The organism is Pseudomonas sp. 09C 129 (genome assembly GCF_002843625.1).
In the GTDB taxonomy this organism is placed as follows: domain Bacteria; phylum Pseudomonadota; class Gammaproteobacteria; order Pseudomonadales; family Pseudomonadaceae; genus Aquipseudomonas; species Aquipseudomonas chlororaphis.
In genome coordinates this window covers 391,856-622,541 of the sequence record NZ_CP025261.1, presented here as the reverse complement: position 1 = coordinate 622,541, position 230,686 = coordinate 391,856, and the positions used below count along the sequence as shown (strand labels likewise).

201 protein-coding genes, 2 tRNA genes, 4 rRNA genes and 1 pseudogene (2 of these 208 cut by a window edge) are annotated in these 230,686 nt (G+C 62.5%); 114 read left to right on the top strand and 94 right to left on the bottom strand.

The genetic code is table 11. From position 1 onward, the window contains the following. Together CXQ81_RS02930 and CXQ81_RS02925 are read right to left on the bottom strand one after the other, a co-directional pair. Window positions 1–626, bottom strand: the start of a protein-coding gene (locus tag CXQ81_RS02930; protein WP_037035296.1) for a type I secretion system permease/ATPase. The gene continues 1,531 nt to the left of window position 1, outside the view; 626 of the gene's 2,157 nt are visible here — the first part of the coding sequence; it begins with the start codon at window positions 624–626; its stop codon lies off the left edge, out of view. Window positions 627–664: 38 nt separating this feature from the next. After that, the gene (locus tag CXQ81_RS02925) at window positions 665–2,014 is read right to left on the bottom strand and encodes a TolC family outer membrane protein (RefSeq protein ID WP_007928660.1); all 1,350 of its coding nucleotides are present in this window, start codon (window positions 2,012–2,014) and stop codon (window positions 665–667) included. 357 nt (window positions 2,015–2,371) lie between these two features. On the opposite strand from CXQ81_RS02925, the gene CXQ81_RS02920 reads away from it, so the two are divergent. Further along, window positions 2,372–18,013, top strand: a complete 15,642-nt coding sequence (locus tag CXQ81_RS02920; protein ID WP_101336417.1) for a LapA family giant adhesin — start codon at window positions 2,372–2,374, stop codon at window positions 18,011–18,013. A gap of 147 nt (window positions 18,014–18,160) precedes the next feature. Continuing rightward, window positions 18,161–18,499: a hypothetical protein gene (locus CXQ81_RS02915; protein WP_007927325.1), complete on the top strand. Its 339-nt coding sequence runs from the start codon at window positions 18,161–18,163 to the stop codon at window positions 18,497–18,499. A 66-nt stretch (window positions 18,500–18,565) separates the two neighbouring features. Here CXQ81_RS02915 and lapD read toward each other — a convergent pair whose 3' ends face one another. Next, the gene (gene lapD, locus CXQ81_RS02910; RefSeq protein WP_101336416.1) at window positions 18,566–20,512 is read right to left on the bottom strand and encodes a cyclic di-GMP receptor LapD; all 1,947 of its coding nucleotides are present in this window, start codon (window positions 20,510–20,512) and stop codon (window positions 18,566–18,568) included. 14 nt (window positions 20,513–20,526) lie between these two features. Further along, window positions 20,527–21,216, bottom strand: a complete 690-nt coding sequence (gene lapG / locus CXQ81_RS02905; protein ID WP_007927321.1) for a cysteine protease LapG — start codon at window positions 21,214–21,216, stop codon at window positions 20,527–20,529. 275 nt (window positions 21,217–21,491) lie between these two features. Between lapG and CXQ81_RS02900 the strand changes: the two genes are divergently transcribed. The 6 genes from CXQ81_RS02900 (at window position 21,492) to CXQ81_RS02875 (ending at window position 29,342) form a co-directional block, all read left to right on the top strand. Next, the gene (locus tag CXQ81_RS02900; RefSeq protein WP_097134081.1) at window positions 21,492–22,184 is read left to right on the top strand and encodes a GntR family transcriptional regulator; all 693 of its coding nucleotides are present in this window, start codon (window positions 21,492–21,494) and stop codon (window positions 22,182–22,184) included. 72 nt (window positions 22,185–22,256) lie between these two features. Continuing rightward, entirely contained in the window at window positions 22,257–23,012 is a 756-nt protein-coding gene (locus tag CXQ81_RS02895; protein WP_101336415.1) for a thioesterase II family protein, read from the top strand. 689 nt (window positions 23,013–23,701) lie between these two features. Beyond that, complete coding sequence (locus CXQ81_RS02890; RefSeq protein ID WP_101336414.1) at window positions 23,702–24,478, top strand: DUF3050 domain-containing protein; 777 nt, start codon at window positions 23,702–23,704, stop codon at window positions 24,476–24,478. Continuing rightward, window positions 24,475–25,404: a diiron oxygenase gene (locus tag CXQ81_RS02885; RefSeq protein WP_009041565.1), complete on the top strand. Its 930-nt coding sequence runs from the start codon at window positions 24,475–24,477 to the stop codon at window positions 25,402–25,404. Before CXQ81_RS02890 ends, CXQ81_RS02885 begins: the two co-directional genes overlap by 4 nt. 15 nt (window positions 25,405–25,419) lie before the next feature. Then, window positions 25,420–28,854, top strand: a complete 3,435-nt coding sequence (locus CXQ81_RS02880) for a non-ribosomal peptide synthetase (RefSeq protein ID WP_101336413.1) — start codon at window positions 25,420–25,422, stop codon at window positions 28,852–28,854. Between the two features lie 23 nt (window positions 28,855–28,877). Next, window positions 28,878–29,342 carry an SRPBCC family protein gene (locus CXQ81_RS02875; RefSeq protein WP_007927311.1) on the top strand — a complete coding sequence of 155 codons (465 nt, stop codon included), beginning with the start codon at window positions 28,878–28,880 and terminating at the stop codon, window positions 29,340–29,342. A gap of 246 nt (window positions 29,343–29,588) precedes the next feature. On the opposite strand, the gene CXQ81_RS31680 is transcribed toward CXQ81_RS02875, so the two are convergent. Further along, window positions 29,589–30,374 carry a methyl-accepting chemotaxis protein gene (locus CXQ81_RS31680; RefSeq protein ID WP_370686837.1) on the bottom strand — a complete coding sequence of 262 codons (786 nt, stop codon included), beginning with the start codon at window positions 30,372–30,374 and terminating at the stop codon, window positions 29,589–29,591. Window positions 30,375–30,443: 69 nt separating this feature from the next. Continuing rightward, a pseudogene (locus tag CXQ81_RS31675) lies at window positions 30,444–31,469 on the bottom strand (cache domain-containing protein); the annotation flags it as partial. Between the two features lie 312 nt (window positions 31,470–31,781). Between CXQ81_RS31675 and CXQ81_RS02865 the strand changes: the two are divergent. The 4 genes from CXQ81_RS02865 (at window position 31,782) to CXQ81_RS02850 (ending at window position 37,135) form a co-directional block, all read left to right on the top strand. Next, entirely contained in the window at window positions 31,782–32,282 is a 501-nt protein-coding gene (locus CXQ81_RS02865; protein WP_101336412.1) for a sigma-70 family RNA polymerase sigma factor, read from the top strand. A 5-nt stretch (window positions 32,283–32,287) separates the two neighbouring features. Beyond that, window positions 32,288–33,298 (top strand): FecR domain-containing protein, encoded by a 1,011-nt coding sequence (locus CXQ81_RS02860; protein ID WP_101336411.1) that lies wholly within the window; start codon window positions 32,288–32,290, stop codon window positions 33,296–33,298. Between the two features lie 102 nt (window positions 33,299–33,400). After that, on the top strand, window positions 33,401–35,896 hold the full coding sequence (locus CXQ81_RS02855; RefSeq protein ID WP_101336410.1) for a TonB-dependent siderophore receptor: 2,496 nt from the start codon (window positions 33,401–33,403) through the stop codon (window positions 35,894–35,896). A 63-nt stretch (window positions 35,897–35,959) separates the two neighbouring features. Further along, complete coding sequence (locus tag CXQ81_RS02850) at window positions 35,960–37,135, top strand: PepSY domain-containing protein (protein WP_101336409.1); 1,176 nt, start codon at window positions 35,960–35,962, stop codon at window positions 37,133–37,135. A 189-nt stretch (window positions 37,136–37,324) separates the two neighbouring features. Here CXQ81_RS02850 and rrf (CXQ81_RS02845) read toward each other — a convergent pair. The 8 genes from rrf (CXQ81_RS02845) to CXQ81_RS02805 form a co-directional block, all read right to left on the bottom strand. After that, window positions 37,325–37,440: ribosomal RNA gene (gene rrf / locus CXQ81_RS02845) — 5S ribosomal RNA — on the bottom strand. A gap of 110 nt (window positions 37,441–37,550) precedes the next feature. Continuing rightward, window positions 37,551–37,666, bottom strand: a 5S ribosomal RNA gene (rrf, locus tag CXQ81_RS02840). Between the two features lie 139 nt (window positions 37,667–37,805). Beyond that, window positions 37,806–40,697, bottom strand: a 23S ribosomal RNA gene (locus tag CXQ81_RS02835). Between the two features lie 239 nt (window positions 40,698–40,936). Further along, a tRNA-Ala gene (locus CXQ81_RS02830) sits at window positions 40,937–41,012 on the bottom strand. A 26-nt stretch (window positions 41,013–41,038) separates the two neighbouring features. After that, window positions 41,039–41,115, bottom strand: a tRNA-Ile gene (locus tag CXQ81_RS02825). A gap of 65 nt (window positions 41,116–41,180) precedes the next feature. Further along, a 16S ribosomal RNA gene (locus CXQ81_RS02820) occupies window positions 41,181–42,717 on the bottom strand. Together the 16S, 23S and 5S rRNA genes with 2 tRNA genes alongside form the textbook arrangement of a ribosomal RNA operon. A gap of 644 nt (window positions 42,718–43,361) precedes the next feature. Continuing rightward, window positions 43,362–44,582: a CaiB/BaiF CoA-transferase family protein gene (locus tag CXQ81_RS02810; protein WP_007924229.1), complete on the bottom strand. Its 1,221-nt coding sequence runs from the start codon at window positions 44,580–44,582 to the stop codon at window positions 43,362–43,364. Between the two features lie 13 nt (window positions 44,583–44,595). Then, window positions 44,596–45,777 carry an acyl-CoA dehydrogenase gene (locus tag CXQ81_RS02805; RefSeq protein WP_101336408.1) on the bottom strand — a complete coding sequence of 394 codons (1,182 nt, stop codon included), beginning with the start codon at window positions 45,775–45,777 and terminating at the stop codon, window positions 44,596–44,598. Window positions 45,778–45,934: 157 nt separating this feature from the next. On the opposite strand from CXQ81_RS02805, the gene CXQ81_RS02800 reads away from it, so the two are divergent. From CXQ81_RS02800 to CXQ81_RS02750, 11 genes are all read left to right on the top strand, one after another. Beyond that, window positions 45,935–46,834, top strand: coding sequence for a LysR family transcriptional regulator (locus tag CXQ81_RS02800; RefSeq protein WP_101336407.1), 900 nt, complete (start codon window positions 45,935–45,937; stop codon window positions 46,832–46,834). A 451-nt stretch (window positions 46,835–47,285) separates the two neighbouring features. Beyond that, complete coding sequence (locus tag CXQ81_RS02795) at window positions 47,286–48,407, top strand: Re/Si-specific NAD(P)(+) transhydrogenase subunit alpha (RefSeq protein ID WP_007924238.1); 1,122 nt, start codon at window positions 47,286–47,288, stop codon at window positions 48,405–48,407. Between the two features lie 15 nt (window positions 48,408–48,422). Then, window positions 48,423–48,746 (top strand): NAD(P) transhydrogenase subunit alpha, encoded by a 324-nt coding sequence (locus CXQ81_RS02790; protein WP_003187010.1) that lies wholly within the window; start codon window positions 48,423–48,425, stop codon window positions 48,744–48,746. Beyond that, entirely contained in the window at window positions 48,746–50,182 is a 1,437-nt protein-coding gene (locus tag CXQ81_RS02785; RefSeq protein WP_101336406.1) for an NAD(P)(+) transhydrogenase (Re/Si-specific) subunit beta, read from the top strand. Before CXQ81_RS02790 ends, CXQ81_RS02785 begins: the two co-directional genes overlap by 1 nt. A 179-nt stretch (window positions 50,183–50,361) precedes the next feature. After that, a complete protein-coding gene (locus tag CXQ81_RS02780; RefSeq protein WP_101336405.1) occupies window positions 50,362–51,855 on the top strand; it encodes an acetyl-CoA hydrolase/transferase family protein in 1,494 nt (497 codons plus the stop codon). A gap of 319 nt (window positions 51,856–52,174) precedes the next feature. After that, window positions 52,175–52,390, top strand: a complete 216-nt coding sequence (locus CXQ81_RS02775; RefSeq protein WP_007924247.1) for a DUF1127 domain-containing protein — start codon at window positions 52,175–52,177, stop codon at window positions 52,388–52,390. 277 nt (window positions 52,391–52,667) lie between these two features. After that, window positions 52,668–52,877 (top strand): DUF1127 domain-containing protein, encoded by a 210-nt coding sequence (locus CXQ81_RS02770; protein WP_007924249.1) that lies wholly within the window; start codon window positions 52,668–52,670, stop codon window positions 52,875–52,877. Between the two features lie 164 nt (window positions 52,878–53,041). Beyond that, entirely contained in the window at window positions 53,042–53,359 is a 318-nt protein-coding gene (locus tag CXQ81_RS02765; RefSeq protein WP_007924251.1) for a DUF2388 domain-containing protein, read from the top strand. 106 nt (window positions 53,360–53,465) lie between these two features. Next, window positions 53,466–53,771 (top strand): DUF2388 domain-containing protein, encoded by a 306-nt coding sequence (locus CXQ81_RS02760; RefSeq protein WP_007924252.1) that lies wholly within the window; start codon window positions 53,466–53,468, stop codon window positions 53,769–53,771. Between the two features lie 27 nt (window positions 53,772–53,798). Continuing rightward, window positions 53,799–54,119 carry a DUF2388 domain-containing protein gene (locus tag CXQ81_RS02755; RefSeq protein WP_007924254.1) on the top strand — a complete coding sequence of 107 codons (321 nt, stop codon included), beginning with the start codon at window positions 53,799–53,801 and terminating at the stop codon, window positions 54,117–54,119. Next, window positions 54,116–56,077, top strand: coding sequence for a DUF4105 domain-containing protein (locus CXQ81_RS02750; RefSeq protein WP_101336404.1), 1,962 nt, complete (start codon window positions 54,116–54,118; stop codon window positions 56,075–56,077). The genes CXQ81_RS02755 and CXQ81_RS02750 overlap by 4 nt, the downstream gene beginning before the upstream one ends. A gap of 80 nt (window positions 56,078–56,157) precedes the next feature. Here CXQ81_RS02750 and CXQ81_RS02745 read toward each other — a convergent pair whose 3' ends face one another. Further along, on the bottom strand, window positions 56,158–56,559 hold the full coding sequence (locus CXQ81_RS02745) for a GFA family protein (protein ID WP_053263266.1): 402 nt from the start codon (window positions 56,557–56,559) through the stop codon (window positions 56,158–56,160). Window positions 56,560–56,902: 343 nt separating this feature from the next. On the opposite strand from CXQ81_RS02745, the gene CXQ81_RS02740 reads away from it, so the two are divergent. The 9 genes from CXQ81_RS02740 (at window position 56,903) to CXQ81_RS02700 (ending at window position 67,062) form a co-directional block, all read left to right on the top strand. Next, window positions 56,903–58,210, top strand: a complete 1,308-nt coding sequence (locus CXQ81_RS02740; protein ID WP_007924260.1) for a CitMHS family transporter — start codon at window positions 56,903–56,905, stop codon at window positions 58,208–58,210. Window positions 58,211–58,298: 88 nt separating this feature from the next. Then, on the top strand, window positions 58,299–59,066 hold the full coding sequence (locus tag CXQ81_RS02735; protein ID WP_007924262.1) for a TerC family protein: 768 nt from the start codon (window positions 58,299–58,301) through the stop codon (window positions 59,064–59,066). A 215-nt stretch (window positions 59,067–59,281) separates the two neighbouring features. Beyond that, the gene (locus tag CXQ81_RS02730) at window positions 59,282–60,940 is read left to right on the top strand and encodes a Na/Pi cotransporter family protein (protein WP_007924264.1); all 1,659 of its coding nucleotides are present in this window, start codon (window positions 59,282–59,284) and stop codon (window positions 60,938–60,940) included. A gap of 56 nt (window positions 60,941–60,996) precedes the next feature. Further along, entirely contained in the window at window positions 60,997–62,382 is a 1,386-nt protein-coding gene (locus CXQ81_RS02725; RefSeq protein ID WP_101336403.1) for a pitrilysin family protein, read from the top strand. Between the two features lie 61 nt (window positions 62,383–62,443). Next, window positions 62,444–63,475: a DUF5924 family protein gene (locus CXQ81_RS02720; RefSeq protein ID WP_007924268.1), complete on the top strand. Its 1,032-nt coding sequence runs from the start codon at window positions 62,444–62,446 to the stop codon at window positions 63,473–63,475. A gap of 69 nt (window positions 63,476–63,544) precedes the next feature. Continuing rightward, window positions 63,545–64,693 carry an ABC transporter permease gene (locus CXQ81_RS02715; protein ID WP_101336402.1) on the top strand — a complete coding sequence of 383 codons (1,149 nt, stop codon included), beginning with the start codon at window positions 63,545–63,547 and terminating at the stop codon, window positions 64,691–64,693. Continuing rightward, entirely contained in the window at window positions 64,690–65,493 is an 804-nt protein-coding gene (locus CXQ81_RS02710; RefSeq protein ID WP_009041542.1) for an ABC transporter ATP-binding protein, read from the top strand. The genes CXQ81_RS02715 and CXQ81_RS02710 overlap by 4 nt, the downstream gene beginning before the upstream one ends. A 1-nt stretch (window position 65,494) precedes the next feature. Beyond that, window positions 65,495–66,433: an MlaD family protein gene (locus CXQ81_RS02705; protein ID WP_101336401.1), complete on the top strand. Its 939-nt coding sequence runs from the start codon at window positions 65,495–65,497 to the stop codon at window positions 66,431–66,433. After that, window positions 66,430–67,062: an ABC-type transport auxiliary lipoprotein family protein gene (locus CXQ81_RS02700; protein ID WP_062824096.1), complete on the top strand. Its 633-nt coding sequence runs from the start codon at window positions 66,430–66,432 to the stop codon at window positions 67,060–67,062. Before CXQ81_RS02705 ends, CXQ81_RS02700 begins: the two co-directional genes overlap by 4 nt. A gap of 79 nt (window positions 67,063–67,141) precedes the next feature. Here the strand turns inward: CXQ81_RS02700 and CXQ81_RS02695 are convergent, their stop codons facing one another. From CXQ81_RS02695 to CXQ81_RS02675, 5 genes are all read right to left on the bottom strand, one after another. Continuing rightward, a complete protein-coding gene (locus CXQ81_RS02695) occupies window positions 67,142–68,371 on the bottom strand; it encodes a nucleoside recognition domain-containing protein (RefSeq protein ID WP_101336400.1) in 1,230 nt (409 codons plus the stop codon). A gap of 99 nt (window positions 68,372–68,470) precedes the next feature. Further along, window positions 68,471–69,802, bottom strand: coding sequence for a glutamate/aspartate:proton symporter GltP (gene gltP, locus CXQ81_RS02690; RefSeq protein WP_007924276.1), 1,332 nt, complete (start codon window positions 69,800–69,802; stop codon window positions 68,471–68,473). A gap of 739 nt (window positions 69,803–70,541) precedes the next feature. Next, on the bottom strand, window positions 70,542–71,006 hold the full coding sequence (locus CXQ81_RS02685; RefSeq protein ID WP_007924277.1) for an inhibitor of vertebrate lysozyme family protein: 465 nt from the start codon (window positions 71,004–71,006) through the stop codon (window positions 70,542–70,544). Between the two features lie 2 nt (window positions 71,007–71,008). Beyond that, the gene (locus CXQ81_RS02680) at window positions 71,009–71,173 is read right to left on the bottom strand and encodes a DUF1328 domain-containing protein (RefSeq protein WP_003177151.1); all 165 of its coding nucleotides are present in this window, start codon (window positions 71,171–71,173) and stop codon (window positions 71,009–71,011) included. A 71-nt stretch (window positions 71,174–71,244) separates the two neighbouring features. Next, a complete protein-coding gene (locus CXQ81_RS02675; RefSeq protein ID WP_009041537.1) occupies window positions 71,245–71,532 on the bottom strand; it encodes a hypothetical protein in 288 nt (95 codons plus the stop codon). A gap of 449 nt (window positions 71,533–71,981) precedes the next feature. Between CXQ81_RS02675 and algB the strand changes: the two genes are divergently transcribed. Beyond that, window positions 71,982–73,328, top strand: a complete 1,347-nt coding sequence (gene algB, locus CXQ81_RS02670; RefSeq protein ID WP_007924280.1) for a sigma-54-dependent response regulator transcription factor AlgB — start codon at window positions 71,982–71,984, stop codon at window positions 73,326–73,328. Between the two features lie 10 nt (window positions 73,329–73,338). Beyond that, entirely contained in the window at window positions 73,339–75,126 is a 1,788-nt protein-coding gene (locus tag CXQ81_RS02665; protein ID WP_007924282.1) for a KinB sensor domain-containing domain, read from the top strand. A 3-nt stretch (window positions 75,127–75,129) separates the two neighbouring features. On the opposite strand, the gene CXQ81_RS02660 is transcribed toward CXQ81_RS02665, so the two are convergent. From CXQ81_RS02660 to CXQ81_RS02630, 7 genes are all read right to left on the bottom strand, one after another. Then, window positions 75,130–76,752, bottom strand: coding sequence for an EAL domain-containing protein (locus tag CXQ81_RS02660; RefSeq protein WP_007924284.1), 1,623 nt, complete (start codon window positions 76,750–76,752; stop codon window positions 75,130–75,132). A 72-nt stretch (window positions 76,753–76,824) separates the two neighbouring features. Further along, window positions 76,825–77,604 (bottom strand): N-acetylmuramoyl-L-alanine amidase, encoded by a 780-nt coding sequence (locus CXQ81_RS02655; RefSeq protein ID WP_007924286.1) that lies wholly within the window; start codon window positions 77,602–77,604, stop codon window positions 76,825–76,827. A 105-nt stretch (window positions 77,605–77,709) separates the two neighbouring features. Continuing rightward, window positions 77,710–79,854, bottom strand: a complete 2,145-nt coding sequence (locus CXQ81_RS02650) for a GGDEF domain-containing protein (RefSeq protein ID WP_101336399.1) — start codon at window positions 79,852–79,854, stop codon at window positions 77,710–77,712. Next, complete coding sequence (locus CXQ81_RS02645) at window positions 79,851–80,729, bottom strand: endonuclease/exonuclease/phosphatase family protein (RefSeq protein ID WP_101336398.1); 879 nt, start codon at window positions 80,727–80,729, stop codon at window positions 79,851–79,853. Before CXQ81_RS02645 ends, CXQ81_RS02650 begins: the two co-directional genes overlap by 4 nt. A 13-nt stretch (window positions 80,730–80,742) precedes the next feature. Further along, complete coding sequence (locus CXQ81_RS02640; protein WP_009041530.1) at window positions 80,743–81,372, bottom strand: thiol:disulfide interchange protein DsbA/DsbL; 630 nt, start codon at window positions 81,370–81,372, stop codon at window positions 80,743–80,745. 195 nt (window positions 81,373–81,567) lie between these two features. Beyond that, window positions 81,568–82,173 carry a cytochrome c gene (locus tag CXQ81_RS02635; RefSeq protein ID WP_009041529.1) on the bottom strand — a complete coding sequence of 202 codons (606 nt, stop codon included), beginning with the start codon at window positions 82,171–82,173 and terminating at the stop codon, window positions 81,568–81,570. A 45-nt stretch (window positions 82,174–82,218) separates the two neighbouring features. Next, the gene (locus CXQ81_RS02630) at window positions 82,219–82,509 is read right to left on the bottom strand and encodes a cytochrome c5 family protein (protein WP_009041528.1); all 291 of its coding nucleotides are present in this window, start codon (window positions 82,507–82,509) and stop codon (window positions 82,219–82,221) included. Window positions 82,510–82,700: 191 nt separating this feature from the next. Between CXQ81_RS02630 and yihA the strand changes: the two genes are divergently transcribed. Then, a complete protein-coding gene (gene yihA / locus CXQ81_RS02625; protein WP_007924293.1) occupies window positions 82,701–83,342 on the top strand; it encodes a ribosome biogenesis GTP-binding protein YihA/YsxC in 642 nt (213 codons plus the stop codon). Between the two features lie 423 nt (window positions 83,343–83,765). On the opposite strand, the gene polA is transcribed toward yihA, so the two are convergent. Further along, window positions 83,766–86,564 (bottom strand): DNA polymerase I, encoded by a 2,799-nt coding sequence (gene polA, locus CXQ81_RS02620; RefSeq protein WP_101336397.1) that lies wholly within the window; start codon window positions 86,562–86,564, stop codon window positions 83,766–83,768. Window positions 86,565–86,638: 74 nt separating this feature from the next. Here polA and CXQ81_RS02615 point away from each other — a divergent pair, with 74 nt between their 5' ends. Then, window positions 86,639–86,926 (top strand): DUF2782 domain-containing protein, encoded by a 288-nt coding sequence (locus tag CXQ81_RS02615; RefSeq protein WP_007924295.1) that lies wholly within the window; start codon window positions 86,639–86,641, stop codon window positions 86,924–86,926. 62 nt (window positions 86,927–86,988) lie between these two features. Continuing rightward, on the top strand, window positions 86,989–87,939 hold the full coding sequence (locus CXQ81_RS02610) for a homoserine kinase (protein WP_101336396.1): 951 nt from the start codon (window positions 86,989–86,991) through the stop codon (window positions 87,937–87,939). 73 nt (window positions 87,940–88,012) lie between these two features. Here CXQ81_RS02610 and CXQ81_RS02605 read toward each other — a convergent pair whose 3' ends face one another. Next, window positions 88,013–88,942: a zinc ABC transporter substrate-binding protein gene (locus CXQ81_RS02605; protein ID WP_101336395.1), complete on the bottom strand. Its 930-nt coding sequence runs from the start codon at window positions 88,940–88,942 to the stop codon at window positions 88,013–88,015. A gap of 57 nt (window positions 88,943–88,999) precedes the next feature. Here CXQ81_RS02605 and zur point away from each other — a divergent pair, with 57 nt between their 5' ends. Genes zur through CXQ81_RS02585 form a run of 4 tightly spaced genes read left to right on the top strand, consistent with a single transcriptional unit; the run spans window position 89,000 to window position 91,799 of the window. Continuing rightward, entirely contained in the window at window positions 89,000–89,482 is a 483-nt protein-coding gene (gene zur, locus CXQ81_RS02600; RefSeq protein ID WP_007924301.1) for a zinc uptake transcriptional repressor Zur, read from the top strand. Beyond that, a complete protein-coding gene (znuC, locus tag CXQ81_RS02595) occupies window positions 89,482–90,267 on the top strand; it encodes a zinc ABC transporter ATP-binding protein ZnuC (RefSeq protein WP_007924302.1) in 786 nt (261 codons plus the stop codon). The genes zur and znuC overlap by 1 nt, the downstream gene beginning before the upstream one ends. Beyond that, window positions 90,260–91,048 carry a zinc ABC transporter permease subunit ZnuB gene (gene znuB, locus CXQ81_RS02590; RefSeq protein ID WP_007924303.1) on the top strand — a complete coding sequence of 263 codons (789 nt, stop codon included), beginning with the start codon at window positions 90,260–90,262 and terminating at the stop codon, window positions 91,046–91,048. The genes znuC and znuB overlap by 8 nt, the downstream gene beginning before the upstream one ends. Window positions 91,049–91,085: 37 nt before the next feature. Then, window positions 91,086–91,799 carry a PA5502 family lipoprotein gene (locus CXQ81_RS02585; protein WP_101336394.1) on the top strand — a complete coding sequence of 238 codons (714 nt, stop codon included), beginning with the start codon at window positions 91,086–91,088 and terminating at the stop codon, window positions 91,797–91,799. A 120-nt stretch (window positions 91,800–91,919) separates the two neighbouring features. Here CXQ81_RS02585 and katE read toward each other — a convergent pair whose 3' ends face one another. Then, entirely contained in the window at window positions 91,920–94,112 is a 2,193-nt protein-coding gene (katE, locus tag CXQ81_RS02580) for a catalase HPII (RefSeq protein ID WP_256593450.1), read from the bottom strand. A 213-nt stretch (window positions 94,113–94,325) separates the two neighbouring features. On the opposite strand from katE, the gene CXQ81_RS02575 reads away from it, so the two are divergent. The 3 genes from CXQ81_RS02575 to CXQ81_RS02565 are packed head-to-tail and all read left to right on the top strand — an operon-like array spanning window position 94,326 to window position 96,836. Further along, the gene (locus CXQ81_RS02575) at window positions 94,326–95,333 is read left to right on the top strand and encodes a methionine ABC transporter ATP-binding protein (RefSeq protein WP_007924306.1); all 1,008 of its coding nucleotides are present in this window, start codon (window positions 94,326–94,328) and stop codon (window positions 95,331–95,333) included. Further along, a complete protein-coding gene (locus CXQ81_RS02570; protein WP_007924307.1) occupies window positions 95,333–96,007 on the top strand; it encodes a methionine ABC transporter permease in 675 nt (224 codons plus the stop codon). Before CXQ81_RS02575 ends, CXQ81_RS02570 begins: the two co-directional genes overlap by 1 nt. 55 nt (window positions 96,008–96,062) lie before the next feature. Further along, complete coding sequence (locus tag CXQ81_RS02565) at window positions 96,063–96,836, top strand: MetQ/NlpA family ABC transporter substrate-binding protein (RefSeq protein WP_101336393.1); 774 nt, start codon at window positions 96,063–96,065, stop codon at window positions 96,834–96,836. Window positions 96,837–97,025: 189 nt separating this feature from the next. Here the strand turns inward: CXQ81_RS02565 and CXQ81_RS02560 are convergent, their stop codons facing one another. From CXQ81_RS02560 to CXQ81_RS02540, 5 genes are read right to left on the bottom strand one after another with little or no spacing between them, the layout of a single operon-like run. Continuing rightward, window positions 97,026–97,661 carry an SCO family protein gene (locus tag CXQ81_RS02560; RefSeq protein ID WP_009041520.1) on the bottom strand — a complete coding sequence of 212 codons (636 nt, stop codon included), beginning with the start codon at window positions 97,659–97,661 and terminating at the stop codon, window positions 97,026–97,028. After that, window positions 97,658–98,557 carry a heme o synthase gene (gene cyoE / locus CXQ81_RS02555; RefSeq protein ID WP_053263249.1) on the bottom strand — a complete coding sequence of 300 codons (900 nt, stop codon included), beginning with the start codon at window positions 98,555–98,557 and terminating at the stop codon, window positions 97,658–97,660. The genes CXQ81_RS02560 and cyoE overlap by 4 nt, the downstream gene beginning before the upstream one ends. Then, on the bottom strand, window positions 98,545–99,624 hold the full coding sequence (locus CXQ81_RS02550; protein WP_053276838.1) for a heme A synthase: 1,080 nt from the start codon (window positions 99,622–99,624) through the stop codon (window positions 98,545–98,547). Before CXQ81_RS02550 ends, cyoE begins: the two co-directional genes overlap by 13 nt. A 10-nt stretch (window positions 99,625–99,634) precedes the next feature. After that, window positions 99,635–100,228 carry a hypothetical protein gene (locus tag CXQ81_RS02545; RefSeq protein ID WP_053263248.1) on the bottom strand — a complete coding sequence of 198 codons (594 nt, stop codon included), beginning with the start codon at window positions 100,226–100,228 and terminating at the stop codon, window positions 99,635–99,637. After that, window positions 100,194–100,934 (bottom strand): SURF1 family protein, encoded by a 741-nt coding sequence (locus CXQ81_RS02540; RefSeq protein ID WP_007924317.1) that lies wholly within the window; start codon window positions 100,932–100,934, stop codon window positions 100,194–100,196. The genes CXQ81_RS02545 and CXQ81_RS02540 overlap by 35 nt, the downstream gene beginning before the upstream one ends. A 69-nt stretch (window positions 100,935–101,003) precedes the next feature. On the opposite strand from CXQ81_RS02540, the gene CXQ81_RS02535 reads away from it, so the two are divergent. Further along, window positions 101,004–101,207, top strand: a complete 204-nt coding sequence (locus tag CXQ81_RS02535; protein WP_007924318.1) for a twin transmembrane helix small protein — start codon at window positions 101,004–101,006, stop codon at window positions 101,205–101,207. An 8-nt stretch (window positions 101,208–101,215) separates the two neighbouring features. On the opposite strand, the gene CXQ81_RS02530 is transcribed toward CXQ81_RS02535, so the two are convergent. The 4 genes from CXQ81_RS02530 to coxB all read right to left on the bottom strand — a co-directional run bounded on the left by CXQ81_RS02530 (window position 101,216) and on the right by coxB (window position 105,546). After that, window positions 101,216–102,103: a cytochrome c oxidase subunit 3 gene (locus tag CXQ81_RS02530; protein WP_007924319.1), complete on the bottom strand. Its 888-nt coding sequence runs from the start codon at window positions 102,101–102,103 to the stop codon at window positions 101,216–101,218. Between the two features lie 27 nt (window positions 102,104–102,130). Continuing rightward, the gene (locus tag CXQ81_RS02525; protein WP_007924321.1) at window positions 102,131–102,685 is read right to left on the bottom strand and encodes a cytochrome c oxidase assembly protein; all 555 of its coding nucleotides are present in this window, start codon (window positions 102,683–102,685) and stop codon (window positions 102,131–102,133) included. A 49-nt stretch (window positions 102,686–102,734) separates the two neighbouring features. Then, window positions 102,735–104,336 (bottom strand): cytochrome c oxidase subunit I, encoded by a 1,602-nt coding sequence (ctaD, locus tag CXQ81_RS02520; RefSeq protein ID WP_007924322.1) that lies wholly within the window; start codon window positions 104,334–104,336, stop codon window positions 102,735–102,737. Window positions 104,337–104,418: 82 nt separating this feature from the next. Next, on the bottom strand, window positions 104,419–105,546 hold the full coding sequence (gene coxB / locus CXQ81_RS02515) for a cytochrome c oxidase subunit II (RefSeq protein ID WP_053263243.1): 1,128 nt from the start codon (window positions 105,544–105,546) through the stop codon (window positions 104,419–104,421). A gap of 372 nt (window positions 105,547–105,918) precedes the next feature. Between coxB and CXQ81_RS02510 the strand changes: the two genes are divergently transcribed. Further along, window positions 105,919–106,569 (top strand): hypothetical protein, encoded by a 651-nt coding sequence (locus CXQ81_RS02510; protein ID WP_101336392.1) that lies wholly within the window; start codon window positions 105,919–105,921, stop codon window positions 106,567–106,569. A 124-nt stretch (window positions 106,570–106,693) separates the two neighbouring features. On the opposite strand, the gene CXQ81_RS02505 is transcribed toward CXQ81_RS02510, so the two are convergent. The 6 genes from CXQ81_RS02505 to CXQ81_RS02480 form a co-directional block, all read right to left on the bottom strand. Next, window positions 106,694–108,271: a SulP family inorganic anion transporter gene (locus CXQ81_RS02505; protein WP_101336391.1), complete on the bottom strand. Its 1,578-nt coding sequence runs from the start codon at window positions 108,269–108,271 to the stop codon at window positions 106,694–106,696. A 90-nt stretch (window positions 108,272–108,361) separates the two neighbouring features. Continuing rightward, entirely contained in the window at window positions 108,362–109,096 is a 735-nt protein-coding gene (locus CXQ81_RS02500; RefSeq protein WP_007924326.1) for a carbonic anhydrase, read from the bottom strand. A gap of 244 nt (window positions 109,097–109,340) precedes the next feature. Next, window positions 109,341–110,399, bottom strand: coding sequence for a PA0069 family radical SAM protein (locus tag CXQ81_RS02495; RefSeq protein ID WP_101336390.1), 1,059 nt, complete (start codon window positions 110,397–110,399; stop codon window positions 109,341–109,343). A gap of 101 nt (window positions 110,400–110,500) precedes the next feature. Next, complete coding sequence (locus CXQ81_RS02490) at window positions 110,501–111,826, bottom strand: cytochrome c (protein WP_101336389.1); 1,326 nt, start codon at window positions 111,824–111,826, stop codon at window positions 110,501–110,503. Between the two features lie 12 nt (window positions 111,827–111,838). Continuing rightward, window positions 111,839–113,623 carry a GMC family oxidoreductase gene (locus CXQ81_RS02485; protein ID WP_101336388.1) on the bottom strand — a complete coding sequence of 595 codons (1,785 nt, stop codon included), beginning with the start codon at window positions 113,621–113,623 and terminating at the stop codon, window positions 111,839–111,841. A 2-nt stretch (window positions 113,624–113,625) separates the two neighbouring features. Further along, window positions 113,626–114,369: a gluconate 2-dehydrogenase subunit 3 family protein gene (locus CXQ81_RS02480; protein ID WP_009041509.1), complete on the bottom strand. Its 744-nt coding sequence runs from the start codon at window positions 114,367–114,369 to the stop codon at window positions 113,626–113,628. Between the two features lie 298 nt (window positions 114,370–114,667). Here CXQ81_RS02480 and CXQ81_RS02475 point away from each other — a divergent pair, with 298 nt between their 5' ends. Then, window positions 114,668–115,324 carry a tyrosine-protein phosphatase gene (locus CXQ81_RS02475; RefSeq protein WP_101339370.1) on the top strand — a complete coding sequence of 219 codons (657 nt, stop codon included), beginning with the start codon at window positions 114,668–114,670 and terminating at the stop codon, window positions 115,322–115,324. Window positions 115,325–115,459: 135 nt separating this feature from the next. On the opposite strand, the gene CXQ81_RS02470 is transcribed toward CXQ81_RS02475, so the two are convergent. Together CXQ81_RS02470 and prlC are read right to left on the bottom strand one after the other, a co-directional pair. Further along, window positions 115,460–115,747: a YheV family putative zinc ribbon protein gene (locus CXQ81_RS02470; RefSeq protein WP_007926162.1), complete on the bottom strand. Its 288-nt coding sequence runs from the start codon at window positions 115,745–115,747 to the stop codon at window positions 115,460–115,462. After that, window positions 115,744–117,822, bottom strand: coding sequence for an oligopeptidase A (gene prlC / locus CXQ81_RS02465; protein ID WP_178081041.1), 2,079 nt, complete (start codon window positions 117,820–117,822; stop codon window positions 115,744–115,746). The genes CXQ81_RS02470 and prlC overlap by 4 nt, the downstream gene beginning before the upstream one ends. A gap of 75 nt (window positions 117,823–117,897) precedes the next feature. Between prlC and CXQ81_RS02460 the strand changes: the two genes are divergently transcribed. Both CXQ81_RS02460 and CXQ81_RS02455 read left to right on the top strand, forming a co-directional pair. Then, window positions 117,898–118,443, top strand: coding sequence for a gamma carbonic anhydrase family protein (locus tag CXQ81_RS02460; RefSeq protein ID WP_101336387.1), 546 nt, complete (start codon window positions 117,898–117,900; stop codon window positions 118,441–118,443). Between the two features lie 27 nt (window positions 118,444–118,470). Further along, entirely contained in the window at window positions 118,471–119,121 is a 651-nt protein-coding gene (locus CXQ81_RS02455) for an HAD family hydrolase (RefSeq protein ID WP_101336386.1), read from the top strand. Window positions 119,122–119,183: 62 nt separating this feature from the next. Here CXQ81_RS02455 and CXQ81_RS02450 read toward each other — a convergent pair whose 3' ends face one another. Then, window positions 119,184–120,263, bottom strand: coding sequence for an aminopeptidase (locus CXQ81_RS02450; protein WP_101336385.1), 1,080 nt, complete (start codon window positions 120,261–120,263; stop codon window positions 119,184–119,186). A 59-nt stretch (window positions 120,264–120,322) separates the two neighbouring features. Here CXQ81_RS02450 and CXQ81_RS02445 point away from each other — a divergent pair, with 59 nt between their 5' ends. Both CXQ81_RS02445 and CXQ81_RS02440 read left to right on the top strand, forming a co-directional pair. Continuing rightward, the gene (locus CXQ81_RS02445; RefSeq protein WP_007926170.1) at window positions 120,323–120,736 is read left to right on the top strand and encodes a hypothetical protein; all 414 of its coding nucleotides are present in this window, start codon (window positions 120,323–120,325) and stop codon (window positions 120,734–120,736) included. Window positions 120,737–120,778: 42 nt separating this feature from the next. Next, a complete protein-coding gene (locus tag CXQ81_RS02440) occupies window positions 120,779–121,198 on the top strand; it encodes a hypothetical protein (protein ID WP_007926173.1) in 420 nt (139 codons plus the stop codon). A 4-nt stretch (window positions 121,199–121,202) separates the two neighbouring features. Here the strand turns inward: CXQ81_RS02440 and CXQ81_RS02435 are convergent, their stop codons facing one another. Continuing rightward, window positions 121,203–121,442: a DUF1161 domain-containing protein gene (locus CXQ81_RS02435; protein ID WP_009041501.1), complete on the bottom strand. Its 240-nt coding sequence runs from the start codon at window positions 121,440–121,442 to the stop codon at window positions 121,203–121,205. Between the two features lie 210 nt (window positions 121,443–121,652). Continuing rightward, complete coding sequence (locus CXQ81_RS02430) at window positions 121,653–122,084, bottom strand: OsmC family protein (protein WP_007926175.1); 432 nt, start codon at window positions 122,082–122,084, stop codon at window positions 121,653–121,655. Between the two features lie 242 nt (window positions 122,085–122,326). On the opposite strand from CXQ81_RS02430, the gene CXQ81_RS02425 reads away from it, so the two are divergent. Beyond that, entirely contained in the window at window positions 122,327–123,328 is a 1,002-nt protein-coding gene (locus CXQ81_RS02425; RefSeq protein ID WP_101336384.1) for an LLM class flavin-dependent oxidoreductase, read from the top strand. Window positions 123,329–123,492: 164 nt separating this feature from the next. On the opposite strand, the gene CXQ81_RS02420 is transcribed toward CXQ81_RS02425, so the two are convergent. After that, the gene (locus CXQ81_RS02420) at window positions 123,493–123,717 is read right to left on the bottom strand and encodes a DUF1161 domain-containing protein (RefSeq protein WP_053263232.1); all 225 of its coding nucleotides are present in this window, start codon (window positions 123,715–123,717) and stop codon (window positions 123,493–123,495) included. 129 nt (window positions 123,718–123,846) lie between these two features. Beyond that, window positions 123,847–124,062, bottom strand: a complete 216-nt coding sequence (locus CXQ81_RS02415) for a dodecin (RefSeq protein WP_007926178.1) — start codon at window positions 124,060–124,062, stop codon at window positions 123,847–123,849. 156 nt (window positions 124,063–124,218) lie between these two features. Between CXQ81_RS02415 and CXQ81_RS02410 the strand changes: the two genes are divergently transcribed. Next, on the top strand, window positions 124,219–124,545 hold the full coding sequence (locus tag CXQ81_RS02410; protein WP_007926179.1) for a YqjD family protein: 327 nt from the start codon (window positions 124,219–124,221) through the stop codon (window positions 124,543–124,545). Here CXQ81_RS02410 and CXQ81_RS02405 read toward each other — a convergent pair. Further along, complete coding sequence (locus CXQ81_RS02405; RefSeq protein ID WP_038583318.1) at window positions 124,542–125,435, bottom strand: LysR family transcriptional regulator; 894 nt, start codon at window positions 125,433–125,435, stop codon at window positions 124,542–124,544. The genes CXQ81_RS02410 and CXQ81_RS02405 overlap by 4 nt on opposite strands. Window positions 125,436–125,562: 127 nt before the next feature. Between CXQ81_RS02405 and trpB the strand changes: the two genes are divergently transcribed. The 3 genes from trpB (at window position 125,563) to CXQ81_RS02390 (ending at window position 128,198) form a co-directional block, all read left to right on the top strand. After that, complete coding sequence (trpB, locus tag CXQ81_RS02400) at window positions 125,563–126,798, top strand: tryptophan synthase subunit beta (protein WP_009041495.1); 1,236 nt, start codon at window positions 125,563–125,565, stop codon at window positions 126,796–126,798. Further along, a complete protein-coding gene (gene trpA / locus CXQ81_RS02395) occupies window positions 126,798–127,616 on the top strand; it encodes a tryptophan synthase subunit alpha (RefSeq protein ID WP_101336383.1) in 819 nt (272 codons plus the stop codon). Before trpB ends, trpA begins: the two co-directional genes overlap by 1 nt. A 114-nt stretch (window positions 127,617–127,730) precedes the next feature. Then, complete coding sequence (locus CXQ81_RS02390) at window positions 127,731–128,198, top strand: anti-virulence regulator CigR family protein (protein WP_053263229.1); 468 nt, start codon at window positions 127,731–127,733, stop codon at window positions 128,196–128,198. A 141-nt stretch (window positions 128,199–128,339) separates the two neighbouring features. Here CXQ81_RS02390 and CXQ81_RS02385 read toward each other — a convergent pair whose 3' ends face one another. Further along, window positions 128,340–128,666: a DOPA 4,5-dioxygenase family protein gene (locus CXQ81_RS02385; RefSeq protein ID WP_009046239.1), complete on the bottom strand. Its 327-nt coding sequence runs from the start codon at window positions 128,664–128,666 to the stop codon at window positions 128,340–128,342. Between the two features lie 80 nt (window positions 128,667–128,746). On the opposite strand from CXQ81_RS02385, the gene CXQ81_RS02380 reads away from it, so the two are divergent. Further along, entirely contained in the window at window positions 128,747–129,397 is a 651-nt protein-coding gene (locus CXQ81_RS02380; protein ID WP_101336382.1) for an NAD(P)-dependent oxidoreductase, read from the top strand. Between the two features lie 95 nt (window positions 129,398–129,492). On the opposite strand, the gene CXQ81_RS02375 is transcribed toward CXQ81_RS02380, so the two are convergent. Next, entirely contained in the window at window positions 129,493–130,443 is a 951-nt protein-coding gene (locus tag CXQ81_RS02375) for a LysR family transcriptional regulator (protein ID WP_085532608.1), read from the bottom strand. Between the two features lie 114 nt (window positions 130,444–130,557). Between CXQ81_RS02375 and betC the strand changes: the two genes are divergently transcribed. From betC to CXQ81_RS02360, 3 genes are all read left to right on the top strand, one after another. Further along, window positions 130,558–132,072 (top strand): choline-sulfatase, encoded by a 1,515-nt coding sequence (gene betC / locus CXQ81_RS02370; protein ID WP_101336381.1) that lies wholly within the window; start codon window positions 130,558–130,560, stop codon window positions 132,070–132,072. Between the two features lie 15 nt (window positions 132,073–132,087). After that, on the top strand, window positions 132,088–133,020 hold the full coding sequence (gene choX, locus CXQ81_RS02365; RefSeq protein WP_101336380.1) for a choline ABC transporter substrate-binding protein: 933 nt from the start codon (window positions 132,088–132,090) through the stop codon (window positions 133,018–133,020). Window positions 133,021–133,207: 187 nt separating this feature from the next. Further along, window positions 133,208–134,776 (top strand): SulP family inorganic anion transporter, encoded by a 1,569-nt coding sequence (locus tag CXQ81_RS02360; protein ID WP_101336379.1) that lies wholly within the window; start codon window positions 133,208–133,210, stop codon window positions 134,774–134,776. A 116-nt stretch (window positions 134,777–134,892) separates the two neighbouring features. Here the strand turns inward: CXQ81_RS02360 and aroE are convergent, their stop codons facing one another. Then, window positions 134,893–135,714: a shikimate dehydrogenase gene (aroE, locus tag CXQ81_RS02355; protein ID WP_101336378.1), complete on the bottom strand. Its 822-nt coding sequence runs from the start codon at window positions 135,712–135,714 to the stop codon at window positions 134,893–134,895. A gap of 115 nt (window positions 135,715–135,829) precedes the next feature. Beyond that, complete coding sequence (gene hemF, locus CXQ81_RS02350; protein WP_009041486.1) at window positions 135,830–136,747, bottom strand: oxygen-dependent coproporphyrinogen oxidase; 918 nt, start codon at window positions 136,745–136,747, stop codon at window positions 135,830–135,832. Window positions 136,748–136,914: 167 nt separating this feature from the next. Between hemF and CXQ81_RS02345 the strand changes: the two genes are divergently transcribed. Beyond that, the gene (locus tag CXQ81_RS02345) at window positions 136,915–137,892 is read left to right on the top strand and encodes an NADPH:quinone reductase (protein ID WP_101336377.1); all 978 of its coding nucleotides are present in this window, start codon (window positions 136,915–136,917) and stop codon (window positions 137,890–137,892) included. Window positions 137,893–137,972: 80 nt separating this feature from the next. Here the strand turns inward: CXQ81_RS02345 and CXQ81_RS02340 are convergent, their stop codons facing one another. The 3 genes from CXQ81_RS02340 to CXQ81_RS02330 all read right to left on the bottom strand — a co-directional run bounded on the left by CXQ81_RS02340 (window position 137,973) and on the right by CXQ81_RS02330 (window position 140,801). Then, a complete protein-coding gene (locus tag CXQ81_RS02340; protein WP_062824130.1) occupies window positions 137,973–138,530 on the bottom strand; it encodes an L-threonylcarbamoyladenylate synthase in 558 nt (185 codons plus the stop codon). Between the two features lie 54 nt (window positions 138,531–138,584). Then, entirely contained in the window at window positions 138,585–139,694 is a 1,110-nt protein-coding gene (gene dprA, locus CXQ81_RS02335) for a DNA-processing protein DprA (protein ID WP_101336376.1), read from the bottom strand. A gap of 81 nt (window positions 139,695–139,775) precedes the next feature. Further along, window positions 139,776–140,801 (bottom strand): LysM peptidoglycan-binding domain-containing protein, encoded by a 1,026-nt coding sequence (locus CXQ81_RS02330; RefSeq protein WP_101336375.1) that lies wholly within the window; start codon window positions 140,799–140,801, stop codon window positions 139,776–139,778. Window positions 140,802–140,953: 152 nt separating this feature from the next. Here CXQ81_RS02330 and def point away from each other — a divergent pair, with 152 nt between their 5' ends. The 5 genes from def (at window position 140,954) to CXQ81_RS02305 (ending at window position 145,669) form a co-directional block, all read left to right on the top strand. Then, entirely contained in the window at window positions 140,954–141,460 is a 507-nt protein-coding gene (gene def, locus CXQ81_RS02325) for a peptide deformylase (RefSeq protein WP_009041482.1), read from the top strand. 69 nt (window positions 141,461–141,529) lie between these two features. Continuing rightward, window positions 141,530–142,489, top strand: a complete 960-nt coding sequence (fmt, locus tag CXQ81_RS02320) for a methionyl-tRNA formyltransferase (RefSeq protein ID WP_101336374.1) — start codon at window positions 141,530–141,532, stop codon at window positions 142,487–142,489. Further along, window positions 142,486–143,811 carry a 16S rRNA (cytosine(967)-C(5))-methyltransferase RsmB gene (gene rsmB / locus CXQ81_RS02315; protein WP_101336373.1) on the top strand — a complete coding sequence of 442 codons (1,326 nt, stop codon included), beginning with the start codon at window positions 142,486–142,488 and terminating at the stop codon, window positions 143,809–143,811. Before fmt ends, rsmB begins: the two co-directional genes overlap by 4 nt. Window positions 143,812–143,835: 24 nt before the next feature. Beyond that, window positions 143,836–145,209, top strand: coding sequence for a Trk system potassium transporter TrkA (trkA, locus tag CXQ81_RS02310; RefSeq protein WP_101336372.1), 1,374 nt, complete (start codon window positions 143,836–143,838; stop codon window positions 145,207–145,209). Between the two features lie 136 nt (window positions 145,210–145,345). Beyond that, a complete protein-coding gene (locus CXQ81_RS02305; protein WP_007921017.1) occupies window positions 145,346–145,669 on the top strand; it encodes a tetratricopeptide repeat protein in 324 nt (107 codons plus the stop codon). Between the two features lie 151 nt (window positions 145,670–145,820). Here CXQ81_RS02305 and CXQ81_RS02300 read toward each other — a convergent pair whose 3' ends face one another. From CXQ81_RS02300 to tag, 3 genes are all read right to left on the bottom strand, one after another. After that, window positions 145,821–146,060, bottom strand: a complete 240-nt coding sequence (locus CXQ81_RS02300) for a pilus protein PilZ (RefSeq protein WP_009041477.1) — start codon at window positions 146,058–146,060, stop codon at window positions 145,821–145,823. Window positions 146,061–146,130: 70 nt separating this feature from the next. Next, the gene (locus tag CXQ81_RS02295) at window positions 146,131–147,018 is read right to left on the bottom strand and encodes a lysophospholipid acyltransferase (protein ID WP_007921020.1); all 888 of its coding nucleotides are present in this window, start codon (window positions 147,016–147,018) and stop codon (window positions 146,131–146,133) included. Window positions 147,019–147,062: 44 nt separating this feature from the next. After that, window positions 147,063–147,626, bottom strand: coding sequence for a DNA-3-methyladenine glycosylase I (gene tag / locus CXQ81_RS02290; RefSeq protein WP_101336371.1), 564 nt, complete (start codon window positions 147,624–147,626; stop codon window positions 147,063–147,065). Between the two features lie 81 nt (window positions 147,627–147,707). Here tag and glyQ point away from each other — a divergent pair, with 81 nt between their 5' ends. The 4 genes from glyQ to CXQ81_RS02270 all read left to right on the top strand — a co-directional run bounded on the left by glyQ (window position 147,708) and on the right by CXQ81_RS02270 (window position 152,108). Continuing rightward, a complete protein-coding gene (gene glyQ / locus CXQ81_RS02285) occupies window positions 147,708–148,661 on the top strand; it encodes a glycine--tRNA ligase subunit alpha (RefSeq protein ID WP_101336370.1) in 954 nt (317 codons plus the stop codon). Then, window positions 148,658–150,712, top strand: a complete 2,055-nt coding sequence (gene glyS, locus CXQ81_RS02280; protein ID WP_007921024.1) for a glycine--tRNA ligase subunit beta — start codon at window positions 148,658–148,660, stop codon at window positions 150,710–150,712. Before glyQ ends, glyS begins: the two co-directional genes overlap by 4 nt. A gap of 8 nt (window positions 150,713–150,720) precedes the next feature. Continuing rightward, the gene (gene gmhB / locus CXQ81_RS02275) at window positions 150,721–151,254 is read left to right on the top strand and encodes a D-glycero-beta-D-manno-heptose 1,7-bisphosphate 7-phosphatase (RefSeq protein ID WP_009041473.1); all 534 of its coding nucleotides are present in this window, start codon (window positions 150,721–150,723) and stop codon (window positions 151,252–151,254) included. A gap of 83 nt (window positions 151,255–151,337) precedes the next feature. Continuing rightward, window positions 151,338–152,108, top strand: a complete 771-nt coding sequence (locus CXQ81_RS02270; protein WP_053263217.1) for a 1-acyl-sn-glycerol-3-phosphate acyltransferase — start codon at window positions 151,338–151,340, stop codon at window positions 152,106–152,108. A gap of 170 nt (window positions 152,109–152,278) precedes the next feature. On the opposite strand, the gene CXQ81_RS02265 is transcribed toward CXQ81_RS02270, so the two are convergent. From CXQ81_RS02265 to CXQ81_RS02250, 4 genes are all read right to left on the bottom strand, one after another. Continuing rightward, window positions 152,279–154,594 carry a CHASE2 domain-containing protein gene (locus CXQ81_RS02265; protein WP_101339368.1) on the bottom strand — a complete coding sequence of 772 codons (2,316 nt, stop codon included), beginning with the start codon at window positions 154,592–154,594 and terminating at the stop codon, window positions 152,279–152,281. Between the two features lie 12 nt (window positions 154,595–154,606). Beyond that, window positions 154,607–155,593: a FecR domain-containing protein gene (locus CXQ81_RS02260; protein ID WP_053263216.1), complete on the bottom strand. Its 987-nt coding sequence runs from the start codon at window positions 155,591–155,593 to the stop codon at window positions 154,607–154,609. Window positions 155,594–155,791: 198 nt separating this feature from the next. Further along, the gene (gene aqpZ, locus CXQ81_RS02255) at window positions 155,792–156,481 is read right to left on the bottom strand and encodes an aquaporin Z (RefSeq protein WP_007921032.1); all 690 of its coding nucleotides are present in this window, start codon (window positions 156,479–156,481) and stop codon (window positions 155,792–155,794) included. A gap of 304 nt (window positions 156,482–156,785) precedes the next feature. Further along, window positions 156,786–157,070, bottom strand: a complete 285-nt coding sequence (locus tag CXQ81_RS02250; protein ID WP_007921033.1) for a hypothetical protein — start codon at window positions 157,068–157,070, stop codon at window positions 156,786–156,788. 231 nt (window positions 157,071–157,301) lie between these two features. Here CXQ81_RS02250 and CXQ81_RS02245 point away from each other — a divergent pair, with 231 nt between their 5' ends. Continuing rightward, window positions 157,302–158,018 (top strand): response regulator transcription factor, encoded by a 717-nt coding sequence (locus CXQ81_RS02245; RefSeq protein ID WP_009041468.1) that lies wholly within the window; start codon window positions 157,302–157,304, stop codon window positions 158,016–158,018. Window positions 158,019–158,095: 77 nt separating this feature from the next. On the opposite strand, the gene gyrB is transcribed toward CXQ81_RS02245, so the two are convergent. The 4 genes from gyrB to dnaA are packed head-to-tail and all read right to left on the bottom strand — an operon-like array spanning window position 158,096 to window position 164,304. Further along, window positions 158,096–160,513, bottom strand: a complete 2,418-nt coding sequence (gyrB, locus tag CXQ81_RS02240) for a DNA topoisomerase (ATP-hydrolyzing) subunit B (protein ID WP_007924471.1) — start codon at window positions 160,511–160,513, stop codon at window positions 158,096–158,098. A gap of 4 nt (window positions 160,514–160,517) precedes the next feature. After that, window positions 160,518–161,621 carry a DNA replication/repair protein RecF gene (recF, locus tag CXQ81_RS02235; RefSeq protein WP_007924472.1) on the bottom strand — a complete coding sequence of 368 codons (1,104 nt, stop codon included), beginning with the start codon at window positions 161,619–161,621 and terminating at the stop codon, window positions 160,518–160,520. Between the two features lie 20 nt (window positions 161,622–161,641). After that, the gene (dnaN, locus tag CXQ81_RS02230) at window positions 161,642–162,745 is read right to left on the bottom strand and encodes a DNA polymerase III subunit beta (protein WP_007924473.1); all 1,104 of its coding nucleotides are present in this window, start codon (window positions 162,743–162,745) and stop codon (window positions 161,642–161,644) included. 38 nt (window positions 162,746–162,783) lie between these two features. Beyond that, the gene (gene dnaA, locus CXQ81_RS02225; RefSeq protein ID WP_007924474.1) at window positions 162,784–164,304 is read right to left on the bottom strand and encodes a chromosomal replication initiator protein DnaA; all 1,521 of its coding nucleotides are present in this window, start codon (window positions 164,302–164,304) and stop codon (window positions 162,784–162,786) included. A gap of 567 nt (window positions 164,305–164,871) precedes the next feature. Here dnaA and rpmH point away from each other — a divergent pair. The 21 genes from rpmH (at window position 164,872) to glmS (ending at window position 185,197) form a co-directional block, all read left to right on the top strand. Then, window positions 164,872–165,006 (top strand): 50S ribosomal protein L34, encoded by a 135-nt coding sequence (gene rpmH / locus CXQ81_RS02220; RefSeq protein ID WP_003213577.1) that lies wholly within the window; start codon window positions 164,872–164,874, stop codon window positions 165,004–165,006. A 16-nt stretch (window positions 165,007–165,022) separates the two neighbouring features. Continuing rightward, on the top strand, window positions 165,023–165,424 hold the full coding sequence (gene rnpA / locus CXQ81_RS02215; protein WP_009041465.1) for a ribonuclease P protein component: 402 nt from the start codon (window positions 165,023–165,025) through the stop codon (window positions 165,422–165,424). Further along, entirely contained in the window at window positions 165,417–165,662 is a 246-nt protein-coding gene (yidD, locus tag CXQ81_RS02210; RefSeq protein ID WP_010465488.1) for a membrane protein insertion efficiency factor YidD, read from the top strand. Before rnpA ends, yidD begins: the two co-directional genes overlap by 8 nt. Window positions 165,663–165,664: 2 nt before the next feature. Further along, the gene (gene yidC, locus CXQ81_RS02205; RefSeq protein ID WP_007924476.1) at window positions 165,665–167,347 is read left to right on the top strand and encodes a membrane protein insertase YidC; all 1,683 of its coding nucleotides are present in this window, start codon (window positions 165,665–165,667) and stop codon (window positions 167,345–167,347) included. 91 nt (window positions 167,348–167,438) lie between these two features. After that, window positions 167,439–168,809 (top strand): tRNA uridine-5-carboxymethylaminomethyl(34) synthesis GTPase MnmE, encoded by a 1,371-nt coding sequence (mnmE, locus tag CXQ81_RS02200; RefSeq protein ID WP_101336369.1) that lies wholly within the window; start codon window positions 167,439–167,441, stop codon window positions 168,807–168,809. A gap of 595 nt (window positions 168,810–169,404) precedes the next feature. Next, a complete protein-coding gene (mnmG, locus tag CXQ81_RS02190) occupies window positions 169,405–171,303 on the top strand; it encodes a tRNA uridine-5-carboxymethylaminomethyl(34) synthesis enzyme MnmG (RefSeq protein WP_007924490.1) in 1,899 nt (632 codons plus the stop codon). Continuing rightward, window positions 171,300–171,944 (top strand): 16S rRNA (guanine(527)-N(7))-methyltransferase RsmG, encoded by a 645-nt coding sequence (rsmG, locus tag CXQ81_RS02185; RefSeq protein ID WP_007924492.1) that lies wholly within the window; start codon window positions 171,300–171,302, stop codon window positions 171,942–171,944. Before mnmG ends, rsmG begins: the two co-directional genes overlap by 4 nt. An 18-nt stretch (window positions 171,945–171,962) precedes the next feature. Further along, window positions 171,963–172,760, top strand: coding sequence for a ParA family protein (locus CXQ81_RS02180; protein ID WP_007924494.1), 798 nt, complete (start codon window positions 171,963–171,965; stop codon window positions 172,758–172,760). A gap of 9 nt (window positions 172,761–172,769) precedes the next feature. Continuing rightward, window positions 172,770–173,642 carry a ParB/RepB/Spo0J family partition protein gene (locus CXQ81_RS02175; protein WP_007924496.1) on the top strand — a complete coding sequence of 291 codons (873 nt, stop codon included), beginning with the start codon at window positions 172,770–172,772 and terminating at the stop codon, window positions 173,640–173,642. A gap of 148 nt (window positions 173,643–173,790) precedes the next feature. Then, on the top strand, window positions 173,791–174,198 hold the full coding sequence (locus CXQ81_RS02170) for a F0F1 ATP synthase subunit I (RefSeq protein WP_037004398.1): 408 nt from the start codon (window positions 173,791–173,793) through the stop codon (window positions 174,196–174,198). A 16-nt stretch (window positions 174,199–174,214) separates the two neighbouring features. Then, complete coding sequence (gene atpB, locus CXQ81_RS02165; RefSeq protein ID WP_007924498.1) at window positions 174,215–175,084, top strand: F0F1 ATP synthase subunit A; 870 nt, start codon at window positions 174,215–174,217, stop codon at window positions 175,082–175,084. A gap of 133 nt (window positions 175,085–175,217) precedes the next feature. Next, on the top strand, window positions 175,218–175,475 hold the full coding sequence (gene atpE, locus CXQ81_RS02160) for a F0F1 ATP synthase subunit C (protein ID WP_002555987.1): 258 nt from the start codon (window positions 175,218–175,220) through the stop codon (window positions 175,473–175,475). A 57-nt stretch (window positions 175,476–175,532) separates the two neighbouring features. After that, window positions 175,533–176,003, top strand: a complete 471-nt coding sequence (locus CXQ81_RS02155; protein WP_007924504.1) for a F0F1 ATP synthase subunit B — start codon at window positions 175,533–175,535, stop codon at window positions 176,001–176,003. 12 nt (window positions 176,004–176,015) lie between these two features. Continuing rightward, complete coding sequence (locus CXQ81_RS02150) at window positions 176,016–176,552, top strand: F0F1 ATP synthase subunit delta (RefSeq protein WP_007924505.1); 537 nt, start codon at window positions 176,016–176,018, stop codon at window positions 176,550–176,552. A gap of 21 nt (window positions 176,553–176,573) precedes the next feature. Further along, complete coding sequence (gene atpA, locus CXQ81_RS02145; protein ID WP_007924506.1) at window positions 176,574–178,118, top strand: F0F1 ATP synthase subunit alpha; 1,545 nt, start codon at window positions 176,574–176,576, stop codon at window positions 178,116–178,118. Between the two features lie 50 nt (window positions 178,119–178,168). Further along, window positions 178,169–179,029, top strand: a complete 861-nt coding sequence (atpG, locus tag CXQ81_RS02140) for a F0F1 ATP synthase subunit gamma (protein ID WP_007924507.1) — start codon at window positions 178,169–178,171, stop codon at window positions 179,027–179,029. Window positions 179,030–179,056: 27 nt separating this feature from the next. Next, the gene (gene atpD, locus CXQ81_RS02135) at window positions 179,057–180,433 is read left to right on the top strand and encodes a F0F1 ATP synthase subunit beta (RefSeq protein ID WP_007924510.1); all 1,377 of its coding nucleotides are present in this window, start codon (window positions 179,057–179,059) and stop codon (window positions 180,431–180,433) included. 45 nt (window positions 180,434–180,478) lie between these two features. Then, window positions 180,479–180,904 carry a F0F1 ATP synthase subunit epsilon gene (locus tag CXQ81_RS02130; protein ID WP_007924512.1) on the top strand — a complete coding sequence of 142 codons (426 nt, stop codon included), beginning with the start codon at window positions 180,479–180,481 and terminating at the stop codon, window positions 180,902–180,904. A 114-nt stretch (window positions 180,905–181,018) separates the two neighbouring features. Next, complete coding sequence (glmU, locus tag CXQ81_RS02125; RefSeq protein WP_101336368.1) at window positions 181,019–182,386, top strand: bifunctional UDP-N-acetylglucosamine diphosphorylase/glucosamine-1-phosphate N-acetyltransferase GlmU; 1,368 nt, start codon at window positions 181,019–181,021, stop codon at window positions 182,384–182,386. Between the two features lie 200 nt (window positions 182,387–182,586). Next, complete coding sequence (locus tag CXQ81_RS02120; protein WP_007924514.1) at window positions 182,587–183,354, top strand: DeoR/GlpR family DNA-binding transcription regulator; 768 nt, start codon at window positions 182,587–182,589, stop codon at window positions 183,352–183,354. 10 nt (window positions 183,355–183,364) lie between these two features. Next, the gene (glmS, locus tag CXQ81_RS02115; RefSeq protein WP_092421490.1) at window positions 183,365–185,197 is read left to right on the top strand and encodes a glutamine--fructose-6-phosphate transaminase (isomerizing); all 1,833 of its coding nucleotides are present in this window, start codon (window positions 183,365–183,367) and stop codon (window positions 185,195–185,197) included. A 143-nt stretch (window positions 185,198–185,340) separates the two neighbouring features. Here glmS and CXQ81_RS02110 read toward each other — a convergent pair whose 3' ends face one another. The 8 genes from CXQ81_RS02110 to CXQ81_RS02075 form a co-directional block, all read right to left on the bottom strand. Further along, on the bottom strand, window positions 185,341–185,841 hold the full coding sequence (locus CXQ81_RS02110) for an outer membrane beta-barrel protein (protein ID WP_101336367.1): 501 nt from the start codon (window positions 185,839–185,841) through the stop codon (window positions 185,341–185,343). A 392-nt stretch (window positions 185,842–186,233) separates the two neighbouring features. Next, entirely contained in the window at window positions 186,234–187,163 is a 930-nt protein-coding gene (locus CXQ81_RS02105) for an AraC family transcriptional regulator (protein WP_007924519.1), read from the bottom strand. 32 nt (window positions 187,164–187,195) lie between these two features. Further along, window positions 187,196–187,546, bottom strand: coding sequence for a hypothetical protein (locus CXQ81_RS02100; RefSeq protein WP_101336365.1), 351 nt, complete (start codon window positions 187,544–187,546; stop codon window positions 187,196–187,198). A 162-nt stretch (window positions 187,547–187,708) separates the two neighbouring features. Beyond that, on the bottom strand, window positions 187,709–187,951 hold the full coding sequence (locus CXQ81_RS02095; protein ID WP_178081040.1) for a hypothetical protein: 243 nt from the start codon (window positions 187,949–187,951) through the stop codon (window positions 187,709–187,711). 274 nt (window positions 187,952–188,225) lie between these two features. Further along, window positions 188,226–188,708, bottom strand: a complete 483-nt coding sequence (locus CXQ81_RS02090; RefSeq protein ID WP_101336364.1) for a hypothetical protein — start codon at window positions 188,706–188,708, stop codon at window positions 188,226–188,228. Continuing rightward, complete coding sequence (locus CXQ81_RS02085; protein WP_007924524.1) at window positions 188,705–189,523, bottom strand: transcriptional regulator; 819 nt, start codon at window positions 189,521–189,523, stop codon at window positions 188,705–188,707. The genes CXQ81_RS02090 and CXQ81_RS02085 overlap by 4 nt, the downstream gene beginning before the upstream one ends. Window positions 189,524–189,953: 430 nt before the next feature. Next, window positions 189,954–190,415 carry a hypothetical protein gene (locus CXQ81_RS02080; protein ID WP_101336363.1) on the bottom strand — a complete coding sequence of 154 codons (462 nt, stop codon included), beginning with the start codon at window positions 190,413–190,415 and terminating at the stop codon, window positions 189,954–189,956. 135 nt (window positions 190,416–190,550) lie between these two features. Next, window positions 190,551–191,231, bottom strand: a complete 681-nt coding sequence (locus CXQ81_RS02075; protein ID WP_101336362.1) for a DUF3313 domain-containing protein — start codon at window positions 191,229–191,231, stop codon at window positions 190,551–190,553. Between the two features lie 924 nt (window positions 191,232–192,155). Between CXQ81_RS02075 and CXQ81_RS02070 the strand changes: the two genes are divergently transcribed. From CXQ81_RS02070 to CXQ81_RS02000, 15 genes are all read left to right on the top strand, one after another. Next, window positions 192,156–193,235, top strand: a complete 1,080-nt coding sequence (locus CXQ81_RS02070) for a Gfo/Idh/MocA family protein (RefSeq protein WP_007924527.1) — start codon at window positions 192,156–192,158, stop codon at window positions 193,233–193,235. Further along, entirely contained in the window at window positions 193,225–194,334 is a 1,110-nt protein-coding gene (locus tag CXQ81_RS02065; protein WP_009041455.1) for a DegT/DnrJ/EryC1/StrS aminotransferase family protein, read from the top strand. The genes CXQ81_RS02070 and CXQ81_RS02065 overlap by 11 nt, the downstream gene beginning before the upstream one ends. Beyond that, window positions 194,334–194,846: an NUDIX hydrolase gene (locus CXQ81_RS02060; RefSeq protein WP_256593449.1), complete on the top strand. Its 513-nt coding sequence runs from the start codon at window positions 194,334–194,336 to the stop codon at window positions 194,844–194,846. The genes CXQ81_RS02065 and CXQ81_RS02060 overlap by 1 nt, the downstream gene beginning before the upstream one ends. Continuing rightward, a complete protein-coding gene (locus tag CXQ81_RS02055) occupies window positions 194,843–195,949 on the top strand; it encodes a DegT/DnrJ/EryC1/StrS aminotransferase family protein (RefSeq protein ID WP_007924530.1) in 1,107 nt (368 codons plus the stop codon). The genes CXQ81_RS02060 and CXQ81_RS02055 overlap by 4 nt, the downstream gene beginning before the upstream one ends. Next, a complete protein-coding gene (locus tag CXQ81_RS02050) occupies window positions 195,930–197,300 on the top strand; it encodes an NAD(P)/FAD-dependent oxidoreductase (protein WP_101336361.1) in 1,371 nt (456 codons plus the stop codon). The genes CXQ81_RS02055 and CXQ81_RS02050 overlap by 20 nt, the downstream gene beginning before the upstream one ends. After that, a complete protein-coding gene (locus CXQ81_RS02045; protein WP_101336360.1) occupies window positions 197,297–197,995 on the top strand; it encodes an HAD family hydrolase in 699 nt (232 codons plus the stop codon). The genes CXQ81_RS02050 and CXQ81_RS02045 overlap by 4 nt, the downstream gene beginning before the upstream one ends. A 2-nt stretch (window positions 197,996–197,997) precedes the next feature. Then, window positions 197,998–199,110, top strand: a complete 1,113-nt coding sequence (locus tag CXQ81_RS02040; RefSeq protein ID WP_101336359.1) for a fatty acid desaturase — start codon at window positions 197,998–198,000, stop codon at window positions 199,108–199,110. Then, window positions 199,107–200,018 (top strand): S-methyl-5'-thioadenosine phosphorylase, encoded by a 912-nt coding sequence (mtnP, locus tag CXQ81_RS02035; RefSeq protein WP_007924543.1) that lies wholly within the window; start codon window positions 199,107–199,109, stop codon window positions 200,016–200,018. Before CXQ81_RS02040 ends, mtnP begins: the two co-directional genes overlap by 4 nt. Before the next feature lie 4 nt (window positions 200,019–200,022). After that, a complete protein-coding gene (gene nudK / locus CXQ81_RS02030) occupies window positions 200,023–200,634 on the top strand; it encodes a GDP-mannose pyrophosphatase NudK (RefSeq protein ID WP_007924545.1) in 612 nt (203 codons plus the stop codon). Beyond that, on the top strand, window positions 200,627–201,532 hold the full coding sequence (locus tag CXQ81_RS02025; protein ID WP_007924547.1) for an ABC transporter substrate-binding protein: 906 nt from the start codon (window positions 200,627–200,629) through the stop codon (window positions 201,530–201,532). The genes nudK and CXQ81_RS02025 overlap by 8 nt, the downstream gene beginning before the upstream one ends. Then, window positions 201,525–202,727: a sugar MFS transporter gene (locus CXQ81_RS02020; protein WP_101336358.1), complete on the top strand. Its 1,203-nt coding sequence runs from the start codon at window positions 201,525–201,527 to the stop codon at window positions 202,725–202,727. The genes CXQ81_RS02025 and CXQ81_RS02020 overlap by 8 nt, the downstream gene beginning before the upstream one ends. Next, window positions 202,724–203,380 carry an HAD family phosphatase gene (locus CXQ81_RS02015; RefSeq protein ID WP_101336357.1) on the top strand — a complete coding sequence of 219 codons (657 nt, stop codon included), beginning with the start codon at window positions 202,724–202,726 and terminating at the stop codon, window positions 203,378–203,380. Before CXQ81_RS02020 ends, CXQ81_RS02015 begins: the two co-directional genes overlap by 4 nt. Before the next feature lie 58 nt (window positions 203,381–203,438). Continuing rightward, the gene (locus tag CXQ81_RS02010; protein ID WP_101336356.1) at window positions 203,439–204,341 is read left to right on the top strand and encodes a LysR family transcriptional regulator; all 903 of its coding nucleotides are present in this window, start codon (window positions 203,439–203,441) and stop codon (window positions 204,339–204,341) included. A 130-nt stretch (window positions 204,342–204,471) separates the two neighbouring features. Further along, window positions 204,472–205,095 (top strand): glutathione S-transferase family protein, encoded by a 624-nt coding sequence (locus tag CXQ81_RS02005; RefSeq protein WP_101336355.1) that lies wholly within the window; start codon window positions 204,472–204,474, stop codon window positions 205,093–205,095. Window positions 205,096–205,160: 65 nt separating this feature from the next. Then, complete coding sequence (locus tag CXQ81_RS02000; RefSeq protein ID WP_101336354.1) at window positions 205,161–206,045, top strand: pyridoxamine 5'-phosphate oxidase family protein; 885 nt, start codon at window positions 205,161–205,163, stop codon at window positions 206,043–206,045. Between the two features lie 88 nt (window positions 206,046–206,133). Here the strand turns inward: CXQ81_RS02000 and CXQ81_RS01995 are convergent, their stop codons facing one another. The 7 genes from CXQ81_RS01995 to gmd are packed head-to-tail and all read right to left on the bottom strand — an operon-like array spanning window position 206,134 to window position 214,240. Further along, a complete protein-coding gene (locus CXQ81_RS01995) occupies window positions 206,134–207,264 on the bottom strand; it encodes a glycosyltransferase family 4 protein (RefSeq protein ID WP_101336353.1) in 1,131 nt (376 codons plus the stop codon). After that, the gene (locus tag CXQ81_RS01990) at window positions 207,265–208,395 is read right to left on the bottom strand and encodes a glycosyltransferase family 1 protein (protein WP_101339366.1); all 1,131 of its coding nucleotides are present in this window, start codon (window positions 208,393–208,395) and stop codon (window positions 207,265–207,267) included. Next, window positions 208,379–209,755 (bottom strand): glycosyltransferase family 1 protein, encoded by a 1,377-nt coding sequence (locus tag CXQ81_RS01985; RefSeq protein WP_101336352.1) that lies wholly within the window; start codon window positions 209,753–209,755, stop codon window positions 208,379–208,381. Before CXQ81_RS01985 ends, CXQ81_RS01990 begins: the two co-directional genes overlap by 17 nt. Next, window positions 209,752–211,026: an ABC transporter ATP-binding protein gene (locus CXQ81_RS01980; RefSeq protein WP_101336351.1), complete on the bottom strand. Its 1,275-nt coding sequence runs from the start codon at window positions 211,024–211,026 to the stop codon at window positions 209,752–209,754. Before CXQ81_RS01980 ends, CXQ81_RS01985 begins: the two co-directional genes overlap by 4 nt. Next, window positions 211,026–211,823, bottom strand: coding sequence for an ABC transporter permease (locus tag CXQ81_RS01975; protein WP_007924587.1), 798 nt, complete (start codon window positions 211,821–211,823; stop codon window positions 211,026–211,028). The genes CXQ81_RS01980 and CXQ81_RS01975 overlap by 1 nt, the downstream gene beginning before the upstream one ends. Continuing rightward, on the bottom strand, window positions 211,823–213,265 hold the full coding sequence (locus CXQ81_RS01970) for a mannose-1-phosphate guanylyltransferase/mannose-6-phosphate isomerase (protein ID WP_101336350.1): 1,443 nt from the start codon (window positions 213,263–213,265) through the stop codon (window positions 211,823–211,825). The genes CXQ81_RS01975 and CXQ81_RS01970 overlap by 1 nt, the downstream gene beginning before the upstream one ends. 3 nt (window positions 213,266–213,268) lie before the next feature. After that, window positions 213,269–214,240: a GDP-mannose 4,6-dehydratase gene (gene gmd / locus CXQ81_RS01965; RefSeq protein ID WP_007924592.1), complete on the bottom strand. Its 972-nt coding sequence runs from the start codon at window positions 214,238–214,240 to the stop codon at window positions 213,269–213,271. Window positions 214,241–215,070: 830 nt separating this feature from the next. Between gmd and CXQ81_RS01955 the strand changes: the two genes are divergently transcribed. From CXQ81_RS01955 to CXQ81_RS01935, 5 genes are read left to right on the top strand one after another with little or no spacing between them, the layout of a single operon-like run. Continuing rightward, window positions 215,071–216,684 (top strand): glycosyltransferase, encoded by a 1,614-nt coding sequence (locus tag CXQ81_RS01955; RefSeq protein WP_101336348.1) that lies wholly within the window; start codon window positions 215,071–215,073, stop codon window positions 216,682–216,684. Further along, entirely contained in the window at window positions 216,684–217,988 is a 1,305-nt protein-coding gene (locus tag CXQ81_RS01950) for a glycosyltransferase (RefSeq protein ID WP_101336347.1), read from the top strand. Before CXQ81_RS01955 ends, CXQ81_RS01950 begins: the two co-directional genes overlap by 1 nt. Further along, the gene (locus tag CXQ81_RS01945; RefSeq protein ID WP_101336346.1) at window positions 217,988–218,875 is read left to right on the top strand and encodes a methyltransferase domain-containing protein; all 888 of its coding nucleotides are present in this window, start codon (window positions 217,988–217,990) and stop codon (window positions 218,873–218,875) included. The genes CXQ81_RS01950 and CXQ81_RS01945 overlap by 1 nt, the downstream gene beginning before the upstream one ends. Further along, window positions 218,872–220,029 (top strand): acyltransferase, encoded by a 1,158-nt coding sequence (locus CXQ81_RS01940; protein WP_101336345.1) that lies wholly within the window; start codon window positions 218,872–218,874, stop codon window positions 220,027–220,029. The genes CXQ81_RS01945 and CXQ81_RS01940 overlap by 4 nt, the downstream gene beginning before the upstream one ends. Then, complete coding sequence (locus CXQ81_RS01935) at window positions 220,023–220,847, top strand: class I SAM-dependent methyltransferase (RefSeq protein ID WP_101336344.1); 825 nt, start codon at window positions 220,023–220,025, stop codon at window positions 220,845–220,847. The genes CXQ81_RS01940 and CXQ81_RS01935 overlap by 7 nt, the downstream gene beginning before the upstream one ends. A gap of 129 nt (window positions 220,848–220,976) precedes the next feature. Here CXQ81_RS01935 and CXQ81_RS01930 read toward each other — a convergent pair whose 3' ends face one another. Next, on the bottom strand, window positions 220,977–221,603 hold the full coding sequence (locus tag CXQ81_RS01930; protein ID WP_101336343.1) for a LysE family translocator: 627 nt from the start codon (window positions 221,601–221,603) through the stop codon (window positions 220,977–220,979). Window positions 221,604–221,749: 146 nt separating this feature from the next. Between CXQ81_RS01930 and CXQ81_RS01925 the strand changes: the two genes are divergently transcribed. Further along, complete coding sequence (locus CXQ81_RS01925; protein ID WP_007927641.1) at window positions 221,750–222,223, top strand: Lrp/AsnC family transcriptional regulator; 474 nt, start codon at window positions 221,750–221,752, stop codon at window positions 222,221–222,223. A gap of 114 nt (window positions 222,224–222,337) precedes the next feature. Here CXQ81_RS01925 and lpdA read toward each other — a convergent pair whose 3' ends face one another. The 7 genes from lpdA to CXQ81_RS01890 form a co-directional block, all read right to left on the bottom strand. Next, the gene (gene lpdA / locus CXQ81_RS01920; protein ID WP_101336342.1) at window positions 222,338–223,738 is read right to left on the bottom strand and encodes a dihydrolipoyl dehydrogenase; all 1,401 of its coding nucleotides are present in this window, start codon (window positions 223,736–223,738) and stop codon (window positions 222,338–222,340) included. A 233-nt stretch (window positions 223,739–223,971) separates the two neighbouring features. After that, window positions 223,972–224,904, bottom strand: a complete 933-nt coding sequence (locus CXQ81_RS01915) for a phosphatidate cytidylyltransferase (RefSeq protein ID WP_007927638.1) — start codon at window positions 224,902–224,904, stop codon at window positions 223,972–223,974. A 1-nt stretch (window position 224,905) separates the two neighbouring features. Beyond that, on the bottom strand, window positions 224,906–225,529 hold the full coding sequence (locus CXQ81_RS01910) for a 1-acyl-sn-glycerol-3-phosphate acyltransferase (protein ID WP_087087392.1): 624 nt from the start codon (window positions 225,527–225,529) through the stop codon (window positions 224,906–224,908). A 9-nt stretch (window positions 225,530–225,538) separates the two neighbouring features. Continuing rightward, window positions 225,539–225,994: a hypothetical protein gene (locus CXQ81_RS01905; protein WP_101336341.1), complete on the bottom strand. Its 456-nt coding sequence runs from the start codon at window positions 225,992–225,994 to the stop codon at window positions 225,539–225,541. Then, entirely contained in the window at window positions 225,984–227,327 is a 1,344-nt protein-coding gene (locus tag CXQ81_RS01900; protein WP_101339365.1) for a phosphatase PAP2/dual specificity phosphatase family protein, read from the bottom strand. Before CXQ81_RS01900 ends, CXQ81_RS01905 begins: the two co-directional genes overlap by 11 nt. Then, on the bottom strand, window positions 227,327–229,084 hold the full coding sequence (locus tag CXQ81_RS01895) for a bifunctional alpha/beta hydrolase/class I SAM-dependent methyltransferase (protein ID WP_101336340.1): 1,758 nt from the start codon (window positions 229,082–229,084) through the stop codon (window positions 227,327–227,329). The genes CXQ81_RS01900 and CXQ81_RS01895 overlap by 1 nt, the downstream gene beginning before the upstream one ends. 10 nt (window positions 229,085–229,094) lie before the next feature. After that, complete coding sequence (locus CXQ81_RS01890) at window positions 229,095–229,748, bottom strand: CDP-alcohol phosphatidyltransferase family protein (RefSeq protein WP_101336339.1); 654 nt, start codon at window positions 229,746–229,748, stop codon at window positions 229,095–229,097. 240 nt (window positions 229,749–229,988) lie between these two features. On the opposite strand from CXQ81_RS01890, the gene hflK reads away from it, so the two are divergent. Beyond that, on the top strand, window positions 229,989–230,686 hold the beginning of the coding sequence (gene hflK / locus CXQ81_RS01885) for a protease modulator HflK (RefSeq protein ID WP_101336338.1). It continues 1,270 nt past the right edge of the window; only the first 698 of its 1,968 coding nucleotides appear in the window; its start codon is at window positions 229,989–229,991; its stop codon lies off the right edge, out of view.

Below are 230,686 nucleotides of genomic sequence, written 5' to 3'. Positions count from 1 at the left end.
AGCACCCACAGGGTGGCGGCGGCCTGGTTGGGGACCACGCGGTCGTAGACGTTCATCACGAACAGCGGCGCGGCCATGGCAATGACGTTGATCAGCAGGCTGGCGGCGATGGCGTCGGCGTACAGCCAGCGCGAACGCTTCAAGGTGTCGCGGAACCAGGAGCGGGCGCGAGGAATCAGCGAGCCGTGGTTGACGTCGAATTTGTGTTGGGGCTGGGCGAAGAACACTTGCCCGCTGTAGTCGTCGGCCAGCATCTGGCGACTGACGCTGACCTCGCCGCCGTCGCTCTCGCTGAGCAGCAGGCGGGCCTTGTCCTCGCCCTGCCAGCCGAGCAGGACGGCGCTGCGGCCGTCCTTGAGCAAGAGCATGGCCGGCATGGCGATGGCAGGAATCTGCTCCAGCTTGCGCCGCAGCAAACGCCCCTGCAGGCCGGCGCGAGCGGCGGCGCGCGGCAGCAACTCGGCGCTCAGGCGCTGGGAGGGTAAAGGCAGGCCGGTGGTCAGCATGGCCGCGCTGGCCGGCTTCTGATGCAAGGAGCACAGGGTTAGCAGGGCATCCAGCAGCGGGTCGTCATGCATGCCGCGTGGATCATGGCTAAGTTGCACTCGACTGACTTCTGATTCCACGCTCGGCACTCTTTAACTGTCTATTGGATGAAAAGTACTCAATTCATCCCAGGCAGTTGGACCTTGGGCTTCACATCGTTCTGCACGACGGAAGCCATGGGTGCGACCACTCCCTGGCTCTTGAGCAATTCGCCCATGGTCGCCTTGATTCGATATTGAGTAAATAACTGAATGTTCTTGATTTCCGCCAAACGACGCGAGGCGGTGAACAGTTCATTCTCGCTATCGAGCAAGTCGAGCAAAGTGCGCTCGCCCAAACTGAATTGCTTCTGATACGCCTCACGCACGCTGGCGCTGCGATCGACATATTGCTGGGCGATCGGCACTTGCGCATTGGCGTTGTTCAAGGCGTTCCACGCCAAGCCTAGCTCTTCATTCAGAACACGCAGGGCGTTGTTACGAATATCCAGCGCCTGGGTGGACTGATAGGCCTTGGATTCCAAGTCGGCCTTGTTGCTGCCGCCGGCGAACAGGTTGAAGCGCATACGCAGCATGGCCTGCCATTCGTTGTTGTGGCCGTCGATGCCGTCCAGGTTGTTGTCGGCAGTACGCCCAAGCTCGGCATCGAAGCGCGGGTAGAAGGTCGACTTGGCGGCTTCGTACTGCTTCTCGGCGGCGACGATGTCGGATTCGGCCGAGCGCAGGATCGGGCTGTTTTCCAGCATCTGGCGCTGGGCTTCGTCGAGGCTGGCCGGCAGCAGGGCCATGAAGCCGACCGGGCGCTCCAGCTGATCCGGCATCTGGCCGACGGCGCTGAGGTAGTTGGTCTGGGCATCGGCCAGGTTGGTCTGTTCGGTGATCAGGTTGTTGCGCGCCTGGGCCATGCGCGCTTCCGCCTGGTCGAGGTCGGCGCGGCTGCCGACGCCGCGCTGGGTGCGCAGCTGGATCTGATCGTAGATGCGCTCGTGATTGCGCATGTTGTCTTCGGCCAGGCGCACGAACTCGCGCCGGGTCAGCACATCCAGGTACACCTGGGCCACGGTCAGCGCGGTGCGCTCGGAAGTGCCCAGCAACGAGTACGCCCGGGAATTGACGGTGGCTTGTTGACGCCCCACCTCGCTGGAGGTGGCAAAACCGTCAAAAACCATTTGCTGGAGACGTAAACTTGACTCGCTACGGTTCAGCGTCTCCCAGTGATTGCTCGATCCTGCACGGGTGGTCGGGCTGTCGGTGCCTTCACGACCATAACCGCCCAGCAAATCGACCCGCGGCAAATAGCCGCCCTTGGCCGCTTTGAGCTGGTAATCGGCTGCCAGGCGGCTATTCACCGCGGCCTGGATTTCCGGATGGACATCCAGCGCTTTCTGCATGGCTTCGGGCAGGGTTTGTGCTTGGGCGAAACTGGCGGCGAGTACGAAGGGTAAGGCTTTGAACAACTGCGGACGCATAGAGGGGTTCCCAGGACTTCTTGTCCCAAATCACAGCAAAACGAGGCGCTGCATCGGATGATGGCAACCGGAATGACCGTATATCGGAAAGTTCAAACCATGAACTGGGTCACACACTTTTAGACAGGTCGCCGCATGAATATCAATGTGACATTACCTTGACGATTGTTTAGGATGACACTCAGAAGGTCAATAGTTTGGCATATGGTTAATAGCAAAAAAATATAGCCAATTTATTGACAAATATTCGCGTCAAAATCACGTGTTTCTACACTCTGAAGAACGTCCAGACTGCGTCGGCGTATGCCCGTCAGGAACATGGAAGTCTACTGAACGGTACCCCCCGGAGAATCCTCAATGAGCAGTGTTGTTGCTACCGTCAAAAGCATTGTTGGCCAAGTTTTCGTCGTATCCCCGGAAGGGGTTCGCCGCGTACTCGTTGAGGGTGATCGCCTGTACGTAGGCGACCAGGTCGATACCGGCCTGGCGGGCGCCGTCAGCCTGGAACTGGCCGATGGCCGGACCCTGGACCTGGGTCGCGAAACGCAATGGAGCGGCAGTGCTCCGGACTCCAGCACCGACCTGGCCGAGGCCGCCGAGCAAGCTGCGCCGTCAGTCGCTGAGCTGCAGCAGGCAATCGTCGCCGGCGCGGACCCGACTACCGAGCTGGAAGCCACCGCGGCCGGCCCGACCGCCGCGGGTACCGGCGGCGCTGCGGGCGGCGGCCACAGCTTCGTGATGCTCGACGCCACGGCAGGCCGAGTCGACCCGACCATCGGCTTCCCGACCGTGGGCCTCGGCGCGGCGGGCACCGCGGCGCAAGACACCACCGGTGCGCTGACCACCAATGACAGCAGCACTACCACCGAGATCCTGCGCGACTCGACCCTGAGCCTGAGCGCAACCCCGACCATTACCGAAGCCGGCGGCGTACTGGTGTACACCGCCACGCTGACCCAGGCACCGCTGACGGGCCTGACCATCACCCTGTCCAACGGTTCGGTGATCGTGATTCCGGCCGGGCAACTGACCGGCACCGTCAACGTGCCGCTGGCACCGAACGACACCGTCTACAACGACCCGAAAGAGATCAGCGTGGGCGTCACCGGCACCACCGGCGGCGGAGGCCTGGTCGTGACCGTAGACCCGACGCCAGCCGTCACCCAGGTCACGGACACCGTGGACACCACCACCGTGACCCTGACCGCGGGCTCCAGCGTGACCGAGGGTGGCCAGATCACCTACACCGCGACCCTGACCAACCCGGCGCAGACCCCGGTCACCGTGACCCTGTCCAATGGCTCGACCATCACCATCGACGCCGGCCAGACTGTCGGCACCGTAGTGGTCGACACCCCGCCGAACGACGTCTACAACAATGGCAGCACCGTCAGCACCAGCATTACCGGGACTACCGGCGGCAACTTCGAGAACCTGGTGCCGAACCCGACGCCGGCGGTGACCACCATCACCGACTCGCCGGACACCACCGGCCTGACCCTGACCGCCAACGGCACCGTCGTCGAAGGCGGCCAGATCACCTACACCGCGACCCTGACCAACCCGGCACAGACGCCGGTCACCGTGACCCTGTCCAACGGCTCGATCATCACCATCGACGCCGGCCGGACCGTCGGCACCGTGGTGGTCGATACCCCGGCCAATGACGTCTACAACAACGGCAGCACGGTCAGCACCAGCATTACCGGCACCACTGGCGGCAACTTCGAGAACCTGGTGCCAAGCACCACGCCGGCGGTGACCACCATCACCGACTCGCCGGATGCCACCGGCCTGACCCTGTCGGCCACCGGCAGCGTGGTGGAGGGTGCCCAGATCACCTACACCGCGACCCTGACCAACCCCGCGCAGACGCCGGTCACCGTGACCCTGTCCAACGGTTCGACCATCACCATCGACGCCGGTAAAACCACCGGCACCGTGGTGGTCGATACCCCGGCCAACGACGTCTACAACAACGGCAGCACGGTCAGCACCAGCATTACCGGGGCCACCGGCGGCAACTTCGAGAACCTGGTGCCGAGCACCACGCCGGCACAGACCACCGTGACCGATTCGGTGGACAACACCGGCCTGAGCCTGACCTCCACCGGCACCGTCGTCGAAGGTGGCCAGATCACCTACACCGCGACCCTGACCAACCCGGCGCAAACCCCGGTTACCGTGACCCTGTCCAATGGCTCGACCATCGTGATCGAGGCCGGCAAAACCGTCGGCACCGTGGTGGTCGATACCCCGGCCAATGACGTCTACAACAACGGCAGCACAGTCAGCACCAGCATTACCGGCGCCACCGGTGGCAACTTCGAACAACTGACGCCCGACACCACGCCGGCGCAAACCACCATCACCGACTCCGTGGACGACACCGGCCTGAACCTGTCGGCCAGTGGTTCGGTCGCCGAAGGCGGCTCGATCGTCTACACCGCCACCCTGACCAACCCGGCCGGCACGCCGGTCACCGTGACCCTGAGCAACGGCGCCGTGATTACTATTGCCGCCGGTGCAACTACGGGTTCGGTGAGCGTTGCCGCGCCCGCCGACGACGTCTACAAGGACGCCGGCAAGGTCGAAGCGACTATCCAGGACGCCACTGGCGGCAACTTCGAAAACCTGGTGCCAAGCACCACGCCGGCGGTGACGGACATCACCGACACCATCGACACCTCTACTGTTTCGCTGACCGCGACGCCGTCCGTGGCCGAAGGCGGCACCGTGGTTTACACCGCCTCCGTGACCGCCCCAGTGACTGGTTCGCCTGTTGTGGTGACCCTGTCCAACGGCCAGACCATCACCATTCCAGTGGGTGAATCCTCCGGTACCGTCAATATCACGGCACCGAACGATGCCCTGGCCGGCGGCAGCTCCCTGAGCGCGACCATCACTGGCGCCACCGGTGGCAACTACGAGAAGTTGGATGTCGACGGCAAGCCTGCCGAGACCTCGGTTACTGATACTCCGGATACCACCAACCTGAGCCTGACAGCGACTGACACCGTCGCTGAAGGCGGTTCGATCGTTTACACCGCTACCCTGACTAACGCTGCCGGTACTCCGGTGACCGTAACCCTGTCGAACGGCGCGGTGATTACTATCGCTGCCGGCGCTACTACTGGTTCCGTCACCGTCGCAGCGCCTGCTGACGATGTGTACAAGGATGCTGGCAAGGTTGAAGTCAGTATCAAAGAAACTACTGGCGGTAATTTCGAGAACCTGGTTCCGAGCACTACCCCGGCCGTGACTGATATCACTGACACCATCGATACCTCGACCGTCAGCCTGACCGCGACGCCTAGCGTTGCTGAAGGTGGAGCTGTCGTTTACACCGCTTCCGTAACGGCTCCAGTGACCGGCTCGCCAGTAGTCGTAACCCTGTCCAACGGACAAACCATCACCATCCCGGTCGGCGAATCGTCCGGCACCGTGAACTTCACGGCACCAAACGATGCCCTGGCCGGCGGTAGCTCCCTGAGCACCACCATCACCGGCGCTACCGGCGGGAACTATGAAAAACTCGATGTCGACAGCAAACCTGCCGACACCTCGGTTACCGATACTCCGGATACCACTACCCTCAGCCTGACTGCGACCGACACTGTTGCTGAAGGCGGTTCGATCGTTTATACGGCCACCTTGACCAACGCCGCGGGCACACCTGTGACTGTGACCTTGAGCAACGGTGCCGTGATTACTATCGCTGCCGGTGCTACTACCGGTTCCGTCACCGTCGCAGCACCTGCTGACGATGTGTATAAGGACGCTGGCAAGGTTGAAGTCAGTATCAAAGAAACTACTGGCGGCAACTTCGAGAACCTGGTTCCGAGCACTACCCCAGCTGTGACTGATGTCACCGATACCATCGACACCAGTACCGTTTCGCTGACTGCTACTCCGTCCGTAGCCGAAGGCGGCACCGTGGTTTACACCGCGTCCGTGACCGCCCCAGTGACCGGTTCGCCGGTAGTGGTAACCCTGTCGAATGGCCAGACCATCACCATTCCGGTCGGCGAGTCGTCGGGCACCGTGAACTTCACCGCACCAAACGACGCCCTGGCGGGCGGTAGCTCCCTGAGCACTACCATCACCGGTGCCACCGGTGGCAACTACGAGAAGCTGGACGTCGACGGTAAGCCTGCCGAGACCTCGGTGACCGATACCCCGGACACTACCAACCTGACCCTCAGCGCCACAGATACCGTGGCCGAGGGTGGTTCGATCGTTTACACCGCGACTCTGACCAATGCGGCCGGCACGCCTGTAACCGTGACCTTGAGCAACGGCGCGGTGATCACCATCGCCGCCGGCGCAACCACGGGCTCCGTGACCGTGGCCGCACCGGCCGATGACGTCTACAAGGACGCCGGCAAAGTCGAAGTCAGCATCAAAGATGCTGCAGGCGGCAACTTCGAGAACCTGGTTCCGAGCACCATCCCAGCGGTCACCGATGTCACTGACACCATCGACACCAGCACTGTTTCACTGACCGCTACGCCGTCTGTGGCTGAAGGCGGCACCGTGGTTTACACCGCGTCCGTGACCGCCCCAGTGACCGGTTCGCCAGTCGTGGTGACCCTGTCCAACGGCCAGACCATCACCATTCCGGTCGGCGAGTCCTCCGGCACCGTCAATATCACGGCACCTAACGATGCCATCGCGGGCGGCAGTTCCCTGAGCGCGACCATTACCGGTGCAACGGGCGGTAACTACGAGAAGCTGGACGTTGACGGCAAGCCTGCCGAGACTTCGGTTACCGATACCCCGGACACTACCAACCTGACCCTCAGCGCCACCGACACCGTCGCTGAAGGCGGTTCGATCGTTTACACCGCGACGCTGACCAATGCGGCCGGCACGCCGGTAACCGTGACCTTGAGCAACGGTGCGGTGATCACTATCGCTGCCGGTGCGACCACCGGCTCTGTGACCGCCGCCGCCCCTGCGGATGACGTTTACAAAGATGCCGGTAAAGTCGAAGTCAGCATCAAAGAGACTGCTGGCGGCAACTTCGAGAGCCTGGTGCCGAGCACCACCCCAGCGGTCACCGATGTCACTGACACCATCGACACCAGCACTGTTTCGCTGACAGCCACTCCATCTGTGGCAGAAGGCGGCACCGTGGTTTATACCGCCTCCGTGACCGCTCCAGTAACCGGCTCTCCGGTCGTGGTCACTCTGTCCAACGGCCAGACCATCACCATCCCTGTAGGCGAATCGTCCGGCACCGTGAACTTCACCGCGCCAAACGATGCCCTGGCAGGCGGTAGTTCCCTGAGCACCACGATCACCGGTGCAACGGGTGGCAACTACGAGAAGCTCGATGTCGACAGCAAACCTGCCGACACCTCGGTTACCGATACTCCGGATACCACTACCCTCAGCCTGACTGCGACCGACACCGTCGCCGAGGGTGGTTCGATCGTTTATACGGCCACCCTGACCAACGCCGCAGGCACACCTGTGACTGTGACCTTGAGCAACGGTGCGGTGATCACTATCGCTGCCGGTGCGACCACCGGCTCTGTGACCGTCGCCGCCCCTGCTGACGATGTGTATAAGGACGCTGGCAAGGTTGAAGTCACCATCAAGGACGCCGCTGGCGGCAACTTCGAGAACCTTGTTCCGAGCACCACGCCTGCGGTCACCGACGTGACTGACACCATCGATACGTCGACCGTCAGCCTGACCGCTACGCCTAGCGTTGCTGAAGGCGGCATCGTGGTTTACACCGCCTCCGTAACGGCTCCGGTCACTGGTTCGCCTGTCGTTGTCACTCTGTCGAATGGCCAGACCATTACCATTCCTGTGGGCGAGTCCTCCGGCACCGTAAACTTCGTCGCCCCGAACGACGCCCTGGCTGGCGGCAGCTCTTTGAGCACCACCATCACCGGCGCAACGGGCGGTAATTATGAAAAACTCGATGTGGATAGCAAACCAGCTGACACCTCGGTGACCGATACCCCAGATACCACCAATCTGACCCTCAGCGCGACAGACACTGTGGCTGAAGGCGGTTCGATCGTTTACACCGCGACCCTGACCAATGCCGCTGGCACTCCGGTGACCGTGACCCTGTCGAACGGCGCAGTAATCACCATTGCTGCCGGCGCCACCACTGGCTCCGTCACCGTCGCGGCTCCAGCTGATGATGTGTACAAGGATGCGGGCAAAGTCGAAGTCAGTATCAAAGAGACCGCTGGCGGTAATTTCGAGAACCTGGTGCCAAGCACCACTCCGGCGGTGACCGATGTCACCGACACTATCGACACCAGCACCGTTTCGCTGACCGCTACTCCGTCTGTTGCTGAAGGTGGCATTGTCGTTTACACCGCCTCCGTGACCGCGCCGGTTACTGGTTCGCCTGTAGTCGTCACTTTGTCCAACGGCCAGACCATCACTATTCCTGTAGGTGAATCGTCCGGCACCGTGAACTTCACCGCTCCAAACGATGCCCTGGCGGGCGGTAGCTCCCTGAGCACCACCATCACCGGCGCTACCGGCGGCAACTACGAGAAGCTGGATGTTGATAGCAAGCCAGCGGACACCTCGGTTACCGATACCCCGGACACCACCACTCTGAGCCTGACAGCGACTGATACCGTCGCCGAAGGTGGTTCGATCGTTTATACGGCCACCTTGACCAATGCCGCCGGCACGCCGGTAACCGTGACTCTGTCGAACGGTGCAATCATCACCATCGCAGCCGGTGCGACCATGGGCTCTGTGACCGTCGCGGCTCCAGCCGATGACGTCTACAAAGATGCCGGTAAAGTCGAAGTCAGCATCAAGGATGCTGCAGGCGGTAACTTCGAAAACCTGGTACCAAGCACTACCCCAGCTGTGACTGATGTCACCGATACCATCGACACCAGTACCGTTTCGCTGACTGCTACTCCGTCCGTGGCAGAAGGCGGCACCGTGGTTTACACCGCGTCCGTGACCGCCCCAGTGACCGGTTCGCCGGTAGTGGTAACCCTGTCGAATGGCCAGACCATCACCATTCCGGTCGGCGAGTCGTCGGGCACCGTGAACTTCACCGCACCAAACGACGCCCTGGCGGGCGGTAGCTCCCTGAGCACTACCATCACCGGTGCCACCGGTGGCAACTACGAGAAGCTGGACGTCGACGGTAAGCCTGCCGAGACCTCGGTGACCGATACCCCGGACACTACCAACCTGACCCTCAGCGCCACAGATACCGTGGCCGAGGGTGGTTCGATCGTTTACACCGCGACTCTGACCAATGCGGCCGGCACGCCTGTGACCGTGACCTTGAGCAACGGTGCGGTGATCACCATCGCCGCCGGCGCAACCACGGGCTCCGTGACCGTGGCCGCACCGGCCGATGACGTCTACAAGGACGCCGGCAAGGTCGAAGTCAGCATCAAAGATGCTGCAGGCGGCAACTTCGAGAACCTGGTGCCGAGCACCACCCCAGCCGTTACTGACGTCACCGACACCATCGATACGTCGACCGTCAGCCTGACTGCCACTCCTAGCGTCGCCGAGGGTGGCACCGTGGTTTACACCGCGTCGGTCACCGCTCCAGTGACTGACTCGCCTGTTGTGGTGACCTTGTCCAATGGACAGACCATCACTATTCCAGTGGGTGAGTCTTCCGGCACCGTGAACTTCACCGCACCAAACGACGCCCTGGCCGGTGGCAGCTCTCTGAGCACCACCATCACCGGTGCCACCGGTGGCAACTACGAAAAACTCGACGTTGATAGCAAACCAGCTGAAACCTCGGTTACCGACACCCCTGACACCACCAATCTGAGCCTGACAGCGACTGACACTGTCGCTGAAGGGGGTTCGATCGTTTACACCGCTACCCTGACCAATGCCGCGGGCACTCCGGTGACCGTGACCCTGAGCAACGGCGCGGTGATCACCATCGCCGCCGGCGCAACCACGGGCTCCGTGACCGTGGCCGCACCGGCCGATGACGTCTATAAAGACGCTGGCAAGGTTGAAGTCACCATCAAGGACGCCGCTGGCGGTAATTTCGAGAACCTGGTGCCAAGCACTACTCCGGCTGTGACTGACGTCACCGACACCATCGATACGTCGACCGTCAGCCTGACCGCGACGCCTAGCGTTGCTGAAGGTGGAGTTGTCGTTTACACCGCCTCCGTAACCGCGCCGGTTACTGGCTCGCCAGTTGTGGTCACTCTGTCCAACGGCCAGACCATCACCATTCCGGTGGGTGAATCGTCCGCTACCGTGAACTTCACGGCACCAAACGATGCCCTGGCTGGCGGCAGCTCTCTGAGCACCACCATCACCGGCGCTACTGGCGGCAACTACGAGAAGCTGGACGTTGACGGCAAGCCTGCTGACACCTCGGTTACCGATACCCCGGACACTACCAACCTGACCCTCAGCGCCACAGATACCGTGGCCGAGGGTGGTTCGATCGTTTACACCGCTACCCTGACTAACGCTGCCGGTACTCCGGTGACCGTAACCCTGTCGAACGGCGCGGTGATTACTATCGCTGCCGGCGCCACTACTGGTTCCGTGACCGTCGCAGCGCCTGCTGACGATGTGTACAAGGATGCGGGCAAGGTTGAAGTCACCATCAAGGACGCCGCTGGCGGCAACTTCGAGAACCTCGTTCCGAGCACTGCCCCGGCCGTGACTGATGTCACTGACACCATCGATACCTCGACCGTCAGCCTGACCGCGACGCCTAGCGTTGCTGAAGGGGGCGTTGTCGTTTACACCGCGTCCGTGACTGCGCCAGTGACTGGCTCGCCAGTCGTGGTAACCCTGTCGAATGGCCAGACCATCACCATCCCGGTCGGCGCCAGCAGCGGTACCGTGAATTTCGTCGCGCCTAACGACGCACTGGCGGGCGGCAGCTCTCTGAGCACCACCATCAAGGAAGCTACCGGTGGTAATTACGAGAAGCTGGACGTTGATAGCAAACCTGCCGAAACCTCGGTGACCGACACCCCGGACACTACTACTCTGAGCCTGACGGCGACTGACACCGTCGCCGAAGGTGGATCGATCGTTTACACCGCAACCCTGACCAATGCAGCCGGCACGCCGGTAACCGTGACCTTGTCGAACGGTGCCGTAATCAACATTGCCGCCGGTGCAACCACAGGCTCCGTCACCGTCGCTGCTCCAGCTGATGATGTGTACAAGGATGCCGGCAAGGTCGAAGTGACCATCCAGACCGCCACTGGCGGCAACTTCGAAAACCTGGTGCCGAGCACTACGCCGGCGGTGACCGACGTCACCGATACCATCGATACCTCAACTGTCAGCCTGACCGCCACGCCGTCCGTGGCTGAAGGTGGCGTGGTGGTGTACACCGCCTCCGTGACCGCTCCAGTAACCGGTTCGCCGGTTGTAGTGACCCTGTCCAACGGCCAGACCATCACCATCCCGGTGGGTGAGTCGTCCGGCACCGTGAACTTCACTGCGCCGAACGATGCCCTGGCCGGCGGTAGCTCCTTGAGCACCACCATCACTGGTGCCACCGGTGGCAACTACGAAAAACTCGACGTTGATAGCAAACCAGCTGAAACCTCGGTTACCGACACCCCTGACACCACCAATCTGAGCCTGACAGCGACCGACACTGTCGCTGAAGGTGGTTCGATCGTTTACACCGCTACCCTGACCAATGCCGCGGGCACTCCGGTGACCGTGACCCTGAGCAATGGCGCGGTGATCACCATCGCCGCCGGCGCAACCACGGGCTCCGTGACCGTCGCAGCGCCTGCTGACGATGTATACAAGGATGCCGGCAAGGTCGAAGCGACCATTCAGGACGCCACCGGTGGCAACTTTGAAAACCTGGTGCCGAGCACCACGCCGGCAGTGACTGACGTCACTGATACTATCGATACCTCGACCGTCAGCCTGACCGCTACTCCTAGCGTCGCCGAAGGCGGCACCGTGGTTTACACCGCCTCCGTGACTGCTCCGGTCACCGGCTCGCCGGTCGTCGTCACCCTTTCCAACGGCCAGACCATCACCATTCCGGTCGGCGCCAGCAGTGGTACTGTGAACTTCGTCGCACCTAACGATGCCTTGGCCGGCGGCAGCTCTCTGAGCACCACCATCAAGGACGCTACGGGTGGCAACTACGAGAAGCTGGCTATCGACAGCAAGCCGGCTGATACCTCGGTCATCGATACTCCGGATACCACCACCCTCAGCCTGGCTGCGACCGATACCGTGGCAGAAGGCGGTTCGATCGTTTATACGGCCACCCTGACCAATGCCGCTGGTACGCCAGTGACCGTCACTCTGAGCAACGGCGCGGTGATTACTATTGCCGCCGGTGCAACTACGGGTTCCGTGACCGTGGCCGCTCCAGCCGATGACGTCTATAAAGACGCCGGCACCGTGCAAGCCACGATCCAGACCGCCACCGGCGGTAACTTCGAAAACCTGGTACCAAGCACTACCCCAGCTGTGACTGATGTCACCGATACCATCGACACCAGTACCGTTTCGCTGACCGCTACTCCGTCCGTGGCAGAAGGCGGCACCGTGGTTTACACCGCGTCCGTGACCGCTCCAGTAACCGGTTCGCCGGTTGTGGTGACCCTGTCCAACGGCCAGACCATCACCATCCCGGTGGGTGAGTCGTCCGGCACCGTGAACTTCACTGCGCCAAATGACGCACTGGTCGGCGGCAGTTCCCTGAGCACCGCCATCACTGGCGCAACGGGCGGCAACTACGAAAAACTCGATGTCGACAGCAAGCCTGCTGACACCTCGGTTACCGATACCCCGGACACCACCAACCTGACCCTCAGCGCCACCAACACCGTGGCCGAGGGCGGATCGATCGTCTACACCGCCACCCTGACCAACGCCGCGGGCACTCCGGTGACCGTGACCCTGAGCAACGGCGCGGTGATCAACATCGCCGCCGGTGCCACCACCGGCACCGTGACCGTGGCCGCTCCAGCGGACGATGTGTACAAAGACGCCGGCACCGTGCAAGCCACCATCCAGACCGCCACCGGCGGCAACTTCGAGAATCTGGTACCTAGCACTGCACCGGCGGTGACCAACGTCACCGACACCATCGACACCTCGACCGTCAGCCTCACCGCGACTTCGAATGTGGCCGAAGGCGGCACCGTGGTTTACACCGCGTCGGTCACCGCTCCAGTAACCGGTTCGCCGGTCGTGATCACTCTGTCCAATGGCCAGACCATCACCATTCCGGTCGGCGCCAGCAGCGGTACCGTGAATTTCGTGGCGCCTAACGATGCCTTGGCGGGTGGCAGCTCCCTGAGCACCACCATCACCAACGCCACCGGCGGCAACTACGAAAAACTGGCGGTCGACAGCAATCCGGCCAACACCACGGTCACCGATACGCCGGACACCACGTCCCTGACCCTCAGCGCCACCAACACCGTGGCCGAGGGCGGATCGATCGTCTACACCGCCACCCTGACCAACGCCGCGGGCACTCCGGTGACCGTGACCCTGAGCAACGGCGCGGTGATCAACATCGCCGCCGGCGCCACCACTGGCACCGTGACCGTGGCCGCTCCAGCGGACGATGTGTACAAAGACGCCGGCACCGTGCAAGCCACCATCCAGACCGCCACCGGCGGCAACTTCGAGAATCTGGTACCTAGCACTGCACCGGCTGTGACCAACGTCACCGACACCATCGACACCTCGACCGTCAGCCTGAAGGCGACGCCGTCGGCGGTCGAAGGCGGCGCCGTGACCTACACCGCCACCGTGACCTCGCCGGTCACCGGCAGCCCGGTCGTGGTGACCCTGGCCAATGGCGAGAAGATCACCATCGCGGTCGGCCAGACCACCGGGTCGGTGAGCATCACCGCGCCTAACGATGTCCTGGTTGGCCACACGCCACTGAGCAACTCGATCAGCACCGTCAGCGGCGGCAACTTCGAGAACCTGGTGGCCGACAAGACGCCGGTCAGCACCACCGTGACCGACACCCCGGACACCACCAACCTGTCGCTCAGCGCCACCAGCACCGTGGCCGAAGGCGGTTCGATCGTCTACACCGCGACCCTGACCAACGCCACCGGCACGGCCATGACCGTGACCCTGAGCAACGGCGCGGTGATCAACATCGCCGCCGGCGCCACCAGCGGCAGCGTGACCGTGGCCGCGCCGAGCGACGATGTGTACATCGACGCCGGCAACGTCAGCGCCAGCATCGCCAGCACCACCGGCGGCAACTTCGAGAACCTGGTGCCAAGCACCACGCCGGCCGTGACCAGCGTCACCGACACCATCAATACCACCACTGTGAGCATCAACGGCAGCACCTCGGTCACCGAAGGCCAGGCCGCGACCTACACCGTCAGCCTGACCAGCCCGGCGCAAACCGAGGTCACCCTGAAGATCAGCTACAGCGGCACCGCCGCCGACGGCTCGGACTTCACCGGCGTGTACACCGTGAAGATCCCGGCGGGTTCCAGCAGCGCCAGCTTCAACGTCGCCACCCTCGACGACAAGATCACCGAGAGTACGGAAAACTTCGTGGTCAAGATCGACTCGGCCACTGGCGGCAACTTCGAGAACCTGGTGGTCAGCGGCACCAATGGCAGCGTCACCACCTCGATCATCGACAACGATGCGCCACCGGTCCTCGACCTGGATGCCAACAACTCCAGCGGCGCCACCGGGGCCGACTACAAGGTGACCTTCACCGAAGGCACCAGCGGCCCAGGCGTGTCCATTGGCGATACCGACCTGTCGATCACCGACCCGGACAGCACGATGCTGACCGGCGCCACCATCGTGCTGACCAACCGTCAGCCGGGCGACTCGCTGAACCTGGGTAACAGCGTCAACGGCATCACCATCAATGCCAACAGCCAGGCGGGCACCATCACCCTGACCCTGTCCGGCAATGCGACGCTGGCCGACTACATGCAGCAGATCAAGAACATCACCTTCACCAACAACAGTGAGGACCCGAGCACCACGCCGCGGACCATCACCGTGACGGTGACCGATGGCAGCAACTACTCCAACGTCGCTACCACCACGGTCAACGTGGTGGCGGTGAACGACGCGCCAGTGGCCACCGGCGGCGCCGTGACCGGCACCGAAGACACCGCCCTGACCCTGACCTGGGCCACCTTCGGCGTCAGCGACGTGGACAGCCCTGCGGCCAGCCTCGGGGTGAAAATCACCCAGCTGCCGGGCGACGGCAAGCTGCAGTACCTCGACGGCTCGACCTGGAAGGACGTGGCCAGCAACCAGACCTTCAGCAAGGCCGATATCGACGCCGGCAAGCTGCGCTTCACCCCGGATGCCAACGAGTCGGGTGTCGACGGCTACAACGGCAGCGGCGTGGGCAACCAGCAGGCCGACTACGCGCAGATCAAGTTCCAGCCAACCGACGGCCAGGCCCTGGGTACCACCGGCACCGTGAAGATCGACATCACTCCGGTGGCCGATGCGCCGACCCTGGGCGTGGCGAGCAACAGCGTGAACTCCATCGGCCTGCTCAAGGAGTCCTGGAGCAGCCTCAGCGGCCTGGGCACCAACGGCAACGGCATCACCGGCGATGCGCTGAAAAACGTCTTCAACAACTCCGGCAACCCGACCAGCAGCACGACGGTGACCAATGCCCAGTCCGACGCCAGCGTGGCCGGCGGCAGCGGCTCGAAAACCTCCGGCCTGATCTACCTCGAAGCCGGCAAGACCTACAGCTTCAGCGGTGTCGGCGACGACAGCCTGCTGATCACCATCGGCGGCAAGAACGTGGCCACCGCGACCTGGGGGGCCGGTGGCAGCATCAGCGGTTCGTTCACCCCGACCACCAGCGGCTACTACACCCTGGACATCTACCACGCCAACCAGAGCGGCCCGGGCAGCTATGACGTCAACCTGTCAGTCAATGGCAGCACACCGGTCGACCTGAGCAACGCCAACATCCCGATGTACCCGAGCGAAACCGCGCTGAACAATGCCGGCGTAACCCTTTCCGAGCTGCACGGCAGCAACGGCGAGGGCTACTACGACGGCTACAAGCTCAACGAGGGTGCCGAAGGTGGCAGCGTCAAGCTGTCGAAGATCACCACCGCCCTGACCGATACCGACGGCTCGGAAAGCCTGAGCGTGAAGATCGGCGGCATTCCGGCCGGTTCGGTGCTCAGCGATGGCGCCGGTCATACCTTCACCGCGGGCGGCAGCGTCAGCGAAGTCAATGTCACCGGCTGGAACCTGGGTACGCTGACCCTTACCCCGCCGTCGCACTACAGCGGCTCGTTCAACCTGACCGTGACCTCGACCTCCACCGAGTCCCTGGGCGGCTCGGCCAGCAGCACCGCGCAGATCCCGGTCACGGTGTACCCGGCAACCTACAGCGCCAGCGTCGCCACGGCGGGCGACGACAACTTCGTCGGCACCGAGGGCAACGACATCATGGTCGCCGACGTCGCCGGCCTGAACGTGGTGCAAGGCAAGAACTACAACATCGCGTTCATGGTCGACAGCTCCGGCAGCATGAGCGATACCTCGCTCAACGCCGCCAAGAACTCGCTGACCACGGTGTTCAACACCCTGAAAAACAGCCTGGGCAGCAGCACCTCGGGCACCGTGAATATCTTCCTGGCGGACTTCGATACCCAGGTCAACAAGCAGGTTTCGGTAAACCTCAACGATCCGAACGCCCTGACCCAGCTCAAGGCGATTCTGGACAGCATGGCGTCCGGCGGCGGCACCAACTACGAGGACGTGTTCAAGACCACGGCCAACTTCTTCCTGAGCAGCGCGGCCACCAGCAATACCAACGCCACCAACCTGACGTACTTCATCACCGACGGCAAACCGACGTACTACCAGTCCGGCGAGCAGACCAACCCGATCCTGTACGGCAGCGTCAGGCTCGATAACGTGATCACTACCAGCAACTATCAGCTGGGCGATACCGTCCGGCTGCAACCGGACAGCACGCACCTGATCGATATCAACAGCAGCGGCAGCGTCACGGTATGGACGCAGGCCTGGGGCAGCTGGTCCAGTTACAACGCTGGCACCCTGCATGCCCAGGGCGATGGCACCTATGAACTGTCCAGCCTGGGCGGCGCGGGCAGCTACACCAACAACGCCACCACCACCAACTCCACCAGCGGCTTCGCCCTGCTGAGCAACCTGTCGCAGGTGGAAGCGATCGGCCTGAACAACGACGTCAGCCTCAACGACCTGCGGCCGTACGACACCGACAGCACCCCACAGACCAATATCGACCCGTCGAACCTGGCCGACGCTATCCTCGGCCATACCGAAGCGACCATGCCGGGAGCCGACACGGTCAACGGCGGCAACGGCAACGACATCATCTTCGGCGACCTGGTGAGCTTCAACGGCATCGCCGGCGAGGGCTACCAGGCCATGCAGGCCTTCGTGGCGCAGAAGACCGGCGTGGCCGCGAGCAGCGTCACCACCAGCAACGTGCACCAGTACATCACCGAGCACTACACCGACTTCGATGTGTCCGGGGCCCATGACGGCAATGACACGCTGCTGGGCGGCGCCGGCAACGACATCATCTTCGGCCAGGGTGGCAACGACCTGCTCGACGGTGGCAAGGGCAACGACATCCTGTTGGGCGGTACCGGCAACGACACGCTGATCGGTGGCGCGGGCAATGACATCCTGATCGGCGGCTCGGGTGCCGACACCTTCGTCTGGAAGGCCGGCGACACCGGCAATGACGTGATCAAGGACTTCAAGGCCAGCGAAGGCGACCGTATCGACCTGCGGGACCTGTTGCAGGGCGAGAGCGCCAGTACCATCGACAACTTCCTGAAGATCACCACAGTGGACGGTACCTCGACCCTGCAGGTCAGTTCCGAAGGCAAGCTCAACGCGGCCGGCGGCATTGCCAACGCGGACGTGACGATCAAGCTGGAGGGCAACAACTGGTCCAACACCAACATCAACTCGCTGATCGCCGGTAGCGACCCGACCATCAAGATCGATCACAACAACAGCTGATCCACGGTCGACCGGCCACCCGTCCTGGGTGGCCGGTTCTTCCCACCGTGACGATTGTGCCGCCACGTCGCATACTCGCGACCAAAGCGCGCCGGTGGCCTATGCTGCTGACAGCATGATGCCGGACCATATCTAGAGGGATTCCCCATGTTCTACGTGCAACGCGATGCACAGGGCCAACTGGTTCGCGTGGAGGCCACACCTTACGCCGAGGCCACGGAAACACTGGCGGCCGACCACAATGAGATCCAGCAGTGGTTCGCCAACGAGGTGGTGGAAGTCAGCCTGAAACAACTCAAGCAGAGCGACCTGGAAATGATCCGGGTACTCGACGACTTGATTCAGGTGCTGACCAGCAAGGGCGTGATCCGCGTCACCGACCTGCCACCGGCGGCCCAGGCCAAGCTGATGGACCGGACCCAGGCGCGTGAGGCGCTGGGTGGCCTGAGCCACCTGATCAACGACGACGAAACCGGCCTGATCTGATAATCGCCGGCCAGCGGTTCCCGCACCTGCGCGGGTGCCGCTGACCGGCGATCTTCGTTCAGCGCCTCAGCGCCAGGGCGCGGGCTCGCCGACCAGGCGGCCCTGGACGCCGTACAGGCCCATCTCGCCAATCACCTGCAACTCCCCTTCGGTTTCCACGCGCTCGGCGATCAGCGGCAGGTCGATGCTGTGGGCGGCGCGCTGGATGGCTTCGATAAACAGGCGCTTGTCGCTTTCCTGGTCGATGTCGCGGATGTAGCTGCCGTCGATCTTCAGGTAGGCCAGGCCCAGGCGCGCCAGGTTGCCGATCATGCTGAAGCGCCCGCCGAAACGCTGCAGGCTCAGGGAGAAACCCAGCTCGCGCAGGCGGCGGGTCAGTTGTTCCAGCAGCGCTTGTTCAGGCAACTGCTCTTCGCCGATCTCCAGGGTCAGGCGCGGCCCCAGGCTGGAGTGCTGGCGCAGGATCTCGAACACCTTGTTCAAGGCCTGCGGGTCGGCCAGGGTCGCGGCCGACAGGTTCAATGCCAGCGAGTCCTGGTGCCCGGCCATCTGCTTGAGCACCTGTTCGAGCATCAGCAGGTCCAGGCGCGAGGTCCAGCCAAAGCGCTCCAGCCACGGCAGGAAGCGCCCGGCGGCGATGGTCTGGCCCTGCTCGTCGAGCAAGCGCGACAGCACCTTGTAGTGCAGCACCAGCGCGGTATCGCGGGTCGCGACCACCGGCTGGAAATACAGCTCGAACCGCTGCTGGCTCAAGGCCCCGTCCAGCAGGGTGTGCCAGGCGTGATGGTCGTCGCCGACGCTGGCCGCAGCGTCGTGGTCCAGGCAGGCCCAGCTCGTGTCGCCCTGGGCCTCGGCCTGGGCCAAGGCCTGGTCGCCCAGGCCGAGCACCGCCTGCGGTGAGTCGCCATGGACGAAAGGCGCCAGGCCGATGGAGGCCACGGACGCCACGTCAGTGGCGCCGGTGGCGTGCAGGCTGGCCAAGGCGTTTTCCAGGTTCTGCGCCAGCTGCAGCGCCTCTTCGCGCACCAGCCCCGGCGCCAGCACGGCAAATTCGCCACCGCGGATGCGGGTCACCAGGTTGTGGGTTTCCGGGTAGCGCGCGCATTCACGCTGCAATTGTTCGCCCACCGCCTGCAGCAGCTGGTCGGTGCGCTGCCCGCCCAGGCGCTGGTTCAGGCCGGCCAGGTCCTTGACCCGCAGCAACAGCAGGTAGCCGGAGCTGGCCTGTTCCGGGTTGCTCACCCGGGCATTGAGCTGCATCTCGAAGTAACGACGGTTGGCCAGGCCGGTCAGGTTGTCCTGGTAGGACTCGACCCGCAACCTTTCGCTGCGCTCGGCCTGTTCCTGGAACAGCGCCTTGAGTTTCTCGACCATCTGGTTCATCGCCTGCACCACGCGGCGCAGTTCCGGCGTGCGCGGCAACTCGGGCAGGCTGAGGAATTCGCGGCGGGCAATGGCGTGGGATTGCTGCACCATGTAGTCCAGCGGCTTGAGCTGGCGGCGCAGCAGCAAGGCCCCCAGCACCGCGCTCACGGCACCGCACAGCAGCAGCCAGCCGAGGCTGCCCAGGGCGCTTTGCCAGAGCTTGGCGACGGCGAACATCGGATGGCTGACCACCTCGACCCGCGCCGCCTGTTGCCAGCCACGGCTGACCAGGGCGTCGCCGCCGGCCGGCTCCAGGCCGATCAGCTTGACGAACCAGTCCGGTACGTCGCTGACCTCGGGGGTGCCGCTGCGCTCGACCATGACCTCTTCGGTGACCTGGTTGATCACGCGGATGCTCGAGTAGTAGCCGCTGTCGAAAATCGAGCTGACCAGTAGCTCGACCATCGCCGGGTCGTCGATGTTCGGGGTCAGGGACAAGGCCAGCGCCGTGGCCGCGTCCTGGGCATGGGAACGCAGCTGGTTGACGTACTGGGTGCGCGAACTTTCCAGGCTGACCATGAAGCTGCCGCTGAAGGCGACCACCAGGAACAGACAGATTGCGATCAACAGTTGTTTGAACAAAGACATCTGAGCTCGTGCTCCTAGTGAGTCGTCTCGACCGGAAAACCTTCGGCCTGCATTTTCTTCAACACGTCCTGCCACCGGGACAGGCGCTTGGTGTCACCGACTTTCTTGCTGCCCTTGCCGGGCAGCCACAGGCCCTCGGCATTGAAGGCGTACACCGGCAGCAGGTCGGTACGCTGGCTGGCCGGCTGGATGGCGTCGATCAGGCTGTCGAGGACCAACGGCATGGCCTCCGGGCTTGAATAGTAGGTCAACACCATGTGCGCGCGGTTCTGGCGCAGGGCCTTGACGTAGGTGATGCGCAGCTTGTCACTGGAAACACCGAGGTGGCGCAGGCTGAAATACTTGGCGATCGCATAGTCCTCGCAATCGCCGGCGCCCTTCCACAGGGCCTCGACCGGGGTTTCCCAATAATCCACCTGATGCCACAGGTCGATGTCTTCCACGTAGCGCATGTTCTTGTTGAAGAACAGGTTGACCACCTTGAGCTGTTCCATCTCGCTGGCCTGGTTCTGGGTCGCCAGCAGCTGCTGCCAGGCGTCGATGCGCTTCTGCCCTTCGCCCAGCGGCCCGTACAGTGCGGTGGCGCGGCGGCTGATCTGCGAAAAGTCCCAATCGGCCTGCAGGCCACCCAGCAGCAAGCCGGCCAGCAGCAGCGCCGAAAACAGCCAGCGCAGGGTCCGAGAAAGAGCTAAACGTGCCGCCAATGCGAAGAGTCCATGGGAGCTGTCGTGGGTCGAAGGATGGTGCAGGTTGGTCCGCCAAAAGACAATGGCACCTTACAATCACAGCCCCTCTGGAGACGCTAAGCTGAAAGCAGGGACCTGTTCGTTTATCGGCCAGTGCTTGAGCCTCAGGAGGGCTGCCCCGAGAATCAGCGCCGGCAAAATCCATGACAGGGCCCAGACGGCTGGTTTGACAAGCTGCAGGGGGCTATCTAGCGTCCATTGGATCCAAACCTCAGAAACAGGATAGCGTTAACGTGACAGAAAAACCGAGGCCCTTGAGCAAGATCGCAGTCAGCGGGCCGATCCCCGCCCACCTCGCGCGCTCGGTGATCGAGGAAACCCTGCGCGCGGCGATTCTCGACGGCCGCCTGCCCAGCGGCACGGCGCTGCGCCAGCAGGATCTGGCCGACCTCTTCGGCGTCAGCCGCATGCCGGTGCGCGAGGCCTTGCGCCAGCTCGAAGCGCAATCGCTGTTGCATGTGGTGCCGCACAAAGGCGCGGTGGTCGCCGAGCTGATCGGCTATGACGCGGTGGAAACCTACGGCCTGCGCCTGCTGTTGGAACTGGAGGCGCTGCGCCTGTCGATCCCGCTGCTCGACGCCGAGGACATCGCCCAGGCCCGTGGCTACATCGCGCAGCTGGAAAACGAAACCGACCACGCCGAAATCGGCCGTCTCAACCGCTTGTTCCACATGGCGCTGTACCACCGGGCGCCGAACCAGAAGCTACTGCGCCTGATCGAGCTCGAGTTGAACGAGGAAGAACGCTTCTTGCGCTTCCATCTGTCCTCCATGGGCCTGGGCAAGTTGACCCAGGACGACCACAACGCCATGACCGACGCCGCCGAGGCTAAGGACGTCGAGCGGGCGGTGGAGGTGCTGCGCGGCCATCTGGAAAAGGCCGCGAAGACCATTCGCGACTACCTCGAACGGACCGCCGAGGGCTGACAGCGGTAACGGCGGCATGACGCGGCCACGATGCAACACTCAATGACCGGCACACCGGCTTAAGGAAAAGCAGTGCACGCGCGCAATGACAAATGGCTGATGGTGCTCAACTCCGGCGAGCCGACGAAAACCCGGCTCATCTGCTTTGCGCAGACCGGCGCGGACCCGGAACAACTGCGTAACTGGTCCACCGGGCTGGGCGGACACATCGAGCTGGTGCTGGTGCGACTGCCCGGCCACGGCAGCCGCCAGGCCGAAACCCCGCTCGATGACTGGCCGCGGCTGCTGGCCGACACCTTCCCTGTACTGCGCCCTCTGCTGGCCAAGCCCCATGCCCTGTTCGGCCATGGCCTGGGCGGGATGCTGGCCTACGAAGCCGCCAAGCACGCCCAGGCGCACTACCCCGGCCAGACCCGCCACCTGTTCATTTCCGCCTGCCGCAGCCCCGACTACCCATCGCCCCGGCCGTTGCTGCACATGTTGCCCGCGGCGCCCTTCCAGGAAGCCATGCTGTCGCTGGGCGCCACGCCGATCGAAATCCCCCGCGACCAGGCCAGCCGGAAGCAGTACGAAACGCTGCTGCGCGCCGACCTGAAGCTGTTCGAATCCTGGCGCGATCTGTCGAGCGGCAACCTCGATATTCCCCTCACCGCCTTCTATGGCAGCGAGGACCCGCTGGCCCCCGCCAGCAACATGGCCAACTGGCGCGAATTCACCCGCCGTGAGTTCGAGCTGATCGAGGTGGCCGGCAATCACTTCTTCATCAAGTCCCAGCGCCAGCGCCTGCTGCAGATCATCAATATCCACCTGGGCCTGCTCGGCGAATAATCCGCCGTCTTCCTCCCCCGCTCCTGCCCTCACAGGCCCGCCGACGATGGCTCAGCCGGCGATTTGGGCTCACTCTTGCTGTCGCCGACTGAAAAAGGGACGTGAGCGGCGCGCAGGCTTGCCCGCACACGTCGATCTGCAGACCCACGCAAGGAGCCCAGCGACTGGAGGGCATGACCGGGATCGGCTCCCGCATGCCTTCTCCCAGATATTCAACGACTTCAACTCAGCGCTTCGAAGTTTGCTTCGAGTGAGGCATTCACTCAGCGTTAAAAATTCTGACTTATATAAGTCGGAAGGGGCAACTTCATCTCAACAAAACTTGAACCAGAAGTTTTGCAGCAACTTGTCGCACGACAAAAATAAAAGTTTGAAAAGCATTATAAAAACAACTTGCCCGACACTTTCTCCTGTATTAGTTTTTTCTCCGCCGACATTAAACAACGTCGAGCAGCCGTTCATGAGCACCTGGCAAGCCTCGGCTTTATTGGCTCTCTAAAGCCCATAACGCCAAGACGACGGTTCTTTAACGGATAGACCGGCCAGCACTATAAAACTTTCCAGATTATCAATCTCAGGTTTGAGGCCCCTGCTCGCCCGCAACAAATAAGCACTGGTTAAAACACCTATACGAGCCGCAACTAATCGGCCAATCAAACACACTTGAACATCTCAGACAGGCAGCCCAGATGAACGCCAACAAAGAACTTCTCGACGCCAAGAAAGCCACACTCAGCACTCATCCCATTTTTGCCGAAATCAACACACTCGCGGTTCTTCAACGCTTCATGCAGGCCCATGTTTTCGCCGTGTGGGACTTCATGTCGCTGACCAAGCGCCTGCAACAGGAACTGACCTGCGTGCGCCTGCCCTGGCTGCCACCGCGGGACCCTCGCGCCGCGCGGCTGATCAACGAGATCGTGCTCGGCGAAGAGTCCGACGATCGCCCCGGGCAAGGCCATTACAGCCATTTCGAGCTGTACCTGGATGCCATGCGCGAAGTCGGCGCCACCACCGGGGTCGTGGAACGCTTCGTCGCGCTGCAACAGGAGGGCGTGAGTTTCGACACCGCCCTGCACAGCGTCGACGCCGACCCGGCTGCCAGCGCCTTTGTCCGCCAGACCGTGCACACCGCCGTGCAGGCGCCGGCCCATTGCGTGGCGGCAGCCTTTCTCCATGGCCGGGAAAGCGTCATCCCGCGGATGTTCCAGCGCATCCTCGACGACTGGGGCATTGGTATCGAGCAGGCGCCGACCTTTCGCTACTACCTGCAACGCCATATCGAGGTCGACTCCGACGACCACGGCCCGGCCGCGGAACAGCTGCTGCAGCGGCTGGTGGCTGGCGACCCGCAACGCCAGCAGGAGGTGTACGCGGCGGCCATCGCCGCGGTGGACAGCCGCATCGCCCTGTGGGACGGGCTGCGCCTGAGCATGGCCGAATCGGCGATCGGGGTGAACGCATGAACGCCCTCGACTACCAATCCTTCGCCGACACCTGGGAAGAGCGCGCGACCATCCGCACCCGGCCGCGGCGCATGCTCGAGGACGACGACAAGCTGATCTATCCCCTGAGTCGCCAGCCTCTGGTGCACAGCCAGGGCTTCCTCGACCACTGCGCCCATCTGCGGGATTTCGTGCTGGTGCAAAGCCTCTACAAGTTCATCAACGACGTGGTGATCTTCGAGACCGAGCTGGTGGACAAGACCGCCCGCAACATCGCCAAGAATCGCTTCGCCATTGCCTTCCCCTTTGCCTGTCGCTACGACGCCATGACCGTGGTGGTGGACGAGGACTACCACGCGCTGGTGGCGATGGACTTCATGCAGCAGACCATCGCCATGAGCGGCATCGAGCCCATCGAGCTGCCCAGGGAAATCGAACTCAGCCGGGCCATCCCCGCCGCCCTGCGGCTGGCCCCCGACCACCTGCGCGACGCGATGGAGCTGGTCTGCGTGGCCATCGCCGAAAACACCGTGACCAACGATGTCGCCGCCTTCGCCAAGGACGACACGGTCAAGCAGTCGATCAAGGGCCTGATGGCCGACCACCTGCAGGACGAAGGCCGGCATTCGGGCTTCTGGTCGCGGCTGGTGCGCATCTATTGGCACGGCGCCAGCGATGCCGACCGCGCAGAGATCGCCCGGGTGCTGCCGGTGTTCATCGCCCAGTACCTGACCAATGACATTCAGAAGGACTTCGACTTGCGGCTGATCGAGCAACTGCCCGTCGCCGCCCCGATCAAGCAGGCGCTGCGCGAGGAGGCAGCCGCCCTGGCCTACCCGATCAACCGCCATCACCCGCTGATCGCCAACATCCTGCGCTTCTTGCGCAGCAGTTCGATGCTGGATTCGGCCTGCGTCCAGGACGCACTGGCCGACTACCTGCCCTAACGGAGGGACCCGAGCATGAGACGCCTCGATATTGTGTTGACGGGCCGCAGCCAGGCCCTGAACGAACTGGCCATGGAGCTGGAGCGCCACGGCCATCTGGTGCGGTGGCTGGACTCGCCGCAGGCGATCGCCAACGCCGAGGGGCTGCGGCCCCATCTGCTGATCGACGACGGCAGCCTGAGTGATTCACCGCCCCTCGCAGCGGACACCGCGCGCCTGGAATTGCGCATCGCCCTGATCGCCCAAGCGGCGCCCGGGTTGCCGCAGGTGCGTCTGTTCCACCACCACGGCACCCGGCTGATCGAGCAGGCGAGCCTGCCGCCGGAGGCCAGCGGCAATGGCCAGGCCCTGCGCGGCAGCGCGGTGGCCAGGCTGGTCGCCAGCACCGCGCGGCTGGTCAGTGGTTTTTCCCGCGGCGCGGCGTTTTTCCAGCAGCTCGCGGCCCTGGACGAACCCAGCGAACCGCTGCTGGGCCTGGAGCGCCTGGACTCGCTGGCCTTCGAGCACCGGCACAACCCACAGCCGGCACCGACCTTGCTGCGCAGGATGCAGGTGCCGATCGCCCAGCGCCTCGACCAGAGCCTGCTGGCCTTCGCCCAGCGTCCGGCCTTGAATATCCAGGGCATCGACTACAGCTACCAGACCCTGCATCGGCTGAGCCGCAACTTGCAGCGGCAGATGCTGCGACACCTGCCTCCAGCCTCTGACCGACCACCGGTGATCGGCCTGTGCCTGCCCAAGTCGGCGGCGCTGTATGCCGCGATTCTCGCGACCTTCGGCTGTGGCGCGGTGTACCTGCCGCTGGACCCGGAGCACCCGGCGCAACGGCGGCGCTACATCCTCGACAACGCCGGCGCCGCCCTGCTGCTGCACGACGGCTGCGAAGACCTGGCCGACCTCGAGATGGCGCAACTCGATGTACGCCCCCTGTTGCATGACGCCGCCGAGGACTGCCTCCCGCTGCTGCGCCAGGCACCGCCGCCAGAGGCGCCCTGCGTGGCGATCTACACCTCGGGCACCACCGGCCAACCCAAAGGCGTGTTGCTCAGCCAGGGCAATCTCAGTCACTTCTGCGCCTGGTACAGGCGCCATGTCGAGCTGGACCCAGACAGCCGGGTGCTGCAGTTCTCCACCATCAACTTCGACGCCTCGCTGCTGGATATCCTGCCCACCTTCCTCTGTGGCGCACTGCTGGTGGTCCCCGACCAGGACCAGCGGCGCGACCCGCGGCAACTGCTGGCCCTGCTCCAGCGGCAGAAGGTCAGCCACGCCTTCCTGCCGCCGGCGCTGCTGAGCATCCTGCCCCTGGAGCAGCCGCTGGGCCTGGAGCATCTGGTGACCGGCGGCGACGTCTGCGAACCCTTCGTCATCCAGCGCCTGGCCGACCAGTGCGCGCTGCACAACATCTACGGCCCGACCGAAACCACGGTGCTGGCCACCACCCGCCGCCTGCGCGTCGACGACAACCCGCGCAACCTCGGCCTGCCGATCGCCAACAGCCAGGTGCTGATCCTCGACGAACAGCTGCAACCGCTGCCCGACCGCACTCCCGGCGAGCTGTACCTGGCCGGGCCCGGAGTCGGCCTCGGCTACCTGAACAACCCGGCGCTGAGCGCCGAACGCTACCTGACCCTGGACCTGCCGGACGGGCGCCGGCTGCGGGTCTATCGCACCGGGGACATCGGCCAGTGGACCGACAACGGCATCGAGATCTGCGGGCGGCGGGACAACCAGGTGAAGATCCGCGGGTTCCGGGTCGAACCCGAGGAGATCGAGCATTGCCTGCGCGACGGCCAGCTGTTCCGCCAGGTGGCGGTGGTGATCGACGATCAGCGGCGGATCCTCGCCTACCTGGCCCAGCCGAACGCCGCCGGCAACGCACTGCAAACCCTGCGCGAAAAGGTGCGCCAGCGCTTGCCGGACTACATGCAGCCCAGCGCCTACATCGAGCTGCCGAGCATGCCCTGCACCGCCAACGGCAAGGTCGACCGCCGCGCCCTGCTGGCCCTGCCGCGTACATCCGGCAGCAGCCGCCAGCGACGCCTGCCACGGAACGCCACTGAACGGCGCCTGCTGGAATTGTGGGCCGAGCTGCTGGAGCTGCCGGCCGAAGACATCGGCACCGACGACAGCTTCTTCAACCTCGGCGGCCACTCGATTTTGCTGTCGCGCCTGCTGCTGACGATTCGCGAACAGTTCGGCCGCGGCCTGTCGATCAACCGCTTTATCGAGGCGCCGACCCTGAGCAACCTGGCGACCCTGATCGACGGCGCCGCCCACGACGGCCCGGACGCGTCCCTCGACCCGGTGTTCGCCGATGCCAACGCCGAACTCGACCTGCAGGTGCTGCCCATCAGCCAACTGGGCGATGTGCACAAGGTGCTGGTCACCGGCGCCAACAGTTTCCTCGGCGTGCACGTCGTCCAGGCGCTGCTGGAATGGGGCGCCAGCGAGGTGGCGTGCCTGGTGCGGGAAACGCCCACGCAATCGGCCGCCGCACGTTTCACCCAGGCCCTGCGCGACAACCACCTGGAGCATCTGGACCTGAGCCGGGTGCGGGTGCATGCCGCCGATATCAGCCAGCCACGGCTGGGGCTGGCGGCGGATGTGTACGAACGCATCGACCGCGAATACGGCGCGCTGGTGCACAACGCCGCCAACGTCAATCACGTGCTCGATTACCCGGCGCTGGCGCGCGACAACGTCGAGCCGCTGTTCGAGTGCCTGCGCCTGTGCGAAGGGCGCAGCAAGAAGGTCTTCAACTTCGTCTCGACCCTGTCCGCCTCCAGCAACATCGACGCCCAGGGCCGGGTGCTCGAACAGCCGCCCGCGGCCACCCCGCCGATCTACATCCGCAACGGCTACAACCTGTCCAAGTGGGTCGGCGAGCGGATCCTGCAACGGGCCCGCGAACAGGGGGTGTGGGTCAATCTCTATCGCCCGGGCAACATCAGTTTCAACAGCCAGACCGGGGTCTGCCAGCCCCACCGCAACCGCCTGATGCTGATGCTCAAGGGCTCGCTGCAACTGGGCCAGGTGCCGCAGCTGGCGATGAACTTCGACTTGATGCCGGTGGACTTCCTCGCCCGCTTCATCGCCTTCCACGCCAGCCGTTATCAGCCGGCCCACGCGGTGTTCAACCTGCACAACCCGCAGCCTTTGAGCTGGGAGGCCTATGTCGCCTCGTTCCGCGAGGCCGGGCGCGAGTTCCGCATGGTCAGCGTCGCCGACTGGCAGCGCCAGCTGGGCCGGGTCGACCGCGACAACGCGCTGTTCGGCGTCCTCGGCTTCTACCTCAACGGCTTCGAGGAAGACATCGGCGACATCTCGCTGATCGGCCACGCCAACGCCGAGGCCGGGGTACGGCGCATGGGCGCCGACTACCCGCCCAAGGACCCGGCGCTGCTGCGCAAGGGCTGCCAATACCTGAAAGACATCCGTTTTATCTGAACCCACCCACGCTGGAGAACACCATGAAAAACCTGCAACCCGACACCCTGATCAAGAACCCGAACGCCTGCCAGGTCCTGTCCACCGTGGATATCGGCGCCGATGCCCGAAGCGTCTGGAATATCGTCGGCAACTTCGCCGGCTTTCCGGCCTTCATTCCCGCGCTGTCGCACATCGAAATGACCGGCGAAGGCGTGCGCTCGGTGCGCAAGAAGTTCTTCCACGACGGCAACATCGTGATCGAGCAACTCAACTCACGGGACGACCAGGCGCGGTACATGACCTGGAGCCTGATCTACGACACCCTGGGCATTGGCAATCTGTGGGCGGCCATGAGCGTCGAGGCCTTGCCCGGCGAACGAGCGCGCGCCACCTGGCGCATCGTCGCCGACCCGGCCGAAGGCGGTGCCGAGGTGGCGGCCTTCCAGGGGTTCCTGCAAGGGTTTGCCGATGAGGCAATGGGCAATGTGCAAAGGATGTTCGAGTAACGCTGAAAATGCCCCTGTAGCCGCTGCCGCAGGCTGCGATCGACGCCGAAGGCGGCGCAAGATTTGGGGATCGCTGGAAGGCCTTCGGCCTTTTCGCAGCCTGCGGCAGCGGCTACAGGGGTTCGGAGACCGGTAGATAGGGAGGCGGTCCGAAGTACGGCAAGGGGTGCCGATGGGCTGGTCGGACAGGTAAAAAAAACGCGATGAGCCATACCGGCCTCATCGCGTTTTTCAGGGCAGTGCGGGTCAGATCTTGAAGCTGTCCACCAGTTGCTTCAGGCGGTTGGCCTGCAGCGACAGGGCGTCGCAATCCTTCAGGGTTTCGTTGAGGTTGGCCACGCCCTGCTGGTTCAGCAGGTTGATCTGGCTGATGTCGACGTTGAGGGTTTCCACCACGGCGGTCTGCTCTTCGGTGGCGGCAGCCACCGACTGGTTCATGCCATCGATCTCGGTGATGCGCTGGGTCACGCTGACCAGCCGCGCACCGGCCTGGTTGGCCACTTCGACGCTCTCTTCGCTGGACGCCTGGCTGGCGTTCATGGTCGATACCGCTTCGCGAGAGCCGATCTGCAGCGAGGTGATCATCTTGTGGATCTCCTCGGCCGATTCCTGGGTGCGATGGGCCAGGTTGCGGACCTCGTCGGCCACCACCGCGAAACCGCGACCGGCTTCACCGGCGCGCGCCGCTTCGATGGCCGCGTTGAGCGCCAGCAGGTTGGTCTGCTGGGAGATGCCTTTGATCACATCGAGGATGTGGCCGATGTTGTCGGTGCTGGCGTTCAGGGTTTCGATCTGGGTGCAGGACAGGCTGATCTTCTGCGACAGCTCGGTCATGGCCAGGATGGTTTGTTCCACCACCTGGCGACCATCGTCGGCCTGCTCGCTGGCGCCGCTGGCATGCTGCGAGGCATCGGCGGCGTTGCGGGCGATTTCCTGGGTGGCGGCGCCCAGCTGGTTGATCGCCGCGGCCACGCTGTTGGTACGCGCGCTTTGCTCGTCGGAACCGATGATCGACGCGTTGGACGAGGCCATCACGCGCTGGGACAGATCGTGCACCTGGCGGGTGGCCGAGGACACTTCGGAAATCGACGCATGGATACGTTCCACGAACTGGTTGAACGAGCCGCCCAGTACGCCGAATTCGTCCTTGCTCTCCACCACCAGGCGGCGGGTCAGGTCGCCCTCGCCCTGGGCGATGTCCTGCATCGCGCGGCCCATGGTGGTCAGCGGACGCATCAGTACCTGGATCAGCAGGCTCAGCAGCACGGCAATCGCGGCCACGGCGATGAACATCGCCAGCAGCGCCGAGGTGCGGAACTTGCTCAGCGGGGCGAACGCCTTGTCACGGTCGATGGACAGGCCGATGTACCACTCGGCATTCGGCAGGCCGGTCACCGGGGTGAACGACAGGATGCGTTCCTGGCCGTTGAGCAGCACTTCCTGGGTGCCTTTCTGGATATGCACGTTGGCGCCCGGATAGACATCCTTGAGGTTCTTCATCACCTGGTCCTTGTCCGGACTGACGATCACCTGCCCGTCCGCGCTGACCAGGAAGGCATGGCCCAGGCCGCCGAAGTCCACCGAGTTGATGATCTTCACCAGGGTTTCCAGGCTCAGGTCGCCCCCCACCACACCCAGCAGCTGACCGTCCTTTTTCACCGGCATGGCGATGGTCACCACCAGCCCGCCAACGGCCGCCATGTAGGGCGGGGTCAGCATGGTCTTGTCGGCCGCCACGGCCTGCTTGTACCAGGGACGCTGACGCGGGTCGTAGCCGTCCGGCATCTTCGCGTCAGGCCGCTGGGTAAACACACCGTTGACCTGGCCCACGTAGGTGAACTGGAAGTTCGTGGTGAACGCCGGCTGGTCCACCAGCCCCGGGAAGTCAGCGTTGGCGCCCTGGTGGGCGACGTTCTGCGAGAGGTTCTCGAGCACCAGGATGCGTCCGCTCATCCAGTTCTGGACGCTGCTGGAAGTGAGGTCACCCGCCTGCTCGATGGACGATTCGAGGTTCTGGCGAATGGTGTTTCGCTGCAGATAGTCGTTGTACAAAGTGAACAACGCGAATGCCAGAACCACTACACCGGAGGCGGCCAAAAGGATTTTATGGCTGAACTTGAGATTCATGTCATGGGACTTCTTATGCCGAAAGTGGGGATGCGTACGGGATGCAACTTTCCATGTAACAGCGCAGGCGGCGTTCTACGACCGCTCTACTTTGGTGCACGCATGGGTCTCACTGTCTGTCGGCACGAGACGGATAAATCTTAGCGATTTGTCAGAAATGTACCTGTTATCTGCAAAAAACCGCTGAACGGCAGGCTAGAGCGGTCGCATCGGACTTTTCCGTAGCCGGTCGCCCTGCGGCTGTTGCAAAATCCCAAACCCTTGATGACAATGCGACTAATTATCATTTGTGACAGCCGGGCAGTCGCATCCATGTCATCACCTGAGTTCGCGGTACAGGCGCTTTACAGCCATCACCATGGCTGGCTCAACACATGGTTACGCAGCCGGCTGGGCAACGCCGCCGATGCCGCCGACCTGGCGCAGGACACCTTCGTGCGCCTGTTGCAGCGCACCGAACGCCTGGAACTCAAGGCCCCGCGCGCCTTCCTGCGGACCGTCGCCCGCGGCCTGGTGATCGACCACTGGCGCCGCGAGGAAATCGAGCGCGCCTACCTGGAAACCATCGCCCATCTGCCGCAAGCCCAAGCCCCCAGCGAGGAAGCCCGCGCCCTGGTGCTGGAGCTGCTGGAAAGCATCGCGCGCATGCTCGAAGGCCTGAAGCCGAAAGTGCGCAAAGCGTTCCTGCTGGCCCAGTGCGAAGGCCTGACCCACAAGCAGATCGCCGAACAGATGGGGCTGTCCCTGCGTTCGGTGGAGCGTTACGTGGCCGACGCGCTGTTCCACTGCTACCTGCTGCGCTATGAGGCGTGAGCGCTGTGGATAACCCCTCGATCAATCTGCGCCGGCCCGTGGACCCCAGGCACCTGGTGGTCAAGCAGGCCATCAACTGGATGCTGCGCCTGCGCAACAATGCCGGTAACCCCCGGCTGCTGCAGCAATGCGATACCTGGCGCGCGGCCCATCACGAGCACGAGCTGGCCTGGCAACGGGTGCAATCGCTGCAGCAGGAATTGCATAGCAACCTGCGGGCCGTGCCCGGTGCCCAGGTGGCCTTCGATACCCTGGAAAACAGCGCCCAGCGCCTCGGCCGACGCCAGGCCCTGAAGCTGCTCGGCGGCGTCATGCTGGTGGGCTCCGCCGCGTGGCTGGGCAAGGAGCAACTGGCCTGGCAGCAATGGAACGCCGACTTCGCCACCGCCACCGGCGAACGCCGCGGCTTCCAGTTGCCGGACGGCTCGCGCCTGGAGCTCAACACCGACAGCGCCGCCGACATGGACTTCAGTGCCCGGCAGCGGCTGATCCGGCTCAGCCGTGGGGAAATCATGCTGACCTGCGGCCCGGACTCGCAGGCGAGCCCTTCCAGGCCGCTGCTGGTACGGACCCGCCATGGTCTGTTCGAAGGGGTCGACGCCAGTTTCGTGGTGCGCATGGAAGGCGACTGCACGCGCCTGAGTGTCACCGCCGGCAGCGTCGCCATTCATTCGCCGCACACCGCCGATGGCACCCCGGCCCGGGTACAGGCCGGGCAAAGCTATCGGGTCAGTGCGTCCCAGGCGGTGCCGGTGCCGCCGCTGGACATGGACGTGGGCGCCTGGGCCGATGGCCTGATTGTCACCCGCAACATGCGGCTGGCGGACTTCATCCACGAGGTCGGGCGTTATCGCCACGGTTACCTGGGCTGTGCCGACGAGATCGGCGACCTGCGCCTGTCCGGCGTGTTCCGCCTGGAGGACACCGACAAACTGCTGGCGATCCTCCCGCAAACCCTGCCCGTGCGCCTGCGTTATCGCACCCGCTGGTGGGTCACCCTGGAACGTCTGGCCTGAGGCGCTTCAACCCGTTGAAATTTTTTGGCGGCTTTTTCCCGTGAGTCCGGCTTAGACAGTAAGCACTTCCATCTGCCTTCAGCGACTCAACGGAACCCTTCCATGATTGTGCACTTCCACCACTCCTCTTCTGCACGGCCCACCCTCGGCCTGCGCCATGCCGTGCGCGTGGCCCTGCTTTCCTCGGCGCTGGGTGTCGCCGCCTTGCCTTGCCTGGCACAGGCGGCCGAGACGGGCGCGGCCAGCCTCAGCCACAGCTACAACATCCCCGGCGGCGCCCTGAGCGAGGTACTCAACCGCTTCGCACGCGAGGCCGGCATCACCCTGTCGATGACCCCGGCGCAGCTCCAGGGGCGCCAGTCCGCCGGCCTGAAGGGCGAGTACTCCACCGACCAGGCCCTGGGCCAGTTGCTCAATGGCTCCGGCCTGGAAGCGCTGAGCCAGGACGGCAGCAGCTATGTGCTGCGGGCCTTGCCCGAGACCGGCGCCCTGGCGTTGCCGACCACCGATATCAAGGGTTTCGCCCTGGGCAATGCCTTGGGCAGCATGGAAGGCTACAACGCCACCCACAGCCAGATCGCCACCAAGACCAGTACCGCGCTGCTGGAAACCTCGCAAAGCGTCTCCGTGGTGACCCGCGAACAAATGGACGACCAGGGTTCGCAAACCGTGTCCCAGGCCATGCGCTACACCCCCGGCGTGCTGACCAACCCCTACGGCGCGACCCACAGGTACGACTACGTGGCCATGCGCGGCTTCAACGACGGCTCGGTGGACAACATCTACCTCGACGGCCTCAAGTCCATGGGCGACAGCGGCACCTACAGCACCATGCAGGTCGACCCGTACTTCCTGGAGCGGGTGGACATCCTCAAGGGGCCTTCGTCGGTGCTTTACGGCCGCAGCTCCCCGGGCGGCCTGGTGGCACTGACCAGCAAGAAGCCACTGTTCGAGCCCTACCATCAGATCCAGGCCACGGTCGGCACCCAGGGCCAGCGCGGCATGGGTTTCGACTTCAGCGGCCCGGTGGACGACGGCAAGCGCATCGCCTATCGCCTGACCGGGCTGGCGGACCGCTCCGATACCCAGTTCGACCACAACAAGGAAAAACGCTACGCCCTGGCACCGACCCTGAGCATCGACTTCACCGATGACACCTCGCTGACCCTGCAGGCGTACCTGCAACACGATCCGGACGGCGGCTACCACAGCGGCATGCCGGCCGATGGCGCGTTGCACCCGCGCAACGGCCGGCGGATTTCCGAGAACTTCTTCGAAGGCGAACCGGGCATCGATCGCTACAAGCGCGATCAGCAGTCGTTCGGTTATCAGTTCGAACATCGCTTCAACGATGTCTTCACCGCGCGGCAGAACTTCCGCTACCTGGACTCCAAGGTGAAGCTGGACCAGGTCTACGGCTACGGCTGGACCACCCCGACCAGCAACGAGCTGAACCGCTACTACACCGGCGGCGACGAGAAGCTGCATGCGTTCATCGTCGACAACATGCTGCAGGCCGAATTTCTCACCGGCGCGACCAAGCACACGGTGCTGATGGGCGCGGATTACCAGCGGCGCAAGACGGTGGTGGACTGGACCAGCGGCTCGGTGGCGCCGATCAATGCGTTCGATCCGGTCTATGGCAACTCGGCCATCAGTTACTACGACCCGGTCAGCTATCTGCGTCGCCTCGAGCAGACCGGCGTCTACCTGCAAGACCTGATCGAGATGGACCAGTGGCGCTTCTCCCTGGGCCTGCGCCAGGACTGGGTAGAAACCTCGGACGAGAACCGCCTGGCCGAAGCCTCGCGCCCGGTGGGCACCGAGATCAATGACAAGCGCACCAAGCTGACGGGCCGCGCCGGGGCGCTGTACCTGTTCGATAACGGGTTGGCGCCTTACATCAGCTATTCCGAATCCTTCAATCCCAACTCTTACGCGGACAGCGCCGGTAACCCGCTGGCCCCCACCGATGGCACCCAATGGGAACTGGGCCTGAAGTACCAGCCACCGGGCACGGATGACCTGTACACCGCGTCGCTGTTCCGCATCGACCAGGAAAACCTGGCCACCAAGCTGCCCCAGGAAAACTTCTATCGCGCGGTCGGCGCCGTACGCTCCCAGGGCCTGGAACTGGAAGCGCACCTGCAGTTGAACGACAACCTCAAGCTGCTCGGCAGCTACACCTTCACCGATATCGAGTACTCGAAGTCGATGATCAGCACCTTGAGCACCGCCACCGACATCATCGAGAACAAGGGCAACTCGCCGACCCAGGCGCCGCGGCACATGGCTTCGCTCTGGGCCGACTACAAGTTCGACAGCGGCTCGCTCGACGGCCTGCGCCTGGGTGGTGGCGTGCGGTACGTCGGCTACAGCTGGGCGGATGCGGAGAACACCATGAAGGTGCCGTCCTACACCCTGTTCGATGCCTCCGTCGGCTATGACCTGGGCAAGGTCGGCCTGAAGGGCGTGGATGTCCGGCTCAATGCCAACAACCTGACCAACGAATCCTACATCGCCTCCTGTGCCAGCCTGAGCTTCTGCTATATGGGCGAGGAGCGAAACGTCGCGGCCACGGTCAGCTACCAGTTCTAATCATTTGTCATTCCCCCGAAGCCAGCGCATGCGCTGGCTTTGTCGTCTCTACGGGAAAATTCCATGCGCGCAATTCTGGTTCTACTGCATCGTTATATCGGCCTGGCCACCGCGGTGTTTCTGCTGCTGGCGGGGCTGACCGGCAGCCTGCTGGCCTTCCATCACGAGCTGGACGAGTGGCTCAACCCGGAGTTCTACGAGACCCCCGCCGAGGGTCAGGCACTGCCGCCTGGAAGCCTGGTCGACCGGGTGCAGACGCAGTATCCGCGCCTGCAGGTCTGGTACATGGAGTACCCCAACGAGCCCGGACATACCGCGCTGCTCGCGGCGGTTCCCCGTAACGATCCGGCCACGGGCAAACCCTTCGACGACCCCAACCAGGTGTTCTATCTGGACCCGGTCAGTGGCGAGCAGACCGGCAAGCGGTTCTGGGGTGCCTGCTGTTTTCAGCGGGAGAATCTCATCCCCTTCATTCTCGAGTTCCACTACAACCTGACGCTGCCGGGTAACTGGGGACTGGTGTTGATGGGGCTGGTGGCGATCTTCTGGGTCGTCGATTGCTTCATCGCTTTGTTCCTCACCCTGCCCCGTGGCCGGCCGTTCTGGAAGAAGTGGTCGACCGCCTGGAAGATCAAGGGCGGGCACGCTTATCGTCTCAACATGGATCTGCATCGGGCGGGCGGGTTATGGCTGTGGTTACTGCTGCTGCCGATAGCGATCAGCAGCGTGGCGATGAACCTGCCGAGCCAGGTGTTCAAGCCGGTGGTTTCCTTACTCTCACCGATCGAACCGAGCGTCTATGAAGCTCGTGGGCGCATGCCCAGCGATCAGTTGGGGATTACCCGGCTCACCTATCAGCAGGCTTATGAACGCGCCCAGGAAGAAGGCAAACGGCTGGGCCTGACGGCGGCGATCGGCGAGCTTTATTACAGCTTCGAATACAACTTCTATGGCGCCGGTTTCGGTCAGCACGATACCGAGGCCCACGGTAAGTCGTGGTTGTTCTTTCATGGCACCGATGGACACCTGCTGGGGCAGGAGATCGCCGGGCAAGGCACCTTGGGCGAACGTTTTTATCGGCTGCAACTGCCGATCCATGGTGGCCGGATCATCGGCTTTACCGGGCAGGTACTTATTGCGGTGTTGGGATTGGTGATTGCGATGTTGTCCGTCACCGGGATCTACATCTGGTGGCGTAAATGGCTGGCCCGCAGAAGCAGCAAGATGCGTCAGCGGTGAGGTGAGGGACAGAGCGGAGGTGCTTCGCTCTGTTCTGATGCTGTGGAGCATAGGTTGGGGGGCTGGAGGGGGATTCAGCTCACCTGCTAGGTGACCTGGAGACCTGGCTCGGATGTAAGCCTCAAGGCTTTCAGACGTACAAAAACAAAACCCCTGTCTGCGTCGGCAGACAGGGGTTTCGGAATTCAATCTTGACGATGACCTACTCTCACATGGGGAAACCCCACACTACCATCGGCGATGCATCGTTTCACTGCTGAGTTCGGGATGGGATCAGGTGGTTCCAATGCTCTATGGTCGTCAAGAAATTCTGTGGCCGGACCGTTGGCTCAAGGGCCGAACGTGCCAGCAAAATCGGGAACTTCTACAAAAACAAAACCCCAATTGCTTTCGCAATTGGGGTTTTGGAATTTAATCTTGACGATGACCTACTCTCACATGGGGAAACCCCACACTACCATCGGCGATGCATCGTTTCACTGCTGAGTTCGGGATGGGATCAGGTGGTTCCAATGCTCTATGGTCGTCAAGAAATTCGGTGTGCCGAGTCGTCTTTCGACGCTTCAGCAAATTGGGTATGCGATAGTTTGTGTGTTTTCTCGAACTTTCGGTTCGTTTCGTCTTCACACACCGCAATCTGGCTGTTAAGCGCAAATTGCTTGGGTGTTATATGGTCAAGCCTCACGGGCAATTAGTATTGGTTAGCTCAACGCCTCACAGCGCTTACACACCCAACCTATCAACGTCGTAGTCTTCGACGGCCCTTCAGGGGACTCAAGGTCCCAGTGAGATCTCATCTTGAGGCAAGTTTCCCGCTTAGATGCTTTCAGCGGTTATCTTTTCCGAACATAGCTACCCGGCAATGCCACTGGCGTGACAACCGGAACACCAGAGGTTCGTCCACTCCGGTCCTCTCGTACTAGGAGCAGCCCCTCTCAAATCTCAAACGTCCACGGCAGATAGGGACCGAACTGTCTCACGACGTTCTAAACCCAGCTCGCGTACCACTTTAAATGGCGAACAGCCATACCCTTGGGACCGGCTTCAGCCCCAGGATGTGATGAGCCGACATCGAGGTGCCAAACACCGCCGTCGATATGAACTCTTGGGCGGTATCAGCCTGTTATCCCCGGAGTACCTTTTATCCGTTGAGCGATGGCCCTTCCATACAGAACCACCGGATCACTAAGACCTACTTTCGTACCTGCTCGACGTGTCTGTCTCGCAGTCAAGCGCGCTTTTGCCTTTATACTCTACGACCGATTTCCGACCGGTCTGAGCGCACCTTCGTACTCCTCCGTTACTCTTTAGGAGGAGACCGCCCCAGTCAAACTACCCACCATACACTGTCCTCGATCCGGATAACGGACCTGAGTTAGAACCTCAAAGTTGCCAGGGTGGTATTTCAAGGATGGCTCCACGCGAACTGGCGTCCACGCTTCAAAGCCTCCCACCTATCCTACACAAGCAAATTCAAAGTCCAGTGCAAAGCTATAGTAAAGGTTCACGGGGTCTTTCCGTCTAGCCGCGGATACACTGCATCTTCACAGCGATTTCAATTTCACTGAGTCTCGGGTGGAGACAGCGCCGCCATCGTTACGCCATTCGTGCAGGTCGGAACTTACCCGACAAGGAATTTCGCTACCTTAGGACCGTTATAGTTACGGCCGCCGTTTACCGGGGCTTCGATCAAGAGCTTCGCGTTAGCTAACCCCATCAATTAACCTTCCGGCACCGGGCAGGCGTCACACCCTATACGTCCACTTTCGTGTTTGCAGAGTGCTGTGTTTTTAATAAACAGTCGCAGCGGCCTGGTATCTTCGACCGGCATGGGCTTACGGAGCAAGTCCTTCACCCTCACCGGCGCACCTTCTCCCGAAGTTACGGTGCCATTTTGCCTAGTTCCTTCACCCGAGTTCTCTCAAGCGCCTTGGTATTCTCTACCCAACCACCTGTGTCGGTTTGGGGTACGGTTCCTAGTTATCTGAAGCTTAGAAGCTTTTCTTGGAAGCATGGCATCAACCACTTCGTCACCTGAAAGGTAACTCGTCATCAGCTCTCGGCCTTAGAACCCCGGATTTACCTAAGATTCCAGCCTACCACCTTAAACTTGGACAACCAACGCCAAGCTGGCCTAGCCTTCTCCGTCCCTCCATCGCAATAACTAGAAGTACAGGAATATTAACCTGTTTTCCATCGACTACGCTTTTCAGCCTCGCCTTAGGGACCGACTAACCCTGCGTCGATTAACGTTGCGCAGGAAACCTTGGTCTTTCGGCGTGGGTGTTTTTCACACCCATTGTCGTTACTCATGTCAGCATTCGCACTTCTGATACCTCCAGCAAGCTTCTCAACTCACCTTCACAGGCTTACAGAACGCTCCTCTACCGCATCACTTACGTGATACCCGTAGCTTCGGTGTATGGTTTGAGCCCCGTTACATCTTCCGCGCAGGCCGACTCGACTAGTGAGCTATTACGCTTTCTTTAAAGGGTGGCTGCTTCTAAGCCAACCTCCTAGCTGTCTAAGCCTTCCCACATCGTTTCCCACTTAACCATAACTTTGGGACCTTAGCTGACGGTCTGGGTTGTTTCCCTTTTCACGACGGACGTTAGCACCCGCCGTGTGTCTCCCATGCTCGGCACTTGTAGGTATTCGGAGTTTGCATCGGTTTGGTAAGTCGGGATGACCCCCTAGCCGAAACAGTGCTCTACCCCCTACAGTGATACATGAGGCGCTACCTAAATAGCTTTCGAGGAGAACCAGCTATCTCCGAGCTTGATTAGCCTTTCACTCCGATCCACAGGTCATCCGCTAACTTTTCAACGGTAGTCGGTTCGGTCCTCCAGTCAGTGTTACCTAACCTTCAACCTGCCCATGGATAGATCGCCCGGTTTCGGGTCTATACCCAGCGACTAAACGCCCTATTAAGACTCGCTTTCGCTACGCCTCCCCTATTCGGTTAAGCTCGCCACTGAATATAAGTCGCTGACCCATTATACAAAAGGTACGCAGTCACAGAACAAAGTCTGCTCCCACTGCTTGTACGCATACGGTTTCAGGATCTATTTCACTCCCCTCTCCGGGGTTCTTTTCGCCTTTCCCTCACGGTACTAGTTCACTATCGGTCAGTCAGTAGTATTTAGCCTTGGAGGATGGTCCCCCCATATTCAGACAAAGTTTCTCGTGCTCCGTCCTACTCGATTTCATGACTAAGAGATTTTCGCGTACAGGGCTATCACCCACTATGGCCGCACTTTCCAGAGCGTTCCGCTAATCTCAAAGCCACTTAAGGGCTAGTCCCCGTTCGCTCGCCACTACTAAGGGAATCTCGGTTGATTTCTTTTCCTCAGGGTACTTAGATGTTTCAGTTCCCCTGGTTCGCCTCTTGCACCTATGTATTCAGTACAAGATAACCATCTTATGATGGCTGGGTTCCCCCATTCAGACATCTCCGGATCAAAGTCTGTTTGCCGACTCCCCGAAGCTTTTCGCAGGCTACCACGTCTTTCATCGCCTCTGACTGCCAAGGCATCCACCGTATGCGCTTCTTCACTTGACCATATAACCCCAAGCAATCTGGTTATACTGTGAAGACGACATTCGCCGAAAATTCGCGATTAAACTCACAAATTTTACCTTAGCCTGAACAACACCAGTGAAAGTGCTATCCAGTCTATCTTTCTATCACATACCCAAATTTTTAAAGAACGATTCTGATAAAGATCAGAAATCAACATTCACCATCAACTTGATGGAATGCTCATTTCTAAGCTTTAAACGATGGACACCAATCTGTAATGGTGGAGCCAAGCGGGATCGAACCGCTGACCTCCTGCGTGCAAGGCAGGCGCTCTCCCAGCTGAGCTATGGCCCCGTATCGCTACAGGGTGCACCAGTAATTGGTGGGTCTGGGCAGATTCGAACTGCCGACCTCACCCTTATCAGGGGTGCGCTCTAACCAACTGAGCTACAGACCCAATCGTCTTCTTCAATGAATCAAGCAATTCGTGTGGGAGCTTATGAAGCAGCTGATGTCGTCGATTAAGGAGGTGATCCAGCCGCAGGTTCCCCTACGGCTACCTTGTTACGACTTCACCCCAGTCATGAATCACACCGTGGTAACCGTCCTCCCGAAGGTTAGACTAGCTACTTCTGGTGCAACCCACTCCCATGGTGTGACGGGCGGTGTGTACAAGGCCCGGGAACGTATTCACCGCGACATTCTGATTCGCGATTACTAGCGATTCCGACTTCACGCAGTCGAGTTGCAGACTGCGATCCGGACTACGATCGGTTTTGTGGGATTAGCTCCACCTCGCGGCTTGGCAACCCTCTGTACCGACCATTGTAGCACGTGTGTAGCCCAGGCCGTAAGGGCCATGATGACTTGACGTCATCCCCACCTTCCTCCGGTTTGTCACCGGCAGTCTCCTTAGAGTGCCCACCATAACGTGCTGGTAACTAAGGACAAGGGTTGCGCTCGTTACGGGACTTAACCCAACATCTCACGACACGAGCTGACGACAGCCATGCAGCACCTGTCTCAATGTTCCCGAAGGCACCAATCCATCTCTGGAAAGTTCATTGGATGTCAAGGCCTGGTAAGGTTCTTCGCGTTGCTTCGAATTAAACCACATGCTCCACCGCTTGTGCGGGCCCCCGTCAATTCATTTGAGTTTTAACCTTGCGGCCGTACTCCCCAGGCGGTCAACTTAATGCGTTAGCTGCGCCACTAAGAGCTCAAGGCTCCCAACGGCTAGTTGACATCGTTTACGGCGTGGACTACCAGGGTATCTAATCCTGTTTGCTCCCCACGCTTTCGCACCTCAGTGTCAGTATCAGTCCAGGTGGTCGCCTTCGCCACTGGTGTTCCTTCCTATATCTACGCATTTCACCGCTACACAGGAAATTCCACCACCCTCTACCATACTCTAGCTCGCCAGTTTTGGATGCAGTTCCCAGGTTGAGCCCGGGGATTTCACATCCAACTTAACGAACCACCTACGCGCGCTTTACGCCCAGTAATTCCGATTAACGCTTGCACCCTCTGTATTACCGCGGCTGCTGGCACAGAGTTAGCCGGTGCTTATTCTGTCGGTAACGTCAAAATACTCACGTATTAGGTAAGTACCCTTCCTCCCAACTTAAAGTGCTTTACAATCCGAAGACCTTCTTCACACACGCGGCATGGCTGGATCAGGCTTTCGCCCATTGTCCAATATTCCCCACTGCTGCCTCCCGTAGGAGTCTGGACCGTGTCTCAGTTCCAGTGTGACTGATCATCCTCTCAGACCAGTTACGGATCGTCGCCTTGGTGAGCCATTACCTCACCAACTAGCTAATCCGACCTAGGCTCATCTGATAGCGCAAGGCCCGAAGGTCCCCTGCTTTCTCCCGTAGGACGTATGCGGTATTAGCGTCCGTTTCCGAACGTTATCCCCCACTACCAGGCAGATTCCTAGGCATTACTCACCCGTCCGCCGCTCTCAAGAGGTGCAAGCACCTCTCTACCGCTCGACTTGCATGTGTTAGGCCTGCCGCCAGCGTTCAATCTGAGCCATGATCAAACTCTTCAGTTCAAACATCTTTGGGTTTTGAGAAAACCCTAAACTTGGCTCAGCAATCGTTGGTTACATCTTTGATTTCTCGCGGAGTAACTTGTGATGCTGATAATCTTTCTGACTATCAGTCTGACTCCACAAGCACCCACACGAATTGCTTGATTCAGTTGTTAAAGAGCGGTTGGTTAAGTCTTTCGTCTCAACCGAGGCGCGCATTCTACAGCAGCCTCTGCATCTGTCAAGCGGTTATTTTAAGAAGTTTTCAAAGTTTCCTTTGCAACTTCAACCACTTGCGCTTCCGATCTCTCGTCAGCGGGAGGCGAATTCTACAGCGTTACACGCTGCTGTCAACACCTCTTTTTCTCCGCTTTCGACCGAGAAGATCGAATCGTTAACTCGGCGAAAACTTACTGCCGAACCAACTCCTTCGGGCTTCGATGAACTGAAGCGCAACCACTGCCGAAAACCGTGTAACTCGTTGAATCTCAAGGAGTTTTCCGTTTCGACTGCGCCGGAAGTGGGGCGAATTATAGACTTCCAGAATCTGCCGTCAACCCCTAATTTGCTTTTACTATGAATAAACCTGAAAACACCCCAAAAGGGGTGTTTTCAGGCCTCTTATATAGAAGGGATCAGATGTTCTCTATTATAGAAGAGCGCATTCACACCACGCCCGAGGCTCGCAAGGCATCCACGGACTCAAGCTCAAGCCCCAGCACTCGCTGCAGAACCTGGGCGGTATGCTCTCCTAATAGAGGAGGCGCATAACGGTACTCGACCGGCGTCTCGGAGAGACGGATCGGACTCGCTACCTGAGGCACCAACCCCGCCAACGCATGAGGCAGCTCGATCGCCAACCCGCGCGCTTTGACCTGCGGGTCCTCGAACATCTGCGCCAGGTCGTTGATAGGGCCGCAAGGCACCCCCGCCTGCTCCAACTGGGCGACCCACTCAGCGGTGGTCTTGAACACCGTGGCCTGACGGATCAATGGAATCAGCACCGCCCGATTGGCAACCCGCAGCTTATTAGTCGCAAAGCGCGGATCGTCCGCCCACTGCGGTTGGCCCGCCACCTCGGCAAACTTGCGGAACTGCCCGTCATTTCCCACGGTAAGGATGAAATCGCCATCCGCCGTGGGAAAGTCCTGATAAGGCACGATATTCGGGTGAGCATTACCCAGGCGCTTGGGAGCGACTCCGGTGGTCAGGTAGTTCATCGCCTGGTTGGCCAGACACGCAACCTGTACATCCAGCAACGCCATATCAATGTGCTGCCCACCGCCGTCATGCTGCCGGTGCGCCAATGCGGCAAGAATCGCCACAGTCGAGTACAACCCCGTCAGGATATCCGTCAATGCCACGCCGACCTTCACCGGCCCGGCGCCCTCATCCCCCTCGGGACGCCCGGTCAGGCTCATCAGCCCGCCCAGCCCCTGGATCATGAAGTCGTAGCCGGCACGCTTGGCATAAGGCCCCGTCTGGCCAAAGCCGGTAATGGAGCAATAGATCAGGTTAGGGTTGAGCGCCTTCAGCGACTGATAGTCCAACCCATAGGCCGCCAGACCGCCAACCTTGAAATTCTCGATCAGAATGTCGGACTTGGCCGCCAACTCGCGCACCAGGCGCTGACCTTCCGGCCGAGTGAAGTCGATAGTCACCGATTGCTTGTTTCGGTTGGCCGACAGGTAATAGGCAGCCTCCGTAGTATTCTCGCCATAAGCGTCCTTGAGGAAAGGCGGCCCCCAGGCGCGCGTATCGTCACCATTACCCGGACGCTCGACCTTGATCACCTCGGCCCCCAGGTCCGCCAGGATCTGACCGGCCCAAGGCCCGGCCAGCACTCGCGACAAGTCCAGCACCCGCAAATGAGATAACGCGCCCATGGTCGTTCTCCTATCAGTAGAACGCCTGGATGCCGGTCTGCGCGCGCCCCAGGATCAGCGCATGGACGTCATGGGTCCCTTCGTAGGTGTTCACCACCTCCAGGTTGACCAGGTGACGGGCGATGCCGAACTCGTCGGAGATGCCGTTACCGCCCAGCATGTCGCGGGCCATGCGAGCGATGTCCAGCGACTTGCCGCAAGAGTTGCGCTTCATGATCGAGGTGATTTCCACCGCAGCCGTACCTTCATCCTTCATCCGGCCCAAACGCAGGCAGCCTTGAAGGGCGAGGGTGATCTCGGTCTGCATGTCCGCCAGTTTTTTCTGGATCAGTTGGGTAGCCGCCAGCGGGCGGCCGAATTGCTGACGGTCCAACGTATATTGGCGAGCGGTGTGCCAGCAGAACTCGGCCGCACCCAGGGCACCCCAGGAAATACCGTAGCGGGCAGAGTTCAGGCAGGTGAACGGACCTTTCAGACCCCGTACATCCGGGAAGATGTTCTCTTCCGGCACAAAGACGTTGTCCATGACGATTTCGCCGGTGATGGAAGCGCGCAGGCCGACCTTACCGTGAATCGCCGGAGCACTCAGACCTTTCCAACCTTTCTCCAGTACGAAGCCGCGGATATCCCCAGCATCGTCCTTGGCCCAGACCACGAACACGTCAGCAATCGGGCTGTTGGTGATCCACATCTTGCTACCAGTCAGGCTGTAACCGCCATCGACCTTACGGGCACGGGAAATCATCGCGCCCGGGTCGGAGCCATGGTTAGGCTCGGTCAGACCAAAGCAGCCGATCCACTCGCCAGAGGCCAGCTTCGGCAAATACTTCTGCTTCTGGGCTTCGGTACCAAATTCATTGATCGGCACCATCACCAGGGAGGACTGCACGCTCATCATCGAGCGGTAGCCGGAGTCAACACGCTCCACTTCGCGGGCAATCAGGCCGTAGCAGACATAGTTCAGACCGCTGCCGCCGTACTGTTCGGGAATGGTGGCACCCAGCAGGCCGACTTCGCCCATTTCGCGGAAGATCGCCGGGTCGGTCTTTTCATGACGGAAAGCTTCGAGCACACGCGGCGCCAGCTTGCCTTGAGCGAATTGCTCGGCACTGTCACGCACCATGCGCTCCTCTTCAGAGAGCTGTTGATCCAGCAGAAGGGGATCGATCCAGTTGAAGCTTGCTTTACCGCCCATGAGTGAGTCCTCGTGAAGTAGGTCAACGTTCGTGGACTGATCCTAGGCCGGCTTTGCGGGCGCGGCAAACGAGGATTTCGCATACTGTTGTGCTAATTTCTCACTCCTTAACAGCCGAAAGCGGCTTTTAGCGATTCCATTAGTGAGATTGCCGTACATGCGCAGAAAGATCCCCAGCACTACCGCCCTCATCAGCTTCGAAGCCGCCGCCCGTCACGAGAGCTTTACCAAGGCGGCGCAGGAGCTTTCGCTGACCCAAGGTGCAATTTGCCGACAGATCGCCAGCCTGGAAGAGTTTCTCGGGGTCGAACTGTTCCGCCGGTCCCGACGCGGTGTCAAGCTGACCGAGGCGGGGCTCTCCTACAGCCGCCGCGTGGCAACTCAACTGGACGCAGTGGAACGCGACACGCTGTCCGTCATGGGCCAGCAGGGCGCCAATGTCATCGAGCTGGCAGTGGTCCCGACCTTTGGCACCCAATGGCTGTTGCCCCGACTCAAGGATTTTCAGCAGCGACACCCGGAAGTCACGGTCAACCTGACCAACCGCACCCGGCCTTTCCTGTTCGCCGATACCGACTTCGACGCCGCGATTTACTTTGGCGATGCCGACTGGTCGGGTACCCAATCCCATCGCCTGATGGGAGAAAACCCGATGCCGGTATGCAGCCCCGAAACCCTGGGCAACCGCACCCGGCTAAGCGCCGAAGAAATCGCCGAGTTGCCGCTGCTGCAGCAGACCACGCGCCCCTATGCCTGGCGGCAATGGTTCAACTCACAGCACCTGAATATCCCGCGAGACATGACAGGCCCGCGTTACGAACTATTCTCCATGCTGGCGCAAGCCGCCATGCACGACATGGGTATCGCCCTGATCCCGCCATTCCTTATTCAACGGGAGTTGAGGGAAAAGCGCCTGGTGATCGCCAACCCCGAAGCACTGGCGAGCATCAAGGCGTATTACCTGATGATTCCCGAGCGCAAGGTGGAATCAGCGTCCTTACGGGCTTTTCGTGATTGGCTGGTGGAACAGGCACAAGGCTACAGCCTTGAGAAATAGCAGGGCAGGGCGACAAGCTGACTTCGTAGTCAGAAAAAACAAAACACTACAGATATAACTAAATGTCGCATTTAGACAGACTGTATCGATAAGCGGAACAACCGTCCTATAAGTGCCTAACCACGCGGCTTGTAGGGCTTTTTTAGGGCCATGAACGCCCATTCACATGAGCAATGTGAAAAATGTTTTATTTTCCGTCGAGATCCTTACAAGGCACGGCTTACAAGGGATTGAGCCCTATCCTTGCGACATTCGGTCACGGGGTGACTTGTAGTTAATTTTCCGTCACCCCTCATAATCCCTTGAAGGGCGTAATGTTCGCCTGCAAAATGCCGCGCCCCGCCTTGATTCTGGCGGGATCGTGCTGATCGGCCGCCCCAGCTGCACCATCCGTAGTGCGCTGGCCTTCTAAAAAAGATCGAAAGCAATAAGATCACGCAGGAGATTTGACGTGCACATTGGTGTTCCTCTCGAGACCCAAACGGGTGAAACACGGGTTGCTGCAACCCCGGAAACCATCAAGAAACTGATCGGCCAGGGTCATAAAGTCACTGTGCAGAGCGGCGCCGGTATCAACGCCAGTGTTGTCGACAGTGCCTATGAAGCGGCAGGTGCAACCATTGGCAGCGCCAACGATGCATTCGGCGCGGAGCTGATTCTCAAGGTCGTGGCTCCCAGCGACAGCGAACTGGCCCTGATCAAGAGCGGCACCGTCCTGGTGGGCATGCTCAATCCGTTCAGCAATGAAACCATTGCCAAGATGGCCGAGCGCGGCATCACCGCCTTCGCTCTGGAAGCAGCGCCGCGTACCTCGCGGGCTCAGAGCCTGGATGTGCTGTCCTCGCAAGCCAACATCGCCGGTTACAAGGCGGTGCTGCTGGCTGCCCACTATTACCCGCGCTTCATGCCGATGCTGATGACCGCCGCGGGCACCGTGAAAGCCGCTCGCGTGCTGATTCTCGGTGCCGGCGTTGCCGGCCTGCAGGCCATCGCCACCGCCAAGCGCCTGGGCGCCGTGATCGAGGCCTCGGACGTACGTCCGGCGGTCAAGGAACAGATCGAATCCCTGGGGGCCAAGTTCGTCGACGTGCCTTACGAGACCGATGAGGAGCGTGAGTGCGCCGTCGGTGTCGGTGGCTACGCACGCCCGATGCCTGCCAGCTGGATGCAGCGCCAGGCCCAGGCCGTGCACGAACGCGCCAAGCAGGCCGACATCGTGATCACCACCGCCCTGATTCCAGGCCGCAAGGCGCCAGTACTGCTGAGCGCCGAAACCGTGGCCCAGATGAAGCCGGGATCGGTGGTCGTCGACCTCGCCGCGGCCCAGGGCGGCAACTGCCCGCTGACCGTGGCGGATCAGGTGGTGGTCGAGAATGGCGTGACCATCGTCGGTCCGACCAACCTGGCCGGCGCTGTCGCTGCCGACGCCTCGGCGCTGTACGCCCGCAACCTGCTGGACTTCCTGAAGCTCGTCTTCACCAAAGAAGGTCAGTTCGAGGTCAACCTAGAAGACGACATCGTCGCCGCGTGCCTGATGTGCCGCGACGGCCAAGTCATCCGTAAAAACGCCTAAGCAGGGATTCAGACGATGGAAGAGCTTATCTCCCCCGGTATCTACAACCTGATCATCTTCGTGCTGGCGATTTATGTCGGTTATCACGTGGTCTGGAACGTTACACCCGCACTGCACACGCCGCTGATGGCGGTGACCAACGCCATTTCGGCGATCGTGATCGTCGGCGCCATGCTGGCCGCCGCCCTGACCGTGACGCCGCTGGGCAAGACCATGGGCACGCTGGCCGTGGCCCTGGCCGCGGTCAACGTGTTCGGCGGCTTCCTGGTAACCCGCCGCATGCTTGAGATGTTCAAGAAAAAAGCCCCGAAAGCCGTAAAAGAAGAGGCGCCCAAGTAATGAGCATGAATCTGGTAACGACGCTCTACCTGATCGCGTCGATCTGCTTTATCCAGGCCCTCAAAGGCCTGTCGCACCCGACCTCCTCGCGCCGCGGCAACCTGTTCGGCATGCTCGGCATGGCCCTGGCGATCGTCACGACCGTCGGCCTGGTGTTCAAGCTCGGCGCGGAGCTGGCGACCGTTGGCATCGGCTACGTGATTGTCGGCCTGCTGATCGGTGGCACCGCCGGTTCGATCATGGCCAAGCGCGTGGAAATGACCAAGATGCCGGAGCTGGTGGCCTTCATGCACAGCATGATCGGTCTGGCAGCGGTGTTCATTGCCATTGCCGCCGTGGTGGAGCCGCAGTCCCTAGGCATCGTCAAGCAGCTGGGTGATGCGATTCCGGCCGGTAACCGCCTGGAGCTGTTCCTCGGTGCGGCCATCGGTGCCATCACCTTCTCCGGTTCGGTGATCGCCTTCGGCAAGCTGTCGGGCAAGTACAAGTTCCGCCTGTTCCAGGGCGCACCGGTACAGTTCGGCGGCCAACACAAGCTGAACCTGATTCTCGGCCTGGCAACCCTGGGCCTGGGCGTGACCTTCATGCTCACCGGCAACCTCGGCACCTTCGCCCTGATGCTGGTCCTGGCCTTCGTGCTGGGCGTGCTGATCATCATCCCGATCGGCGGTGCCGACATGCCGGTGGTGGTGTCGATGCTCAACAGCTACTCGGGCTGGGCGGCGGCGGGGATCGGCTTCTCGCTGAACAACTCGATGCTGATCATCGCCGGCTCCCTGGTGGGTTCGTCCGGTGCGATCCTGTCGTACATCATGTGCAAGGCGATGAACCGTTCGTTCTTCAACGTACTGCTTGGCGGCTTCGGCAACACTGCAGACGCTGGCGGCCCGGCGGGCGCGCAAGAAGCCCGCCCGGTGAAGTCCGGCTCGGCCGACGACGCGACCTTCCTGCTGACCAACGCCGACACCGTGATCATCGTTCCGGGTTACGGCCTGGCAGTCGCGCGGGCACAGCACGCACTGAAGGAGCTGACCGAGAAACTGGTACACCGTGGCGTGACCGTGAAGTACGCGATCCACCCGGTAGCAGGTCGCATGCCCGGCCACATGAACGTGCTGCTGGCCGAGGCCGAAGTACCGTACGACCAGGTGTTCGAGATGGAAGACATCAACTCCGAGTTCGGCCAGGCCGACGTGGTGCTGGTGCTCGGCGCCAACGACGTGGTCAACCCGGCGGCGAAGAACGATCCGAAATCGCCGATCGCCGGCATGCCGATTCTCGAGGCGTTCAAGGCCAAGACCATCATCGTCAACAAGCGTTCGATGGCCAGCGGCTATGCCGGCCTGGACAACGAACTGTTCTACCTGGACAAGACCATGATGGTGTTCGGCGACGCCAAGAAAGTCATCGAAGACATGGTCAAAGCCGTCGAGTAAACCTGCTCCAGCGCAACACCCAAGACCTCAGCCTTTAGTAGGCTGGGGTTTTTTATTTCCCGCACAAACCCGACAAAAGGCTCTAAATCGCGGCCTTTCATTCGACCTTGGTAGCGGGACGAATTTTTTTGAAATCACTAGACTGCGCATCTTGCTTCCGCTGCCCGAGATAACAATCCATGTACCGTGATCGTATCCGCTTGCCTTCGTTGTTGGATAAGGTGATGAGCGCCGCCGACGCTGCCGCTCTGATTCAGGACGGCATGACCGTCGGCATGAGCGGTTTCACCCGCGCCGGCGAAGCCAAGGCCGTGCCCCATGCGTTGGCCGAGCGCGCCAAGGTAACCCCACTGAAAATCAGCCTGATGACCGGCGCCAGCCTGGGCAATGACCTCGACAAGCAACTCACCGAGGCCGGTGTCCTGGCTCGACGCATGCCGTTCCAGGTCGACAGCACCCTGCGCAAGGCGATCAATGCCGGCGAGGTGATGTTCATCGACCAGCACCTGTCGGAAACCGTGGAACAGTTGCGCAACCAGCAGCTCAAGCTGCCGGACATAGCCGTCATCGAAGCCGTGGCGATCACCGAGCAGGGCCATATCGTGCCGACCACCTCGGTGGGCAACTCCGCCAGTTTCGCAATCTTCGCCAAGCACGTGATCGTCGAGATCAACCTGGCGCACAACCCGAACCTGGAAGGTCTGCACGACATCTATATCCCGACCTACCGGCCGACCCGCACGCCCATCCCGCTGGTGAAGGTCGACGACCGTATCGGCAGCACCGCCATCCCGATCCCGGCGGAGAAGATCGTCGCGATCGTCATCACCAACCAGGCGGACTCGCCATCCACCGTTTCGCCCCCTGACAGCGAAACCCAGGGTATCGCCAATCATCTGATCAACTTCTTCAAGCAGGAAGTGGACGCTGGCCGCATGAGCAACAAGCTCGGCCCGCTGCAGGCAGGCATCGGCAATATCGCCAACGCGGTGATGTGCGGCCTGATCGAGTCGCCGTTCGAAGACCTGACCATGTACTCCGAAGTGCTGCAGGACTCGACTTTCGACCTGATCGACGCCGGCAAGCTGAGCTTCGCCTCAGGCAGCTCGATCACCCTGTCGAGCCGCCGCAACGCCGATGTGTTCGGCAACCTGGAGCGTTACAAGGACAAGCTGGTACTGCGCCCGCAGGAGATCTCCAACCACCCGGAAGTGGTGCGTCGCCTGGGCATCATCGGCATCAACACCGCCCTGGAGTTCGACATCTACGGCAACGTCAACTCCACCCACGTCTGCGGCACGCGGATGATGAACGGCATCGGTGGTTCGGGTGACTTCGCGCGCAACGCGCACCTGGCGATCTTCGTCACCAAGTCCATTGCCAAAGGCGGGGCGATTTCCAGCGTGGTGCCGATGGTCAGTCACGTCGACCACACCGAGCACGACGTCGACATCCTGGTGACCGAGATCGGCCTGGCCGACCTGCGTGGTCTGGCGCCACGGGAGCGGGCACGGGTAATCATCGACAACTGTGTACACCCGGACTATCGCCAGTCCCTGAATGACTACTTCACCGCCGCCTGCGCCCTGGGCGGTCACACGCCGCACATCCTGCGCGATGCCCTGCGCTGGCACATGAACCTGGAAGAAACCGGGCGCATGCTCGCTGTGTGATGGGTACAGTCGATGGCTGACGCAAGCACAGTTGCGTCAGCTCATCGACAACCCTTAAACACTTGTCAAAAACTGTACTGCTGTACCGGTCTTTTACCCCCTCAAAACCCTACCTTTTTCAAGAAAACATCCGGAAGCGCACCTAAATGGTGCCGACAGGTACAGTTGCATCATTTCCGAACAGTACAGCACCTATAAACAGTTAACTGGTCCCTCACAATACAGATGAACTGTATCTAGAGAGACTGGCGCGAGAGGAGGATCATGGGCACCAGTTAAACCACTACCTAATCCCGCCACAAGCGGAAGGATGCACACCATGGAACGTACACTCAGTTCCGAACTGTTCTTCGAAGACAAAGCTGCAAAAACCCAGGCTTCCCTGCCTCTGCGCGTTCTCGCCAACCTGATGCTGTGGCAGCGCCGCATCTCCAGCCGCCACCAACTGGCTCGCCTGGATTCGCGTCTGCTGGCTGACGCAGGTATCAGCGAAGCTCAACGCTACGAAGAGCTGAGCAAGCCGTTCTGGCGCTAAGTTAGCGTCGCTGGCTCTGACCCACCGGGTCCACCGCCAGCACCCCGAATTGAAAAAACGAAACCCGTCGCGGGCAACCGCGACGGGTTTTGTCGTTTAAGGCCTGGCAATGCCGGAAGCCGCCGGTACAGAAAGGGTATGGCTCGACAGATACAGTTTAAATATAAATAGAACTGAACCAGTACAATTTTATACCGTTGTATCTGTATGCATGCCTGCGTGAATAGCAATATGGTGTCCCAAGTCCCTGACTTCGGCCTGCCGAAAGGACCGCACCATGAACCACATACCAGGACGTATCGCACCTCTCAGCTTTTCCCATCCTCAGATAAGCGTGTGGAAACGCTTGTACCGCGCCTTGTGCCAGATGCAGCAGAACGCCCGAACACGTCGTGTGCTGGCAGGGCTCAACGATCAGCAATTATCCGATGTAGGTATCAGCCACAGCGATCGCATGGCCGAACTGGATAAGCCCTTCTGGCGCTAGTTCGCACCAGGACAGCAGAAGAGGGCTATTCGAACAGATGGGGTGGGCCTAATATCCGGTAGCGTGTAGCGATTTTCCTGAAGGGGCGTCTGATTCATCTGCCCCACAGTGACTACCTGGTGCCCACTCAGCACCACCCTATCTGTTATCAAGGAGTTTTACCTATGTCCCGTCTTCGCCTGCTCAGCGCTGCTGCCTTGCTGGCCTTGGCCTCCAACGCCCACGCCTCCAGCTTTATCGTTACCACCGATGCGGTAGTCGGCGCACTCAAGGCCACTTCCGATGCGACTTCCGACGTCACATCCTCGTTCCGTGACAACAAAATCGTGCGCGCCGCTCGTGACGACGCCGCCAGTTTTGTCGCTACCGAAGGCGCCATTCGCGGTGTGAAGCTGGAAAGCGCGTTTGACCACATCCGCCAGCAGTTGCCACAACTGAGCGCTACTGACGCCCAACTCGCTCAGGCCATCCTGACGATCTGACCCCCGGTCCGGTGACGGGTGCGCCAACGCACCCGAAACCCTGGGCGCTGGCTCTCGCCCGGGCATTGCGCTAGCCTTGCCGCTGGTTTTTCAGCTGTCGAGACTCATGCGTTTTTCCACCTTGCTTACCGTCCCTTCGTTGATTGTCCTGTGTTGGACTGGCTCAGCCGCTGCTTTTGACCTGAGCACGCAAGGCCTGGTCATCACTGGCTACGCCACTAGCAAAGTGACCTCCGCGCCTTTCGACAACAAACGCGTACTGGCGGCCCAGGATGATGCCGCGGCGTTCATTGCCACTGACGGCCACCTGCGCGGAGCCCGGCTGGAATCAGCCCTGAAATACCTGCGTAAAACCCAGCCACAACTTCATGTCGGCGACCTTGAACTGGCGCAGGCAATTCTCGTCCAATAACTATCCCTGTCATCCCGGAGTCGTTCCATGCGTAGCCCGCTGATTGCTGCCACCCTTGGCCTGTTGCTGTTGGCTGATGTGGCCCAGGCACAAACCCTGGTAGCCACCAGTAACATCATCGTTCGAGCCTTTGGTCGTACCATCGACTTCACCTCGGACACCACCACCTCCATCCGCGACTCGAAAATCGTACGTGCCGCCCATGACGACGCCGCCAGCTTCGTCGCCAGCGACGGCGATATTCGTGGCGCCCAACTGGAAGCCGCCTTCGATACCTTGCGTAACCGTGTGCCGCAAGCCCGCGGCGCCAGTGATCAGGTGCTCGCCGAAGCCATCCTCGCACTGTGAGGCCGCTCGCCGCCTGGCTGCTGGGCGCAGCGCTGTTACTCCTGGGCAACAGCGCTCAGGCCGGCCTGCAACTGCGGCTCAAGACCGAAGGCTTGAGCCCGGAGCAGCAGCACGCCAGCCAGGCGCTGCTGGATGAAGCGATGCAAGCGCTGCCGCCGCGCTTCATCGAACAACTGGACCGTCGCATCGATGTCGGCTGGACCGACGACATGCCTCACAACGCCTACGGCCAGGCATCGCTGGTCGACGAACTCGACCTGAATCGCAAACTGCTGGCCAGCCTCACCGACGGCAGCGCGGCCACCCAGAAAACCCATCGCCCCCATGGCACCGTGCGCCGGGAAATGCTCGCCACCGTGCTGCACGAACTCACCCATATTTATGACCGTTCGCGCCTGTGGTCGGGTGCCGAACGCACGCTGATCCAGCGCTGCAGCCGCCAGAACAGTGCCTCGGGCCTGATCGGGCTGCCGGACCAGTGCCGTGGCCAGACCGCGCGCCGCTTCACCCTCAGCGACGACCCGCGCCTGCTCGACCTCGCCGGCTGGCCGCAATACGTTGGCCGCCGCGGCGAACGCGAGCAGTACAACCGCCAGGTCGCCCGCAGCCCGGATATCTACGAAACGACCAACCCCAAAGAGTTCGTCGCGGTGAACATGGAGTACTTCCTCCTGGACCCGAGCTACGCCTGCCGCCGACCGGCGCTCTACCGTTATTACCAGGAACACTTCGGCTGGGCACCGAAGGCCAAGGACACCTGCGCCCAGTCCTTCGCCTTCCTCAACGCCGGTAACGACTTCGCCAAGCAGCCGCTGGGCAAGGTCGACCCGGAGCGGGTCTATGCCGTGGATTACCTGCTGGCCGAGGCCAACCAGAACTGGGTCAGCCGCTGGGGGCACAGTATGTTGCGCCTGGTGATCTGCGCGCCTGGCCGGCCGCGCGGGCCGGATTGCCGGCTGGATCTCGAGCAGCACCTGGTGCTGTCCTACCGCGCCTTTGTCGGTGACGTGCAGCTGTCGAGCTGGGACGGCCTGGTCGGCAAATACCCGTCCCGCCTGTTTATCCTGCCATTGGCCCAGGTCATCGATGAATACACCAAGACCGAGCTGCGCAGCCTGGCTTCGGTGCCGCTGAACCTGTCGCGCAACGAGATCGAAGAAGTGGTCGAGCGTGCCGCCGAGATGCACTGGAGCTACGACGGCAACTATTACTTCCTGTCCAACAACTGCGCCGTGGAAAGCCTGAAGCTGCTGCGCAGCGGCAGCAACAATGCCCAGCTCACCGGGCTCGACAGCATCATGCCCAACGGCCTGCTGGAAGTGCTCAAGGGCCGCGGCCTGGCCGACACCAGCGTATTGGACGATCCTCGCGAAGCCTTGCGCCTGGGGTATCGCTTCGACTCCTTCCGCGACCGCTACCAGGCGATGTTCGAGGTGTTGAAAAAGCACCTGCCAATCAAACAGAACAGCGTCGAAGACTGGCTGTCCCTGAGTGCCGCGCAGCGGCGCCAGTGGTTCGACCAGGCGGACCTGCGCACCAGCGCCGCCTTGCTGCTGCTCGAACAGGCGAGCTTCCGGCGCCAGCTGCTGCTGGCCCAGGATGAGGTCAAGCAGCGTTATCTGGGGGCTCGCGAGCTGCAGAACGGCGGCATGGACAAGGCCAACAAGACTCTGCAGGAAATCCTCGCCAACAGTGGCTTCCTCAGTCGCCCGGCCGAATTGCTCGGTAGCAGCGGTTATGGCTTGCCGCAGCCGAGCGAATGGCAACGCCTGGAAGCGGAAAGCAGCCTGCGCCAGAAACAGCTGCAAGCCCTGACCGGCGATCTGGACAAGGAAGTGCGCGCGTTGCTGGAGCCGAGCCGCGCTGCCGAAATCGCCGCCAACGAGGCCAACCTGAAACAGGTCGGCGAACATCTGCGGGCCCTGCACAAAGCCGCGGGTGGGCTGGAACTGCCCTGACGTCAAAAGCTTCGCGGGCAAGCCTCGCTCCTACGAGAATGCGCAGGAACGAGGCTTGCCCGCGAAGCGATCCCACAACCTTACAACGTCTCCTCGGCCTCTCCCGGCAACTGCTCATCCAGGTGCAGCCAGGGCAAACGGCTGTCGGTCCAGATATGCCGCTCGGCCGGCGCCAGCTCCGGATGGTCCAGGGTGGCGATGGTCACATCGATGCTGTCCGGGCTCAATTGGGTGACCAGCGCCAGATGCGCTCCGCAGTTCGGGCAGAAATACCGCGCACAACCGGGCGAAGAGTCGTAGCGGGCCGGCGTCCCGGCCAGCCACTGGAAAGCCTGGCGGGGCAGGGTGATCCAGGTAGTCACCAGGCCGCCGCTGACCCGCCGGCAGATCGAACAATGGCAATGGGCGATATCGCACAATGGCCCGCTGAACTGATAACGCAGCTGGCCGCAGTGGCAACCGCCAGTGTGCAACAGGCTCATACAAAGACCTCCCAGCGACTGTTCCGGAAAACTCGGCCAACGGGCCGATCTGGTTGTTTTTTGACCGCACGTCGGCTCGCGACGCATCCACTCATTGCTTTCTACAACGAAAGGTAGCTGAAAGCTTCCGCGATTAGGATCGCCTCCACTGCCGGCAACAGACCGGTTGGCCAATGGGCGTTTTTGCGCCTCCAGGCCCAATTAACAACAACAATGGTGATTCTGATGTCCGTTCGTACCCGCCTTTTCGTCCCGCTTCCTCCAGCCCGTCCCGCGCTTCCCGTTCTGCGCTGACCCCATCCGGTTCGCCATTCCCTAGCCGCGCTACGCCTGGAGTATTCCCATGCTGACTTTCCTTGGCTTCGCCATGGTCATCACCTTCATGTTCCTGATCATGACCAAGCGCCTGTCCGCGCTGATCGCCCTGATCATCGTTCCTATCCTGTTCGCGCTGTTCGGCGGCTTCGCTCCGAAGATCGGCCCGATGATGCTCGAAGGCATCACCAAGCTGGCGCCGACCGGCGTGATGCTGATGTTCGCCATCCTGTATTTCGCCCTGATGATCGACTCCGGCCTGTTCGACCCGGCCGTGCGCAAGATCCTCAAACTGGTCAAGGGTGACCCGCTCAAAGTCTCGGTTGGTACCGCCGTGCTCGCGCTGGTGGTGTCCCTGGACGGTGACGGCGCCACCACCTACATGATCTGCGTGGCGGCCATGCTGCCGCTGTACAGCCGCATCGGCATGAGCCCGCGGATCATGGCCGGCCTGATCATCCTGGCCGGCGGCGTGATGAACATGACCCCCTGGGGTGGCCCGACCGCCCGTGCCGCCAGTGCGCTGCATGTCGACCCGTCGGACATCTTCGTACCGATGATCCCGGCGATGCTGGCCGGTGTGGTGGCAATCCTGGCGATCGCCTACATGTACGGTAAGCGCGAACGGGCGCGCCTGGGCGAACTGCACCTGCAGGGCGACGAGATCGACCACAGCGAAATCAGCGTTTCGCAGTTCCCGGATGCTCGTCGTCCGAAGCTGATCTGGTTCAACGGCGCCCTGACCTTCGCCCTGATGTGCGCACTGATCGCCGGCCTGTTGCCGCTGCCTGTGCTGTTCATGGTGGCCTTCAGTATCGCGATGATCGTCAACTACCCGTGCCTGCAACAGCAGAAGGATCGCGTCGCGGCCCATGCCGGCAGCGTGCTGGCGGTGGTCGGGCTGATCTTCGCCGCCGGCATCTTCACCGGCATCCTGTCCGGTACTGGCATGGTCGATGCCATGTCCAAGAGCCTGCTGGCGGTGATTCCGGATGCACTGGGCCCGTACCTGGCGGTGATCACCGCGCTGGTGAGCATGCCGTTCACCTTCTTCATGTCCAACGACGCCTTCTATTACGGTGTGTTGCCAGTCCTCGCCGAGGCCGCCAGTCACTACGGCATCACCGCGGTGGAAATGGCACGTGCCTCGATCGTCGGCCAGCCCGTGCACTTGCTGAGCCCGCTGGTACCATCCACCTACCTGCTGGTAGCCCTGGCCGGTATCGAGTTCGGCGATCACCAGCGCTTCACCCTCAAGTGGGCAGTGCTGGTTTGCCTGTGCATAATGTTCGCCGCCTTGCTGATGGGGATTTTTCCGCTGTTCAGCACTCTATAAAAAGCAATTGACTCACCGCGCCGGCCGCTAGACTTCGTTCTCGGAAATCTCGACTGGCGCGGTACAACACTCGCTCAAAGGAATACACATGGAATGGCTGACCAACCCGGAAATCTGGGTTGCCTTCTTTACCCTGACCGCCCTGGAAATCGTCCTGGGTATCGATAACATCATCATGATCTCGATCCTGGTCAGCCGCATGCCCAAGCACATGCAGGCACGGACCCGGATTTTCGGTCTGGCGCTGGCCATGATCACGCGGATCCTCCTGCTGCTGTCGATCACCTGGGTCATGCGCCTGACCGCCGACCTGTTCGTGGTCTTCGGCCAGGGTATTTCCGGGCGTGACCTGATCCTGTTCTTCGGTGGCCTGTTCCTGCTCTGGAAGAGCTCCCAGGAGATGTACCACTCCCTGGAAGGCGAGGACGAAACCGCGGAAGAGCCAGGCGGCAAGGGCGGCAACTTCCTCTACACCATCATCCAGATCGCGATCATCGACATCGTGTTCTCCCTGGACTCGGTGATCACCGCCGTCGGCATGGTCTCCCACGTACCGGTCATGGTCGCGGCGATCATCGTCGCGGTGCTGGTGATGATGCTGGCTTCGGGCACCATCAGCGAGTTCATCGACAAGCACCCGTCGCTGAAGATGCTGGCGCTGTCGTTCCTGCTGGTGGTCGGTACCGTACTGATCGCCGAGGCGTTCGAAGTGCACGTGCCAAAAGGCTACGTCTACTTCGCCATGGCCTTCTCGCTGGCGGTGGAGGCGATCAACATCAAGATGCGCACCGCTATCGCGAAAAAGAAAAAGCAGCAGGACCCGGTGAAACTGCGCAAGGACATCCCGGGTCAATAACCCGAGAGCGCAGCAGGAAAAGGGGCTTTCGAGCCCCTTTTTCACGCCTGCAGAAAGTCGTTTTCCTTATGACAGTTTTGTTTCAATCGCCGCATCAGCTATGCGATGCTGGCGCACAGACCGTTAGCCAACTACAGCTTAAGTACAGAACGTAGAACAACGCGCGGCACCGTTAACTTGCCCCTCTGGGGCGCTATTCACCACAGGGGGCCGTTATGCTCACCCTGCTCAATTTGCTGTCCGCCGTGGCCTTGCTGATCTGGGGCACGCATATCGTCCGCACCGGCATCCTGCGGGTCTATGGCTCGAACCTGCGCCACCTGATCGGCCAGAACATGGCCAAGCGTCCGTTGGCTTTCATCGCCGGGATCCTGGTCACCGCCATGGTCCAGAGCAGCAACGCCACGGCGATGCTGGTCACCTCGTTCGTCGGCCAGGGGCTGATGGCCCTGACACCCGCCCTGGCGACCATGCTCGGCGCCGACGTCGGCACCGCGCTGATGGCCCGGGTACTGACCTTCGACCTGTCCTGGCTGTCGCCGCTGCTGATCTTTCTCGGGGTGATCTTCTTCCTGTCGCGCAAACAGACCCGCGCCGGCCAGCTCGGGCGGGTAGGGATCGGCCTGGGGCTGATTATCCTGGCGCTGCAATTGATCGTCGAAGCCGCCGCGCCCATCACCCATGCCCAGGGCGTGAAAGTCCTGTTCGCCTCGCTGACCGGCGACATCCTGCTCGACGCCCTGATGGGCGCGCTGTTCGCCATGATTTCCTACTCCAGCCTGGCGGCCGTGCTGCTCACCGCGACCCTGGCCGGCGCCGGCGTGATCAGCCTGCCGGTGGCCATCGGCCTGGTGATCGGCGCCAACATCGGCAGCGGGGTGCTGGCTTTCCTCAGCACCAACATGCAGAACGCCGCCGGCCGCCAGGTGGCGCTGGGCAGCCTGCTGTACAAGCTGATCGGCCTGGTGCTGATCATTCCGGTGCTCGACCCGCTCGCCCACTGGATGGACAGCCTGGACTTCAGCCCGCAAGAAGTGGTGATCGGTTTCCACTTGCTCTACAACACCCTGCGTTGCCTAGTGCTGCTGCCGACGGTCGGGCCGATGGCCAAGGTCTGCACCTGGTTGCTGCCGGAACGCCCGGAAACCAATGGCCGGGCCAAGCCTCGCCACCTCGATCCGACCGCCCTGGCCACTCCCAGCCTGGCCCTGGCCAACGCGGCGCGGGAAACCCTGCGCATCGGCGACCTGGTCGAAACCATGCTCGAAGCCGTGCGCGATGTGCTGCACGGCAAGCAGACCGCGGTCACCCAGGAAATGCGCAACCTCAACGACGATGTCGAAGTGCTCTATAACGCGATCAAACTCTACCTGGCGCAGATGCCCCGGGAAGACCTGGGCGAGCAGGACAGCCGGCGCTGGGCCGAGATCATCGAACTGGCGATCAACCTGAAACTGGCCAGCGACCTGATCGAACGCATGCTGCGCAAGGTCCAGCAGCAGAAGACCGCGCAGCGTCGCTCCTTTTCCGAAGTCGGCCTGGAAGAACTGGCCGGCCTGCATGAACAGCTGATCGCCAACCTGCGCCTGGGGCTTTCGGTGTTTCTCAGCGCCGATCCGGAAAGCGCGCGCCAGCTGCTGCGGGAAAAACGCCGCTTTCGCGCACAGGAACGTCGCCTGGCCCATGCCCATGTCAGCCGCCTGCAACGTAAAATCGTCCAGAGCATCGAGACCAGCTCGCTGCATCTGGAACTGATCGCCGATATGAAGCGCCTGAATTCGCTGTTCTGCGGCAGCGCCTATGTGGTGCTGGGTTCCTCCGAAACCGGCGCGCTTGCCGTGGACGATATGGCTGACATCACCCATTCACCCTGAACGTCCACAGTTACCCGAAGTCTGTAGAACTTACGCCCGTCGTAAGGAAGCCCGTTATGCGTTGCCTGTTATTCGCCTGTCTGCTGCTCGGATCAGCCCACTCGTTTGCCCTGGATCGCTTCCAGGTCGAGGGCTACATGCTGCCCAACGGCCTGCAGTTGCTGCTCAAGCCGGGCAACGTGCGCGGCCACGTGGCGATTCGCCTGGTGGTCGGGGTAGGGCTGGACGACTTCGGCTGCGCCGACAAGGAACTGCCGCATGTGCTCGAACACCTGCTGTTCAGCGGCATCGACGCCAGCGGCGAGGGCGGGCTGGAGGAACGCATGCAAGCCCTGGGCGGCGAGTGGAATGCCTACACCAGCAATGCCGACACCACCTTCGTCATCGAGGCCCCGGCGAAAAACCAGCGCAAGGTGCTGGACCTGCTGCTGGCCCTCTTGACCCGCACCGAACTCGACGACACTGCCTTGCAAACGGCGAAACGGGTGGTCGAGCGCGAGGACGGCGGGCACTACTCGCACCTGCAACGCTGGCTGGACCGCCAGGACCTGGGCCATACCGCCAGTAACCAGCTGGCGGTGGAGCTGGGCCTGAAGTGCGCCGAACGGGCCGAGGTCGATCAATTGACCCTGGAACAGCTGGAGCAGCTGCGCAAGGACTGGTACGCGCCGAACAACATGACCCTGATCGTCGTCGGCGACCTTGACCGCCTGTTGCCGGCCTACCTGGAACGCAGCTACGGCGCGCTGGAACCGGTGGAGCCCAGCGAGCACCAGGGCCTGCCGGACATTCAACAAACGGCCGCCGCCGAGCGCAGCCTGATCCACGGCTGGGTCGGCGACAGCGCCAAGCTGCACTGGCTGTTCCCCGAGCCGACCCTCGACCGGCAGCACGATGAAACCTTCGATCTGCTCAAGGATTACCTGGACTGGGCGCTGTACCAGAGACTGCGCCTGCAGCATGAGCTGTCCTACGGGCCGAACAGCGAACGCGAGGTGTTCGGCGGCGTCGGCTTTCTCAGCCTGAATGCCGACCTGGAGCGCGCGGACGTCCCCGAGGCCCGGCAAGCGATCGACGAGCTCAAGGCACAACTGCTCAAGGACGGCCTGGAGCCGGCCACCTTCGCCCGTCTGCAACAGGCCGCCATTGCTCGCCAGGCCTGGGCGGTACAGGGCAATAGCGCCCTGGCGGACTACTACTGGGGCGCCTTGAGCGACTATGCGGACGGGCGTTTCAGCGACCCGGCCAAGCGCCTGCAAGCCGTCAGCCTGAAGCAGGCCAACCAGGCCATGCGCCAACTGCTGGAACAGCCCGGCTACCTGCGGATCGAAAAACCGCTGCTGAGCTATACGGCCTTGAGCGGGCTGATCCTCGGCGTACTGTTATTGATTGTTCTGGCGCTGTTCGGCGGGCGGGCTTATCGCAAACGAATCCGTGCCTGATGCGTCTTTTGTCATGCTAAACCGTTATTCTGTCGGGGATTTTTTCTAGTGTGATCGCCGAATGCCAAACCTGACTCATTACATGCAGCGCATCCTGGAACTGATGAAGCGCTACCCAGGGGTCATTGCGCTCGGCGGTTTCATTTCCGGTGTCGGCAGTTTCATCCTGGTGGACCGCCAACAGGGCCTGGCCACCTGGATCGCCGTGATCATGCTGGTGAGCTGGATCTGGCTGATGCTGGAAAACAGCCTGACCCAGCTGTTCACCAAGATCTTCAAGCGGGAAATCCCCCAGCCGCTGCTGCGTTACGCAACGCAGATGATTCACCAGGAAAGCCTGTTTTTCGTCCTGCCGTTCTTCTTCATCACCACCGCCTGGAACAGCGGGCAGCTGGTATTCACCGGCCTGCTGGGCGCCTCGGCGCTGGTCTCGATCATCGACCCGCTGTACTACAAATGGCTGGCCCCACGCCGCTGGCTGTTCCTCGCCCTGCACACCCTGACGCTGTTCGCCGCGTTGCTGACCGCGCTGCCGATCATCCTGCACCTGACCACCGCGCAGAGCTTCAAGCTGGCCCTGGGCATCGCCATGCTGCTGTCGTTCCCCAGCCTTGCGTCGATCTTCCCGATCCGCAACCTGCGCGGCGCGCTGATGCTGCTGGGCATGACCCTGGCCATCGGCGGCACTGGCTGGCTGCTGCGCTCCTGGGTTCCGCCGGCGACCTTGTGGATCGCCGAGGAAGCCATCAGCACCCAGTTGCAGGACCGCACCCCCGGCGCCAGCCTCAAGGAGGTCAGCGCCAACGACGTGCGCAGCGCCGGGCTGTATGCCTACACCGCGATCAATGCGCCGCGCGGGCTGGACGAGCGCATTTATCACGTCTGGCAATTCAACGGTAAAGAGGTCGACCGAGTGGCCCTGGACATCCACGGCGGGCGCAAGGAGGGCTACCGCGCCTGGTCGCACAAGCAGAACTTCCCCGGCGATCCGACCGGCAGCTGGCAGGTCCGGGTGCTGACCGAAGACGGGCAGGTGATCGGCGTGCTGCGCTTCAAGATCACCGGCACCAACGGGCAAGACTCAGCACCTTAGTACAAGGCAAAGTCGTCTCGATCGTGGTATTACGTAGCACTGCGTAAAAACCATACAAGCACGGAGCTTATGACCCAGAGCACGACGGCCGGCAGTGCCCAACTGGATACGTCGAGTTCCCCCTCGCGGTTGCGAGTCGCGGGGGACTGGACGCTCGTCCATTACACCGAGCTCAAGCACCTCTGCGAAAAGCTCACCGGACAGTACGACGCCAGCACCCACATCGACCTCAACGGCCTCAGCGCCCTGGATACCGCGGGCGCCTCGCTGCTGGTCGAACTGCTGGGCTCCGAGCGTCTCGGCCAGTCCACCGAACACCCCGACTGCACCTTGTCTTCGGCCGACCGCGCGCTGCTGCAGACCGTCTACTGCTCGCTGAGCGACTTCTGCGTACCGCTCAAGGAACCGGAAATATCAGTCGGTATCCAGTTGCTGACCCGGATCGGCAAGGCGGTCGACGCCATCTGGCAGGACAGCCTGAAGCTGCTGGGTTTCGTCGGCCTGATCCTCGAAACCCTGGCCCGCGGCCTGCTGCGCCCCAAGCGCTGGCGCATCACGCCGATGGTCGCGCATATCGAGCAGACCGGCCTCGACGCCGCGCCCATCGTCGCCTTGCTGACCTTTCTGGTGGGCGCCGTGGTGGCCTTCCTCGGCGCCACGGTGCTGCAGAGTTTCGGCGCCAGCATCTTTACCGTGGACCTGGTGGCGTTCTCCTTCCTGCGTGAGTTCGGTGTGCTGCTCACCGCGATCCTCATGGCCGGGCGGACCGCGAGCGCCTTCACCGCGCAAATCGGCTCGATGAAGGCCAACGAGGAAATCGACGCCATCCGCACCCTGGGCCTGGACCCGATGGAGCTGCTGGTGCTGCCCCGGGTCCTGGCGCTGCTGGTGGCGCTGCCGATGCTGACCTTCCTGGCGATGCTCTCGGGGATTGTCGGGGGCGGGGTGGTCTGTGCGCTGTCGCTGGATATCTCGCCGGCGATGTTCCTCGCCTTGCTGCAATCGGACATCGGCGTGCAGCACTTCCTGGTGGGCATGGTCAAGGCGCCGATCTTCGCCTTCCTGATCGCCGCCATCGGCTGCCTGGAAGGCTTCAAGGTCAGCGGCAGCGCCGAATCCGTAGGCGCCCACACCACCTCCAGCGTGGTGCAATCGATCTTCGTGGTGATCGTCCTCGATGCCGTCGCCGCGCTGTTCTTCATGGAGATGGGCTGGTGAACCGTTCAACCCGTCCGCCCGCCGAGGCGGTGATCGAAGTCCGTGGCCTGTGCAATCGCTTCGGCCCGCAGAGCGTGCACGAAAACCTCGACCTGGACCTGTACAAGGGCGAGATCCTCGCGGTGGTCGGCGGTTCGGGCAGCGGCAAGTCGGTGCTGCTGCGCAGCATCATCGGCCTGCGCCAGCCCAGCGCAGGTTCGGTACGGGTCTTCGGCCAGAACCTGCCGAGCCTGGCGGAACATGAGCGCTCGCTGATCGAACGGCGCTTCGGCGTGCTGTTCCAGAAGGGCGCGCTGTTTTCGTCGCTGACCGTGACCGAAAACGTCGCCCTGCCGCTGATCGAGCATGCCGGCCTGAGCCGCGCCGACGCCGAGCACCTGGCGGCGGTGAAACTGGCGCTGGCCGGGCTGCCGCTGTCGGCGGCCGACAAATACCCGGCCTCGCTGTCCGGCGGCATGATCAAGCGCGCCGCCCTGGCCCGGGCGCTGGCCCTGGACCCGGACATCCTGTTTCTCGACGAACCCACCGCCGGCCTCGACCCGATCGGTGCCGCGGCGTTCGACCAATTGATCCTGACCCTGCGTGACGCCCTGGGCCTGAGCGTGTTCCTGGTTACCCATGACCTGGACACGCTGTACACCATCACCGACCGGGTGGCGGTGCTGGCACAGAAAAAGGTGCTGGTGGCGGATGCCATCGACCAGGTCGCCGAGACCGACGACGCCTGGATTCACGAATACTTCCATGGCCCTCGCGGCCGCGCGGCGTATCAGGCCGCTACACAGCTCAACGAGGTATGACATGGAAACCCGAGCCCATCATGTCCTGATCGGCCTGTTCACCGTGATTGTGGTGGTCGGCGCCCTGCTGTTCGGCCTGTGGCTGGCCAAGTCCAGCGTCGACACGGAGTTCAAGGACTACGAGATCATCTTCAACGAGGCCGTCAGCGGCCTGTCCAAAGGCAGCGCCGTGCAGTACAGCGGGATCAAGGTCGGCGATGTGGTCAGCCTGCGCCTGGACCCGAACGACCCGCGCCGGGTCCTGGCGCGGATCCGCCTGAGTGGCGAAACCCCGATCAAGGAAGATACCCAGGCCAAGCTGACCCTGACCGGCATCACCGGGACCTCGATCATCCAGCTCAGTGGCGGTACTCCACAAAGCCAGCCGCTTCTGGGCAAGGACGGCAAACTGCCGGTGATCGTCGCGTCGCCTTCGCCAATCGCCCGCCTGCTGAACAACAGCGAAGACCTGATGACCAGCGTCAACCTGCTGCTGCACAACGCCAACAGCATGTTCTCGCCAGAGAACGTCGAGCGCATCGGCAACACCCTCGAACACCTGGAGCAGACCACCGGAGCCATCGCCGAACAGCGCGGCGACGTACGCCTGGCCATGCAGCAACTGGCGTCCATCGGCAAGCAGGCCAGCGCCACCCTGGAACAGACCACCGCGCTGATGCGCAACGCCAACGGCCTGCTCAACGAGCAGGGCAAGCAGATATTCGGCAGCGCCGGGCTGGCCATGCAATCGCTGGAACAGAGCAGCGCCACCATCAACAAACTGCTGACCGACAACCAGGACTCGCTGAACAATGGCATCCAGGGCCTCAATGGCCTGGCGCCGGCCGTGCGCGAGCTGCGCGATACCCTGAGCTCGCTGCGGGCCATTTCGCGTCGCCTGGAAGCCAACCCCAGCGGCTACCTGCTGGGCAGTGACAAGAACAAGGAGTTCACGCCATGAAGCGTGCCTATCGCCCATTCGGCCGGCTGGCCCTGGCCGCCGGATTCGCCTTGAGCGGCGCCTGCTCGATCCTGCCCCAGGCCGACCCGGTGGATATCTATCGCCTGCCCACGGCTCAGAGCGCCACAGCCCGGCCTCAGGGCCACGCGCAGCCCTGGTCCCTGCGCCTGACCAAACCCCTGGCGAGCGACGCCTTGAACAGCGCGAGAATCGCTGTGATCCCCCAAGGCGATGTGATCAGCAGCTACAAAGATGCGCGCTGGAGCGATCCGGCGCCGGTGCTGCTGCGCAATCGGCTGCTGGATGGGTTCCTCGCCGATGGCCGGGTGCAGTTGCTGGGCACCGACGACAGCGATGTGCAGACCGACCTCGAACTGGGCGGCAACCTGCAGGCATTCCAGAGCGAATACCAGGGCAAGGCGGTGGCGGTGGTGATCCGCCTGGATGCGCGCCTGGTGCGCGGCTACGACCAGAAGATCCTGGCCAGCCAGCGCTTCGAAGTGCGCCAGCCGCTGAACGATACCAAGGTGCCGGCGGTGGTTGCCGGGTTTGGCCAGGCCGGAGACGCCTTGAACCGGCAGGTGGTGGAGTGGACGGTGAAGCAGGGCAGTCAGCTGGTCAGGCGCTGATGGCCTCATCGCGGGCAAGCCTCGCGCCTACAGGATGGTCCTGGTAGGCGCGAGGCTTGCCCGCGAATCGTTCCGAGCCTTAACCGAAGAACCAGTAGCACACCGCAATCGCCGCCACCACGCCGGCCAGCTCGGCCAGCAGGGCGCAGCCGACGGCATGGCGCGCCCGCTGGATGCCGACCGAGCCGAAGTACACCGCCAGCACATAGAAAGTGGTCTCGGTACTGCCCTGGATCGTCGCCGCGGCCAACGCCGGGAAACTGTCCACACCCTGGGTCTGCATGGTTTCGATCAACATGGCCCGTGCGGCGCTGCCAGAGAAGGGTTTGACCAGGGCCGTCGGCAGGGCATCGACGAAGCGTGTGTCCCAGCCAGCCCATTCCACCAGATACCGGATGCCGTCCAGGCCGAAGTCCAGGGCGCCGGAGGCGCGCAGCACGCCCACCGCGCAGAGCATGGCCACCAGATACGGCAGCAGGTTCTTGGCGACGTCGAAACCTTCCTTGGCGCCCTCGACGAAGGCCTCGTAGACCTTGACCTTGCGCAGCGCGCCAATCACCAGGAACAACATGATCAGGCCGAACAGGGTCAGGTTGCCCAGGATCGACGACAGCGACGCCAGCGCGGTGGCCGACAGCGTGGCGAGCAAGGCCATGAAGCCACCCAGGACCAGGGCGCCGGGAATCAGGTAGGCCAGCACCACTGGGTCCCACAGGCGCAAGCGCTGCATCACCGCGACCGACAGCAGGCCGACCAGGGTCGAGGCGCTGGTGGCCAGCAGGATCGGCAGGAACACCAGGGTCGGGTCGGCGGCGCCTTGCTGGGCGCGGTACATGAAGATGGTCACCGGCAGCAGGGTCAGGGACGAGGCGTTCAGCACCAGGAACAGGATCTGCGCGTTGCTCGCCGTGGTCGCGCTGGGGTTCAGGTCCTGCAAGGCGCGCATGGCCTTGAGGCCGATCGGCGTGGCGGCGTTGTCCAGCCCCAGGCCATTGGCCGCGAAGTTCAGGGTGATCAGGCCGATGGCCGGGTGGCCGGGCGGCACTTCCGGCATCAGACGGGTGAACAGCGGGCCCAGGGCCTTGGCCAGCCAGTCGACGATCCCGGCCTTTTCGGCGATCCGCAAAAAGCCCAGCCACAGGGTCAGGGTGCCGAACAGCAGCACCATCACTTCCACCGACAGCTTGGCCATGGCGAAGATGCTTTCCACCATCGCCGCGAAGATCCCGGCGTTACCGCCGACCAGCCACTGCGCCAGCGCTGAAACGGCCGCCACGATGAAGAAGCCAAGCCACAGGCCATTGAGCATCAGTTATTCCCCCAGAAGATGCGGCGAATGATAGCGGTGCGGACAGAAACGACAAACCCCGGATTGACCGGGGTTTGTCGATGATGACGGCTACAGCTGTCAGCCTTTGGTGACTTCACCGGCCGGCAGCGGCTCCTTGCTGCGCCAGTGCGGCAGGGAATTCCAGTAGCGCTGGCCCTTGGCGTCGTCGTACATGCCTTCCCAACGCGCGATGACCAGGACCGCCAGGGCGTTGCCGATCACGTTCAGCGCGGTACGGGCCATGTCCATGATGCGGTCGACACCGGCGATGAAGGCCAGGCCTTCCAGCGGAATGCCCACGCTGCCCAGGGTCGCCAGCAGCACCACGAAGGACACGCCCGGCACGCCGGCGATGCCTTTGGAGGTGACCATCAGGGTCAGGACCAGCAGCAGTTGCTGGCTGATCGACAGGTCGATGCCGTACAGCTGGGCGATGAAGATCGCCGCGATGCTCTGGTACAGGGTCGAACCGTCGAGGTTGAACGAGTAACCGGTCGGTACCACGAAGCTGCAGATGGCTTTCGGCGCACCGTAGGCTTCCATCTTCTCGATCACCCGCGGCAGCACGGTTTCCGAACTGGCGGTGGAGTAGGCCAGCACCAGCTCATCCTTGAAGATGCGCATCAGCTTGATCACCGAGAAGCCGAACAGGCGAGCGATCAGGCCCAGAACCACGAAGGCGAAGAAGGCGATGGCCACATAAACCAGGATCACCAGCTTGGCCAGCGGCAGCAGGGAGGCGAAACCGAAGTTGGCCACGGTCACCGCGATCAGGGCGAATACGCCGATCGGGGCGTAGTTCATGATCATGTGGGTGACTTTGAACATGCTTTCCGAGACGCCCTGGAACATCTTCACCAGCGGCTCGCGCAGGTCGGCCTGCAGGCTCGACAGACCGAGGCCGAACAGCACCGAGAAGAAGATGATCGGCAGCATCTCGCCGCGGGCCATGGCCGCGAAGATGTTCGATGGGATCAGGTTGAGGATGGTTTCGATGAACGCGTGTTCATGCTGTACCTCGGCGGCGGTCGCCTGGTACTTGGAAATATCCACGGTACCCAGGGTGCTCATGTCGATGCCGGCGCCCGGGTGGAACACGTTGGCCAGCACCAGGCCGACCAGGATCGCGATGGTGGTGACGATTTCGAAGTAGATGATGGTCTTCAGGCCGATACGCCCGAGTTTCTTCGCGTCGCCCACGCCGGCGATACCGACGATCAGCGAGGAGATCACGATCGGGATCACGATCATCTTGATCAAGCGGATAAAGATATCGCCCGCAGGTTGCAGGACGTTGCTGATCCACCAGGCTTTTTCGGCACTGAAATGGTTGAGCAGCGCACCAATTGCAATCCCCAGCACCAGACCGATGAGGATCTGCCAGGCGAGGCTTAGTTTTGCCTTCTTCATATCATTACCCTTACTTCAGTTGGACTCGGGCTAATGCGCGAACTGGAACGCTCAATGGCGGAAAAGTCTGTGCATCGGCCCCCGTATAAGGTCACCCCGAGCGAGCATTTACGGCTCTCTGCAGGCGAAAAAAGGCGCAACTATTCCGACGCAAGGGGGGCGCGTCTAATGCCGTAAACGCCTACCCTATGCCGAATCGGCATGAGTTTTTCTAAACGAAACGGGCGTCCCAACCGGTTCGAAGACGACATTTCGGCCCGACCATCTGCCGTGAAACGGCCATTTCAGGCGGTATTCAGCGTTTTTGAGTGGGTTCGAAATGACCTTCGAAAGAAGGGAAAGTTCTTACGTTAGAACCAGAAATCTCATCTGGAAAAAGCCAAAAGTTTCTCGATGTACGGTCGCAAGGAAACACCGTGAAACGGTTAGACCAGGCAACTCGGAATATTTGTCGCGAACCCCTGCCTGAAAAAGCAGGCCACCGCTCTGCCACAAAGGTTTGTGGCATTCAAACACGACGCAAGTCGTCAAGCCTGAGCGGCTGGCGAACTTGCGCCGCAGTTTTTCCTGACCCGGCCCTCGCGGAGGCACTCCCTGTACCCCTAGGTCACTCCGATCCGGTTGCGATCAGAACGTCCCGGCCCCCTGGTCATGCGCGGCCCCTCCTCGGGGCGGTGCAACAGAAAGCAAGGCTCGGATGGGCGCTTGCTTTCCATGGTCGAACCTTCGAACAGTCAACTCAGTACCAGTTCGGGTCCTTTTTCAGCTGTTCCTTGAGCAAGCCCTGCATGCCAGCGTCCGGCTTGCCGAGAAAGCGGTATTCGGCATGGCGGGTCGGCGACTTGTCCGCGGGCAGGCCCGCCGGCACTTCGACCAACATGGCGTAGGCGTCTTTCTTGTCGAAACTGAACGCCACGATCAGGCGCTGGTTGCGACAGGTATCGCGGGTTTCGCAAAGCGGACCGACCAGGTACTTGTCGCCGTCTTCTTCCACCGCATTCATCTGCTGCGCGTCACCGGACAGGTTCATCACCCATTCCGGCAGGCGTTCTTCCTTTTCGACGACTTCCTGCCAGGTTTCACGGTATTGCGGGTCACTGTTCAACAACTCGTTGACCCGGGTCTGACCGTCGTTGGCCGCCATCGCCGTGGCCGCGCCGCCCAGCAACAGGGCGGCGGCCAATGTTTTCAAAGAAACGCTCATGTTCAACCTCGACCACGACGGCCAAAGAAGAAGGAAGCGATGAACATCACCAGGAAAACGACAAAGAGAATCTTGGCGATACCCGTGGCGGTGCCCGCGATACCACCAAAGCCCAGTACCGCGGCGATGATGGCAATGATCAGGAATGTGATTGCCCAGCTCAACATGGTCATTCTCCTTACGCTTCTATTTAGAGGTACTGCCTAGCCGGCCCGCCGTTGCGCACCGACTGTCCTGCCTAGAACACCCAGCGCTCCTGATAAGCCGTGTCGGTGGCAGGCTGAGCCTGGTCGACGTCCATCAGAAGCATCGGGGCGGAATCGGCAAACCGAGTGCTGACTGCACTGAAGTGGGTTTGAGTGGGATGAGAAACCGGCAACCTCACAGCTTCTTGCTGCTGGCTTTGCTCCCAACGTGAAAACTGCTGACCGCCAATCAAGGTCACCAGCAATGCCAGGCTGGCGAACAATCCCTGCTGCAGATGCAGGGACGAAACAGACAATGGGGCGAGACGTTGGCGTTTCATCCGGAAGCTCCTCCCATGGGGGTCATTGTTCTCAACGCTTGTTGCTGTGCCTGCGGCTTGTTCAACCGAGCCTGATCAGGTTGTTGCAGCCTGCATGCCAGCTTTCACGATTAGAACAAACTCAATAAAAACAACGACTTGCATTCATATTGAGAGGTTTGCCATACGCCATCCTGCACGATGCCGCCCTGGATACCGTGCGAATTGCACGATCGGCCCGGTACTTGAGGAAAAAAGCGCAGTTGAAAATGCATGGAGTACAGTGGCGAAATCGGGAAAGGACTGCGGGCAAGACCTGAAATCAATAAAAAACCTATTGTTTTCAATCTATTAGCAATAGACCCCGGAGATAACTAATCTGCACGCTTGGAAATCGATCAGAATTAACCATGCAACTTGCCCGATTTTTCCGGGACTAAATAAGATCACTCACTTCAGGAGCCTCGGACATGGAATCAGCACCGGAAAATCAAGGCCGCATTCTTCTGGTAGATGATGAGTCCGCGATCCTTCGTACCTTCCGTTACTGCCTGGAAGACGAGGGCTACACCGTCGCCACGGCCAATAGCGCCGCTCAGGCCGATGCCTTGCTGCAACGCCAGGTGTTCGACCTGTGTTTCCTCGACCTGCGCCTGGGCGAGGACAACGGCCTGGACGTACTGGCCCAGATGCGCATCCAGGCCCCCTGGATGCGGGTGGTCATCGTCACCGCCCATTCGGCCGTCGATACCGCGGTGGACGCCATCCAGGCCGGTGCCGCCGACTATCTGGTCAAGCCCTGCAGCCCCGATCAACTGCGCCTGGCGACCGCCAAGCAGCTGGAAGTCCGCCAGCTCTCGGCACGCCTGGAGGCCCTCGAAGGCGAAGTGCGCAAACCCAAGGACGGCCTGGACTCGCACAGTCCGGCGATGAAAGTGGTGCTGGAAACCGCCCGCCAGGTCGCCGGTACCGACGCCAACATCCTGATCCTCGGCGAGTCCGGCACCGGCAAGGGCGAGCTGGCCCGGGCCATTCATGGCTGGAGCAAGCGCGCCAGGAAATCCTGCGTCACCATCAACTGCCCGTCGCTGAACGCCGAGCTGATGGAGAGCGAGCTGTTCGGTCACAGCCGCGGGGCCTTTACCGGCGCCAGCGAAAGCACCCTTGGCCGGGTCAACCAGGCTGACGGCGGCACGCTGTTCCTCGACGAGATCGGCGACTTCCCGCTGACCCTGCAACCCAAGTTGCTGCGGTTCATCCAGGACAAGGAATACGAGCGGGTCGGCGACCCGGTGACCCGCCGCGCCGACGTGCGCATCCTCGCCGCGACCAACCTCAACCTCGAGGACATGGTGCGCGACGGACGCTTCCGTGAAGACCTGCTGTACCGTCTGAACGTGATCACCCTGCACCTGCCGCCGCTGCGCGAACGCAGCGAAGACATCCTGACCCTGGCCGACCGTTTCCTGGCGCGCTTCGTCAAGGAATACGCCCGTCCCGCCCGTGGCTTCAGCGACGAGGCCCGCGAAGCGCTGCTCAACTACCGCTGGCCGGGCAATATCCGCGAGCTGCGCAACGTGGTGGAACGCGCCAGCATCATCTGTCCCCAGGAAAAGGTAGAGATCAGCCACCTGGGCATGGCCGAGCAACCGACCAACAACACCCCGCGCATCGGCGCTGCCTTGAGCCTGGACGAGCTGGAGAAAGCCCATATCGGCGCCGTGCTGGCCACCAGCGATACCCTCGACCAGGCCGCCAAGACGCTCGGCATCGACGCCTCGACGCTGTACCGCAAACGCAAACAGTACAACCTGTGAGCCGCCCCTCATGAAGTTAGCGATGAAACTGCGCACGAGACTGTTTCTGAGCATCTCGGCGCTGATCACCGTGGCGCTGCTCGGCCTGCTGCTCGGGCTGGTCAGCGTGATGCAGATGGCCAAGACCCAGGAAGCGCTGATCCGCAACAACTTCATTACCCTGGACCTGGGGCTCAAGCTGCGACAGACCCTGGGCGACCAACTGCTCATCATGCTCAACCACAACCCTGACCGGACGGCGCTGGACGACTCCAGGCAGGAATACCTGGCCCTGCTCGAGCAGGGCATCGAGCATGAACGGCAAAACAATGTGCGTAACGGCTTCACCCAGGCACGCGACGACTACCAGCGTTTCTTCGAAGCCTTCGAGCGCGCCGACGGGAGCTCGGCAGGGGTCAATGGCAATACCGAACTGACCCACCGCTTCAATACCCTGCGCAATGGCTTGATCGGCGAGCACAAGCAGGCCCTGGACAACATCAATGACATCGAACACCAGGCCCGCAATCGCGCCTTGCTGATCGCCGGCCTGCTCGGTTTGGTCGGGCTGGCCGTGCTGATCATCGGCTTCATCACCGCCCACGGCATCGCCCGGCGCTTTGGCGGCCCCATCGAAGCGCTGGCCAAGGCCGCCGACAATATCGGCCAGGGCAACTTCGACGTGACCCTGCCCCTGTCTTCGGCTGCCGAGATGAACTTGCTGACCCGGCGCTTCGGAATCATGGCCCAAGCCCTGCGCGAGCATCAGGCCACCAATGTCGACGAACTGCTTGCCGGCCAGCAGCGCCTGCAATCGGTGCTCGACAGCATCGACGACGGTTTGCTGATGATCGACCGCCAGGGTCACCTGGAACACCTCAACCCGGTAGCCCAACGTCAGCTGGGCTGGGACGAGGAACGCCTCGGACAAGGGCTGGGCAGTGCCCTGCAGCGACCGGAACTGGACGAGCAGCTGCAACTGGTATTGCGCGGCGGCACCCTGGAACGGGCGCCGGAAGACCTCAGCGTCGAGGTCGATGGCGAATCGCGCCTGCTGACGTACAGCCTGACCCCGGTCAGCCATCCCCAGGGGCATATCCTCGGCGCGGTGATGGTGCTGCACGACGTCACCGAGCAGCGAGCCTTCGAGCGTGTGCGCAGCGAGTTCGTATTGCGTGCCTCCCATGAATTGCGCACCCCGGTCACCGGCATGCACATGGCGTTCGGCCTGTTGCAGGAACGCCTGCGCTTCCCTGAGGAGTCCCGCGAAGCCGACCTGCTGAACACCGTCAACGAAGAAATGCAGCGCCTGATGCAACTGATCAACGACCTGCTGAACTTCTCGCGTTATCAAAACGGCCTGCAGAAACTCACCCTGGCGCCTTGCACCCTGGAAGAGCTGCTGGAGCAGGCGCGCAACCGCTTCATCGGCGCAGCCACAGCGCAGGACATCGAGCTGCGGGTGGAGCTCCAGGCGCCGTTGCCGCGGCTGCACGCCGACCGCATGCAACTGGAGCGGGTGCTGGACAACCTGATCGACAATGCCCTGCGGCATACCGCCAAGGGTGGCTTGATCCGCTTGCAGGCCCGTAGGCATGGCGAGCGGGTCATCATCAGCGTCGAAGACAACGGCGAAGGCATCGCCTACGGGCAACAGGGGCGGATTTTCGAACCCTTCGTCCAGGTCGGACGCAAGAAAGGCGGGGCCGGCCTGGGCCTGGCGCTGTGCAAGGAAATCGTGCAACTGCACGGCGGGCGCATGGGCGTCTATTCACGGCCCGGACAGGGAACCCAGTTCTATCTGGCCTTGCCCCTCTAGGGGCTAGGCCCCGTCATCCAGGCGCCGCGGCCCCAGGCGGCGCCCGCGGGTAATCAGGTCGATGAACTGCACCGCGCTCAGCGCATGGGCGAACAGCCAGCCCTGGCCAAAACGCACGCCCTCGCTGCTCAGCAGCAACGCCTGATCCTCGAACTCGATGCCCTCGGCAATCACCTTGAGCTGCAGGGCATGGGCCATGCGAATGATGTGCGGGGCGACGCCGCTGCTGGCGGCGTCATGCCCCAGGGCATCGATGAATGCCTTGTCGATCTTCAGGTAATCCACCGGCAGGGTCTGCAGGTACGCCAGGCTGCAATAACCCGTGCCGAAATCGTCGATCAGCACCTGATGGCCAACGTCCCGCAAGGCTTGCAGGTTATGCCGGGCGACCACCACATCGATCAGCCCGCGCTCGGTGACTTCGAAGGCGATCTGCCGCGCCGCCACCCGATGCAGCGCCAACAGGCGCGCCATCACTTTGCCGATCCGCGGCACCATGACATCGCAGGCCGCCAGGTTGACCGAGATGTACAGCTGCGGGTTGGCCCGCAACAGATGCCCCAATTGTTCGAGCAGGCGTTGCAGGACAAAATCGGTGATCGGGCGGATCTGCCCGGTATTCTCCGCCATGGGAATGAACAGGTCCGGGCTGGTCAGGGTGCCGTCCGGACGGCGCCAGCGCAGCAGGGCCTCGGCGCCGACACACTGGCGCGTGCGCAGATCGAAGATGGGTTGATACAGCACCTGCAGCTCACCGCGGCGCAGCGCCCCCTGCAATTCGGCGCCCAGGGATTGGCGCTGCCCGGCCAGCTGAAAGGCCAGGCCACCGATGAAGACCGCCAGCACCAGGCTGCTGGGCAGCAGCCACCACCACCCCTCGAAGATTTCTCGGCGCATGTTGGTGCGGGGGGTGACGAGCACCATCTGATACTCCGGATTGCTGGTGGGCATCCGGTAGATCAATTGGTCCTGGGTCACCAGCAACGGGCTGCGTCCCGTGGGCGGCCACGGTTCGGTCGGCGGCCACTCCAGCGCCGGCCCCAGCACCGGGATGGCCCGCGAGCCATGGTCGAGAACCACCATCAGGCTGCTGTTGGCAGGCAGGTCGACCATATCGGTCAGGTGCCCGCGAGACGTCGCCACGCGGAAGTTACCGCGCCCGAGCATCAGCGCCGCGCGGTTTTCATTGGGTTCGGTAGAAGTGTTCAGCCAGTAGCTGTAGGTCGGGCCGCGGATATCCGGCGGTCGCATCACGGCCAGGTTGTCCTGGAGCGGCCAGTTGGTGCAGGCCTGGGCTGAATCGATATAGGCCGCTTCATAAATGAAGCGGTAACTGAAGCTGATCTGCTGCAGGGTCACGACCATCTCGGGGCTGCATCCGCGCAGGGGCTGCGCCTCGAGTACGTCCAGGCCTTCACGCAACTGACCGAACAGTTGCTCCAGGCGTTCGAGAAAACGTTGGCCCTGGGCATTCATCTGCTCGCTTTCGCGCAGTTGCGCCTCGTGCATCGCAATGCCCAGGCTCGCCGCCAGCAGCAGGGCCGCACTCAACACAGCCGCACACATCGCCAACAGCCAGGGGCGATAGAACCAACTGCGTAGGGGTTCGCGAGCGGCCGGCATCATTGGATATCCGAGGGTTACCAATGAGTTATAGCTACTGATTGAGAAAAAACCCTGACCGTCGGGCGGGCGTCATTATTTTGTCTGGTTGAGCACCTGCAGGATCGCAGCGCTTTCTGCATCCGGCTGGCCGTCGAAACGCGACGGCCGGTAATGCATCTGGAACGCGGCCAGCACGTGACGGGTCGCCACATCCAGTTCGCCGGTCTGCGGCGTCTCATAACCCAGACGCGCCAGGCCTTGCTGGAACCAGGCGATGCTCGGCAACTGCGCGGCAAAGAACGCCTGCTGGCGCGCCACCGCCTGGGCGTTCGGCCACCGGCCCAACCCGGCTTCGGCCAGACGCTTCCAGGGGAACAGCGGGCCCGGGTCGAGCTTGCGCAGGGGAGCGATATCACTGTGGCCAATGATGTGCTGCGGCGCGATGTTGTTGCGCTTGCTGATGTCCTTGAGCAGCACGATCAGGCTCTGGACCTGCGCTTCGCTGTAGGGATACCAGACACGCCCGGTGGGCAGGTCGCGAAAGCCCGGGTTGACGATCTCGATCCCGATGGAGCTGGAGTTCAGCCAGGTACGGCCTTGCCACTGGCTCTCGCCGGCGTGCCAGGCGCGGTATTGCTCGTCCACCAGTTTGTAGATGGTCGCCGCCTTGTCGTCGCCGATCAGGTAGTGGCTGCTGACCTGGCCATGGGTCAGCAGTTGCAGGGAGCGCTCCATCGAGGCCGAGGTGTAATGCACCACCACGAATTGCACCCGCTCATCGAAGTTGACCGAAGGGTGGCTGGTATCGAAACGCGGACCGCTGGCGCAACCGGCCAGCAATAGAAGGGACAAAGCGAGGACAAGAACTTTCATGGCAGAAGGCAGTACGCTGGAGAAAATAATGCAACAGTGTAACGTACTGCCTTGGCAGAAAACCGGCGAACACACCGGTTTATACAAAATGGAACAAATTATGCGTCAGCCCAGTTCCACCCGGTTGCGCCCCGCCTCCTTGGCCCGATAGAGCGCCTGATCGGCTCTCTTGAGCACCAGGTCGCTGCGTTCTCCCGGTTTGAACGCACTCATACCGATGGACATGGTGATGGTCACCCGCTCGCCCTTGAAGTGAAACGGACAGGCTTCGATGGCCGCCCGCAAGGTTTCCGCCAGGCGCGCCCCGACCGGCCAGGTGGTATCGGGTATCAGCAGGACGAACTCTTCACCGCCGAAACGGGCGATGAAATCATTGCCGCGCAGGCGCTTGCGCAGCACGCCGGCGATGATCTTCAGCACCTTGTCGCCGGCCAGGTGACCGTAGTTGTCGTTGATCCGCTTGAAGTGGTCGAGGTCGAGCATCGCCAGCAACAAGGTGTTGCCGTGCTGCTGCCACTGCGCCACTTCATGCTCCAGACGCTCGCTCCAGGCCGCTCGATTGGGCAGGCCGGTGAGGGGATCGATCAGCGCTTTCTGCCGCTGCTCTTCCAGGTGCTCGCGGTAGCCCTGGGCTTCCTGCTCCATGCTCGACACCCGCTCGGCCAGGCTTTGCAGGCGCGCAGCCACTTCCTTTTCGCGTTCGTCACGCTGCTTCTGGTGATGGTCCATGGTGCCAAGCAGGCCTTCCAGATGGCTTTCCAGCACCTGCTTGAGATCGTCCAGATCCGCCGCTTCCTGAACGCTGCTTTGCAGGCCATCGACCTGCTCGCGAATCTGCGTGTCCATCTCCCGCGCCGCCGAACTGCTGTCGGCATGGCCCTCGCTGGCGGCCTGCAGGTTGCTCTGGAAGGATTCCAAGCGCTCGTTGAGTCGCTTGAGATACGCCTCGAACTCATGCTGGCCGCTGTCGGTGATCGCCAGCATCAATACTGCCAGATCGTCGAGGATCGGCAGCAATTCGTACCAGTTCAACCCATGTTGCAAGCGATCGCGCATGGACTCGGCTTGCGGCCGATGACGTTCTGGCAAGCTCAGGTCATCCAGAAGGCCGAGCAGGGTATGTTCGATGTGCTTGGCCACCGAACTGTAGGAGGGCTCCGGCGTGTCGGGCAGGGCATACAGCACATCCTGCTCGGCCTGCTGCGGGTCGATCGCCGCCAGCGCCTCGGCCATGGCCGCCGGCAACGGCAAGCGATCGAGCAGCACAGGCGCCGGGGCCGCCTCGGCGGGTGCGGCAACGATCAATTCATCCGGGTTGGAAAGAGCAACCGCAGCGTCGACAGTCGAAGGCTGCACGGCCGGCGGCACTTCAATGGGTTCAGGCGCGGCTGGCGACGGCGATTCCTGTGAATCCAGCATCGGCGGGGCCGGCTCGACGGCGATGGGTTTCTCCGACTCCAGCACCGGCGGTACAAAGGCTTCGACCTGGGCAGCCGTGGTTATCTCGGGCAGTGCTTGCGGTTGTGGCTCGGGCGGCTGGCTGACAGCAGCGAGCTCCTCGACCACAGGCGCAGGGGCTTCGGACGGCCGTGCGGGCGCGACTTCGACACGAGACGGTGGCGTTTCAACCGCAGCGCTTTCAGCCGTTGCCAGTGGCTGTACCGCAACCGGGCTCGCCACCACCGCAGGCATTTCGGCCGCGGACAGGACAGGCGCTTCGTCAGCGTCACGGCCACCAAACAGACGCTGCAGCAAACCTGGGCGGGGCGGCTCCGCGGGGTTCTCCAGCTGGCTCAGCGCCTTGCCTTGCAGGCCGCTCAGCTCACCCAGCAACAGTGGAATTTCCCGGGCTTGGCCGACACGACCATCCAGTTGCTTGGCGAAGTTTTTCAGCGGACGACTCACCTCGCGAGGCAACGGCAGCTTCTGCAACTGGCTGACCAGCGAGGTCAGGGCCGTGCTCATTTGCTCGATGCGGGTCTCGCGGCGCTGCTCGGAGTCCAGCACGGCTTTTTCCAGGCGCGGCAACAGGGCCGCCAAGGCCGCGTCCATATCGTCGGTGCGCACCACCTCGCGCATTTCCTTCATGCACTGATCGACAGCGCGATCAGTACCTTCGGCCGCCAGCGTGCTGCGCACCAGGCCACGGCGAAGCAGGTCGAGGCGGGCATTCCAGCGTCGCTCGAGTTTTTCCTGTTGTTCGATACTTTTGAGGTACTTCTCTTTCCAGCGCTGGGCGTCGTCGCTCATTCATGGGTTCCGCGAGGGGCAGGACTCAGCGCGGGCAATGCATCGGCCGTGAGCGAACCCGGCAGACGAATCTCTACCGCGACCGGCAGGTGATCGGAAATCGGTTGGGCCAGGACTTCGACCCGCTCCAGCGTCAGGCTGGGGCTGAGCAAAATATGATCAAGACAGCGTTGCGGGCGCCAGCTGGGGAACGTCGCTTCCAATTGCGGCGCCAGCAGACCGAGGTCGCGCAACGGCGAATGCTCCAGCAGATCGCTGGCATGGGTATTCATGTCGCCCATCAGCACCTGATGCTTGTAGCCGCCGATCATCTCGCGGATATAGGCCAGTTGCCGGGTACGCGTGCGGGCGCCCAGGGCCAGGTGCATCATCACCACCACCAACGCCTCGGAACCATCGCCGAAGCGCACGAGGATCGCACCACGCCCCTTGGGGCCGGGCAGCGGATGATCTTCGATCGCCCAGGGACGCAGGCGGCTGAGCACGCCATTGCTGTGCTGGGCCAGGCGGCCAAGGTTGCGATTGAGCTGTTGGTACCAGTAGGGGAAGGCGCCGAGTTGGGCCAGGTGCTCGACCTGATTGACGTAGCCCGAGCGCAGACTGCCGCCATCGGCTTCCTGCAGGGCGACCAGATCGAAGTCGCCCAGCAGATCGCCGATCTTTTGCAGGTTGTCGGCGCGCCCGTTGTGCGGCAGCAGGTGCTGCCAGCCACGGGTCAGGTAATGCCGATAACGTTCGGTACTGATACCGACCTGGATATTAAAACTGAGCAGCCGCAGACGGCTGTCTGCCGGCAGGCCGGAGGACGCCACATGGTGCTCGTTGACCCGCGGATCATGCAGGCCAACGATGCGTTCCGTACCCCAACGTCGCATGGCAGGGACTCGCTTACTTGGCCGCCCGCTCTTTGGCGATCAGCTGGTCGGCGACGCTCAGGGCACCTTCAGGGCCACCGGCGGTGCCCAGGTCGAAGCGGTACTTGCCGTTGACGACCATGGTCGGTACGCCAGAGATCTGATAGGCCTGGGCCTTCTTCTTCGCGTCCTCGACCTTGCCTTTGACGGCGAACGAGTTGTAGGTGCTCAGGAATTTGTCCTTGTCGACGCCTTCGCCAGCCAGGAACTCGGCCATTTCCTCTGGGGATGCGAGTTTCTTGCCGCCATGGATGGCTTCGAATACCGCTTTGTGGACCTTGTGCTCGACACCCATGGCTTCCAGGGTGATGAACAGTTGACCGTGAACGTTCCAGATACCGCCGAACATGGCAGGGATGCGCACGAAGTTGACGTCGGCCGGCAGTTTTTCAGCCCATGGGTTGATGGTCGGCTCGAAGGCGTAGCAGTGCGGACAGCCATACCAGAACAGCTCGACCACTTCGATCTTGCCAGGCACCGCAACCGGAACGGCGCTGCTCAGCTCTACATATTGTTTACCGGCTTCAAGGGGCTCGGCGGCTTGAGCAGTCATGCCAAACAGGCTGGCGGTGACGAGAGCGGCGCTGAGAATCAGATTACGCATGCTTTACTCCTGAACAAGTAAGGTCGCCTCACGCGGCCTGTTCGCAGACAGGTCATGGCAGGGCTTGAGTTCGCTAGTGTAGCGGCAGACGCCATAAAAAAGGGCGGCCTGAGCCACCCTTTATGCTTTCATCGACAGATTAATCGATCATTAACGTTGCGCAAGATAGACCCTTTCGCAACATGATCGCCGGCCTCAGTGCAGGCCCTGGATGTAGCTGGATACCGCTTCGATGTCCTTGTTGCTCAGCTTGGCGGCGATGCTGCGCATGATCATGGTGTCGCCGTCGTTGGTGCGGTTGCCTTCGCGGAAGTCGGTCAACTGCTTGGCTACGTACTGAGCATGCTGGCCACCCAGGTGCGGGAAGCCGGCAGCGGCGTTACCCGTGCCATTTGGCGAGTGGCAACCGGTGCAGGAAGGCATGCCTTGATCCAGCTTGCCGCCACGGAACAACTCTTCACCGCGAGCCACGACTTTCGGGTCTGCCGCGCCGACGCTGCCTTTCTGGCTGGCGAAGTAGGCGGAGAGGTCGGCCAGGTCCTGATCGCTCAGGTTGGTCAGCAGGCCGGTCATTTCCAACACCTGGCGCTTGCCGGACTTGATGTCGTGCAACTGCTTGTTCAGGTAACGCTCACCCTGACCCGCCAGCTTTGGAAAGTTAGGCGCCATGCTGTTCCCATCCGGACCATGGCAAGCACCACATACAGCGGCTTTCGCCTGACCGGCAGCAGCGTCGCCTGCAGCATGGGCGACACCTGTGATGCCCAAGGTCAACAGCAGACTCACGAGTAATTTGTTCATCAGCTAATCCAACTACGGCTAAGGGTTAAGAGTTATGGACCGGGATCACTCGCTCATCCAAAGGATGATGGCTCGGTAATCCTCGGCACTGCAGTCCATGCACAAACCACGCGGCGGCATCGCCTTGAAACCCTGGGTCACGTGTTGCACCAGCGTCTCCATACCTTGCGCCAGCCTCGGCGCCCAAGCTCCCTGGTCCCCCTTGCGGGGAGCCGTTGGTAGTTGGCCGGAATGACAAGCCCCACAAACACGGTTGTACACAGCTTCCGGATCCTGTGTAGCCTGAGCGCTGTAAAGCGGTATCAGGACGCCGGCAGCCAGCAGCCATTTCGTCATAAAACGACCTTTTCAGGGTTGAGAGCGTGCTGCGTTCTAATGCGCAATCAAGGTCTATCGCTCTCGTGAACTTCATCCTACGCTGGGACAAAGCGCACACAAAATCTGCGGCATTATATACTGGCGCTACTGAAACGGAAACGACACCGCTCGCCGCGTCCATTCTCGGCACCGCCCCTATCGGAAATCCCATGCAACTCAAAAATCCCATTCTTGGTCTGTGCCAACAGTCCACTTTCATGCTCAGCGCCGCCAAAGTCGATCAATGCCCCGACGACGAAGGCTTCGAAGTGGCCTTCGCCGGGCGTTCCAACGCTGGCAAATCCAGCGCCCTGAATACCCTGACCCATGCCAGCCTGGCACGCACCTCGAAAACTCCGGGCCGTACGCAGCTGTTGAACTTCTTCAAGCTAGACGACGATCGCCGTCTGGTCGACCTGCCGGGTTACGGTTACGCGAAAGTACCGATCCCGCTCAAGCAACACTGGCAGCGTCACCTGGAAGCCTACCTGGGCAGCCGCGAGAGTCTGAAAGGGTTGATTCTGATGATGGACATCCGCCATCCGATGACCGACTTCGACCTGCTGATGCTCGACTGGGCCGTCGCCAGCGGCATGCCGATGCACATCCTGCTGACCAAGGCCGACAAACTGACCTACGGCGCGGCCAAGAACACCCTGCTCAAGGTGCAGTCGCAAATCCGTAAGGGCTGGGGCGATAACGTCACCATCCAACTGTTTTCGGCACCAAAACGCATGGGCCTGGAAGAGGCCTACACTGTACTGGCGGGCTGGATGGAACTGGCGGACAAAGGCGCCGAAACCGAGGCCTGAAAGACATACGCAAAACTGCCTGTGGTGTGATCAGGCAAGGCAAAAACTGGCGGAAACGGCTGGGGTCGCATTCGACTTTAGGGGCCTAAATGAGCATTTCCCGCCAGTTTTTAACGCAGCATGATCGCGCCACAGGCAGTTTTTGGGCAAAAAAAACCCCGGACTTCGTATGGGGAGGGGAAGTTCGGGGTCCAAGTTCCGGACCGCTAGGGCGGGGTCCAGATATCTGCCAACACTTAACACAACATAGGAGCATCGAAGGGCTTCACCAGCCATTCAGTTACTCTGAGTGGGCTTTCACTGATTAAGTTCCGGGAGGTTTCAAAAACTATTGGCAATAGTCGATGAAATTTTCCGCACTAATAGCTCTTCGCTAGCCTTCGCCGCGGCACTATGCCGCGGCCAAAGTACTGCCTTCTCGCCTCAGTGCGCCTCATCCCAGTTACTGCCCACCCCGACTTCGACCAGCAGCGGCACATCCAGGGTCGCGGCATTGCTCATGTAGCCGCGAATCTCCTCGCTCACCTTGTCCACCAGGTCTTCGCGCACTTCCAGCACCAGTTCGTCGTGCACTTGCAGGATGACCTTGGCATCCAGGCCTGAGGCCGTCAGCCAGTTGTCTACCGCCACCATGGCCTTCTTGATGATGTCGGCCGCCGTGCCCTGCATCGGTGCGTTGATCGCCGTACGTTCGGCGCCGGCGCGTTCCTGCGGCTTGTTGGAGTTGATCTCCGGAAGGTACAGGCGGCGGCCGAACAGGGTTTCCACATAACCCTGTTCCGCGGCCTGGGCGCGGGTGCGGTCCATGTATTCGCGCACGCCGGGGTAGCGGGCGAAGTAGGTGTCGATATAGGCCTTGGCAGTCTTGGTATCGACGCCGATGTCCTTGCCGAGCTTCTGCGCGCCCATGCCATAGATCAGGCCGAAGTTGATCGCCTTGGCGCTGCGGCGCTGATCGGAACTGACGTCCTTGAGTTCGACCTTGAACACTTCGGCCGCGGTGGCCGTGTGCACGTCGAGGTTATTGCGGAAGGCATTCATCAGCCCTTCGTCGCGGGACAGGTGCGCCATGATCCGCAGTTCGATCTGCGAATAGTCCGCCGCCAGCAGCTTGTAGCCAGGCGGCGCGATGAAGGCCTGGCGGATGCGCCGGCCTTCGGCGGTACGCACCGGGATGTTCTGCAGGTTCGGATCGCTGGAAGACAAACGCCCGGTAGACGCGACTGCCTGGTGATAGGAGGTGTGGATTCGCCCGGTACGCGGGTTGATCTGCTCCGGCAGGCGGTCGGTGTAGGTGCTCTTGAGCTTGCTCATGGAGCGGTACTGCATCAGCACCTTGGGCAGCGGGTAGTCGTCCTCGGCCAACTTGGCCAGCACTTCTTCAGCGGTGGACGGCTGGCCTTTGGCAGTCTTCTTCAGCACCGGCAGGCCGAGCTTGTCGTAGAGGATGACTCCCAGTTGCTTGGGCGAACCCAGGTTGAATTCTTCACCGGCGATCTCGAAGGCTTCACGCTCCAGCGCCACCATCTTGTCGCCCAGTTCGATGCTCTGCACGCCCAGCAGGTCGGCGTCCACCAAGGCACCCTGGCGCTCGATCCGCGCCAGCACCGGCACCACGGGCATTTCAATATCGCTGAGCACGCTGGCCAGGCTCGGGATCGCGGCCAGTTTTTCATGCAAGACCTGATGCAGACGCAGGGTCACATCGGCGTCTTCCGCCGCATAAGGTCCGGCCTGCTCAAGAGCAATCTGGTCGAAGGTCAGCTGCTTGGCGCCCTTACCGGCGATGTCCTGGAAACTCACGGTGGTATGGCCCAGGTATTTCTCCGCCAGGCTGTCCATGTCATGCCGGGTGGCGGTGGAGTTGAGCACGTAGGACTCGAGCATGGTGTCGAAGGCGACCCCGCGCACCGTGATGCCGTTGGCCTGATCGCCGCCGATGGCGCAGTTGGCCAGGATGTTCATGTCGAACTTGGCGTGCTGGCCGACCTTGAGCTTGTTCGGGTCTTCGAGAATCGGCTTAAGGGCGCGCAGGACGGTGTCGCGATCCAACTGCTCCGGCGCGCCGATATAAGAGTGGGTCAGCGGAATATAAGCCGCTTCGTTGGCCTGCACGGCGAAGGACAACCCCACGAGCTGCGCCTGCTGGGCATCGATACCGGTGGTTTCGGTATCGAAGGCGAACAGCTTGGCGTTCTTCAGCTTTTCCAGCCAGACATCGAAACGCGCCTGATCGAGGATGGTTTCGTACTGAGCTTCGACAACCACCGGCACTTCGATCTCGGCCTGAGTCAACAAGTCGGCCACCGGCTCAGAGGCGGCGACACTCAGCTCCAGGCGCTTGGCATCGCGCTGCAGCTCGTCGAGCCAGCTCTTGAACTCCAGCAGGCTGTACAGCTCGACCAGTTTGTCGCGGTCCGGTTCGCCCAGGTGCAGGTCGTCCAGGCCGACATCCAGCGGCACATCGACCTTGATCGTTGCCAGCTGATAGGAGAGGAAAGCCATCTCTTTGTGCTCTTCGAGCTTGGCCGGCAGGGTCTTGGCCCCGCGAATCGGCAGGCTCGGGACGATATCGAGCTGTGCATACAGCTCGTTCAGGCCACCGTTCACCCCCACCAGCAGGCCGGAAGCAGTCTTCGGGCCGATGCCCGGCACACCCGGGATGTTGTCGGAGGAGTCGCCCATCAGCGCCAGGTAGTCGATGATCTGCTCGGGAGCGACGCCGAATTTCTCCTTCACGCCCTCCACGTCCATGCTGCTACCGGACATGGTGTTGACCAGCGTAATGTGCCCGTCCACCAGTTGCGCCATGTCCTTGTCGCCGGTGGAGATCACCACCGGCCGGTCGGCCGCCGCGCTGCTGCGGGCCAGGGTGCCGATCACGTCGTCCGCCTCGACGCCCTCGACGCACAGCAGCGGAAAGCCCAGGGCGATCACGCTGGCGTGCAGCGGTTCGATCTGCACCCGCATGTCGTCGGGCATGCTCGGGCGATTGGCCTTGTACTCGGCGTACATGTCATCGCGGAAGGTCCCGCCCTTGGCGTCGAACACCACGGCGAACGGGCTGTCCGGGTACTGCTTGCGCAGACTCTTGAGCATGTTCAGCACGCCCTTGACCGCACCGGTCGGCATGCCTTTGGAAGTGGTCAGCGGGGGCAGCGCGTGGAAGGCGCGGTACAGGTAGGACGAACCGTCCACCAGGACGAGGGGGGCTTGGCTCATGAGCAGGATCAACCTTTTCGGCGGGTCCGGCGCTAGAATAGCGGGACCGTTGACGACAAAGGGACAAGGTTATCATGCGCACACTAAATCGCTTGCTGCTGGCCAGCCTGATTGCAATCGCGCCGATGGCCGTGATTGCGGCGGAGGATGCGCCATCGGCGGATCCGGAAGTAACCATTCGCACGGAAGGCGACAAGACCATCCAGGAGTACCGCCAGAACGGTTTCCTGTACGCCATCAAGGTCACACCGAAGGTCGGCAAACCCTACTTTCTGGTGCGCGCCGACGGTTCCGATGGCAACTTCATTCGTTCTGACCAGCCGGATATGCTGATTCCGGCGTGGAAAATTTTCGAGTGGTAAACCACTCCTAACTTCAACCGGCGCTGGCTCGACAGCGGCGCCCGTACTGGCAGTTTTTAACCATGTCTGTGTTCACTCCCCTGGCTCGGCCCGAGCTGGAAACCTTTCTCGCCCCTTACGGGCTCGGCCGCCTGCTTGACTTCCAGGGGATTGCCGCTGGTAGCGAAAACACCAACTTCTTCATCAGCCTGGAACAGGGCGAGTTCGTCCTGACCCTGGTCGAGCGCGGCCCGGTCCAGGAAATGCCGTTCTTCATCGAACTGCTGGACGTGCTGCACGACGCCGACCTGCCGGTGCCTTACGCCCTGCGCACCACCGACGGCGTGGCCCTGCGCGAGCTTGCCGGCAAGCCGGCGCTGCTGCAGCCGCGCCTAGCCGGCAAGCACATCAAGCAAGCCAATGCCCAGCATTGCGCGCAGGTCGGCGAGCTGCTGGCTCATCTGCACCTGGCGACCAGGGACAACATGATCAAGCGCAAGACCGATCGTGGCCTGGACTGGATGCAGGAAGAAGGCTCGCAGATGCTGTCCCATCTCGACCCGCAGGCGCGGGACCTGCTGCAGCGGGCCCTGGATGAAATCGACGAGCAGAAGGTGAAGATCCTCGCGCTGCCTCGGGCCAATATCCACGCCGACCTGTTCCGCGACAACGCGATGTTCGAAGGCACGCACCTGACCGGGCTGATCGACTTCTACAACGCCTGCTCCGGGCCGATGCTGTATGACGTGGCGATTGCCCTGAACGACTGGTGTTCCGACGCCGACGGCCTGCTCGACGGCTCGCGTGCCCGGGCCCTGCTGGGCGCCTACGCGGCCCTGCGCCCGTTCACCACCGCCGAGGCCGAACTGTGGCCAACCCTGTTGCGGGTGGCCTGCGTGCGCTTCTGGCTGTCACGCCTGATCGCCGCCGAGTCCTTCGCCGGACAGGACGTGCTGATTCACGACCCGATGGAGTTCCAGCTGCGCCTGGCCCAGCGCCAGCAGGTCAGCACGCCATTGCCATTCGCCATCTGAAAGCATCGCGGGCAAGCCCGCCCCTACGGTCTCTTGTAGGAGCGCGGCTTGCCCGCAATAGCGCCAGCAGTCTTTACAGCGATTCCAGGCAGCCTGCCAGATCGTTGCCCAGCTTCTCCAGCACCTGCTCGTACCCCTGCGCGGTCGCCGGGGTGTAGCCGCCCAGCGCATCGAGTTCCGCCAGCTTCACCGGCAAACCCGCCACCAGGGTTTCGGCCAGGCGCGGGCGCAATGGCGGCTCGCTGAACACACAGGTCTTGCCGACCTGCTGCAAGCGCGCGCGCATTGCCGCTACGTGCTGCGCGCCCGGCTGCACTTCGGCCGCCACGCTGAACACGCCCGCATGCTTGAGCCCATAAGCGTCTTCGAAGTAATCGAAGGCTTCATGGAAGACGAAATAAGGCTTGCCGGAGATCGGGGCCAGTCGAGCTTTCAAACGGGCATCCAGGGCATCCAGGCGTGCGTCGAAAGCCTTGGCGTTGCTCTGGTAACGCACGGCGTTGGCCGGGTCCGCGGCGCTCAGGTCGGCCGCCATGCGGTCGGCGATGACCCGCGCGTTGACCGGCGACAGCCACAAGTGCGCATCGAGGCTGCCCGGACGATGATCGTGATCATGTTCGTCGGCTTCTTCAGCGTGCGAGTGGTTATCTTCGGCGAAATGACGGAGTTTCAGACCTGGCAGATCCTGCACCGCCAGCGCTGGCAGCGTGCGGCCCTTGAGGACCCGCGGCAAGAAGCTCTCCATGTCCGGGCCGATCCAGTACAGCAAATCCACCGACTGCACCTTGCGCACGTCGGAAGGACGCAGCGCATAGTTGTGCGGCGATGCCCCCGGCGGCAGCAGGACCTCGGGCACGGCGATGCCGTCCTGGACGGCGGCGGCGATCAATTGCAGGGGTTTGATGCTGGTCAGGACCCGGACTTCGGCCTGGGCCGAGCTGATCACGAACAAACTGGCGGTAAAAGCGACAAAAAGGGCAAAAAGTCGGGACACAATGACCACTCGAAGAGGCGAGAACGGGTAACATAATAACGTCTCTCACCATTATCGTCGCCGCTCATGCCTAAAACCCCCCTTGCCAGTCGCCCCCACGACCACTCTCACTGCGTACACAGCGCACTGTCCGAGGCCGATGCCCTGTGCGCCCGCCAAGGCCTGCGCCTGACCGCCCTGCGTCGGCGGGTGCTGGAGCTGGTCTGGCAAAGCCACAAGCCGCTGGGTGCCTACGACATCCTCGCCGTGCTCAGCGAACAGGACGGTCGCCGCGCCGCGCCGCCAACCGTGTACCGCGCCCTGGATTTCCTCCTGGAAAACGGCTTGGTACACCGCATCGCCTCGCTCAACGCCTTCGTCGGCTGCAATCACCCGGAACACGCGCACCAAGGCCAGTTCCTGATCTGCCGCGTCTGCCACGCCGCCATCGAGCTTGAACAGAAATCCATCAGCGACGCGATCATCAGCAGCGCGCGCGATGTCGGCTTCGTCGTCGAAGGCCAGACCGTCGAAGTGGTCGGCCTCTGCTCGGGTTGCCAGGGGGCTTGATGAGCAATGCCTTGATCCGCCTCGATCAGGTTGCGGTGACCTTTGCCGGGCAGACCGTGCTGGACAACATCCAGCTCAGTGTCGAGCCTGGGCAGATCGTCACCCTGATCGGTCCCAACGGCGCCGGCAAGACCACCCTGGTGCGCGCCGTGCTCGGCCTGCTCAAGCCCGACAGCGGCAGCGTCTGGCGCAAGCCGAAGCTGCGGGTCGGCTATATGCCGCAGAAGCTGCACGTCGACCCGACATTGCCGCTGTCGGTGCTGCGCTTCCTGCGCCTGGTGCCGGGCGTGGACCGCGCGACAGCCCTGGCAGCGTTGAACGAGGTCGGTGCCGAACAGGTGATCGATAGCCCGGTGCAGAGCATTTCCGGCGGCGAGATGCAGCGCGTGCTGCTGGCCCGCGCCCTGCTGCGCGAACCGGAATTGCTGGTACTGGACGAGCCGGTACAAGGCGTGGATGTCGCCGGCCAGGCCGAGCTGTACAGCCTGATCACCCGTTTGCGCGACCGCCACGGTTGCGGCGTGCTGATGGTCTCCCACGACCTGCACCTGGTGATGAGCACCACCGACCAGGTGGTCTGCCTCAATCGCCACGTGTGCTGCTCCGGCCACCCGGAGCAGGTCAGCGGCGACCCGGCCTTCGTCGAGCTGTTCGGCCAGAACGCGCCAAGCCTGGCGATCTATCACCACCATCACGACCACGCCCACGACCTGCACGGTTCGGTGGTCACCGGGGCCGCGGCCGGCCACGTTCATGTTCACGGAGATAGCTGCAAGCATGGCTGATTTTCTGTTGTACGCCCTGCTCGCAGGCCTGGCGCTGGCGCTGGTGGCAGGCCCCCTCGGATCGTTCGTGGTCTGGCGGCGCATGGCCTATTTCGGCGACACCCTGTCCCATGCCGCTTTGCTCGGCGTGGCCCTGGGCTTTCTGCTGGATGTCAGCCCGGCGGTGGCGGTGACCGTCGGCTGCCTGTTGCTGGCGGTGCTGCTGGTCACCCTGCAACAGCGCCAGCCGCTGGCTTCCGATACGTTGCTGGGGATTCTCGCTCCCAGCACCCTCTCCCTCGGGCTGGTGGTACTAAGCTTCATGCATGACGTGCGGATCGACCTGATGGCCTATCTGTTCGGCGATCTGCTGGCGATCAGCCCCGGCGACCTGGCGTGGATTCTTGGCGGCAGCGCCGCGGTCCTGCTGCTATTGGTAGCCCTGTGGCGGCCGTTGCTGGCGATCACCGTGCACGAGGAGCTGGCCAGGGTCGAAGGCTTGCCGGTGGCGTCGCTGCGCCTGGCACTGATGCTGTTGATCGCGGTGGTGATCGCGGTGGCGATGAAGATAGTCGGGGTGCTGCTGATCACTTCGCTGCTGATCATCCCGGCGGCTGCGGCCCAACGTCACGCCCGCTCCCCGGAGCAGATGGCGCTGGGCGCGAGCCTGCTGGGCATACTCGCGGTCTGTGGCGGGCTGGCGTTGTCGTGGTTCAAGGACACCCCTGCGGGGCCGTCGATCGTGGTCACGGCGGCCGCATTGTTTCTGCTGAGTTTTGTCCTGCCCCGTCGAGGGGTGTAGACTTGCTCGCTTTTTGCGCAATTAGAGAGTCGCAGGAATGAAGCCGTTCGCCTCCCGTTATCTGCTCCTTGTCGCATTTTCCCTGCTGCTGGGTGCCTGCCAGAGTACGCCGCCGGCTGAAGTGCCCGACGCCCGGGCCACGGCCATCGCACAGCTGCAGCAAAATATCGCCAGCAGCGAACTGGCCACCGCCGAAGACCAGTTGAGCGCCTTGCAGGCCCAGTCGCCCAACGACCCGCAGCTCGAGCAATACCAGCGTCAGCTGGCCGAAGCCTACCTGCAGCGCAGCCAGATCGTGTTGCAAAAGGGTGATGTCAACGCCGCCGCCACGGCCCTGAGCCGCGCCCGCGCGCTGATGCCCAAGGCACCGGCCCTGACCGGCGGCGTCGATGGCGCCATCACCCAGGCCCGTAAAGCCGAGCTGGAAAAAGCCGAAGCCGCACTCAAGGCAGCTGAAGCCCGGCCGCCAGCCAAGCTGATCGACCCGGCCGCCGAGAGCACCACCATTGCGCTGAACCTCAGTGATATCAAGCAACTGCGTCGGCAACTCGATGCGATCGCCGCCGATGTGGTGAATTACCAGTGCGACGTGAGCATCCAGGCGCCACGCACCGAAGATTACCCCTGGCTGAAGACCCTGCTGAGCAAGCGGGTGAAAAAGCTCGACGGCGAGTTCGACCTGCAGGTCAAGCGGCAGATCCTGCGCCACATCCCGGCACAGATGGTGCTGACGCCACGCAAAGCCCAATAACGCCACCTCTGTAGGAGCGAGCGGGCGGCGATCCGACTTGCCCGCGATGCGTGATAAACGCTAACGCGGTGCCAAACCCTTTCGCACGCAAGCTGTGCTCCTACAGAAGCGTCAGCAACATCAGGCCGGAATCGCCTTGGCCTTCGGCTCCCGCTCCCAGACCCGATGATGGGCAATCGCGTTGAAGAAGGCCTTCAACGCCTTGGCATCCCCGCCGACGATCAACCCCGCATCCACTTCCAGCTTGAGCACATCCAGCAATTGCTTGGCCTCGCCCTGCAAGGCAATTGCCTTGAGGTGCTTGTAGGCTTCGAGCAGGTAATGCAGGGCCACGCCATCGCCGCTCAAGGCCTGTATCGACTTGGCACCGCCCGGCACGAACACCGCGTCGAACGCCACTGACGGCAGCCCTTCCATGGAAGCGTCCACCGGCAGGGTCTTGCCATCCACCGTGGTCACGGGCGCCGAGGTCGGGCCCAGCAACCTGGCGTGGGCGCCTTCGGCTTGCAGGGCCTTTTTCAAGGCGTCGATCGCCTTGCCGTCGACCCCGTTCGCCGCCAGGATCGCCACTTTGCGGGTCTTGATATCCCCCGACAGCAGGTTGGCCTGGCTCAGGGCTGGCGAGTGATCGGGGGTCAGTTCAGGCACCTCGACAGTGCCCGCCTTGGGCACCGGCAAGCCCAGGTTCTGTGCGACCCGCCTGGCCAGCTCGAGATCGATATTGGCCAGGATCTCGTTGACCTGCCGCGCGCGGATCCACTCGCGCTCGACCTTGCCCAGCTCGAAGCTGTAGGCGGCGATGATGTGTTCCTGCTCATGCGTGCTCATGCTCTTGAAGAACAGTCGCGCCTGGGAGAAGTGGTCGCTGAAGGACGGGCTGCGCTGGCGGATCTTGTGCGCGTCGATGCGCTCGCTGTAGCTCTCGAAACCGCCATCCTCGGCCGCGGGCGGCGTCTCTTTCGGCCAGCCGCCATCGATGGAGTTGGGTTCGTAGGACGCCCGCCCCTTGTCGATGGTGGTGCGGTGCATGGCATCGCGCTGGCCGTTGTGGAAGGGCGCCAGCGGGCGGTTGATCGGCAGTTCATGGAAGTTCGGCCCGCCGAGGCGGCTGATCTGCGTATCGGTGTAGGAGAACAGCCGGCCCTGCAGCAGCGGGTCATTGGAGAAGTCGATGCCCGGCACGATATGCCCCGGGCAGAAGGCAACCTGCTCGGTCTCGGCGAAGAAGTTGTCCGGGTTGCGGTTGAGCACCATCTTGCCCAAGGGCGTGATCGGCACCAGCTCCTCGGGTATCAACTTGGTCGGGTCGAGGATGTCGAAATCGAACTTGTGCTCGTTTTCCTCGACTATCACCTGCACACCCAGTTCCCACTCCGGGTAATCGCCGCTCTCGATCGACTCCCACAGGTCGCGGCGATGGAAGTCGGTGTCCTTGCCCGCCAGCTTTTGCGCCTCGTCCCAGACCAGGGAACAGGTGCCCACTGTCGGCCGCCAGTGGAATTTGACGAAGCTGGAGGTGCCTTCGGCATTGATGAAACGAAAGGTGTGCACGCCAAAGCCCTGCATGCTGCGCAGGCTTTTCGGAATCGCCCGGTCGGACATGGCCCAGATCACCATGTGCGCCGATTCCGGCTGCAGCGACACGAAGTCCCAGAAGGTGTCGTGGGCCGAGCCACCGGTGGGGATCTCGTTGTGCGGCTCGGGTTTGACCGCATGGACGAAGTCGGGAAACTTGATCGCGTCCTGGATGAAGAACACCGGCATGTTGTTGCCCACCAGGTCGAAGTTGCCTTCGTCGGTGAAGAACTTCACGGCAAAACCGCGCACGTCGCGCACGGTGTCGCCAGAGCCGCGCGGCCCCTGCACCGTGGAGAAACGCACGAACACCGGGGTCTTCTTGCCCGGATCACGCAGGAAGCCGGCCTTGGTCAGGGCCGAATGATTCTCGTAGGCCTGGAAGTAACCATGGGCGCCGACACCACGGGCATGGACGATACGCTCCGGGATCCGCTCATGGTCGAAGTGCGTGATCTTCTCCCGCATGATGAAGTCTTCCAGCAGCGAGGGCCCGCGGGCGCCGGCCTTCAGGGTGTTCTGGTTATCGGCGACCTTGACCCCCTGGTTCGTGCGCAACGCCTGTTCGGTGGCGTCGGAGTGGAAGGTCTCCAGGCTGTGCAGCTTGCTGTTGGTGTTGCCGCGATCCAGGGTATCGGTCCCGGCCAGCTGGCTTTTCGGTGCGCTTGGCTTCTTGCTGCTCATCAGGCAAAACTCCTCGTTGGCGAAGTCCCGGCGGGGCGGGGCTTCATCGGGCAAAATCGCCAGGCACGGCACCTGGCTTTTTTCGAGTGGCTTATTGAGTGACTGATGAGGTTTGGCGCCGTTCCTTTTTTATGACCTTTGATCGCGTTATTGCCAAATCGAAGGATGAATACAAAATAAATGCTAAGAACCTCTATACGGACAGGCTAAAATGCGCGCCCGGCTAACCGCTGATCCTTTTCTAACGCGCCCCACAAGGTTCGCTACGTGATCGAGTTTCAAAACGTCCATAAAACCTACCGGGTCGCCGGTAAGGATATTCCCGCCCTGCATCCGACCAGCCTGAAGGTCGAGAACGGCCAGGTATTCGGCCTGATCGGCCATTCCGGCGCGGGCAAAAGTACCCTGCTGCGCCTGATCAACCGCCTGGAAAACCCCAGCGGCGGCAAGATCGTCGTCGACGACGAGGAAGTCACCGCCCTGGACGCCAACGGCCTGCGTCGCTTCCGCCAGCAGGTCGGGATGATCTTCCAGCACTTCAACCTGCTGGCCTCCAAGACCGTGGCCGACAACGTCGCGCTGCCGCTGACCCTGGCCGGCGAGCTGTCGCGCAGCGCAATCGACCAGCGCGTGGCCGAGTTGCTGGCCCGCGTCGGCCTGTCCGATCACGCCAAGAAATACCCAGCCCAGTTGTCCGGCGGGCAGAAGCAGCGCGTCGGCATCGCCCGCGCCCTGGCGACCAAGCCGAAGATCCTGCTGTGCGACGAAGCCACCAGCGCCCTGGACCCGCAGACCACCGCGTCGGTCCTGCAACTGCTGGCCGAGATCAACCGTGAACTAAAGCTGACCATCGTGCTGATCACCCATGAGATGGACGTGATCCGTCGCGTCTGTGACCAAGTGGCGGTAATGGATGCCGGGGTGATCGTCGAGCAGGGGTCGGTGGCCGAAGTGTTCCTGCATCCCAAGCACCCGACCACCAAGCGTTTCGTCCAGGAAGACGAGCAGATCGACGAAAGCGAACAGCGCGACGACTTCGCCCACGTGCCAGGGCGCATCGTGCGCCTGACCTTCCAGGGCGATGCCACCTACGCGCCGCTGCTGGGCACCGTGGCCCGCGAAACCGGGGTGGACTACAGCATCCTCGCCGGCCGCATCGACCGCATCAAAGACGTCCCTTACGGGCAACTGACCCTGGCTATCACCGGCGGTGACATGGAGGCGGCCTTCGCCCACTTCACCGCGGCGGATGTCCACATGGAGGTGCTGCGCTAATGGAACTGCTGACAAGTTTCTTCGCCAATATCGACTGGTACGAAATCTGGCTGGCCACCGGCGACACCCTGCTGATGCTCGGTGGCTCGCTGCTGTTCACCGTGCTGCTGGGCCTGCCCCTGGGCGTGCTGCTGTTCCTCTGCAGCCCGCGCCAGCTGCTGGAGCAGAAGAGCCTCTACGCCCTGCTGTCGCTGCTGGTGAACATCCTGCGCTCGCTGCCGTTCATCATCCTGCTGATCGTGATGATCCCGTTCACCGTGCTGATCACCGGTACTTCCCTGGGTGTCGCCGGCGCGATCCCGCCCCTGGTGGTCGGCGCCACGCCGTTCTTCGCCCGCCTGGTGGAGACCGCCCTGCGCGAAGTGGACCGCGGCATCATCGAAGCCACCCAGTCGATGGGCGCGACCACCCGGCAGATCATCACCAACGCCCTGCTGCCGGAAGCCCGCCCAGGTATTTTCGCGGCAATTACCGTGACAGCGATTACCCTTGTTTCCTACACCGCCATGGCGGGCGTGGTAGGCGCGGGCGGTCTCGGCGACCTGGCGATCCGCTTCGGTTACCAGCGCTTCCAGACCGATGTGATGGTGGTCACCGTGGTGCTGTTGCTGGTGCTGGTTCAAGTTCTGCAAACCGTCGGCGACAAGCTGGTGGTGCACTTTTCCCGAAAATAAGTCGGCCCTGGCCGGCAGGCGTCCGGCACCGGGCGCCTCACAAGGAGCTAGCTGGATGAAAAAACTACTCGTCGCTTTCGCCGCCGTTGCCGCGTTCTCCGCGCACGCCGCTGACACCCTGACCGTGGCCGCCACTCCGGTGCCTCACGCCGAGATCCTCGAATTCGTGAAGCCGGCGCTGGCCAAGGAAGGCCTGGACCTGAAGGTCAAGGTCTTCACCGACTACATCCAGCCGAACGTGCAGGTCGCGGAAAAGCGCCTGGACGCCAACTTCTTCCAGCACCAGCCGTACCTGGATGAGTTCAACAAGGCCAAGGGCACCCACCTGGTAAGCGTTGCCGGCGTGCACCTGGAGCCGCTGGGCGCCTACTCCAACAAGTTCAAGAAGCTCGAAGAGCTGCCGGGCGGCGCCAACGTGGTGATCCCCAACGACGCCACCAACGGCGGCCGTGCCTTGCTGCTGCTGGCCAAGGCCGGCCTGATCAAGCTCAAGGATTCCAACAACATCCTGTCTACGGTCAAAGACATCACCGAGAACAGCAAGGACCTGAAATTCCGTGAGCTGGAAGCCGCGACCATCCCGCGCGTGCTGACCCAGGTCGACCTGGCGCTGATCAACACCAACTACGCCCTGGAAGCCAAGCTGGACCCGTCCAAGGACGCCCTGGTGATCGAAGGCAAGGACTCGCCTTACGTGAACATCCTGGTGGCCCGTCCTGACGACAAGGACTCGGACGCCATGAAGAAACTGGTTGCCGCCCTGCACAGCCCCGAAGTGAAGCAATTCATTCTCGAGAAGTACAAAGGCGCTGTGGTACCGGCGTTCTGATCGGTTGCAGAAACACAAACGGGGCGCCTTGAGGCGCCCCGTTTCGTTTCAGTTGCCTGCCGAGTTCCCTGTAGCCGCTGCCGCAGGCTGCGATCGGCTCCACAGGAGACGTGCTCTTGAGGCCCTCGGAAGGCGCTACGCGCCTTATCGCAGCCTGCGGCAGCGGCTACAGGATTCAGGCGTCCCGGGTTACTTGCGCTGCAACATCACCGGCAGCTGGGCCACCAGTTTCTGGTTGTTCAGCGGCGCGCGGATGAAGCCGCGCTGGGTGCCGTCCGGGCCGATCACCGCGAGGTTGCCGCTGTGGTCGACGGTATAATTGGGCTTGCTGGTGTCGGCGGGAATGAACGGGATGCTCACCGCGTTAGCGAGCTTCTGCACGTCCGCCACCGAGGTCGCGGTCAGGCCCTTGAAGTCCTTGTCGAAGTAGCCCAGGTACTGTTTCAGCTGCTGCGGCGTGTCGCGGTTCGGGTCGACGCTGACCAGCACCACCTGCAGGTTATCCACCGCCTCCTTGGGCAGCTCGCTCTTGATCTGGCGCAGCTGGGCGAGGGTAGTCGGGCAGATATCCGGGCAGAAGGTGTAGCCGAAGAACAGCAGGCTCCACTTGCCCTTGAGCTCATTGAGCACCACCGGCTGGCCTTCCTGGTCGGTCATCTTCACATCCGGCAGGTTGCGGCTCTGGGGCAGCAGGATGATCCCGGCGTCGATCAACGCGGTCGGATCCCCCTGGTTCTTGCCGGTCAGCACTTTGTTGACGGTGAGCCCCAGCACCAGGGCCACCAGCGCCACGAGAATAAAGACGGTTTTCTGAGTTCGAGTCATAGGTTCAACAATAGGTAGTGGTCTACGAGCAGCGCGATAAACAGCAGGAACAAGTAATAAATAGAGTACTTGAAGGTGTTGATCGCCGCGTGCGGCCGACTGCCACGGTACAGCACCCAGGCCCATTGCAGAAAGCGCGCGCCCAGGCCCAGGGCACAAATCAGGTAGAGCATGCCGCTCATGTGGATCGCATAAGGCAGCAGGCTGACCGCCAGCAAGGCGCAGGTGTAGAGCAGGATATGCACCTTGGTGTAGTGCTCGCCGTGGGTCACTGGCAGCATCGGGATGTCGGCCTTGGCGTATTCCTCCTTGCGGTGAATGGCCAGCGCCCAGAAATGCGGCGGGGTCCAGGCGAAGATGATCAGCACCAGCAGCAGCGGTTCGGCGGTCACATGGCCGGTGGCCGCGACCCAGCCCAACAGCGGCGGCGCGGCCCCGGCCAGGCCGCCGATCACGATGTTCTGCGGGGTCGCCCGCTTGAGGAAGCCGGTGTAGATCACCGCATAACCGAGCAACGACGCCAGGGTCAGCCAGGCGGTCAGCGGGTTGGTGAACGCCAGCAGCAAGGCTTGCCCGGCGATGGCCAGCAGCAGGGCGAAACCCAGCGCCGCCGCCGGCGACACCCGGCCTTCGGCCAGCGGCCGTTTGTGGGTGCGCGCCATGACTGCATCGATCCGCCGGTCCACCACATGGTTCACCGCTGCCGCCGCGCCAGCGCACAGGGCGATGCCCAGGTTGCCGAACACCAGCACCGTCCACGGCACCCCGGCGCGAGTGGCGAGGAACATGCCCACCAGCGAGGTGATGAGCATCAGCACCACCACCTTGGGTTTGGTCAGCTCCAGGTAGTCACGCCAGATCGCCTGGCTGTGACGCTCGCCGATCAGAGTCGCCATGGCATCTCTCCTTTTATGGTTATGGGCCCGGCGGCGTGTTTGCGCGGGCTCAGGCGCCAGCCCAGCGGCAGGTGCGAGCGGGAGCGGACCAGGCTGGTGCGGGCGTGATAATTGACCAGCACCAGGGTCAGCAGCAGCGCAGCGCCGCCGGCGTTATGCGCCACGGCCACCGGCAGCGGCAGGTGGAACAGCACATTGCTGATGCCAAGGCCGATCTGCGCCGCCAGCGCCACCAGCACCAGCCCGGCGAGGCGGGTCATGCCCACATGCTTGAGTTGCCAGGCCAGGCCGAGCAACACCAGGGTCACCAGCAACGCGCCGATGCGATGGGTCAGATGGATGGCGGTGCGCGCGTCGCTGTCGAGCTGCCCGCCCAGGTAGTTGGGGCCGATGTGCTGGGTCAGGTGAAAGCCATTGGCGAAATCCGCCGCCGGCCACCACTGGCCGTGACAGGTCGGCAGGTCGATGCAGGCCACCGCCGCGTAGTTGGAGCTGACCCAGCCGCCCAGGGCGATCTGCCCGATCACCAGCACCAGCCCGGCCGTGGCCCAATATTGCAGGCGCCGCGGCACGATCAGCGCCGGCAGCACCCCGGACAGCCGTAGCGTCAGCAAGAACAGCAGGCTCAAGGTGGCGAAGCCGCCCAGCAGGTGCGCGGTGACGACTTGCGGCCACAGCTTGAGGGTCACCGTCCACATGCCGAACAAGGCCTGGGCGAACACCACCGAAAGCAGGAACAGCGGCAGTTTCAGCGGTTGCCCGGGATGATGCCGGTGGGTCCAGGAGCGTGCCGCCAGCAGCACGATCAACAGGCCCAGGGTGCCGGCGAAATAGCGGTGGATCATCTCGTTCCAGCCCTTGTGGGCTTCCACCGGAGTGTCGGGAAAATGCAGTTCGGCATGGGCCAGCTGGGCTTCGCTTTTCGGCACGCTGATGAAACCGTAGCAACCCGGCCAGTCCGGGCAGCCGAGGCCGGCGTGGGTCAGCCGGGTGTAGGCGCCGAGCAGCACCACGATCAGCGCCAGCAAGGTGGCAAACAAGGCGAGGCGAAATCCAGGTTTGGCCATGACGATGCCCTTATCCGATGTTCGACAGTTTCAGCAGATGACGCAGGTCGTTGAGCAGGTCCTTGCCCTTGACCCGGGCGTCGTAGCGCAGGACCAGGTTGCCGTGCGGGTCGACGATCCACAGCAGCGGTGCGCCCTGGTCGCTGGCGCCCTTGGTGAAGGTCGGCAGGTCCAGTGGATAGCGTTGTAGTTGCGGGTATTCGCGTTGCAGCTTGGCCTGGTAGTCGGCGTCCAGCGGCTGGGCGGCGGCCAGGGCGTGGCTGGCCCGGGAGGCGTCGCGGCCGAGGGAGATCTGGATCTGCCGCGCCAGGTACACCAGTTGCTGGCAATCCACGGCGCAGTCCCTGGGCGCGGTGACCAGGATCTGCCAGCGCGTCTCGTCGGCCTGGACCCCGATGTCGGCGCGGCTCTGGCCGTTGCCGATCAACTCGCCGTGGTAGCTGCGGCTTTCCGGCACCCAGAACTGCAACTTGTACATGCCGGTGGCGAGGATCATCGGACCGATCACCATGGCCACGATCAGCAGCAGCTGCCAGCGTCCGCGACGCCGGTTATGCGGCGCCTGGGCCTCAGAAATGTTGGGTGGATTCATGGCCGCTCCCATGGTGTTTCTCCCTTGCGTTATGCCATCCGAGATAGAGGTACAAAGCGCACAGGGCCAGCGCCATGGCGAACCACTGCACGGCGTAGCCCAGGTGTTTTTCCGGCCCCATGGCCACCACCGGCCATTCGGTCATGTAGGCGCCCGGGCCAGCCTCCTGGCGCAGCTCGTAGGCAAAACCGCTGCGTCCCAGTTCGCTCCAGAGCCTGGCCGGATCGATCGTCGTCACCAGCCGCGGCCACTGGGCATTCAGTGGGTCGGCGTGCAGTTGAAAGGTCGCGCCGGAGGCGACATAGACCCAGGCATCGAGGCTCAACGACTGTTCCGGGGTGTTGAATGCGGGTGGCGTGCGCCGGTCCGGCCAGGGCAGCCAGCCACGGTTGAGCAGCAGCCATTGGCCGCTGGCCTGGTCGAGAAAGGGTTGCAGCAGCTCGACCCCGACCTTGCCTTCATGCATGCGGTTATCCAGCAACAGGCTGTGGGCCGCATCGAAGCGGCCATGCAATTGCACCCGACGGAAAGCCGGATCGCTGGCAGCCTGCAGTTCATCCACGGTCAAAGGCTCGGCCACCCGCCGTTCGGCGTAGCTGGCCAGCAGCTCGCGCTTCTGTTCGCCCCGCCCCAGTTGCCAGAACCCGAGCGTCACCAGCACCGGCAGCAACGCCAACACCACCAGGGTCGGCAGCACGCCCGGACGAAAACCGTTCATGGCAGCGCCCGAAAGTGGCGAGATCGACTGGCTATACTCAAGCGCATCGCGTTTCTCCCGGAGCCCACCATGCTTAAAGCGGCCATCGTCCTGTTGCTGATCGCCACGCTCATCAGCCTGTTCAGCGGCCTGTTCTTTCTGGTCAAGGACGACAGCAGCTCCCATCGCCTGCTCAGGTCGCTGACCGTTCGTGTGTGCCTGGCCGCGCTCACCGTCGGCTTGATCGCCTGGGGTTTCTTCAGCGGCCAGCTGGTGTCGCACGCGCCCTGGTAACGCCGCGCTCAGAGCACGTAGACGAAGACAAACAAGCCGATCCACACCACATCGACGAAGTGCCAATACCAACTGGCCGCCTCGAAACCGAACTGATGCTCGGCGTCGAAGTGCCCCTTCATGATGCGCATCAGCATCACGAACAAAATCAGCGTGCCGATGGTCACGTGGGCGCCGTGAAAGCCGGTGAGCATGAAGAACGTGGCGCCGTAGATGCCCGAACCCAGGGTCAGCCCCAGCTCGTGGTAGGCGTGCAGGTATTCCTCGGCCTGGAAGCCGAGAAACGCACAGCCCAGCAGCACGGTGATCGCCAGCCAGATTTTCAGCGCGCCGCGGTGGCCGTTCTTCAGGGCGTGGTGGGCGATGGTCACGGTGACGCTGGAACTCACCAGCAGCACGGTGTTGAGCAGCGGCAGGCCCCAGGGGCTGATGACTTCCTTGGGCGGCGGGAACAGCTTGGAATCGGGGTTTTCGAGCAATGGCCAGACGAACTCGAAGTTCGGCCAGAGCATGTGCGCGATGCCCTTGCTGCCTTCGCCGCCCAGGGCCGGGCCAGCGATATGGCGCACGTAGAACAGCGCGCCGAAGAAGGCGATGAAGAACATCACTTCGGAAAAGATGAACCAGCTCATGCCCCAGCGGAACGAGCGATCCAGCTGGGCGCTGTACAGGCCGGCGCGACTTTCCTTGATCACCGCGCCGAACCAGCCGAACAGCATGTAGGCCAGCAGCAGGCTCCCGACGAAGAAAATCAGCGGGCCATGGGATTCCGGGCGCGCGGCCTTGAGGTCGTTGAACCAGGTGGCCAGGCCGAACACCGTAACGAACATGCCCACCGTGGCGATGATCGGCCACTTGCTCTGGGCGGGAACGTAATAATGCTCATGAGTTGCCATTTATTGTTCTCCTTATCGGGCACCGTCTTAACCGCCGGTGTTGGTGCTCACGGCCACCGGTGGATGACGCGCGGTGATATCGAACAGCGTGTAAGCCAGCGTCAGGTGCTTCACATCCTTGGGCATGTCGCGGTCAACGATGAAACGTACCGGCATCTCGATCTGCTGACCGGGTTGCAGCACTTGCTGGGTGAAACAGAAGCATTCGGTCTTGTGGAAATACATCGCGGCGCTGCTCGGCGAAATGCTCGGGATCGCCTGGGCGCTCATCGGCCGGTCGCTGGGGTTGCGGGCAATGAAGATCATCTCGTTCACTGCGCCGGGATGAACCACGATGTCGTCGGCCTTGGGATAGAAGTCCCAGACCATGTCGATCGCGTTGGTCGACAGGAACTGCACGCGCACCTGGCGCGAGACATCCACTTGCTGCTCGCCGGAATACTGCCCGCCGGTCTTGCCGTTGATGCCCAGCGCCTTGCACATCACGTCGTAGATCGGCACCAGGGCAAAACCGAAGACGAACATCGCCGCCACCACCAGCAACAGGCGGGTGACCAGCTTCTTCATCGAAACCTCGGCCATCAGCGACCTCCTGCTGTTTCAGAGGCGAGCGGGCATCGCACCAGGCTGTTCATTTCACTTCCGGCGGCGTGGTGAAGGTGTGGTACGGCGCCGGCGACGGCACGCTCCACTCCAGCCCTTCGGCACCGTCCCAGGGCTTGGCCGGTGCGGGTTGGCCGCCACGGATGCACTTGATGACGATGAACAGGAAGAAGATCTGCGTCGCGCCGAAGGTGAACGCGCCGATGGACGACACCATGTTGAAATCGGCGAACTGCAGGTTGTAGTCCGGGATCCGCCGCGGCATCCCCGCCAGGCCGACGAAGTGCATCGGGAAGAACGCCATGTTCATACCGATGAAGGACAGCCAGAAGTGCAGCTTGCCCAGGGTTTCGTCGTACATGTGCCCGGTCCACTTCGGCAGCCAGTAATAGGCCGAGGCGAAGATGCCGAAGATCGCGCCCGGCACCAGCACATAGTGGAAGTGCGCAACCACGAAATAGGTGTCCTGGTACTGGAAGTCCGCCGGGGCGATGGCCAGCATCAGCCCGGAGAAGCCGCCGATGGTGAACAGGATCACGAAGGCCACGGCGAACAGCATCGGCGTCTCGAAGGTCAGCGAGCCCTGCCACATGGTGCTGACCCAGTTGAAGACCTTGACCCCGGTCGGCACCGCGATAAGCATCGTGGCGTACATGAAGAACAGCTCGCCCACCAGCGGAATGCCGACCACGAACATGTGGTGCGCCCAGACGATGAACGACAGGAAGGCGATACTCGCCGTGGCGTAGACCATCGAGGTGTAGCCGAACAGCGGCTTGCGCGAGAAGGCCGGGATGATCGCGCTGACGGCGCCGAAGGCCGGCAGGATCATGATGTACACCTCGGGGTGACCGAAGAACCAGAACACATGCTGGAACAGCACCGGATCACCGCCGCCGGCGGCGCTGAAGAAGCTGGTGCCGAAGTGGATGTCCATCAGCATCATGGTCACGCAGCCGGCCAGCACCGGCATCACCGCGATCAGCAGGAACGCGGTGATCAGCCAGGTCCAGACGAACAGTGGCATCTTCATCAGGGTCATGCCGGGAGCACGCAGGTTGAGGATGGTGGCGATCACGTTGATCGCGCCCATGATCGAGCTGATGCCCATCAGGTGGATGGCGAAGATGAAGAAGGTCACGCTTTCCGGCGCGTAGGTGGTGGACAGCGGGGCGTAGAAGGTCCAGCCGAAGTTGGGTCCGCCACCGGGCATGAACAGGGTCGAGACCAGCAGCAGGAACGCCGCCGGCAGCAACCAGAAACTGAAGTTGTTCATCCGTGGCAGAGCCATGTCCGGCGCGCCGACCATCAGCGGGATCATCCAGTTGGCCAGGCCGACAAAGGCCGGCATCACCGCGCCGAAGACCATCACCAGGCCATGCATGGTGGTCATCTGGTTGAAGAATTCCGGCTGCACGATCTGCAGGCCGGGCTGGAACAGCTCGGCGCGGATCACCATGGCGAACGAGCCGCCGAGCAGGAACATGGAGAAGGCGAACCACAGGTACAGGGTGCCGATGTCCTTGTGGTTGGTGGTCAGCACCCAGCGCATCAGGCCCTTGGCGGGGCCGTGGGTGTGGTCATGATCGCCAACGATTGCATGACCGTGCTCATCGCTCACAGCGTTCATGGCCTGTCTCCTGTAAACGGTTGGGCTGGACGATCGAGGGCGACACGCCCCGAGCGGCTGCGGGAACACGCAATGGACCGGGTCATTTGCTTTGCGCCTGTTTCAGAGCCAGGACATCCTTGGGCGTCACCATGTCGCCTTTGTTGTTGCCCCAGGCGTTACGTTCGTAGGTGATCACCGCTGCCAGATCGACTTCCGACAACTGCTTGCCGAACGCCGCCATGGCGGTGCCGGGCTTGCCGTGGAAGACGATGTTCAAGTGATCCGCCACCGGCCCGGTGGCGATCTTCGAGCCCTTGAGCGCCGGGAACATCGGCGGCAGGCCCTGGCCTTCGGCCTGGTGACAGGCCACGCAGGTGGTGTGGTAGACCTTGTCGCCACGGGCCACCAGCTCTTCGAGGGTCCATTCCTTGCTGGTCAGTTCCTTGAGCTTGAGGGCTTCGGCCTTGCGTTCGCCCAGCCAGGTGTCGTAGTCGGCCTGGGTCTTCACGTCGACCACGATCGGCATGAAACCGTGGTCCTTGCCGCACAGCTCGGCGCACTGGCCGCGATACAGGCCGGGCTTGTCGACCCGGGTCCAAGCTTCGTTGACGAAACCGGGGATCGCATCGCGCTTGACCGCGAAGGCCGGAACCCACCAGGAATGGATGACGTCGGCGGAGGTCACCAGAAAACGCACCTTGGCGCCGATCGGCAGCACCAGTGGCTGATCGACTTCCAGCAGATAGTGCTCGCCCTTGGCGCTCTGGTTATGAATCTGTTCGGCGGGAGTGGTCAGGTTGCTGAAGAACTCGACGTCCTGGCCCAGGTATTTGTAGTGCCACTTCCACTGATAACCGGTGATCTGGATGTCCACATCCGGTTCGCTGGCGTCGTACATCTTGATCAGGGTCGCGGTGGCGGGAACGGCCATGGCCACCAGGATCAGCAGCGGCACCACGGTCCAGAGGATTTCCACCGTCGTGCTTTCGTGAAACTTGGCGGCCACCTGGCCGGTGGAGCGGCGGTGCAGGATCATCGACCAGAACATGGCGCCAAAGACAATGACGCCGATCACCACACAGATCCAGAAGATGGTCATGTGCAGGTCGAATACCGCGTGACTTATATCAGTCGCTCCAGGCGCCATATTCACGGTCCAGGCGCCATGCGCCTGGCTGAATACCGACCACAACAGGAGGCCCATCCAGACTTGTGGATGTCGCATCATTGCGGGTTCCCCTTATCGTTCTTGTTATCCCGCCGGCTTACACCTGCGGCCAAGGGAGCGGCTGCCTAGACTACGAACTTAAACCGCCGAGCCTTCGCTGCGCATGCAGTCGGGCGTCATCAGCTAACTTCATTCAGACCCGAGTATAGACAGCGACTTCGACCTCGCAATGCGGTGCCGTAAATCCACTGAAACAGTTTGCCGCTGCCTTATAGGCCACGGTTGGAAAGGGATAGGGGATCAATGATGGCGAAGCGATATAACCCAGACGACTAACCATGAAATAATTATGAAAAATACGTCTTAAGCGATTTCGTGAGCAGGCTAACTTATGTCTTCCCTAATTAATTGCCCTTGTTTCCTGGAGTATTCATGAACACCGCCGCATTGCGCGAGCAGATCCAACGAGCCCATCAACATGAGTCCAGCACCGGGCAATTGCGCCGTCAGCTGGAAACCCAATTGCCACACCTGCACCCCGCCATCCAGCTCCCCGAAGTGGACGCCCAGGGGGTGATGACCCGTTTTGTCGCTGCTTATATCGATCAGGTTCCCGACCTGCTGGACGCCGCCAACGAAGTCGCGCGCGAAGCCGGTATCGAGTCGCAGATCAAGCCGGTGCTGAAGATCGCCGAGCAGTTCTTCCTCCAGCCGCCCGCCATCATGGCCGGCCACGAAGGCCTGGACAGCCTGCTGGACGAAGCCTATCTGGCCCATCGCCTGGTGGAGGAGGTCAACGACCTGTACATCACGCATTTCGGCCAGCCGCTGATTCCCCTGGACACCACGGTGGCCAACCTGATCGCCCACCAGTTGATCGGCGAAACCTTCGCCAACCAGCTGGACGAAGCGGTGCACCATGCGGTCGACGCGATGCTCGACGAAGAGAGCTTCGCCCTGGAGTCGGTCGAGGCCTACCGGGAAAAGCTCAACAGCCCCGACACCGATGCCGCCTGGAAACGCTGGCCGTGCCTGTCGCGCCAACTGGGCGTGGAGCTGGAACTCGACCAGCCGGCTGCCTGATGATTGCAGGTAGCGGCCCTCTAGCCGCTGCCGCAGGCTGCGATCGACCGGCACGGTCTCGGCGATATCACTGGCGCTGAAGGCCCTTCGGACCTTATCGCAGCCTTCGGCAGCGGCTACAGGGCTACAGACTTACGCCCGGCTCAGGCCTTTGGGCCCCCAGCTTCGAGGCCGGGCTCACGCCCACATTGGTGTGCAAGCGCCCCTCCAGCCGGCGCTTCAACCCGCGCGACTCGATCACCAGCTTCGAGCCCTTGGCCGCATTGGCTCGTCCCCACTCCTCGAGCAGCTCCAGGCAGGCATGGTCGATGTAGCCCAGGTTATTGAGCGGCACATGCACCGTGGTGCCCGGCGGGATGCTGCCCAGCGCCTGGGTCAGGGCCGGCACCTTGAGGAAGGTCGCGGCGCCCACCAGGCGCAGTTCCATTTCGCCTTCGGCGGGCAGGTCCACCAGGCTGATCTTCAGCCGCGAAGCGCCCCAGGCCAGCTTCACCAGGGTCAGGCCGAAACCGATCAGCACACCGGTCAGCAGGTCGGTGAAGACAATCGCCAGCGCGGTCACGCCGTAGATCAGCATCGGCATCGGCCCATAACGACCCAGCTTGCGGAACGACTTGAGGTCCACCAGCTTGAATCCGGTGTACACCAGCACACCCGCCAGGCTGGCCACCGGAATGCTTTGCAGCACGCTGGACAGCAACAGCACGAACGCCAGCAGCCACAAACCGTGGAAGATCGCCGACAGCCGCGTGGTCGCGCCCGCCTGGACGTTGGCCGAGCTGCGCACGATCACCCCGGTCATCGGCAGGGCGCCGAGCAACCCGCAGAGCATGTTGCCGATCCCTTGCGCCGACAGTTCACGGTCGAAATCCGAGCGCGTACCGCTGTGCATGCGATCCACCGCGGCCGCGGACAGCAGGGTTTCGGCGCTGGCGATAAAGGCCACGGCAAAGGCCGCGATCAGCAGCGTCGGGTCCGCCAGGTTGAGCAGGTCGGCCGGCCGCAGCCAGTCGATCGCCTCGGCAAGGTTTTCCGGCACCTCGACCCGCTTGACCTGCAGCGCCAGGGCCAGGCTGGCAAAGGTCGCCAGGCCGACGCCCAGCAGGGCGCCGGGGATGAAGCGCAGCGAATGCGGGCGCAGTTTTTCCCACAGGAACATCACCGCCATGGTCGACAGGCCCAGCAGCCCGGCCTGCCAGCCAAAGCCGCCGCCCAGGCTGGGCAAGGCCTGGGCCACCGCCTCGGGGAAGCCCGCGAGGTTATCCAGGCCGGACGCCTGGGGCTGGGCGTCGAGCATCACGTGCACCTGGGAGAGCACGATCAACACCCCGATCCCGGCAAGCATGCCGTAGACCACCGCCGGCGCCGTGACCCGAAACCAGCAACCCAGGCGCAGGCGCCCGGCCACCAGTTGCAGGAAACCCGCCAGTAGCAGGATCGGCCCGAGCATGGCGATACCGTGCTGGCGTACCAGCTCGAACACCAGGACCGCCAACCCTGCGGCCGGACCGCTGACCTGCAAGGGCGAGCCGGCCAGCCAGCCCACCACCAGGCCACCGATGATTCCGGTGATCAACCCCTTGGCCGGCGGCATGCCGGAAGCGATGGCGATACCCATGCACAAGGGCAGGGCCACCAGAAACACCACCACGGAAGCGAGCAGCTCCCGTGGCAAAACAGCTTTCAATTGTGCTGCACGCATGATGATTCTCCCGAAGCTTTCTTCAGGCGTGGCAAAGCCTGACCGCGCGGACGGCAGTCATGGCTGAACCCCACTGGGATTTAGGAGGATTTAGAAGCGCGCTTTAGGCGTCGCAACCGGGATCGGATGGCGTCCGTCCAACGGCAGGAAACACCCTTGATCCGCGTCGTAGGCTTTGATTTCGCTGGTTTCGATGTTGTACACCCAGCCATGGATGAACAACTGGCCGTTGGCCATGCGCGAAGCCACCGAAGGGTGGGTGCGCAAATGCTGCAACTGGGCGATGACATTCTCTTCGGTCAGCACATGCATGCTGGCGTTCTCGTCGGCGCAGTCGCAGTTCTCCTGGACCATGGTCTTGGCGACTTCGGCGTGGCGCAGCCAGGCTTTGACCGTCGGCATCTTTTCCAGGCTCTGCGGGTTGAGCACCGCGCGCATGGCGCCGCAGTCGGAATGGCCGCAAACGATGATGTGGTGCACACCCAGGGCCATGACCGCGTATTCGATGGCCGTGGACACACCGCCGTTCATCTGCCCGTATGGCGGTACCACGTTACCGACGTTGCGGGTCACGAACAGGTCGCCCGGGGCGCTCTGGGTAATCAGTTCGGGGACGATGCGCGAATCCGCGCAGGCAATGAACATCGCCCGCGGCCGCTGGGCCGTGGCGAGTTTCTTGAACAGTTCTTCCTGCTGTGGGAAGACCTCGTGATGAAAATGCAAAAAGCCGTCAACGATTATCTGCAGCGCTGCATCGGCGCTTTCGGCGACCTCCGGGGACGCTGAAGCCGACGCAGCCAACGGCTGTTTATCCTTGTCACTCATGATTCATCCTCTTTTGACGGATTAGGTGAATTTTCCAGTTTTATCCGGCACGACGCCAGCGATTGATTAAAAAACAACCAGCCCGCTGACAGCGACCCATCGGTCACTTGGTGAACAAGGTAGCCTTCCAAACTTAACTCAAACTGAACCGGCCGCTCTAAAACGCCACTATTGGCGATGCAAAAAGGTGACCAGCGTATAGACGACGGTGCACCGGCTCTACTCCACCATAGGCCAATACGTCCTAGAGCAACGACATCTGCCCACCCGGCGGACAGAACGCCGTGCAATCGAGGTTGTAGCCTTCGCGCCGATCGAGCCCCAGGCGTTTGCTGGCCTTGGCGAAACGCTGCGCCAGCAGGGCCGCGAAGGGGCCTTCGCCGCGCATCCGTGCACCAAAACGGCTGTCGTACAGCTCGCCGCCGCGACACTGGCGGATCAGGCTCAGGACATGGGCCGCCCGCTGCGGATAGTGGGCGTTGAGCCATTCCTCGAACAGCGGCGCCACTTCCAGGGGCAGGCGCAGCATCATGTAGGCGGCGCTTTGCGCGCCCGCGGCATGGGCCTCGGCGAGCAGGCTTTCCAGCTCGCTGTCGTTGATCATCGGAATCATCGGCGAGCACAGCACGCCCACGGGAATTCCCGCCTCGCGCATCACCCGGATCGCCCGCAACCGCGCCTTGGGCGCCGCCGCCCGGGGTTCGAGGATGCGCTTGAGCTCGTCGTCCAGGGTGGTCAGGCTGATCATCACCGCCACCAGCCGCTGCTCGGCCAGTTCGACCAACAGGTCGAGGTCGCGCAGGATCAGCGAGCCCTTGGTGACGATGGTCACCGGATGCCGGTAGCGCAGCAGCACCTCCAGGGTCCGCCGGGTCAGCTGGTGCTCGCGTTCGATGGGCTGGTAGGGGTCGGTGTTAGAACCCAGGTTGATCGGCGCGCACTGGTAGCCGGGCTTGGACAGCTGTTGTTCGAGCATCGCCGCGGCATTGGTCTTGGCGATCAGCTTGGTCTCGAAGTCCAGCCCCGGCGACAGGTCCCAATAGGCGTGGCTGGGCCGCGCATAACAATAGATGCAGCCGTGCTCGCAACCGCGATAGGGGTTGATGGAGCGGTCGAAGGGCAGGTCCGGCGAGCTGTTGCGGGTGATGATGGATTTCGCCGTCTCAAGGCGCACCTCCGTGCCCTGGGTCAGCGGGGCTTCCTGGTACCAGCCGTCGTCGAAGGCCACCGAGCGCTGCGGCGCAAAACGGTTGTGCGGGTTGGTCGCGGTGCCACGGCCGCGTGGGGGCAGGGGGCTGGACATGGGGAGGCGCTCCATTACTGTATCTATATACAGTAATGGAGGTTTGAGCTGTTGCAAAGCGCCGTCGGGCGGAGCACGCCGTTGGCGCTGATCGCGGTCGATCAGCCGCCGCTGTGCTTCGTCACCTGCCCCAGGTCGTCGTTCGAGGTGCTTTGCAGGTCACCCTTGCGCAGTCCCGCCACATCCGCGGCCTTCACCTCGGAACCCTGGTTGCCCCAACTGGTGCGGATGAAGTTGACCACATCGGCCACCTCCTGGTCCGACAGGCGCCAGGCGAAGGCCGGCATGGTGAAGGTCGATGGCGCGGTATGGGTCGCCGGCAAGGTACCGCCCTTGAGCACGATGTGGATCAACGACGTGGCATCGGCGCTTTGCAGCACCGGGTTGCCCGCCAGCGCCGGGAACACCCGGGTATAGCCATGGCCGTCGGTACGGTGGCACGCCGCGCAGTTGTCGATATACACCGCCGCCCCCGGCTTGCTGTCGTCACCTTTCCACAACGCCTCGGCCACCGCCTTGTCGTACTGGTGCGGCTGGTCGTTGGCGTCCACCGCCGGCAGCGACTTGAGGTAACGGGCGATGGCCGTCAGGTCGTCCGCGGACATGTACTGCATGCTGTGCACCACCACGTCGCTCATGCCGCCGAACACCGCGCCGCGGTCGCTGCGACCGGTCTTGAGGAACTGCACCAACTGCTCTTCGCTCCAGCTGCCGAGGCCGTCCTTGTGGTCACCGCGCAGGCTCTTGGCAATCCAGCCTTCCAGCGGCGCGCTGCCAGCCAGGAAGTCGCTGCCTTCGCTGGCGCTCAGGGCTTTCTCCTGCATGGTCAGGGCGCGCGGCGTGTGGCAGGCGCCACAGTGGCCGAGGCCTTCCACCAGATAAGCACCGCGGCTGACCACCGGGTCTTGCGCAGCCTGCGCCTGGCCACTGCCTTGCGCGCCCGCCACGCTTGGCGCGAACATCCAGCGCCAGCCGGCCAGCGGCCAGCGCATGCTCAGCGGCCAGGGGATGTCGCTGTCGCGGTTCTCCTGGACCACCGGCGCCACGCCTTGCATGAAGTAGGCATACAGCGCCTGCATGTCGGCGTCGCTGACCCGCGCATAGGACGGGTAGGGCATGGCCGGGTACAGGCTGCTGCCGCTCTTGGCCACGCCATGGCGCACGGCCTTGTCGAAGTCGTCGAAGCTGTACTCGCTGATGCCGGTCTTGTCCGGGGTGATGTTGGTGGAGTAGATCGTGCCGATCGGGGTTTCCATCGGCAGGCCGCCGGCGAACGGCTTGCCGTCCTTGGCGGTGTGGCAAGCCACGCAGTCACCGGCGCGGGCCAGGTATTCGCCCTGTTTGATCAAGGCTTGCCGATCGGTTTCGGCGGCGCAGAGGGAAGCGCTGCCGAGCAGCGCCAGGGTCGCGATAACGAGGGTTTTCATGGTCATCGCTCCTTATGCCTGGACCAGCGGGCCGGGGTTCTTCAGGTACCGCTCGCGGATCGCGCGGGCCGACCAGTAGGTCAACGCGGCCACCAGGCCGGTCGGGTTGTAGCCCAGGCCCTGGGGGAAGGCCGAAGCGCCCGGGACGAACACGTTGTGCACGTCCCAGCTCTGCAGGTAACGGTTCAGGGCACTGGTTTTCGGATCGGTGCCCATGATCGCGCCACCGTTGAGGTGGGTGGTCTGGTAGGACGCGGTGTTGAAATGCTCGCCGACCTTCTTGCCCAGCACCGCGATGGCCTTGGGGTTCATCGCCTCGGCGATCTTGCCCATCTTCTCGACCATGAAGCGGTTCATCTTGATGTCGTTTTCCTGCCAGTCGAAGGTCATGCGCAGCAGCGGCAGGCCGTAGGCGTCGCGGTACACCGGGTCAAGATCGAGGTAGTTGCCACGATAGGACTGGTGGGCACCGTGGGCGTCCATCGACACCTGGTGGGTGTAATAGTCGGCGGTGGCCTTCTTCCAGGCGCTGCCCCAGGCCGGGGTGCCCGGCGGGTTGGAGGTGCCGGCGATCGGCCGGCTGCCGGCCTGGTTGACCCAGAACGGCGAGCCACCGACGAAGCCGTGGGGGCCGTGGTCGAAGTTGTCGGCGTTGAAGTCGTCCACCGCCACGCCATTGCCGCCGGCACCGATGAAGTTGTTGGTGTGCACGTCCTTGTCGAAGTAGGCCTTGATGGTGGCCATGTTCTGGTAGGCGAAGTTCTTGCCCACCACGCCTTCGCCAGTGATCGGGTCGTAGGGCTTGCCGATGCCGGACAGCAGCATCAGGCGCACGTTATGGAACTGGAAGGCACCGAGGATCACCAGGTCCGCCGGCTGCTCGATCTCCCGGCCCTGGCCGTCGACGTAAGTGACGCCGGTCGCGCGGGTCTTGGTGCTGTCGAGGTTGACCTTGAGCACGTGGGAGTTGGGGCGCAGCTCGAAATTCGGCAGCGGCTTGAGGGCCGGCAGAATATTCACGTTCGGCGAAGCCTTGGAGTACATGTAGCAGACGTAGCCGCTGCAGAACCCGCAGAAATTGCACGGCCCCATTTGCGCGCCATAGGGGTTGGTGTACGGCCCGGAAGTGTTGGCCGACGGTAGGTTGTAGGGCTTGTAGCCGACTTCGCCGGCGGCTTTCTGGAACAGCTGGGCGGAGTAGGTGTTCTTCTGCGACTCCAGCGGGAAATGCTCCGAACGGTCCGGCGCGTAAGGGTTGCCACCCTTGCCTTCACCGACCAGCTGGCCTTTCACGGTCCAGGCCTGACCCGAGGTACCGAAGACTTTTTCCGCGTAGTCGAAGAACGGCTCCAGCTCTTCGTAGGTGACGCCGAAGTCCTGGATGGTCATGTCCTTGGGGATGAAGTGCTTGCCGTAGCGTTCTTCATAGTGGCTGCGCATGCGCAGCTCGATCGGATCGGCGCGAAAATGCACGCCGGACCAGTGCAGGCCGGCACCGCCGACGCCGTTGCCCGGCAGAAACGCGCCCAGCTGGCGGTTCGGCAGGGCCACGTCGTTGACGCTGTGGCGAATGGTCACCGTCTCCCGGGAGATGTCCTGGAAGAGCTTCTTGCGCACGCTGTAGGTGAGTTCGTCGATCACCTGCGGGTAATTGCCGTCCGGGTAGGTGTCCTGCATCGGCCCGCGCTCCAGCGCCAGCACGTTGAGCCCGGCCTCGGTCAGCTCCTTGGCCATGATCGCGCCGGTCCAGCCAAACCCGACGATCACCGCGTCGACCTTCTTCATTACCGTTGCCATGCTCAAGCCCTCTCGCCGCGAATCGACACTGCCGGGAAAGGGTATTGCTCGTTGCGTTCCACCCAGTCCATGAAATCGGCGCGCGCGCCGGGGAAGCCGATCAAGGTCCAGCCGACCATGCCTTTATTGCCCCCGTGGATCGGGTCACAGAAGAACCCTTCCTTGGTGTTTTGCAGCAAAAGGTTGAAGAAAATCTTCGGCGGAACGCTGTCGAATGGGGGTTTCCCCGCTTCGAGTTGCTTGAGCAAATCGTCTCGGGTAGCGCTGTCTTGCGCGGCAAATGTTTTACCGTTGAAGGCTTTCGACCATGCATCCGTCGCGGCAATGCCCAGGCGATAGATCTCCTTGGGTACCAGCTTGCTCTGCCAGCCCATCTCCGGTGCGGCGTCGGCGTTGAACGGGCCTTGCATGTACCACAGGGCGCCGGCGGCGTAAGGGGTATTCATCTGCCGGTCGATGTATTCCGGCACGCCGGCTTCCAGGGCGCCAGGGCCTTGTTCGTCGGCCGGGATCAGGCGCTCTACCGCGGCCTGGACAAAGGCCCACTCTTCGGCGGTGAAATAGGTCGGCTGGTAAGCCTCGGTGCTGACCGGGGTTCGGGCCGGCTCCACCGGCTTGGGCGCTTCGGGGGCGGCCATCAGCATCGAGCTGCCAAGACCGGTACTGGCGACCGTGACCACCGGGATCAAGGTCAGGGATTTGCGCAGAAACTCACGCCGCGGGTTGTCTTGATCGTGATCAGACATGGGGGGTGCACCTCACACTAGGCATTCACGGATTGGGCAGCCGCGTCATGGCGTGGCTTGTCGTTCTGGCGGCGATTGGGAGCGCCGGGGAAACACAGTTCAGCAAACTTTGGTTACAAATGGTAGCAGGCTAAGCATTCGAATAAATCGTTTGCGTGGGAAAAAAGTCGCGATTGCCGAGAAAAAACCTCTATCGCAGCGGCTTCACGTTTCTTTGACGAGCACCTCACAGGGCGTTGACCGGCCCGGATGGAAGCTAGGCTCCATCTACCCCCCATTTCCGGTCATGGCCTTCTGCATGCACAACTTTCGTAACCTTCCCGCCCTCTGCCTGTCCCTGCTGACGCTGCTTGCCTGGCCCCAGGCCCAGGCCGCCGAAACCGGCGCGACCCGCCCGGCCCAGTGGGCCCAGCCGGTGGAAACCCACTACAACCTGTACCAGATGTCGCCGACGCTCTACCGCAGCGCCTTGCCGGACGGCGGCGCCGTGCCTTTGCTGGAAAAGCTCAAGGTGGGCACGGTAATCAACTTTCTGCCGGAGTCCGACGCCAGCTGGCTGCAGGCCCCGGCAATCAAGCAGGTGCAATTGCCTTACCGGACCAATCACGTGGATGACGCCGATGTACTGGCGGCCTTGCGCGCGATCCAGAACGCCGAAAGCGAGGGCCCGGTGCTGATGCACTGCAAGCACGGCTCGGACCGCACCGGGCTGATGTCGGCGATGTATCGGGTGGTGGTCCAGGGCTGGAGCAAGGAGGAGGCGCTGAATGAAATGACCGGAGGCGGGTTTGGCGACAGTTCCCACTTCAAGGACGGCATTCGCTACATGATGCAGGCCGATGTCGACAAGTTGCGCACCGCCCTGGCCAATGGCGATTGCAGCACCAGCGTGTTCGCCACCTGTTCGGTGAAAAGCTGGTTCGAGACGGTGAGCGCCAGCAAGCCGGCGAATTGACCGGCTGCGTGGGGCTGCAGAATTGAGCTTTGACCGCATCCCGATAGGAGCCAAGCTTGCTGGCGATCAAAGCACCGCGGTGTATCTGATACACCGCTATCGCGCGCAAGCTGCGCTCCTACAGGGGATTTGCAGTTACTTGGGCTCGTCGGTCTTTTTCTTCAACTTGGGGTTGGGGAAAAACTGCACCGACTGGACCTTGGCATCCGGCGCCTTCAGGGCCGTGGTGTTGACTCGCGTGCCCAGTTCCTTGGGCACCGACAGCCCCTGTTCATTCAGGGTGTCGGAATAACCGCAGGCCACGCACTCGCGATGGGGAACGTCGTCTTCGCTCCACATCATCAACTTGTCCTGCTCGCTGCACGCCGGGCAGACCGCCCCGGCGATAAAGCGTTTTTTCGTCTTCACTGGCCCCTCGCTCATGCCGCTGCGTCCTCGGTGAGGCCGCTGTGGCGCAAGAGTGCGTCAATCGACGGTGCGCGTCCGCGGAAGTCGACGAACAGCACCATCGGCTCCTGGGAACCGCCACGGGCCAGGATCGCCTCGCGGAACGCGCGACCGGTCTCGGCATTCAGCACGCCTTCTTCCTCGAACTTCGAGAAGGCATCGGCCGACAGCACTTCGGCCCACTTGTAGCTGTAGTAACCCGCCGCGTAACCGCCGGCGAAGATGTGCGCGAAGCTGTTGGGGAAGCGGTTGTAGGCCGGCGGACGCATCACCGAGACCTCATCGCGCACGCCTTCGAGCACCTGCAGCACGCTACGGCCGTCACCATGGGTGGCATGCAGTTCGAAGTCGAACAGCGAGAATTCCAGCTGGCGCACCATCATCAGGCCGGACTGGAAGTTCTTCGCCGCGAGCATTTTTTCCAGCAGGTCCTGGGGCAGCGGCTCGCCGGTCTCATAGTGACCGGAGATCAGCGCCAGGCCTTCCGGCTCCCAGCACCAGTTCTCCATGAACTGGCTCGGCAGCTCCACCGCGTCCCAGGCCACACCGTTGATGCCGGAAACACCGGCATGCTCGACGCGGGTCAACAGGTGGTGCAGGCCGTGGCCGAATTCGTGGAACAGGGTGGTGACTTCATCGTGGGTCAGCAGGGCAGGCTTGCCGCTGTCGGCCGGTGTGAAGTTGCACACCAGGTTGGCCACCGGGCTTTGCAGTACACCGTCAACGGTGCGGCGACGGTCGCGGGCGCCGTCCATCCAGGCACCGCCACGCTTGTTGGCGCGGGCATACAGGTCGAAGAAGAAACGCCCCACGTGCTGGCCGTTTTCCTTGATCTCGAACAGGCGCACGTCCGGGTGCCAGCTGTCGAAGCCTTTCAGTTCGGCGATCTCGATGCCGTACAGGCGCTGGACGATGGCGAACAGGCCGCCGAGCACCTTGTCGATCGGGAAGTAGGCGCGCAGGGTTTCCTGGGCCACGCTGTAGCGCTGCTCGCGCAGCTTCTCGCCGTAGAAACCGCTGTCCCAGCTTTGCAGGTCCGGGCAGCCCTGTTCGGCGGCGTAGGCCTTGAGCTGTTGCAGGTCCTGGGCAGCGAACGGTTTGCTGCGCTTGGCCAGGTCCCGCAGGAAGCTCAGCACCTGGTCGCTGGACTCGGCCATCTTGGTAGCCAGGCTCAGCTCGGCGAAGTTGGCGTAACCCAGCAGTTGGGCCAGTTCCTGGCGCAGGTCGAGGATTTCCTGCATGACCGGGCCGTTGTCGTTCTGGCCGGCATTCGGGCCCTGGTCCGACGCGCGGGTGCAGTAGGCGGCGTAGACTTCTTCGCGCAACGCGCGGTCTTCGGCGTAGGTCATCACCGCGTAATAGCTGGGGAATTCCAGGGTGATCAGCCAGCCTTGCAGGTCCTTGGCCTGGGCCGCGGCAGCCATCTGCGCCTTGGCCGACGCGGTCAAGCCGGCCAGGGCCGCTTCGTCGGTGACGTGCTTGGTCCAGGCCTGGGTGGCGTCGAGCAGCTGGTTGGAGAAGCGGCTGCCCAGCTCGGAAAGCTTGCTCTGCACTTCGGCGTAACGCTTCTGCTGCTCTGGCGGCAGGTCGATACCCGACAGGCGGAAGTCACGCAGGGAATGTTCCAGAATGGTTTTCTGCGCCACGTCGAAACCGGCGGCTTGCGGGCTGCTCGCCAGGGCTTCGAAGGCCTGGAACAGCTCACGGTTCTGCCCCAGCTCGGTGGCGTAGGCGCTCAGGGCCGGCAAGCAGGACTCATAGGCTTCGCGTAGTTCGGCGCTGTTGCACACGGCGTTGAGGTGGCTGACCGGACTCCAGGCCGCGCCCAGGCGGTCGTTGAGTTCGTCCATGGCCAGAACCAGGCCGGCCCAGGTCGGTTGCGCGCCCTGGTTCTTGAGGATTTCAGCGATGGCGGCGCGGTTGTCAGCCAGGATCTGTTCGATGGCCGGCTGTACGTGCTCGGCGCGGATCGCCGAAAACGGCGGCAGGTCGTAGGGCTGCAGAAGAGGGTTGTTCACACTCACGGTTGGCACCTTGGCTGGAAGAAACATTGGGCCATCTTAATTACAATCGACGCACACCGCAGCTATCGACCCCATTAATAAATGTCAGAGCAGGTATCCAACTTGGCCATTCGCAGCTATCAGCACCACACGCCCATCCTTGGCCCGCAGGCCTTCGTCGACAGCTCGGCGGTGGTGATCGGCGACGTCGAAATCGGTGCCGACAGTTCGGTCTGGCCACTCACGGTGATCCGCGGCGACATGCACCGCATCCGCATCGGCGCCCGCACCAGCGTGCAGGACGGCAGCGTGCTGCACATCACCCACGCCGGCCCCTTCAACCCGGACGGCTTCCCGCTGCTGATCGGCGACGACGTGACCATCGCCCACAAGGTGATGCTGCACGGTTGCAGCGTCGGCAGCCGGGTGCTGATCGGCATGGGCAGCATCGTCATGGACGGCGCGGTGGTGGAAGACGATGTGATCGTCGGCGCCGGCAGCCTGGTACCGCCTGGAAAACGCCTGGAAAGCGGCTTCCTCTATGTGGGCAGCCCGGTGAAACAGGCCCGCCCGCTGACCGACAAGGAACGCGCCTTCTTCACCTACAGCGCCGCCAACTACGTGAAGCTCAAGGACCTGCACCTGGCCGAAGGCTACGACCAGGCTTGAGCCCCGACCCACTGCCCAGGAATTCCCATGCATTACCAAACCGTTCTGTTCGACCTCGATGGCACCCTGACCGACCCGCGCGAAGGCATCACCCGCTCGATCCAGTTCGCCCTCGGCAAGCTGGGCATCGACGAACCCGACCTGAGCAAGCTGGAACACTTCATCGGTCCGCCGCTGCTGCAGGCATTCATGCAGTTCTACGGCTTCGACGAAGCCAGGGCCTGGGAGGCGGTGAATTTCTACCGTGAGCGTTTCAAGGTTACCGGCCTGTATGAGAACCGTGTGTTCGACGGCGTCACGCCCCTGCTGGAAACCCTCAGTGGGCAGGGCCGCCAGCTGTACATCGCGACGTCCAAGCCATGGCTGTTCGCCCGCGAGATCGCCCGGCACTTCGACTTCGCCCGGCACTTCAAGGTGATCTACGGCAGCGAACTGGACGGCACCCGCACCGACAAGGTCGAGCTGATCCGCCATCTGATCAGCGAAGAAGGCCTGGACCCGAGCGACACCCTGATGATCGGCGACCGCAAACACGACCTGATCGGTGCCCGCCGTAACGGGCTGGATGCGGCGGCGGTGGGTTATGGCTTCGGCAGCCACGAAGAACTGAGCGCCGAGGCCCCGGCCTACCACTTCCAGACCCTGGATGAGCTGCATCAGGCATTCCTGCAGCGCTGAGCCACCGGCCATCGCGGGCTTCTCCTCCCACAGGAGCGAGGCTTGCCCGCGAAGGCTTGCTTTCAGGCGCCGCCCATCAAGGCTTGCAACGCCGCCTTGCGCTTTTCAGCCGGCAGCGCGCCGAGCTTCTCCACGGCCAGGTAAAAGGCCGGCCAATCCCCGTTCACCTGCTTGAACAAGGCGGCGAATGCCGGTACCCACTGGTCGTACAGGCCAAAAGGCAGCAGCCTGGCATTGTTCAGCGGGGTGTTGATCCAGAAGTCGTAGCGCGCGTCGCCATGCCATTGGCTGTCCTTCAGCTGCCGGTAATCCCGGCGCAGCTGTTCGAATTCGGCGGCCTTGCGCTGGCGCATCTGCTCGGTTGGCAGTGGCAGGGCATACAGGCGTTCCAGGCGCTGGCGGGTATCGAGGATCAGCTGGATGAACTGGTCCTTCTGCTTCACCAGGGCATCGCTGGCCGGCGCCAGGCCGCGGGCCGCGCGCCATTGCCGGGTGCCTTCCTGCTCGACGAAGGTGGCGAAGGATTCGTTGAACTCGGTGTCGTCCTTCACATAAAAGCGCTGATGGGCCAGCTCATGGAAGATCAGGGTCGCCAGGCGCTCGTCGCCCCAATGCAGCATCGAACTGAGGATCGGGTCATTGAACCAGCCCAGGGTCGAGTAGGCCTCCACCCCACCGATGGCCACATCCATGCCCTGCTGTTTCTGCAAGGCCGCCTCGCCCCGGGCCGCGCCCTGGCTGTAGTAGCCGCGATAGGCCACGCAGCCGGCAATCGGGAAGCAGTGGGTCTTGGGGCTCAGGGAAAACTCAGGGGTGCTGAATACATTCCACACCACGTAGGGCCGGCCGATGTCGGCGTAGAGGCGATAGCTCTGGTTGTCCGGCAGGTGCAGGTGCTGACTGGCAAAAAGCCGGGCTTTCTGCGACTGGGCCAGATGGGCGCGCAATAACGGGTCGCGAGTCGGGTCGGCGATGACCTGCTCGACCGGCGTGCGGGCCTGCAACAGCTGCCATTGGCCACTGGCCAGCTGGCCGTAGTAACCCACGCTGGAACAACCGTTGAGCGACAAAAGCAGCAAGCCCGGAAACAAAAAGCGCAAAAGATGATCAAGTAACCCATGGCTTGAACGCGGCCTAATCAAATCGAATCATCCTTCGAGAGTCTGCCCCCAAGACTATCTCGCCTGCCTGGAGTTTCGCTATGCGCGTGTTGCTGCTGACCACCGGACTCTTGACCTTGAGCGGCTGTGCCGGATTGCCCGCCCCCGATCCGACGCAAGCCTGGATCGACCTCGACACCCACCAGGACACCGCCCTGCAGGCGCTGGAGGTCGACGAAAAGGCCTGGGTGGACCGCCGATATTTCGAGGTCCAGCCCGGCAACCATGAGCTGAAGGTGCGCTACCAGTTCGCCGTGGAGCCCACCAACATCGGCCCGGACAGCGAACCGCTGTGGCGCGACTGCCAGCTGAATGTGAAATACAAGGACTTCAACGCCGGCCAGCGCTATCAGTTGCAGACCGGCAATATCGGCTTCCGGCCCTGGGCCAAGCTCTATGACCAGCAGCGCAATCTGGTGGGTACCGGCCAACCGGCGGGCTGCCAGCGCACCTGATCGGCGCTATGCTTGAGGCCTTTCCCCGGACGGCCCGACCTCATGCGCCAACCCTTGCTGCTGCTTGCCCTGACCGGCCTCGTTGCCTGCTCCAGCCCCCTGCCGGCGGTGGACCCGCAACAGGCCTGGGTCGATTTCGCCACCCCGACGCCGGGCGGCAAGCTGCTGATGGCCGAGCGCCTGGACAACCAGCGCCTGACCGACGGCCGCTATTTCCAGGTCACCCCGGGCAGTCATGAGTTGATGGTGCGTTTCGATTTCGAGGTGTTCAGCGGGCGCCTCGGCATGATGAACGATCCGGCCGAGCGCCTGTGCTACCTGAGCGTGCGCTACGACCATTTCGAAGCCGGCCAGCGTTACCTGCTGGAAGCCCGCTCGCTGGGTTTCACTCCCAGTGCCCGGCTGTACAACGCCAAGCGTGAGCTGTTGGCCGAAGACCATAGGGTCAACTGCGTGATCTGAACGATCAGCTGTCGTTGCGCTGATAGATGATTGCCTTGGTGCCGTTTTCACAGGTACCGACCACCATGGCCACGTCGTGCTTTTCGGCCTCCTCCTTGCTGACAATCTCCAAGGTGTAGGAGGGCACGGCGTTGGCCTGGATCTTGATTTCAATCTCTTTCTTGAGTTCTTCGCAATCCTTCGGAGCCGCCAGGGCCGAGGTGGCCAGCGCGCAACAAACAACTGCCAGGGCAAAACGTTTCATGATGTGGAGCTCCCTTTGATGCAGCGCCCATGGTCATGGGCTGAGCCTGCAGTCGTGCATTCGACCACATTTTCATGAAGCGAGTTCTGACGCCGCGCATATCGGGTGCGGGAGTTTCGGCAGGAGTGCAATCGAGAGCCAGTTCGCGCCTATGGGTTCGAAGGCATGAGCGAGCTGGCTCGCGAAGCGATAGAGCAGGTTAAAACACCGTCAGCTGAGCAGCGTCGCATCCAGGCTGATCCTGGCATTCAGCACCTTGGACACCGGGCAACCTTCCTTGGCCTTCTTGCTCAGCTCATCGAACTGCTGCTGGCTGGCGCCGGGAATCTTCGCCTTGAGGATCAGGTGCACCGCGGTGATCGCAAAACCGCCATCGACCTGGTCCAGCGTCACTTCGGCATTAGTGTCGATACTGTCAGCCTTGAGCCCGGCCTCGCCGAGAATCATCGAGAAGGCCATGGAAAAACACCCCGCGTGCGCGGCGCCGATCAGTTCTTCCGGGTTGGTGCCCTTGCCGCCCTCGAAACGCGCCTTGAAGCCGTAAGGTGCATCGCGCAGTACCCCGGTTTCCGTGGAAATCGAGCCAATGCCGGTTTTCAGGTCGCCTTCCCAGTGAGCCGATGCTTTCTTGATGATGCTCATGTCTGTCTCCTCGAGAACGGGCGCGAAAGGCCGCGCCCTTGTGGTTTTCTGCTACTCAGGGTTCTAGAGGATAGAAGGCCCGGCGAAGTTCATCCTGTCTGAATCCGCCGTTTATCCGGACAGCGAATTCAGCCTGGCTATTGAAACTCGGGTATATGCCCACATTGCATGAAACAGGCTTACAGCATTCGGCAGGTTTTGGCTCATGACAAAGGCCTGCACACCACTGGAGAAGCAGGCTTATGAAACCACTGTCCGACGTTAAGTTTTCCACCCTCGACCTGGTCCCCGTGCGCGAGGACGGCAGCCCGGCGCAATCGCTGCGCAATTCCCTGGACCTGGCCCGCCATGTAGAGAAGTTCGGCTACACCCGCTTCTGGGTCGCCGAACACCACAACATGGACGGTATCGCCAGCTCCGCGACCTCGGTGCTGCTGGGCTACCTGGCCGGCGGCACCTCGAGCATTCGCGTCGGCTCCGGCGGCGTGATGCTGCCCAACCATGCGCCGCTGGTGATCGCCGAACAGTTCGGCACCCTGGAAAGCCTGTATCCGGGGCGTATCGACCTGGGCCTGGGCCGCGCGCCGGGGTCGGACCAGATGACCGCCCGCGCCCTGCGCCGCGAACGTTCCGGCAGCGCCGACGACTTCCCTGAAGACGTGGCCGAACTGATGGCCTACCTCGGCCCACGCACCCCGGAACAACGGGTGATCGCGGTGCCAGGAACAGGTACCCAGGTGCCGGTGTGGTTGCTGGGCTCGAGCCTGTTCAGTGCGCAACTGGCCGGCGAGCGCGGCTTGCCTTACGCCTTCGCCTCACATTTCGCACCGCGCTACATGCACGAGGCGATTCGCGTGTACCGCCATCACTTCAAGCCTTCGGCCGTGCTCGACAAGCCTTACGTGATGCTCGGCGTGCCGCTGGTGGCGGCCGATACCGACGAACAGGCCGACTATCTGGCGACCTCGGTGTACCAGCGGATCCTCGCGCTGATGCGCGGCCAGAGCCTGGTGCAGCGCAAACCGGTGAAGAGCATGGACGGCCTGTGGCTGCCCCATGAAAAAGAGGCCGTGGGTAGCTTCCTCGGCCTGGCCATGATCGGCAGCCCGGCGAAGATCCGCGCCAAGCTCGAAGTGCTGATCGAACAGACCGGCGCCGACGAGCTGATCTTCACCTGCGACCTGTACGAGCACGCCGACCGCCTGCATTCCTACGAATTGCTGGCGCAAGTGATGAAGGGTTGAGTCTGCAATCGGGCCGAAGGGACTGGGTGATCCAGAGGCCTTGCGCGCCCTTAGGTCGCGATCTCAGCCTGCGGCAACGGCTACAGGTGCACGACTGGCCTGGCTAAACGCCGGGCACAAAAAAGCCGACGCAGCGCGTCGGCTTTGTTCATTGCTACAAGGGCTCAGCCACGCTTGTAGACGATTTCCTTGGTACCGCCTTCGCAGGTACCGACCACTTTGCCGTCAGTCGCGCTGCCTTTTTCGACAATTTCCAGCGAATAACCCGACGCGCCTTTGGCGTCGATCTTCGCGGCGATTTCGCTTTTCAGCTCTTCGCATGGCTTGCCGGCAGCAAGGGCTGTTCCCGCGACACTCAACAACACTAAAGCCATTACCTGTTTTTTCATCGGTCACATTCCCTGGTCGAATCAAAATAAGCGTCAAGCCCCGGCCTGCTCGGCATCGAGGCAGATATAGCGCTTTGCCATTCCCTATGGCAATCGGCCAGCGCACAAGTTCAACAGCCTAGCCCAGGTTCAGCTGTTGGCAATGCGGAAACCGACTTTGAGCGTGACCTGGAAATGCGCGGCCTTGCCATCCTTGATATGCCCACGGGTTTCCGTGACCTCGAACCACTCCAGGTGCTTGATGCTTTTGCTGGCTTCGGCCAGCGCATTGTTGATGGCGTCTTCGATGCTGCTAGGGGACGAACCGACCAGTTCGACTTTCTTGTAGGTGTGATGATCAGACATGGCGCGCTCTCCTTATGAGGTAGATCAAAGCCTAGCAGCGATTACCAGCAACACTGGAATAAGCCCCGGCCCATCGTCATGCAGATTTAATGCACTTTCGCCAGGCCGCGCAGTCGGACCCTACAGACCCTCAATCAACAATGCAGGAGAGCCACCATGGCCAACACTTCGTTACGCAAAGCCTCATTGGAAAGCATGGAAGCCGAGATCGAAAGTCTGCTCAAGTCCCTGGAGAGCCTCAAGGACGACGCTTCGGACGAATCGCGCAAAACCCTCAAGGCGCTGAAAAGCAACGCCGAGAGCGCGCTGAGACATTCGCGCAGCCTGCTCAGCGATGCCTATGAAGAAGTCAAAGTGAAAACCCGTGAAACCGGGATCGCCACCCGCGACTACGCCCAGCAGCACCCCTGGACCACCGCCGGCGTCGCCGTGGGCGCGCTGGGCCTGCTGGCTGCCTACCTGCTGTGCAAGCGCGGCAATTAAGGCGTCTGGCGCAGCTCGTTGCTGAGCCACTGCGCCAGTTGCCGGGCACGCCCGTCCGCGGCGCGCTTGGGTAGCCACAACGCCAGTTGCCCCGGGGTTTCACAGAAGCCCCATGGGGCAACCAGGCGTCCGGCACGCAGGTCCTCGGCCACCAGCGGCTGCGGTGCGATCGCCACGCCCAGCCCGGCCACCGCGGCCTCCAGCAAATAATACAAATGCTCGAAACCCTGGCCGAACTTCAGCGCCCCGGCGTCGATGCCGTTCTGCCGTGCCCAGCTGGGCCAGGCCTGCGGGCGCGAGGTGGTCTGTAGCAACGTCTCGTTGAGCAGCGCACTGGCCGGCGCCTCGCGCAGTTGCTCGTAACGGCTGTAGCGCGGGCTGAGCACCGGGCCGATGCGCTCGCTGGCCAGCTCAAAGACCTGCATGTCCGCCGGCCACGGCGGCTCGGCGAATACCAGCAAGGCGTCCAGCCCCGGACGGCGCGGGTCGAGATCGCCTTCGCCGGCCGACAGGTGCAGGCGCAGGTCCGGCAGGTCGGCATTCAACCGCCCCAGGCGCGGAATGAACCAGCGCGCCAGCAGGCTGCCGGAACAGCCGAGCACGAAGGGCGCATCGGCGGTGCTCTGGCTCAGCTCGGCGCAGACCGTGCGCAGGCGCTCGAAGGCATCGCTGCTGGCATCGCGCAGGCGCACACCGGCATCTGTGAGTTTAAGGCCGCGCCCTTCCTTGACGAACAGGCTCACCCCAAGATGCTCTTCGAGCACCTTCAACTGGCGGCTGACCGCGCCATGGGTGACGTGCAGCTGTTCGGCCGCCTGACTGACGCTGTTCAGGCGGGCGGTGGCTTCGAAGGCCCGGAGGGCGTTCAGAGGGGGCAGGTCGTGGCTCATTGGATATGTGAGTTTTCCTGACAGGTTGTGGCGATCTTATCGGTTTTCAGCCTGGGACGTCAGGGGTAGAGTGAACGCCATTGTCTTTCCAGCATTCACCCTTTTGACGAATCACCGGGAGCGCCCCATGAACCAGACCAACCTGCGCAACGGTCCTGATGCCAACGGCCTGTTCGGCGCGTTCGGCGGCCGTTACGTCGCCGAAACCCTGATGCCGCTGATCCTCGACCTGGCCCGCGAATACGAAGCGGCCAAGGAAGATCCGGAGTTCCTCAAGGAACTGGCCTACTTCCAGCGCGACTACGTCGGCCGTCCCAGCCCGCTGTATTTCGCCGAACGCCTGACCGAGCACTGCGGCGGCGCCAAGATCTACCTCAAGCGCGAAGAGCTGAACCACACCGGCGCGCACAAGATCAATAACTGCATCGGCCAGATCCTCTTGGCGCGGCGCATGGGCAAGAAACGCATCATCGCCGAGACCGGCGCCGGCATGCACGGCGTGGCCACCGCCACCGTGGCGGCCCGTTTCGGCCTGGACTGCGTGATCTACATGGGCACCACCGACATCGAGCGCCAGCAGGCCAACGTGTTCCGCATGAAGCTGCTGGGCGCCGAAGTGATCCCGGTGGTCGCCGGCACCGGCACCCTGAAGGACGCGATGAACGAAGCCCTGCGTGACTGGGTGACCAACGTCGACAGCACCTTCTACCTGATCGGCACCGTGGCCGGTCCGCACCCTTATCCCGCCATGGTCCGCGACTTCCAGGCGGTGATCGGCAAGGAAACCCGCGAACAGCTGCAAGCCCAGGAAGGCCGCCTGCCGGACAGCCTGGTGGCGTGCATCGGCGGCGGCTCCAACGCCATGGGCCTGTTCCATCCGTTCCTCGACGACAAGAGCGTGCAGATCATCGGCGTCGAAGCCGCCGGCTACGGCATCGAGACCGGCAAGCACGCGGCCAGCCTGAACGGCGGCCTGCCAGGCGTGCTGCATGGCAACCGGACCTTCCTGCTGCAGGACGAGGATGGCCAGATCATCGACGCCCACTCGATTTCCGCCGGCCTCGACTACCCGGGCATCGGCCCTGAACACGCCTGGCTGCACGATATCGGCCGCGTCGAATACACCTCGGTGACCGACGATGAAGCCCTGGCCGCGTTCCACCAGTGCTGCCGCCTGGAAGGCATCATCCCGGCCCTGGAAAGCGCCCACGCCCTGGCCGAAGTGTTCAAGCGCGCGCCAAACCTGCCCAAGGATCACCTGATGGTGGTCAACCTCTCGGGCCGCGGCGACAAAGACATGCAAACCGTGATGCACCACATGGAACACTCTCAACAAGAGCAATCCCAGCAGGAGAAACACTGATGAGCCGCCTGCAAACGCGCTTTGCCGAGCTTAAGCAACAGAACCGCGCCGCCCTGGTGACCTTCGTCACCGCCGGCGACCCGGGTTACGACGCTTCCCTGGCGATCCTCAAGGGCTTGCCGGCCGCCGGCGCCGACGTGATCGAACTGGGCATGCCCTTCACCGATCCGATGGCCGACGGCCCGGCGATCCAGCTGGCCAACATCCGCGCCCTGGAGGCCAAGCAGAACCTGGCGAAAACCCTGCAAATGGTTCGCGAATTCCGCGCCGGCAACAACGACACGCCCCTGGTGCTGATGGGGTACTTCAACCCGATCCACCACTACGGCGTGCCGCGTTTCATCGCCGAAGCCAAGGAAGCCGGGGTCGACGGCCTGATCGTGGTCGACATGCCGCCCGAGCACAACGCCGAGCTGTGCGACCCGTCCCAGGCCGCCGGCATCGACTTCATCCGCCTGACCACGCCGACCACCGACGACGCGCGCCTGCCGAAAGTACTGAATGGCAGCTCGGGCTTCGTCTACTACGTCTCCGTGGCCGGCGTGACCGGTGCCGGTTCCGCCACCCTGGAGCACGTGGAAGAGGCGGTGACCCGCCTGCGTCGCCACACCGACCTGCCGATCAGTATCGGTTTCGGCATCCGCACCCCGGAGCAGGCCGCGGCCATCGCCCGCCTGGCTGACGGTGTGGTGGTGGGTTCGGCGCTGATCGACCAGATCGCCAATGCCAGCAGTTCCGAGCAGGCCGTGGATGGTGTGGTGAGCCTCTGCGCCTCCCTCGCCGAAGGGGTGCGTCAAGCCCGTGTCAACCAAGGGTAAAGTTCCTGATACAGAGGAATTCGCCTCAGAGTCCACAGACTAACCAGCAAGACCAAGGGGTTCAGAACCAGGTTCTGAGCCCCTTTTTGTTGTTCGTGCTCTGAGGAAGACCCGATGAAAATGCCCAAACGCCTGATTGCCGGTCTCGGCGTGCTGATGCTCAGCGCCAGCCCGCTGCTGCACGCGGTCGCGGACCCACGTGACGACCACGACCGCGGCGGCCCGCAACCGGGTCGCTACGACAATCGAGGAGACAATCGCGGGGATAATCGGGGCGATGAACATCGCGGCCCGCAGGCCGACCGCCGTGGTGGCCCGCCTCGGGATTTCGGCCCGGTGCGCGAGACCATTCGCGACAACCACGCCTACTTCGTACGCGGCGCGCCACCGCCCCACGGCATCCATCTGGTGCGCGGCCAGCCGCTGCCCCGCGGCTACTACGGCGAACGCCTGGACAACCGCGCCCTGGCGCACCTGCCGTACTACCCGGGTTATGAATGGCGGCGCATGGGCGCCGATATCGTGCTGATCGCGGTGGGCACGGGGATCGTCTACGAGATCCTCGACGGCGTGTTGTATTGACCGCCCGCTCCCGTAAGAGCACAGCTTGCGTGCGAAGGAGACGATGCAGCCCCCCCGCCGGACCGCATCAGCGTTCATCGCGGGCAAGTCGGATCGCCGCCCGCTCGCTCCTACGGGAAACGAGCGTGCTCGCGAAAAACCTCAAAAAATCGACAGGTCCAGCGGCCGGATCGCCCCCATCCAGACCGCATGCTCCGTGTGATCCTTCAGGTCGTCCCCGGTATCGGGGTGCAGGAATACCACCAGCCCGTTGCGATTGAGCGCCAGCCACGGCAACACCTCGCCCAGGTATTGCGGCTCGAACGCCAGCTGGCAGCTCCAGTCCGGGTGCGGGCCGACCGGCCGTTCATGCACCCGCCCCATCTTCAACGGAAACAATTGCGCCGCCTGCTCGCACAGGGCCCGCGCCTGGTCGATGGTGCTGGCGTCGAAATAGACATGGGCGTGATAGCCCTTGATGCGTTGCATGGAACCTCTCATGACAAAGTCGAACCCTGGCGACAGCCCACAGGTCATAACCTTACCAGTGTAAAGAAACGGGCCGCGCCATGAAAAATGCCGAAACCCCGGTGGTCAAACTGGTGCTCTACGGTGCCATGAGCAGCCTGGGTAGCGCGCTGATGGCGGAATTCCTGCGGCGCCAGCATGAAGTCATCGCCATTCTCGACGACCTGACGGCCCTCGCCCCCCTTCCCGGTTTGCGCACCAAATGCGGTGACCTGTTCGATGCCGAGCGGGTCAGGCAAAGCGTGGCCGGAGGCGACGTGGTGGCCTGCCTGCTGGATGCTCCGGGGCTGCCCATGGGCCTTGAACAGCAGGAAAACCTGTTGCTCGAACCCCGGGAGCAACTTCGCGCGGTCGAAGCGCTGATCGCTGGCATGCAGGTCGCGGGCGTCCGGCGCCTGTTCCTGGTGGGGCATTTCGAGGTGCTGGACCAGCCGGAGGTGGAAGGCTACCCACACCGCCAGACGGCCGAAGCCATCCTCGACGCGCTGCAAGGCAGCACCTTGCGCTGGACCCTGGTGAATGCACCGCAGAGCCCCCCCGGGCTGACCCTGGAGCATTTCAGCCAGCCCGCCGGCAGCCTCCCGCCGAAGCTGGACGAGCCAGTGCAGCGACTCGCCCGGGTGGCTGCCGGCATTGCCGATGAACAGCAGCTGAACCTGCACGTGGGCGAACATGTGAACTTCGTATGTTGAATCCTTATCGCGAGCAAGCTCGCTCCTACAGAAGGTTATGCGATCCCATGTAAGAGCGAGCTTGCTCGCGATGGCTTCCACGCCAACCCCAAACCTCAGATGGCAATCGACGGCAGGCCCAGCCCGGTCAAAGATTGCGCACTGTCGGCCTGCTCGGCCATCAGCCAGTCGAAAAACCGCTGGATCAGCGCCCCGCGACGTTTGCGCTGGGGCAGGACCACGTAATAGCCGTAGCGGGAGATCAGCGTTTCGCTGATCGGCCGGCACAACAGGCCTTGCGCCAGCAAGTTATCCACAAGGTGGCGCCAGCCAATGCCCACGCCCTGGCCACCGATCGCCGCCTGGATCAGCAGGGTGTAGTTGTCGAAACGCAGCTGCCCCGGCGCCGGCGGGGTGGCGATCCCCAGTTCGCGGAACACGCCGCTCCAGTCGAACCAGTGGCTGCTGTTTTCCCCCTTCAAATGCAGCAACGGAAACTCCAGCAGCGACTGGGCACCGAGGGGCAGCGGCCGCTCCTTGAGCAGCAACGGGCTGCACACCGGAAACACTTCCTCGTTGAACAGCCAGTGACTTTCACCCTGCTTGAAACGGCCATCGCCAAACAGCACCGCCACGTCGATATCGGTGCGCAGCATGTTGTGGCTGCGCTCGCTGGTGACCAGGCTCACGTCCACCTGTGGATTGGCGGCATGAAAGCGGTGCAGGCGCGGCATCAGCCAATAGGCGGCGAAGGCGAAGTCGGTGGCCACCTGCAGCACCTCGTGCTGATGCTGGGCGGTGATGGCGCTCAGGCCGCTGTCGATGCTCTGCAAGCCGGCCTGCACCTGTTCGAACAACTGGCTGCCGGCCTCGGTCAGTTCGATGCCCCGGTAGATGCGGTCGAACAGCCGGGTGCCGAGCTGCTCCTCCAGCCGCTTGATCTGCTGGCTGATGGCCGGCTGGGTAGTGCCCAGCTCCACTGCCGCCGCGGTAAAGCTGCGCTGGCGTGCCGCCGCCTCGAATACGCGAAACAGGTCCAGGGACAGGTCGCCAAGCGCTTCATACATAAGCTGTGCTTATCCTAGTCATTGCCGTACAGGGGCTTTACCGCGAAAGCCACGGGTTACATCCTCGATCGCAGCACTTTCGCATAACTGTCCACTATGGAATGCCGCGAATACATGAAGCGCAAGAACATTCTTTTCATCATGGCCGATCAGATGGCCGCGCCAATGTTGCCGTTCTACGGTCCATCGCCCATCAAGCTGCCGCATCTGAGCCGTCTCGCCGCGCAAAGCGTGGTATTCGACGCCGCCTACTGCAACAGCCCGTTGTGCGCGCCCTCGCGTTTCACCCTGGTCAGCGGCCAGTTGCCGAGCAAGATCGGCGCCTATGACAACGCCGCCGACTTCCCCGCCGACGTCCCGACCTACGCCCATTACCTGCGCCGCCTGGGCTACCGCACCGCGCTGTCGGGCAAGATGCATTTCTGCGGCCCGGACCAACTGCACGGCTACGAAGAACGCCTGACCAGCGATATCTACCCGGCCGACTATGGCTGGGCGGTGAACTGGGACGAGCCGGACGTGCGCCCAAGCTGGTACCACAACATGTCTTCGGTGCTGCAGGCCGGGCCATGCGTGCGCACCAACCAGCTGGATTTCGACGAAGAGGTGGTGTTCAAGGCCCGCCAGTACCTGTTCGATCACGTTCGCGAAGACGGCGACCAACCGTTCTGCCTGACCGTGTCGATGACCCACCCGCACGACCCGTACACCATTCCCAAGGCCTTCTGGGATCTGTACCGCGACGAAGATATTCCGCTGCCGCAGACCCCGGCCCAGGACGCGCTCGACCCGCACTCCCAGCGCCTGCTCAAGGTTTATGACCTGTGGGACAAGCCGCTGCCTGTGGATAAGATCCGCGATGCGCGTCGTGCCTATTTCGGTGCGTGCAGCTATATCGACAGCAACGTCGGCAAACTCCTGGAAACCCTGGAGGAAACCGGGCTGAGCGACGACACCATCATTGTCTTCTCCGGCGACCACGGCGACATGCTCGGAGAGCGCGGCCTCTGGTACAAAATGCATTGGTTCGAAATGGCCGCGCGGGTGCCGCTGCTGGTCAGCGCGCCGGGGCAGTTCGCCGCCGGCCGGGTAAGCCAGGCGGTCTCGACCGCCGACCTGCTGCCGACCCTGGTGGAACTGGCCGGAGGCCAACTGCAACCTGGCCTGGCGCTGGATGGCCGCTCCCTGGTGCCGCACCTGCAAGGGCAGGGCGGGCATGACGAAGTCTTCGGCGAGTACATGGCCGAAGGCACCATCAGCCCGCTGATGATGATTCGCCGCGGCCGCTACAAGTTCATCTACAGCGAAGACGACCCGTGCCTGCTGTTCGATGTGGCCAACGACCCGCGCGAGCAGGAAGAACTCAGCCAATCGCCGCAACATCGCCCGCTATTCGAGGATTTTCTCCGCGAGGCGCGGGCCAAGTGGGATATCCCGGCCATCCATCAACAGGTACTCGCCAGCCAGCGCCGCCGTCGCTTCGTCGCGGGCGCCTTGAGCCTCGGCAAACTGAAGAGCTGGGACCACCAGCCACTGGTCGACGCCAGTGCGCAATACATGCGCAACCACATCGACCTCGACGATCTGGAGCGCAAGGCTCGTTATCCACAACCCTGCCAAAACCAATAACGTAAGGGGAAGAGCATGCAAAGGTTATCCACAGCAGTGACGACCGCGCTTCTGGCGCTGGGCAGTGTTTCGGTCCCGGCCCTGGCCTGGGCCGAACAGGGTTGCGAGACGGTGAAGATGGCCGACCCGGGCTGGAGCGACATCGCCGCCACCAACGCCATCGCCGGTTTCCTGCTGGACGGCATGGGCTACAAGGCCAAGATCGACACCCTGGCGGTACCGATCACCTTCGGCGGGCTCAAGGACGGCCAGGTGGATGTGTTCCTGGGCAACTGGATGCCGGCGCAGCAGGGCTTCTACGACAAGTTCGTGGCCAATGGCGATGTCACCCAGCTGGCGAAGAACCTGGACGGCACCGAGTTCACCCTGGCGGTGCCGGATTATGTCTGGGACGCCGGCGTGCATGACTTCAACGACCTGAATAAGTACGCAGACAAGTTCGACAAGAAGCTCTACGGCATTGGCTCCGGGGCCCCGGCCAACCTGTCGTTGCAGGAGATCATCAAGAAGAACGACTTCGACCTTGGCCAGTGGAAACTGATCGAGTCCAGCGAACAGGCGATGCTCGCCGAAGTCTCGCGGGCGGTGAAACGGCAGAAGTTCGTCACCTTCCTCGGCTGGACCCCGCACCCGATGAACGTGCAGCTGAAAATGCATTACCTCAAGGGCGGCGAGAAGTACTTCGGCGACACCGGCAGCGTCTACACCCTGACCCGCAAGGGGTATGCACAGGCCTGCCCGAATGTCGGCAAGCTGCTGGGCAACCTGAGCTTCACCCAGGAAATGGAGAACAGCATCATGGCCGAGGTGGCCAACAAGAAGGTCAGCAACTTTGACGCAGCCAAGGCCTGGATCAAGGCCAACCCGGCGGTGCTGGGCAAGTGGCTGGACGGGGTGAAGACCCTCGACGGCAAGGAGGCGCTGCCGGCGGTACAGGCCAAGCTGTAATCCACCTGTAGCCGCTGCCGCAGGCCGCGATCGACCCGCAGGGGCGTAGGGTTTTCGAGCCCGTTGAGGTCCTGCCGGACCTATCGCAGCCTGCGGCAGCGGCTACAACCGTCACTGACGGGCCTTGCACGCTCCGATCTGACACTCCACCCTGACGCCTTTCGCCCCATCCCGACCGCGAGGACCCATGGCCTGGCCCAATCGCCATTCACTCTTGCCCTTCCTGAGCTGGCTGCCCCGGCAGACCCGCGCCAGCGTCGGGCGCGACCTGCTGGTGGGCCTGAGCGGCGCCATCCTCGCGCTGCCGCAATCGATCGCCTATGCCCTGATCGCCGGCCTGCCACCAGAATACGGCCTGTATGCCGCCGTCGTCCCGGTGCTGATCGCTTGCCTGTGGGGTTCTTCCTGGCACCTGATCTGTGGCCCGACCGCGGCGATTTCCATCGTCCTCTACGCCAGCGTCAGCCCCCTGGCGGTGCCGGCGTCCCAGGACTACATCACCCTGATTCTGCTGCTGACCTTGCTCGCCGGCCTGTTCCAGTGGCTGCTGGGGTTGTTGCGCTTCGGTGCGCTGGTGAACTTCGTGTCCCATTCGGTGGTGCTCGGCTTCACCCTCGGCGCCGCGGTGGTGATCGCCCTGGGGCAGTTGCCCAACCTGCTGGGCCTGGACTTGCCGAGCGAAGCCACCGCGCTGAACAGCCTGACCTCGCTGTTCGCCCATCTCGATGCCGTGGATAAACCCTCGCTGATCCTCGGCCTGGGCACGCTGGTCGTCGGCCTGGCCCTGAAGCTGCTGGTGCCGCGCTGGCCCTCGCTGCTGATCAGCCTGATCCTCAGTGCTCTGGTGGTGTGGCTGTGGCCGGCGCTGTTCGGCCAGGTAAAACTGGTCAGCGCCTTTACCGGCCGGCTGCCGCCGTTCAGCCCGCTGCCGCTGGACCTGGACATGATCCTGCGCCTGCTGCCCAGCGCCGTGGCGGTGGGCATGCTGGGGCTGGTGACCAGCCTGTCGATCGCCCGCTCGCTGTCGGCACGCTCCGAACAGTTGCTCGATGCCAACCAGGAAGTCCGCGCCCAGGGCCTGTCGAATATCGTCGGCGCGTTTTTCTCCGGCTATCTGTCGTCCGGCTCTTTTACCCGCTCCGGCCTGAGCTACGAGGCCGGCGCCTGTTCGCCGCTGGCCGGAGTGTTCTCAGCATTGTGGGTGGCCCTGTTCGCCGTGGCCGGCGCGGCGCTGATCGCGCATATCCCGATCCCGGCCATGGCCGGGAGCATCCTGCTGATCTGCTGGGGCCTGGTGGACCACCGCGGCATTCGCGCGCTGTTCCGGGTCAGCCGCGCCGAGTTCGTGGTGATGGGCCTGACCTGTGTCGCCACCTTGCTCCTGGAGTTGCAGACGGCGATCTACGCCGGGGTCCTGGCGTCGCTGTTCTTCTACCTCAAGCGCACCTCGCAACCGCGCGTGCAGCATGGGCGCGAAGGCGACGAGGACATCCTGCGGGTCGGCGGCTCGATCTTTTTCGGCGCCAGCCATTACCTGCAAGTGCGCATGCAACGCTGCCATGCGCCGCGCCTGGTGATCGACGCCCGGCAGATCAACTTCATCGACTATTCCGGGGTGGCCATGCTGCACCAGGAAGCCCGCCGCCTGTTGCGGCAGAACCGCAGCCTGACCCTGCGTCGCGCGCGGGCCTCGGTGATCGAAGAGTTGAGAAAGCTCGAAGGCGCGGAGCAATGCCCGATCCGGTTTGAGGATTGATTGCCGGTTGCAGCGCGGTTATAGCGGCGAAGCGTTCGCGGGCAAGCCTCGCTCCTACAGAAACGCTTGCTTCCGTAGGAGCGAGGCTTGCCCGCGATCAACGATGACGCGATCTGTCAGAGCGCCAGCTGGCGCCGCAGCTCCGCCAGCACCGGCGCGGTGTCCGGACGCACGCCGCGCCACAGGAAGAAGGCTTCCGCCGCCTGCTCGGCGAGCATGCCCAGGCCATCCATGGAAATCGCCGCACCGTATTGGCTGGCCCAGCGACAGAAGGCGGTCGGCTCCTTGCCATACATCATGTCGTAGCACACCGTCTGGCCCGGCTCGATCAGGCTGGCGGCGATCGGCGGCACGTCGCCGGTGAGGCTGGCCGAGGTGGCGTTGATGATCAGGTCCACCGGCTCGCGCAACCAGTCGAAACCACTGGCCGACACCGGCCCGAGGTCGCTGAACAGCTCGGCCAGCAGTTCGGCCTTTTCCACCGTGCGGTTGGCGATGATCACCGACGCCGGCTGTTCCGCCAGCAGCGGCTCCAGCGCGCCACGCACCGCGCCGCCGGCCCCCAGCAGCAGAATGCGTTTGCCCTTGAGGCTGAAGCCGGCGTTGACCGTCAGGTCGCGCACCAGGCCGGCGCCGTCGGTGTTGTCGCCCAACAGGCTGCCATCGGCGAGCTTGCTCAAGGTATTCACCGCGCCGGCGCGCTGGGCGCGTGCGGTCAGGCTGTCGGCCAGGCGGTAGGCCTCCTCCTTGAACGGCACCGTGACATTGGCGCCACGCCCGTCAACGAAGAACCCGCGGGTACAGCCGGCGAAATCGTCGAGGGGCGCCAGCAGGGTGGTGTAGACCAGCCGCTGCGCCGTCTGCTCGGCGAACAGCCGATGAATCAGCGGCGATTTGCTGTGGCCGATCGGGTTACCAAAAACGACGTACTGATCCATCCAATAAAACCCTCATGCACATCCCTGTAAGGAACCAGCTTGCTGGCGACAGGGACGCTGCGCTGTTCTGTTCAATCGCATTATCGTCCAGCGCCGGCCAGCCTGCTGCAACGCTTTACGCAGAGCCCGCCAGCCAGTCGCGGTCTTGCAGGAAGTATTCGGTCAGGCGCGCTTCTTCGCTGCCCGGCTCGGCTTTCCAGTCGTAGCCCCAGCGCACCTGCGGCGGCAGGGACATGAGGATCGACTCGGTACGCCCGCCCGATTGCAAGCCGAACAGGGTGCCTCGATCGTAGACCAGATTGAACTCGACATAACGGCCGCGACGGTATTCCTGGAACTCGCGCTGCTTCTCGGTATAGCCCAGGGCCTTGCGGCGCTGGACGATCGGCAGGTAGGCCTCGAGGTAGGCGTCGCCGATGGCGCGCATGAAGGCGAAGCTGGTGTCGAAGTCCCACTCGTTGAGGTCGTCGAAGAACAGGCCGCCGATGCCGCGCGGTTCATTGCGATGCTTGATGTGGAAGTAGCTGTCGCACCAGGCCTTGTAGCGCGGGTAGACGTCCGGGCCGAAGGGCGCGCAGGCCTTTTGTGCGACGCGGTGCCAGTGCACGCAGTCTTCCTCGTTGGCGTAGTAGGGGGTCAGGTCGAAACCGCCGCCGAACCACCAGACCGGCTCTTCTCCTGCCTTTTCGGCGATGAAGAACCGTACGTTGGCGTGGGAAGTCGGCACATGCGGGTTGTGCGGGTGGATCACCAGCGACACGCCCAGCGCCTCGAAGCCACGGCCGGCCAGTTCCGGCCGGTGGGCGCTGGCGGACGGCGGCAAGCCGCTGCCGAACACGTGGGAAAAGTTGACGCCGCCTTTCTCGATCACTGTACCGTCGGCAATCACCCGGGTGCGCCCGCCACCGCCGGCCGGTCGGGTCCAGGCGTCTTCGACGAAGCGCGTACCGCCGTCTTCGGCTTCCAGGGCGGCGCAAATACGGTCTTGCAGGTCGAGCAGGTAGGCTTTTACGGCCTCGGTGCGGGTAGTCATGGCATCACCTTGAATCGGGCAAAGCTACGCGGCGCCAGGGATACAGCGGGGGCCTGCGCAAATGGGCGCGTAGCATAACACCGCACAGGGGCCGGTCGCAGTTGACGGCGGTCAAGCATAGGAGTCCGATAAGGCACTTTCGCGACACGACCGAGGAGAGAGTGCAGATGGCCAAACGTATCCAGTTCCGGGCCCATGGCGGCCCGGAAGTGCTTGAGTATGTGGATTACCAACCCGCCGAACCGGGCCCGCAACAGGTCCGCGTGAGTAACAAGGCCATCGGCCTGAACTTCATCGACACCTACTACCGCAGCGGCCTCTACGCGCCACCGGCCTTGCCATCGGGCCTGGGCGCCGAAGGGGCCGGGGTGGTCGAGGCGGTGGGCAGCGCCGTGACCCGCTTCAAGGTCGGCGATCGCGTGGCCTATGGCAGCGGCCCGCTCGGTGCCTACAGCGAAGTGCATGTACTGCCCGCAGACAACCTGGTGCACCTGCCGGACAGCATCAGCTTCGAACAGGCGGCCGGGGTGATGCTCAAGGGCCTGACCGTACAGTACCTGCTGCGCCAGACCTACGAGCTCAAGGGCGGCGAGACCGTGCTGTTCCACGCCGCCGCCGGCGGGGTCGGGCTGCTCGCCTGCCAGTGGGCCAAGGCCCTGGGGGTGAAGCTGATCGGTACCGTCAGCTCGCCGCAGAAAGCCGCGCTGGCGAAATCCCTCGGTGCCTGGGAAACCATCGACTACAGCCATGAAGACGTGGCCAAGCGCGTGCTGGAGCTGACCGACGGCAAGAAATGCCCGGTGGTCTACGACGGCGTGGGCAAGGACACCTGGCTGACTTCGCTGGACTGCCTGCAGCCACGGGGCCTGATGGTCAGCTTCGGCAATGCCTCGGGAGCAGTAGAGGGGGTCAACCTGGGCATCCTGGCGGCCAAGGGCTCGCTGTACGTCACCCGTCCGACCCTGGGCACCTACGCCAACAACGCCGAGAACCTGCAGGCCATGGCCGACGACCTGTTCGCCATGATCGCCAGCGGCAAGCTGAAGATCGAGATCGGCCAGCGTTATCCGCTGGCGGAAGCGGCGAAGGCGCAGACCGAGCTGTCGGCGCGACGCACCACGGGTTCGACCATTCTGTTGCCTTGAAATGCATCGCGGGCAAGCCTCGCTCCTACGGATGTGGGTCGTAGGAGCGAGGCTTGCCCGCGATAAACGACGACGCGGTGTCAGGCCGGACGCACGATCTTACCGGTCACCAGGTCGCGGATCAGGCTCGGGTTCTTGCGCCCGCCCAGGCTGCCGCCCAGGACCATGTCCAGCTCCCCGCGGAAATACTGCTCGACGCGAATCCGCGTGCGGGCCGCAGGGCGCCCCTGGGGGTTGGCCGAGGTGGAAATCAGCGGCCCCACCAAGGCGCACAACTCACGCACCAGTGGATGATCGCTGACTCGCAGGGCCACGGTGTCGTGGACCCCGGTGACCCATTCCGGCAACAGATTCTGATGGGGTACCAGCCAGGTGTTCGGGCCCGGCCAGGTGCTGGCCATGCGATCGAGCCATTCCTGGGGAAAATCCTCGAAGAGAAAATCGAACTGGCGGATGTTGTCGGCGATCAGGATCAGGCCCTTGTCCACAGAGCGCGACTTGATGGCCAGCAACCGGTCCACCGCCTCTTCGTTCCACGGGTCGCAACCCAACCCCCAGACTGCTTCGGTTGGATAGGCAATCACCGCCCCTGCGCGAATTTCTCGTGCGGCTTGTTGCACACGCCAACTGCTGACCATTGCTGACTCTCCGGATTAAGGCTGTGCGCAGTTTACCGATCCTGCCTATAAAGCCTAGCCTTTTGCCCGGGCAAACCAGCAGCCGCCTTCGCACGTCGCCTGACCCTCCAGCTCCAGTTCGGTGAGCGCCGCCAGCACCCTGGGCAGGCTCCAGCCACTGGCCTGCACCAGGCCCTCGCTGGTCTGCGGCGCGGCATGCAACAGCGCCAGCAACGGGTGAGCGGGCGCGGCTGTTGGCGGGGCCGTGGATAACGGCAGTCGTTGCCAGCCACGCAGGGCTTCGAGGATATGTTCGATGGTTTCCACCAGCACCGCGCCATCGCGAATCAGCTGATGACAACCCCGGGCTCCCGGATGATGGATCGACCCGGGTATCGCATACACCTCGCGGCCTTGCTCGGCGGCGAGCCGGGCGGTGATCAGCGAACCGCTGGCGACGCTGGCCTCCACCACCAGCACGCCAAGGGACAGGCCGCTGATGATCCGGTTGCGCCGGGGAAAGTGGCTGGCGTGGGGCCCGGTCTCCAGCGGGAACTCGGAAACCAGCGCGCTGCCCTGGGCGATCATGGCATCGGCCAGGCGCCGGTTGCGCTGTGGATAAAATTTTTCCAGGCCGGTGCCGAGCACGCCGACGGTCTGCCCGCCGACCTCCAGGGCGGCCTGGTGCGCCGCGCCATCGATCCCCAGTGCCAGGCCGCTGGTGATGACAAAACCGGCCGCGGCCAGGCTGCGGGAAAAGGCCGCGGCGGTGTCCATCCCGGGCCGCGAAGCGCGACGGCTGCCGACCACCGCCAACTGCGGTTTTTCCAGGATGCGTGGGTCGCCGGCAACAAACAGCAGCGGCGGCGCATCGGCGATTTCATTCAACAGCGGCGGGTAGTCCGGCTGGTCCCACATCAGTAAATGCTGGCCCGGACGCTCCAGCCAGGCCAATGCATGGCTGGCGCCATCACGCACTTCGGCGTTGCGCCGAGCCTCGGCCGCGCCCGCCGGCAGGCCCAGCGCGCGCCAGGCACTGGCCGGTGCGCTGATGGCCTTGGAGGCCGAACCGAAGGCTTCGAGCAGCAGCTGAAAACGCTTCGGGCCGAGGTCCGGCAAGCGGTGCAAACGTAGGCGGGCTTCCAGTTCCGCGGGGGAAACCGGAGCCTGGGCAGACAGTGACATGGGATCATCCTTGATCGTTATAAGCCCGGTCGTAGCAGGAATAAGCTGTGGATAACTCTGTTGGTAACTTGTTGAGGGTTTTTACGGGTTACGGACTTTGTCCATGATCGCCAGGGAACGGGAAGCGTTGAGCACCAGGCCGTAACTGAGCTTGTCGTAGGTGCGGAAAACCATCAGCAGACCGGCCCGCTCATCCGGCATTTTCACCTGTCCACCGGCCACCCGGTCGCGTACGGTTTCGCCGGTTTTCATTACCGCCAGCACGTTGCCTTCAGCCAGACCATCGCGCCGTCCCTTGTTCAACGTCACCACATCCAGCGCGCCGATCTGGGTGACACCCCGTGGCACGTCGATGATCAGGCCCTCGACCGCCCAGCTCGGCGCGCTGGGGACAAAGGTCGAGTTGATGGTCCGTGGCTCGCCGCCGAACAGGCGGTCGCCCAGGCGCACTTCCTGGGTGGTGCGCTGCAATTGCAGGGTGGCGATATCGCCCTCGACCGCGACCACCTCGCCGCCGCCGATTTCGTCGGCGTTGACTCCCAGCACTTCGCCGCTCTGCGGGTCGGTGTAGGTCTTGCCCTGGCGGAAGATGCCGAAGACCGATTGCTCCGGGTCGAAGCGGCCGCGCGCGAAGATCCGGTCGCCGGTGCCGCTGAGTACCCGTTCGGCATCGCCGGCGACTATGTAGGGCGCACTGTCGAAGGCGTCCGCCCGGTCGAGGATGCGGTTGCTCAGCAGAAAGCTGTCGATGGCCTGCAGTGGAATGCTCGGGATCGCCTCGACCAGTGGCGTGCGGCGTACCTGGGGCGAGAGCTTGACGGTGCCCCGGGAAGCGCCGCGCTCCAGGGTCAGGCGTGGTTCGCCATCGACCCGGACCAGCGTCAGGGAGTCGCCGGGGTAGATCAAATCGGGGTCGGCGAGGCTGGAATTGGCCTGCCAGAGCGCCGGCCATTGCCAGGGATCGCGCAGGAAGCGATTGGCGATGCTCCACAAGGTATCGCCCGCCACTACGGTGTAGCGCTGTGGATAACCCTCCCGGAGCGGCACCTGCGCCTGGCCGAAACCGGCCCAGCCCACGAGCAGCAAGGCGAGTAGTGATTTCCTCATGCGGTGAATCCCTTTATTATGTGTATTCGCGTGAAACGCTAGCGCCTGTGCGCTCCCTGCTCCTGACCGAGCACGTTTTACAACGGTTGCCCTTCCAGAACCCGCAAGGCCTCCGACTCCGAATTTACTTCACACGTGTAGCAATTACGCTTATGGCCATTTTAAACATCCTCGAATTCCCCGACTCGCGCCTGCGCACTATCGCCAAACCAGTGGCCGTAGTGGACGACGAAGTGCGTCAGTTGGTCGACGACATGTTTGAAACAATGTATGAGGCGCCCGGCATCGGCCTGGCCGCTACCCAGGTCAACGTGCACAAGCGCATCGTGGTCATGGACCTGTCCGAAGACCGCAGCGAGCCACGGGTGTTCATCAACCCCGAGTTCGAAGCGCTCACCGACGAAATGGGCCAGTACCAGGAAGGCTGCCTGTCGGTACCGGGCTTCTACGAGAACGTCGATCGTCCGCAACGCGTGAAAATCAAGGCCCTGGACCGTGACGGCCAACCTTACGAACTGATCGCCGAAGGCCTGCTCGCGGTGTGCATCCAGCACGAATGCGACCACCTCAACGGCAAATTGTTCGTCGATTACCTGTCCACGCTCAAACGCGACCGGATCAAGAAGAAGCTGGAAAAGCAGCATCGTCAGCAAGCTTGATTCCCTTCTTCCAAAGGCTTGCAGCGGCAAGCCTTTTTCTTTTCCGCGTGTTTATTACCGAGAACTCCCATGACTGAGCCACTGCGCATCGTCTTTGCCGGCACCCCGGAATTCGCCGCCGAACACCTCAAGGCCCTGCTCGACAGCCCTTACGAGATCGTCGCGGTCTACACCCAGCCGGACCGCCCGGCCGGGCGCGGGCAAAAGCTGATGCCGAGCCCGGTCAAGCAGCTGGCGCTGGAGCACCACATCCCCGTGCTGCAACCGCCGACCCTGCGCGACCCGCAGGCCCAGGCCGAACTGGCGGCCCTCGCGCCGGACCTGATGGTGGTGGTCGCCTACGGCCTGATCCTGCCGCAGGCGGTACTGGATATTCCGCGCCTGGGCTGCATCAACAGCCACGCCTCGCTGCTGCCACGCTGGCGCGGGGCGGCGCCGATCCAGCGCGCCGTGGAAGCCGGCGACGCGCTGAGCGGCGTGACCGTGATGCGCATGGAAGCCGGCCTGGACACCGGGCCGATGCTGCTCAAGGTCAGCACCCCGATCAGCGCTACCGACACCGGCGGCAGCCTGCATGACCGTCTCGCCGAAATGGGCCCGCCGGCCGTGGTGCAGGCCATCGCCGGCCTCGCCGCCGCAACCCTGCAAGGCGAAGTGCAGGACGACAGCCTGGCCACCTACGCCCATAAATTGAACAAGGACGAAGCGCGGATCGACTGGAGCCGCCCTGCGCTGGAGCTGGAGCGCCTGGTACGAGCCTTCAACCCCTGGCCGATCTGCCACAGCACGCTGAACGGTGAAGCGCTGAAGGTGCTGGCCGCCAGCCTCGCCGAAGGCAAGGGCGTGCCGGGCACCATCCTCGGCGCCAGCAAGGACGGCCTGCTCGTCGCCTGCGGTGAGCAGGCGCTGTGCCTGACCCGCCTGCAATTGCCCGGCGGCAAGGCGCTGAACTTCAGCGACCTGTTCAACAGCCGTCGCGAGAAATTCACCACCGGCACCGTGCTCGGACAAGCGGCGGACGCCCAATGAACCCGCGTCTGGCCGCCGCCAAGGCCCTGACCTCGGTCCTCAACGGCAAAGCCTCGCTCAACAGCTCGCTGCCAATCCTGCTGGACAAGGTCGAAGCGCGCGATCGCGGCTTCACCCAGGACCTGGCTTTCGGCACCGCGCGCTGGCAGCCACGGCTGGCGGCGCTGGCCGCCAAACTGTTGCAGAAGCCGTTCAAGGCGGCCGATGCCGACGTCGAGGCGCTGCTGCTGGTAGGCCTTTATCAATTGCTCTACACCCGCGTCCCGGCGCACGCCGCCATCGGCGAAACCGTGGGCTGCGCCGACAAGCTGAAAAAGCCCTGGGCCAAGGCACTGATCAATGCCGTGCTGCGCCGCGCCCAACGCGAGAGCGAAGCACTGTTCGCCGAGCTGGAACGCGACCCGGTGGTGCGTACCGCCCATCCGCGCTGGCTGCAAAAGTCCCTCAAGGCGTTCTGGCCCGAGCAGTGGGAAGCCATCTGCGCCGCCAACAACGCCCACCCGCCGATGATCTTGCGGGTCAACCGCCGCCATCATTCCCGCGCCGCCTATCTCCAGCTGCTGAGCGAGGCCGGCGTTGCCGCCAAGCCTTGCGTCTACAGCCAGGACGGCATCGTGCTCGATGAAGCCGCCGACGTGCGCGCCCTGCCGGGCTTCGCCGAAGGCTGGATCAGCGTGCAGGACGAAGCCGCGCAACTGGCCGCCGAGTTGCTGGAACTGGCGCCGGGACAGCGGGTGCTGGACGCCTGCTGCGCGCCCGGCGGCAAGACCTGCCACATCCTCGAAGTCGAGCCCGCGCTGGCCGGCGTGGTCGCGGTGGACCTGGAAGCCAAGCGCCTGGTGCGTGTCCAGGAGAACCTCGACCGCCTGAACCTTCGCGCCGAGCTGATCGCCGCCGACGGCCGCGACACCGCCGCCTGGTGGGACGGCAAGCCGTTCCAGCGCATCCTGCTGGACGCGCCATGCTCGGCCACCGGGGTGATCCGCCGCCACCCGGATATCAAGCTCACCCGTCAGGCCGACGACATCGCCGCCCTGGCCAGCCTGCAAGGCGAACTGCTGGACGCCATGTGGTCGACCCTGGAAGTCGGCGGCATCCTGCTGTACGCCACCTGCTCGACCTTGCCGACCGAAAACACCGAGGTCATCGAGGCTTTCCTGGCCCGTACCCCGGGTGCTCGCGAACTGGACATCGCCGGGCAACTGGGTCAGCCTCCGGCCGGCCTGAAGCAGCCCCACGGTCGCCAGCTGCTGGCGCAAGAGGGCGGCCACGACGGGTTCTACTACGCCAAGCTGATCAAGATTGCCGCCGCGCGCGGTTAAGAAAGGTTCTAAGGGAGTGACTGGATGAAGATCATCATCCTCGGAGCAGGGCAGGTGGGCGGCACGCTGGCAGAGCATCTGGCCAGCGAAGCCAACGACATCACGGTGGTCGACACCGACGGCGAACGCCTGCGCGATCTCGGCGACCGCCTGGACATCCGCACCGTACAGGGCCGCGGTTCGTTCCCCACGGTACTGCGCCAGGCCGGCGCCGACGATGCCGACATGCTGGTCGCGGTGACCAACAGCGACGAAACCAATATGGTCGCCTGCCAGGTCGCCCACACCCTGTTCCACACCCCGACCAAGATCGCCCGGGTCCGCGAAGCGGCCTACCTGACCCGCGCCGGCCTGTTCGACAACGAGGCGATTCCGGTCGACGTGCTGATCAGCCCGGAACAGGTGGTGACCAACTACATCAAGCGCCTGATCGAACACCCCGGCGCCCTGCAGGTGATCGACTTCGCCGAAGGCAAGGCCCAACTGGTGGCGGTCAGGGCCTATTACGGCGGGCCGCTGGTGGGGCAGCAACTGCGCCAGCTGCGCGAGCACATGCCCAACGTCGACACCCGCGTGGCGGCGATCTTCCGCCGTGACCGGCCGATCCTGCCCCAGGGCGATACGGTGATCGAGGCCGACGACGAAGTGTTCTTCATCGCCGCCAAGGCCAACATCCGTGCGGTGATGAGCGAGATGCGTCGCCTCGACGAGTCCTACAAGCGCATCGTCATCGCCGGCGGCGGGCAGATCGGCGAACGCCTGGCCGAAGCCATCGAAAGCCGTTACCAAGTGAAGATCATCGAGATGAATCCGGCGCGTTGCCGCTACCTCTCGGATAACCTCGACAGCACCGTGGTCCTGCAAGGCAGCGCCTCGGACCGCGACCTGCTGATGGAGGAAAACATCGCCGACGCCGATATCTTCCTGGCCCTGACCAACGATGACGAGGCCAACATCATGTCCTCGCTCCTGGCCAAGCGCCTGGGGGCGAAGAAGGTGATGACCATCATCAACAACCCGGCCTATGTCGACCTGATCCAGGGCGGCGATATCGACATCGCCATCAGCCCGCAGCTGGCCACCATCGGTACCCTGCTGGCCCACGTGCGCCGTGGCGATATCGTCAGCGTGCACTCGCTGCGCCGTGGCGCGGCGGAAGCCATCGAGGCGATCGCCCATGGCGATGCCAAATCGAGCAAGGTGATCGGCCGCTCCATCGAGGACATCGCGCTGCCGCCAGGCACCACCATCGGCGCGATCATCCGCGACGAGGAAGTGCTGATCGCCCACGACGACACGGTGATCGAAGCCGGCGACCATGTGATTCTGTTCCTGGTGGATAAAAAACATATCCGCGATGTGGAGAAGCTGTTCCACGTGGGCTTGAGCTTTTTCTGATCCAACGCCGTCCTGTAGCCGCTGCCGCAGGCTGCGAACGCCCCGCAGGGGCGCGGCGATCTCCGGCCCGCAGGAGGTCCTTCGGACCTATCGCAGCCTGCGGCAGCGGCTACAAGAGTCCACAGGAGTGACAACGATGCTCGAATCCCTGGAAAAAATGCTCGCCAAGGGCATGGATAACTCGCTGCTGCGCTTCGGCCTGGGCAAGGGTTATCTGGATCTGCACGAATACGCCAAGGCCGCCGAGCACCTGCAACGCTGCGTCGGTTTCGACCCCAAGTATTCGGCGGCGTGGAAGCTGCTGGGCAAGGCCTATCAAGGCCTGGAGGACTATGCGGCGGCGCGCCAGGCCTGGGAGCAGGGCCTGGAAGCAGCCCGCGGACATGGCGACAAGCAGGCGGAAAAGGAAATGACGGTGTTCCTCAAGAAGCTCGAGCGCCAGGGCAAAGGCGCACTGTAGCCGCTGCCGAGTGAGCGAGGCTGCGTACGAGGACGTAGTCCTCGCTAAACCTGAACACCGGGATTGTCAGGAGAATCGCAGCACCTGGTCTTGCGACCGCTTCGCAGCCTCGCAAGCTCGGCAGCGGCTACAGAGGCGATGTCCGGACGCTTCACAGGTAACGCAGGCCGATGCCCTCGGCGTCCACCAGCACCACCTCCATCTTCACCCGTGGCGCGTTCATCGGCAGGCCTTGCACCTGGCCGTAGACCACCGCGCCCTTGGGCAGCGCCGCCAATGCCGGGTGCTTGACGTACACCCCGCTGGCAGACAGGTTGCGCGTCTGGCCCAGGCACTCGCCGAAGCTTTCGTGCTGGATCTTGATCCTCAGGGATTTGCGCGAATCGGGCATATGCTGTGCTCTGCTTCAGCCTTTGTGGATAACCTTGGGCGAAAGGTTATCCACAGATCGTGCCAGGCGGTCAGTACCAGCGTTCTTCGCCGGGCGGACGTTTCTTGAAACGCTTCATGCTCCACATGTACTGGCTCGGATAAGCCCGCACATAGCGCTCGACCACCTGGCTCATCGCCGCGCAGGAGGTTTCGGTGTCGGTGCTGTACATCGCGTCCGGCGCGGCTTCGAGGATCACCTTGTAGCCCGAACCGTCGGGCAGGCGCAGCGCGTGCAGGAACACCCCGACCGCCTTGCCGCCGGCGAGCATGTTCGGCACGAACTTGCTGGTCAGCGCCCGGGTGGCGAAGAAGGGCACGAAGATCCCGGCGGATTCGGCCGGTTCCGGGTCGGCGGGAATGCCCACCGCACCACCTTTGCGCACCTCCTTGATAACGCTGAGGATGCCTTCCTTGGTCGAAGCCGCCACCCGGTTGCCCAGCTGGACCCGCTGCTTGCGCAGCAGTTCGTCCACCGCCTTGAGCTTCGGCGGGCGGTAGAAAATGATCGGTTTGCACTGGCTGCAATAGAAGTGGTTGAGCACTTCCCAGTTGCCCAGGTGGCTGGTGATGCCGACCACGCCCTTGCCCGACGCCAGCGCTTCTTGCAGCACCTCGAGGCCCTCGACTTCACGCACCAGGGCGATCGAGCGCTCGGCCGGCCAGATCCAGGCGCAGGCGCTTTCAGTCAGGGACTTGCCGATGTCTTTCAGGCTCTGCCCCACTAAACGCTCGCGTTCGGCGGCGTCCATCTGCGGAAAGCACTTGGCCAGGTTGATCCGTACCACATCGCGGGAACGGTTGGGGGTCTTCCACATGATCCAGCCGATGGCCGAACCGACCGCCTGCACCGCGCGCCAGGGCAGCAGGGCAAACAATCGCAGAGCGCCTACCAGCAGGGCGCCTTTAAACTTATCCACAGGTGACTCCTGATATCCGGGTCATGAACCTTGTCGCAAGCGGGCTATTCTAACCGGCCGTTTGTCAGGATGGCGTAGCGATCGCAGTCGCGGGTGTGATCCATCACCATGCCCGAAGCCTGCATCAGCGCATAACAGATGGTCGGCCCGACAAAGGTGAAGCCGGCCTTTTTCAAGCCGCGGCTCATCGCTTCGGCCTCTGGGGTAACCGCCGGGACTTCGCTGCGATCCTTGAAATGATTGATTTTCGACACCCCGCCGACGAACGACCAGAGGAATTCCACCGGGTCTTCCAGCGCCATCCAGGCCTGGGCGTTGCGCCGGGCGGCAGCGAGTTTCAGGCGGTTGCGGATGATCCCGGGATCGAGCATCAACTCATCGATTTGTGCATCGCTCATCTGCGCCACGCGCTGCACATCGAAGCCGAACAGCACCTGGCGATAACGCTCGCGCTTCTTCAGGACGGTGATCCAGGACAGGCCGGCCTGGAACCCTTCGAGCAATAACAACTCGAACAAACGCTGCGCGTCGCGTAGCGGCACGCCCCACTCCTGATCGTGGTACGCCATGTACAGGGGATCTTCGTTGCACCAAAAGCAGCGTGGCATAAGGCTCCAGTGGGCGTGCGCACAACTGAATCGGGTATACTCCCGCTCTTTAAATCGCAGCCCAAGTAACAGGTGAATTTCGTGAGCCAGCCTACGCCAGCCGTGCGTACCTTCCAAGACTTGATCCTCGCCCTCCAGCAATACTGGGCCGAGCAAGGTTGTGTGGTACTTCAGCCCTACGATATGGAAGTAGGCGCCGGCACTTTCCATACCGCCACGTTCCTGCGCGCCATCGGCCCGGAAACCTGGAACGCCGCTTATGTGCAGCCCAGTCGTCGCCCGACTGACGGCCGCTACGGCGAAAACCCGAACCGTCTGCAGCACTACTACCAGTTCCAGGTGGTCTTGAAGCCGAACCCGGAAAACTTCCAGGAGCTGTACCTGGGCTCGCTCAAACACGTCGGCCTCGACCCGCTGGTGCACGACATCCGTTTCGTCGAAGACAACTGGGAATCACCAACCCTCGGCGCCTGGGGCCTGGGCTGGGAAGTCTGGCTCAACGGCATGGAAGTGACTCAGTTCACCTACTTCCAGCAAGCCGGTGGCATCGAGTGCTACCCGGTGACCGGCGAGATCACCTACGGCCTGGAACGCCTGGCCATGTACCTGCAGGGCGTGGATTCGGTCTACGACCTGGTCTGGGCCGACGGTCCGTTCGGCAAGGTGACCTACGGCGACGTGTTCCACCAGAACGAAGTGGAGCAGTCGACCTACAACTTCGAACACGCCAACGTCGAGAAGCTGTTCGAACTGTTCGATTTCTACGAAAGCGAAGCCAAGCGCCTGATCGAGCTGGATCAGCCGCTGCCGTTGCCGAGCTATGAAATGGTCCTCAAGGCCTCGCACACCTTCAACCTGCTGGATGCCCGTCGCGCGATCTCCGTGACCGCACGCCAGCAGTACATCCTGCGTGTGCGCACCCTGGCGCGTACCGTCGCGCAAGCCTACCTGCTGGCCCGCGCCAAGCTGGGCTTCCCGATGGCGACTCCGGACCTGCGTGATGAAGTGTTGGCTAAGTTGGAGGCGGCACAATGAGTGCGCAAGATTTTCTGGTTGAACTGGGCACTGAAGAACTGCCACCCAAAGCCCTGAACACCCTGGCCGAAGCCTTCCTGGGCGGTATCGAAAAAGGCCTGCAGGCCGCCGGCCTGAACTTCGAAACCAAACATGTCTACGCCGCACCACGCCGCCTGGCGGTGCTGATCAGCGGCCTGGCCACCCAGCAGCCGGATCGCAGCATCAACCTCGACGGCCCACCGCGCCAGGCCGCCTTCGACGCCGAAGGCAACCCGACCCAGGCCGCCCTGGGCTTCGCCAAGAAATGTGGCGTGGACCTGAGCGAAATCGACCAGAGCGGGCCGAAGCTGCGCTACAGCCAGAGCATCAAGGGCAAGCCGACCGCCAGCCTGCTGCCGACCATCGTCGAAGACTCGCTGAACGACCTGCCGATTCCGAAACGCATGCGTTGGGCCGCGCGCAAGGAAGAATTCGTGCGTCCGACCCAATGGCTGGTGATGCTGCTGGGTGACCAGGTCATCGACTGCACCATCCTCGCCCAGAAAGCCGGTCGCGACTCCCGTGGCCACCGCTTCCATCATCCGCAAAGCGTGCGCATCACCTCGCCGGCCAACTACCTGGACGACCTGCGTGCCGCCTATGTGCTGGCCGATGCCAACGAGCGTCGCGAGCTGATCAGCAAGCGCACCGAAGAACTGGCGCGCCTGCAGGAAGGCACCGCCATCGTTCCAGCCGATTTGCTGGACGAAGTGACCGCCCTGGTGGAATGGCCGGTGCCGCTGGTGTGCTCGTTCGAGGAGCGTTTCCTCGAAGTGCCGCAGGAAGCCCTGATCACCACCATGCAGGACAACCAGAAGTACTTCTGCCTGCTGGACGTCGACGGCAAGCTGCTGCCGCGTTTCATTACCGTGGCCAACATCGAAAGCAAGGACCCGCGCCAGATCATCGAGGGCAACGAGAAAGTCGTTCGCCCACGCCTGACCGACGCCGAGTTCTTCTTCAAGCAGGACAAGAAACAGAAGCTCGAAGACTTCAACCAGCGCCTGCAGAACGTGGTGTTCCAGGAGAAGCTGGGCAGCGTCTACGACAAGGCCGAGCGCGTCTCGAAACTGGCCGCGTTCATCGCCCCGCGCATCGGCGGCGACGCCCAGCGTGCCGCGCGTGCGGGCCTGCTGTCGAAGTGCGACCTGGCCACCGAAATGGTCGGCGAGTTCCCGGAAATGCAAGGCATCGCCGGTTACTACTACGCCCTCAATGACGGCGAGCCGGAAGACGTCGCCCTGGCGCTGAACGAGCAATACATGCCGCGTGGCGCCGGCGCCGAGCTGCCAAGCACCGTCACCGGTGCCGCCGTGGCCATCGCCGACAAGCTCGACACCCTGGTCGGCATCTTCGGCATCGGCATGCTGCCAACCGGCAGCAAGGACCCGTACGCGCTGCGTCGTGCCGCGCTGGGCGTGCTGCGCATCCTGATCGACAAGAAGCTCGACCTGGACCTGACCGAAGCCGTGGCGTTCGCCGTCAGCGCGTTCGGCAGCAAGGTCAAGAGCGCCGGCCTGGCCGATCAGGTCCTGGAGTTCATCTTCGACCGTCTGCGTGCCCGTTACGAAGACGAAGGCGTGGATGTCGCCACCTACCTGTCGGTCCGTGCCCTGAAGCCGGGTTCGGCCCTGGACTTCGACCAGCGCGTGCAGGCCGTGCAGGCCTTCCGCAAGCTGCCGGAAGCCGCCGCATTGGCCGCGGTGAACAAGCGCGTCTCGAACCTGCTGAGCAAGGTCGAAGGCAGCGTGCCGACCACTGTGGAAGCCAAGTACTTCGACAACGCCAACGAGTTCTCCCTGTACTCGGCGATCCAGCAAGCGGACCAGGCCGTGCAGCCAATGGCCGCGGCGCGTCAGTACAGCGAGACCCTGGCCCGCCTGGCCGCCCTGCGCGAGCCGGTCGACGCCTTCTTCGAGAAGGTGATGGTCAACGCCGAAGACGCCAACGTGCGGGCCAACCGCTACGCGCTGCTGGCACGTCTGCGGGGTCTGTTCCTCGGTGTCGCCGACATCTCGTTGCTGGGGTAAGGCGTACCGTGAAGCTGCTGATTCTCGATCGGGACGGAGTGATCAATTACGACTCCGATGCATACATCAAATCGGTGGAGGAGTGGATTCCGCTCCCCGGCTCGGTCGAAGCCATCGCGCAGTTGAGCAAGGCCGGCTGGACGGTAGCAGTCGCTACCAACCAGTCGGGCATCGCTCGCGGTTACTACGATGTCGCCACCCTCGACGCCATGCACGAGCGCCTGCGCGCTCTGGTGGCCGAGCAGGGCGGCGAACTCGGTCTCATCGTGTACTGCCCCCATGGCCCGGACGAAGGTTGCGCCTGCCGCAAACCCAAGCCCGGCATGTTGCAGACCATTGCCCGGCACTACGCAGTGGATCTGGCTGGTCTATGGTTTGTGGGCGACAGTCTCGGTGACCTGGAAGCCGCAAAAGCCGTCGACTCTCAGCCAGTTTTGGTAAAGACCGGGAAAGGCGAAAAGACCCTGGGGAAAACCCTACCGGTAGGCACCTTGATTTTTGACGACCTGGCGGCAGTTGCCGCTGAACTTATCCACAATTAGAGTCCTTCTGAGATCCTGACCAAGGATTGTTCAGGAGTGCGCTTTTTTAGAGGCGGGCAATGCCCGCAACGGTAAACGCCGCTATGTCGATCCTGCAGGCAATCAGAACCTTCTTCTTTTACCTGCTGCTGGGCACCAGTTCGTTGCTGTGGTGCTCCCTGAGCTTTTTTATCGCGCCCTTCCTGCCGTTCAAGGCGCGCTATCGCTTTATCAACGTCTATTGGTGCCGCTGCGCGTTGTGGCTGACCAAGGTGTTTCTCAAGATCAACGTGGAAGTGAAGGGCGCGGAAAATATCCCCGAGCGTCCTTGCGTGATTGTCTCGAACCACCAGAGCACCTGGGAGACGTTCTTTCTCTCGGCCTATTTCGAACCGCTGAGCCAGGTGCTCAAGCGTGAACTGCTGTATGTGCCGTTCTTCGGCTGGGCCATGGCCATGCTGCGTCCGATCGCCATCGACCGCGACAATCCCAAGGCCGCGCTCAAGCAGGTCGCCAGCAAGGGCGACGAGCTGCTCAAGGACAATGTCTGGGTGTTGATCTTCCCGGAAGGCACCAGGGTGCCTTACGGCCAGATGGGCAAGTTCTCCCGCAGCGGCAGCGCCCTGGCGGTCAATGCCGACTTGCCGGTGCTGCCGGTAGCGCACAACGCCGGCAAATACTGGCCGAAGACCGGCTGGCTCAGGCACCCCGGCACCATCACCGTGGTGATTGGTGCGCCGATGTACGCCGAAGGCTCCGGCCCACGGGCCATCGCCGAGCTCAACGACCGGGTCGCAGCCTGGAATGAGCAGGCGCAGCGGGACATGGGTTCGCTGCCTCCGGTAGCCGCGGCGCCGGACAAAATGGCCATTTGAGTTTCTGTGGATAACCTGTGTACCGTTTTATTGGAAATCGCTATATAAAATCCATAACTAGATGATTTATATACATATTTCCTAAACCCATAAAATACCGGAAAAGGTGCATAAGTTTTCTGGATACGAAAAAACCGGCCTGGAGCCGGTTTTTTTTCGCCTGTTGATATTCAGTCCGTGAGCAGAGGTAATTGCAGGCTGAAGGTCGTCCCCTCGCCAACCACGCTACGGCAGACAATCCGCCCTTCATGCCGGTCGACCACCGCCTTGACCATCGACAACCCAAGCCCCAGACCTTCGCTGCCTTGGGCCGAGGCGAAGCGCTGGTACTGCACGAACAGCTGCGGCAATTCATCGGCCGCAATGCCTTTGCCCTGATCGGTGATATCGCAGGTCAGCCAGCCCTCCGTACACGCGACTTGCACCCGGACAGTCGAGCCCGACGGGCTGTACTTGATGGCGTTTTCCAGCAGGTTGAACAAGGCCCGGGTCAGCAGGGACTGATCGGCCAGCACCATGCCTTCGGCATCGTCGTCGAGGTCATGCACCAGCTGGATGTTTTTCAGCTGGGCGATGGTCATGGCCTGGTCGAACGCGTCCAGCACCAGCATGGCGAACATGCTCGGCTGGAACTGATAGGCCTCGGACTCGGCCTTCGCCAGTTGCACAAAGGCTTCGGTGAGCCCCAGGGCGCGACGCACCTGGAGTTCGATCTGACTGTAGATCCGCGTGTCGCCCGAGCCCTGGTGCCGCTGTACATCGAGCAAGGCCAGGATCGCCGAATGAGGCGCGCGCAGGTCATGGGACAGGAAGCGCAACAGGGTTGCCCGCTGCTGTTCGGCGTCCCGTTCCAGGCTCAGGTCAGTGAGGCTCAGCAGCCAGCCGATCGGCGTATCGCTGTCGATCGGCAGCAGGGGTGCCAGGTCCACGCGCAGGCTGCGCTGCTCGATATCGCGAAATTCCACAGGCTGCAGTTGCGACAGGGCAGGGCGTTGCTCGTCCTGCAAACCGGGATAACCCAGGCCGGCCAACTGCCGGACCAGGTCCTCGCCGATCAGCGCGTTGCCGAACACTTCGCGAGCATTGCGGTTGGCCAGCAGCACGCGACCGTCCGGATCGCTGATCAGGGTGGCCACCGGCAGGTATTCCAGGCCATCGGCAATGAAGCGGCGGGTGTCGCGGGTGCGGCTCAAGGCCTGTTCCAACGCCACGATCTGCCCCTGCAGTACATCCCCGGCAGGGGTCTGGGTGCGTCGGCGCTCGGGCAGCACCTTAGGCTCGCTGTCCAGGCGTGCCAGCTCCCAGCCGAAGTAGGCCAGGATCACGCTCAGGCGGCGCCAGTTCCAGATCAGGTACGCCAGCAACATCCCCAACAGGCTGGCCACCGGCGGCCACCACAGCCCCAGGCGCAGCAGCCCGGCCGAACCGAGCAGGGCAGCCGCCATGCAGGCCAGGGTCAGCCACAACGCATGTCGTGGCCGCACCAGCAGCAATCCCAGCAAGGCCGCCACCAGCAGCACCGACAGCGCCGCGACCGGCCATTGCCCGAGGGCGACGATGGTGCGCTGCTGCAACAAGCCATTGAGCAGGTTGGCCTGGATCTCGATACCTGGGGTGGTGCCGACACTGGCCGACTGCGGGGTGACATAGCGGTCACCCAGCCCGGGCGCGGTAGTGCCGATCAGGATCAGCTTGTCGCGCAACAGTTCCGGCGGGACTTCGCCGCGCAATACGCTGACATAGGGAACACTGGGGAAACCGGCATGGGGACTGATGAAGGGGATGCGTACTGGGTTGCTGCGCAGCCAGCCCTGGGCGATCTGCGCGGTGTCCGAACCGGGCATCGACAGGGCCGTGCCCGGGTATGCCTGTTGATAAAGCAGCCAGGCCAGTTGCGCCTTCGGTGCCTGCGGTGGGCCTTCGCGCAGATAGACGCTGCGAACCGTGCCGTCGGCGTCGGCCTCGGCATTGATATGGCCGACCGCCTTGGCGCACTGACTCAACGGCGGCACCGGTTCGATCTCACCCAGCGGCTGGCCGTAGCGGGCCACGCTCTCGCGCAGCAGGGGCAGGAATACCTTGCCCTCGCGGCAGACCGCCTGGGCCAGTCGTTGATCGTTTTCGGGAACGCTGTCGGGTTCGCTGAAGATCACGTCGAACAACACACCCTGGACCTTGGCCGCCGTCAGCCGATCCAGCAGGTCGGCGTGCAGGGTACGCGGCCAGGGCCACTGGCCCAGCTGCTGCAGGCTGTAGTCGTCGATGGTGATCAGCAGCAACCGCGAATCGACCGGCAGCGGGCTGAGCCGCCGCAGGTTGTCATACAGCAGGTTATTCAGCGCCAGCCCGTGGCTCAACGACAGCAGGGCGGTCAAGGGCAACAGGATCAGGCTGACCCATGCCCATTCCCGCACCAGACCGCCAAACAGTCGCTGGGCTTGCGTCGGCTCCCGGCCCTCGGGTCGGCGCCAGCGCCTCACCGACAAACCGCCGCGCACTTACTGAACACGCGTGGTCCTGGGGTAATAGAAGATGTCATAGACGCCCGTCTCTCCTTCGAGTCCGTGCTCATCGAAAGCAGAAAGGCGGACATGATAAAAAAACGCTTCCAGGCCGCTGAAGTTGACTTCCGGCGTGCTGGAGAACTGTTCCTGCTTGATATTGAGGAAACTTTTGTCGGTCGCCACCTGGGCCCGGTAACGCTTGGCGCCCGGCAAGGGCTTCATGATCAGCTGCCAGACCGGCAGATCGCCCGTCTGGCCCGCCTGGCCCATCAGTTGCGGTGCGGGCAACAGATCGACCGGCTTCAACGGGCCTTCTTTCTGGATGCGCAAACCTTGGCGAGCCATGACCTGGACTTCACCGGGAACCGGTCCGACCGGTTTATCCACAGGGCGTTTCTTGCCCTTGGTCTTTTTCGGCGCTTCGTCGTCTTCGCGGTTGACCGCTACCTGGCCGTTGAGCACTTCCACCAGCGACAGCTGATCGTCGTTACGCACCCGGAAGTGCGTGCCGCGTACGCCCAACACGCCGATCGGCGTGACGATCTGGAAACGGTCGTAATCGCTCGGGCGCTTGATGACATAGGATTCGATCTGCCCCTGCTCGAGCGCGACCTGGGGGATCGCATGTTCTTCGTTCAGGTGCAGGGTGATCTGGGAACTGGAGGGCAGTACCACCAGCGAACCATCGCCCAGGGACAGGCTGACGAATGCCGAAGGCGAGGTCTTCACCCCTTCGAGTTCATCGACGCTCATGCCTTCTTCCAGGGGCACCTGGTTGCCCTTGGCATCCAGCTTCCAGGCTTCGCCCGTGAGGTGCTCGACCGTCGCCGGCAACGGCTGGCCACGGCATTGCTGGTTTTCATCGATATAGGGAGGGCGCTTGGGTGCTGCAACGGCAGCCTGCACCGTGGAAAAGGCCAGTGCGCTACCGAGAAGAAACGACACGAGCATGGCCCGGTGGCGGATGTGCAAGGAGGTCATGGGTTCATAGGTCCGTAGTCGCGCTCTTCTGAAGTCCGTGCCATTAGAACTGCATTGTTAGCGTTCTGACCATACCTCTCGAACCAAGGCCGGCCAGGGTCATTCCCTTACGGGACAAACAGCACAACCGCTGGAGAGCGGCTGCGCTGTTCGGCTCCATGCCGGCCGGATGCGAATCGGCGCATCCGGCCGCACAGGTCAGTCCCGCTCGATGGAGATCAACCGATAGGCCAGGGCTCCCAGCCCTGCGCCCAACAGAGGTGCTACCCAGAACAGCCACAGCTGGGACACTGCCCACTCACCGGCGAAGAAAGCTACCGCGGTGCTGCGGGCCGGGTTGACCGAGGTATTGGTGACCGGAATGCTGATCAGGTGGATCAGGGTCAGCGTCAGGCCAATGGCAATCGGCGCAAAACCGGCTGGAGCACGCTTGGCGGTGGCACCCAGGATGATCAGGAGGAACATCGCCGTGAGCACAACTTCGGTCAACAGCGCAGCAAACATCGAGTAGCCACCAGGCGAGTGCTCACCATAGCCATTGGCCGCGAAGCCCGCCGACGCGTCGAAACCGACCTTGCCGGAAGCGATCAGGAACAGCACGCCACCCGCGGCGAGTCCACCGAGAACCTGGGCGACGATATAAGGCAGCAACCGGCTACCCGGGAAACGCCCACTCAACCACAGGCCGACCGAGACCGCGGGGTTTAGGTGAGCCCCGGAAATCGGACCCAATGCGTAAGCCATGGTCAGGACGCTCAGGCCAAAGGCCAGGGCTACCCCCAGATAACCGATCCCGAACTGCGGAACGCCGGCCGCCAGCACGGCGCTCCCGCACCCGCCCAGGACCAACCAGAACGTACCGAAAAACTCAGCGCCGAATGTCTTCATCAGAGGCCTTCACAGATAAAAAATGAGGAGTTGTTTGTTGGCTGGCGGCGTCGTGGGGCCGCGCGGGAGAGGAGGGATGACACATCCCTGTGTCGAAGCATTACGTCCTGAGGAGGCACTCCCTGTATTCCCCTGTACTGCAAATCGAGGCCAAGCCTCGGTCTGACGCCCGCCAATCCGGCGGTTGACACTCCCTGTGTCGGAGCACTTCCGAATGCCCCTGTGTGCCACTCAGCGACTACGAATGTACCGGCATGGTGTGGAGGCCGGGCCGGTTTGCAATATTTGTTCAGAATTGTCTGATCTAGAACACCCAACGCTGCTGCTCCTGATAGACCATAGGCTGGGTCATCTGTGGCGCGCTGATCGGGGCGAATCCCTGGGAATCGCTGAACCCGATAGTGGTTACGGATGGGCTGAAATAGCGCTGCACCGGCAAGGTGTAGTCCGAAGACGGCAGCGCAGGCTGCTCCGCAGTCGAACCCAGGCTCAGGCAAGCCGCGAGCATCAGTGTGGTAAATCGAGCCAGGTCCGCTGCCCGCGCAATGCCTGCGTAGAGCAACCGCCCCTTCCCCAGGATGTTCCCCATAGTCCTTTTCCTTGCACGTTCGAGCCGGTATCGTTCTGCAATGAATGCAGGCCGGATGGACAGTGCTCCTGTCGGCTACCGGCTATATGACATCAGCGTACCGAGCAAAGGTATGAACCAGAGCAATTCGCCACAATTGTTCAGATTCGTCTGATCAGCCTAAACTCAGCGCCAGGTAAGGCCTCAAATAAAGCCATCAGCATTCTCTCGCGATAAAAGGAACTGCCCCGCATGCGTGTCGCAATACTGGATGACGAACCCGCCGAACTGGCGCGGGTGGAACAGACACTGCGACAGATCCCCGGCCCCGGGGAACAGCCATGGACGCTGCACAGCTTCGAGCGTGGCGAGGATCTGCTGCGGCAGCTGCGGCGCGAAACCTTCGACCTGCTGATTCTCGACTGGCAGCTGCCGGACCTCAGCGGGCTGTCGTTGCTGCGCTGGACCCGTGAACACATGGAGGCGCCACCGGCGGCCATCATGCTCACCAGCCGCGATGCCGAGAGCGATATCGTCCAGGCCCTGAACACCGGTGCCGACGACTATGTGAGCAAACCTTTCCGCCCCAACGAACTCAAGGCACGGGTAACCGCCGTCCTGCGGCGTCATGGCTTGCAGCGATCGGCAGCCGTCGAGGTGCAAACCTTCAACGACCTGGCCTTCGATGACGCCGAGCTGACCGTGACCCGAGCTGGCAACCCGATCAGCCTCACCGAACGCGAGTACCGCCTGGCCCGCTGCCTGTTCGCCAACCTGGGTCGGCCGTTATCCCGGGAATACCTCTACGAACGTTTCTGGACCCACGAGGAAATCGTCTCCTCCCGTCCCCTGGACACTCACATCTACCGCTTGCGCAACAAGCTGGGGTTGACCGCGGATCGTGGCTGGCAGTTGCTGACCATCTATGGTTATGGCTATCGCCTGGAAAGTGTTTCAGCGGCCGAGTAGGGCGCCCCTTTTAACCGGGCAATAAAAAAGGCCAACGCTGAGCGTTGGCCTTTTTCATTTCGGCGATGCAACCCGGATCAGAAGTCCAGGTTGGATACCGCCAGGGCGTTGCTTTCGATGAAGTCACGACGAGGCTCGACCGCATCACCCATCAGGGTGTTGAAGATCTGGTCGGCGCCGATGGCGTCTTCGATGGTGACCTTGAGCATGCGGCGCACGCTTGGGTCCATGGTGGTTTCCCACAACTGATCCGGGTTCATCTCGCCCAGACCTTTGTATCGCTGGATGGTGTGGCGCTTGGTACTTTCGGTCATCAGCCAGTCCAGGGCTTCCTTGAACTCGGTCACCGCCTTCTTGCGCTCGCCGCGCTGAATATAAGCGCCTTCGTCCAGCAGGGAGCTCAGTTGAGCGCCGAGGGTGACGACGGTCTTGTAGTCATTGCTGCCGAAGAAGTCGCGGTTGAAGGTGACGTAGTTCGACAGACCGTGGGAGATCAGTTCGACCTCTGGCAGCCACACATTACGTTCACGGTCTTCACGAAGGCTGGCCTTGTAGACCAGGCCGGACTTCTCGACGGTGCGCAGGCGGACTTCATATTGGGCCAGCCAATCCTGCATCGCCGCGTGATCGGAGAGTTGCTCCAGGCTCACGGCCGGCAGGTAGATGAAGTGCTCGGTCAGCTCTTGAGGGTACAGGCGCGACAGACGCTTGAGGGTCTTCATGACCATGCGGAAGTCGTTCACCAGGCGCTCCAGCGCCTCGCCGGAAATACCCGGTGCTTCTTCGTTCAGGTGCAGGCTCGCATCTTCCAGGGCCGACTGCGTCATGTACTCTTCCATGGCGTCGTCGTCTTTGATGTATTGCTCTTGCTTGCCTTTCTTGACCTTGTACAGCGGCGGTTGAGCGATGTAGATGTAGCCACGCTCGATCAGCTCCGGCAACTGACGGAAGAAGAAGGTCAGCAGCAGGGTGCGGATGTGCGAACCGTCGACGTCGGCGTCGGTCATGATGATGATGTTGTGATAACGCAGCTTGTCGATGTTGTACTCTTCGCGGCCGATGCCGCAACCGAGTGCAGTGATCAAGGTGCCGACCTCTTGCGAGGAAATCATCTTGTCGAAGCGCGCTTTCTCGACGTTGAGGATCTTGCCCTTGAGCGGCAGGATCGCCTGGGTCTTACGGTTGCGTCCCTGCTTGGCGGAGCCGCCAGCAGAGTCACCTTCCACCAGGTAGAGTTCGGAAAGAGCAGGGTCTTTTTCCTGGCAGTCCGCCAGTTTGCCCGGCAGGCCGGCGATATCCAGCGCGCCTTTACGACGGGTCATCTCACGGGCTTTACGCGCCGCTTCACGGGCACGGGCGGCGTCGAGCATCTTGCCGACCACCAGCTTGGCTTCGTTCGGGTTTTCCAGCAGGAAGTCGGAGAAGTACTTGCCCATTTCCTGTTCGACCGCGGTCTTCACTTCGGAAGACACCAGCTTGTCTTTGGTCTGGGAGCTGAACTTCGGATCCGGCACCTTGACCGAAATGATCGCGGTCAGGCCTTCGCGGGCATCGTCACCGGTGGTGGCGACCTTGTGCTTCTTCGCCAGGCCTTCCTGTTCGATGTAGTTGTTCAGGTTACGCGTCAGCGCCGAACGGAAGCCCACCAGGTGGGTACCACCGTCGCGCTGCGGAATGTTGTTGGTGAAGCACTGCAGGTTCTCGTTGAAGCTGTCGTTCCACTGCAGGGCGATTTCCACGCCGATGCCGTCTTCACGCTGCACATTGAAGTGGAACACCTGGTTGACCGCAGTCTTGTTGGTGTTCAGGTATTCAACGAACGCACGCAAGCCGCCTTCGTACTTGAACAGTTCTTCCTTGCCGCTGCGCTCGTCCTTCAGAACGATACCGACACCGGAGTTGAGGAAGGACAGTTCACGAATCCGCTTGGCCAGGATGTCCCAGCTAAAGTGGATGTTCTTGAAGGTCTCGCTGGAAGCCTTGAAGTGAATCTGGGTACCGGTGGTTTCGCTGTCACCGACGATAGCCATAGGCGCCTGAGGCACACCGTGAACGTAGGTCTGTTCCCAGATCTTGCCACTGCGGCGAACGGTCAGGACCAGTTCTTCGGACAGGGCGTTCACTACCGACACACCCACACCGTGCAGACCGCCGGATACTTTGTAGGAGTTATCGTCGAACTTACCGCCGGCGTGCAGCACGGTCATGATGACCTCGGCTGCGGAAACGCCTTCTTCTTTATGCACGTCTACCGGGATGCCGCGACCGTTGTCGCGCACGGTAATGGATTCGTCCGGGTGGATGATGATGCTGATGTCGTCGCAATGGCCGGCCAGAGCTTCGTCGATCGAGTTATCGACCACCTCGAACACCATATGGTGCAGACCGCTGCCATCGTCGGTGTCACCAATGTACATACCGGGACGTTTGCGTACGGCATCCAAACCTTTCAGCACTTTAATGCTGCTCGAGTCGTACGTGTTTTCTTCGCTCATGCCTTCACTCCCGATGGTCGTGGGTCTGGGTGATACGGCCCTGTTCCACGTGGAACAGGGCAACTGGCGTTTCCGTCTGCCAGCCTTCCCTCAATAATTCGTGGTCTACACAGGTGATGAACACCTGGCAGCGTAAGTCTTCCAACAAGCGACAAAGTGCGCGGCGATGCTGCTCGTCCAGTTCGGACGGCAAGTCATCCACCAGATAAATACACTGACCGCGCCGGGCCTGGCTGACCAGGTGCCCCTGGGCGATCCGCAAGGCACAGACCACCAACTTCTGCTGACCGCGGGACAATATGTCCGCAGCGTTGTGTGCGCCCAATCTGAGACGCAAATCAGCACGTTGGGGGCCGGCCTGGGTATGACCCATTTGCTGATCACGATGGAGGGATGTCGCGAGCACTGCACTGAGCTCTCGCTCTTTATCCCAACCACGGTAATAGCTAAGCGTTAAGCCCTCGAGCTCTACCAGCTCGCTCAAGGTCCGCTCAAAGACTGGTTTCAAGGCTTTGATATAAGCGCGGCGGTATTCATCAATTTCAGCGCTGGCCTGACACAGTTCCCTATCCCAGGCTGCTTGCGAAGCGGCGTCAAGTGTACCATGCCGCAGCCATGAGTTCCGCTGCCGCAGGGCCTTCTGCAAGCGCTGCCAGGTTGACATGAAGCGGGGTTCCACGTGGAACACGCCCCAATCAAGGAACTGGCGCCTGATTTTCGGAGCACCTTCCAGCAGGCGGAAACTGTCCGGGTTGATCAACTGCAGGGGCAGGATCTCCGCCAGCTGTGCCGCGCTGCGGGCGTTCTGCCCGTCGATACGGATCTGGAATTCGCCCTGCCGGTCGCGAGATATCCCCAGGCTGCTATGCCCACCTTCTGCCAATTCGACCTGACCGAACACCGTACAAGCGAGTTGCTCGTACTGGATCACCGGCAATAAACGGGCACTGCGAAACGAGCGAGCAAGCCCCAGCAAATGGATGGCTTCCAGCACGCTGGTTTTGCCACTGCCGTTGGCGCCGTAGAGGAGATTGATGCGGGGGGAGGGGGAGAAGGTCACCGGGTGCAGATTGCGCACCGCGGTGACCGAGACGCGACTGAGGGACATCTAGCTTCTGCTGAGCATGATTACAGGCGCATCGGCATGACAACGTAGGCCGAGTCGTCGTTGTCGGATTCCTGCACCAGCGCACTGCTGTTGGAATCGGACAGGATCAGGCGTACCTGTTCGGTGGTCATCACGCCCAACACGTCGAGCAGGTAGCTCACGTTGAAGCCGATCTCCAGCGAACCGCCGTTGTATTCCACGCCTACTTCTTCTTCCGCCTCTTCCTGCTCCGGGTTGTTCGCCTGGATTTTCAGCTGACCATTGGCCAGTTGCAGACGGATACCGCGGTACTTCTCGTTGGACAGAATAGCGGTACGGCTGAAGGCCTCACGCAGCGCCTGACGGTCGCCCAGTACCAGCTTGTCACCGCCCTTCGGCAGCACGCGCTCATAGTCCGGGAACTTGCCGTCGACCAGCTTGGAGGTGAAGGTGAACTCGCCGGTGGTAGCACGAATGTGGTGCTGACCCAGCACGATGCTGACGATGCCATCCGGCTCGGTGAGCAGGCGGGCGAGTTCCAGGATACCTTTGCGCGGCACGATCACCTGGTGGCGATCCGGCTGACCGATATCGGCCTGCATCGAGCACATGGCCAGGCGGTGACCGTCGGTGGCCACGGCGCGGATGATGCCGGCGGAGACCTCCAGCAACATGCCGTTGAGGTAATAACGCACGTCCTGCTGGGCCATGGCGAAGCTGGTGCGCTCGATCAGGCGACGCAGCTTGCTCTGCTCCAGCTGGCAGGTCAGCGAGCCCGGGCCTTCTTCCACGGTCGGGAAGTCGTTGGCCGGCAAGGTGGACAGGGTAAAGCGGCTACGGCCAGCCTTGACCACCAGCTTCTGCTCGTCGACCTTGATGTCGATCAGCGCATCGTTCGGCAGGCTCTTGCAGATGTCCATCAGCTTACGCGCCGGGACAGTGATTTCGCCTGGCTCCGCCGGCTCTTCCAACTGCACGCGACCGACCAGCTCGACTTCCAGGTCGGTACCGGTCAGCGACAGTTGCTGGCCTTCGACAACCAACAGCACGTTGGAAAGTACCGGCAAGGTCTGACGACGTTCGACGACGCCGGCGACCAGTTGCAGGGGTTTCAACAGGGCTTCGCGTTGAATGGTGAAATGCATGGTCTAGTCCCTTGCCTTAATAAGCTGCGCTGGAGTCATCAAGTGGTCAGAGTACGCAGCAGGTTCTTGTAGTCCTCGCGGATGTCCGCGTCGGATTCCTTAAGTTCATTGATCTTGCGGCATGCGTGCAAGACCGTGGTGTGATCGCGGCCGCCGAACACATCGCCGATTTCCGGAAGGCTGTGGTTGGTCAGTTCCTTGGACAAGGCCATGGCTACCTGCCGCGGGCGCGCGACAGAACGCGAGCGACGCTTGGACAGCAGATCGGAGATCTTGATCTTGTAGTACTCGGCGACAGTGCGCTGAATGTTATCCACAGAGACCAGCTTGTCCTGCAGGGCCAGCAAGTCTTTCAGCGATTCGCGAATCAGCTCGATGGTGATATCGCGCCCCATGAAGTGCGAGTGGGCGATGACACGCTTGAGCGCACCCTCCAGCTCACGCACGTTGGAGCGAATCCGCTGGGCAATGAAGAACGCCGCATCGTGAGGCAGTTCGACTTTGGCCTGGTCGGCTTTCTTCATCAGGATCGCGACGCGGGTTTCCAGCTCCGGTGGCTCTACCGCTACCGTCAGGCCCCAGCCGAAGCGAGATTTCAGGCGTTCTTCCAGGCCTTCGATCTCCTTCGGATAGCGGTCACTGGTGAGAATCACCTGTTGGCCGCCTTCGAGCAGGGCGTTGAAGGTGTGGAAAAACTCTTCCTGGGAACGCTCCTTACGGGCGAAGAACTGGATATCGTCGATCAGCAACGCATCCACCGAACGGTAGAAACGCTTGAATTCGTTGATCGCGTTGAGTTGCAACGCCTTGACCATGTCCGCCACGAAGCGCTCGGAATGCAGGTACACGACCTTGGCATTCGGGTTCTTCTTTAATAAGTGGTTACCCACAGCGTGCATCAAGTGGGTCTTACCCAAACCTACGCCCCCATAAAGGAAGAGCGGGTTGTAACCATGCTTGGGGTTGTCGGCTACCTGCCAGGCCGCGGCGCGGGCCAGCTGGTTGGACTTGCCTTCCACAAAGTTTTCGAAGGTAAAGGTGCGGTTCAGGTAACTGGTGTGCTTGAGCGCACCTTCCACCTGAACGGTGCGCTGTTCGGCGCGTACTGGAGCCTGCTGCGAGCTGGCCCCCGCCATCGGGTCGAAGCTGTCACGAGAGGGTTCTTCGCTGACTTCGGCGGCTTTCTGGGTCGCCGGTTTGGTCGGTGCGGCCGGAGCCGGCGCAGCGACTGGGGCGGCAGCTGCTGCCTGCTGAACCTGAGAGGCAACCGCGGCGGCCAGCGGAGCGTTGGGTGCCGCACGAGGAGCGGAACTGCGTTTGCTGCCTATTAATAAGGAAAGCGCCGGCGCCATGCCATTGCCATGCTCATCCAGCAGCTCGAGCACGCGGCCCAGGTACTTTTCGTTGACCCAATCGAGAACAAAACGATTCGGTGCGTATACACGCAACTCGTCGCCTTCGGCTTCGACCTGTAGCGGACGGATCCAAGTGTTGAATTGCTGGGCAGGCAGCTCATCACGCAGAAGCTCCACGCACTGCTGCCAAAGTTCCACTGACACGGATATCCCCTAAGTTGAAAGCCGGTGAGGCAAAAACAAGCCGCCATTGTAGCGACCAGACGCACACTTATCCACATGTAGGTTGATCACAGGGCACTATGAATCAACGCTTTATCCCGAAAAAACACGACCAATGGTATGTGCATAAGCTCTGTGGATAACCATGCCTGAGGGCATTGCACAACTGGGGGCGAAAATCGGTGGATAACCCGCTTGTGGATAACTCACCTTTCCACACACAGCTTTTCCGATAGCGCAGCACAGGCAGAGCACCGTTTCTCGACAGTGTTGTCATTCTTTGTACAACACGGTCTACAAGGGCTGAATGTAGTTATCCACAGATAGAGGCATCCCTAGCCTTTATAAGCTTTACAGAAAAGCTTTAAATAATTCCCTTCTTTATTTTTATATCTGGCTGACCGGGTTCTTCAGTCTTCGATGTGGACATACCCAGACAAAGGAAAAGCTGGTTGGAAATTGACCTAGAGGCTTGCTTTCTCTAGAATCGCCGATCTCTTAAAACGGGGGCCATTCCGGCCCGTTGTGGACGAACCAGGTAACACGACAATGAAACGTACTTTCCAACCAAGCACTATCAAACGCGCTCGTACCCACGGTTTCCGTGCTCGCATGGCTACCAAGAACGGTCGTGCCGTCCTGTCGCGTCGTCGCGCCAAAGGTCGTGCGCGTCTGGCAGTTTGATACTCCGGCACTGGAGGTGAGTCAGGACTTCAGTCGGGAAAAGCGTCTGCTTACCCCCCGGCATTTCAAGGCAGTCTTTGACTCCCCTACCGGCAAGGTTCCGGGGAAAAATCTCCTGCTCCTTGCGCGCAACAACGATCTGGATCATCCCCGTCTGGGGCTGGTTATCGGAAAAAAGAGCGTCAAGCTCTCCGTTGAGCGCAATCGCCTCAAACGTCTGATGCGCGAATCGTTTCGCCTGCACCAGGATGCTCTGGTCGGTTGGGACATCGTTATCGTCGCGCGCAAAGGTTTGGGCGATGTAGAAAACCCCGAATTGATTCAGCATTTCGACAAGCTCTGGAAGCGTCTGGCCCGTAACAAGCCGGCACCAGCAGCCAAACCCGAAACTGTAGGGGTAGACAGCCCGAATGCGTAAACTGGCACTCGTTCCGATCCAGTTTTATCGCTATGCCATTAGTCCTCTGATGGCCAGTCACTGTCGTTTCTACCCCAGCTGTTCCTGCTACGCGTATGAAGCCATCGAAAATCATGGCCTTCTGCGCGGTGGCTGGCTGACCTTTCGTCGTTTAGGTCGCTGTCATCCGTGGAATCCCGGTGGTTATGACCCGGTTCCACCTATCCCTACCTCCCGTTCTTCTTCGATGGCCGAGTAATCATGGATATTAAACGCACGATCCTGATCGTCGCCCTGGCAATCGTGTCCTACGTCATGGTTCTTAAGTGGAACCAGGATTATGGCCAGGCTGCCCTGCCGACTCAGAATGTTGCTGCCAACACCGCCACCCCGGCTCTACCGGATACGCCTGTTGGTAACAATGCTTCCGCCAGTGCCGATGTACCCAGCGCGAATACCGATACCAGCACCCCTACCGAAACTCCGGTAGCGGCAAGCAAAGACCTCATCCAGGTAAAAACGGATGTGCTCGATCTGGCTATCGATCCTCAAGGTGGTGATATCGCCCAGCTGAAGCTGCCGCTGTATCCACGTCGCCAGGATCATCCGGAAATTCCGTTCCAGCTGTTCGATAACGGTGGCGAACGTACTTATCTGGCGCAAAGCGGCCTGACCGGTACCAACGGCCCGGATGCCCGTCCTGCCGGACGCCCGGTTTACTCGGCCGAAAAAAAGACTTATCAACTGGCTGACGGCCAGAACCAGCTGAATGTCGACCTGAAATTCAGCGACGCCGGCGTCAACTACATCAAGCGTTTCACCTTTACCCGCGGTCTGTACGATCTGAAAGTCACCTATCTGATCGACAACACCAGCGACAAGGCCTGGACTGGCAACCTGTTTGCCCAGCTCAAACGCGACGCCAGCTCCGATCCTTCTTCCAGCACCGCCACCGGTACCGCGACTTACCTGGGCGCCGCCCTGTGGACAAGTTCCGAGCCGTACAAAAAAGTGTCGATGAAAGATATCGACAAGGGCTCGCTGAAAGAAACCGTGCAAGGTGGCTGGGTTGCCTGGCTGCAACACTACTTCGTGACCGCCTGGATCCCGGCGAAGAACGAAAGCAACGTGGTGCAGACCCGCAAAGACAACCAAGGCAACTACATCATAGGTTTCACCGGCCCGGCGCTGACCGTTGCACCAGGTGCCAAGGCTGAAACCACCGCCACTCTGTACGCCGGTCCGAAAAGCCAGGCCGTGCTGAAAGAGTTGTCCCCAGGCCTGGAACTGACTGTCGACTACGGCATTCTGTGGTTCATTGCCCAGCCGATCTTCTGGCTGCTGCAACATATCCACAGCATTGTGGGTAACTGGGGTTGGTCGATCATCTTCCTGACCATGCTGATCAAGGGGATCTTCTTCCCACTGTCAGCGGCCAGCTACAAATCCATGGCGCGCATGCGTGCAGTGGCGCCGAAACTGGCGGCTCTGAAAGAGCAACATGGCGACGACCGGCAGAAAATGTCGCAAGCCATGATGGAGCTGTACAAGAAAGAGAAGATCAATCCGCTGGGTGGTTGCTTGCCAATCCTCGTGCAGATGCCCGTGTTCCTGTCCTTGTACTGGGTACTCCTGGAAAGCGTGGAAATGCGCCAGGCACCGTTCATGCTGTGGATTACCGACCTGTCGATCAAGGATCCGTTCTTCATCCTGCCGATCATCATGGGCGCCACCATGTTCATCCAGCAGCAACTGAACCCGACTCCTCCGGATCCGATGCAGGCCAAGGTGATGAAAATGATGCCAATCATCTTCACCTTCTTCTTCCTGTGGTTCCCGGCGGGTCTGGTGCTGTACTGGGTGGTGAACAACTGCCTGTCGATCGCCCAACAGTGGTACATCACACGTAAGATCGAAGCGGCTACCAAGAAAGCAGCTGCCTGACCTACTCTGTGGATAACCACTCAAAACGCCCCCTAGTGGGGCGTTTTGCTATCTGTCACTTTTGTCTGCCTCTTTATGTCTGGAGCGGGTTATGAATGTCCCTCGTGAAACCATCGCAGCCGTAGCCACCGCCCAGGGGCGCGGTGGTGTGGGCATCGTGCGTATTTCCGGACCGTTGGCCAGTGTCGCCGCCAAGGCCATCAGCGGCCGCGAGCTGAAACCGCGTTACGCCCATTACGGGCCGTTTTTCAGCGATCGGAACGAGGTCCTGGATGAGGGGATCGCCTTGTATTTTCCGGGGCCGAACTCCTTTACCGGCGAAGACGTGCTGGAACTTCAGGGCCACGGCGGCCCGATCGTCCTGGATATGTTGTTGCAGCGTTGCCTGCAGCTGGGATGCCGCCTGGCCCGGCCGGGGGAATTCAGCGAGCGCGCGTTCCTCAACGACAAGCTCGACCTGGCCCAGGCCGAAGCCATCGCCGACCTGATCGAAGCCAGTTCCGCACAGGCCGCGCGCAATGCCTTGCGCTCTTTGCAGGGGGCATTCTCCAAGCGTGTGCATAACCTGACCGAGCAATTGATCGCGCTGCGCATCTACGTCGAGGCGGCCATCGATTTTCCCGAGGAAGAAATCGACTTCCTGGCCGATGGCCATGTCCTGCAGATGCTAGACGCGGTGCGCGACGAGTTATCCACCGTGGTCCGCGAAGCCGGGCAGGGCGCCTTGCTGCGTGACGGCATGACCGTGGTCATCGCTGGCCGGCCGAATGCCGGCAAGTCCAGCCTGCTCAATGCCCTGGCCGGACGCGAAGCGGCGATTGTCACCGAGATCGCCGGTACCACCCGGGATGTGCTGCGTGAACATATCCACATCGACGGTATGCCGTTGCACGTTGTGGATACCGCAGGGTTGCGCAATACCGAAGACCAGGTGGAAAAGATCGGTGTGGAACGTGCTCTCAAGGCCATTGGCGAGGCCGATCGCGTATTGCTGGTGGTCGACGCCACGGCCCCGGAAGCGCTGGACCCCTTTGCCTTGTGGCCCGAGTTCCTGGAACAGCGGCCGGATCCGGCGAAAGTCACGCTGATCCGCAACAAGGCCGATCTGACCAGCGAAGCGATCGCCCTGGAGGTCAGCGACGATGGCCACGTGACTATCAGCCTCAGTGCCAAGGCCGGCGGCGAGGGCCTGGAACTGCTACGTGAGCACCTCAAGGCCTGCATGGGTTACGAACAGACTTCCGAAAGCAGCTTCAGTGCACGCAGACGTCACCTGGAAGCCCTGCACCACGCCAGCGACTCGCTTGAACATGGCCGTTCGCAACTGACCCTGGCCGGCGCCGGCGAGCTGCTGGCTGAAGACCTGCGCCAGGCCCAGCAATCCCTGGGAGAAATTACCGGCGCTTTCAGCTCGGACGACCTGCTGGGCCGGATCTTCTCCAGCTTCTGCATCGGTAAGTAACCCCATCTCCCCATAGGAGCAGCCGTTCGACGGCTTGGTTGCTCGTGATGCTCATGACGGTGTTCCGCCGGCATCACGGGCAAACCCGCTTCTGCAATCTCTCGTACTCCCCATCATTTCCGAGTTTGTCGGGCGCACTTGGGCGCTCCGGCGGATTTCTTGTGGCCGCCGTTTGGTCGGATGAGCTTTTTTCTGTGGATTAAGCCCTGTGAATAACTGCCCTTAGGCTCAGTTGATAACAGGGCGTCAAAACTGAGGAAAACCCGCTCTGTGGATAAGCATCACTTTAATCCACAGGCTTACACCGGTTATCCAAGGGCCTCCCTGCTACCTAACCACAGACTTTTGAATCTCTGTACACATTGAAAACAAAGGGCTGTATGAATCTATCCACAGATAGGTCGGTGCCTAAGAATAAACATAAAAACAAAGATTTAATAAATTTCTTTCTTTTTAATTTCTATTGTCCGTGAATCATCCACAGCTGGTTAAATTTTGTGCAAAGGGTTCTTTAGGAAGGGCGAAGACCCTATACTTGTCCGTTATCCCAAGAACCCATCCTTTTTTACCCATATAAGCAGGCACGAGGTGCGTGGTGGATTTCCCTTCCCGTTTTGAAGTGATCGTCATCGGCGGCGGTCATGCCGGTACCGAGGCAGCACTTGCATCAGCACGCATGGGGGCAAAAACCCTGTTGCTGACGCACAACGTGGAAACCCTCGGAGCAATGAGCTGCAATCCCGCGATTGGCGGGATCGGTAAAAGTCATCTGGTCAAAGAAATCGACGCCCTCGGCGGCGCGATGGCCATGGCTACCGATAAAGGTGGTATTCAGTTTCGGGTGTTGAACAGCCGTAAAGGCCCAGCCGTGCGTGCTACCCGCGCCCAGGCCGACCGTATTCTGTACAAGGCTGCTGTCCGCGAAATCCTGGAAAACCAGCCGAACCTGTGGATATTTCAACAGGCAGCGGATGACCTGATTGTCGAACAGGACCAGGTCCGCGGCGTAGTGACCCAAATGGGCCTGCGTTTCTTCGCCGAATCCGTGGTGTTGACCACCGGTACCTTCCTCGGCGGACTTATCCACATCGGGTTGCAGAATTATTCCGGCGGTCGTGCCGGTGATCCGCCGTCGATCGCTCTGGCTCGCCGTCTGCGCGAATTGCCTCTGCGTGTGGGCCGCCTGAAAACCGGTACGCCACCGCGCATCGATGGCCGGTCTGTGGATTTCTCGGTGATGACCGAGCAACCGGGCGATACGCCGATCCCGGTCATGTCTTTCCTGGGCAACAAGGAACAGCATCCGCGGCAGGTCAGTTGCTGGATTACTCATACCAATGCGCGGACTCACGAAATCATCGCTGCAAACCTCGACCGTTCGCCGATGTATTCCGATGCCGGCTCGATCGAGGGCATCGGCCCGCGCTACTGCCCGTCGATCGAAGACAAGATCCATCGCTTTGCCGACAAGGAAAGCCATCAGGTCTTCATCGAGCCGGAAGGCCTGACCACTCACGAGCTGTACCCGAACGGGATATCCACAAGCCTGCCGTTCGATGTGCAGTTGCAGATCGTGCAATCGATCCGCGGCATGGAGAACGCGCACATCGTGCGTCCCGGCTATGCCATCGAGTACGACTACTTCGATCCGCGCGACCTGAAGTACAGCCTGGAAACCAAAGTGATCGGCGGCCTGTTCTTTGCCGGCCAGATCAATGGCACCACCGGTTACGAAGAAGCCGGCGCCCAGGGTTTGCTCGCCGGTGCCAACGCCGCATTGCGCGCACAGGGCAAAGACAGCTGGTGCCCGCGTCGCGATGAAGCCTATATCGGTGTGTTGGTCGACGACCTGATTACCCTGGGAACCCAGGAACCGTATCGGATGTTCACATCCCGTGCCGAATACCGCCTGATCCTGCGCGAAGACAATGCCGACCTGCGCCTGACCGAAAAAGGTCGGGAACTGGGCCTGGTGGACGATGTCCGTTGGGCCGCGTTCTGCAAAAAACGCGAAGGTATAGCCCTGGAAGAGCAGCGCCTGAAAAGCACTTGGGTTCGTCCGGGTACCGAGCAGGGTGATGCGATCGCCGAAAAGTTCGGCACACCGCTGACCCATGAGTACAACTTGCTGAATCTGCTGAGCCGTCCGGAAATCGACTACGCTGGTCTGGTCGAAGTGACCGGGCAGGGCGCAGAAGATCCACAGGTCGCCGAGCAGGTCGAGATCAAGACCAAGTACGCCGGCTACATCGATCGCCAGCAGGACGAAATCGCTCGTCTGCGGGCCAGCGAAGACACCAAGCTGCCTGTGGATATCGACTACAGCAACATTTCCGGCCTCTCGAAAGAGATCCAGAGCAAGCTCGGCGCCACGCGTCCTGAAACCCTGGGCCAGGCTTCGCGGATTCCGGGCGTGACCCCGGCAGCGATTTCGCTGTTGATGATTCACTTGAAAAAACGCGGCGCGGGCCGTCAGTTGGAGCAAAGCGCTTGAGTTCGCAGGTCACCTCGCAACATGCAGAAGAGTTATCCACAGGTGCTCGCCAACTCGGTGTCAACCTGACAGAAGCCCAGCACGAGTTGCTGCTGGGTTATCTGGCCCTGCTGATCAAATGGAACAAGGCTTACAACCTGACCGCAGTACGCGATCCGGATGAAATGGTCTCGCGTCATCTGCTCGATAGCCTGAGCGTGATGTCGTTCATCGAAAACGGCCGCTGGCTGGACGTTGGCAGCGGCGGCGGGATGCCGGGCATTCCATTGGCTATCCTGTTTCCGGATTCGCAAGTGACCTGTCTGGACAGCAATGGCAAGAAAACCCGCTTCCTGACCCAGGTCAAACTGGAACTGAAGCTGGATAACCTGCAAGTTATCCACAGTCGTGTCGAAGCTTTCCAGCCGCAGCAGCCATTCAACGGGATCATTTCCCGGGCATTCAGCAGCATGGAGAACTTCACCAACTGGACTCGCCACCTCGGCGACCGCGATACACGTTGGCTGGCAATGAAGGGCGTTCATCCCGCCGATGAGCTGGTAGCATTGCCGGCGGACTTCCACCTCGATAGCGAACACGCCCTGGCCGTACCCGGTTGCCAAGGCCAACGCCATCTGCTGATACTGCGCCGCACGGCATGATTGGGAACACAAGCAAGAATGGCTAAGGTATTCGCGATAGCGAACCAGAAAGGTGGCGTGGGCAAGACCACCACCTGCATCAACCTCGCAGCATCGCTGGTTGCTACCAAGCGCCGGGTGCTGTTGATCGATCTCGATCCACAGGGCAACGCCACCATGGGTAGCGGTGTGGATAAACATGGCCTGGAAAATTCGGTCTACGACCTGCTGATCGGCGAGTGCGATCTGGCCCAGGCCATGCATTACTCCGAGCACGGCGGTTATCAACTGCTGCCGGCGAACCGCGACCTGACCGCCGCGGAAGTGGTTCTGCTGGAAATGCAGATGAAGGAAAGCCGTCTGCGCAGTGCCCTGGCGCCGATCCGGGAAAACTACGATTACATTCTGATCGACTGCCCGCCGTCGCTGTCGATGCTCACGCTCAACGCCCTGGTTGCCGCCGATGGGGTCATTATCCCCATGCAGTGCGAGTACTTCGCTCTCGAAGGGCTGAGCGACCTTGTGGATAACATCAAGCGCATCTCCGAATTGCTCAATCCGAACCTCAAGGTCGAAGGCCTGCTGCGGACCATGTACGACCCGCGGCTGAGCCTGATGAACGATGTTTCCGCGCAGCTCAAGGAACACTTCGGTGATCAGCTGTACGACACGGTGATCCCCCGCAACATCCGTCTGGCGGAAGCCCCCAGTTATGGCATGCCGGCGTTGGTCTACGACAAACAGTCGCGCGGTGCCATCGCCTATCTGGCCCTCGCTGGCGAGATGGTTCGTCGGCAACGGAAAAATTCACGCGCAGCCGCTGCCCAGCCAACTTAAGGAATCCCCATGGCCGTCAAGAAACGAGGTCTCGGACGTGGACTGGATGCACTGTTGAGTGGTCCGACTGTCAGCTCGCTGGAAGAACAAGCGGTTCAAGCCGATGTGCGTGAGCTGCAACATTTGCCCCTGGACCTGATCCAGCGCGGCAAGTATCAGCCGCGTCGGGACATGGACCCTCAGGCACTGGAAGAATTGGCGAGCTCGATCAAGACTCAGGGCGTGATGCAGCCAATCGTGGTGCGTCCGATCGGTTCCGGCCGTTTTGAAATCATCGCCGGCGAGCGCCGCTGGCGCGCCAGCCAGCAGGCGGGTCAGGAAACCATTCCGGCGATGGTCCGCGATGTGCCCGACGAAACCGCCATCGCCATGGCGCTGATCGAGAATATCCAGCGCGAAGATCTCAATCCCATCGAGGAAGCGGTTGCCCTGCAGCGCCTGCAGCAGGAATTCCAGCTGACTCAGCAGCAGGTTGCCGAGGCTGTGGGTAAGTCCCGCGTCACCGTAGCCAACTTGCTGCGCCTGATCGCTTTGCCTGAAGTGATCAAGACCATGCTGTCCCACGGCGACCTGGAAATGGGTCATGCCCGTGCCTTGCTGGGTTTGCCGGAAAATCAACAGGTTGAAGGGGCGCGACACGTTGTCGCACGTGGCCTCACCGTACGCCAGACCGAAGCCCTGGTTCGCCAGTGGTTGAGTGGCAAACAGCAGCCTGCCGAACCTGTCAAACCCGACCCGGATATCGCGCGCCTGGAGCAACGCCTGGCCGAGCGCCTAGGCTCTGCGGTGCAGATTCGTCACGGAAAGAAAGGGAAAGGTCAGTTGGTGATCGGGTATAACTCCCTCGATGAGCTTCAAGGCGTCCTTGCACACATCCGCTGAAACATTTCCTCATGTAGCGTGCAGTCGGAAATCACTACCCGGCAGTTGAATAGGGGCTGAACCGCCCCTATACTCTGCGCGCATTTTGTCGGCACAAATTATGCCAAGTTATTGAATTCTGGCAGCCGACCCATGAGGAGCAAGAGTGATGGAAACCCGCACGCCAAACCGCTTGCCGTTCCATCGCTTAGCGGTTTTCCCGGTTTTATTGGCTCAGTTGGTCGTTTTATTGCTGGCCGCCCTGGCGCTCTGGCATTGGCATGGAGTCGTAGCCGGATACTCAGGCCTTTGTGGGGGACTGATAGCCTTGCTCCCCAATGTGTATTTCGCTCATAGGGCATTTCGGTTTTCCGGCGCCCGAGCAGCTCAAGCCATCGTCCGGTCTTTTTATGCCGGCGAGGCGGGCAAACTGATTTTGACGGCAGTGCTCTTTGCATTGACGTTCGCAGGTGTGAAGCCATTGGCGCCGCTAGCTGTATTCGGCGTCTTCGTGCTGACCCAACTGGTCAGCTGGTTCGCTCCCCTGCTTATGAGAACAAGACTTTCGAGACCTTAGGGCGTTTGAGGCAACCATGGCAGAAACAACCGCTTCGGGCTATATCCAGCACCACTTGCAGAACCTGACCTTCGGTCAGCTACCTAATGGCGGCTGGGGCTTTGCCCACACCGCAGCAGAAGCCAAAGAAATGGGCTTCTGGGCATTCCACGTCGATACTCTCGGCTGGTCTGTGGCGTTGGGTCTGATCTTCGTTCTTCTTTTCCGCATGGCGGCCAAGAAGGCAACTTCCGGTCAGCCAGGTGCTTTGCAGAACTTCGTTGAAGTATTGGTCCAGTTCGTCGATGGCAGCGTGAAAGACAGCTTCCATGGCCGTAGCCCAGTGATTGCACCGCTGGCACTGACCATCTTCGTCTGGGTGTTCCTGATGAACGCCATCGACCTGATCCCGGTCGACTGGATTCCTCAGCTGGCCATCCTGATCTCCGGCGATGCGCACATTCCTTTCCGTGCCGTGTCGACTACCGACCCGAACGCCACGCTGGCCATGGCCTTCTCGGTGTTCGCACTGATCATTTTCTACAGCATCAAGATCAAGGGCATCGGCGGCTTCATCGGCGAACTGACCCTGCACCCGTTCGGCAGCAAGAACATCTTTGTTCAAGCGCTGCTGATTCCGGTGAACTTCCTGCTTGAATTCGTGACGCTGATCGCCAAGCCAATCTCTCTGGCACTTCGTCTGTTCGGCAACATGTACGCTGGCGAACTGGTGTTCATCCTGATCGCCGTGATGTTCGGCAGCGGCCTGCTCTGGCTCAGCGGCCTGGGCGTGGTGCTGCAATGGGCGTGGGCTGTGTTCCACATCCTGATCATCACCCTGCAAGCGTTTATCTTCATGATGCTGACCATCGTCTACCTGTCGATGGCGCACGAAGAGAACCATTAAGACCGGTCTCGACCAGTCTGATGTCCCTCCCGGTCAAACGGGAGGGGGCCCGTCTAGGGCACGATGAAACGATTTGTTTTACCGCTTTAATCTAAAAAACCTAAACCATACGACGTAAAAGTCGGGAGGAAAGATGGAAACTGTAGTTGGTCTAACCGCTATCGCTGTTGCACTGTTGATCGGCCTGGGCGCACTGGGTACCGCAATTGGTTTCGGCCTGTTGGGCGGCAAGTTCCTGGAAGGCGCTGCGCGTCAGCCAGAAATGGTTCCAATGCTGCAAGTTAAAATGTTCATCGTTGCCGGCCTGCTCGACGCCGTAACCATGATCGGCGTTGGTATCGCTCTGTTCTTCACCTTCGCGAACCCCTTCGTTGGTCAACTCGCTGGCTAATCACTCGAATTTTCGAGTTGATTGGTGTGATGGACAACGAACGAGCGAGGTGTTGGCGTGAACATTAATGCAACCCTGATTGGCCAGTCCGTTGCGTTCTTCATTTTTGTACTGTTTTGCATGAAGTTCGTGTGGCCTCCGGTCATCGCGGCTTTGCACGAACGTCAGAAGAAGATCGCGGATGGACTGGACGCTGCCAGCCGAGCAGCTCGCGACCTGGAACTGGCCCAAGAGAAAGCGGGTCAGCAACTGCGCGAAGCAAAAGCTCAGGCAGCCGAAATCATTGAGCAAGCCAAGAAACGCGGTAACCAGATCGTCGAAGAGGCTGTTGAAAAAGCCCGTGTCGACGCTGACCGTGTGAAGGTTCAGGCTCAGGCCGAGATCGAGCAGGAACTGAACAGTGTCAAAGACGCGCTGCGTGCCCAACTGGGTGTGCTGGCCGTTGGCGGCGCCGAGAAGATCCTGGGTGCCACAATCGATCAAAACGCGCACGCGGAGCTGGTTAACAAACTGGCTGCTGAAATTTAAGCGAGGGCGATCATGGCAGAACTGACCACGTTGGCCCGACCTTACGCTAAGGCGGCCTTCGAGCACGCTCAGGCCCACCAGCAGCTGGCCTCTTGGTCAGCCATGCTCGGCCTGGCTGCAGCAGTGTCGCAAGACGACACCATGCGGCGCGTGCTCAAGGCCCCGCGACTGACGAGCGCAGACAAGGCCGCCACGTTTATCGACGTGTGCGGCGACAAGTTCGATGCCAAGGCACAGAATTTCATCCACGTCGTTGCCGAAAACGACCGTCTCCTGCTTCTGCCGGAGATCGCCGCTCTGTTCGACCTGTACAAGGCCGAGCAAGAGAAGTCGGTAGATGTGGAAGTCACCAGTGCTTTTGCGTTGAACCAAGAACAGCAAGACAAACTCGCCAAGGTTCTCAGTGCACGACTCGACCGGGAAGTGCGCCTGCAAGTTGCGGAGGACGCTGCCCTGATTGGTGGTGTCGTCATCCGCGCCGGCGACCTGGTTATCGATGGCTCGATTCGCGGCAAAATCGCGAAACTTGCCGAAGCATTGAAATCTTGAGTTTGAAGGGGCAGCAGAGCAATGCAGCAACTCAATCCTTCCGAAATAAGTGAAATTATCAAGGGCCGCATCGAAAAGCTCGATGTGACCTCCCAAGCCCGTAACGAAGGCACTGTCGTCAGCGTTTCTGACGGTATCGTGCGGATTCACGGTCTGGCCGACGTCATGTACGGCGAGATGATCGAGTTTCCGGGCGGTGTCTACGGTATGGCACTCAACCTCGAGCAAGACTCCGTAGGTGCCGTTGTACTGGGCGCATACACGACTCTGGCTGAAGGCATGAGCGCCAAGTGCACCGGCCGCATCCTCGAAGTTCCGGTTGGTAAGGAACTGCTGGGTCGCGTAGTCGACGCACTGGGTAACCCAGTTGACGGCAAAGGTCCGCTGAACAACACCGAGACCGACGCGGTCGAGAAAGTTGCTCCAGGCGTGATCTGGCGTAAGTCGGTAGACCAGCCTGTACAGACTGGCTACAAGGCTGTCGATGCCATGATCCCTGTCGGCCGTGGCCAGCGTGAGCTGATCATCGGTGACCGTCAGATCGGTAAGACCGCTCTGGCGATCGACGCGATCATCAACCAGAAAGACAGCGGCATCTTCTGCGTATACGTGGCTATCGGTCAGAAACAATCGACCATCGCCAACGTTGTTCGCAAGCTGGAAGAAAACGGCGCTCTGGCCAACACCATCATCGTGGCTGCCAGTGCTTCCGAATCCGCTGCCCTGCAATTCCTGGCACCGTACTCCGGTTGCACCATGGGCGAATTCTTCCGTGACCGCGGTGAAGACGCGCTGATCGTTTATGACGATCTGTCCAAGCAAGCAGTGGCTTACCGCCAGATTTCCCTGCTGCTGCGCCGTCCACCAGGCCGTGAAGCTTACCCAGGCGACGTGTTCTATCTCCACTCCCGTCTGCTGGAGCGCGCATCCCGCGTTTCGGAAGAGTACGTAGAGAAGTTCACCAACGGCGCGGTAACTGGCAAGACCGGTTCCCTGACCGCACTGCCGATCATCGAAACCCAGGCTGGCGACGTTTCCGCGTTCGTTCCGACCAACGTGATTTCCATCACCGACGGTCAGATCTTCCTGGAATCGGCCATGTTCAACTCCGGCATCCGCCCGGCAGTGAACGCCGGTGTTTCGGTATCCCGTGTAGGTGGTGCCGCTCAGACCAAGATCATCAAGAAGCTGTCCGGTGGTATCCGTACCGCTCTGGCTCAGTACCGTGAACTGGCGGCATTCGCCCAGTTCGCTTCTGACCTGGACGAAGCGACCCGTAAGCAACTTGAACACGGTCAGCGCGTTACCGAGCTGATGAAGCAGAAGCAATACGCGCCTATGTCCATCGCTGACATGTCGCTGTCGCTGTATGCCGCTGAACGTGGGTTCCTGACTGACGTCGAAATCGCCAAGATCGGTAGCTTCGAACAAGCGCTGATTGCTTACTTCAACCGCGATCACGCCGATTTGATGGCGAAGATCAACGTGAAGGGTGACTTCAATGACGAAATCGACGCTGGCCTGAAAGCCGGTATCGAGAAGTTCAAGGCCACCCAAACCTGGTAAGCCGCAGCGGGGGCCGCGAGGCTCCCGCTTGCTAACCTGATAGGTGTTACATGGCAGGCGCAAAAGAGATTCGCAGTAAGATTGCGAGCATCAAAAGCACGCAAAAGATTACCAGCGCCATGGAAAAAGTGGCGGTCAGCAAAATGCGCAAGGCACAAATGCGCATGGCTGCTAGCCGTCCTTACGCGGAGCGCATCCGCCAGGTTATTGGTCATCTGGCCAACGCCAACCCGGAATATCGCCACCCGTTCATGATCGACCGCGCAATCAAGCGCGTCGGTTATATCGTGGTGAGCAGTGACCGTGGTCTGTGCGGTGGTTTGAATACCAACCTGTTCAAGGCTTTGGTCAAGGACATGGCGGTAAACCGCGAAAATGGCGTCGAGATCGATCTGTGCGTGGTAGGCAGCAAAGGTGCGGCTTTCTTCCGTAACTTCGGCGGTAACGTCGTCGCTGCAATCAGCCACCTGGGTGAAGAGCCGTCGATCAATGATCTGATCGGCAGCGTTAAGGTGATGCTGGATGCCTACCTGGACGGCCGGATTGACCGCCTGTCCGTGGTGTCCAACAAGTTCATCAACACCATGACGCAACAGCCTACGGTGGAGCAGTTGATTCCGCTGGTGGCAACCCCGGATCAAGAACTCAAGCACCACTGGGACTATCTCTACGAACCGGACGCCAAAGAGCTGCTTGACGGCTTGATGGTTCGCTACGTGGAGTCGCAGGTCTACCAGGCGGTGGTCGAGAACAACGCGGCTGAACAAGCTGCGCGGATGATCGCGATGAAGAACGCTACCGACAACGCCGGTGATTTGATCAGCGATTTGCAGCTGATCTACAACAAGGCGCGTCAGGCTGCGATCACCCAAGAGATCTCGGAAATCGTCGGCGGCGCTGCCGCGGTTTAACGGTTCAAATATTCAGAGGATCCAGCTATGAGTAGCGGACGTATCGTTCAAATCATCGGCGCCGTTATCGACGTGGAATTTCCACGCGACAGCGTACCGAGCATCTACGACGCCTTGAAGGTTCAAGGCGCCGAAACCACTCTGGAAGTTCAGCAGCAGCTGGGCGACGGCGTGGTACGTACCATTGCGATGGGCTCCACCGAGGGCTTGAAGCGCGGTCTGGACGTCAACAACACTGGCGCAGCCATCTCCGTACCCGTCGGTAAAGCGACCCTGGGCCGGATCATGGACGTACTGGGCAACCCGATCGACGAAGCTGGCCCGATCGGCGAAGAAGAGCGTTGGGGCATTCACCGTCCTGCGCCGTCCTTCGCTGAACAAGCTGGCGGCAACGACCTCCTGGAAACCGGCATCAAGGTTATCGACCTGGTTTGCCCGTTCGCCAAGGGCGGTAAAGTCGGTCTGTTCGGTGGTGCCGGTGTGGGCAAGACCGTAAACATGATGGAACTGATCCGTAACATCGCCATCGAGCACAGCGGTTATTCCGTGTTCGCCGGTGTGGGTGAGCGTACTCGTGAGGGTAACGACTTCTACCACGAGATGAAGGATTCCAACGTTCTGGACAAAGTGGCACTGGTATACGGCCAGATGAACGAGCCGCCGGGAAACCGTCTGCGCGTAGCTCTGACCGGCCTGACCATGGCCGAGAAGTTCCGTGACGAAGGTAACGACGTTCTGCTGTTCGTCGACAACATCTATCGTTACACCCTGGCCGGTACCGAAGTATCCGCACTGCTGGGCCGTATGCCTTCCGCAGTAGGTTACCAGCCGACCCTGGCTGAAGAGATGGGCGTTCTGCAAGAACGTATCACTTCGACCAAGCAAGGCTCGATCACCTCGATCCAAGCGGTATACGTACCTGCGGACGACTTGACCGACCCGTCGCCAGCGACCACCTTCGCCCACTTGGACGCCACCGTCGTACTGTCTCGTGACATCGCTTCCCTGGGTATCTACCCAGCGGTAGATCCACTGGACTCGACTTCCCGTCAGCTGGACCCGAACGTGATCGGCAACGAGCACTACGAAACCGCTCGCGGCGTTCAGTACGTGCTGCAGCGCTACAAAGAGCTGAAGGACATCATTGCGATCCTGGGTATGGACGAACTGTCCGAAGCCGACAAGCAACTGGTATCCCGCGCTCGTAAGATCCAGCGCTTCCTGTCGCAGCCGTTCTTCGTGGCTGAAGTCTTCACTGGTTCTCCAGGCAAATACGTTTCCCTGAAAGACACCATCGCTGGCTTCAAAGGCATCCTCAACGGTGACTACGACCACCTGCCAGAACAAGCGTTCTACATGGTCGGCGGCATCGAAGAAGCGATCGAGAAAGCCAAGAAACTGTAATCCCGGCGCCCGGCAACGGGCGCTAATTTAGGTTGAGGCAAGCAGATGGCTATGACAGTCCATTGCGATATCGTCAGCGCGGAAGGGGAAATCTTCTCCGGTCTGGTCGAGATGGTGATCGCACACGGCGAGCTGGGGGATCTTGGTATCGCCCTGGGTCACGCTCCGCTGATCACTAATCTGAAACCAGGTCCGATCCGCTTGATCAAGCAGGGCGGGGAAACCGAGGTGTTCTACATCTCCGGTGGTTTCCTCGAGGTTCAGCCGAACATGGTCAAGGTTCTTGCCGACACCGTGCAGCGTGCTGCCGACCTGGACGAAGCCTCCGCTCAGGAAGCCGTCAAGGCTGCTGAGAAGGCCCTGAATGAAAAAGGCGCAGATTTCGACTACGGTTCTGCTGCTGCACGTCTGGCCGAGGCCGCAGCCCAGCTGCGCACCGTCCAGCAGATCCGCAAGAAGTTCGGCGGCTAAGCCGCGGGATTTCCGCGTGATTGATTAAAAAGGGTAGCCTCGGCTACCCTTTTTCTTTTTTTGCAATTCACCTCATGGTCGCAGTCGCTGACCACCCAGGATTGGTAGCCAGTCATGTCTCTCGAAATAGTTATTCTCGCTGCCGGTCAAGGCACTCGCATGCGTTCGTCGTTGCCAAAGGTGCTGCACCCGGTGGCGGGCAACTCCATGCTGGGGCATGTTATCCACAGCGCCCGGCAACTCGATCCACAGCGTATCCATGTCGTCATCGGTCACGGTGCCGATGCGGTGCGTGAACGCCTGGCGGCGGACGACCTGAATTTTGTGCTGCAGGACAAGCAATTGGGTACCGGTCACGCCACCGCCCAGGCGGTGCCGTTCATTACCGCCGATACCGTGCTGATTCTCTACGGTGACGTGCCGCTGATCGAAGTCGAAACCCTGCAGCGCTTGCTCAAGCACGTGGTTCCCGGGCAAATGGGATTGCTGACCGTGGAGCTGGACGACCCGACCGGGTATGGCCGAATCGTTCGCGATGCTGACGGCAGGGTCGTAGCCATCGTCGAGCACAAGGACGCCAGTGAAGCACAACGCGCTATCACCGAAGGCAACACCGGCATCCTTGCCGTGCCGGCCAATCGCCTTGCCGACTGGATGAGTCGTCTGTCGAATAACAACGCCCAGGGCGAGTATTACCTGACTGATGTGATCGAGATGGCGGTCAGTGATGGTTTGTTGGTGGCCACCGAGCAACCGCACGATCCGATGGAAGTGCAGGGCGCCAACGATCGCAAGCAGCTGTCCGAACTGGAGCGTCATTACCAGTTGCGCGAAGGTCGGCGCCTGATGGCTCAGGGTGTGACCCTGCGCGATCCGGCACGTTTCGATGTGCGCGGTGAAGTGACGGTGGGCCGTGACGTGCTGATCGACATCAACGTGATTCTCGAAGGCCGCGTGGTCATCGAGGACGACGTGGTGATCGGCCCGAACTGCGTGATCAAGGACAGCACCCTGCGCAAGGGCGTGGTGATCAAGGCCAACAGTCATATCGAAGGTGCTGTACTGGGTGAAGGCAGCGATGCCGGTCCGTTCGCCCGCCTGCGCCAGGGTACTGTTCTCGAAGCCCGTGCCCATGTGGGTAACTTTGTCGAGTTGAAGAACGCACGCATGGGCGAGGGCGCCAAGGCCGGGCACCTGGCCTACCTGGGCGATGCCGAGATCGGTGCGCGCAGCAACATCGGCGCCGGCACCATTACCTGCAACTACGATGGCGCCAACAAGCATCGTACGGTGCTGGGCGAAGACGTCTTCATCGGTTCCAACAACTCGTTGGTGGCACCTGTGGATATCCAGGATGGCGCGACCACGGCGGCCGGTTCCACCATCAACCAGACTGTGGAAAAAGCCCAGCTGGCCGTGGCCCGTGCCCGACAGAAGAACATCGACGGCTGGAAACGCCCGGTGAAAATCAAGAAGAGCTGAGTTATCCACAACGCAGTGGCCGGTACTCTCGAGATTGCTTTCGCGGGCAAGCCTCGCTCCTACAGACAGTGATATCTGTAGGAGCGAGGCTTGCCCGCGATGCTTTTATCCACAGATTTTTTTCTTGCGCTGGCTTGACGAATTTCCGGCAATAGGTTTTGATTGCTTCCGTTATCTTTCGAATCGAAACTTAAGTGCTCATGTCGAAACGCAATACGCCCCAGCGCCGTCACAACATTCTGGCCTTGCTCAATGAACAGGGCGAGGTGAGCGTGGATGAGCTGGCTAAACGCTTCGAAACTTCGGAAGTTACGATCCGCAAGGACCTGGCGGCCCTGGAGAGCAACGGCCTGTTGCTGCGACGCTACGGCGGCGCGATCACCATGCCGCAGGAACTGGTCGGCGATATCGGCCAGCCGGTGTCCCGGTACAAACAAGCCATCGCTCGCGCGGCGGTTGCGCGGATTCGCGAACACGCCCGCATCATCATCGACAGTGGCAGTACCACCGCGGCCATGATTCCCGAACTCGGTCAGCAGCCGGGCCTGGTGGTCATGACCAACTCGCTGCATGTGGCCAATGCTCTGAGCGAACTGGAGCACGAGCCGGTGCTGTTGATGACCGGCGGTACATGGGACCCTCACTCCGAGTCGTTCCAGGGGCAGGTCGCCGAGCAGGTATTGCGTTCCTACGACTTCGACCAGCTGTTTATCGGTGCCGACGGCATCGACCTGGTGCGCGGGACCACCACCTTCAACGAGTTGCTCGGCCTGAGCCGGGTAATGGCCGAGGTGGCGCGGGAAGTCGTGGTGATGGTCGAGGCCGACAAGATCGGCCGCAAGATTCCCAACCTGGAGCTGCCCTGGAGCAGCGTCCATACCCTTATTACCGATGATCGCCTGCCTGCAGAGGCCCGCGACCAGATTCAAGCCCGCGGCATCACGCTGATTTGCGCGGCAGTCATCTAGGAGAGAAACCATGTGTGGAATTGTTGGCGCCGTTGCTGAACGGAATATCACGGCCATCCTGCTCGAAGGCCTCAAGCGTCTCGAATACCGCGGCTACGACAGCGCCGGGGTGGCGGTCCTGACCAACGATGGCAAGCTCGAGCGTATGCGTCGTCCGGGCAAGGTCAGCGAGCTGGAACAGGCCCTGGCCGGCGAGCCGCTGGTCGGTCGCCTGGGCATCGCCCACACCCGCTGGGCCACTCACGGCGCGCCATGCGAGCGTAACGCCCACCCGCATTTCTCCGGCGACCTGGCGGTGGTGCACAACGGCATCATCGAGAACCATGAAGTCCTGCGCGAGCAACTCAAGGGCCTGGGTTACGTCTTCACTTCGGACACCGACACCGAGGTCATCGCCCACCTGCTGGAGCACAAACTCAAGGACCTGGGCGACCTGACCGTGGCCCTGAAAGCCACCGTCAAGGAACTGCATGGCGCCTATGGCCTGGCCGTGATCAGCGCCAGCCAGCCGGACCGCCTGGTCGCGGCCCGCAGTGGCAGCCCATTGGTGATCGGCCTGGGCCTGGGGGAAAACTTCCTGGCTTCCGACCAACTGGCCCTGCGTCAGGTAACCGATCGCTTCATGTACCTGGAAGAGGGCGATATCGCCGAGATTCGCCGCGACAGCGTGCAGATCTGGGATGTCGACGGCAAAGCGGTCGAGCGTGAAGCCGTGCAATACCGTGATGGCGCCGAGGCCGCTGAGAAAGGCGAGTTCCGCCACTTCATGCTCAAGGAAATCCACGAGCAGCCAGCCGTGGTGCAACGCACCCTCGAAGGCCGCCTGAGCCCGAACCAGGTGCTGGTCCAGGCCTTCGGTCCACAGGCCGCCGAGCTGTTCGCCAAGGTGCGCAACGTGCAGATCGTTGCCTGCGGCACCAGCTACCACGCCGGCATGGTTGCCCGTTACTGGCTGGAAGAGCTGGCCGGGATTCCGTGCCAGGTCGAAGTGGCCAGCGAGTTCCGCTACCGCAAGGTGGTGGTGCAGCCGGATACCCTGTTCGTGACCATTTCCCAGTCCGGCGAAACCGCCGACACCCTGGCCGCGCTGCGGAATGCCAAGGAGCTGGGTTTCCTCGCCAGCCTGGCGATCTGCAACGTCGGTATCAGCTCGCTGGTGCGTGAGTCCGATCTGACCCTGCTGACTCAGGCCGGTCGCGAAATCGGCGTGGCATCGACCAAAGCCTTTACCACCCAGCTGGTGGGCCTGCTGTTGCTGACCCTGTCCCTGGGTCAGGTCCGCGGCACCCTGGGCGAAGGCGTCGAAGCCACCCTGGTGGAAGAACTGCGGCGCTTGCCGACCCGCCTGGGCGAAGCCCTGGCGATGGACAGCACGGTGGAAAAAATCGCCGAGCTGTTCGCCGAGAAGCACCACACCCTGTTCCTCGGTCGTGGCGCACAGTTCCCGGTGGCGATGGAAGGGGCACTCAAGCTCAAGGAAATCTCCTACATCCACGCCGAAGCCTACCCGGCCGGCGAGCTCAAGCACGGTCCGCTGGCCCTTGTGGATAACGACATGCCCGTCGTCACCGTGGCGCCGAACAACGAGTTGCTGGAGAAGCTCAAGTCCAACCTGCAGGAAGTCCGCGCCCGTGGCGGCGAACTGATCGTCTTTGCCGACGAGCAGGCCGGCATGACCAACGGCGAGGGCACGCATGTTATCCACATGCCGCATATCCACGACATCCTGTCGCCGATCCTCTACACCATCCCCCTGCAATTGCTGTCGTATTACGTGGCGGTGCTCAAGGGTACGGATGTCGACCAGCCGCGCAACCTGGCCAAGTCCGTCACGGTGGAGTGAGTTATCCACAAGCCGGCTGCATGGCTGGCTACCGGCGTCCGACATCGCTCCGACGCCGGTCTGCCGTGGTTCAGGCGGCAAGTCCAACATAGAGATGTGAGGCACGTTGAGCGGCCAGTCTGGCCGCTCGATGCCAGCGGGCGTTACCAGAGAATAAAAGCGGACGCCGTTGTCTGATTCAGGTTGATGTCGCCGACTTCCAGCACTTCATATTCGGCGCGAAGACCGATGTTGCGAAACACATCAAACTCGACGCCGGCACCGTAGGTCATATTCATCCCGGTATCATCGTCGCTGGCATTCCCGTCGGCATCCCAGGCATGGGCACCGACACTGCCGAAGACGCGCACCCGCTCTCCCAGCGGAAAGCCGAGGTGGGCACTAGCCTGAACGGATTTACCATCGAAATCGAGGTCCTCGTCCTTGAATTGGCCGAGATCGACGAATGCGCCCTCAAAGGCCAGATAACTGTTGACGCGATAACCTGCAAAAACCTTGTAGCTGTAGTCCTCATCGCTCAGATGGGTTTTGTCGGTTTCGATGCTGCTCACGCCTGCGCCAAGATACAGGCCTCTGTCATCGGCCAGTGCCTGAAAAGACAGCAACGAAAGCAGTGAAACGAAGCCAATTTTTCGCAATAGCATGTGAAATAAAATCCTCTACAGGTTTATCGATTGGGTTATCTGAATTCGATTGATCGCGAGGCCGATAACGACATTGATTGATTTTGATGCGTGACATCGCCCAAAAAGAAACGCGGGAGTTATTGATAGAAACAACTAACTACTGCTGCAGCGAAGTTTTCAAAGCAAGAGTATTAGTAACAATCAATCAACCAGGCCAATGCGACTCCACATAAATAGGCGGCGAGGCAATAGAAGATCTTCTGTTTGAGCGACAGTGCATTTAATCGATAGCGCATGCTTATTCGTCCCTTGAGTTGGAAATAATCAATATTGGCCATTGGGCTTGGCGGATGAAAACTATTGATTGTCATTTCTTGGGCTTGGTGCCGCTGCAGGGAGCTGCGAAGCCATCAGTTCGTGGCGTTGCGCCTGGCTGTCTCTGACGGAGGCTCCCCATAGGCGTCCTGATAGGCCTTGGAAAACCGGCCCAGGTGGTGGAAGTTCCAATACATCGCGGTTTCGGTAACCGTTGGCCAGGTGTTGCGGATCAAGTCTCGACGAACATTGGCGAGCCGCAGGTTCTTAATATAGGCGATCGGCGAAATTCCGAAAGTTTCGGAAAAGCCGTGGTGCAAACTGCGCGAGGTGGTTTCAAACTGCATGACCAGCGCGGTGATATTGAGCGATTTCTTGGTGTTCTGGTGAATGTAATCCATGACTTCTGTCGCGACTTTCCTTCTTCTCGGAGGGTAAAGTTCGGAGCGATTAGCAGGCGTCAGGGCCCGTAATAGAGAAGCCAGCAGAACACTTTCAATGGCGGCGCGGCGGCGCTGTTTGGCGTCGATAAAATAAGTGCCAATTTTCTGCAGGGCAGCTTGAATCAGCTTGAAGTTCGCAGCCTGAAAGCGCTGCTCCTTTCGATGTGCAAATACATCAATCACCGAATGTTCTTTGAGGCACTGTGCATAATGTTCCAGCGTCGTGCTCAGGATGAAAATGGTTTCATTCGGTTCGCAAATGTAATGCACGGGCTCGCGGCTATAGAGCACGACGATTTCGTTAGGCCGCAGTGCGTGGTTGTTCACCAGCGGACGGCCGACGGAAGTCTGTGAAATGACAAAGGTCACAAAGCCATGGGGAACCGAACCGGTCAGGGTGACGGTTGAATCGAACTCCAGCCTGCTGCATTGGAACCTGGAGCTGTGAATGAGCCTGTGTTGTCGAATGCTTGCTTTGCGCTCTGATGGAATGAGGTTCATCCCCCACGACCCAATCGTTCTCTTGGGAGTGCCCGCGGGACTTGACGTTACATGAAAGACGTCATCAGGGATGTTGCGCATGGAATTGAATACTCTTCAGCCAATGGATAGTGCTAAACGGTTTTTTCAGGCGTCGATGGCTCTGGGGTAAGCTCCAGTGCTGCTGAAAAAACGTACGTATCGCTTGTTGGCAAATTCAGGTTTTGAAGTTTGCACAACGCTGTTTTCGAACCGAAGATCGCTGTTTTCTGAGCTGTTGGGTCGATGGTCGCTGCATCAAAGGCAAAGTAATCGCTGGCTGGATAGTCGCTGCGAATCCTGTAGTTGGACTGTTCATCGGCCAATGTCTTTTTGCGGTTTTCAATAGTGGTCAGGTCAGGCCGGTAGACTTCCTCATCCTTGATCATGGCCTTGAGCGAAAGCACGACACCCAAAGAGACGGTTACGAGATTTTTCAGCAGCATTGATGTGCGTTCCCCTATTAATGATTTTCAGGCAGAACACAGCGTCAGCCGTGGCCTGTGAATAGTCTTGCGATGCGTATTAAGGTCAGAACTCAGGTGGTCGATGATCAAATAGCGGATTGCGTTTTTTCAAAGTCCGGCCAGCCCGCTAAGGAGCCATGATCAAATGGAAATTAATGAAGATTCTTGAACTTCATTAATCGTGTCCGGTGGCGGGAAAGGAACAGGAAGATCCATCGTACCTTCGTCGTTATGCTGTTCATTTTCAAAGTAGATTTTCAACTGCGACAGTTTCAGTTTTTCGTTCGGGCTCAACTCGATCTGGTAGAACTCGATCTCGGTGCTGGCGCTGGAGTGCTCGTTTTGCGCCGCCGAGTAAAAGGGCAGTGCAACCAAAGAGAGCACTGCCAGGATCCTGGTTATCATCGATTTGACGACTCGCAAAAAAAGGTACGTTTGCATCGGGCACCCGCAAGAGTGTTTGAATGAGGGCCGCGGAGCCGGTTTTCTGCCGGGGGCAACAGGCAGGGCTCCGAACGCGACAATGGCGAGATCTTGAGGGGGAGGGAGCGTCTGATTCAAATCAGTGATTATTATTTTTCTGTTTGAATCGGCATTGGCGGACAACGGGCATCAAGCCCCTGTCGCCTGGTCAAGCTCGGGTGGGGTGTGGCAGTGACTAGTGGTTCATGCAGCGCAGGCGACTCAGTTCATGCACATAAACGCACATGGTGTTTTTATCGGTAGTAGGGATCAGTTCGTAATTTAGAACAGCGCCTTCTTGCAGGACGTATTGGCGTTTGAAAAAAAGATCCGGCGTCTTTTCGATGGCGAACAGTTCGTTATCCTGGCTTAACTTGACGGTCCTGATTTTAATTTGAACGTGATGATTACTCTCACGGATAACGTCCGCCGAAATAGTAGAGTTACGAATTTTTCCGTTCAGGCTTTCCAGCGTGGTTTGGGTAAGTCGACCGTGCCCGATGGTCATGTACTCTTCCGTATTGAGTTGGTTCGAATCTTCCAGCCATTGTTGGGTGATGGTTTGATAACTGATGTTTTCCATGTAGTGAGTGGGCGAGTAAGTCAGCGAGAAAATACACGCGGCGTTAATGGCTCCCAGCACTAGCCAATGGGCGGTCGACGATACTGTTGGCTTCATAGGGTGGCTTCCAAACATTGCCGGATCATCAGTGCGAGATCTTTCTGTTCGCTGTGCGATTGCAGGTTTGCAGTGCTTAGATCCGGGCGGACGCACGAAACGGAATAGTTTGATTTAGCGAGATTCAACCAGACCTGGCCTTTCAACTCGGGTGACTGTTGAACCTGTTTCGCCGAAAGATCCCTCAGCGATTGGGCTTCGGCGACCGTGTTGGCCACTGCATGAATGACCAGATCGTTCTGTTTTATGCTGGAAACTTCAATTTTCGGCGTGTCGAAGCCGGAGCGGAAACCGGTAAAGGCACACACGCCCAAGGTCAGGATGTAACCGATCAACTGGGCTTTGGTGATGCGAGTCGATGGCCTGGCTTTTTCCGAAGGCAACGGCAGGGCTTCTTTCGGGTTGGCCTCCAGCACTTCCATGACCGGCTCGACAGGTTGTGCGGCGGTATCTGGCGGCATCGGCAAGTCGGCGGGTGCATTGACTACATACTGGCGATTGAAGCAATAACCTCTTCGCGGAACCGTCATCAAGATCTCGTGATCTCGACTGTCGTTGAGAATGTTGCGAAGGGAAAAAACGGCTTGATTCAAACTGCCGGAGGCGACGACACGGTCATTCCAAGTGTAGTCGATGATCTCTTCGCGGCTTTTAGTCTGACCCGGTTCCATCAGCAGCAGATTCAGTAGACGCGATTCAGCCCTGCCTATCGTGGAGTTTTGCACCTCTCCAAGAGGTGTAGTGATAGAGAGCAAGGCGGTATCCGGGTCGAAAACAACCATGGCGTCGTTTTTCAACTTGAAGGCGTAGCGCATGGGAATCCTTCGTTCAGGTGGTTCTGGCTGAGTATAGAGACGGCGTCGATGGCGCGTGGATGGGCGCGCGAAGTGCAGGGAGAATCACTGGACACTGCTGGAACAGCCCATCAAAAGTCTCATTGGAATCAAGCAAGGAAGTCCACGGGAGTTAATCGCAGGCAGCGATGATGCTCAGTGCGAGTCATCTGCGCCATCCGAAAAGTGCAAGGCAGTGTATCGGACGGCCTGTTATTCAAGCACAAGCTTGCGGCCAGTCATATCCGTCGTGTCGTATTGCCGTGAACCGCTGGACAAGGATTGCAGGCAGAGGGAGAAGGAAAGATGGGGCAGGAGGGAGGGGCGAACGTGCAGGCATTCCAGTGCAGCATGCGAAATTGATTTTCCAATCTGCATCAAGAATGCCTGCGCTGTGTAAAAGTCCGGCGGCTCAAGGCAGGACGTTGTAGCCACGCTGTTGCAGGCAACTGGTGTACACCGAGTTATTGGCGGTGATGTTCTGTTCGCTGGTTTTCAGGTCCTGCCTGCGTTCCTGGCGCTGTCTCGACGCGCCGATCATTGCCCCGGCCGTCGCGGCGCTGCGTGCACGGTTCTGGCGATAGTCCTGCTTGATATCGTCGTCGATCTGGTCGTAGACGTTTTCATGTTGCCGACCCCGGACCTCCGCGGCAGTGGCCCCGGCGATGGCCGCGGTGGTGGCGCCTTTTACCCGGCCACCGGCCGGCACGGTGTTCTGTGTCGGGAACTGCGCGTTGGCCTGCGACTGGCAGGCGCTGGTGTCTTGCTGGATCGTCTGGGAAGTCTGGCCCTTTAATGGAACCACCGTCGCCGCCATCGCACCGAAGCTGGCGAGCAATACAAAGGCCGATAAGGCAAAGCTGAAAATTTTCATCAAGTCGGACTCTCATTGGCCGTCGTTACCCGGCCTGGCGGTTTGTCTTTGTTGCAGACGCAGCGCGACTGCCGTTCCTGAAACCCTGAACCTTTTCGATGCAATGCAACGTTTGCACCCGGGCCTGCGCGCTGGTTACTGCTTGGAAAGCAACGTCTGCATGTCGTTTGTCATGCTTTTGAATGCAGCCTTGAAGTCATTGGCGACTATCGGCTGGCTGGCATTTTCCAAGGTCTCGCCGAACACCTTGCGAACCATCTTGGCGACCGGCAAACCGGTTTTAGCATCGATCAAATCGGCTTCGAGATACAGCTCCGCCGTCTGATCGCGATGACCGGTAGCGGCCTGTGTTGCGCCGACGATTGCAGCGATGGGGACGACCTCATACCAATGCATGCCTTCGTTGCTGGCGCTGACCTGGGTGATTGCCGCCTGCAGGATCAAGGTCCGCGAATGGGGCGCTGCCTGGCGCACACTCGAGACGACCGTGTAGGACGGTGCGAATGCGTTCCTTACGCTGTTGCTGGCGTTGACCTGCAGGTCCCTGAGGGTTTGCAGGTTGACCCGCTCGGTCGCTTTCGGCGAGGGATACAGCATCACTTCCTTGAACACGACGGTGGAATAGGCGTGAGGATCAAACCCTGGCGCTACCCAGCGCAGCACTGTCTGCTCACTGGGCGTGGTGTGTTCTTCCAGGCCCTCATAGTTAGGCAAGAAGCCCGAATATTGCTCTTGCTGCGCCACCTTCGAGACACAGCCGGCCTGGAATACGCAACTCAGGACAACTCCTACGAGCCATTTGTTCGACATGCACATATGTTCTGTTTCCCAGTGTTGAAAGTTGACATTGCGGTTTCCTGAGCTTGCCCCCGATACACGCTTGAGCTGACGCGAGGCGATGCCTGCCTGTCGCTCAAGGCGTAGCGCAATGCTGCCCGTAGGGGCTGGATAATCCGAATCAATAATCCTCAACAATGATCAAACTTCAGCGCCAGGCCCGTGCGGCCTCAGGTCGTGAGATTGCGCAACCCGCTATGCCCGGTCGTCGCGACGCTTGCGCAAAAGACGCAATGGATGGCGCGGGTCAATTTGGCCGCGGGTTCAACGACGCCGGCTCCGGGCCTATATGGCCCGTTGCCTTATGTCCGGATTATTCAAAACAATATGATGAAACGATATAGCAACTGATTTGCGCTCCGAAAAAGGCTGATCTATACCTCCAAGCCACACATTGATGAGGTGTGTGCAAAGCAAGGGCTCACGGAACCGGAGCTCCTGCATAACAAGGGATAGAAACAGCGCTTCAAGGATGATTCAGCCATGCATGCGTATCGGCATTTCGGTCGTTGTTCCGTTTTTAAACGAAGCCACAATTCTTCGATCCAGGTTTTCGGCCAGGTAGCTCATTGCCACCGGCGTTCGATTCGACCTGGTTCCCCTCCTTCCTATTGCCTTCGCGGCGCTATCCCTTCTGTCTATCACGCTTCTATGACTCCTCGGCATCAGCCGGGTGTCGGCGTGTGGCGAGAAACATCCGAGTGTTCCACCCGGGTGACCCTGGGCAACAGCCCGAACGGACTCTGTAAAGGTGATCCGTTGTTCTGAGGCAATCCTGCCTCGATTGAAGCGAATGTCGGACCGGATCGGCTCACCCCGCAGGTGACCCGAGGCGGATCCCGTGTAGTCGTTCGTCCAACCTTTTCATGACGCAGTACCCACTTTTCCAGGATGGAGATGGTTATGACTGTACTCAGAGTTGGCATCGTCGGTCTCGGCGCGCAGATGCAAGAAAACCTGCTGCCCACGCTTCTGCAAATGCCGGATATTCGCATCGTCGCCGTGTGCGACAGCGACCTGACCCGCGCCGGACAGATTCACCGTTTCATTTCCGAGGTCGCGATCACCGACGACTTCGATGAGATGCTCGATACCGCTGCGCTGGATGCGGTGGTCATGGCGTGCCCGCCCCAGGCGCACCGGGACCTGGCGATCAAGGCAATGGCCAAAGGCGTGCATGTCTTCGTCGAGAAGCCGCCGTGCTTCACCCTCGCCGAGCTCGAATACCTGATCGGCGCGGCGCGCCAGGCCCAGGTCGTCACCGGCGTGGGCATGAACTTCAAATATGCCAAGCCCATGCGCCAGCTGCGCGATATGACGCGCACCGAGCAGTTCGGCAAGGTCGTGCACATCCAGCTCAACCACTATGCGAGCAAACCCACCGCGCCGCTGTGGGGGCTGGATTCCACGCTGCGTTCGTTCCTGCTGGCCCAGGCGATTCACACCATCGACCTTGGCGTGACCTTCGGCGGCGGCGAATTGCGCGATATCGAATCCCGGGTCCAGCGCCACGAGGACTCGCTGCTGGTGAGCCTGGAGCTCGGTTTCAGCTCCGGCGCGACGGTCAGCCTGCTGAGCGGGACGATGTTCCCGTACTTCGAATTCGACATGAAGATCGTCAGCTCCAATTCGATGATGGTCGAGCTCAACAACCTCTGGAACATCACCCTGCACGAGCCGGTGCATGGCACCGGGGCAACCGGCACCGCCAAGCGCTGGCGCGGCGCGTGGCAGCCAGGGCCGCTGGATTCGGGTTATGAGCGCAGCGGTTATTTCGGCGAACTGGAGAAGTTCTTCGACGCGGTGCGCAACCGTACGCCTTACGAGGCCAGCTTCGAGAGCCTGCTGCCGACCTTCCGGGTGATCGAGCAGATCTGTCATGCCGACAGCGCCCGCGCCGATGTCGCCCCCGTGCTTGCCCTCCATTCCACCCATGCCGCCAAGTCCCCAGCCTTTCTCGGAGCCCAGACCAATGTCCTCTAATCTCTCCAGCGCCGCCCGCATCTCTGTTTCCGACAAATACCGTCCGGTGTACGCCGACGATCTGCTGACCTTGCAGAACACCCTGGAACGGCCGCTGTCCGGCACCAGCGATGTGGTGGGCGAATACGAGGCCAAGCTGGCAGCCTGGTTCGAGGCGCGGCATGCGATCGCGGTCTCCTCGGGTGGTGCGGCCCTGAGCGTGGCGATCTACGCCGCCGGCGTCGGTCCCGGCGATGACGTGCTGCTGACGCCGAGCTGCCCGCTGTGCACCATCTATCCGATCATCGCCGCGGGCGCCAACCCGATCTTCGTCGACACCCGCCGTCATGGTTTCGGCGCCGACCCGGAATCGATCAAGGCCCGCATCACCCCGCGGACCCGGGCGATCATCGATATTCCGATGTGGGGCTACCCCACCGAAGTCGATGAGCTGCAAGGCCTGACCCGCGAGCTGGGGATCAAGCTGATTCTCGACCTGGCGCATTCCCATGGCAGCACCCTCAATGGCCGGCCGCTGTCGGCCTACGGCGACCTGTCGTGCTTCAGCACCCACGAACGCAAGCCGCTGGCCACAGGTGAGGGCGGATTCATCCTCACCGACGACGACCAACTGGCCCAGCGTTGCCGCGACTACAGCCGCTTCGGTAACCTCAACGGCAAGGACTTCGGCCTCAACTACAAGCTGGCCGCGCTGCCTGCCGCCCTGGGCGCCAACCGCCTGGACTCGCTGGCCGCGCAGATCGAGCAGCGCCGCGCCAATGCCACCTACTTCCTGCAGCAGCTCGACCACAGCAAGGTGCGGGAAAAGGTCATCATCGAGGGCGGACGGACCAACTACTACTTCCTCAACCTGGAGCTGCATTTCGCCGACAACCGGGCCTTCATCGATTATCTGGACGAGGCGGGCATCCCGTCGGACATCAAGCGCTACGGCTGCAAGGCGCTCTACGAGTTCCCGGCGTTGGCCCAGTACCGCAACGACTGCCCCAACGCCGAGGCGCTGCTGGCCAGCATGACCACCATCCCGGTCCATCCGGACATCACCCGCGCCGAACTGGACTACATGGCCGAACGGATCAACCAGTACGGGGCCGCATGATGACGGACGTTCTTGATCGTTCGACCCTGGACCGGCATTTCACGGCCTCGGCGTTCGTGTTGAACCCCGACCGCAAGATGCTCCTGCTGCACCACCGCAAGCTGGGGGTCTGGCTGTATCCGGGCGGCCATATCGAGCAGGGGGAAACCCCTGATGTGGCGGTGCTGCGCGAGATCTACGAAGAAACCGGGATTCACGCCGCCCTGCTGGGCGAGCGTGACCTGGAACTGGCCGATGCCGAGACCGATGTCACTGTGTTGCACCAGCCTTACCGGATCCTCTGCGAATACATCGATGACAAGCGCGGGCCGCATTACCACCTGGACCTGATCTACCTCACCGCCACCGACCTGCGGGCTTGCCCGCCGGAGCGCGAGGTGGAAAACGCGCGCTTCTTCAGCCGCCAGGAAACCGCCGAGCTGAAGATGTTCCCCAACTTCCGGCGCATGGTGGACCGGGTGTTCGCCGATGCCGAGGTGTGGGACATGGTCGGCCGGAAGGTGGCGCCATGAACCAGGCCCTTGCTCAACAGGCCCGGGTCATCGCGGACAAGTGTGGCCACGATACCGCCGACGATGTGCCCGAGCTGCAACGCGCCCTGGCGACAGGGCTGACCGGTACCTCGCAGATCGTCGAGGACTACGAGACCGCGCTTGCCGTGTTGTACGGCGTGCGTCATGTGATCGCCGTGTCGTCGGGGGCCGCTTCGGTCACCGCGGCGCTGGCCGGCGTGCGGTTCCAGCCAGGGGACGAAGTGATAGTCGCGCCCACGTGCCCGATCTGCACCGTCCTGCCGATCCTGTCCCTGGGCCTGGTCCCGGTGTTCTGCGATGTGGCGCCGGACAACTTCGGGCTCGACCCGGATGACCTGCAACGCTGCATCGGCCCGCGGACCTGTGCGGTGATCGAGGTGCCGATGTGGGGCTATCCGATTGCCTCGCACACCACCTGGGCCACCACGCGCCAGGCCGGCATCCCGCTGATCCAGGACCTGGCCCATGCGCACCTGACGCGCCTGAACGGCAGTTGGCTGGCGCAGCATGGCGACATCAGCTGCTTCAGCACCCACGACTGCAAGTTCATGTCCACCGGCGAGGGCGGTTTTGTCATGACCGATGACGACGAGCGTGCCAGCCGTATCCGCGCCTACACCCGCTTCGGCAACCTCACCGGCGAAACCCTGGGCATCAACCTCAAGCTTGGCGGCCTGCAGGCCGCCCTCGGGTTGGCGCGTTCGCGGCAGCTGGAAAGCCGCTTGCACCAGCGCCAGGCCAACCGCCGGCAGCTGCTGGAGCAACTGGACAACCCGGCGATCCGCGAACTGCCGCTGACCCCCGGTGGAGAGGCCAACGCCTATGCCTTGCTGTTGCAGGCGGTGGGGCACGACGGGCGTGAGCTGGTGCACTACCAGCAGCGTCACGGCATCCCTTCGGACATCGGCAAGTACGACAACCAGCCGCTGTACCAGTTGCCGCTGCTGGCGCAGTACCGCCGCGATTGCCCCAACGCCGCCCGGTTGCTGCGTTCGCTGACCACGGTGCCGCTGCACCCGGGCCTGGCGGGCGACGACCTGGCTTACATTGCAAAGGTGCTCAATGACTACTCCCCAGCCTGATACCGCCACGGGCGTTCGCCATGCCGTGGTCATCGGCGGCAGCGTGACGGGCTGCCTGACGGCCGCGGTCCTGGCCCGGCGTTTCCAGCGGGTCACGGTGATCGAGAAGAGCGATTTCTTCGACGAGACCGGCCCGCGCCAGAGCCTGCCCCAGGAGCATCACGTCCACCTGTTGCTGCTGCGCGGCAAGCAGATTATCGAAGGCATCTTCCCCGGCACCCTGAGCGCCCTGGAGCAGGGCGGCGCGCAAGTGGCCGACCTGGGTCACGACGTGAAGTGGTACCAGGGCGGGCGTTGGAAAAACCGCTACCGCAGTGGCATTTATGCCCATTACTGCAGCCGGCGCCTGATCGACAACCAGCTGCGCCGGGCCTTGCTCGGCGTGCTGAACGTCGAGGTGCTGTCGAGCACCCGGGTCACGCAGATCGAGTTCACCGGGGTCGATCCTTCCCGGAGGGTCGAGGCGGTGACCGTCGACGACGGCCACGGCGAGCGGACGCTGCGCTGCGACCTGCTGGTCGACGCCAGCGGGCGTGGCACGCGCTTGCCGACGTGGCTGAAAGAGGCCGGTTTCGGCGAGGTCGAGACCAGCGTGGTCAAGACCGAGCTGGGTTATGCGTCGCGCATCTACCGGCGTCTTCCGGCCTATGCCGAGCAGTGGCAGGTCCTGCTGGTGCTGCCCAAGGCGCCGCTGCAGCGTTCCATGGGGGTGATCAGCCCGATCGAAGGCGACCGCTGGATGGTCACCACCGGTGGCTGGTTCGGTCACTTTCCCGGCAACGATCCGCAGGAGTTCCTGCAGGCGCTGGCGGCGCTTCCGGTGCCGGATATCCATGAGGTGATCCGCGACGCCGAGCCGCTGTCGCCGGTCTACACCTTCAAGATGCCCGGCAGTCGCCGCACGCACTTCGATCGGGTCGAGCACTGGCCGGCCGGGCTGCTGGTGGTCGGCGATGCCTTGAGCAGCATGAACCCGCTGTACAGCCAGGGCATGACCATCGGCGCGCTGGAGGCCGATTGCATCGACCGCCACATCGACCAGGTATTGCAGGGCGCCCAGGGCTTTCGCCAGTTGCAGGGCCGCCTGTGCGAAGTGGTCGATGGCGCCTGGAGCATGGCCACCACCGAAGACTTCCGCTTCCCCGAAACCGTGGGCCAGCGCAGTTGGCGCACGCGTTTCCATCATTGGTACGGCGCCGGCCTGGGCCAGGTCTCGGCGAACAATCGGCGGGCCCTGGAAACCCAGATTGGCGTGACCAACCTGGTGATGGAGCCGAGCAAACTCTACACACCGGCGATCGCCTCGCGTATCGCCCTCAACGCCCTTCTTGCGGAGAAAACCCGACCATGATCGATGATCGACTGCACTTCTCGGGGATCGAACACCTGGTCTTCGACTGGAACGGCACCCTGATCGACGACATCGCCCTGGCGGTCAGCGCGGTCAATCGCTGTGGCGAGCGCTATGCGGTGCCGCCCATCGATGCCGTGCGCTACCGTGCGCTGTTCGACTTTCCGATTGCCGACTTCTACGCCTCCCTGGGGTTCGACCTGCAGCGCACGCCCTTCGCGCGAATCGTCGAGCACTACCTGGAGCATTTCGATACGAATGTCGCGCAGTGCCCGCTGCACGATGGGGTATTCGAGGTGCTGGAGGCGGCGCGCAATGCCGGGATCGGCGTCTCCATCGTGTCCGCCTCGCATTGCGACGTGCTGCGCAAGACCCTGGAAGCCAAGGGCCTGCTCGGGCATTTCGAGCATGTCGTGGGGCTGAGCCACAACCAGGCCACCAGCAAGACCGCCGAGGCCCTGATGCTGCAGGAGAAGCTCGGCACACCGGCCGGGCGCACCCTGTTCATCGGCGACACCCTGCACGACTACGACGTGGCGCGGGCCGTCGGCTGGCAGCCGCTGCTGGTCAGCACCGGCCATCAGGACCTCAACCGCCTGCGGCAGGCCGACGCCCCGGTCTTCGGTGGGTTGGGCGAACTGCTGGGCCATTACGCCAGTGACGAGCGGTGCGCCGTCGTTCACGAGGGAGCCTGATCATGGACACCGAGCACATTGTCCTGTTGGGCCTGATCGCTGCTTCGCTGCTGTTGCGCGCGCTGGTGGCGTTCTATTACCGGGATGCGCAGCGGGTGCTGCGCCTGCTCAAGCTGATACCGCGCCTGGAGGGACGGCGGGAGCAGTACTACCGCCCGCTGGATACCTGGTTCGCGCCGCTGCCCTTTGTCTGGACGTGGCTGGATATAGTCGCCGCGGTGCAGGCGGCGTCGATCTACTCGTCGCCGCTGGCCTGGCTGGCCGTGCTGCTGTGGAGCGGCGGGCGCATGCGCGCGTTGCAGGAGTTCGGACACAACGCGGTGCACTTTGCCCTGTGTCGCCACCATGCCTGGCAGTGGTGGCTGAGCAACGTGTTCTACCAGTTCCCGATGTTCAAGCGCGACATGCGCAGCCGGCACCAGACCCACACCCTGGAACACCATCGCCACCCCAACCATCCGCAACTCGATCCCAACCGCGCCCGGGTGCATGCCGGCGGCTATGTGGCGGGCCTGTCGCCCAGCGGTTTCTATGCGCTGTTGCTGTACCCGCTGACCCCCCGCGGGGCCTGGGTCAATCTCACCACCCTGGTGCGCAGCAGCCTGCTCAACCACTCCCGCCTGACCACCCTGGCGCGCTGCCTGAGTGTGGCGGTGGTGGCGGCGTTGCTGTATGCCTTCGGCGGCTGGAAAGGCGTGTTGTTCGGCTGGTTGCTGCCGTTGCTGACGTCCTATCCGGTGTTTGCCTGGATCTCGCTGCTGACCGAGCACCGCTGGTTCATCGAGGGCACCGCGCGCAATCGCCGCGAGCTGGAATACCTGGCGGGCCGGCCCACCGATTACTTCGGGGTTTCCGGCTGGCTGGTGCGGGTATTCATCGCCCCGACGTCCGACGCCTATCACCTGGCGCATTCCCTGTACCCCGGCGTGCGCTGGAACTACCTGCCGGCGATCGACCGGCACCTGAAAATCCACGAACCGCGCTACAGCAGCAACGCCAGCGAAGGGCTGCTGTTGCCTCGCGGCAATGCGCCCACGGCCCTGTCCGAACTCTATGAGCGCCTGGTGTGCACCGAACACGAACCGTCCCCCCTGAAGTCGAGAGGTAGCCTGTGACCCATTCCACTCCAACCCAGCACGTTCAACGTATCGGCATCATCGGCGGCAGCGGCCTGCAACAGCTGCCTGGCCTGCAGGACATTCAGCAAGTGGAATGCACGACGGCCTTCGGCACGCCGTCGTCGCCGCTCACCCTGGGCACGCTCAATGGCGTGCCCGTGGCCTTTGTGCAACGGCATGGCGTGGGGCATGTGATTCCGCCGGCCTCGATCAATGCCCGGGCCAACATCGCCGCGCTGCGCAGCGTCGGTTGCACGCAATTGCTGTCGGTCAGCGCGGTGGGCAGCCTGACCCACGACGCGCCTCCCGGCAGCTTTGTGCTGATCGACCAGTACATCGACCGCACCATCCAGCGGGAAAAAACCTTTTTCGGCCCCGGGCTGGTCGGCCATGTGCCCTTTGGCGAGCCGGTCTGCGCGCGTATGCGTGGCGTGCTCGCCGAGAGTGCCGAGGCCACTGATATCCAGGCGCGCAACGGCGGCACCTACGTGGTCATGGAAGGCCCGCAGTTCTCCACCCGCGCCGAGTCCCACCTGTACCGCCAGTGGGGCGGCACGGTGATCGGCATGACCGCGATGCCCGAAGCCAAGCTGGCCCGCGAGGCCGAGCTTTGCTACGCGATGATTGCCATTCCGACCGATTTCGACTGCTGGCACGAATCCCACGAGCCGGTGAACGCCACCCTGGTGGCGCAACGCATGGCGGACACCTTCAACCTGACCCGGCGCCTGGTGACCGAAGCCGTGACGCGCCTGGGCCAGCATGCCGGTGCCTGCCCCTGCGGTTGCGACCGCGCCCTGGACACCGCGGTGATGACCGCGCCCGAGCACCGGGACCCGCGCATGGTCGAGCGTCTGTTGAGCGTTGCGCCCCATGCCACTCATCTCTCTGCGAGCAAGGAATGAAGCGATGAACCAGGCCATCTCCACCAAGGACCGGGTGCGGATCCATCAGGTCGAAGTGCTTTCGGACAATTGGTACGTGCTGCGCAAGACCACCTACGACTTCCAGGGCCGCGACGGGGTCTGGCGCACCCTGGACCGGGAAACCTACGACCGCGGCAATGGCGCCACCATCCTGTTGTACAGCAGGGCCAAGCAGACGGTGGTGCTGACCCGGCAGTTTCGCTTCCCGGCCTTCGTCAACGAACACGACGGCATGCTGATCGAAACCTGCGCCGGACTGCTGGACAAGGACGATGCACGGACCTGCATCCACAAGGAGACGGAGGAGGAAACCGGCTATCGCATCCGTGAGGTGCGCAAGGTGTTCGAAGCCTTCATGAGCCCGGGGTCGGTCACCGAGCGCCTGCACTTTTTCGTCGGCGAATATTTCGATGAGGACAAGCAAAGCGAGGGTGGCGGCCTGGAACACGAGGGCGAAGAGATCGAAGTGCTGGAGCTGCCGATCGACCGGGCCCTGGCGATGATCGACAGCGGCGAGATCTGCGACGGCAAGACCATCATGCTGCTGCAGTACGCCAAGCTGCATCGGCTGCTGGAGGTCGCCGCCGATGACTGAACTCAACGCCATCAGCTCGATGGAAAACGCCGAGCTGGCCGAATTCATCGCCGGCATCAGCCAGCACATCGGCATGCCGGTGCGCCTGACCCGTTGTTCCACCTCGGAGCTGATCGAGCGCCTGCACAGTGGCAGCGCCGGGGCCTGGGACCTGTTGCTGGGCACGGCGGCCACCGCCTTGCTCGACCCGGCCCTGGCCTGGCAACTGATGCCGCTGACGGACATCGAATTCGCCGGCCTGCCGGACGCCGCGGTGGCCACGGATCGCCGCTGGTTCGCGGCATCGGGTTTTGTCCCGGCCTTCTGTTATGACCCCAAGGTCCTGGCCCGCGAGGGCCTGTCGGTGCCGACCCGCTGGCAGGACCTGACAGGCCCCGAATGGGCCGGGCGCATCGCCTTGCCCGATCCCGCGCGCTCCGGTGCCGGTTACCTGCACCTCAGCGCGTTGCTCGAACATTACGGCGAACCCGCCTGGGCGCTGCTGGCCCAGGTGGCCGGGCATGGCCCTGCGATCAGCGGCTCCTCCACGGCGCCGATCGAGGCCGTCGTGCAGGGGCAGGCCTGGCTGGGGGTGACGGTGTCGACCGCGGCCACCCGCGCTGCCGAACAGCACCCGCAACTGCGCTGGTGCGTGCCCGAAGATGCACGCTGTTATGAGGACGAGGTGTTCGCCTGCCGGGCCGGCTCGCCCAACGCCGCCTATGCGCAGCAGGCGTTGCAATGGATGCTCACCCCGGCCGCGGCGCAGATCAGCCAGCGTTATGGCAAGGTCGTGCCGGGCCAGGCTCACCCGGTCGGCGTGCTGCAACCGCTGGCGGCCTTGCAGGCCAGTCGCGACAAGGCGGCGCGCTGTCGGCATTGGCAGGCGCTGTTTAGCCGGGAGACGGCTCATGGCTGAAGCCGCGCGAGATTCCAGTCAAGCGCTCAGCCGCCAGGAGCAGGTCCGCGAGGCACGCCCGTGGTTTCTTTACCTGCTGTTCGGGCTGTTCGGCGCCCAGCAAGGGTTGCTCGGGCCGATCATGCCGTTCCTGCGCGACACCCTGGCCCTCGACCTCGGTTGGGCCGGCCTGCATTTCGCCGCCTATGCCGCCGGCCTGGCGCTGGTCGGCTGGCCCTATCGCTGGCTGGAACGACGGCTGCGCTCGACGAGCATGAGCACCATTGCCTGCCTTTCGGTGGTTATTGCCAGCAGCCTGTTCGCCCTTGCCGGACACTGGTCGCTGAGCTTGCTCGCCGCCGGGGCGATGGGCCTGTCGGGCGGATTTGTACTGGCGGTGGGGCAGGCGGCCCTGGGCGAGCGTTATCGCGAACAGGCCGCGCCGAGGCTGGTAGAGGCGCACATCGTCGCCGGGTTGTGCGTGCTTGGCGGCGCCCTGCTGGTGGGTGGCATGACCAGCCTGGGCCTGTCCTGGCGCCTGGTGCCAAGCAGCATCGCCGCCGTCGCGCTGCTGGTGACCTTGCTCTCGCTGAGTACCTGGAACGCCCCGGCGACACTCGTCGCCACCGATCAAGCCGGCGAGGGCGGGCAACCGCCGATGAACCGGCGGGTGCAACTGAGCCTGTGGGCCTTGGTACTGCTGGGTATTTCCGCGGAATGGGGCGTCGGTTTCTGGGGCGCGGAATACCTGGCCGTGCATGTCCAGGTCAGCGCCTCGGCCGCGGCCACGCTGATGAGCCTGTATTTTGCCGGCACGGTGTGCGGGCGCCTGGCCAGCCGTTATGCGTTGATCCGCATCAGCCCGTTGCCGCTGCTGGTCGGCGTGATGCTCGGGGCCATCGCCACCCTGGTGCTGCTGTACTTCAGCCAGACCCGGCTGCCGACGGCCTTGTTCATCTTTGTCCTGGGCGCCTGCCTGGGCAATTTCTTCCCGCTGATCCTCGGTTCGGCGATGCGCATCGCGCCCCAGGCCAGCTCGGCCATCAGCGCCCAGGCCTCGCAGGCGGTGGGTGTGGCGCTGTTGCTGGCGCCTTTCCTGCTGGGCCTGCTGTCCTCGCGGATCGGTGTCGAAGCGGCTTTCAGCCTGTTGATCGTCTACCCCTTTCTCATGCTGCCGATCGCCCGCGGTCTGCATTTTTCCGGAGCACGCCCTTGAAGCTTTCTGCCCTGTTGTTCGATCTCGACGGCACCCTCATCGACACCGATGACCTGCACCTCAACGCCTACAACCAGTTGCTGTCGCGCTGGGGAAAATCCATGAGCCTGGATTACTACAAGGCCCACGTGATGGGCTTTCCCGACGACATGATTTTCTCCGGCCTGTTTCCCCATGCCCCTGCGGCGCAGTACCCGGAGCTGGCGGCGCAGAAGGAGGCCATGTTCCGCGCCCAGCTGCGCGAGACCATTCCGGTTCCTGGCGTGCTGCGTACCCTGGATTATGCCCAGGCGGCCGGTATCCCCATGGCGGTGGTGACCAACGCGCCTAGGGAAAACGCCGAAGCCATGCTCCAGGGCCTGGGGATTGCCGAGCGCTTCGATGCGCTGGTGATCGGCGGTGAGCTGGCGCGCGGCAAGCCCGACCCGCTGCCTTACCTGACGGCCTTGCGCTTGCTGGATGCGAGCGCCGATCAGGCGCTGGCCTTCGAGGACTCGCTGGCCGGCGTGCGTTCCGCGGCAGCGGCGGGCATCCACACCTTTGGCATGCTCTCGGGGCTGGAGGAAACTCAGCTTCGCGAGGCGGGTGCGCGGAGTATCATCCGGGACTTCAACGATGAGGCCTTGTGGCAGCGACTCCAGGTCCCTGCCTGAGCCCGGGCGGTCCATGCGGGACGGTGCCGGGGCAGGGCGCCGTACTGCGAGGACCGTCATGGACCGATTCCAGGAAATGCAGGTGTTCATCAGCGTCGCCCAGGAGCAGGGCTTCGCTGCCGCGGCCCGGCGCCTGGGGCTGTCCGCGCCCAGCGTGACCCGCGCGGTGGCGGCGCTGGAGCAGCGTATCGGCACCCAACTGCTGACCCGCACCACGCGCAATGTGCTGCTGACGGAAGCCGGCCAGCGTTACCTGGAAGACAGCCGGCGCATCCTCGCCGAGTTGCAGGACGCCGAGGCCTCGGCCGCCGGCATCCATGCCCTCCCGCGCGGACAACTGACGATCACCGCTCCGGTGCTGTTCGGCGAGCTGTTCGTGACCCCGCTGATGGTGGATTACCTGGAACGCTTTCCCGAGGTCAGCATCAATGCCCTGCTGGTCGATCGGGTGGTGAGCATGGTCGAGGAAGGCATGGACGTCGCGGTGCGCATCGGTGAGTTGCCCGACAGCGGCCAGCACGCGATGCGCGTCGGCGAGGTGCGGCGGGTCATCTGTGCTTCCCCGGCTTTTCTGGCGCGGCATGGGCGGCCGCGGCATCCCCAGGAACTGCGCCAGGCGCCGGTGATTGCGCCGTCGTCCATCGGCCAGTCCAGAAGCTGGCTGTTCGACGCTAACGGAACACCCTTGAATATTCGTCCGGAGCCGCGGCTGGTGGTCACCGCCAACCAGGCGGCGATCAGTGCCGCGTGCCTGGGGCTTGGCCTGACCCGGGTGCTGTCGTACCAGGTCGCGGGCAAGGTGGCGGCCGGCGAGCTGGAGATTATCCTGGCGGAGTTCGAACTGGCGCCGCTGCCGATCCATGTGGTGTATCAGGGCGGGCGCAAGGCCCCGGCGCGGGTGCGCAGCTTCGTCGACTTCGCAGTGCAGGCGCTGCGCGAACATCCGGCGTTGCAGTCGTAGCGCGGATCATTGCGCTGACTGAAATGATGGATTGTGTTTTCTGGTGATTCTGTTGTTTTGACCCGAGAGGGAAGATGGCGTCCGTCAGTGCCGCTCTTGTGAGCCGCACCCCTGCCCAGCGGAGTCTGCCATGCACGCCATCAAGCTCTACAACTTCCCCCGTTCCGGTCATGCCCATCGCGTCGAACTGATGTTGTCGCTGCTGGGGCTGCCTTTCGAGCTGGTCTTCGTCGACCTGGCGAAAGGCGAGCACAAGCAGGCGGACTTCCTGGCGCTGAACGCCTTTGGCCAGGTGCCGGTGATCGACGACCAGGGCGTGGTGCTGGCCGACTCCAACGCGATCCTGGTGTACCTGGCGCGCAAATATGGCCAGGGCCGTTGGCTGCCGAGCGATCCGGTTGGCGCGGCACGGGTCCAGCGCTGGTTGTCGGTGGCGGCGGGGCCGATTGCGTTCGGCCCGGCGGTGGCGCGGCTGATCACCGTATTCGGCGCCCAGCGCAACGCCGAGGAGGCCATTACCCGCTCCCATGCGTTGCTCAAGGTGGTCGAGCAGGAACTGACAGCCAGCCCTTACCTGGCGGGCAGCGAACCGACCATCGCCGATATCGCCGGCTACAGCTACATCGCCCACGCCCCCGAGGGCAATGTGTCGCTGGCGGATTATCCACAGGTCCGCGCCTGGCTGGCGCGCATCGAAGCCTTGCCTGGCTTCGTCGGCATGCCGCGCACCGCGGTGGGTCTGCAAAGCGCCTGAACCTGGCGGCCCGGCACTCTCCGGGCCCGCTGACTGCTGCGTCATCGACGCAGGGGAGCCCCATCATGAACATCGAATCCCCCTGGCATGCAGGCGAAACCCGCCTGCAAGCCCAGGCTGGCGTTGCCGAGCGCATGGACGTCGTCGGGCGCAAGGTGATCCGCAGCGAGATGCCCGACCAGCACCGGCTGTTTTATCAACAGCTGCCGTTCATGCTGCTCGGGGCTGTGGATAACCAGGGCAACCCCTGGGCCAGCGTGCTCGAAGGGGCTGTCGGTTTCGCCCAATCGCCAACCCCCGGGCGGCTAAGGCTCGACAGCCTGCCAGCCGCCGAAGACCCCGCCCAACTGGCGCCGGGCGCGGCCATCGGCCTGCTGGGCATCGAGCTGCACACCCGGCGGCGCAACCGCCTCAACGGGCGGATCGTCGAGCTGGACGACAGCGGTTTTGCCCTGGGGGTCGAGCAGTCCTTCGGCAATTGCCCGCGCTACATTCAGTTGCGTCAGTTCGAGTCGGTGCCGCTGGCCGCGCACCGGCCGGTGCAGCGCCTGAACGCGCTGGATGAAGCGGCGAGGGCGATGATCCGGGGCGCCGATACGTTTTTCGTCGCCAGTTACGTGGAGCTCGAGGGACGGCTCTGGGTCGATGTGTCCCACCGCGGCGGCCCGGCCGGTTTCGTGCGGGTCGAGGGCAACCGCCTGAGCATTCCGGATTTCGCCGGCAACCTGCACTTCAACACCCTGGGCAACCTGCTGCTCAACCCCCGCGCCGGCCTGCTGTTCATCGACTTCAGCCGTGGCGACCTGCTGCAGCTCAGCGGGCGCACTGAAGTCGTGCTCGACGATCCGCAGATCGCCGCCTTCCCGGGCGCCGAGCGCCTGTGGCGCTTCGAGGTCGAGCAACTGGTGCGCCGGCCCGCGGCGCTGGCCTTGCGCTGGCGTCCGACGTAAAAAATCGTAGGAGCGAGGCTTGCCCGCGATAGGGCCGTGGCTGACCCGACACGGTGTTTGCATCGCGAGCAAGCTTCGCTCCTACGGATCAGGCGTAGGACAGGGCTTTTTCCTCCAGCAACTCCTGGTACAGCTCGCTCCACCTTTGGCCCATCTGGTCGGCGGTGAACAGCTGCCGGTAACGGGCCTCGGCCTTGAGGCCCATCCGAGCGGCCTGTTCCGGGTTGTCCCAGAGCTGGCGCATGGCGGCGCGGAAGGCCAGGGGATCGCTGGGCGGCACCACCAGGCCGGTTTCGCCATGGATATTGATGTAGCTGGTGCCGGTGCCGATCTCGCTGGAGATCATCGGTTTGCCGTACATCGCGCCTTCGAGCAACGAGATGCCGAACGCCTCGGAGCGCAGGTGCGAGGGGAAGACGATGGCATAGCTCAGTTGCAGCAGGGCCACCTTGTCTTCATCCCCCAGGCGGCCGAGGAAATGCAGGTTGCGCAGGCCCAGCGCCGCGGCCTGGGCATGCAGTTCGGCCTCCAGCGGGCCGGCGCCGACGATCACCACCGGGTAGTCCACGTCCTTGAGGGCATCGAGCAGGATGTGCAGGCCCTTGTAGTAACGCATCACCCCGACGAACAGGAAAAAACGCTCGCCCAGGCGCTGGCGCCACTGGGCCATGCGTTCGGCGTCGGGCTGTGGATAACCAGCCTTGTTCAGGCCGTAGGGGATGACCCGGGTCTTGTCCGGGAACTGTTGCAGCACATCGCTGGTGTGCAGGTAGTTCGGCGACGCGGCGACGATCCGGTCGACGCTGTGCAGGAAGCGGTTCATCAATGGCCGGTACAGCTTGAGCAGGTGGCGCTGGCGGATGATGTCGGAGTGATAGGTGGCCACGCAGGGCTTGTTCATGCCACTCATGAAATGCACCAGGTCCATGAACGGCCAGGGGAAGTGATAGTTGACCACGTCGGCTTCGGCGGCCATTTCGCGAAACTGCTTGAACACGCTGTAGGAAAAGCCGGTGGAGGCGAACTGGAAATCCAGCTTCGCCTGATGCACCTCATGCTGGCCCACCTTCAGTGCGCCGGAGGAGGGAGTGGGGCTCAGCGTCAGGACCTGGCCGTCGATGCCATAGTGGGCACCGCTTTCGCAGAGCTGGAAGATGACCTGCTCAGTGCCGCCGACCGAGTCAGGCAGGTATGTTTTGTAGAAGTGTAAGACCCGCATTCAGCCTCCCATGGCCTGACGGTAGGCACGCGCGGTGATCCGCGCGCAGCGCCCCCAGGAAAAAAGTCTTGCCTGTTCCAATCCCGCTTCGCGGCACGCCTGCCAATGGCCGTCGTCTTCGATCAGGCGCAGCAGGGCGTGGCGCAAGCCGTCCACATCGTCGGGGTCGACATAGTTGCCGGCCGCACCCGCGACTTCCGGCATCGCCGAACATCGCGTCAGTACCACCGGCGTACCACTGGCCATGGCTTCCAGGACCGGAAGACCAAAGCCCTCGTAACGCGAAGGAAAAACCAGGGCCCTGGCCCCGGCGACCAGCTGTGCCAGCTGTTCGTCCGGCAGGTAGCCCAGCAGGCGCACATGGCCGCTGGCCAGGGCGCTGTACAGCGTTTCGCTGAATTGCCCCTGTTCCCAGCCCGCCATGCCGACGATCAGCAAGGGATAACGCTGGCGCAGGGTTTCCGGCAGCCGGGCATGCGCCAGCAAAGCCAGGGACAGGTTCTTGCGCGGTTCCAGGGTGCCCACGCAGAGCAGATAGCCGTGGGCTTGCAGCCCGTAGGTCGCGAGGCAGGGCTCCAGCTCGGCCGGAGCCCGGGGATGAAAGCGTGGAGCCGCCCCCAGCGGGGCCACGACAAAACGCTCGCGCGGCAGGCCGAAGTAGGCCTGGGCTTCATCGGCGACGAACTGCGAATCGGTCAGGATCACCCGCGCCTGCTCCATGCCCGCGCCCAGGCGTCGCTCGATTTCCTTCAGCCGTGCCGGTGGCTGGGTGGCCGGGTAATGCACATGGGTCAGGTCGTGCAGGGTCATCACGGTCGGCCCCTCGAACGACATCGGCCACAGGCTGGGTTCGTGGTAGAGGTCGATGGTGGCGTGCCGGCCCTGGTCGAAGCGCCGCTGTTCCAGCCAGCGCCGCGCCTGGTAGGCCCCGGGAACCTGGCGCAGCCAGGGGCTGAGCCAGGAATAACCGGGCATCGCGGCAGCCGGCAGTTCACTGCTCCAACCCCAGCCATGGAACAGCGCCAGTTCGAGGCCCGGTTCGCCAGCCAGGGCCGGGGCCAGCTCCGCGACGTAGTGGCCGATGCCGGTACGTGGCGCCTGGAGAATGCGCGCGTTAAGGGCTACACGCATCGTTCATCTCCAGGGCCGCAGGGGCGTTCCGGTGCTGGCGGACAATGCGTTCGATCAACTGGTTGCTGGCGTCGCGCCAAGTCAGCCAACGCCACTCATCCACATCACGGGCTGCGGGGAACACCCCTGTGCGCTCCTGCTGGGTGACCAGCTCGGCCAGGCTCTGCGGATCGTTCAGGTCGAAATAGGCCATGAACTCGCCGCCGATTTCGCGAAATACCGGGATGTCGCTGCCCATGGCGGGCAGGCCACGCTGCATGGCTTCCACCAGGGGCAGGCCGAACCCTTCGACATAGGAGGGGAACACCAGCGCCGTCGCCTTGGAATAGGCGTACTCCAGGCTGTTGTCGTCCAGTGAATTGAACATGAACAGGCGCCGGTTCAACTCCGGGTGCCGGCGAATCCGTTCGATCAGCGCCTCGCATTTCCAGCCGATACGCCCGGCGATGCACAGGCGGGCCTGGGAGCCACTGGCCCAGACACGCTCGAAGGCGTCGAGCAGGAAACCATGGTTCTTGCGTGGTTCGATGGTGCTGACCATCAGGAACACCGGCGCCCGATGCTTGAACAGCTGCGTCAGGTCCGGGTCTATCCGCGAGTTCTCGCTGCACTGATCCAGTTCCGAACCCAGGTGGAAATAGTCGAACCAGCGCTGCGCGACCTGCTCGCGGCCAACCCGGCGGAGCATTTCCGCGTGCACCTGATCGCGGATGGTCGCGGAGATCGCCACGTAGCCGTCGGCGGTGCGGGCTATCCAGTCGAACCAGTGGTTGAACACCCGGACCAGCCCGGCGTCGCAGAACTGCGGATGGGTCAGGGGGATCAGGTCGTAGATCACCGAAACTATTCCCACGCCGTCACGCTTGAGCTGTTCGGCCAAGGGGAAAAAGTCGGCGTGCCACGACGAGTCCAACAGCACCAGTTGATCGCCCGGTTGATGTTGCAGCGGCACACAACGCTGGGGAATTTCCTCCACGTTCACCAAGCGGTTGCACAGGCGCAGGGGGATGCTGAGAAAGGCAAAGGCCGTCAGGCGGCACGCGATGTAGAGCAAGCGCCGGGCGATGTATGAATCGGCAAAGGGTTTGCGGCGTTCCAGAGTCCGGTGGCGCAGCCAGAAAACGTTAGCGATCTGCTCCAGGCGTACCCGCAGGCTCATCAGGTCCCAGCGCCGGGTCGGCAGTGGCTTGAGGCTCAGAACCCGATACAGCTTGCCGCCGAGCATCGCCACCGGAATGCATTCCACCGCGCTGCTGGCCGCGGGCAACTCGCGGATGACGTTGCGCACCACGCGCTGGATGCCTGAGTTGGTTTCGGGGTGTTCGAACACATAGGTGCATTCGATCAACAGGCGGCTCATGGTTCCACCTGCTGGCTGATTGGCTGGACGGGCTCCACGGAGCCCGGGAGGGTGCGCTCGATACTGGTCCGCGCCTGCAACCAGGAGCAGCCGACAAAGTCTTCCTGGCGGTTATTGATGACGTGGAAGACCAGGCCGTAGTCGCGCCATTCGAAGTTGCGATCCAGGTGCGAATCCAGCCGCGACAGGCTCAGGGCCACCGAGTAGTTGCCCTTGCCCAGGCCCATGGTGAAGGCGAAGCGGAAGGTGACCTTTTCGCCGGCGCTCAAGTCGGTCAGGGCCTGGTCCAGGCGATGGGTGTTGATGCCATACATGGGCTGGCCGAGACGGTCCTTGATCATGAAGCCCAGCACCAGCCGTTCGATGTCCTGGCGCACCTCGACCTGTACTTCCAGCACCACCGGCTGGCCGACTTCGGCCATCTCGATCGAACGCTCGCGTTCGTCGCGCAGGTGCACGCTGAGGATCGCGGCTTCGCCGGTGCCGGAAATGGTCCGTACCTGGCCGTTGGCGAGCATTTCCTGGCGCACCGTCTGGCCTTCGCGTTCGGCGAGCATGGCGTTGTAGTAGTCCATCACCTCTTCCGGCTTGCCGTGCATGGCTACGCGGCCCTGCTCGAGCAGGATCGCGGTGTCGCAGATCGACTGGATCGCCGAGCGGTCGTGGGACACGATCAGCAGGGTGGTGCCGGCGCGGCGGAAGCTGCGGATGCGCTCGAAACTCTTGTGCTGGAAGTAGGCGTCGCCCACCGACAGCGCTTCGTCGACGATCAGGATGTCCGGGCGCCGGGCCGTGGCCACGCTGAACGCCAGGCGCATCTGCATGCCGCTCGAATAGGTGCGTACCGGATGATCGATGGCCTCGCCGATCTCGGCGAAGGCTTCGATTTCCGCCATCAGGGCCTGGATTTCCTCGACCTGCATGCCCAGCAGCTGGCCGGCCATGACCGCGTTCTGGCGCCCGGTGAAGTCCGGGTGAAAGCCCATGCCCAGCTCCAGCAACGCCGCTACCCGACCCCGCAGGTGGATCTCGCCGCAGGTCGGCTGGGTGGTGCCGGTGATCATTTTCAGCAAGGTGCTTTTGCCGGCGCCGTTGACCCCGACTATGCCCACGGCCTGGCCCGGCTCGATCTCGAAGTCGACGCCCTGCAGCACCCAGTGCAGGTGATGGCGCGGCCTGGAAAACGGAATCATCCATTCGAACAGCCGGCTCCAGCGGTTCGGGTACTGCTTATAGGCCTTGCCCAGGCCGGTGACGCGTATATGTCCCATCAGAGCTCATCCACCATTTCACCGACGCGCTGGCGGAAAAGCCGCAGCCCCATGCCACAGAACAGCAGGCTGATCACCAGCATCGGGGTCAGCGAACTCCATTGCGGCCACTGGTCGTACAGGAACAGGTTCTGGTAGCTGTGCATCAGCGCGGTCAGCGGGTTGAGCGCCAGCAGGCGCTGGATCGACTCGGGCAGGATGCTGATGGGGTAGACGATGGGGGTCAGCCAGAACCAGAACTGCAGGAAGATGCCGAAGAACTGCGCTACATCGCGGAAGAATACGTTCAGCACCCCGAGGATCATCCCCAGGCCGGTGCAGAACAGCACTTGCAACAGCAGCAGCGGGATCAGCGCCAGCAGCGCCAGGCCCGGCAGGCGCCCGGTGATCAGCAGGAAGCCGAGGAACAGGCCGAGGATGATCGCGAAGTTGATGCCGGCGTTGAGCAGCACGATCACCGGCAGGCAGATGCGCGGGAAGCTGATCTTCTTCAGCAGGTTGGCGTTTTCCAGGAACATGCTCTGGCTACGCAGGGTCAGCTCGGAAAACAGGCCCCAGGTCAGCAGCCCGGCACAGAGGTAGACGCTGTAGGCCAGGCCGTCCTCGACCCCCGGCAGGCGGGCGCGCATCACTTGGGAAAAGATCACCGTGTAGACGACGATCATCGACAGCGGGTTGAGCACGGTCCACAAGGCGCCGAACAGCGAGTTGCGATAACGCGCCTGGAACTCCCGTTGCACGCTGCCGAGGATGAAGCCCCGGTAGCTGCGCAGCGAGCGGTACAGATTGAGCAGCATCAGGCTGTCCTGCCGTATTGGTCTTCGAAACGGACGATGTCGTCCTCGCCCAAGTATTCGCCGCTCTGCACTTCGATGATGACCAGGTCGATCACCCCCGGGTTCGCCAAGCGGTGCTTGTGCCCGGCGGCGATGAAGGTGGATTCGTTGCTGTTGACCAGATGCGAGCCGTCGCCGTTGTTGGTGACCATGGCCGTGCCCTGGACCACCACCCAATGCTCACTGCGGTGGTGATGCATCTGCAGCGACAGCGTGGCGCCCGGCTTGACCACGATCTTCTTGATCTTGAAGCCCGGGCCTTCCTCCAGCACGGTGTAGCTGCCCCAGGGGCGACTGACCGTGCGGTGCAGGCGATAGGATTCGTGGTTGCGATCCTTGAGCTGCCTGGCCACCTGGCGCACGTCCTGGGCGCGGTCGGCGTGGGCCACCAGAATGGCGTCGGCGGTCTCGACCACGATCAGGTTGTCGACGCCCACCGTGGCAATCATCCGGCCTTCGCTCTGCACGAAGTTGCCGTGGCTGTCGATGAACAGGGCTTCGCCGGTGGCGCGGTTGTCCTGGGCATCGGCGTCGACCAGGGCGCTGATCGCGCCCCAGGAGCCGATGTCGCTCCAGTCGAACCGGGCGGGCACGACCGCGACCTGGTCCGAGACTTCCATCAGCGCATAGTCGATGGAGATGTCCGGCATCCTGGCGAAATGCTCCGTGGACAATTCATGCTGGATGATGTTGCCGGTCTCCACCGGCGTGCTCGCGGCCAGGCAGGCGCGGCCCTGTTCCAGCAGCTCGGGGGCGTGCTGTTGCAGCTGCTCCAGCAGCGTGGCGACGGTGAAACAGAACAGGCCCGAATTCCACAGGAACCGGCCGCTTTCCAGGTAGCCCAGGGCAGTCTTCAGGTCGGGTTTTTCCACGAAACGCAGCACCCTGGCGGCACCGTTATCGTCGAGGGCGTCGCCTGACTCGATATAACCGAAGCCGGTTTCCGGGGCGTTCGGCGTGACGCCGAAGGTGACCAGGTGCCCGGTTTCAGCCAGTTGCGCGGCGTGGGCGACCGCGCTTTTGAAGGCTTCTTCGTTGCGGATCAGGTGGTCGGCCGGCATTACCATCATGGTCACCTGGTCGCCGTGCCGAGCCTGCAGGGCCAGGGCCGCGGCGGCGATGGCCGGAGCGGTGTTGCGGCCCGAGGGTTCGAGGATGAAATGCCCGTGATGCCGATCCAGCCTGGCGGCCAGGAAGTGATCCTTGCTTTGAAAGAAGTGGTCGCGGTTGGTCACCGTGACGATATCGCCGCTACCGGCCAGCAACCCGGCGGCGCGGCGGTAGGTCTTGCCCAGCAGGCTCTGGCCGTCGGGCAGGAGCATGAAGGGCTTGGGATGGCCTTCGCGCGAAACCGGCCACAACCGGGTCCCGGCACCGCCGGAAAGAATCACTGGAATCAGCATGCCTTACTCCTTGGCGACGCGTTTCATGTCCGCATCCATCATCATGCGGATCAGGGTTTCCAGATGGGTCTTGGGTTTCCAGCCGAGCACCCGTTGGGCCTTGGCCGGGTTGCCCAACAGCACGTCGACTTCCGCGGGGCGGAAGAACGCCGGGTCGATTTTCACGTAGTCACGGTAGTTCAGGCCGACGTGTTCGAAGGCGATCTGGCACATCTCGCGCACGGTGGTGGTGACGCCGGTGGCCACCACGTAATCATCGGCCTTGCCCTGTTGCAGCATCAGCCACATGGCTTCGACATAGTCGCCGGCGAATCCCCAGTCGCGCTTGGCGTCGATGTTGCCCAGGCGCAGCTCCTGCTGCTTGCCCTGCTTGATCCGGGCGGCGGCATCGGTGACCTTGCGGGTCACGAACTCGATGCCACGCAGGGGCGATTCGTGGTTGAACAGGATGCCGCTGCTGGCATGCAGGCCGAAGCTCTCGCGGTAGTTCACGGTGATCCAGTGCCCGTAGAGCTTGGCCACGCCGTAGGGGCTGCGCGGGTAGAACGGGGTATTTTCGTCCTGCTGCTCGGCCTGGATCAGGCCGAACATTTCGCTGGTGGAGGCCTGGTAAAAGCGGGTGTGCGGGCTGAACTGGCGGATCGCCTCGAGCAGGTGTGTCACGCCCAGCCCGTCGACGATACCGGTGGTCACCGGCTGGTCCCAGGAGGCGGCGACAAAGCTTTGCGCCGCCAGGTTGTAGAGTTCGTCGGGCGCCGCCTTGATCACCGCCCGTTGCACGGAGCAGGCGTCGGCCATGTCGCCATCCAGGTAGCGGATCTCGCCCTCGATGCCCATCTCACGCAAGCGCCAGCGCGAGTCGCTGCTGCGTCGCGCCACCAGTCCGTGAACCTGATAGCCCTTGTCCAGCAGCAACTTGGCCAGATAGGCGCCGTCCTGCCCCGTAATCCCTGTGATCAGTGCACTTTTTGTCATTCTTGTAGTACCCGTGACTCCCAGTCGGACAGGATCGCCCGCAGGGATTGTTGTATAGGTGTTTCAGGCGCCCATCCGCTGTTCAGCCGCTCGCCATGGCCACCATGGACGCAACGCGATGCTGTCCGCCATGGACGGGCAGGGGGCTGGAGCGCGATGGTGGAGGCCGGGGCAAGCGGGGTCAGAGGCTCGAGCAGGGGGCGGATGTTGTTGCGCTGGCCAGTCAGGTGGATCGCCGAGTCGGGTGACCGGGGTAACGGGCGCTGGAAGTTTTGCTGGGCGCTCGGGCCATGGGAGGAGGCAGGCAGCGACCTCCGGCCTGAGCCGATGCTGCTCAAGCGGGATTGGGTGTGACGACCCATGAATCCATTCAGGCCCGTTACAAACAGACGCTTCTTCAAGCGGCAGTCCCCTCATCACGAACTTGCGCGAAATCCCGGGCTTAAATGCGGGAAAATTCAGGAACTTCCGAAAAGTATCGAGAATGGCCTGCCACGCGAAGTTATTGTTGTAGTTATTTGGCAATCAATCTGTGCCAATTGCGCGGCAATTTCAATAAGTCCTATCGTGACCGGTAAGTTCTCCTTTTTGAGCATAGGAAAAATCTCTCCGGTAGGTTCCCGAACATTCGATGGATGTGTTTAGAATGCCTTTCGTCTCGACCCAAACGATCAGAAGCGGCTGTCTTTAGCCGCTGGAAACTGACCAATAGAACAAGAACGTAGACGGGCATGAGAACGATGGATGCACGCCCACAACACAGGCGTGGCGCCATGGCTCTACCGTCATTGTGTGAAGGTGCCAGGACGGCGGCTTCATCGTGAGATGCCATGAATTTCATTCTTTATTCGGATGTTAACGACGGCTCCATCAGCCAGAGCCTCGGGCGTCCGGAATACAGCTATTACTTCGTGCTCAAGGCCTACCGCCCGGTGCTGGAAAGCCTTGGGCGCGTGCATGTGGTACAGACGCCGGCCGAGGTTGACCGGCTGTATCACGAACTGCGGCTCAAGGGCGAAGACTGCCTGTTTCTTTCGTTCACCCCACCCCAGAAAACCCCGGTCGACCTGGACTGCCCGACCCTGTGCGTGGTGGCCTGGGAGTTCGATTCGATCCCCCACGAATACTGGGATAACGACCCGCACCAGGACTGGAGCCGCACCCTTGGCCGCCATGGCCGGGTGATCACCCTGTCCAGCCATACGGCCCGTGCGGTGCGTCGGGTGCTGGGTGAGCATTTTCCGGTGCTGGTGCTGCCTACCCCGTTGTGGGAGCGCTTCGATGGCGTCCGCGGGCAATACCCCAATGTGCCGGTCAACGCCGGCACCACCCTGCAGATCAAGGGCTGCATCATCGACAGCCGGACGCTGGGGCTTTGCGCCGATGGCCTGATCGCGCCGGTACTGGAAGAGGTGCCACCGCCTCCTGCTCCAGTCGAAGTCGAGGCCGAAATCGTCGAAGCCCCGCCACTGACCGCCAGGCGCCGGCTGTTCATCGCCAAGCACTATCTGCGCGAATGGTATCGGGCGCTGGCCGGCGGCGAATGGCGCCGGCCGCTGTTCATCAGCAAGCACTATGTTCGCGAATGCTACCGCGAGGGGTTGCGCGACCGGGTCCCCGCGCGCCTGCGGGCGCTGATGGCGAAATCGAGACCGGAGCACGCGGCAGCGCTGCCCGTCGTCCTGCCGGCACCCGCGCCTGAGCCGGAACACCCCCAGGCCGTCCTCCCGGCCACCGACCAGCAGGTGGAGTTCCAGGTCGATGGCGTGGTCTATGTCAGCGTGTTCAACCCCGACGACGGCCGCAAGAACTGGCATCAACTGATTACCGCGTTCTGCTGGGCGATGCGCGACACCGAAGACGCCACCCTGGTGTTGAAGATGACCCAGAACGACCTGTCGACCTATTACGTCGAAATGCTGACCCTGCTGTCGCAGCTGTCACCGTTCAGCTGCCGGGTGGTGGCCATGCACGGCTATCTGGACGACGAGCAATTCGCAAGGCTGTACGGCGCGGCCAGTTTCTACGTCAACGCCTCGCGGTGCGAAGGCCTGTGCCTGCCGCTGATGGAGTTCATGGCCTGCGGCAAGCCGGTGATCGCGCCGCTGCACACGGCCATGCTCGATTACATCGACGAGGACGTGGCCTTCATCGTCAAGTCCAGCCAGGAGCCGGCGATCTGGCCGCAGGACTCGCGCATCCTGTTTCGCACCCTGCGTCACCGCCCGGATTGGGGCTCGTTGAAAACCGCTTACCAGGACAGTTACCGCATGGCCAAGGAAAACCCCGCGGGGTACCAGTCGATGTCCCTGGCCGCGGCCCGGCGCATGCAGGAGTACAGCAGCTTCGCCAGCGTCCAGGGGCGCCTGCGGGAGTTCTTCGCCCTGACCCCGCTGACCGAGGCCGGTGGCGCGTCCTCCCTGGCCGTGGCGGGTAACGCCTGATGCTGATCCTCATCCATTCGGAAACCAACAAGAGCAACATTCAGCAGAACCTGGGCCGTCCCGAATACAGCTACTACTTTGTGCTCAAGGAGTTCCGGCCGGTACTGGAACGCCTGGGCCAGGTGCTGGAGGTCAGCAACCCCGACGAGCTGGTGGACCGCCTGTATTTCGACTGCCAGAGCCGCGGCGAGGCGTGCATCTTCCTGTCGTTCTCGCCGCCCCATCGCACGCCCAACCATTACGCTTGCCCGACCATCCCGGTGTTCGCCTGGGAGTTCAGCACCATTCCCACCGAAAGCTGGCAGGGCGAGCCGCGCCATGACTGGCGGCTGGTCCTGGGCACCGCGGGCGCGGCGATCACCCATTCCAGCTTTACCGTGCGAGCGGTGCGCGAGGTGATGGGCGAGGACTACCCGATCTGCGCGATCCCGGCCCCGGTCTGGGATCGCTTCGCCCGCCGTGGCGAGCAACTGGGCAAGCAGCCACGGGCGGCCCGGGTGACCCTCAACCTGCACGGGCTGCTGCTCGACAGCCGGACCCTGGACCTGAGTGCCTACGGCCCTGGCATGCTGCACGAAGGCATGCCGCTGGCGCTCGATGCCACGGCCCGCGACTGCCAGCTGCTGCTCGACGGGGTGGTCTACACCTCGGTGTTCAACCCCTACGACGGGCGCAAGAACTGGCAGGACATGATCAGTGCGTTCTGCACCACCTTTCGCGACTGTGCCGACGCCACCCTGGTGCTGAAACTGACCCACCACGATATCGGCAACGCGCTGGCCGACATGCTGCACCACCTCTACAAGAACCAGTCCTACCAGTGCCGGATCGTGCTGATCCACGGCTTTTTGTCCGACCCGGACTACGAGCGGCTGGTGGAGGCCACCCGCTATGTGGTCAATTCCTCGTTCGGCGAAGGGCAGTGCCTGCCGCTGATGGAGTTCATGTCCTGCGGCAAGCCGGCGGTGGCGCCGTGCAACACCGCAATGGCCGACTACATCGACCCCGACAACACCTTCATCGTCGACTCCACCGACGAGTTGACCGCCTGGCCCCACGATCCGCGGGCCGCCTACCGGACCCTGCGCTACATCACCAATTGGGATTCATTGTGCTCGGCCTATCGCGCCAGCTACGACGTTGCCCTGCAGGACCCCGAGCGTTATGCGCGCATGTCGAGCCATGCGGTCGAAAGCCTGCGGCGCTTCTGTAGCCAGGCCACGGCCGAACAGCGCCTGGGCGAGTTCTTCCAGCAGGTGCTGGAGCGGCGCAAGGCGTCTGCGACCCCCGGGCTTCCCGCGTGATGCGGGCGTTTCTGCGGCGTTTGCGCAGGGGCGCGCCGTTGCCTGCGCCGCTGCTGGCCGAAGCGCCCAGGCCTGCGGTTTCTCCCCGCGATTGCGGCTTGCGCGACGCCATGCTCGATGGCTGGTTCCGTTCCGCAACCGGCGAGCTGCTCAAGGGCTTTGCCATCAGCGCCGACGACACCCTGCTCGATGTCGGTTGCGGCGAAGGCGTGGCGACGCTGTTCGCCATGCGCCAGGGCGCTTCGGTGATTTTCACCGACAGCGAGTTCGACAAGGTGAGCGACCTGGCCCGGCAAGTCGCCGAGCAATCGGACGTGCCCGCCCTGGGGCTGGTCAGCAACAGCCTGCCGTTGCCGCTGGCCCAGGGCTGCGCGAGCAAAGTGGTGTGCATGGAAGTGTTGGAGCACATCGAACAGCCCGAGCCGTTCCTCGCCGAGCTGGTGCGCATGGGCCGTCCCGGCGCGCAGTACCTGATCAGCGTTCCGGACCCGGTGGGCGAGCATTTGCAGAAGGGCATCGCGCCGCCCGGCTACTACCGCGCGCCGAACCATGTGCAGGTGTTTTCCCGCGAAGGCTTTGGCCAGATGATCGAGGACGCCGGGCTGGTCATCGAACATCGGCAGGCCACGGGCTTTTTCTGGGTCATGGGCATGATCTTTTTCTGGGCCAGCGAACGGGCCGCCGGACGCGAGCCGCCGGGCGCCGTGCGCGACCGCATCCAGGCGCCGTACCCGGCGCTGATGGAAGGCTGGGCGCGGACCTGGGAGGAGCTGCTGGCGCAACCCGACGGGCTGGCGATCAAGCAGGTGCTCGATGGCTTCATGCCGAAAAGCCAGGTCATCATTGCCCGCAAGCCGCTGTCCGGCGCCGTGGCTGAGCCGTCTTGAACGACAAGCGGATCATGGACATCGAGCTGCTGCGGGGCATCGCGGTGCTGGGCGTGGTGTTCCATCATCTGCAAGGCAATCTGTTTCCAGGCGGGCTCGCCTGGTTGGGCAGCGTCGCCGCCTACGGCCAGTTCTGGTGGGGCGTGGACCTGTTTTTCGCCATCTCCGGTTTTGTCATCGCCCGTAGCCTGATCCCGCAGCTGCGCGCCTGCACCAGCGCCGCGCAGTGTTGGCAACGGACCCGCGACTTCTGGATTCGCCGCGCCTTCCGCCTGCTGCCCTCGGCCTGGTTGTGGCTGCTGCTGATGTTGCTGGCGAGCCTGTTCCTCAATCGTTCGGGGGCCTTCGGTAGTCTGCACGCCAACCTGTGGGCGACGGTTGCCGGCCTGTTGCAGTTCGCCAATTTCCGTTTCGCCGACAGTTTTTTCCACTACGAGTACGGCGCCAGTTTCGTCTACTGGAGCCTGTCGCTGGAGGAGCAGTTCTACCTGTTGCTGCCGCTGCTGGTGCTGTTGTGTCGCAGGTACCTGGCCTGGGTGTTGCTGGCGCTGGTGGTCGTGCAACTGGTGAGCTTGCGCTCGGTGCTGTTGATGTTCATCCGCACCGACGCCATGGCCCTCGGCGTGCTGTTGGCGCTGTGGACAGCCCGATCCAGCTACTGGCACTGGGAGCCGGAGTGGCTGGGGCGGCATCCCGGGCTCGGCCCGTTGCTGCTGATCCTCTCCTGCCTGGGCATGGGCTGGCTGGCCACCGATGGGTTCCATGCGACTTTTTATCGGGTCGGCGCCCTGGCGCTGCTCTGCGCGCTGCTGGTGTGGATCGCTTCCTACGACCGCGACTACCTGTTACCCCGCGGCCCGCTGAAAAACCTGCTGGCCTGGGTCGGCAGTCGTTCCTACGGGATCTACCTGATCCATATCCCGGTGTTTCTGCTGGTCCGCGAAGCCTGGTTCCGCCTGGCGCCCCTGGGCACGACCGGGCTGAACGACCAGCCGCTGCTGGCGCTGGCCTGCGCCCTGGGCCTGCTGCTGTTGCTGAGCGAACTCAACTACCGTGTCATCGAGTTGCCCCTGCGCAATCGGGGCGCCGAGCTGGTGCAACGCCTGGGCACATCCCGTTCTCCCGTTCCTTCCACTGGAGTCACTTCATGCTGAGCCTTCTGAAAAAACTCACGGCGAGCGCTCCTGCGGCCGTAGCGCCCGACGCACCGCCGCCGGCCAAGGTCGATCCGTACATGCTGGGCCTGCAGGACGCCATGCTCAGCGGCTGGTTCAACCAGGAAAACGGCGAGCTGTTCACCGGCTTTCCGGTGACGGCCGAGGACACCCTGCTGGACGTTGGCTGTGGTGACGGCGGCAACGTGCATTACTGCGCGATGCGCGGGGCGAAGATCATCATTGCCGACATCGACGCGGCCAAGGTCGAGGCGACGCGCCAGCGCCTGAGCGATACGCCGGCCCGCGGCGTGGAATGCCATGTCACCGACTGCAACCCGCTGCCGATTGCCGACGGTACCGCCAGCCGGGTGGTGTCCACCGAGGTCATCGAGCATGTGGACGATCCGGCGCAGTTTCTCTGCGAGCTGGTGCGGGTCGGCCAGCCGGGCGCGCTGTACCTGTTGAGCGTGCCGCACCCGAGCTCCGAGGACCTGCAAAAGGACATCGCCGCGCCGGAGTATTTCCAGAAGCCCAACCATATCCGCATCATCAGCGAAGAGCAGTTCAAGCAGATGGTCGGCGACGCCGGGCTGGAGGTGCTGAGCCATAGCCAGTACGGCTTCTACTGGTCGATGTGGATGCTGCTGTTCTGGGAAGCCAAGGTCGAATTCAGCAACCCCGACCACCCGTTGCTCGACCAATGGGCCAGCACCTGGCAGACCATCCTCAACTCGCCGCGCGGGGTGCAGATCAAGCACGCGCTGGACGCCGTGGTCGCCAAGAGCCAGGTCATCATCGCCCGCAAGCCGGCCTGAACCGGTTCCTGTAGCCGCTGCCGCAGGCTGCGATAAGGCCGCAGGCCTTCGGCGATCTTGTGGCCTTGCGCGCCCTTCGGTCGCGATCGTCCGAACGCGGCCCGAGCCTGCGGCAGCGGCTACAGAGCTTCAGGCCTGTTGCACGAAAGTCAGGCGCAGGGCGAAACCGATCAGCAGGCTGCCGAACAGCCATTGCTGGACCCGCTGGGCGGCGCGGTTGTGCGCCAGCCAGCGGCCGATCCAGGCGCCGGCCAGGGCGTAGGCGCTGTCGAACAGCAACCCCACCAATACCAGCAGCAGACCGAGGCTGGCGAACTGCGCGGCCACGGGGCCGGCCTGCGGGTCGATGAACTGTGGCAGCAGCACCGAGCAGAACAGCAGCGCCTTGGGGTTGAGCAGGTTGGTCAGCAGGCCGCGGCGGATCGCTTCGCGCCAGCGCAGGGCGCTCGCGGCCTCGCCATCCCGCAGGCTGGGCAGCAGGTTGGCCCGCAGGCATTGCACGCCGAGCCACAACAGGTACGCGGCCCCGCCCAGGCGCACCACCTCGAAGGTCCAGGGCGCGGCCTTGAACAGGGCGGCCAGGCCCAGTGCCGCCAGTGCCACATGAGAGCCCCGGGCAATCGCCAGGCCCACCGCGGTGGCCAGCGCCAGGCCCTTGCCTTGGCGGGCGCCGGTTTGCAGCAGGAGGATCATGTCGGGGCCGGGCAGCAGATAGACCACCGCCAATGCCAGGAAAAACATCCACAGTTGCGCCACCTTGCCACCCCCTTTCGTTGTCGATTCGGTAGGTAGAGTCTAGGGCCGAAGGGCAGGGCAGGTGCTTGCGTAGTCAGCCAGCAAGGAGGTGGAAATTGGCATAATCTTCCACCTGGACATGGAGTGACTATCGGAAAATGCCAAAAATGAAACTGGACGCCTACGACCGCAAGATTCTCGCCGCCCTGCAGCGCGACGGCCGCCTGAGCAACGTGCAACTGGCGGAGGAGATCGGCCTGTCTCCTTCACCCTGCCTGCGTCGGGTACGGATGCTGGAAGAAGCCGGGGTGATTCGCGGCTACCAGGCCAACCTCGATCGCGATGAAGTGGGCCTGGGGCTGACGGTGTTCGTCGGGGTCAAGGTCGAGCGGCACACCGATGAGCATTCCGAAGCCTTCCACAAGGCGGTGACGGCGCTGCCGGAGGTGCTTTCGGCGTTCCTGGTGTCCGGCGAGTCGGACTTCCTGCTGCAGGTGGTGGTGCCGGACCTGCGCGCCTACGACCGTTTTCTTACCGGCAGCCTGCTGAAACTGCCGGGCGTCAGCGATATCCGCAGCAACTTCGCGATCCACACGGTGAAAACCCCAGGCGCGCTGCCGCTGGGGCATTTGCCGACCTGACGCGATCATCTGTAGCCGCTGCCGAAGGCTGCGATCGCGACCGAAGGGCGCGCAAGTCTCAAGATCGCCGAGGCCCTTCGGGCCTTACGCAGCCTGCGGCAGCGGCTACAGGTTCTACATCTGCGTCGCCATCCCTTCCACATCCATCGCTGCCTGGCGCAACGCCTCGGAGCGGGTCGGGTGCGGGTGGCAGGTCAGGGCAATGTCTTCGGCCGAGGCGGAAAACTCCATGGCCACGCAGTATTCGCCGATCATTTCGCTGACGCTCGGTCCTACCAGATGCACGCCGAGGATTTCATCGGTCTGCGCGTCCGCCAGGACCTTGGCGAAACCTTCGGTCTCGTGGTTGATCTTGGCCCGGCTGTTGGCCGTGAAAGGGAACTTGCCGACCTTGTAGGCCCGGCCCTCGGCCTTGAGCTGCTCTTCGGTCTTGCCGACGCTGGCCAGCTCCGGCTTGGTGTAGATCACACTGGGAATCAGGTCGTAATTCACTTCGCCGGCCTTGCCGACGATCTGCTCGATGCAGGCCATGGCCTCGTCCTCGGCCTTGTGGGCGAGCATCGGCCCTGAGGTGACGTCGCCAATCACCCACACGCCGGGAGCCTCGGTGCGGTGCCGCTGGTTGGCGAGCATGCCGCGCGAGTCGGTGCCCAGGCCGACGTTCTCCAGGCCCAGGCCCTGGGTATAAGGCCGGCGCCCGATGGCCACCAGCACATAGTCGGCTTCCAGCAGCTCCGCCGTGCCGCCCGCGGCGGGTTCGATACTCAACTGCACGCCATTGGCCGAGGTGCTGGCGCTGCTGACCTTGGTGCCGAGCCTGAAGGCGATTCCCTGCTTGGCCAGGGCCCGTTGCAGGGTCTTGCCGGCTTCGCCATCGACCCCGGGGCAGATGCGGTCCAGGTACTCGACCACCGTCACCTGGGCCCCCAGGCGCCGCCAGACCGAACCCAGCTCCAGGCCGATCACCCCGGCGCCGATCACCACCAGGTGCCGGGGCACCTCGCTGAGGGACAGCGCGCCGGTGGAGTCGAGGATGCGCCGGTTGTCGATCTCCACCCCGGGCAGTGGCGTCGGCTCGGAGCCGGTGGCGATCACGATGTCCTTGGCCTGCAACCGGGTCTTGGCCCCGGCGCTGTCGGTCACCGTGACCTGGCCCGGGCCGTCGATATAGCCCCAGCCCTTGATCCAGTCGACTTTGTTCTTGCGAAACAGGAACTCGATGCCCTTGGTCAGGCCGGCCACGCTGTCGTCCTTCTGCTTCATCATCTGGGCGAGGTTGAGGCTGGGCTTGACCTCGATGCCCAGTTCGGCGAATTCCTTGCCCATGGCCGCGTCATACAGCTCCGAGGCGTGCAGCAAGGCCTTGGACGGCATGCAGCCGACGTTCAGGCAGGTGCCGCCGAGGGTGGCGCGACCTTCGACGCAGGCGGCCTTGAGGCCCAGCTGGCCGGCGCGAATGGCGGCGTTGTAGCCACCGGGACCCCCACCGAGGATGACGACGTCGTAGCTGCTCATGGCTGTTCTCCTGCAATCGGAAAAGAAGGCTTTCAAAGGTAGTCGAGCGAAAAATTATGACCGTAATATGAGCGCGCAAAGCAACCCTGGTCAAGCACGCAATTGCGTCTTCCTTGTAGGAGCGAAGCTTGCTCGCGAAAGCCGCGAAGCGGCGTGCCGTCAACCGGCACGCGTTATCGTTGGCGATCTTTTCGCGAGCAAGCTTCGCTCCTACAGAAGAAGGGGATGAGTGTTCAGGTCCACCAGTAGCGCACGAGATGGAAGAAGATCGGCGCGGCGAAACACACCGAGTCCAGGCGGTCGAGCATGCCGCCGTGGCCTTCGATCATGTGACCCCAGTCCTTCACCCCGCGGTCGCGCTTGATCGCCGACATGACGATGCCGCCGGCGAAGCCCAGCAGGTTGATCAGCAGGGCGATCAGGAACGACTGCCAAATGGTGAAGGGGGTAATCCACCACAGCGCGCCGCCGATCAGCGAGGCCAGGAGGATGCCGCCGACAAAACCTTCCACGGTCTTGGATGGCGACAGCCGCGGGGCGATCTTGCGTTTGCCGAAGAGCTTTCCACAGACGTACTGCAACACGTCCGACATCTGCACCACGATCACCAGGTAGGCGATCAGCAGCAGGTTGCGCCCTTCGTAGCCGGCGATGTCCAGGGTCAGCAGCGCCGGGACGAACGACACGCAGAACACCGCGATCATCAGCCCCCACTGGACCTTGGAGGCGCGTTCCAGGAAGTGCGTGCTGTCGCCGCCCAGGGACGCGAGGATCGGCAGCAGCAGGAACACATAGACCGGGATGAAGATCGAGAACAGCCCGTACCAGTCGAAGTAGATCAGCAGGTATTGCACCGGCAGGGCCAGGTAGAACGCCGCCACCAGCGCCGGGTAGTCGCTGCGCCGGGTCGGCATCAGGGTCAGGAACTCGCGCAGGGCGTAGAAGGACACCGCGTAGAACAGCAGGATCACCGCGCTGGTGCCGAGCCAGAAGGCGATACCGATCACCAGCACCATCACCCACCAGGCGTTGATGCGCGCATTGAGGTTGTCGATCACCGAGCTCGGCGCGCCACGACTGCGCAGCTTGAGCAGAAAACCGATCAGCGAGGCCAGCACCAGTACCGCGCCGATCCCGCCGAACAACATCAGGGTTTGCCTATCCATCTCAAGAATGCTCCGGGGCCATGGCCAGCAGCGCTGCGCGGCTGCGTTCGAGGAAGTGTTCTTTGCTTTCGCCGTCCTCGAGGGACAGCGGCGCGCCGAAGCTGGTGGTGCATAGAAGCGGCAGGGGCAGGAAACGGCCCTTGGGCATCACGCGGTTGAGGTTGGCGATCCACACCGGAATCACCTGGGCCTGTGGGTAACTTTTCGCCAGATGGTAGAGGCCGCTCTTGAACGGCAGCAGGCCTTCCTCCTCCAGGTTGCGCGTGCCTTCGGGGAAGATGATCAGCGAATCGCCGTTGGCCAGGGCATCGAGCATTGGCTGCAAGGGGTTATCCACAGGCTCCTTGCGCTCGCGGTCGATCAGCACGCCATTGAACACCCGGTTGATGAGGTAGCGGCGCAGCGGGCGGGTCTGCCAGTAATCGGCGCCGGCCACTGGCCGCGTCACCTTGCGCAGCGCGGGCGGCAGCGAGGCCCAGAGCAGAACGAAGTCGCCGTGGCTGCTGTGGTTGGCGAAATAGATGCGTTGCACCGCCTGCGGCCCGCAGCCGAGCCACAGGCTGCGCGCCCCGGTGATGGTGCGGGCGGCGGAGGTGATGAGGGTGGCGACCAGGGGTTCGAGCATGAGAATTCCTTATCCGGCGACGGCCAGCCAGGGGCTGGCCAGGATGAAGCCCAGTGTCAGCAGTACTTGCGCCGCCAGCAGCCAGGCCTGGCGACGCAACAGGTTGAGGGCGCCGTGGCTGCGTTGTTGCCACGGGCGGCCGCCGGCATTCGCCGGTTGCAGGCCGAGGGCGCTCAGCGCCTGGTCCAGGGCAGCGCTGCGTTCGGCCAGCGGCAGCGGGCTGTCCACCACCCGCTGGAACAGCTCGGCATCGAAGGCCACCCGCAACGCCCAGTACTTTTGCAGCAAGCCCAGCACCAGCAGGGCGACGCTCAGGACGATGGCCCAGGGGGCGGACACGCCGAGCAGCCACTGGCCGAGGCCGAGCAGGGCGCCGAGCAGGCTCAGGCCTGTGGATAACAGGTCCAGCGAATGCCCGCGGCGCAACAGGCTGGCCACCGCATGCAGTTCCATATCAGTGGCCATGGGCGCTCCCCTGGGCTGTGGATAAAGGCTCCAGGGCCTTGCGGTGCGCGGGTTGCAGGACGATCTGCGGGCGCGCGCGGCGGATCTGCACGATCGCCGCATCGACGCTGGCGGCGCGGCCTGTGTACAACAGCCAGGCGGCCACGGCGGTGGCGCTGCGCGAATAACCCAGGGCGCAGCAGACCAGCAGCGGCGCGTGCTCGCGCAGGCTTTCGATGGCTTGCGCGGCCTCGCGGCATTGCTCGGTGGTGGGGGCGGTCAAGTCGAGCACCGGCACGCAGCGATAGGCCAGGTGGCGACCGTCCACGGACAGTTCGGCACACAGGTCGAGCACCGCGCTGAACGGGCTGTCCTGTAGTTCGCCCGGGGTCGGGATGCGCCCCAGCCAGACGTTATCCACAACCTCGTCGGGCTGTGGATGCTGGCGTGTCCATAGCCGGGAATTGATCCAGGCCGCCGCCAGATAAGGCGCCAGCAGCCAGCGCGTGGCGTTGCCCAGGCGGCCGTCCGCGCCCTTCTGGAAACCCTTGGCGTCGAACAGCCCATAGTTCAGCGCCACCAGCAGCAGGGCCAGTGCCGGCCACAACAGCCACAGCCAGGCACCGGAAAAGGCCAAGGCCGGGATGGCAAGCACCGCGGCGCCCACGGTATAGAACGACGCTAGGCGCCAGCGCTGGCGGTCGCGGGCCAGGCGCAGGTTGTGCAGCATCCCTGGGCGGTCCAGCGGCCACAGCCAGACGCACAGCCAGCCGGCCAGGGCGCCTGTGGGCACGTCGATAAAGTGGTGTTGATAAGTGGTCAGCACCGACACGCCGATCAGCGCGAACCAGCCGTGCACCAGCCAGCGCCAGGCGCCCTGGACATGCCGCGCGTAGCAGACCCACAGCACCACCAGCAGCGCGATGTGCAGCGACGGCGCCTGATTGAATGGCTTGTCGAAGCCGGCCAGCACGTCGAACAGCCAGCCGAACAGGCCATCCAGTTCCGGGCGCTGGAAGGTGAAACGCAGCGGCCAGAGCAGGAAGCAACTGACGGCGATGACTTGCGCGGTCAGCAGGCGCAAGGCGTGGCGCTTGAGCTCTTCGCGGCTGGTGGGCAACAGCAGGGAAAAACCGTACAGCAGGTCGATCGACCAGTAGGGCACGATGCTCCAGGCCCAGAACGGCATCTGCCGCTCCCAGTCGAACACCAGGCTGCCGACCTCGGCCCGTTGCGCGGTGACCCAGGTGGCGAAGCCGTAGGTGCCGAAAAACAGTGGCGCCAGCAGCAACAGCCAGAGCACCGCGGGTTTCAGCAGGCCGGGCTCGCGGGTGTATGTCGCGGCGACCGTCATCATTGCACCCGCTGCGCCAGCGACACGCTGAAAATGCCCCACTGATCGACGCGCAGGGTGATCCGGCGGAACCCCGCGGCTTCCACCAGTTGGTCCATCTCGGCCTGGGTCCGGCGACGCATGACCCAGGCCTGGCCCGCGCGGTGGCTGGTCAGGGCGCGGGCGATCAGCTCCAGCTGCGGGTGCCACGGTTGCCCGGTGTAGACCAGGTAACCGCCAGGCTCCACGGCGGCGGCCAGGCCCGCCAGGGAATCGCTGACCATCGGGTTGTCGGCGAACAGCTCGTACAGGCCGGAGACCACCGCCAGCGTCGGTTTGGGCGCCAGGGCCGCGAGGTCGTCGCGGTCGAAGGCGTCGGCTTTGACGAAGCGGGCAATCTCGCCCAGGCCTTTCTCGGCGATCAGCGCGTTGCCGTCGCGCACGTTGATGTCGCTGTAGTCGCGCAGCAGGATCGACTCCGGCAGCGGGCTGACCCCCTGCAAGGCTTCGAGAATGTAGCGCCCGTGGCCGGCGGCGATGTCGACGATGCGCACTTCGCGCTGCTCGGCGCGCAGTTTTTCCATGGCCAGGCGCAGCAGTTCTTCCACATGCAGCTTGCGTTGGCGAATGCCGCGCCAGCCGATGGAGTCCAGGTAGTTGCGGTCGATCATCCGGCCCAGGGCCGAGGTGCCGGTGGCTTGGTTGCGGTAGACGTAGTCCAGGGTGCTGCCGGAGTCGAAACCGGTGTCGAAACCCAGCTTGACCCCGGCCGAGAGCTGGCTGCCCAGGCGCATGCTGGCGCGGGTCATGCGCCAGTACAGGTCACGCAGGGAGTTGTGCGGCAGGGGCGCCGCCAGCGCCTCGGACTCGGCGCAGGTCAGGCCCAGGCGGTCGGCGTCGAGCAGGGCAGGGCGGTTCAGCGGTCGCGCGAAGTTCTGCAGGATGAAGCGCCGGGCGCTGGCGACGGCCGGGGCCCGGGCCTTCTCGCCGAGGGTGTCGTGGAAGAAGCCCGGCAGGATGTGTTTTTCCTTGTGCAGGCTGCCCAGGCGCTCGAAGAACTGTTCCTGGGGCCGGCGGTGGACAACGAAGTCGGCGCCGGAGATCAGCAGCTGGGTCGGCACCTGGATCGCCTGGGCATCGGCCACCACCCGTTCGGCGGCTTCGTACAGGCCCAGCAGCACGTTCACCGAGATCGCCTTGGTGATCAGCGGGTCGCTGTCATAGGAGGCCACGCGCGCCGGGTCGTGGCTGAGGAAGCGCGCCTTGACGTAGCTGTTGACGAAAAAGTTGCCGCGAAAACGCCGCATCAGCGCCAGGCCCGGACGGGCGAAAGGCACGTAGAGCTTGACCTTGAACGCCGGCGACGCCAGCACCAGGGCGCGGATGCGCGGCGCGTAATCGTGGACCCAGGTGGTGGCAATCACCGCGCCGACGCTTTGGGCCACCACGGCCATGTGTTCTTCGTCGATGCCGTGGCTGGCCCGCAGGTGATCGCAGAAGGTCTGCACGTCGCGCACGCTGGTGGCGAAGCTCGGGCTGTCGCCACGGGCGCCGGGCGACTGACCATGGCCGCGGGCATCCCAGGCGAAGAAATCGAAGGCTGGCAGGTCCAGTTCGTCCACCAGGTGGGCGATGCGCGCGGAGTGTTCATGGCCGCGGTGGAACAACAGCACCGCCTGGCGCGGGGCGTCCGAGGGGGCGGCGGTGGCCGGCCAGTGGCGGTAGAACAGCTCGACGCCGTCGTGGGTGGTGAAGGTCTGGTGGAGAGCTTCGCGCATGGCAACTTCCTTATTCCGAGGGGGCGTTTTGCTGCACTTCTTGTCGTTGGGTGTCTTGCAGTTGTACGTCGAGCAGGCCTTGGCGAACCCGGTTGATCAAGGTGTAGACCAACAGTGCGGCGACCAGCGCCAGCACGCCGTTGATCCAGGCGGCGCTCAGCCAGCCCAGGGCGATGCCGGTGGCCAGCACGCCGAGCACGAACGCCCGGTCGCTCTTGCCCATGGGCCCGTCGTAGCGGCGCGAGGCGCCGATCATCGGCCCCAGCACGCCGGCGTATTCGCTGAACAGCGCCAGCAGCGTGACCAGCAGGACCAGCGGCAGGCTGACGCCGGCAATCAGCGCGAAAGGCAGGATCAGCGCGCTGTCGGCAATCACGTCGCACAATTCGTTGAGGTAGGCGCCCAGGCGCGATTGCTGGCCGAATTCCCGGGCCAGCATGCCGTCGATGGCGTTCAGCGCCATGCGCAGGATCATCCACAGCGGGATCAGGATGAACAGCCAGAGGTGGCTGGCGAAGCTGGCGATCAGGGCGCCCACCAGCACCGAAATCACTCCCGCCAGCACGGTGATCTGGTTGGCCGTGGTGCCGTTCTCGTACAGGCGCTGGACCCATGGCCGCAACAGGCTCTGGAAGCGCGGTTTGAGCTGGTAGATGGAGAGCATGGCTGGACGTTTCCTTGTCACAAAGTGGGCCACGGATTATGGCCACAGATCTCGCGGGCTGGCATCAGCACAGCAGCGGTTTTCCCTGGGTTTGTGACGCGCCCACGGCAAATAAAGGCATAGGTAAGGGACGAAAATTTCACTACTATCGTTATATCGTAACGATTTGTGACAAATACAGCGGCCTGCCGGAGAGTTATCCACAGGCCGGAATGGGTTAACGACCAGCGTTGGGGTGCTATGCAAGTCGATCTTGAGACTGAAGAGGCGGGGGTCGAAGCCTTGCCGAGGTTTCAGCGGGCGGCCTTTCACGAACGCCGTCTGAAGCGTTGGGGCATCGGGCTGGCGGGGCTGGCCGGGGTGGGGCTGGTGTTGGCGTTTTTCGTCGGCCTGTTTGCCCCGCAATCCTTATGGCCGGCGTTGCTGGTCAATCTGGCCGCGGCCTTGCTGGTGCTGGTCGGCGGCCTGCAGGCGGCGGGCTGGGTCAGTGCCTGGCGCGCGGGTGCGTTGCGGGCGCCGGAGGTGGCGCCGAGCCCGGAGCCGGTTGCGGATGAACCGCTACCCGACGACGGCTGGTACGAGCGGCTGCTGGAGGGCATCAGCCGGCGTTGGTCCAGTTTGTTGGCGCAGATCGGCGCGCCGACCTTGTGGCTGGGCGGTTGGGCCTTGCTGGTGCTGTTGGTGATCGAGCAGGCGTGGAACCTCGGCCTGCCCGCCGCGACCCTGGGCCTGGCGGGCAATGTCGGCGCGGTGCTGGCGCTGTTGCTGGCCTTCGGCTTGCTGGTGTTCGAGCGCCAGCTGAGCCAGGAACACCCCGGCGAATGGCCGGAAGCCGCGGCGCTGGCGCAGCTGGCGCGAGTGGCGATCATCAGCCTGGTGCTGGCGGCGCTGTGCCTGTTGTTCAGCAGCGACACGGCGCTCTGGCCCGTGCGCCTGGG

Bases quoted from the DNA above. Each gene is read 5' to 3' on its own strand.
- CXQ81_RS02925 (WP_007928660.1), bottom strand. From the start codon at position 2,014: ATGCGTCCGCAGTTGTTCAAAGCCTTACCCTTCGTACTCGCCGCCAGT.
- CXQ81_RS02920 (WP_101336417.1), top strand. From the start codon at position 2,372: ATGAGCAGTGTTGTTGCTACCGTCAAAAGCATTGTTGGCCAAGTTTTC.
- CXQ81_RS02915 (WP_007927325.1), top strand. From the start codon at position 18,161: ATGTTCTACGTGCAACGCGATGCACAGGGCCAACTGGTTCGCGTGGAG.
- lapD (WP_101336416.1), bottom strand. From the start codon at position 20,512: ATGTCTTTGTTCAAACAACTGTTGATCGCAATCTGTCTGTTCCTGGTG.
- CXQ81_RS02890 (WP_101336414.1), top strand. From the start codon at position 23,702: ATGAACGCCAACAAAGAACTTCTCGACGCCAAGAAAGCCACACTCAGC.
- CXQ81_RS02885 (WP_009041565.1), top strand. From the start codon at position 24,475: ATGAACGCCCTCGACTACCAATCCTTCGCCGACACCTGGGAAGAGCGC.
- CXQ81_RS02880 (WP_101336413.1), top strand. From the start codon at position 25,420: ATGAGACGCCTCGATATTGTGTTGACGGGCCGCAGCCAGGCCCTGAAC.
- CXQ81_RS02875 (WP_007927311.1), top strand. From the start codon at position 28,878: ATGAAAAACCTGCAACCCGACACCCTGATCAAGAACCCGAACGCCTGC.
- CXQ81_RS31680 (WP_370686837.1), bottom strand. From the start codon at position 30,374: ATGGCCTCGTCCAACGCGTCGATCATCGGTTCCGACGAGCAAAGCGCG.
- CXQ81_RS02865 (WP_101336412.1), top strand. From the start codon at position 31,782: ATGTCATCACCTGAGTTCGCGGTACAGGCGCTTTACAGCCATCACCAT.
- CXQ81_RS02855 (WP_101336410.1), top strand. From the start codon at position 33,401: ATGATTGTGCACTTCCACCACTCCTCTTCTGCACGGCCCACCCTCGGC.
- CXQ81_RS02850 (WP_101336409.1), top strand. From the start codon at position 35,960: ATGCGCGCAATTCTGGTTCTACTGCATCGTTATATCGGCCTGGCCACC.
- CXQ81_RS02810 (WP_007924229.1), bottom strand. From the start codon at position 44,582: ATGGGCGCGTTATCTCATTTGCGGGTGCTGGACTTGTCGCGAGTGCTG.
- CXQ81_RS02805 (WP_101336408.1), bottom strand. From the start codon at position 45,777: ATGGGCGGTAAAGCAAGCTTCAACTGGATCGATCCCCTTCTGCTGGAT.
- CXQ81_RS02800 (WP_101336407.1), top strand. From the start codon at position 45,935: ATGCGCAGAAAGATCCCCAGCACTACCGCCCTCATCAGCTTCGAAGCC.
- CXQ81_RS02790 (WP_003187010.1), top strand. From the start codon at position 48,423: ATGGAAGAGCTTATCTCCCCCGGTATCTACAACCTGATCATCTTCGTG.
- CXQ81_RS02785 (WP_101336406.1), top strand. From the start codon at position 48,746: ATGAGCATGAATCTGGTAACGACGCTCTACCTGATCGCGTCGATCTGC.
- CXQ81_RS02780 (WP_101336405.1), top strand. From the start codon at position 50,362: ATGTACCGTGATCGTATCCGCTTGCCTTCGTTGTTGGATAAGGTGATG.
- CXQ81_RS02775 (WP_007924247.1), top strand. From the start codon at position 52,175: ATGGAACGTACACTCAGTTCCGAACTGTTCTTCGAAGACAAAGCTGCA.
- CXQ81_RS02770 (WP_007924249.1), top strand. From the start codon at position 52,668: ATGAACCACATACCAGGACGTATCGCACCTCTCAGCTTTTCCCATCCT.
- CXQ81_RS02765 (WP_007924251.1), top strand. From the start codon at position 53,042: ATGTCCCGTCTTCGCCTGCTCAGCGCTGCTGCCTTGCTGGCCTTGGCC.
- CXQ81_RS02760 (WP_007924252.1), top strand. From the start codon at position 53,466: ATGCGTTTTTCCACCTTGCTTACCGTCCCTTCGTTGATTGTCCTGTGT.
- CXQ81_RS02755 (WP_007924254.1), top strand. From the start codon at position 53,799: ATGCGTAGCCCGCTGATTGCTGCCACCCTTGGCCTGTTGCTGTTGGCT.
- CXQ81_RS02745 (WP_053263266.1), bottom strand. From the start codon at position 56,559: ATGAGCCTGTTGCACACTGGCGGTTGCCACTGCGGCCAGCTGCGTTAT.
- CXQ81_RS02740 (WP_007924260.1), top strand. From the start codon at position 56,903: ATGCTGACTTTCCTTGGCTTCGCCATGGTCATCACCTTCATGTTCCTG.
- CXQ81_RS02735 (WP_007924262.1), top strand. From the start codon at position 58,299: ATGGAATGGCTGACCAACCCGGAAATCTGGGTTGCCTTCTTTACCCTG.
- CXQ81_RS02730 (WP_007924264.1), top strand. From the start codon at position 59,282: ATGCTCACCCTGCTCAATTTGCTGTCCGCCGTGGCCTTGCTGATCTGG.
- CXQ81_RS02725 (WP_101336403.1), top strand. From the start codon at position 60,997: ATGCGTTGCCTGTTATTCGCCTGTCTGCTGCTCGGATCAGCCCACTCG.
- CXQ81_RS02720 (WP_007924268.1), top strand. From the start codon at position 62,444: ATGCCAAACCTGACTCATTACATGCAGCGCATCCTGGAACTGATGAAG.
- CXQ81_RS02715 (WP_101336402.1), top strand. From the start codon at position 63,545: ATGACCCAGAGCACGACGGCCGGCAGTGCCCAACTGGATACGTCGAGT.
- CXQ81_RS02705 (WP_101336401.1), top strand. From the start codon at position 65,495: ATGGAAACCCGAGCCCATCATGTCCTGATCGGCCTGTTCACCGTGATT.
- CXQ81_RS02700 (WP_062824096.1), top strand. From the start codon at position 66,430: ATGAAGCGTGCCTATCGCCCATTCGGCCGGCTGGCCCTGGCCGCCGGA.
- CXQ81_RS02695 (WP_101336400.1), bottom strand. From the start codon at position 68,371: ATGCTCAATGGCCTGTGGCTTGGCTTCTTCATCGTGGCGGCCGTTTCA.
- gltP (WP_007924276.1), bottom strand. From the start codon at position 69,802: ATGAAGAAGGCAAAACTAAGCCTCGCCTGGCAGATCCTCATCGGTCTG.
- CXQ81_RS02685 (WP_007924277.1), bottom strand. From the start codon at position 71,006: ATGAGCGTTTCTTTGAAAACATTGGCCGCCGCCCTGTTGCTGGGCGGC.
- CXQ81_RS02680 (WP_003177151.1), bottom strand. From the start codon at position 71,173: ATGTTGAGCTGGGCAATCACATTCCTGATCATTGCCATCATCGCCGCG.
- CXQ81_RS02675 (WP_009041537.1), bottom strand. From the start codon at position 71,532: ATGAAACGCCAACGTCTCGCCCCATTGTCTGTTTCGTCCCTGCATCTG.
- algB (WP_007924280.1), top strand. From the start codon at position 71,982: ATGGAATCAGCACCGGAAAATCAAGGCCGCATTCTTCTGGTAGATGAT.
- CXQ81_RS02665 (WP_007924282.1), top strand. From the start codon at position 73,339: ATGAAGTTAGCGATGAAACTGCGCACGAGACTGTTTCTGAGCATCTCG.
- CXQ81_RS02660 (WP_007924284.1), bottom strand. From the start codon at position 76,752: ATGATGCCGGCCGCTCGCGAACCCCTACGCAGTTGGTTCTATCGCCCC.
- CXQ81_RS02655 (WP_007924286.1), bottom strand. From the start codon at position 77,604: ATGAAAGTTCTTGTCCTCGCTTTGTCCCTTCTATTGCTGGCCGGTTGC.
- CXQ81_RS02650 (WP_101336399.1), bottom strand. From the start codon at position 79,854: ATGAGCGACGACGCCCAGCGCTGGAAAGAGAAGTACCTCAAAAGTATC.
- CXQ81_RS02645 (WP_101336398.1), bottom strand. From the start codon at position 80,729: ATGCGACGTTGGGGTACGGAACGCATCGTTGGCCTGCATGATCCGCGG.
- CXQ81_RS02640 (WP_009041530.1), bottom strand. From the start codon at position 81,372: ATGCGTAATCTGATTCTCAGCGCCGCTCTCGTCACCGCCAGCCTGTTT.
- CXQ81_RS02635 (WP_009041529.1), bottom strand. From the start codon at position 82,173: ATGAACAAATTACTCGTGAGTCTGCTGTTGACCTTGGGCATCACAGGT.
- CXQ81_RS02630 (WP_009041528.1), bottom strand. From the start codon at position 82,509: ATGACGAAATGGCTGCTGGCTGCCGGCGTCCTGATACCGCTTTACAGC.
- yihA (WP_007924293.1), top strand. From the start codon at position 82,701: ATGCAACTCAAAAATCCCATTCTTGGTCTGTGCCAACAGTCCACTTTC.
- polA (WP_101336397.1), bottom strand. From the start codon at position 86,564: ATGAGCCAAGCCCCCCTCGTCCTGGTGGACGGTTCGTCCTACCTGTAC.
- CXQ81_RS02615 (WP_007924295.1), top strand. From the start codon at position 86,639: ATGCGCACACTAAATCGCTTGCTGCTGGCCAGCCTGATTGCAATCGCG.
- CXQ81_RS02610 (WP_101336396.1), top strand. From the start codon at position 86,989: ATGTCTGTGTTCACTCCCCTGGCTCGGCCCGAGCTGGAAACCTTTCTC.
- zur (WP_007924301.1), top strand. From the start codon at position 89,000: ATGCCTAAAACCCCCCTTGCCAGTCGCCCCCACGACCACTCTCACTGC.
- znuC (WP_007924302.1), top strand. From the start codon at position 89,482: ATGAGCAATGCCTTGATCCGCCTCGATCAGGTTGCGGTGACCTTTGCC.
- znuB (WP_007924303.1), top strand. From the start codon at position 90,260: ATGGCTGATTTTCTGTTGTACGCCCTGCTCGCAGGCCTGGCGCTGGCG.
- CXQ81_RS02585 (WP_101336394.1), top strand. From the start codon at position 91,086: ATGAAGCCGTTCGCCTCCCGTTATCTGCTCCTTGTCGCATTTTCCCTG.
- CXQ81_RS02570 (WP_007924307.1), top strand. From the start codon at position 95,333: ATGGAACTGCTGACAAGTTTCTTCGCCAATATCGACTGGTACGAAATC.
- CXQ81_RS02565 (WP_101336393.1), top strand. From the start codon at position 96,063: ATGAAAAAACTACTCGTCGCTTTCGCCGCCGTTGCCGCGTTCTCCGCG.
- CXQ81_RS02560 (WP_009041520.1), bottom strand. From the start codon at position 97,661: ATGACTCGAACTCAGAAAACCGTCTTTATTCTCGTGGCGCTGGTGGCC.
- cyoE (WP_053263249.1), bottom strand. From the start codon at position 98,557: ATGGCGACTCTGATCGGCGAGCGTCACAGCCAGGCGATCTGGCGTGAC.
- CXQ81_RS02550 (WP_053276838.1), bottom strand. From the start codon at position 99,624: ATGGCCAAACCTGGATTTCGCCTCGCCTTGTTTGCCACCTTGCTGGCG.
- CXQ81_RS02545 (WP_053263248.1), bottom strand. From the start codon at position 100,228: ATGGGAGCGGCCATGAATCCACCCAACATTTCTGAGGCCCAGGCGCCG.
- CXQ81_RS02540 (WP_007924317.1), bottom strand. From the start codon at position 100,934: ATGAACGGTTTTCGTCCGGGCGTGCTGCCGACCCTGGTGGTGTTGGCG.
- CXQ81_RS02535 (WP_007924318.1), top strand. From the start codon at position 101,004: ATGCTTAAAGCGGCCATCGTCCTGTTGCTGATCGCCACGCTCATCAGC.
- CXQ81_RS02530 (WP_007924319.1), bottom strand. From the start codon at position 102,103: ATGGCAACTCATGAGCATTATTACGTTCCCGCCCAGAGCAAGTGGCCG.
- CXQ81_RS02525 (WP_007924321.1), bottom strand. From the start codon at position 102,685: ATGGCCGAGGTTTCGATGAAGAAGCTGGTCACCCGCCTGTTGCTGGTG.
- ctaD (WP_007924322.1), bottom strand. From the start codon at position 104,336: ATGAACGCTGTGAGCGATGAGCACGGTCATGCAATCGTTGGCGATCAT.
- coxB (WP_053263243.1), bottom strand. From the start codon at position 105,546: ATGATGCGACATCCACAAGTCTGGATGGGCCTCCTGTTGTGGTCGGTA.
- CXQ81_RS02510 (WP_101336392.1), top strand. From the start codon at position 105,919: ATGAACACCGCCGCATTGCGCGAGCAGATCCAACGAGCCCATCAACAT.
- CXQ81_RS02505 (WP_101336391.1), bottom strand. From the start codon at position 108,271: ATGCGTGCAGCACAATTGAAAGCTGTTTTGCCACGGGAGCTGCTCGCT.
- CXQ81_RS02500 (WP_007924326.1), bottom strand. From the start codon at position 109,096: ATGAGTGACAAGGATAAACAGCCGTTGGCTGCGTCGGCTTCAGCGTCC.
- CXQ81_RS02495 (WP_101336390.1), bottom strand. From the start codon at position 110,399: ATGTCCAGCCCCCTGCCCCCACGCGGCCGTGGCACCGCGACCAACCCG.
- CXQ81_RS02490 (WP_101336389.1), bottom strand. From the start codon at position 111,826: ATGAAAACCCTCGTTATCGCGACCCTGGCGCTGCTCGGCAGCGCTTCC.
- CXQ81_RS02485 (WP_101336388.1), bottom strand. From the start codon at position 113,623: ATGGCAACGGTAATGAAGAAGGTCGACGCGGTGATCGTCGGGTTTGGC.
- CXQ81_RS02480 (WP_009041509.1), bottom strand. From the start codon at position 114,369: ATGTCTGATCACGATCAAGACAACCCGCGGCGTGAGTTTCTGCGCAAA.
- CXQ81_RS02475 (WP_101339370.1), top strand. From the start codon at position 114,668: ATGCACAACTTTCGTAACCTTCCCGCCCTCTGCCTGTCCCTGCTGACG.
- CXQ81_RS02470 (WP_007926162.1), bottom strand. From the start codon at position 115,747: ATGAGCGAGGGGCCAGTGAAGACGAAAAAACGCTTTATCGCCGGGGCG.
- prlC (WP_178081041.1), bottom strand. From the start codon at position 117,822: ATGTTTCTTCCAGCCAAGGTGCCAACCGTGAGTGTGAACAACCCTCTT.
- CXQ81_RS02455 (WP_101336386.1), top strand. From the start codon at position 118,471: ATGCATTACCAAACCGTTCTGTTCGACCTCGATGGCACCCTGACCGAC.
- CXQ81_RS02445 (WP_007926170.1), top strand. From the start codon at position 120,323: ATGCGCGTGTTGCTGCTGACCACCGGACTCTTGACCTTGAGCGGCTGT.
- CXQ81_RS02440 (WP_007926173.1), top strand. From the start codon at position 120,779: ATGCGCCAACCCTTGCTGCTGCTTGCCCTGACCGGCCTCGTTGCCTGC.
- CXQ81_RS02435 (WP_009041501.1), bottom strand. From the start codon at position 121,442: ATGAAACGTTTTGCCCTGGCAGTTGTTTGTTGCGCGCTGGCCACCTCG.
- CXQ81_RS02430 (WP_007926175.1), bottom strand. From the start codon at position 122,084: ATGAGCATCATCAAGAAAGCATCGGCTCACTGGGAAGGCGACCTGAAA.
- CXQ81_RS02425 (WP_101336384.1), top strand. From the start codon at position 122,327: ATGAAACCACTGTCCGACGTTAAGTTTTCCACCCTCGACCTGGTCCCC.
- CXQ81_RS02420 (WP_053263232.1), bottom strand. From the start codon at position 123,717: ATGAAAAAACAGGTAATGGCTTTAGTGTTGTTGAGTGTCGCGGGAACA.
- CXQ81_RS02415 (WP_007926178.1), bottom strand. From the start codon at position 124,062: ATGTCTGATCATCACACCTACAAGAAAGTCGAACTGGTCGGTTCGTCC.
- CXQ81_RS02410 (WP_007926179.1), top strand. From the start codon at position 124,219: ATGGCCAACACTTCGTTACGCAAAGCCTCATTGGAAAGCATGGAAGCC.
- CXQ81_RS02405 (WP_038583318.1), bottom strand. From the start codon at position 125,435: ATGAGCCACGACCTGCCCCCTCTGAACGCCCTCCGGGCCTTCGAAGCC.
- trpB (WP_009041495.1), top strand. From the start codon at position 125,563: ATGAACCAGACCAACCTGCGCAACGGTCCTGATGCCAACGGCCTGTTC.
- trpA (WP_101336383.1), top strand. From the start codon at position 126,798: ATGAGCCGCCTGCAAACGCGCTTTGCCGAGCTTAAGCAACAGAACCGC.
- CXQ81_RS02390 (WP_053263229.1), top strand. From the start codon at position 127,731: ATGAAAATGCCCAAACGCCTGATTGCCGGTCTCGGCGTGCTGATGCTC.
- CXQ81_RS02385 (WP_009046239.1), bottom strand. From the start codon at position 128,666: ATGCAACGCATCAAGGGCTATCACGCCCATGTCTATTTCGACGCCAGC.
- CXQ81_RS02380 (WP_101336382.1), top strand. From the start codon at position 128,747: ATGAAAAATGCCGAAACCCCGGTGGTCAAACTGGTGCTCTACGGTGCC.
- CXQ81_RS02375 (WP_085532608.1), bottom strand. From the start codon at position 130,443: ATGTATGAAGCGCTTGGCGACCTGTCCCTGGACCTGTTTCGCGTATTC.
- betC (WP_101336381.1), top strand. From the start codon at position 130,558: ATGAAGCGCAAGAACATTCTTTTCATCATGGCCGATCAGATGGCCGCG.
- choX (WP_101336380.1), top strand. From the start codon at position 132,088: ATGCAAAGGTTATCCACAGCAGTGACGACCGCGCTTCTGGCGCTGGGC.
- CXQ81_RS02360 (WP_101336379.1), top strand. From the start codon at position 133,208: ATGGCCTGGCCCAATCGCCATTCACTCTTGCCCTTCCTGAGCTGGCTG.
- aroE (WP_101336378.1), bottom strand. From the start codon at position 135,714: ATGGATCAGTACGTCGTTTTTGGTAACCCGATCGGCCACAGCAAATCG.
- hemF (WP_009041486.1), bottom strand. From the start codon at position 136,747: ATGACTACCCGCACCGAGGCCGTAAAAGCCTACCTGCTCGACCTGCAA.
- CXQ81_RS02345 (WP_101336377.1), top strand. From the start codon at position 136,915: ATGGCCAAACGTATCCAGTTCCGGGCCCATGGCGGCCCGGAAGTGCTT.
- CXQ81_RS02340 (WP_062824130.1), bottom strand. From the start codon at position 138,530: ATGGTCAGCAGTTGGCGTGTGCAACAAGCCGCACGAGAAATTCGCGCA.
- dprA (WP_101336376.1), bottom strand. From the start codon at position 139,694: ATGTCACTGTCTGCCCAGGCTCCGGTTTCCCCCGCGGAACTGGAAGCC.
- CXQ81_RS02330 (WP_101336375.1), bottom strand. From the start codon at position 140,801: ATGAGGAAATCACTACTCGCCTTGCTGCTCGTGGGCTGGGCCGGTTTC.
- def (WP_009041482.1), top strand. From the start codon at position 140,954: ATGGCCATTTTAAACATCCTCGAATTCCCCGACTCGCGCCTGCGCACT.
- fmt (WP_101336374.1), top strand. From the start codon at position 141,530: ATGACTGAGCCACTGCGCATCGTCTTTGCCGGCACCCCGGAATTCGCC.
- rsmB (WP_101336373.1), top strand. From the start codon at position 142,486: ATGAACCCGCGTCTGGCCGCCGCCAAGGCCCTGACCTCGGTCCTCAAC.
- trkA (WP_101336372.1), top strand. From the start codon at position 143,836: ATGAAGATCATCATCCTCGGAGCAGGGCAGGTGGGCGGCACGCTGGCA.
- CXQ81_RS02305 (WP_007921017.1), top strand. From the start codon at position 145,346: ATGCTCGAATCCCTGGAAAAAATGCTCGCCAAGGGCATGGATAACTCG.
- CXQ81_RS02300 (WP_009041477.1), bottom strand. From the start codon at position 146,060: ATGCCCGATTCGCGCAAATCCCTGAGGATCAAGATCCAGCACGAAAGC.
- tag (WP_101336371.1), bottom strand. From the start codon at position 147,626: ATGCCACGCTGCTTTTGGTGCAACGAAGATCCCCTGTACATGGCGTAC.
- glyS (WP_007921024.1), top strand. From the start codon at position 148,658: ATGAGTGCGCAAGATTTTCTGGTTGAACTGGGCACTGAAGAACTGCCA.
- CXQ81_RS02270 (WP_053263217.1), top strand. From the start codon at position 151,338: ATGTCGATCCTGCAGGCAATCAGAACCTTCTTCTTTTACCTGCTGCTG.
- CXQ81_RS02260 (WP_053263216.1), bottom strand. From the start codon at position 155,593: ATGACCTCCTTGCACATCCGCCACCGGGCCATGCTCGTGTCGTTTCTT.
- aqpZ (WP_007921032.1), bottom strand. From the start codon at position 156,481: ATGAAGACATTCGGCGCTGAGTTTTTCGGTACGTTCTGGTTGGTCCTG.
- CXQ81_RS02250 (WP_007921033.1), bottom strand. From the start codon at position 157,070: ATGGGGAACATCCTGGGGAAGGGGCGGTTGCTCTACGCAGGCATTGCG.
- CXQ81_RS02245 (WP_009041468.1), top strand. From the start codon at position 157,302: ATGCGTGTCGCAATACTGGATGACGAACCCGCCGAACTGGCGCGGGTG.
- gyrB (WP_007924471.1), bottom strand. From the start codon at position 160,513: ATGAGCGAAGAAAACACGTACGACTCGAGCAGCATTAAAGTGCTGAAA.
- recF (WP_007924472.1), bottom strand. From the start codon at position 161,621: ATGTCCCTCAGTCGCGTCTCGGTCACCGCGGTGCGCAATCTGCACCCG.
- dnaN (WP_007924473.1), bottom strand. From the start codon at position 162,745: ATGCATTTCACCATTCAACGCGAAGCCCTGTTGAAACCCCTGCAACTG.
- rpmH (WP_003213577.1), top strand. From the start codon at position 164,872: ATGAAACGTACTTTCCAACCAAGCACTATCAAACGCGCTCGTACCCAC.
- yidD (WP_010465488.1), top strand. From the start codon at position 165,417: ATGCGTAAACTGGCACTCGTTCCGATCCAGTTTTATCGCTATGCCATT.
- yidC (WP_007924476.1), top strand. From the start codon at position 165,665: ATGGATATTAAACGCACGATCCTGATCGTCGCCCTGGCAATCGTGTCC.
- mnmE (WP_101336369.1), top strand. From the start codon at position 167,439: ATGAATGTCCCTCGTGAAACCATCGCAGCCGTAGCCACCGCCCAGGGG.
- CXQ81_RS02180 (WP_007924494.1), top strand. From the start codon at position 171,963: ATGGCTAAGGTATTCGCGATAGCGAACCAGAAAGGTGGCGTGGGCAAG.
- CXQ81_RS02175 (WP_007924496.1), top strand. From the start codon at position 172,770: ATGGCCGTCAAGAAACGAGGTCTCGGACGTGGACTGGATGCACTGTTG.
- CXQ81_RS02170 (WP_037004398.1), top strand. From the start codon at position 173,791: ATGGAAACCCGCACGCCAAACCGCTTGCCGTTCCATCGCTTAGCGGTT.
- atpB (WP_007924498.1), top strand. From the start codon at position 174,215: ATGGCAGAAACAACCGCTTCGGGCTATATCCAGCACCACTTGCAGAAC.
- atpE (WP_002555987.1), top strand. From the start codon at position 175,218: ATGGAAACTGTAGTTGGTCTAACCGCTATCGCTGTTGCACTGTTGATC.
- CXQ81_RS02150 (WP_007924505.1), top strand. From the start codon at position 176,016: ATGGCAGAACTGACCACGTTGGCCCGACCTTACGCTAAGGCGGCCTTC.
- atpA (WP_007924506.1), top strand. From the start codon at position 176,574: ATGCAGCAACTCAATCCTTCCGAAATAAGTGAAATTATCAAGGGCCGC.
- atpG (WP_007924507.1), top strand. From the start codon at position 178,169: ATGGCAGGCGCAAAAGAGATTCGCAGTAAGATTGCGAGCATCAAAAGC.
- atpD (WP_007924510.1), top strand. From the start codon at position 179,057: ATGAGTAGCGGACGTATCGTTCAAATCATCGGCGCCGTTATCGACGTG.
- CXQ81_RS02130 (WP_007924512.1), top strand. From the start codon at position 180,479: ATGGCTATGACAGTCCATTGCGATATCGTCAGCGCGGAAGGGGAAATC.
- glmU (WP_101336368.1), top strand. From the start codon at position 181,019: ATGTCTCTCGAAATAGTTATTCTCGCTGCCGGTCAAGGCACTCGCATG.
- CXQ81_RS02120 (WP_007924514.1), top strand. From the start codon at position 182,587: ATGTCGAAACGCAATACGCCCCAGCGCCGTCACAACATTCTGGCCTTG.
- glmS (WP_092421490.1), top strand. From the start codon at position 183,365: ATGTGTGGAATTGTTGGCGCCGTTGCTGAACGGAATATCACGGCCATC.
- CXQ81_RS02110 (WP_101336367.1), bottom strand. From the start codon at position 185,841: ATGCTATTGCGAAAAATTGGCTTCGTTTCACTGCTTTCGTTGCTGTCT.
- CXQ81_RS02105 (WP_007924519.1), bottom strand. From the start codon at position 187,163: ATGCGCAACATCCCTGATGACGTCTTTCATGTAACGTCAAGTCCCGCG.
- CXQ81_RS02100 (WP_101336365.1), bottom strand. From the start codon at position 187,546: ATGCTGCTGAAAAATCTCGTAACCGTCTCTTTGGGTGTCGTGCTTTCG.
- CXQ81_RS02090 (WP_101336364.1), bottom strand. From the start codon at position 188,708: ATGAAGCCAACAGTATCGTCGACCGCCCATTGGCTAGTGCTGGGAGCC.
- CXQ81_RS02085 (WP_007924524.1), bottom strand. From the start codon at position 189,523: ATGCGCTACGCCTTCAAGTTGAAAAACGACGCCATGGTTGTTTTCGAC.
- CXQ81_RS02080 (WP_101336363.1), bottom strand. From the start codon at position 190,415: ATGAAAATTTTCAGCTTTGCCTTATCGGCCTTTGTATTGCTCGCCAGC.
- CXQ81_RS02075 (WP_101336362.1), bottom strand. From the start codon at position 191,231: ATGTGCATGTCGAACAAATGGCTCGTAGGAGTTGTCCTGAGTTGCGTA.
- CXQ81_RS02070 (WP_007924527.1), top strand. From the start codon at position 192,156: ATGACTGTACTCAGAGTTGGCATCGTCGGTCTCGGCGCGCAGATGCAA.
- CXQ81_RS02065 (WP_009041455.1), top strand. From the start codon at position 193,225: ATGTCCTCTAATCTCTCCAGCGCCGCCCGCATCTCTGTTTCCGACAAA.
- CXQ81_RS02060 (WP_256593449.1), top strand. From the start codon at position 194,334: ATGACGGACGTTCTTGATCGTTCGACCCTGGACCGGCATTTCACGGCC.
- CXQ81_RS02055 (WP_007924530.1), top strand. From the start codon at position 194,843: ATGAACCAGGCCCTTGCTCAACAGGCCCGGGTCATCGCGGACAAGTGT.
- CXQ81_RS02050 (WP_101336361.1), top strand. From the start codon at position 195,930: ATGACTACTCCCCAGCCTGATACCGCCACGGGCGTTCGCCATGCCGTG.
- CXQ81_RS02045 (WP_101336360.1), top strand. From the start codon at position 197,297: ATGATCGATGATCGACTGCACTTCTCGGGGATCGAACACCTGGTCTTC.
- CXQ81_RS02040 (WP_101336359.1), top strand. From the start codon at position 197,998: ATGGACACCGAGCACATTGTCCTGTTGGGCCTGATCGCTGCTTCGCTG.
- nudK (WP_007924545.1), top strand. From the start codon at position 200,023: ATGAACCAGGCCATCTCCACCAAGGACCGGGTGCGGATCCATCAGGTC.
- CXQ81_RS02025 (WP_007924547.1), top strand. From the start codon at position 200,627: ATGACTGAACTCAACGCCATCAGCTCGATGGAAAACGCCGAGCTGGCC.
- CXQ81_RS02020 (WP_101336358.1), top strand. From the start codon at position 201,525: ATGGCTGAAGCCGCGCGAGATTCCAGTCAAGCGCTCAGCCGCCAGGAG.
- CXQ81_RS02010 (WP_101336356.1), top strand. From the start codon at position 203,439: ATGGACCGATTCCAGGAAATGCAGGTGTTCATCAGCGTCGCCCAGGAG.
- CXQ81_RS02005 (WP_101336355.1), top strand. From the start codon at position 204,472: ATGCACGCCATCAAGCTCTACAACTTCCCCCGTTCCGGTCATGCCCAT.
- CXQ81_RS02000 (WP_101336354.1), top strand. From the start codon at position 205,161: ATGAACATCGAATCCCCCTGGCATGCAGGCGAAACCCGCCTGCAAGCC.
- CXQ81_RS01995 (WP_101336353.1), bottom strand. From the start codon at position 207,264: ATGCGGGTCTTACACTTCTACAAAACATACCTGCCTGACTCGGTCGGC.
- CXQ81_RS01990 (WP_101339366.1), bottom strand. From the start codon at position 208,395: ATGCGTGTAGCCCTTAACGCGCGCATTCTCCAGGCGCCACGTACCGGC.
- CXQ81_RS01985 (WP_101336352.1), bottom strand. From the start codon at position 209,755: ATGAGCCGCCTGTTGATCGAATGCACCTATGTGTTCGAACACCCCGAA.
- CXQ81_RS01980 (WP_101336351.1), bottom strand. From the start codon at position 211,026: ATGGGACATATACGCGTCACCGGCCTGGGCAAGGCCTATAAGCAGTAC.
- CXQ81_RS01975 (WP_007924587.1), bottom strand. From the start codon at position 211,823: ATGCTGCTCAATCTGTACCGCTCGCTGCGCAGCTACCGGGGCTTCATC.
- CXQ81_RS01970 (WP_101336350.1), bottom strand. From the start codon at position 213,265: ATGCTGATTCCAGTGATTCTTTCCGGCGGTGCCGGGACCCGGTTGTGG.
- gmd (WP_007924592.1), bottom strand. From the start codon at position 214,240: ATGACAAAAAGTGCACTGATCACAGGGATTACGGGGCAGGACGGCGCC.
- CXQ81_RS01955 (WP_101336348.1), top strand. From the start codon at position 215,071: ATGAATTTCATTCTTTATTCGGATGTTAACGACGGCTCCATCAGCCAG.
- CXQ81_RS01950 (WP_101336347.1), top strand. From the start codon at position 216,684: ATGCTGATCCTCATCCATTCGGAAACCAACAAGAGCAACATTCAGCAG.
- CXQ81_RS01945 (WP_101336346.1), top strand. From the start codon at position 217,988: ATGCGGGCGTTTCTGCGGCGTTTGCGCAGGGGCGCGCCGTTGCCTGCG.
- CXQ81_RS01935 (WP_101336344.1), top strand. From the start codon at position 220,023: ATGCTGAGCCTTCTGAAAAAACTCACGGCGAGCGCTCCTGCGGCCGTA.
- CXQ81_RS01925 (WP_007927641.1), top strand. From the start codon at position 221,750: ATGAAACTGGACGCCTACGACCGCAAGATTCTCGCCGCCCTGCAGCGC.
- lpdA (WP_101336342.1), bottom strand. From the start codon at position 223,738: ATGAGCAGCTACGACGTCGTCATCCTCGGTGGGGGTCCCGGTGGCTAC.
- CXQ81_RS01915 (WP_007927638.1), bottom strand. From the start codon at position 224,904: ATGGATAGGCAAACCCTGATGTTGTTCGGCGGGATCGGCGCGGTACTG.
- CXQ81_RS01910 (WP_087087392.1), bottom strand. From the start codon at position 225,529: ATGCTCGAACCCCTGGTCGCCACCCTCATCACCTCCGCCGCCCGCACC.
- CXQ81_RS01905 (WP_101336341.1), bottom strand. From the start codon at position 225,994: ATGGCCACTGATATGGAACTGCATGCGGTGGCCAGCCTGTTGCGCCGC.
- CXQ81_RS01900 (WP_101339365.1), bottom strand. From the start codon at position 227,327: ATGACGGTCGCCGCGACATACACCCGCGAGCCCGGCCTGCTGAAACCC.
- CXQ81_RS01895 (WP_101336340.1), bottom strand. From the start codon at position 229,084: ATGCGCGAAGCTCTCCACCAGACCTTCACCACCCACGACGGCGTCGAG.
- CXQ81_RS01890 (WP_101336339.1), bottom strand. From the start codon at position 229,748: ATGCTCTCCATCTACCAGCTCAAACCGCGCTTCCAGAGCCTGTTGCGG.